General features: G+C 61.1%; 202 protein-coding genes and 7 pseudogenes (2 of these 209 running past the window's edge). 120 read left to right on the forward strand and 89 right to left on the reverse strand.

Annotation, left to right across the window (positions count from 1 at the left end):
* Together ACF6ZU_RS01140 and ACF6ZU_RS01145 are read right to left on the reverse strand one after the other, a co-directional pair.
* A pseudogene (locus ACF6ZU_RS01140) lies at positions 1–27 on the reverse strand (methyl-accepting chemotaxis protein) (its annotated part extends 510 nt beyond the left edge of the window); the annotation flags it as partial.
* A gap of 372 nt (positions 28–399) precedes the next feature.
* Positions 400–1,479, reverse strand: a pseudogene (locus ACF6ZU_RS01145) (cache domain-containing protein); the annotation flags it as partial.
* Positions 1,480–1,917: 438 nt separating this feature from the next.
* On the opposite strand from ACF6ZU_RS01145, the gene katG reads away from it, so the two are divergent.
* Together katG and ACF6ZU_RS01155 are read left to right on the forward strand one after the other, a co-directional pair.
* Complete coding sequence (gene katG, locus ACF6ZU_RS01150; protein WP_392890088.1) at positions 1,918–4,173, forward strand: catalase/peroxidase HPI; 2,256 nt, start codon at positions 1,918–1,920, stop codon at positions 4,171–4,173.
* Positions 4,174–4,336: 163 nt separating this feature from the next.
* A complete protein-coding gene (locus tag ACF6ZU_RS01155) occupies positions 4,337–5,356 on the forward strand; it encodes an AbrB family transcriptional regulator (RefSeq protein WP_392890089.1) in 1,020 nt (339 codons plus the stop codon).
* 828 nt (positions 5,357–6,184) lie between these two features.
* Here ACF6ZU_RS01155 and treS read toward each other — a convergent pair.
* The gene (treS, locus tag ACF6ZU_RS01160) at positions 6,185–8,251 is read right to left on the reverse strand and encodes a maltose alpha-D-glucosyltransferase (RefSeq protein ID WP_392890091.1); all 2,067 of its coding nucleotides are present in this window, start codon (positions 8,249–8,251) and stop codon (positions 6,185–6,187) included.
* A gap of 109 nt (positions 8,252–8,360) precedes the next feature.
* Positions 8,361–9,110 (reverse strand): EAL domain-containing protein, encoded by a 750-nt coding sequence (locus tag ACF6ZU_RS01165; RefSeq protein WP_392890092.1) that lies wholly within the window; start codon positions 9,108–9,110, stop codon positions 8,361–8,363.
* 250 nt (positions 9,111–9,360) lie between these two features.
* Between ACF6ZU_RS01165 and ACF6ZU_RS01170 the strand changes: the two genes are divergently transcribed.
* Positions 9,361–10,365, forward strand: a complete 1,005-nt coding sequence (locus tag ACF6ZU_RS01170) for an AraC family transcriptional regulator ligand-binding domain-containing protein (protein ID WP_392890093.1) — start codon at positions 9,361–9,363, stop codon at positions 10,363–10,365.
* On the opposite strand, the gene ACF6ZU_RS01175 is transcribed toward ACF6ZU_RS01170, so the two are convergent.
* Positions 10,366–11,493, reverse strand: coding sequence for a diguanylate cyclase (locus ACF6ZU_RS01175; protein ID WP_392890094.1), 1,128 nt, complete (start codon positions 11,491–11,493; stop codon positions 10,366–10,368).
* Between the two features lie 191 nt (positions 11,494–11,684).
* Here ACF6ZU_RS01175 and ACF6ZU_RS01180 point away from each other — a divergent pair, with 191 nt between their 5' ends.
* The 7 genes from ACF6ZU_RS01180 (at position 11,685) to ACF6ZU_RS01210 (ending at position 17,032) form a co-directional block, all read left to right on the forward strand.
* A complete protein-coding gene (locus ACF6ZU_RS01180) occupies positions 11,685–12,275 on the forward strand; it encodes an amino acid synthesis family protein (protein WP_392890095.1) in 591 nt (196 codons plus the stop codon).
* Between the two features lie 43 nt (positions 12,276–12,318).
* Positions 12,319–13,152, forward strand: coding sequence for an alpha/beta fold hydrolase (locus ACF6ZU_RS01185; RefSeq protein WP_392890096.1), 834 nt, complete (start codon positions 12,319–12,321; stop codon positions 13,150–13,152).
* Positions 13,149–14,630: an aldehyde dehydrogenase gene (locus ACF6ZU_RS01190; RefSeq protein WP_392890097.1), complete on the forward strand. Its 1,482-nt coding sequence runs from the start codon at positions 13,149–13,151 to the stop codon at positions 14,628–14,630. Before ACF6ZU_RS01185 ends, ACF6ZU_RS01190 begins: the two co-directional genes overlap by 4 nt.
* Before the next feature lie 12 nt (positions 14,631–14,642).
* Positions 14,643–15,128 (forward strand): flavin reductase family protein, encoded by a 486-nt coding sequence (locus ACF6ZU_RS01195; RefSeq protein WP_392890099.1) that lies wholly within the window; start codon positions 14,643–14,645, stop codon positions 15,126–15,128.
* Between the two features lie 139 nt (positions 15,129–15,267).
* Positions 15,268–15,657, forward strand: a complete 390-nt coding sequence (locus tag ACF6ZU_RS01200) for a carboxymuconolactone decarboxylase family protein (RefSeq protein WP_392890100.1) — start codon at positions 15,268–15,270, stop codon at positions 15,655–15,657.
* 56 nt (positions 15,658–15,713) lie between these two features.
* Positions 15,714–16,466 (forward strand): GntR family transcriptional regulator, encoded by a 753-nt coding sequence (locus ACF6ZU_RS01205; RefSeq protein WP_392890101.1) that lies wholly within the window; start codon positions 15,714–15,716, stop codon positions 16,464–16,466.
* Positions 16,467–16,468: 2 nt separating this feature from the next.
* Positions 16,469–17,032, forward strand: a complete 564-nt coding sequence (locus ACF6ZU_RS01210) for an NUDIX hydrolase (protein ID WP_090185190.1) — start codon at positions 16,469–16,471, stop codon at positions 17,030–17,032.
* Between the two features lie 122 nt (positions 17,033–17,154).
* Here the strand turns inward: ACF6ZU_RS01210 and ACF6ZU_RS01215 are convergent, their stop codons facing one another.
* Entirely contained in the window at positions 17,155–17,451 is a 297-nt protein-coding gene (locus ACF6ZU_RS01215) for a DUF1330 domain-containing protein (protein ID WP_392890102.1), read from the reverse strand.
* 70 nt (positions 17,452–17,521) lie between these two features.
* Here ACF6ZU_RS01215 and ribBA point away from each other — a divergent pair, with 70 nt between their 5' ends.
* From ribBA to ACF6ZU_RS01240, 5 genes are all read left to right on the forward strand, one after another.
* Positions 17,522–18,631: a bifunctional 3,4-dihydroxy-2-butanone-4-phosphate synthase/GTP cyclohydrolase II gene (ribBA, locus tag ACF6ZU_RS01220; protein ID WP_392890103.1), complete on the forward strand. Its 1,110-nt coding sequence runs from the start codon at positions 17,522–17,524 to the stop codon at positions 18,629–18,631.
* Positions 18,632–18,937: 306 nt separating this feature from the next.
* The gene (locus tag ACF6ZU_RS01225; protein WP_392890105.1) at positions 18,938–19,963 is read left to right on the forward strand and encodes an ABC transporter substrate-binding protein; all 1,026 of its coding nucleotides are present in this window, start codon (positions 18,938–18,940) and stop codon (positions 19,961–19,963) included.
* A complete protein-coding gene (locus tag ACF6ZU_RS01230; RefSeq protein ID WP_392893993.1) occupies positions 19,960–20,901 on the forward strand; it encodes an ABC transporter permease in 942 nt (313 codons plus the stop codon). The genes ACF6ZU_RS01225 and ACF6ZU_RS01230 overlap by 4 nt, the downstream gene beginning before the upstream one ends.
* Positions 20,902–20,907: 6 nt before the next feature.
* Entirely contained in the window at positions 20,908–21,717 is an 810-nt protein-coding gene (locus tag ACF6ZU_RS01235) for an ABC transporter permease (protein ID WP_201190478.1), read from the forward strand.
* Between the two features lie 17 nt (positions 21,718–21,734).
* On the forward strand, positions 21,735–22,889 hold the full coding sequence (locus tag ACF6ZU_RS01240; RefSeq protein ID WP_392890108.1) for an ABC transporter ATP-binding protein: 1,155 nt from the start codon (positions 21,735–21,737) through the stop codon (positions 22,887–22,889).
* A gap of 306 nt (positions 22,890–23,195) precedes the next feature.
* On the opposite strand, the gene ACF6ZU_RS01245 is transcribed toward ACF6ZU_RS01240, so the two are convergent.
* Positions 23,196–24,602: a purine-cytosine permease family protein gene (locus ACF6ZU_RS01245; RefSeq protein ID WP_392890109.1), complete on the reverse strand. Its 1,407-nt coding sequence runs from the start codon at positions 24,600–24,602 to the stop codon at positions 23,196–23,198.
* Between the two features lie 323 nt (positions 24,603–24,925).
* Between ACF6ZU_RS01245 and ACF6ZU_RS01250 the strand changes: the two genes are divergently transcribed.
* The gene (locus ACF6ZU_RS01250) at positions 24,926–25,411 is read left to right on the forward strand and encodes a flavin reductase family protein (protein WP_056740501.1); all 486 of its coding nucleotides are present in this window, start codon (positions 24,926–24,928) and stop codon (positions 25,409–25,411) included.
* A gap of 145 nt (positions 25,412–25,556) precedes the next feature.
* Here the strand turns inward: ACF6ZU_RS01250 and ACF6ZU_RS01255 are convergent, their stop codons facing one another.
* Positions 25,557–26,480 carry a LysR family transcriptional regulator gene (locus tag ACF6ZU_RS01255; protein WP_392890111.1) on the reverse strand — a complete coding sequence of 308 codons (924 nt, stop codon included), beginning with the start codon at positions 26,478–26,480 and terminating at the stop codon, positions 25,557–25,559.
* Between the two features lie 102 nt (positions 26,481–26,582).
* Between ACF6ZU_RS01255 and ACF6ZU_RS01260 the strand changes: the two genes are divergently transcribed.
* The 7 genes from ACF6ZU_RS01260 to ACF6ZU_RS01290 all read left to right on the forward strand — a co-directional run bounded on the left by ACF6ZU_RS01260 (position 26,583) and on the right by ACF6ZU_RS01290 (position 37,920).
* Positions 26,583–27,431: a type 1 glutamine amidotransferase domain-containing protein gene (locus ACF6ZU_RS01260; protein ID WP_392890113.1), complete on the forward strand. Its 849-nt coding sequence runs from the start codon at positions 26,583–26,585 to the stop codon at positions 27,429–27,431.
* Between the two features lie 176 nt (positions 27,432–27,607).
* On the forward strand, positions 27,608–28,948 hold the full coding sequence (locus ACF6ZU_RS01265) for a DHA2 family efflux MFS transporter permease subunit (RefSeq protein ID WP_392893995.1): 1,341 nt from the start codon (positions 27,608–27,610) through the stop codon (positions 28,946–28,948).
* Positions 28,949–29,131: 183 nt separating this feature from the next.
* On the forward strand, positions 29,132–30,175 hold the full coding sequence (locus ACF6ZU_RS01270; RefSeq protein WP_392890115.1) for a methyl-accepting chemotaxis protein: 1,044 nt from the start codon (positions 29,132–29,134) through the stop codon (positions 30,173–30,175).
* A 177-nt stretch (positions 30,176–30,352) separates the two neighbouring features.
* Positions 30,353–32,353, forward strand: a complete 2,001-nt coding sequence (locus ACF6ZU_RS01275; RefSeq protein WP_392890116.1) for a type VI secretion system tip protein VgrG — start codon at positions 30,353–30,355, stop codon at positions 32,351–32,353.
* Positions 32,350–33,216 carry a DUF4123 domain-containing protein gene (locus ACF6ZU_RS01280; RefSeq protein WP_392890117.1) on the forward strand — a complete coding sequence of 289 codons (867 nt, stop codon included), beginning with the start codon at positions 32,350–32,352 and terminating at the stop codon, positions 33,214–33,216. Before ACF6ZU_RS01275 ends, ACF6ZU_RS01280 begins: the two co-directional genes overlap by 4 nt.
* Positions 33,213–36,806: a toxin VasX gene (locus ACF6ZU_RS01285; RefSeq protein ID WP_392890118.1), complete on the forward strand. Its 3,594-nt coding sequence runs from the start codon at positions 33,213–33,215 to the stop codon at positions 36,804–36,806. Before ACF6ZU_RS01280 ends, ACF6ZU_RS01285 begins: the two co-directional genes overlap by 4 nt.
* Positions 36,790–37,920, forward strand: a complete 1,131-nt coding sequence (locus ACF6ZU_RS01290; RefSeq protein WP_392890119.1) for a hypothetical protein — start codon at positions 36,790–36,792, stop codon at positions 37,918–37,920. The genes ACF6ZU_RS01285 and ACF6ZU_RS01290 overlap by 17 nt, the downstream gene beginning before the upstream one ends.
* Positions 37,921–37,943: 23 nt before the next feature.
* Here ACF6ZU_RS01290 and dapF read toward each other — a convergent pair whose 3' ends face one another.
* The 5 genes from dapF to mqo form a co-directional block, all read right to left on the reverse strand.
* Positions 37,944–38,759, reverse strand: a complete 816-nt coding sequence (gene dapF / locus ACF6ZU_RS01295) for a diaminopimelate epimerase (protein WP_392893998.1) — start codon at positions 38,757–38,759, stop codon at positions 37,944–37,946.
* 58 nt (positions 38,760–38,817) lie between these two features.
* Positions 38,818–39,717: a hypothetical protein gene (locus ACF6ZU_RS01300; protein ID WP_392890120.1), complete on the reverse strand. Its 900-nt coding sequence runs from the start codon at positions 39,715–39,717 to the stop codon at positions 38,818–38,820.
* Between the two features lie 98 nt (positions 39,718–39,815).
* On the reverse strand, positions 39,816–40,934 hold the full coding sequence (locus ACF6ZU_RS01305) for a glycosyltransferase 61 family protein (protein ID WP_392890121.1): 1,119 nt from the start codon (positions 40,932–40,934) through the stop codon (positions 39,816–39,818).
* Between the two features lie 70 nt (positions 40,935–41,004).
* The gene (locus tag ACF6ZU_RS01310; protein WP_392890123.1) at positions 41,005–42,159 is read right to left on the reverse strand and encodes a hypothetical protein; all 1,155 of its coding nucleotides are present in this window, start codon (positions 42,157–42,159) and stop codon (positions 41,005–41,007) included.
* Between the two features lie 251 nt (positions 42,160–42,410).
* Positions 42,411–44,057 carry a malate dehydrogenase (quinone) gene (mqo, locus tag ACF6ZU_RS01315; protein WP_392890124.1) on the reverse strand — a complete coding sequence of 549 codons (1,647 nt, stop codon included), beginning with the start codon at positions 44,055–44,057 and terminating at the stop codon, positions 42,411–42,413.
* A 385-nt stretch (positions 44,058–44,442) separates the two neighbouring features.
* Here mqo and ilvD point away from each other — a divergent pair, with 385 nt between their 5' ends.
* A complete protein-coding gene (gene ilvD, locus ACF6ZU_RS01320; RefSeq protein WP_392890125.1) occupies positions 44,443–46,125 on the forward strand; it encodes a dihydroxy-acid dehydratase in 1,683 nt (560 codons plus the stop codon).
* A 114-nt stretch (positions 46,126–46,239) separates the two neighbouring features.
* Here the strand turns inward: ilvD and ACF6ZU_RS01325 are convergent, their stop codons facing one another.
* Both ACF6ZU_RS01325 and ACF6ZU_RS01330 read right to left on the reverse strand, forming a co-directional pair.
* Positions 46,240–47,103, reverse strand: coding sequence for a methyl-accepting chemotaxis protein (locus ACF6ZU_RS01325; protein ID WP_392894000.1), 864 nt, complete (start codon positions 47,101–47,103; stop codon positions 46,240–46,242).
* A gap of 42 nt (positions 47,104–47,145) precedes the next feature.
* A pseudogene (locus tag ACF6ZU_RS01330) lies at positions 47,146–47,793 on the reverse strand (methyl-accepting chemotaxis protein); the annotation flags it as partial.
* 295 nt (positions 47,794–48,088) lie between these two features.
* Here ACF6ZU_RS01330 and ACF6ZU_RS01335 point away from each other — a divergent pair.
* Positions 48,089–48,520, forward strand: coding sequence for a nuclear transport factor 2 family protein (locus ACF6ZU_RS01335; protein WP_392890126.1), 432 nt, complete (start codon positions 48,089–48,091; stop codon positions 48,518–48,520).
* 163 nt (positions 48,521–48,683) lie between these two features.
* Here ACF6ZU_RS01335 and ACF6ZU_RS01340 read toward each other — a convergent pair.
* A pseudogene (locus ACF6ZU_RS01340) lies at positions 48,684–48,830 on the reverse strand (nucleotidyltransferase family protein); the annotation flags it as partial.
* A 150-nt stretch (positions 48,831–48,980) separates the two neighbouring features.
* Here ACF6ZU_RS01340 and ACF6ZU_RS01345 point away from each other — a divergent pair.
* The 4 genes from ACF6ZU_RS01345 to ACF6ZU_RS01360 all read left to right on the forward strand — a co-directional run bounded on the left by ACF6ZU_RS01345 (position 48,981) and on the right by ACF6ZU_RS01360 (position 54,036).
* Positions 48,981–49,922: a Dyp-type peroxidase gene (locus tag ACF6ZU_RS01345; RefSeq protein ID WP_392890127.1), complete on the forward strand. Its 942-nt coding sequence runs from the start codon at positions 48,981–48,983 to the stop codon at positions 49,920–49,922.
* A 104-nt stretch (positions 49,923–50,026) separates the two neighbouring features.
* Positions 50,027–50,533 (forward strand): sigma-70 family RNA polymerase sigma factor, encoded by a 507-nt coding sequence (locus ACF6ZU_RS01350; RefSeq protein WP_392890128.1) that lies wholly within the window; start codon positions 50,027–50,029, stop codon positions 50,531–50,533.
* Complete coding sequence (locus ACF6ZU_RS01355; RefSeq protein WP_392890130.1) at positions 50,530–51,498, forward strand: FecR domain-containing protein; 969 nt, start codon at positions 50,530–50,532, stop codon at positions 51,496–51,498. The genes ACF6ZU_RS01350 and ACF6ZU_RS01355 overlap by 4 nt, the downstream gene beginning before the upstream one ends.
* 102 nt (positions 51,499–51,600) lie before the next feature.
* On the forward strand, positions 51,601–54,036 hold the full coding sequence (locus tag ACF6ZU_RS01360) for a TonB-dependent siderophore receptor (RefSeq protein WP_392890132.1): 2,436 nt from the start codon (positions 51,601–51,603) through the stop codon (positions 54,034–54,036).
* Positions 54,037–54,213: 177 nt separating this feature from the next.
* Here ACF6ZU_RS01360 and ACF6ZU_RS01365 read toward each other — a convergent pair whose 3' ends face one another.
* Positions 54,214–54,723: a winged helix-turn-helix transcriptional regulator gene (locus ACF6ZU_RS01365; RefSeq protein ID WP_392890133.1), complete on the reverse strand. Its 510-nt coding sequence runs from the start codon at positions 54,721–54,723 to the stop codon at positions 54,214–54,216.
* Between the two features lie 99 nt (positions 54,724–54,822).
* Here ACF6ZU_RS01365 and ACF6ZU_RS01370 point away from each other — a divergent pair, with 99 nt between their 5' ends.
* Positions 54,823–55,452 carry an isochorismatase family cysteine hydrolase gene (locus ACF6ZU_RS01370; RefSeq protein ID WP_392890134.1) on the forward strand — a complete coding sequence of 210 codons (630 nt, stop codon included), beginning with the start codon at positions 54,823–54,825 and terminating at the stop codon, positions 55,450–55,452.
* A gap of 6 nt (positions 55,453–55,458) precedes the next feature.
* Positions 55,459–57,024 (forward strand): aldehyde dehydrogenase (NADP(+)), encoded by a 1,566-nt coding sequence (locus ACF6ZU_RS01375; RefSeq protein WP_392890135.1) that lies wholly within the window; start codon positions 55,459–55,461, stop codon positions 57,022–57,024.
* A gap of 29 nt (positions 57,025–57,053) precedes the next feature.
* Here ACF6ZU_RS01375 and ACF6ZU_RS01380 read toward each other — a convergent pair whose 3' ends face one another.
* On the reverse strand, positions 57,054–57,644 hold the full coding sequence (locus tag ACF6ZU_RS01380; protein ID WP_392890136.1) for a TetR/AcrR family transcriptional regulator: 591 nt from the start codon (positions 57,642–57,644) through the stop codon (positions 57,054–57,056).
* A 183-nt stretch (positions 57,645–57,827) separates the two neighbouring features.
* Between ACF6ZU_RS01380 and ACF6ZU_RS01385 the strand changes: the two genes are divergently transcribed.
* The gene (locus tag ACF6ZU_RS01385; RefSeq protein WP_392890137.1) at positions 57,828–58,541 is read left to right on the forward strand and encodes an SDR family oxidoreductase; all 714 of its coding nucleotides are present in this window, start codon (positions 57,828–57,830) and stop codon (positions 58,539–58,541) included.
* A gap of 54 nt (positions 58,542–58,595) precedes the next feature.
* Here the strand turns inward: ACF6ZU_RS01385 and ACF6ZU_RS01390 are convergent, their stop codons facing one another.
* Positions 58,596–59,594 (reverse strand): bile acid:sodium symporter family protein, encoded by a 999-nt coding sequence (locus ACF6ZU_RS01390; protein ID WP_392890138.1) that lies wholly within the window; start codon positions 59,592–59,594, stop codon positions 58,596–58,598.
* Positions 59,595–59,698: 104 nt separating this feature from the next.
* Between ACF6ZU_RS01390 and ACF6ZU_RS01395 the strand changes: the two genes are divergently transcribed.
* A complete protein-coding gene (locus ACF6ZU_RS01395; RefSeq protein WP_392890139.1) occupies positions 59,699–59,899 on the forward strand; it encodes a hypothetical protein in 201 nt (66 codons plus the stop codon).
* A gap of 63 nt (positions 59,900–59,962) precedes the next feature.
* Here the strand turns inward: ACF6ZU_RS01395 and ACF6ZU_RS01400 are convergent, their stop codons facing one another.
* From ACF6ZU_RS01400 to ACF6ZU_RS01410, 3 genes are read right to left on the reverse strand one after another with little or no spacing between them, the layout of a single operon-like run.
* Positions 59,963–61,471 (reverse strand): tripartite tricarboxylate transporter permease, encoded by a 1,509-nt coding sequence (locus ACF6ZU_RS01400; protein ID WP_392890140.1) that lies wholly within the window; start codon positions 61,469–61,471, stop codon positions 59,963–59,965.
* A gap of 24 nt (positions 61,472–61,495) precedes the next feature.
* Positions 61,496–61,990, reverse strand: coding sequence for a tripartite tricarboxylate transporter TctB family protein (locus ACF6ZU_RS01405; RefSeq protein ID WP_392890141.1), 495 nt, complete (start codon positions 61,988–61,990; stop codon positions 61,496–61,498).
* On the reverse strand, positions 61,987–62,958 hold the full coding sequence (locus ACF6ZU_RS01410) for a Bug family tripartite tricarboxylate transporter substrate binding protein (protein ID WP_392890142.1): 972 nt from the start codon (positions 62,956–62,958) through the stop codon (positions 61,987–61,989). The genes ACF6ZU_RS01405 and ACF6ZU_RS01410 overlap by 4 nt, the downstream gene beginning before the upstream one ends.
* A 158-nt stretch (positions 62,959–63,116) precedes the next feature.
* On the opposite strand from ACF6ZU_RS01410, the gene chrA reads away from it, so the two are divergent.
* The 3 genes from chrA (at position 63,117) to ACF6ZU_RS01425 (ending at position 65,345) form a co-directional block, all read left to right on the forward strand.
* Positions 63,117–64,322: a chromate efflux transporter gene (gene chrA, locus ACF6ZU_RS01415; RefSeq protein ID WP_392890143.1), complete on the forward strand. Its 1,206-nt coding sequence runs from the start codon at positions 63,117–63,119 to the stop codon at positions 64,320–64,322.
* A gap of 160 nt (positions 64,323–64,482) precedes the next feature.
* Positions 64,483–64,833, forward strand: coding sequence for a DUF6152 family protein (locus tag ACF6ZU_RS01420; protein ID WP_392890144.1), 351 nt, complete (start codon positions 64,483–64,485; stop codon positions 64,831–64,833).
* Positions 64,833–65,345 (forward strand): DUF6644 family protein, encoded by a 513-nt coding sequence (locus ACF6ZU_RS01425; protein WP_392890145.1) that lies wholly within the window; start codon positions 64,833–64,835, stop codon positions 65,343–65,345. Before ACF6ZU_RS01420 ends, ACF6ZU_RS01425 begins: the two co-directional genes overlap by 1 nt.
* Positions 65,346–65,348: 3 nt before the next feature.
* Here ACF6ZU_RS01425 and ACF6ZU_RS01430 read toward each other — a convergent pair whose 3' ends face one another.
* A complete protein-coding gene (locus ACF6ZU_RS01430; protein ID WP_392890146.1) occupies positions 65,349–66,437 on the reverse strand; it encodes a polyamine ABC transporter substrate-binding protein in 1,089 nt (362 codons plus the stop codon).
* A gap of 52 nt (positions 66,438–66,489) precedes the next feature.
* Positions 66,490–67,791 (reverse strand): NAD(P)/FAD-dependent oxidoreductase, encoded by a 1,302-nt coding sequence (locus tag ACF6ZU_RS01435; RefSeq protein WP_392890147.1) that lies wholly within the window; start codon positions 67,789–67,791, stop codon positions 66,490–66,492.
* 144 nt (positions 67,792–67,935) lie between these two features.
* On the opposite strand from ACF6ZU_RS01435, the gene ACF6ZU_RS01440 reads away from it, so the two are divergent.
* Positions 67,936–68,829, forward strand: coding sequence for a LysR substrate-binding domain-containing protein (locus ACF6ZU_RS01440; protein WP_392890148.1), 894 nt, complete (start codon positions 67,936–67,938; stop codon positions 68,827–68,829).
* A gap of 7 nt (positions 68,830–68,836) precedes the next feature.
* Here the strand turns inward: ACF6ZU_RS01440 and ACF6ZU_RS01445 are convergent, their stop codons facing one another.
* Positions 68,837–69,058 (reverse strand): hypothetical protein, encoded by a 222-nt coding sequence (locus ACF6ZU_RS01445; RefSeq protein WP_392890149.1) that lies wholly within the window; start codon positions 69,056–69,058, stop codon positions 68,837–68,839.
* A 328-nt stretch (positions 69,059–69,386) separates the two neighbouring features.
* Between ACF6ZU_RS01445 and ACF6ZU_RS01450 the strand changes: the two genes are divergently transcribed.
* The 4 genes from ACF6ZU_RS01450 to ACF6ZU_RS01465 all read left to right on the forward strand — a co-directional run bounded on the left by ACF6ZU_RS01450 (position 69,387) and on the right by ACF6ZU_RS01465 (position 72,650).
* The gene (locus ACF6ZU_RS01450) at positions 69,387–70,157 is read left to right on the forward strand and encodes an alpha/beta hydrolase (protein ID WP_392890150.1); all 771 of its coding nucleotides are present in this window, start codon (positions 69,387–69,389) and stop codon (positions 70,155–70,157) included.
* A 123-nt stretch (positions 70,158–70,280) separates the two neighbouring features.
* Positions 70,281–70,538, forward strand: a complete 258-nt coding sequence (locus ACF6ZU_RS01455) for a DUF2790 domain-containing protein (protein WP_392890151.1) — start codon at positions 70,281–70,283, stop codon at positions 70,536–70,538.
* Positions 70,539–70,578: 40 nt separating this feature from the next.
* Positions 70,579–71,250 carry a heavy metal response regulator transcription factor gene (locus ACF6ZU_RS01460; protein WP_392890152.1) on the forward strand — a complete coding sequence of 224 codons (672 nt, stop codon included), beginning with the start codon at positions 70,579–70,581 and terminating at the stop codon, positions 71,248–71,250.
* Positions 71,247–72,650, forward strand: a complete 1,404-nt coding sequence (locus ACF6ZU_RS01465) for a heavy metal sensor histidine kinase (RefSeq protein ID WP_392890153.1) — start codon at positions 71,247–71,249, stop codon at positions 72,648–72,650. The genes ACF6ZU_RS01460 and ACF6ZU_RS01465 overlap by 4 nt, the downstream gene beginning before the upstream one ends.
* Before the next feature lie 675 nt (positions 72,651–73,325).
* Here the strand turns inward: ACF6ZU_RS01465 and ACF6ZU_RS01470 are convergent.
* On the reverse strand, positions 73,326–73,478 hold the full coding sequence (locus tag ACF6ZU_RS01470) for a hypothetical protein (protein WP_392890154.1): 153 nt from the start codon (positions 73,476–73,478) through the stop codon (positions 73,326–73,328).
* Between the two features lie 571 nt (positions 73,479–74,049).
* Here ACF6ZU_RS01470 and ACF6ZU_RS01475 point away from each other — a divergent pair.
* Together ACF6ZU_RS01475 and ACF6ZU_RS01480 are read left to right on the forward strand one after the other, a co-directional pair.
* On the forward strand, positions 74,050–75,234 hold the full coding sequence (locus ACF6ZU_RS01475) for an acetyl-CoA C-acyltransferase family protein (RefSeq protein ID WP_392890155.1): 1,185 nt from the start codon (positions 74,050–74,052) through the stop codon (positions 75,232–75,234).
* Positions 75,235–75,362: 128 nt separating this feature from the next.
* Complete coding sequence (locus ACF6ZU_RS01480) at positions 75,363–77,750, forward strand: DUF3772 domain-containing protein (RefSeq protein ID WP_392890156.1); 2,388 nt, start codon at positions 75,363–75,365, stop codon at positions 77,748–77,750.
* A 1-nt stretch (position 77,751) separates the two neighbouring features.
* Here the strand turns inward: ACF6ZU_RS01480 and ACF6ZU_RS01485 are convergent, their stop codons facing one another.
* Together ACF6ZU_RS01485 and ACF6ZU_RS01490 are read right to left on the reverse strand one after the other, a co-directional pair.
* On the reverse strand, positions 77,752–79,242 hold the full coding sequence (locus ACF6ZU_RS01485; RefSeq protein WP_392890157.1) for an aldehyde dehydrogenase family protein: 1,491 nt from the start codon (positions 79,240–79,242) through the stop codon (positions 77,752–77,754).
* A 61-nt stretch (positions 79,243–79,303) separates the two neighbouring features.
* Positions 79,304–79,693 (reverse strand): c-type cytochrome, encoded by a 390-nt coding sequence (locus ACF6ZU_RS01490; RefSeq protein ID WP_392890158.1) that lies wholly within the window; start codon positions 79,691–79,693, stop codon positions 79,304–79,306.
* Between the two features lie 275 nt (positions 79,694–79,968).
* On the opposite strand from ACF6ZU_RS01490, the gene ACF6ZU_RS01495 reads away from it, so the two are divergent.
* The 6 genes and pseudogenes from ACF6ZU_RS01495 to ACF6ZU_RS01520 all read left to right on the forward strand — a co-directional run bounded on the left by ACF6ZU_RS01495 (position 79,969) and on the right by ACF6ZU_RS01520 (position 87,508).
* Positions 79,969–81,291, forward strand: a complete 1,323-nt coding sequence (locus tag ACF6ZU_RS01495; RefSeq protein WP_392890159.1) for a hypothetical protein — start codon at positions 79,969–79,971, stop codon at positions 81,289–81,291.
* Positions 81,292–81,701: 410 nt separating this feature from the next.
* Positions 81,702–82,163: pseudogene (locus ACF6ZU_RS01500) on the forward strand (cache domain-containing protein); the annotation flags it as partial.
* A gap of 480 nt (positions 82,164–82,643) precedes the next feature.
* Positions 82,644–83,609 (forward strand): annotated as a pseudogene (locus ACF6ZU_RS01505) (methyl-accepting chemotaxis protein); the annotation flags it as partial.
* Positions 83,610–83,883: 274 nt separating this feature from the next.
* Positions 83,884–85,209: an amino acid permease gene (locus tag ACF6ZU_RS01510; protein ID WP_392890160.1), complete on the forward strand. Its 1,326-nt coding sequence runs from the start codon at positions 83,884–83,886 to the stop codon at positions 85,207–85,209.
* Positions 85,202–86,482: an aspartate aminotransferase family protein gene (locus tag ACF6ZU_RS01515; protein ID WP_392890161.1), complete on the forward strand. Its 1,281-nt coding sequence runs from the start codon at positions 85,202–85,204 to the stop codon at positions 86,480–86,482. Before ACF6ZU_RS01510 ends, ACF6ZU_RS01515 begins: the two co-directional genes overlap by 8 nt.
* A gap of 9 nt (positions 86,483–86,491) precedes the next feature.
* Positions 86,492–87,508, forward strand: a complete 1,017-nt coding sequence (locus ACF6ZU_RS01520) for a phosphotransferase enzyme family protein (protein ID WP_392890162.1) — start codon at positions 86,492–86,494, stop codon at positions 87,506–87,508.
* A gap of 125 nt (positions 87,509–87,633) precedes the next feature.
* Here ACF6ZU_RS01520 and hpaC read toward each other — a convergent pair whose 3' ends face one another.
* Complete coding sequence (gene hpaC, locus ACF6ZU_RS01525; RefSeq protein WP_392890164.1) at positions 87,634–88,146, reverse strand: 4-hydroxyphenylacetate 3-monooxygenase, reductase component; 513 nt, start codon at positions 88,144–88,146, stop codon at positions 87,634–87,636.
* A 261-nt stretch (positions 88,147–88,407) separates the two neighbouring features.
* On the opposite strand from hpaC, the gene ACF6ZU_RS01530 reads away from it, so the two are divergent.
* On the forward strand, positions 88,408–89,037 hold the full coding sequence (locus ACF6ZU_RS01530) for a response regulator transcription factor (RefSeq protein ID WP_392890165.1): 630 nt from the start codon (positions 88,408–88,410) through the stop codon (positions 89,035–89,037).
* A 596-nt stretch (positions 89,038–89,633) separates the two neighbouring features.
* On the opposite strand, the gene feaR is transcribed toward ACF6ZU_RS01530, so the two are convergent.
* The 9 genes from feaR to ACF6ZU_RS01575 all read right to left on the reverse strand — a co-directional run bounded on the left by feaR (position 89,634) and on the right by ACF6ZU_RS01575 (position 97,560).
* Positions 89,634–90,554: a transcriptional regulator FeaR gene (gene feaR, locus ACF6ZU_RS01535; RefSeq protein WP_392890167.1), complete on the reverse strand. Its 921-nt coding sequence runs from the start codon at positions 90,552–90,554 to the stop codon at positions 89,634–89,636.
* Between the two features lie 150 nt (positions 90,555–90,704).
* Positions 90,705–91,652: a PDR/VanB family oxidoreductase gene (locus ACF6ZU_RS01540; protein WP_392890168.1), complete on the reverse strand. Its 948-nt coding sequence runs from the start codon at positions 91,650–91,652 to the stop codon at positions 90,705–90,707.
* A gap of 177 nt (positions 91,653–91,829) precedes the next feature.
* On the reverse strand, positions 91,830–92,570 hold the full coding sequence (locus ACF6ZU_RS01545; RefSeq protein ID WP_192229059.1) for an SDR family NAD(P)-dependent oxidoreductase: 741 nt from the start codon (positions 92,568–92,570) through the stop codon (positions 91,830–91,832).
* Positions 92,571–92,580: 10 nt separating this feature from the next.
* On the reverse strand, positions 92,581–93,081 hold the full coding sequence (locus ACF6ZU_RS01550; RefSeq protein ID WP_392890169.1) for an aromatic-ring-hydroxylating dioxygenase subunit beta: 501 nt from the start codon (positions 93,079–93,081) through the stop codon (positions 92,581–92,583).
* Positions 93,078–94,361, reverse strand: coding sequence for a Rieske 2Fe-2S domain-containing protein (locus tag ACF6ZU_RS01555; protein WP_392890170.1), 1,284 nt, complete (start codon positions 94,359–94,361; stop codon positions 93,078–93,080). Before ACF6ZU_RS01555 ends, ACF6ZU_RS01550 begins: the two co-directional genes overlap by 4 nt.
* Positions 94,362–94,407: 46 nt before the next feature.
* Positions 94,408–95,529, reverse strand: a complete 1,122-nt coding sequence (locus ACF6ZU_RS01560) for an amidase (protein WP_392890171.1) — start codon at positions 95,527–95,529, stop codon at positions 94,408–94,410.
* Entirely contained in the window at positions 95,526–95,996 is a 471-nt protein-coding gene (locus tag ACF6ZU_RS01565) for a nuclear transport factor 2 family protein (protein WP_392890172.1), read from the reverse strand. The genes ACF6ZU_RS01560 and ACF6ZU_RS01565 overlap by 4 nt, the downstream gene beginning before the upstream one ends.
* A gap of 3 nt (positions 95,997–95,999) precedes the next feature.
* A complete protein-coding gene (locus ACF6ZU_RS01570) occupies positions 96,000–96,371 on the reverse strand; it encodes a hypothetical protein (protein WP_392890173.1) in 372 nt (123 codons plus the stop codon).
* 25 nt (positions 96,372–96,396) lie between these two features.
* Positions 96,397–97,560 carry an acyl-CoA dehydrogenase family protein gene (locus ACF6ZU_RS01575; RefSeq protein ID WP_392890174.1) on the reverse strand — a complete coding sequence of 388 codons (1,164 nt, stop codon included), beginning with the start codon at positions 97,558–97,560 and terminating at the stop codon, positions 96,397–96,399.
* A gap of 349 nt (positions 97,561–97,909) precedes the next feature.
* Here ACF6ZU_RS01575 and ACF6ZU_RS01580 point away from each other — a divergent pair, with 349 nt between their 5' ends.
* From ACF6ZU_RS01580 to ACF6ZU_RS01605, 6 genes are all read left to right on the forward strand, one after another.
* Positions 97,910–99,391 (forward strand): ATP-binding protein, encoded by a 1,482-nt coding sequence (locus ACF6ZU_RS01580; RefSeq protein WP_392890175.1) that lies wholly within the window; start codon positions 97,910–97,912, stop codon positions 99,389–99,391.
* A 281-nt stretch (positions 99,392–99,672) separates the two neighbouring features.
* Positions 99,673–100,821 carry an amine dehydrogenase large subunit gene (locus ACF6ZU_RS01585; protein ID WP_392890176.1) on the forward strand — a complete coding sequence of 383 codons (1,149 nt, stop codon included), beginning with the start codon at positions 99,673–99,675 and terminating at the stop codon, positions 100,819–100,821.
* Positions 100,822–100,834: 13 nt separating this feature from the next.
* Entirely contained in the window at positions 100,835–101,374 is a 540-nt protein-coding gene (locus ACF6ZU_RS01590) for a MauE/DoxX family redox-associated membrane protein (protein WP_392890177.1), read from the forward strand.
* 3 nt (positions 101,375–101,377) lie between these two features.
* Positions 101,378–101,998 (forward strand): methylamine dehydrogenase accessory protein MauD, encoded by a 621-nt coding sequence (gene mauD, locus ACF6ZU_RS01595; protein WP_392890179.1) that lies wholly within the window; start codon positions 101,378–101,380, stop codon positions 101,996–101,998.
* A 19-nt stretch (positions 101,999–102,017) separates the two neighbouring features.
* Positions 102,018–102,539, forward strand: a complete 522-nt coding sequence (locus ACF6ZU_RS01600) for a methylamine dehydrogenase light chain (protein WP_392890180.1) — start codon at positions 102,018–102,020, stop codon at positions 102,537–102,539.
* 186 nt (positions 102,540–102,725) lie between these two features.
* Positions 102,726–103,247 carry a cytochrome C gene (locus ACF6ZU_RS01605; protein ID WP_392890181.1) on the forward strand — a complete coding sequence of 174 codons (522 nt, stop codon included), beginning with the start codon at positions 102,726–102,728 and terminating at the stop codon, positions 103,245–103,247.
* 3 nt (positions 103,248–103,250) lie between these two features.
* Here the strand turns inward: ACF6ZU_RS01605 and ACF6ZU_RS01610 are convergent, their stop codons facing one another.
* Both ACF6ZU_RS01610 and ACF6ZU_RS01615 read right to left on the reverse strand, forming a co-directional pair.
* Positions 103,251–103,904 carry a peroxiredoxin gene (locus ACF6ZU_RS01610; protein ID WP_392890182.1) on the reverse strand — a complete coding sequence of 218 codons (654 nt, stop codon included), beginning with the start codon at positions 103,902–103,904 and terminating at the stop codon, positions 103,251–103,253.
* A 269-nt stretch (positions 103,905–104,173) separates the two neighbouring features.
* Positions 104,174–104,566: a GFA family protein gene (locus ACF6ZU_RS01615; RefSeq protein ID WP_392890183.1), complete on the reverse strand. Its 393-nt coding sequence runs from the start codon at positions 104,564–104,566 to the stop codon at positions 104,174–104,176.
* Between the two features lie 132 nt (positions 104,567–104,698).
* On the opposite strand from ACF6ZU_RS01615, the gene ACF6ZU_RS01620 reads away from it, so the two are divergent.
* Together ACF6ZU_RS01620 and ACF6ZU_RS01625 are read left to right on the forward strand one after the other, a co-directional pair.
* A complete protein-coding gene (locus tag ACF6ZU_RS01620; protein WP_392890184.1) occupies positions 104,699–105,103 on the forward strand; it encodes an antitoxin Xre-like helix-turn-helix domain-containing protein in 405 nt (134 codons plus the stop codon).
* Positions 105,097–105,789, forward strand: a complete 693-nt coding sequence (locus ACF6ZU_RS01625) for an RES family NAD+ phosphorylase (protein ID WP_392890185.1) — start codon at positions 105,097–105,099, stop codon at positions 105,787–105,789. Before ACF6ZU_RS01620 ends, ACF6ZU_RS01625 begins: the two co-directional genes overlap by 7 nt.
* 67 nt (positions 105,790–105,856) lie before the next feature.
* Here the strand turns inward: ACF6ZU_RS01625 and ACF6ZU_RS01630 are convergent, their stop codons facing one another.
* Together ACF6ZU_RS01630 and ACF6ZU_RS01635 are read right to left on the reverse strand one after the other, a co-directional pair.
* Entirely contained in the window at positions 105,857–106,516 is a 660-nt protein-coding gene (locus tag ACF6ZU_RS01630; RefSeq protein ID WP_392890186.1) for a DUF2931 family protein, read from the reverse strand.
* Positions 106,516–108,060 (reverse strand): DUF2235 domain-containing protein, encoded by a 1,545-nt coding sequence (locus ACF6ZU_RS01635; protein ID WP_392890187.1) that lies wholly within the window; start codon positions 108,058–108,060, stop codon positions 106,516–106,518. Before ACF6ZU_RS01635 ends, ACF6ZU_RS01630 begins: the two co-directional genes overlap by 1 nt.
* Before the next feature lie 218 nt (positions 108,061–108,278).
* Here ACF6ZU_RS01635 and ACF6ZU_RS01640 point away from each other — a divergent pair, with 218 nt between their 5' ends.
* On the forward strand, positions 108,279–108,680 hold the full coding sequence (locus tag ACF6ZU_RS01640; protein WP_392890188.1) for a hypothetical protein: 402 nt from the start codon (positions 108,279–108,281) through the stop codon (positions 108,678–108,680).
* 250 nt (positions 108,681–108,930) lie between these two features.
* Here ACF6ZU_RS01640 and ACF6ZU_RS01645 read toward each other — a convergent pair whose 3' ends face one another.
* Positions 108,931–109,383, reverse strand: coding sequence for a hypothetical protein (locus ACF6ZU_RS01645; protein ID WP_392890189.1), 453 nt, complete (start codon positions 109,381–109,383; stop codon positions 108,931–108,933).
* 216 nt (positions 109,384–109,599) lie between these two features.
* Here ACF6ZU_RS01645 and ACF6ZU_RS01650 point away from each other — a divergent pair, with 216 nt between their 5' ends.
* Positions 109,600–110,136: a cupin gene (locus ACF6ZU_RS01650; RefSeq protein ID WP_392890190.1), complete on the forward strand. Its 537-nt coding sequence runs from the start codon at positions 109,600–109,602 to the stop codon at positions 110,134–110,136.
* A gap of 164 nt (positions 110,137–110,300) precedes the next feature.
* Positions 110,301–110,810, forward strand: coding sequence for a YkgB family protein (locus tag ACF6ZU_RS01655; RefSeq protein WP_392890191.1), 510 nt, complete (start codon positions 110,301–110,303; stop codon positions 110,808–110,810).
* Between the two features lie 56 nt (positions 110,811–110,866).
* On the opposite strand, the gene ACF6ZU_RS01660 is transcribed toward ACF6ZU_RS01655, so the two are convergent.
* Positions 110,867–111,709 (reverse strand): AraC family transcriptional regulator, encoded by an 843-nt coding sequence (locus ACF6ZU_RS01660; RefSeq protein ID WP_392890192.1) that lies wholly within the window; start codon positions 111,707–111,709, stop codon positions 110,867–110,869.
* A 117-nt stretch (positions 111,710–111,826) separates the two neighbouring features.
* Positions 111,827–113,503, reverse strand: a complete 1,677-nt coding sequence (locus ACF6ZU_RS01665) for an MFS transporter (RefSeq protein WP_392890193.1) — start codon at positions 113,501–113,503, stop codon at positions 111,827–111,829.
* Between the two features lie 216 nt (positions 113,504–113,719).
* On the opposite strand from ACF6ZU_RS01665, the gene ACF6ZU_RS01670 reads away from it, so the two are divergent.
* The 3 genes from ACF6ZU_RS01670 (at position 113,720) to ACF6ZU_RS01680 (ending at position 115,987) form a co-directional block, all read left to right on the forward strand.
* Positions 113,720–114,484: an alpha/beta fold hydrolase gene (locus ACF6ZU_RS01670; RefSeq protein WP_392890194.1), complete on the forward strand. Its 765-nt coding sequence runs from the start codon at positions 113,720–113,722 to the stop codon at positions 114,482–114,484.
* Between the two features lie 378 nt (positions 114,485–114,862).
* The gene (locus ACF6ZU_RS01675; protein WP_392890195.1) at positions 114,863–115,264 is read left to right on the forward strand and encodes a hypothetical protein; all 402 of its coding nucleotides are present in this window, start codon (positions 114,863–114,865) and stop codon (positions 115,262–115,264) included.
* Between the two features lie 150 nt (positions 115,265–115,414).
* Complete coding sequence (locus ACF6ZU_RS01680) at positions 115,415–115,987, forward strand: chorismate mutase (protein WP_392890196.1); 573 nt, start codon at positions 115,415–115,417, stop codon at positions 115,985–115,987.
* Between the two features lie 24 nt (positions 115,988–116,011).
* On the opposite strand, the gene ACF6ZU_RS01685 is transcribed toward ACF6ZU_RS01680, so the two are convergent.
* Positions 116,012–116,917 (reverse strand): glycine betaine ABC transporter substrate-binding protein, encoded by a 906-nt coding sequence (locus ACF6ZU_RS01685; RefSeq protein ID WP_392890197.1) that lies wholly within the window; start codon positions 116,915–116,917, stop codon positions 116,012–116,014.
* Between the two features lie 319 nt (positions 116,918–117,236).
* On the opposite strand from ACF6ZU_RS01685, the gene ACF6ZU_RS01690 reads away from it, so the two are divergent.
* Positions 117,237–119,273: an FAD-dependent oxidoreductase gene (locus ACF6ZU_RS01690; protein WP_392890198.1), complete on the forward strand. Its 2,037-nt coding sequence runs from the start codon at positions 117,237–117,239 to the stop codon at positions 119,271–119,273.
* Between the two features lie 36 nt (positions 119,274–119,309).
* Here the strand turns inward: ACF6ZU_RS01690 and ACF6ZU_RS01695 are convergent, their stop codons facing one another.
* The 3 genes from ACF6ZU_RS01695 to ACF6ZU_RS01705 all read right to left on the reverse strand — a co-directional run bounded on the left by ACF6ZU_RS01695 (position 119,310) and on the right by ACF6ZU_RS01705 (position 121,273).
* Positions 119,310–120,086, reverse strand: coding sequence for a pyrroline-5-carboxylate reductase family protein (locus tag ACF6ZU_RS01695; RefSeq protein WP_392890199.1), 777 nt, complete (start codon positions 120,084–120,086; stop codon positions 119,310–119,312).
* Positions 120,076–120,783 (reverse strand): TetR/AcrR family transcriptional regulator, encoded by a 708-nt coding sequence (locus ACF6ZU_RS01700; protein ID WP_392890200.1) that lies wholly within the window; start codon positions 120,781–120,783, stop codon positions 120,076–120,078. The genes ACF6ZU_RS01695 and ACF6ZU_RS01700 overlap by 11 nt, the downstream gene beginning before the upstream one ends.
* A gap of 103 nt (positions 120,784–120,886) precedes the next feature.
* Positions 120,887–121,273: a c-type cytochrome gene (locus ACF6ZU_RS01705; protein WP_392890201.1), complete on the reverse strand. Its 387-nt coding sequence runs from the start codon at positions 121,271–121,273 to the stop codon at positions 120,887–120,889.
* A gap of 205 nt (positions 121,274–121,478) precedes the next feature.
* On the opposite strand from ACF6ZU_RS01705, the gene ACF6ZU_RS01710 reads away from it, so the two are divergent.
* From ACF6ZU_RS01710 to ACF6ZU_RS01730, 5 genes are all read left to right on the forward strand, one after another.
* Positions 121,479–122,852 carry a glutamine synthetase family protein gene (locus ACF6ZU_RS01710; RefSeq protein ID WP_392890202.1) on the forward strand — a complete coding sequence of 458 codons (1,374 nt, stop codon included), beginning with the start codon at positions 121,479–121,481 and terminating at the stop codon, positions 122,850–122,852.
* 7 nt (positions 122,853–122,859) lie between these two features.
* Positions 122,860–124,251, forward strand: a complete 1,392-nt coding sequence (locus tag ACF6ZU_RS01715; RefSeq protein ID WP_392890203.1) for an aldehyde dehydrogenase family protein — start codon at positions 122,860–122,862, stop codon at positions 124,249–124,251.
* Positions 124,252–124,254: 3 nt separating this feature from the next.
* Positions 124,255–125,415 carry an iron-containing alcohol dehydrogenase gene (locus ACF6ZU_RS01720; RefSeq protein ID WP_392890204.1) on the forward strand — a complete coding sequence of 387 codons (1,161 nt, stop codon included), beginning with the start codon at positions 124,255–124,257 and terminating at the stop codon, positions 125,413–125,415.
* Between the two features lie 116 nt (positions 125,416–125,531).
* Entirely contained in the window at positions 125,532–127,088 is a 1,557-nt protein-coding gene (locus ACF6ZU_RS01725) for an amino acid permease (RefSeq protein WP_392890205.1), read from the forward strand.
* A gap of 287 nt (positions 127,089–127,375) precedes the next feature.
* Positions 127,376–127,795: an organic hydroperoxide resistance protein gene (locus ACF6ZU_RS01730; RefSeq protein WP_392890206.1), complete on the forward strand. Its 420-nt coding sequence runs from the start codon at positions 127,376–127,378 to the stop codon at positions 127,793–127,795.
* 51 nt (positions 127,796–127,846) lie between these two features.
* Here the strand turns inward: ACF6ZU_RS01730 and ACF6ZU_RS01735 are convergent, their stop codons facing one another.
* Entirely contained in the window at positions 127,847–128,182 is a 336-nt protein-coding gene (locus ACF6ZU_RS01735; RefSeq protein WP_392890208.1) for a hypothetical protein, read from the reverse strand.
* Positions 128,183–128,303: 121 nt separating this feature from the next.
* On the opposite strand from ACF6ZU_RS01735, the gene ACF6ZU_RS01740 reads away from it, so the two are divergent.
* Positions 128,304–128,663 (forward strand): hypothetical protein, encoded by a 360-nt coding sequence (locus ACF6ZU_RS01740; protein WP_392890209.1) that lies wholly within the window; start codon positions 128,304–128,306, stop codon positions 128,661–128,663.
* Between the two features lie 49 nt (positions 128,664–128,712).
* On the opposite strand, the gene solA is transcribed toward ACF6ZU_RS01740, so the two are convergent.
* Positions 128,713–129,873: an N-methyl-L-tryptophan oxidase gene (gene solA / locus ACF6ZU_RS01745; RefSeq protein WP_392890210.1), complete on the reverse strand. Its 1,161-nt coding sequence runs from the start codon at positions 129,871–129,873 to the stop codon at positions 128,713–128,715.
* Positions 129,874–130,058: 185 nt separating this feature from the next.
* Between solA and ACF6ZU_RS01750 the strand changes: the two genes are divergently transcribed.
* Both ACF6ZU_RS01750 and ACF6ZU_RS01755 read left to right on the forward strand, forming a co-directional pair.
* The gene (locus ACF6ZU_RS01750) at positions 130,059–131,771 is read left to right on the forward strand and encodes an amidase (protein ID WP_392890211.1); all 1,713 of its coding nucleotides are present in this window, start codon (positions 130,059–130,061) and stop codon (positions 131,769–131,771) included.
* Positions 131,772–131,894: 123 nt separating this feature from the next.
* A complete protein-coding gene (locus tag ACF6ZU_RS01755) occupies positions 131,895–132,074 on the forward strand; it encodes a hypothetical protein (protein WP_392890212.1) in 180 nt (59 codons plus the stop codon).
* 425 nt (positions 132,075–132,499) lie between these two features.
* Here ACF6ZU_RS01755 and ACF6ZU_RS01760 read toward each other — a convergent pair whose 3' ends face one another.
* From ACF6ZU_RS01760 to ACF6ZU_RS01785, 6 genes are all read right to left on the reverse strand, one after another.
* Positions 132,500–133,255: a hypothetical protein gene (locus tag ACF6ZU_RS01760; RefSeq protein ID WP_392890213.1), complete on the reverse strand. Its 756-nt coding sequence runs from the start codon at positions 133,253–133,255 to the stop codon at positions 132,500–132,502.
* A gap of 402 nt (positions 133,256–133,657) precedes the next feature.
* Positions 133,658–134,983 (reverse strand): OprD family porin, encoded by a 1,326-nt coding sequence (locus ACF6ZU_RS01765; RefSeq protein WP_392890214.1) that lies wholly within the window; start codon positions 134,981–134,983, stop codon positions 133,658–133,660.
* Positions 134,984–135,121: 138 nt separating this feature from the next.
* Positions 135,122–136,471 carry a GntP family permease gene (locus ACF6ZU_RS01770; RefSeq protein WP_392890216.1) on the reverse strand — a complete coding sequence of 450 codons (1,350 nt, stop codon included), beginning with the start codon at positions 136,469–136,471 and terminating at the stop codon, positions 135,122–135,124.
* 187 nt (positions 136,472–136,658) lie between these two features.
* Positions 136,659–137,309 carry a response regulator transcription factor gene (locus tag ACF6ZU_RS01775; protein WP_392890217.1) on the reverse strand — a complete coding sequence of 217 codons (651 nt, stop codon included), beginning with the start codon at positions 137,307–137,309 and terminating at the stop codon, positions 136,659–136,661.
* 97 nt (positions 137,310–137,406) lie between these two features.
* Positions 137,407–137,994 carry a lecithin retinol acyltransferase family protein gene (locus ACF6ZU_RS01780; protein WP_392890219.1) on the reverse strand — a complete coding sequence of 196 codons (588 nt, stop codon included), beginning with the start codon at positions 137,992–137,994 and terminating at the stop codon, positions 137,407–137,409.
* A 129-nt stretch (positions 137,995–138,123) separates the two neighbouring features.
* The gene (locus ACF6ZU_RS01785) at positions 138,124–143,595 is read right to left on the reverse strand and encodes an AAA family ATPase (RefSeq protein WP_392890220.1); all 5,472 of its coding nucleotides are present in this window, start codon (positions 143,593–143,595) and stop codon (positions 138,124–138,126) included.
* Positions 143,596–143,874: 279 nt separating this feature from the next.
* Between ACF6ZU_RS01785 and ACF6ZU_RS01790 the strand changes: the two genes are divergently transcribed.
* Positions 143,875–144,270, forward strand: coding sequence for a response regulator transcription factor (locus tag ACF6ZU_RS01790; protein WP_392890221.1), 396 nt, complete (start codon positions 143,875–143,877; stop codon positions 144,268–144,270).
* Positions 144,271–144,543: 273 nt separating this feature from the next.
* Here the strand turns inward: ACF6ZU_RS01790 and ACF6ZU_RS01795 are convergent, their stop codons facing one another.
* Positions 144,544–145,026, reverse strand: coding sequence for a hypothetical protein (locus ACF6ZU_RS01795; protein WP_392890222.1), 483 nt, complete (start codon positions 145,024–145,026; stop codon positions 144,544–144,546).
* 21 nt (positions 145,027–145,047) lie between these two features.
* Complete coding sequence (locus ACF6ZU_RS01800) at positions 145,048–145,536, reverse strand: hypothetical protein (protein WP_392890223.1); 489 nt, start codon at positions 145,534–145,536, stop codon at positions 145,048–145,050.
* A gap of 27 nt (positions 145,537–145,563) precedes the next feature.
* Here ACF6ZU_RS01800 and msrA point away from each other — a divergent pair, with 27 nt between their 5' ends.
* Positions 145,564–146,070: a peptide-methionine (S)-S-oxide reductase MsrA gene (gene msrA / locus ACF6ZU_RS01805; RefSeq protein WP_392890224.1), complete on the forward strand. Its 507-nt coding sequence runs from the start codon at positions 145,564–145,566 to the stop codon at positions 146,068–146,070.
* Between the two features lie 165 nt (positions 146,071–146,235).
* Here msrA and ACF6ZU_RS01810 read toward each other — a convergent pair whose 3' ends face one another.
* Complete coding sequence (locus ACF6ZU_RS01810) at positions 146,236–146,961, reverse strand: cysteine hydrolase (protein ID WP_392890225.1); 726 nt, start codon at positions 146,959–146,961, stop codon at positions 146,236–146,238.
* Between the two features lie 153 nt (positions 146,962–147,114).
* On the opposite strand from ACF6ZU_RS01810, the gene ACF6ZU_RS01815 reads away from it, so the two are divergent.
* The 3 genes from ACF6ZU_RS01815 to ACF6ZU_RS01825 all read left to right on the forward strand — a co-directional run bounded on the left by ACF6ZU_RS01815 (position 147,115) and on the right by ACF6ZU_RS01825 (position 149,903).
* Positions 147,115–147,990: an AraC family transcriptional regulator gene (locus tag ACF6ZU_RS01815; RefSeq protein WP_392890226.1), complete on the forward strand. Its 876-nt coding sequence runs from the start codon at positions 147,115–147,117 to the stop codon at positions 147,988–147,990.
* Positions 147,991–148,015: 25 nt separating this feature from the next.
* Complete coding sequence (locus ACF6ZU_RS01820; RefSeq protein ID WP_392890227.1) at positions 148,016–148,336, forward strand: NIPSNAP family protein; 321 nt, start codon at positions 148,016–148,018, stop codon at positions 148,334–148,336.
* Between the two features lie 151 nt (positions 148,337–148,487).
* Complete coding sequence (locus ACF6ZU_RS01825; protein WP_392890228.1) at positions 148,488–149,903, forward strand: M15 family metallopeptidase; 1,416 nt, start codon at positions 148,488–148,490, stop codon at positions 149,901–149,903.
* Between the two features lie 4 nt (positions 149,904–149,907).
* Here the strand turns inward: ACF6ZU_RS01825 and ACF6ZU_RS01830 are convergent, their stop codons facing one another.
* The 4 genes from ACF6ZU_RS01830 to ggt all read right to left on the reverse strand — a co-directional run bounded on the left by ACF6ZU_RS01830 (position 149,908) and on the right by ggt (position 154,137).
* Positions 149,908–150,366: a GNAT family N-acetyltransferase gene (locus ACF6ZU_RS01830; protein WP_392890229.1), complete on the reverse strand. Its 459-nt coding sequence runs from the start codon at positions 150,364–150,366 to the stop codon at positions 149,908–149,910.
* Positions 150,267–151,373, reverse strand: coding sequence for a sterol desaturase family protein (locus ACF6ZU_RS01835; RefSeq protein WP_392890230.1), 1,107 nt, complete (start codon positions 151,371–151,373; stop codon positions 150,267–150,269). Before ACF6ZU_RS01835 ends, ACF6ZU_RS01830 begins: the two co-directional genes overlap by 100 nt.
* Positions 151,374–151,806: 433 nt before the next feature.
* A complete protein-coding gene (locus ACF6ZU_RS01840; protein ID WP_392890231.1) occupies positions 151,807–152,340 on the reverse strand; it encodes a cysteine hydrolase family protein in 534 nt (177 codons plus the stop codon).
* 69 nt (positions 152,341–152,409) lie between these two features.
* Entirely contained in the window at positions 152,410–154,137 is a 1,728-nt protein-coding gene (gene ggt / locus ACF6ZU_RS01845; protein WP_392890232.1) for a gamma-glutamyltransferase, read from the reverse strand.
* A 150-nt stretch (positions 154,138–154,287) separates the two neighbouring features.
* Here ggt and ACF6ZU_RS01850 point away from each other — a divergent pair, with 150 nt between their 5' ends.
* On the forward strand, positions 154,288–154,800 hold the full coding sequence (locus ACF6ZU_RS01850) for a methylated-DNA--[protein]-cysteine S-methyltransferase (protein ID WP_392890234.1): 513 nt from the start codon (positions 154,288–154,290) through the stop codon (positions 154,798–154,800).
* A 204-nt stretch (positions 154,801–155,004) separates the two neighbouring features.
* Here ACF6ZU_RS01850 and ACF6ZU_RS01855 read toward each other — a convergent pair whose 3' ends face one another.
* Together ACF6ZU_RS01855 and ACF6ZU_RS01860 are read right to left on the reverse strand one after the other, a co-directional pair.
* A complete protein-coding gene (locus tag ACF6ZU_RS01855) occupies positions 155,005–155,598 on the reverse strand; it encodes an NUDIX domain-containing protein (protein ID WP_392890235.1) in 594 nt (197 codons plus the stop codon).
* Positions 155,599–155,650: 52 nt separating this feature from the next.
* Positions 155,651–156,088 (reverse strand): hemerythrin domain-containing protein, encoded by a 438-nt coding sequence (locus ACF6ZU_RS01860; protein ID WP_392890236.1) that lies wholly within the window; start codon positions 156,086–156,088, stop codon positions 155,651–155,653.
* Between the two features lie 150 nt (positions 156,089–156,238).
* Here ACF6ZU_RS01860 and ACF6ZU_RS01865 point away from each other — a divergent pair, with 150 nt between their 5' ends.
* Positions 156,239–156,658: a GNAT family N-acetyltransferase gene (locus tag ACF6ZU_RS01865; protein ID WP_392890238.1), complete on the forward strand. Its 420-nt coding sequence runs from the start codon at positions 156,239–156,241 to the stop codon at positions 156,656–156,658.
* A gap of 130 nt (positions 156,659–156,788) precedes the next feature.
* Here the strand turns inward: ACF6ZU_RS01865 and ACF6ZU_RS01870 are convergent, their stop codons facing one another.
* Positions 156,789–157,139, reverse strand: a complete 351-nt coding sequence (locus tag ACF6ZU_RS01870; protein ID WP_392890239.1) for a hypothetical protein — start codon at positions 157,137–157,139, stop codon at positions 156,789–156,791.
* Between the two features lie 160 nt (positions 157,140–157,299).
* Between ACF6ZU_RS01870 and ACF6ZU_RS01875 the strand changes: the two genes are divergently transcribed.
* The 9 genes from ACF6ZU_RS01875 to ACF6ZU_RS01915 all read left to right on the forward strand — a co-directional run bounded on the left by ACF6ZU_RS01875 (position 157,300) and on the right by ACF6ZU_RS01915 (position 162,297).
* On the forward strand, positions 157,300–157,548 hold the full coding sequence (locus ACF6ZU_RS01875; protein ID WP_392890240.1) for a hypothetical protein: 249 nt from the start codon (positions 157,300–157,302) through the stop codon (positions 157,546–157,548).
* Positions 157,549–157,566: 18 nt separating this feature from the next.
* Positions 157,567–157,896 (forward strand): DUF6388 family protein, encoded by a 330-nt coding sequence (locus tag ACF6ZU_RS01880; RefSeq protein ID WP_392890241.1) that lies wholly within the window; start codon positions 157,567–157,569, stop codon positions 157,894–157,896.
* Positions 157,897–157,924: 28 nt separating this feature from the next.
* Entirely contained in the window at positions 157,925–158,629 is a 705-nt protein-coding gene (locus ACF6ZU_RS01885; RefSeq protein WP_392890243.1) for a YoaK family protein, read from the forward strand.
* Positions 158,630–158,819: 190 nt separating this feature from the next.
* Positions 158,820–159,212, forward strand: a complete 393-nt coding sequence (tusD, locus tag ACF6ZU_RS01890) for a sulfurtransferase complex subunit TusD (RefSeq protein WP_392890244.1) — start codon at positions 158,820–158,822, stop codon at positions 159,210–159,212.
* 1 nt (position 159,213) lies between these two features.
* On the forward strand, positions 159,214–159,576 hold the full coding sequence (gene tusC, locus ACF6ZU_RS01895) for a sulfurtransferase complex subunit TusC (RefSeq protein WP_392890245.1): 363 nt from the start codon (positions 159,214–159,216) through the stop codon (positions 159,574–159,576).
* Positions 159,576–159,869: a sulfurtransferase complex subunit TusB gene (gene tusB / locus ACF6ZU_RS01900; protein ID WP_392890246.1), complete on the forward strand. Its 294-nt coding sequence runs from the start codon at positions 159,576–159,578 to the stop codon at positions 159,867–159,869. The genes tusC and tusB overlap by 1 nt, the downstream gene beginning before the upstream one ends.
* Positions 159,866–160,201 carry a TusE/DsrC/DsvC family sulfur relay protein gene (locus tag ACF6ZU_RS01905; RefSeq protein ID WP_008043792.1) on the forward strand — a complete coding sequence of 112 codons (336 nt, stop codon included), beginning with the start codon at positions 159,866–159,868 and terminating at the stop codon, positions 160,199–160,201. Before tusB ends, ACF6ZU_RS01905 begins: the two co-directional genes overlap by 4 nt.
* On the forward strand, positions 160,198–161,199 hold the full coding sequence (locus tag ACF6ZU_RS01910; RefSeq protein WP_392890248.1) for a glycosyl transferase family protein: 1,002 nt from the start codon (positions 160,198–160,200) through the stop codon (positions 161,197–161,199). The genes ACF6ZU_RS01905 and ACF6ZU_RS01910 overlap by 4 nt, the downstream gene beginning before the upstream one ends.
* Before the next feature lie 90 nt (positions 161,200–161,289).
* Positions 161,290–162,297: a glutathione S-transferase family protein gene (locus tag ACF6ZU_RS01915; protein ID WP_392890249.1), complete on the forward strand. Its 1,008-nt coding sequence runs from the start codon at positions 161,290–161,292 to the stop codon at positions 162,295–162,297.
* A gap of 121 nt (positions 162,298–162,418) precedes the next feature.
* Here the strand turns inward: ACF6ZU_RS01915 and cysG are convergent, their stop codons facing one another.
* From cysG to ACF6ZU_RS01935, 4 genes are read right to left on the reverse strand one after another with little or no spacing between them, the layout of a single operon-like run.
* Positions 162,419–163,813 (reverse strand): siroheme synthase CysG, encoded by a 1,395-nt coding sequence (cysG, locus tag ACF6ZU_RS01920; protein ID WP_392890250.1) that lies wholly within the window; start codon positions 163,811–163,813, stop codon positions 162,419–162,421.
* Positions 163,814–165,094 carry a serine--tRNA ligase gene (gene serS / locus ACF6ZU_RS01925; protein WP_392890251.1) on the reverse strand — a complete coding sequence of 427 codons (1,281 nt, stop codon included), beginning with the start codon at positions 165,092–165,094 and terminating at the stop codon, positions 163,814–163,816. It abuts the gene before it with no gap.
* A gap of 15 nt (positions 165,095–165,109) precedes the next feature.
* The gene (gene crcB, locus ACF6ZU_RS01930) at positions 165,110–165,484 is read right to left on the reverse strand and encodes a fluoride efflux transporter CrcB (protein ID WP_027614675.1); all 375 of its coding nucleotides are present in this window, start codon (positions 165,482–165,484) and stop codon (positions 165,110–165,112) included.
* Positions 165,484–166,806 (reverse strand): replication-associated recombination protein A, encoded by a 1,323-nt coding sequence (locus tag ACF6ZU_RS01935; protein WP_008029505.1) that lies wholly within the window; start codon positions 166,804–166,806, stop codon positions 165,484–165,486. The genes crcB and ACF6ZU_RS01935 overlap by 1 nt, the downstream gene beginning before the upstream one ends.
* Before the next feature lie 21 nt (positions 166,807–166,827).
* Between ACF6ZU_RS01935 and ACF6ZU_RS01940 the strand changes: the two are divergent.
* Positions 166,828–166,944: pseudogene (locus ACF6ZU_RS01940) on the forward strand (outer membrane lipoprotein carrier protein LolA); the annotation flags it as partial.
* Between the two features lie 11 nt (positions 166,945–166,955).
* On the opposite strand, the gene lolA reads toward ACF6ZU_RS01940, so the two are convergent.
* Together lolA and ACF6ZU_RS01950 are read right to left on the reverse strand one after the other, a co-directional pair.
* Entirely contained in the window at positions 166,956–167,579 is a 624-nt protein-coding gene (gene lolA / locus ACF6ZU_RS01945) for an outer membrane lipoprotein chaperone LolA (protein ID WP_392890252.1), read from the reverse strand.
* A gap of 80 nt (positions 167,580–167,659) precedes the next feature.
* The gene (locus ACF6ZU_RS01950; protein ID WP_392890253.1) at positions 167,660–170,071 is read right to left on the reverse strand and encodes a DNA translocase FtsK; all 2,412 of its coding nucleotides are present in this window, start codon (positions 170,069–170,071) and stop codon (positions 167,660–167,662) included.
* A 295-nt stretch (positions 170,072–170,366) separates the two neighbouring features.
* Between ACF6ZU_RS01950 and trxB the strand changes: the two genes are divergently transcribed.
* The 4 genes from trxB (at position 170,367) to infA (ending at position 173,154) form a co-directional block, all read left to right on the forward strand.
* Positions 170,367–171,326, forward strand: a complete 960-nt coding sequence (gene trxB, locus ACF6ZU_RS01955) for a thioredoxin-disulfide reductase (RefSeq protein ID WP_392890255.1) — start codon at positions 170,367–170,369, stop codon at positions 171,324–171,326.
* 64 nt (positions 171,327–171,390) lie between these two features.
* Positions 171,391–172,071 carry a leucyl/phenylalanyl-tRNA--protein transferase gene (aat, locus tag ACF6ZU_RS01960; RefSeq protein ID WP_392890256.1) on the forward strand — a complete coding sequence of 227 codons (681 nt, stop codon included), beginning with the start codon at positions 171,391–171,393 and terminating at the stop codon, positions 172,069–172,071.
* Positions 172,072–172,127: 56 nt separating this feature from the next.
* On the forward strand, positions 172,128–172,835 hold the full coding sequence (locus ACF6ZU_RS01965) for an arginyltransferase (protein WP_392890258.1): 708 nt from the start codon (positions 172,128–172,130) through the stop codon (positions 172,833–172,835).
* Positions 172,836–172,935: 100 nt separating this feature from the next.
* On the forward strand, positions 172,936–173,154 hold the full coding sequence (gene infA, locus ACF6ZU_RS01970) for a translation initiation factor IF-1 (RefSeq protein WP_002553999.1): 219 nt from the start codon (positions 172,936–172,938) through the stop codon (positions 173,152–173,154).
* 1,055 nt (positions 173,155–174,209) lie between these two features.
* On the opposite strand, the gene clpA is transcribed toward infA, so the two are convergent.
* Both clpA and clpS read right to left on the reverse strand, forming a co-directional pair.
* Positions 174,210–176,480 (reverse strand): ATP-dependent Clp protease ATP-binding subunit ClpA, encoded by a 2,271-nt coding sequence (gene clpA, locus ACF6ZU_RS01975; RefSeq protein ID WP_214377208.1) that lies wholly within the window; start codon positions 176,478–176,480, stop codon positions 174,210–174,212.
* A gap of 30 nt (positions 176,481–176,510) precedes the next feature.
* The gene (gene clpS, locus ACF6ZU_RS01980) at positions 176,511–176,894 is read right to left on the reverse strand and encodes an ATP-dependent Clp protease adapter ClpS (protein WP_020799529.1); all 384 of its coding nucleotides are present in this window, start codon (positions 176,892–176,894) and stop codon (positions 176,511–176,513) included.
* Positions 176,895–177,119: 225 nt separating this feature from the next.
* Here clpS and cspD point away from each other — a divergent pair, with 225 nt between their 5' ends.
* Complete coding sequence (cspD, locus tag ACF6ZU_RS01985; RefSeq protein WP_392890259.1) at positions 177,120–177,374, forward strand: cold shock domain-containing protein CspD; 255 nt, start codon at positions 177,120–177,122, stop codon at positions 177,372–177,374.
* A gap of 73 nt (positions 177,375–177,447) precedes the next feature.
* Here the strand turns inward: cspD and icd are convergent, their stop codons facing one another.
* Complete coding sequence (icd, locus tag ACF6ZU_RS01990; protein ID WP_008033986.1) at positions 177,448–178,704, reverse strand: NADP-dependent isocitrate dehydrogenase; 1,257 nt, start codon at positions 178,702–178,704, stop codon at positions 177,448–177,450.
* 492 nt (positions 178,705–179,196) lie between these two features.
* Between icd and ACF6ZU_RS01995 the strand changes: the two genes are divergently transcribed.
* The 22 genes from ACF6ZU_RS01995 (at position 179,197) to nuoN (ending at position 205,516) form a co-directional block, all read left to right on the forward strand.
* Entirely contained in the window at positions 179,197–181,422 is a 2,226-nt protein-coding gene (locus ACF6ZU_RS01995) for an NADP-dependent isocitrate dehydrogenase (protein WP_392890260.1), read from the forward strand.
* 189 nt (positions 181,423–181,611) lie between these two features.
* Positions 181,612–182,058 (forward strand): NUDIX hydrolase, encoded by a 447-nt coding sequence (locus ACF6ZU_RS02000; RefSeq protein ID WP_392890262.1) that lies wholly within the window; start codon positions 181,612–181,614, stop codon positions 182,056–182,058.
* A 59-nt stretch (positions 182,059–182,117) separates the two neighbouring features.
* A complete protein-coding gene (gene mnmA, locus ACF6ZU_RS02005) occupies positions 182,118–183,242 on the forward strand; it encodes a tRNA 2-thiouridine(34) synthase MnmA (protein ID WP_392890264.1) in 1,125 nt (374 codons plus the stop codon).
* Positions 183,239–183,862 (forward strand): high frequency lysogenization protein HflD, encoded by a 624-nt coding sequence (hflD, locus tag ACF6ZU_RS02010; protein ID WP_131062367.1) that lies wholly within the window; start codon positions 183,239–183,241, stop codon positions 183,860–183,862. Before mnmA ends, hflD begins: the two co-directional genes overlap by 4 nt.
* Positions 183,863–183,989: 127 nt before the next feature.
* Positions 183,990–185,360, forward strand: a complete 1,371-nt coding sequence (purB, locus tag ACF6ZU_RS02015) for an adenylosuccinate lyase (RefSeq protein ID WP_008032719.1) — start codon at positions 183,990–183,992, stop codon at positions 185,358–185,360.
* Positions 185,361–185,446: 86 nt separating this feature from the next.
* Positions 185,447–186,616 (forward strand): JmjC domain-containing protein, encoded by a 1,170-nt coding sequence (locus ACF6ZU_RS02020; protein ID WP_392890266.1) that lies wholly within the window; start codon positions 185,447–185,449, stop codon positions 186,614–186,616.
* Positions 186,609–187,034, forward strand: a complete 426-nt coding sequence (locus ACF6ZU_RS02025) for a GNAT family N-acetyltransferase (RefSeq protein WP_392890267.1) — start codon at positions 186,609–186,611, stop codon at positions 187,032–187,034. The genes ACF6ZU_RS02020 and ACF6ZU_RS02025 overlap by 8 nt, the downstream gene beginning before the upstream one ends.
* A gap of 328 nt (positions 187,035–187,362) precedes the next feature.
* Positions 187,363–188,124 carry a secretin N-terminal domain-containing protein gene (locus tag ACF6ZU_RS02030; protein WP_392890268.1) on the forward strand — a complete coding sequence of 254 codons (762 nt, stop codon included), beginning with the start codon at positions 187,363–187,365 and terminating at the stop codon, positions 188,122–188,124.
* Positions 188,125–188,599: 475 nt separating this feature from the next.
* Positions 188,600–189,925 (forward strand): isocitrate lyase, encoded by a 1,326-nt coding sequence (aceA, locus tag ACF6ZU_RS02035; protein ID WP_154744202.1) that lies wholly within the window; start codon positions 188,600–188,602, stop codon positions 189,923–189,925.
* A 651-nt stretch (positions 189,926–190,576) separates the two neighbouring features.
* On the forward strand, positions 190,577–190,990 hold the full coding sequence (locus ACF6ZU_RS02040) for an NADH-quinone oxidoreductase subunit A (RefSeq protein WP_003223812.1): 414 nt from the start codon (positions 190,577–190,579) through the stop codon (positions 190,988–190,990).
* Positions 190,991–191,000: 10 nt separating this feature from the next.
* Positions 191,001–191,675, forward strand: a complete 675-nt coding sequence (locus ACF6ZU_RS02045) for an NADH-quinone oxidoreductase subunit B family protein (protein ID WP_047527662.1) — start codon at positions 191,001–191,003, stop codon at positions 191,673–191,675.
* Positions 191,676–191,747: 72 nt separating this feature from the next.
* On the forward strand, positions 191,748–193,532 hold the full coding sequence (nuoC, locus tag ACF6ZU_RS02050; RefSeq protein WP_392890270.1) for an NADH-quinone oxidoreductase subunit C/D: 1,785 nt from the start codon (positions 191,748–191,750) through the stop codon (positions 193,530–193,532).
* Positions 193,533–193,534: 2 nt separating this feature from the next.
* Positions 193,535–194,032, forward strand: a complete 498-nt coding sequence (gene nuoE / locus ACF6ZU_RS02055) for an NADH-quinone oxidoreductase subunit NuoE (protein WP_007946422.1) — start codon at positions 193,535–193,537, stop codon at positions 194,030–194,032.
* A complete protein-coding gene (gene nuoF / locus ACF6ZU_RS02060; RefSeq protein WP_392890271.1) occupies positions 194,029–195,384 on the forward strand; it encodes an NADH-quinone oxidoreductase subunit NuoF in 1,356 nt (451 codons plus the stop codon). Before nuoE ends, nuoF begins: the two co-directional genes overlap by 4 nt.
* Before the next feature lie 137 nt (positions 195,385–195,521).
* On the forward strand, positions 195,522–198,236 hold the full coding sequence (nuoG, locus tag ACF6ZU_RS02065; RefSeq protein WP_392890272.1) for an NADH-quinone oxidoreductase subunit NuoG: 2,715 nt from the start codon (positions 195,522–195,524) through the stop codon (positions 198,234–198,236).
* Positions 198,233–199,240 (forward strand): NADH-quinone oxidoreductase subunit NuoH, encoded by a 1,008-nt coding sequence (nuoH, locus tag ACF6ZU_RS02070; protein ID WP_008032732.1) that lies wholly within the window; start codon positions 198,233–198,235, stop codon positions 199,238–199,240. Before nuoG ends, nuoH begins: the two co-directional genes overlap by 4 nt.
* Positions 199,241–199,252: 12 nt before the next feature.
* Entirely contained in the window at positions 199,253–199,798 is a 546-nt protein-coding gene (gene nuoI / locus ACF6ZU_RS02075; RefSeq protein ID WP_008032736.1) for an NADH-quinone oxidoreductase subunit NuoI, read from the forward strand.
* 9 nt (positions 199,799–199,807) lie between these two features.
* Positions 199,808–200,311: an NADH-quinone oxidoreductase subunit J gene (gene nuoJ, locus ACF6ZU_RS02080; RefSeq protein ID WP_262172360.1), complete on the forward strand. Its 504-nt coding sequence runs from the start codon at positions 199,808–199,810 to the stop codon at positions 200,309–200,311.
* A gap of 2 nt (positions 200,312–200,313) precedes the next feature.
* Positions 200,314–200,622 (forward strand): NADH-quinone oxidoreductase subunit NuoK, encoded by a 309-nt coding sequence (nuoK, locus tag ACF6ZU_RS02085; protein ID WP_007940879.1) that lies wholly within the window; start codon positions 200,314–200,316, stop codon positions 200,620–200,622.
* Complete coding sequence (gene nuoL / locus ACF6ZU_RS02090; protein ID WP_392890275.1) at positions 200,619–202,472, forward strand: NADH-quinone oxidoreductase subunit L; 1,854 nt, start codon at positions 200,619–200,621, stop codon at positions 202,470–202,472. The genes nuoK and nuoL overlap by 4 nt, the downstream gene beginning before the upstream one ends.
* A gap of 40 nt (positions 202,473–202,512) precedes the next feature.
* Positions 202,513–204,045, forward strand: coding sequence for an NADH-quinone oxidoreductase subunit M (gene nuoM, locus ACF6ZU_RS02095; RefSeq protein ID WP_392890276.1), 1,533 nt, complete (start codon positions 202,513–202,515; stop codon positions 204,043–204,045).
* Between the two features lie 7 nt (positions 204,046–204,052).
* A complete protein-coding gene (gene nuoN / locus ACF6ZU_RS02100; protein WP_392890277.1) occupies positions 204,053–205,516 on the forward strand; it encodes an NADH-quinone oxidoreductase subunit NuoN in 1,464 nt (487 codons plus the stop codon).
* A gap of 680 nt (positions 205,517–206,196) precedes the next feature.
* Here the strand turns inward: nuoN and ACF6ZU_RS02105 are convergent.
* The 6 genes from ACF6ZU_RS02105 to ACF6ZU_RS02130 are packed head-to-tail and all read right to left on the reverse strand — an operon-like array spanning position 206,197 to position 212,133.
* Complete coding sequence (locus ACF6ZU_RS02105) at positions 206,197–207,939, reverse strand: carbohydrate ABC transporter substrate-binding protein (protein WP_392890279.1); 1,743 nt, start codon at positions 207,937–207,939, stop codon at positions 206,197–206,199.
* A 47-nt stretch (positions 207,940–207,986) separates the two neighbouring features.
* The gene (locus ACF6ZU_RS02110; protein ID WP_392890280.1) at positions 207,987–208,259 is read right to left on the reverse strand and encodes a DUF2160 domain-containing protein; all 273 of its coding nucleotides are present in this window, start codon (positions 208,257–208,259) and stop codon (positions 207,987–207,989) included.
* Positions 208,260–208,269: 10 nt separating this feature from the next.
* Complete coding sequence (locus tag ACF6ZU_RS02115; protein WP_017339615.1) at positions 208,270–209,070, reverse strand: carbohydrate ABC transporter permease; 801 nt, start codon at positions 209,068–209,070, stop codon at positions 208,270–208,272.
* A gap of 8 nt (positions 209,071–209,078) precedes the next feature.
* Positions 209,079–209,945, reverse strand: coding sequence for a carbohydrate ABC transporter permease (locus ACF6ZU_RS02120; protein WP_392890282.1), 867 nt, complete (start codon positions 209,943–209,945; stop codon positions 209,079–209,081).
* Positions 209,942–211,039, reverse strand: a complete 1,098-nt coding sequence (locus ACF6ZU_RS02125; protein ID WP_392890283.1) for an ABC transporter ATP-binding protein — start codon at positions 211,037–211,039, stop codon at positions 209,942–209,944. Before ACF6ZU_RS02125 ends, ACF6ZU_RS02120 begins: the two co-directional genes overlap by 4 nt.
* Positions 211,039–212,133 (reverse strand): ABC transporter ATP-binding protein, encoded by a 1,095-nt coding sequence (locus ACF6ZU_RS02130; RefSeq protein WP_392890284.1) that lies wholly within the window; start codon positions 212,131–212,133, stop codon positions 211,039–211,041. Before ACF6ZU_RS02130 ends, ACF6ZU_RS02125 begins: the two co-directional genes overlap by 1 nt.
* Positions 212,134–212,526: 393 nt before the next feature.
* Between ACF6ZU_RS02130 and ACF6ZU_RS02135 the strand changes: the two genes are divergently transcribed.
* Positions 212,527–214,368, forward strand: coding sequence for a sigma-54-dependent Fis family transcriptional regulator (locus ACF6ZU_RS02135; RefSeq protein ID WP_392890285.1), 1,842 nt, complete (start codon positions 212,527–212,529; stop codon positions 214,366–214,368).
* 188 nt (positions 214,369–214,556) lie between these two features.
* Here the strand turns inward: ACF6ZU_RS02135 and cysS are convergent, their stop codons facing one another.
* Positions 214,557–215,939, reverse strand: coding sequence for a cysteine--tRNA ligase (cysS, locus tag ACF6ZU_RS02140; RefSeq protein ID WP_392890286.1), 1,383 nt, complete (start codon positions 215,937–215,939; stop codon positions 214,557–214,559).
* Between the two features lie 17 nt (positions 215,940–215,956).
* A complete protein-coding gene (locus tag ACF6ZU_RS02145; protein ID WP_392890288.1) occupies positions 215,957–217,657 on the reverse strand; it encodes a glutamine--tRNA ligase/YqeY domain fusion protein in 1,701 nt (566 codons plus the stop codon).
* Between the two features lie 249 nt (positions 217,658–217,906).
* Here ACF6ZU_RS02145 and ACF6ZU_RS02150 point away from each other — a divergent pair, with 249 nt between their 5' ends.
* Complete coding sequence (locus tag ACF6ZU_RS02150; protein WP_392890289.1) at positions 217,907–218,410, forward strand: peptidylprolyl isomerase; 504 nt, start codon at positions 217,907–217,909, stop codon at positions 218,408–218,410.
* On the forward strand, positions 218,407–219,159 hold the full coding sequence (gene lpxH / locus ACF6ZU_RS02155) for a UDP-2,3-diacylglucosamine diphosphatase (protein WP_392890290.1): 753 nt from the start codon (positions 218,407–218,409) through the stop codon (positions 219,157–219,159). Before ACF6ZU_RS02150 ends, lpxH begins: the two co-directional genes overlap by 4 nt.
* Positions 219,160–219,280: 121 nt before the next feature.
* Here the strand turns inward: lpxH and ACF6ZU_RS02160 are convergent, their stop codons facing one another.
* The 5 genes from ACF6ZU_RS02160 to ACF6ZU_RS02180 all read right to left on the reverse strand — a co-directional run.
* Positions 219,281–220,810: a DHA2 family efflux MFS transporter permease subunit gene (locus tag ACF6ZU_RS02160; RefSeq protein ID WP_392890292.1), complete on the reverse strand. Its 1,530-nt coding sequence runs from the start codon at positions 220,808–220,810 to the stop codon at positions 219,281–219,283.
* Between the two features lie 153 nt (positions 220,811–220,963).
* On the reverse strand, positions 220,964–222,166 hold the full coding sequence (locus ACF6ZU_RS02165; protein WP_392890293.1) for an efflux RND transporter periplasmic adaptor subunit: 1,203 nt from the start codon (positions 222,164–222,166) through the stop codon (positions 220,964–220,966).
* 15 nt (positions 222,167–222,181) lie between these two features.
* A complete protein-coding gene (locus tag ACF6ZU_RS02170) occupies positions 222,182–223,651 on the reverse strand; it encodes an efflux transporter outer membrane subunit (protein ID WP_392890295.1) in 1,470 nt (489 codons plus the stop codon).
* Positions 223,648–224,121, reverse strand: a complete 474-nt coding sequence (locus ACF6ZU_RS02175) for a MarR family winged helix-turn-helix transcriptional regulator (RefSeq protein WP_392890297.1) — start codon at positions 224,119–224,121, stop codon at positions 223,648–223,650. The genes ACF6ZU_RS02170 and ACF6ZU_RS02175 overlap by 4 nt, the downstream gene beginning before the upstream one ends.
* A gap of 237 nt (positions 224,122–224,358) precedes the next feature.
* Positions 224,359–227,703 carry the 3' portion of a translocation/assembly module TamB domain-containing protein gene (locus ACF6ZU_RS02180; RefSeq protein ID WP_392890298.1) on the reverse strand. Its footprint extends 324 nt past the window's final position, so the window shows 3,345 of its 3,669 coding nt (coding positions 325–3,669); its start codon lies beyond the right edge, outside the window; it ends in the stop codon at positions 224,359–224,361.

Genomic DNA, 227,703 nt, shown 5'->3' on the forward strand with positions numbered 1-227,703 from the left:
GGCAATCTGCTGCGAGCGTTTTTCCAGATCGCCCACGGCACCGGCGACCACGTCCATGGTCTGGTCGATGTGGGTGATCCCGGCGAGCGTCTGGCTCATGTCGCCGGAGATATTTTTGGTCAGCGCTTCGGTGTTGCGCGCCAGTTGCTCCACGTCCTCGGCCTGTTGCGACATCTCGGTCACCGAGTGCGCCAGCGCAGTAACGCCGCTGGCCATTTCCTCGGTCGCGGTGTGCTGCGAAGTCGCCCGCTCGGCCACGGCCTGCGTGGTCTCGCCGAGGTGATTGGAGATCTGGATCAACGCGCCGCTGCTCTGGCGAATCGAACCCACCAGGTCGCCCAGGCGCTGGATGAACTGGTTGAACGCACCGGCCAACTTGCCGGTTTCATCACCGCTGCGTTGTTCGAAACGCAGCCCCAGTTCGCCACTCCAGGCCTGGATGCCGACGGTCAAACCGGACAGCGGACGGATCTGCCACGCCAGCAAATGCCACAGCACGATCGCCAGCGCCAGCAACGCGATCAGGCCGATAACCACCGCAGTCCAGAGGAACTGGTTGATCCCGGCCATGGCTTCGGCCAATGGGTACGCCACCATCAACGACCAGGTGTTCGGTGCCTTGCCGATACGCACCGGTTGCAGCACATAACCCCAGCCATCGCGCTGGAAGCTGTACGACTGACCGGCCTTGATCGCATCCCGGGCCGCCGTCGGCAAATCATCGGCCGGCTGGCTCAGACGCTTGGCATCCGGGTGACTGGCGTACAGGCCATTGCTGGACACCAGCGCGCCGTAGCCTTTATAGGCATCGATCTTCGCCAGTTGCCGGTTGATGGTTTCGAGCGGGATATCGACACCCGCCACGCCCAGGGCTTTGCCGCCCTGCAACAGCGGCACCATGATCGACACCATCATGACTTTCTGCCCGTTGCCGGTGCTGTAGGCAAAGGGTTCGGAGGCCCACGGCTGGCGGCTGCGCAACGGCTGATAGTAATACTGGTTGTCGGCATTTTCCGGGGTGTAGCCGGTCAACGGCTCGGACTTCACCGAACCACTCGCACGGTTCCAGTAGGTCAGGTAACGGCCGGTTGCATCGTGGTTCGGCTGGTTGGCGAACTCACTGTCCTTGCCATCGTACGCATTGGTTTCCCAATATTGCCCAAGGCCCAACAACTGCGGATTGGCTTCGAACAGCTGGCGGGTCATGGCATCGGCGGTCTTGCGATCGACCTGCTGCTGTTGCATCGCCGAGGCGACACTGGCCAGGGATTCGGCGACGGTAAAACCGACACCCAGTTCAACTTCGACTTCCTTGGCATTGGCCTTCACGACCGTGTCGACCAGCGCGGAGGTTTCCTTCACTGACGTGCCATAGGCGATATAGGCGATGGAGCCGAGCAACAGCGCCATGACGACGACGGTCCCGAGCAGGGCCGTCCAGAACAACTTGAAGTGCAACGAGCGATTAGGCATGGACATTCTCAAGTGGGCCAGATGTCAACCAGCACAGACCACCCAACGTTCGAGAATGCAGTCCTGCTGGCAGATTTTTTATAGTTGATATTATTTGGCCACTATATCGAAGCTCAACGAGAAAAGCGCTTCATCTCAAGGGTTTCGGTGAAAGATTCTGCCTATCGACTCGCAACACTCCACCTATTAGCTGACTTCCCGACTCGGGTCTAACCTTAGTCTGCGCTGGCGCCATAAGCCGGCCGGATTAGCGCTGAAAAGGAGACTGGCCCGAAGCTAGACCAGGCCGATGGGAGACCGCGCAGGCCACTTGATGTCGATGTTTAGAATGTTCGTGTGGTCCAACTGCTGACCCTGCAGCCGATGTCTTGATTCCGCCCGTCGCTATTAAACGCCCGCCCCGGGCCCGATAGCCGGATGAACACGACCAAAGGTAGCTCGCACATGGCAAATGAATCGAAATGCCCGTTCAATCACGCCGCTGGCGGTGGCACGACGAACCGCGACTGGTGGCCGAACCAACTGAACCTGAAAATCCTGCACCAGCACTCGTCCCTGTCCGATCCCATGGACGAGGGCTTCAACTACAACGAAGCCTACAAAAAACTCGACTTTGCGGCGGTCAAACGCGACCTGACAGCGCTGATGACCGATTCCCAGGACTGGTGGCCGGCAGACTTCGGTCACTACGGGCCATTGTTCATTCGCATGGCCTGGCACGCCGCCGGCACCTATCGCACCGGCGACGGACGTGGCGGCGCCGGCTCTGGCCAACAACGCTTCGCCCCGCTCAACAGCTGGCCGGACAACGTCAGCCTCGACAAGGCACGCCGGTTGCTGTGGCCGATCAAGCAAAAGTACGGCCGCAACATTTCCTGGGCCGACCTGATCGTACTGACCGGTAACGTCGCCCTGGAATCCATGGGCTTCAAGACCTTCGGTTTTTCCGGCGGTCGCGCCGATGTCTGGGAACCGGACGAGGACGTTTACTGGGGCTCGGAAAACACCTGGCTGGGAGGTGACACCCGTTACGACAAGGGGCAAAAACCGGTGCAGACACCCGGCGATGTCCCATTGGTAGCCGAGCCTGGCCGAAACGAGGACAGCCGCACCGACCATGGCCGCAACCTGGAAAACCCGTTGGCCGCCGTGCAGATGGGCCTGATTTACGTCAACCCGGAAGGCCCTGAAGGCAATCCCGATCCTGTCGCCTCGGCGCTGGACATCCGCGAAACCTTCGGGCGCATGGCGATGAACGACGAGGAAACCGTGGCCCTGATCGCCGGCGGTCACGCCTTCGGCAAAACCCACGGTGCCGGCCCTGCCGACAATGTCGGTGCCGAGCCTGAAGCGGCCGGTCTTGAACAACAGGGTTTTGGCTGGAAAAACAGTTTTGGCACCGGCAAAGGCCCGGACACCATCACCAGCGGCCTGGAAGTGACCTGGACCACCACGCCTACCCAATGGAGCAACAACTACCTGGAAAACCTGTTCGGTTTCGAGTGGGAGCTGAGCAAAAGTCCGGCCGGCGCCAATCAATGGGTGGCGAAAAACGGCGCGGGTGCCGGGACCATTCCAGATGCCCATGACCCGTCCAAAAAGCGCAACCCAACGATGCTGACCTCGGACCTGGCCCTGCGCTTCGACCCGATCTATGAGCCGATTTCCCGGCGTTTCCTGGCCAACCCCGATCAGCTCGCCGACGCCTTCGCCCGCGCCTGGTACAAACTGATCCACCGCGACATGGGCCCGCTCTCGCGCTACCTCGGCCCGGAACTGCCCGGTGAAGAACTGCTGTGGCAAGACCCGATTCCGAAGGCCGACCATGCCTTGGTCAACGACGGCGACGTGGCCGCACTGAAGAGCAAGATCCTCGCTTCGGGCCTCAGCGTGTCGGAGCTCGTATCGACAGCCTGGGCGGCAGCTTCGAGCTTCCGGGGTTCCGACAAACGCGGCGGCGCCAACGGTGGTCGTCTGCGCCTGGAGCCACAGAGATCCTGGCAGGCAAACCAGCCTGAGCAACTGGCCAAGGTGCTGGGCAAACTCGAAGAGATTCAGCGCGAGTTCAACAATGGCGGCAAGAAAATCTCGCTGGCCGACCTGATCGTGCTGGCCGGCAGCGCCGGTGTCGAACAAGCCGCGAAAAATGCCGGCCACAGCGTCACGGTACCGTTCACACCCGGGCGCACGGATGCCTCGCAAGAACAGACCGACGTGGAATCCTTCGGCTTCCTCGAACCCATTGCCGACGGCTTCCGTAACTACCTCAAAGGTCGTTACAAAGTGGCAGCCGAGCACCTGCTGATCGACAAGGCGCAACTACTGACCCTTAGTGCGCCGGAAATGACCGCGCTGGTTGGTGGCCTGCGAGTGCTGAACACCAATGTCGGCCAAAGCAAACATGGCGTCTTCACGAAGCAGCCCGAGGCACTGACCAACGACTTCTTCAAGAACCTGCTCGACATGGGCGTGGAATGGACACCCACCTCGGACACCAACGAGGAGTTTGAAGCACGGGACCGCAAAACCGGCGAAGTGAAATGGACCGGCACGCGGGTCGACTTGGTCTTTGGCTCGCATGCGCAGTTGCGCGCGTTGGCCGAGGTATATGCCAGCAGCGATTCGAAGGAGAAATTCGTGAAGGACTTTGTCGCGGCGTGGACCAAGGTGATGAACCTGGACCGGTTTGATCTGAAGTGACAGTGTGCTGAAATCGCAACGCCTCCCTTGTGGAGGCGTTGTGCTTTTTGCGGGTCCGGCAACCGCGTGCTTGACGCTTCGCGCCATTCAATGGGACAAGGTGCACGGGCCCGGATGGATGTCGTCGGGGGAAAACCACAATCAAGGAAGACCACCAGCCCCCATGAAAACCCTCCTCTGTTTACTGATCGCCACCGGCGTTGGCGCCGCGCTGCAATACGTCGGTGTTCCTCACGGCTTGTTGCTGGGTTCGATACTCGCAACCGCGCTGATCGTCAGCAACCTGGATTTCGCCCCCACGCTGCGATTCGGCCTTGGCTACGTGCAGATCGTGCTGGGGATCGCCACCGGCTTGATGTTTACCTCATGGGACAGCCACACAGCGGCCGGCATGCTGCCCAGCCTGGGCTTCATGTTGCTGTGCCTGACGGTCCAGGGCGCGGTGGCGGGTTTCTGGTTGTTCCGGATCTCTGGATGGAACCGCAAGGATACGCTGCTGGCCGTCTACCCCGGTGCCCTCGCCGCCGTGTTCGATTTGCTGGAATCCGAGGGGGCGTCGAGCAAAGTCATCGTCGTGCATTTGATCCGGCTGTTGTCGATCACGGTGCTGGTCAGCTTTTGCATTCCCGGACAGAGCGATGCGGCGCTGGTCGAGAGCACTCCGTTGTTGCTGAGTACGGTGCTCACGGTGCTGTCGTTGATTGCCTTGAGTATTCTGGTAGGCCGCCTGCTTTTGAACATCGGAGTGCCGGCGCCGTTCATGCTCACGGCGATCGTTGCCACCGGTGTCTACGTCAAGCTGGGGCTTCTGCAGGCCTTTCAAATGCCGGTGTGGAGTGTCAATGCGGCGGTGGTGCTGCTGGGGTGCCTGATTGGCTCGAAGTTCAAGGGGATCTCCCTGAAAGAACTGGTTCACCACGGGCGCGCCGGGGTTGTGTCGGTTGCGCTGATGCTGGTGACGGCGACGGCGTTTGCCGGTCTGGCCGGGAAGGTTCTGGGGAGTGATCCGGTGTCGTTGTGGCTGGCGTACATGCCGGGGGCCATCGAGACCATTGCCCTTGTTGCCTTCGGGGGTGGGTTGAGCGTGGTGTTTATCCTCACCCATCATCTGGTGCGGATGGTGGTTTTGCATTTTGCACCGGCGTTGCTTGTGCAGGCGCGGCGGTGGCGGGAAGAGGTTTGATGGCAACCCGATGCCCTGTGGGAGCGAGCCTGCTCGCGAAAAACGCCCAGGCACCGCGTGCAACCAGACAGCCCGCGTCATCGTTAACGTCCATCGCCGGCAAGCCGGGCCTACCATTTCGACCGTGTGAACCCAATCCCCTGTAGGAGCCAGCTTGCTCGCGAAAAACGCCCAGGCACCGCGTGCAACCAGACAGCCCGCGTCATCGTTGACGTCCATCGCCAGCAAGCCGGCTCCTACAGTTTTGACCGTGTGAACCCGATCCCTTGTAGGAGCGAGCCTGCTCGCGAAAAGCGCCCGGACACCGCGTTCATTCAGGCAGCACACGTCATCGTTGACGTCCATCGCCAGCAAGCTGGCTCCTACAGTGGAATGCGTTCGATCAAACAACCCGATGCCCTGTGGGAGCGAGCCTGCTCGCGAAAAACATCCGGGCACCGCGCTGATTCAGACAACACGCGTCATCGTTGAAGCCCATCGCGAGCAGGCTCGCTCCCACAAGGGGAATGCGTACGAACGGAGCACGACCAGAGCGCGGCACCGAAGGGCGAAACGAATACCCGCCATCACCTGAACAACGGATATGTACGCCAACAACCTAAGCCGGCGAAATCGTCGCCAAAGCCCCGATCAGAATCGTCAACACCAGAAAACCACCCAGGAACAGGGACATCTTGGCCATACGACCTCCTACACAATGAGAGTGCGGTGCAAGCGCAACAGCGATTGCCGACCGTGCCGTCATTGTGAGGCGCGCCCCTGATACGTAACAGACGCAGATAACGCAAAAAAATACCGATCAGAACAGCAAGCCTGAAAGCAAGATCCCTAGATCATCGGCGAACTGCTGACCACCCGCAGCGCCAACCCCTCATACGCATCCAGCGTAATCGTAAACTCCCCCTCAGGCGTCAGATCCCCCTCGACCCGCTCATTGATAATGTCGACCACCGGCCCCGGCGCAATATTGGGCAAGTGCAGGGTTTCAGTAATAGGCGTCGAGCCAAAGTTCAGCGCCGTAATCTGCGTGCCTTTCCCGGCCAGCAGCTCATGCACCATGATCAGCAACCCCGGATGCTGGACATCCGGCACCAGGATCTGGCGACTCGCGGCAATATCGTAAGACCGCCGCGCCGCGAGGATTCGCTTCAACTGCGAGGCGAACGAGTCATGGTCTTTCAACTGGCTGGTCAGGCTGCCATACAGGGTTTTCGGGCGCGGCATCTGCCCTTCGGACAGCTCGGCTTCCGGATTCAGATCAACCAGGTCGTAAGCCCCACGATGAATCCAGCGGGTATCGCCATCAAGCATCAGGTGCGCGACCTGCTCCGCCGGCAACGGCAATGCGCCGACAAGGTCCCAGCCGGATAACGCGAACACACCCGGCTGCATCGCGTTGTACATCACCAGCAGCAAATGGATCTGGCGGATCTGCTGGATGTCCGCCGGGGTGATGGCGTCGAGATCCCGAATCCCAAGTGCCGCCGTGATGATGCTCGCAGTGGTACAGGACACACCGTTAGTGACGAACTTCAGATTGTAAGGCGCATGCTCGCCGGCCAGGCGTTCGTACATCTGCTCGCGAATGTGCTCGCGCAGGATGTTGCCGGGGAACGTCTGCCCTTGATAAAGGAAGGTGTCATGGGCGTGCAGGGTCCAGAAATGCACCAGCTCGAGGGTCAGTTCGTCATGATTCTGCAACGCATGGATCAGCGACCCCGGATCGATGCCGAGGGCATGCATCTGGCGCAGCATCAAGCGCAGGAATTCGGTATCGCCCATCAGCAACGCATGCTGGTAGGCCGGCCGGGTAATGAAGTCATAAGAGAGATCCGCCCCGCCGTGGGACATGGCGGCGATGTCGTCGACGGTCAGGTTCAGCTCCTGAAAACTGAACCCGCCAGCCTTGCGAATCGCCCCGGCGAGCAACTGGTTACCGGTGATCGACAGCGGATGGCTTTCAGACCACGCGGTGCCGTCGAGCTTGCGCTCTACGCCGAGGAATCCGTTGGCGTCCAGACGCAGGATTTTCGCGCCCATCACATCGATGGCGTGCAGCGCATCACCGATGATCATCTGCTGCGCAGCGAAGGTCGGGTCCAGCCAGTTCAGCGACGGTTGCCCTTCCTTGAAGTAATGCAGGTACACCCAGCGGCGCGGCTTGCCGTCGACCCCGATCACCACCGGCGTGGCGCTCCAGTCGGTTTCCTTGACCCCGGGTTCGAAGAAAATCACCCGTTGTAGCTGGCCGACGATGTAATGCTTGTCGCGCAGCACATCGACCTGCTGCGGGCTGAGGTTCTGCGCGTCGCGCCCCTTGATCACCTCGGGCAACAGCGGCCAGTCTTCCTCGCGGATTTCCACCATGTGGTAGAGCCCCGGATAGTCTTCGTAGGCCATCTCGGCCAGGCGGAAATCCGCGCCTTTGCCGGTGTGCGAGGGGATGACATCGTCGATGATCACCGCATTGTGCGCGGCGGCCATGCGGGTCAACGCCTGAAGCTGCGCCTCGGTGCCGAGCTGTGGGTCAATATCGAAACTGATACGGTCGAAATTACCGTCGATGGTCGGCGTGTGCCGGGTGCCCGAAAGACCGCCGGAGCGTTTCAGCGGGCCGTTGTGAATGCCCTGGATACCGATTCTGGACAGGGCGTGCCACAGGGTTTCGTCTCCCAGGGCTTCAAGCACCGTGCCGTTTTCACGGGTGACGATCGACGCCGGGTACGCGGTAAACCACACCGACGCCAGGGCCGAAGCATCGCGGGGCCGGGTGTGCGCGAAGGGCTGTTGCCACATTCTGCCCTGCCCCGAGTAGAGTTTCGCCCGCTGCCGTGCGGCATGCAGCATCGATTGTTCGACCAGCCAGTCCACATGATTTTTCTCAGCCGCCGTCATGGAAACAATCACCTCTCGTCATGAAAAAATGGCGTCCGCCCTTCTGCACCAAAGGCACCGCTCGTTTTCATATGAGGCCATGACGTGGCATTCGTTGCATCGTGCTGCGTTATGACGAACCGGGTTGCAGCTGGCATCGCGCGCCCAGTGCGTCGATTCGCGGGCGACCGAACAGATAGCCCTGGCCCCACTCGCTGCCGCAGGCCGTGGCGAGGGCGCGGTCGGCTTCGGATTCGATCCCTTCGATGATCACGCACGGCGCCATGGTTTTGCACAGCTGCACGAGATGGCCGAGGGTCTGGGCGTTGTTGGTTTCCAGACGGGCGCGCTGGAGGTAGCCCTGATCGATCTTGACGATGTCCGGCCGGGTCTTGCGAATAAATTCCAGCGTGCCCAGGCCCGCGCCAAAATCATCGATGGCCACCCGGCAACCCAGCTCCCGCAGGCACAACACGAACTCGATCGCCGCCGAGGTGCTTGGCGGCGTGGCGCTTTCCGTCACTTCAATCACCAACCGCGCGGCCACCGAAGGCGAATCACGCAATTGCATGAAAATAGGTTGCCAGATGTGGTCGACAATGGCGCTCTGCGCAGAGATGTTGCAGCCCAGGCGCAGGTGCTCGTTTTGCAGCAAGCGTTCGATCACGCAGCTCACCACGCTGTGGTCGAGCTCGCGCATCAACTGATGTTTTTCCAGCATGGCGAAGGGATAAACCCCTTCACCTTGCGCATCGACATGCCGCAACAGCCCTTCCTGATAGAGCACGCGCTGGCTGTCGGGCAACCAAACCACCGGCTGAAACGCCAACACCAACTTGCCCTGCGCCAGTTCGTTGTAAAAGTTTTTGACTCTGTGCATGTCAGATCCGTAGACAAAGCGGCATCCCGCCGCCGGGTGAGTATGGCTACGCCAAGCGGGCGCTCCTGCAACTTGCAGCGTTGACTGCCGGCCATAATCGACGCTCCCCCCACGGTCAGGAAGTGTTCCCGGATACCTTTCGCTTGTCCTTGGAAACGTGTCGGTTGTGTTAATCGACTGTGACCATTTGTTTATTGCGATCATGCGCCGGCTTGTGCGACATCAATTAGCCATTACGCCGGGAAGAATCATGCACAGAATGACCAGCACCGGTTTTCAGGTGCTCGCCGACGTCTTGACCGACGCCGGCGCCAACGTAGAAAGCTTGCTCAAAGAGTTCGACAGCAGCCATGAGGAGGTCTGGGCAAACCCCCATGGCGTCAGGCTGGAGCTGGTCTACAAAGTGATGGCTGAAGCGGCGAGGCGCACCGGCAACCCCGATATCGGCCTGCTGGCCTACGCCCGCGCGCACCCGGCGAATCTGGAAGTGCTCGGTTACGCCGTGATGTCCTGCGCCACGCTGGGCACTGCGTTGCAACGCCTGGTGGATTATCAATCGCTGATCTGCAACGGCTTCTACATGTGCCTGGACCAGGAAGCCACGGCGCTGAAGCTGATCGGTTTCGACATCAGCGTCCTGCCGTCCCTTACCCCGCGCCCCTTCATCGACGCGGGCGCCGCGCAAACCGTGGGGCTGGTGCACTGGCTGGTACCCAAGCGCAAACCACACCCGGTAGCCGCGACCTTTACCTACCCCGAACCGGCGGACACCACGCGGCTGGAACGTTTGCTCGGCAGCAACCTGTCGTTCGGCGCGGCCTACAACAGCCTGGCGTTCAGCCTCGAAGATTGCTCGATTGCCTTGCCGACTGCCGACCCCGCGCTGGATGTGCTGCATGTCGAGTACGCCCGCACACGCTTGAACCTGCTGCTCAACGGCTCAATGACCGAGCGGGTGCGACGGGTGCTTTCCGAGCGTCTGGCCCAAGGCGTTCCCAGCGATCTGGAGCGCATTGCCCAGGCGGTGGGCGTGAGTGCGCGCAGCCTGCAACGACGCCTGGGTAATGAAGACATGCACTTCTCGGCATTGCAGGATGAAGCGCGCCTGATGCTCGCGCATAACTTCCTGCGCAACTCGGCGCGCAGTGTGAAGTACATCGGCGCGCTGCTGGGTTTTCGCGATCAGAGCAGCTTTCACAAAGCCTGCATCCGCTGGTTCGGCATGACGCCCGGGCGCTACCGGGAAGGGGCCTGACTACTCGGAGACCGCGACCTGATTCCGCCCGCGCGCCTTGGCCCGATAGAGCGCCTTGTCCGCGTTGTTCATCAGGCTGTGCAGGTCGTTATCCTCGGCATTCATCGACGCCACCCCGACGCTCGCCGAGATGCGGTGCACCGGTCCAGTCATCAGCCCGGCAATCGACTGGATGAGTTCTTCGGCGATGTTCTGTGCGACGTCGATCGAAGTGTCCGGCAGCAACACCGCGAACTCCTCCCCGCCCAATCGGCCGTAGACATCGGTTTCGCGGAACGACCGGCTGATGACGCCACCCATTTGCCGCAGCACCTGATCGCCGACCTGATGGCCGTAGGTGTCGTTGATGTGTTTGAAGTGGTCCATATCCAGCATCACCGCGCACAGCGGCAAGCGGTTGTTCTTGCAGTGGCCATATAGCTGCTGGGCGTGTTCGAAAAAGGCCCGGCGGTTTTTCAGGCCGGTGAGTTCGTCAGTCTGCGCCGCGCGCGTGGACAGACTGTGTGCCAGTTCCATCTCACGGGTTAATCGAAAGGCAGTTTCCAGGGCGTCCGATACGCTGCGCGTCGCGCTGAACACAAAGGAGGCGAACACCAGCACCGCAATGCCCATGCCCACTTGCAGGGAAGTGGATTGAAACAGCAGCCAGATCGTACAGGGCAACAGCACCAGGGAAATGGACGCCATCGTCATGTAGCGATACGCCGAGTAACAGGACACCGCACTCACCGACATGCCGACGCAGAACAGCATCACCAGCGCCTGGGCCAACAGGTCATGGGCCGGGATGACCGCCAGCGCCCCGCCGCCCCAGATACCGGCGGACAACACGAGCGTGACCCAATAGGTGCGCTCCCAGCGCTGCGGGGTACGTTCACTGTCCGGGCTACGGAAATAGGCGATGAACATCGAGATGCGCAGCAACGACGACGCCACCAGCAGCGCTATCCACCACGCTACGACCGTGTGATCGAAACGGTCCCAGCACAGCCAGCACACCATCAGCACCGCAAGCAAACTGCCAAACACCGCTGAAACCGACTGGCGGAACAACTGGTGCAGCCGGTCCGAGTGCACCCCTTTTACGATGAAATCTTCCTGTTCGTACCGCAATCCAGGGCCATCCATTAGAGCCGCCTGATAGTGATGCTGAGCAAGGCGCCATTGTGGCACCTCGCTATTAGCGCAAACAACCGTATCACCGCTCCTTCTGCGTTTTGTCGCCTTCCGACCAGAAACCCGTTTCGGGCACTTGCGTTGCCGGTATTATGGTATACCATCATACGCACAGACATCCTTCACCCTACATGGAGCAGCTCATGAGTTTCGAAATCCGCAAGATCGTCAGCTATGTCGAAGAAACCTTTATCGAAGGCGGCAAAGCCACCGACACGCCAGTGACCATGGTCGGCCTGGCTGTTGTCATGAAAAACCCATGGCTGGGGCGCGGCTTCGTCGAAGACCTGAAACCGGAAATCCGCGCCAACTGCTCCGATCTCGGCGCGCTGATGGTCGAGCGCCTGGTCGGCATCATTGGTGGCGCCGACAAGATCGAGGCCTACGGCAAGGCGGCGGTGGTCGGTGCCGATGGCGAAATCGAGCACGCCTCGGCGGTGATCCATACCCTGCGCTTCGGCAACCATTACCGCGAAGCGGTCAAGGCCAAGAGCTACCTGAGCTTCACCAACAAGCGCGGCGGCCCGGGCACTTCGATCCAGATTCCGATGATGCACAAGGACGACGAAGGCCTGCGTTCGCACTACATCACCCTGGAAATGCAGATTGAAGACGCGCCGCGCGCCGATGAAATCGTCGTGGTGCTGGGTTGCGCCGATGGCGGCCGACTGCACCCGCGCATCGGCAACCGCTACATCGACCTGGAAGAACTGGCGGCCGAAAACGCCCAGTAATCGAGGTCGGTCACCACAACAAAAAGGTATGCAGGAGCGCTCCATGATTCGGCTCACCGCTGAACACACCCCGGCTGGCACCAGTTATCTGGCGACCGGCCAAGGCCAGCCTGTGGTTTTGATCCACGGCGTGGGCCTGAATAAAGAAATGTGGGGCGGCCAGGTCGTCGGCCTTGCCACGAAGTACCGGGTAATTGCCTATGACATGCTCGGCCACGGCGCCAGCCCGCGCCCGGAAAGCGGTACGCCGCTGCTGGGTTATGCCGATCAATTGCTGGAACTGCTCGATCACCTGCAATTGCCCCAGGCGACGGTGATCGGGTTTTCCATGGGCGGATTGGTCGCGCGAGCCTTTGCCTTGCATTACCCGCAACGCCTGCAAGGCCTGGTGGTGCTCAACAGTGTGTTCAACCGTAGTGCCGAACAGCGTGCCGGCGTCATTGCCCGCACCGCGCAAGCGGCGGAGCACGGGCCGGACGCCAACGCCGAAGCGGCGCTGTCACGCTGGTTCAGCCGTGAATATCAGGCGGCCAACCCGGCGCAGATCGCCGCGCTTCGCCAGACTCTGGCCGAGAACGACCCGCAGGGTTACCTGACCACCTACGAACTGTTCGCCACCCAGGACATGTACCGCGCCGACGACCTGGCCAGCATCCAGGTGCCGACACTGGTCGCCACCGGTGAGCTGGACCCCGGTTCGACACCGGAAATGGCCAGGCAACTGGCCGAGCGCATCCCCGGCGCAACAGTTGCCGTGCTCGCCGAGCAGCGGCATATGATGCCCGTAGAATCGCCGCGCCTGGTCAACCAGCTGTTGCTGGAATTTCTCGACACGGCAAACGCCCGACAAAACCCAATCAAGGGGATCGTTGCATGACACTCGCACGTTTCCAGATGTGCATCGGCGGTGAATGGGTCGATGCCCAATCCGGCAAGACCTTCGAAAGCCTGAACCCGGCCCTGGCCGAAGCCTGGGCGGAACTGCCCGATGCTGACGAAGCCGACGTCGAGCGCGCCGTACAGGCCGCACAAACCGCATTCGACAGCCCGGCCTGGCGCGGCCTGACCGCCACCGCCCGGGGCAAATTGCTGCGCCGGCTGGGGGATCTGATCGCCGAGAACAAGGAACACCTGGCGCAGCTGGAAAGCCGTGACAACGGCAAGCTGATTCGAGAGACCCGTGGCCAGGTCAGCTACCTGCCGGAGTTCTTCCACTACACCGCCGGCCTGGCCGACAAGCTCGAAGGCGGCACCTTGCCGCTCGACAAGCCGGACCTGTTCGCCTACACGGTGCACGAAGCCATGGGCGTGGTCGCGGCGATCATTCCCTGGAACAGCCCGTTGTACCTGACCGCGATCAAACTGGCGCCGGCCCTGGCCGCGGGCAACACGATTGTGATCAAACCGTCCGAGCATGCCTCGGCAACCATCCTCGAGCTGGCGCGCCTGGCCCTCGAGGCCGGCATTCCGCCGGGTGTGGTCAACGTCGTCACCGGTTACGGCCCAAGTACCGGTGCCGCCCTCACCCGCCATCCGCTGATCCGCAAAATCGCCTTCACCGGCGGCGCGGCGACGGCCCGGCATGTGGTGCGCAGCAGCGCCGAGAACTTCGCCAAGCTGTCGCTGGAACTGGGCGGCAAGTCACCGAACATCATCTTCGCCGACGCCGACCTCGATAGCGCGATCAACGGTGCGATTGCCGGGATCTATGCCGCGTCCGGACAGAGCTGCGTCTCCGGTTCACGGCTGCTGGTCCAGGATGAAATCTACGACGAATTCGTCGAGCGACTGGTCGAACGCGCCAAGCGCATCCGCATCGGCAACCCGCAGGAAGACAGCAGCGAAATGGGCCCCATGGCCACCGCGCAGCAACTGGCGGTCGTCGAAGGCCTGGTCGCCGATGCCATTGCCGAAGGCGCGCGTCTGCGCCTGGGCGGCAAGCGTCCGCAGAACCTCGGTGACGGCTGGTTCTATGAGCCGACCTTATTCGAATGCGACCGCAACTCGATGAAGATCATGCAGGAAGAAGTCTTTGGTCCGGTGGCCTCGGTCATTCGATTCAAGGACGAAGCCGAAGCGCTGGCGATTGCCAACGACTCGCAGTTCGGCCTCGCCGCCGGGATCTGGACCCGCGACCTCGGTCGCGCCCATCGCCTGGCCCGGGACGTGCGCTCGGGGATCATCTGGGTCAACACCTACCGCGCCGTGTCGGCAATGGCGCCGATTGGCGGCTTCAAGAACAGCGGCTATGGACGCGAGAGCGGCATCGATTCGGTGCTGGCCTACACCGAACTGAAAACGGTGTGGATCAACCTTTCCCAGGCACCGATGCCTGACCCTTTCGTGATGCGCTAAGAGATAACCGACATGATCGAACCCGGCATTTACAAAGACGTCATGAGCTCGTTTCCGTCCGGGGTCACGGTGGTCACCACCCTGGACCCGGACGGCGGCATCGTCGGCATCACCGCCAGCGCGTTCAGTGCGCTGTCGATTGACCCAGCGCTGGTGCTGTTCTGCCCCAACTATGCTTCGGACACTTACCCGGTTTTGCGCGACAGCAAGCAGTTCGCGATTCATCTGCTGTCCGCCGACCAGACCGCCGAAGCCTATGCCTTCGCCAGCAAAGGCAAGGACAAGGCCCGTGACATCGAATGGCATCTGAGCGCCCTGGGCAATCCGTTGCTGGGCAAGGCTACCGCCATCATCGAGTGCGAACTGTGGCGTGAATACGATGGCGGCGACCACGCCATCATCGTCGGCGCGGTGAAGAATTTGATTCTGCCCGAGCAGCCGGTGACGCCGATGATTTACCACAAAGGCAAACTGGGCCCGCTGCCCGCGCTGGCCTGACTCAGTCCCTTGTAGGAGCAAGCTTGCTCGCGATGGTCGTCAATGATGATGCGGTAAGCCTGACACCCCGCGCAGTTCTCGGGTTTTTCGCGAGCAAGCTCGCTCCTACAGAGTTCCGAGGTCCACGGAGACAATCGAAATGAGCAACGAGAAGTACGAAAAAGGCTTGCAGATCCGCACGAAAGTGCTCGGTGAGGCTTATGTGAAACGCTCCATCGAGAACGCCGATGACTTCACCCGGCCGTTGCAGGAAATGGTCACGGAATACTGCTGGGGTCATGTCTGGGGGCGTGAAGGCTTGTCGCTCAAGGAACGCAGCATGATCAACCTGGCGATGATCTCGGCGCTCAACCGTCCGCATGAACTCAAGCTGCATGTGCGTGGCGCCTTGCGTAACGGCTTGAGTCGTGAGCAAATACGCGAAATTCTGCTTCAAGTCGGCATTTATTGCGGTGTGCCCGCTGCCGTAGACAGCTTCAGGCTTGCCCGTGAAGCCTTCGCCGAAGCCGATGCCGAGGCCTCCAGTTAACCCTCGGCTGTTTTGATGCCCATCCGGCATGGACAGCCGCCTTTAGAGCGTACCCCATGAAACGCCTGCCACTCGACGACAGCTTCAAGGTCAATCGCAACCCCGTTACCCTGCGCGAAATCGTGCTGGATAAACTGCGAAGCGCCATCATGAACTTCCAGCTCATGCCGGGGGACCGTCTGGTCGAGCGCGATTTGTGTGATCGCCTGGGCGTCAGCCGCACGTCCGTTCGCGAAGCCTTGCGTCACCTGGAGTCCGAAGGCCTGGTGGAGTTCGCCGATGCCAAGGGCCCACGCGTCGCGATCATCACCCTGGCCGATGCCGTCGATATCTATGAGCTGCGTTGCGTGCTCGAAGGCCTGATCGTCCAGCTGTTCACCCTGCGTGCCAAGGCCAAGGACATCAAGGCCCTGGAGAAAGCCCTCGAGGAAAACCGCAAGGCCCTGAAAGAGGGTGAGCTGCAACAGGTGATCGACTCGGTCCAGGGGTTCTACGACGTCCTGCTCGAAGGCTCCGGCAACCATGTCGCAGCCACTCAGCTGCGTCAGTTGCAGGCGCGGATCAGTTACTTGCGTGCGACCTCGGTGTCCCAGGAAAACCGTCGCGGCGCCAGTAATCAGGAAATGGAACGCATGGTCGAGGCCATCAAGAGCGGCGATCCATTGGCGGCGCATCAGGCGTGCGTCGATCACGTACGCGCCGCCGCAGCGGTCGCCCTGGACTACCTCAAGCGCAAACAGGAAGAGACCGGGAAAATCCCCGAAATCACCCTGCCGATCGCGCTCAAAGAACCGCGCATAGGTCGCTGATCATGTTCAGCCCGAGCTTTTGCCCAAAGTGCGGCGGCAACGACCTCAAGTCGCAGCTGCCGCCGGGCGATACGCACGAGCGCCTGATGTGCCGCGGTTGCGGCTACATCCACTACGTCAATCCGAAAATCATTGCTGGCTGCATCATCGAGCAGGACGGCAAGTACCTGCTGTGTCAGCGCGCCATTCCACCGCGTCCGGGCACCTGGACACTGCCGGCGGGTTTCATGGAAGGTGGCGAGACCACCGAGCAGGCCGCCCTGCGCGAAGTCTGGGAAGAAAGCGGCGTTCGCGCGGAAATCCTCTCGCCGTATTCGATCTTCAGCGTGCCGAAGATCAGCGAGGTGTACATCATCTTTCGCGCCATCGCGCTGGAGATCACCGGGCAATACGGACCGGAAACCCTCGACTACAAATTCTTCGCGCCCGAGGACATTCCCTGGGACAGCATCTACTACCCGGCGATCCGGCAGATCCTTGAACGCTATATCGAGGAACGGCAGGCCGGGGTGTATGGCATCTACATCGGCAACGACGATACCGGCAAGATTCACTTTATCCGCTGAACCCTTGTAGGAGCCGGCTTGCTGGCGATGGACTCGAAAGCGCCGCGTTCATTCAGGAAACAAGCGTTATCGTTGACGACCATCGCCAGCAAGCTGGCTCCTACAGGGTGGTGCGGTGTTTGTTAGAGCGGTGCCACGCCTTCGACGATGATGATCTCTGCCTTTGCTACGCCCTCGCGAAACCCTTTCGCCTCTTGATACTCCGCTGACCGATAGCAGGCCAGCGCCTGTTCGTATGAGTCAAATTCGATCACCACACTGCGCTGCGGCGTCGGCCGCCCTTCCATCGCCTCGCTACGCCCGCCACGCGCCAGCATCCGCCCGCCGAACAACGCAAAGGCCGCTGGCGCCCGTTGGGTGTATTGGCTGTATTGATCGGGATCGGTGACATCCACGTGAGCTATCCAGTACGCCTTCATAGTGACCTCTCGGTTTATTTTGTATTATGGTATACCACAAAATACCTCCATCAAACATTGAGAGTTCAACATGGCCTTCAACAGCATCGAAGAAATCATCGAAGACTATCGGCACGGCAAGATGGTGCTGCTGGTGGATGACGAGGACCGCGAAAACGAAGGTGACCTGCTGCTCGCCGCCGACTGCTGCACCGCACAAGCCATCAGCTTCATGGCGCGGGAAGCCCGTGGCCTGATCTGCCTGACGCTGACTGACGACCACTGCCAGCGCCTCGGTCTGGAACAGATGGTGCCCAGCAATGGCAGTGTATTCAGCACCGCCTTCACCGTTTCGATCGAAGCCGCCGTCGGTGTGACCACCGGCATCTCCGCGGCTGATCGGGCGCGCACCGTCGCGGCAGCAGTCGCGGCCGATGCAGGTCCCGCCGACCTTGTACAACCCGGCCATATCTTTCCATTGCGTGCCCGGGAAGGCGGCGTGTTGACCCGTGCCGGCCACACTGAAGCCGGTTGCGACCTGGCGCGACTGGCCGGCTTCACCCCTGCCTCCGTCATTGTCGAGGTGATGAACGATGACGGCACCATGGCCCGCCGCCCGGACCTGGAAGTGTTCGCGCGCAAGCACGGGATCAAGATCGGCACCATCGCCGACCTGATCCACTACCGCCTCAGCACCGAACACACGGTCAAGCGCATCGGTGAACGGGAACTGCCTACGGTGCACGGCACCTTTCGTCTGATCACCTTTGAGGATCACATCGGCGGTGGTGTCCACATGGCAATGGTCATGGGTGAACTGCGTCGTGACGAACCGACGCTGGTGCGGGTGCATGTCATCGATCCGTTGCGCGACCTGGTCGGCGCCGAATACAGCGGACCGCCGAACTGGACACTGTGGGCCGCACTCCAGCGCGTGGCGGATGAAGGCCGCGGCGTCGTGGTGGTGCTGGCCAACCACGAATCATCCCAGGCGCTGCTTGAGCGTGTGCCGCAGCTGACCCAGCCGCCACGGCAATTCAGCCGCTCGCCGTCGCGCATCTATTCGGAAGTCGGGACCGGGGCGCAGATTCTGCAGGACCTGGGGGTCGGCAAATTGCGACATCTGGGCCCGCCGCTGAAATACGCGGGGCTGACCGGTTACGACCTGGAGGTGGTGGAGAGCATTCCTTTTACCCAGTGATCCCGCCCCCTGTAGGAGCGAGCCTGCTCGCGATGACGGCGGCACATTCGGCATCAAAGTGAATGGCACACCGCTTCGCGAGCAGGCTCGCTCCTACAAAGAAATGTGGGTTCACAGCAGTACAGATTGCGAAAAAAACCCGAGTCAGCGGATAGCCGGTAAGGCAAAGTGCTTGCACAAAGTTTGGAATACCATAATATGATATTCCATAGACCGAACGACCATCACTGGCCCGACGGACCTACTGCTCCCACTAGGCGGGCACTCAAAAGCCCCGCTCATAAACACAACATTGAGGGCGTGAAAATGGTGTTGAACAAACGTGCGACCGCGGTACTTTTTGCGGGACTGCTGAGCTTTACCAGCCAGGCGCTGATGGCGGCCGAAAGCGTCAACTTTGTCAGCTGGGGCGGTAGCACCCAGGATGCGCAGAAGCAGGCCTGGGCCGATCCGTTCAGCAAGGCCAGCGGCATCACCGTGGTCCAGGATGGCCCGACCGACTACGGCAAACTCAAAGCCATGGTCGAGAGTGGCAACGTGCAGTGGGACGTGGTCGATGTCGAAGCCGATTTTGCCTTGCGCGCCGCGTCCGAAGGCTTGCTGGAACCCCTCGATTTCTCGGTCATCCAGCGCGACAAAATCGATCCGCGATTTGTCTCCGACCACGGTGTCGGCTCGTTCTTCTTCTCCTTCGTCCTCGGCTACAACGAAGGCAAGCTCGGCGCCAGCAAACCTCAAGACTGGTCCGCGCTGTTCGACACCAAGACCTACCCCGGCAAACGCGCCCTCTACAAATGGCCGAGCCCTGGCGTGCTCGAACTCGCGCTGCTGGCCGACGGCGTCACTGCCGACAAGCTCTACCCGCTGGACCTGGATCGCGCCTTCAAAAAACTCGACACCATCAAGAAAGACATCGTCTGGTGGGGCGGCGGCGCGCAGTCGCAACAGCTCCTGGCCTCGGGTGAAGCGAGCATGGGCCAGTTCTGGAACGGCCGGATTCATGCTTTGCAGGAAGACGGTGCGCCAGTCGGTGTGAGCTGGAAACAGAACCTGGTCATGGCCGACATTCTGGTCATCCCGAAAGGCACCAAAAACAAAGCCGCCGCCATGAAGTTCCTGGCCAACGCCAGCAGCGCCAAAGGACAGGCCGACTTCTCGAACCTGACGGCTTATGCGCCGGTCAACGTCGACAGCGTCGCACGCCTGGACTCGGTGCTGGCGCCCAACCTGCCGACGGCTTACGCCAAGGATCAAATCACTCTTGATTTCGCGTACTGGGCCAAGAACGGTCCGGCCATCGCGACACGGTGGAACGAATGGCTGGTCAAATGAAAATGACGGCAACAGCGTCCCGCCCCTCCACGCCGACCGGGAGCGCCACGGGCGCTGCCGGCGCGGTTTCCCGGGCGGCTGCGATGAACCAATCCCCCTCCCTGGCCCAGCGCTGGCGCGGTTCGAGCAACCTGATCCCCGCCCTGCTGTTCCTCGGCCTGTTCTTTCTCGCGCCGCTGATCGGGCTGTTGCTGCGGGGTGTGCTGGAGCCCGTTCCGGGCCTTGGCAACTACGAACAACTGTTCGCCAACTCGGCGTATGCCCGGGTGTTGCTCAATACCTTTTCGGTGGCGGGACTGGTGACTCTGTTCAGCTTGCTGCTGGGTTTCCCGCTGGCCTGGGCCATCACTCTGGTGCCCCGTGGCTGGGGTCGCTGGATCCTCAACATCGTGCTGCTGTCGATGTGGACCAGCCTCCTCGCCCGCACCTATTCCTGGCTGGTGCTGCTGCAAGCCTCGGGAGTGATCAATAAGGCGTTGATGGCCATGGGCATCATCGATCAGCCGCTGGAGATGGTGCATAACCTGACCGGCGTGGTGATCGGCATGTGCTACATCATGATCCCGTTCATCGTGCTGCCGTTGCAGGCAACCATGCAGGCCATCGACCCGATGATCTTGCAAGCCGGCTCGATTTGCGGCGCGAGCCCGTGGACCAACTTTTTCCGGGTGTTCCTGCCGCTGTGCCGGCCGGGGCTGTTCTCCGGCGGCCTGATGGTGTTCGTGATGTCGCTTGGGTACTACGTGACCCCGGCGCTGTTGGGCGGCGCGCAGAACATGATGCTGCCCGAGTTCATCATTCAACAGGTGCAGTCGTTCCTCAACTGGGGCCTGGCCAGCGCCGGCGCTGCGTTGCTCATCGTGATCACGCTGGTGCTGTTCTACTTCTACCTGAAGCTCCAGCCGGAATCCCCGGTTGGCGCCAGCAACGCGAGGTAAGCCGTCATGCTCCTGACCCCCAATGCCATGAGCCGGCGCATGCGCTTCGGCCTGTATTTCACCACCGGCCTGATCGCGTTGTTCCTGTTGCTGCCGATCGTGTTCATCGTGCTGCTGTCGTTCGGTTCCTCCCAGTGGCTGGTGTTCCCGCCACCGGGCTGGACGCTGAAATGGTACGGCCAGTTCTTCTCCAATGCCGACTGGATGAATGCGGCCATGGCCAGTCTCAAGGTCGCGGTGCTGACGACGTTCTTCGCCGTGGCGCTGGGCCTGCCCACCGCATTTGCCCTGGTACGTGGACGCTTTCCCGGACGGGAAATGCTCTACGGCCTGTTCACCCTGCCGATGATTGTGCCGCTGGTGATCATCGCGGTGGCGGTGTACGCACTGTTCCTCAAGCTCGGCTACACCGGGACGATGTTCGCCTTCGTGGTCAGCCACGTCATCGTCGCCTTGCCGTTCACCATCATCTCGATCATCAACTCGCTGAAGCTGTTCGATCAGTCGATCGAAGACGCGGCGGTGATCTGCGGCGCCTCGCGCCTGCAAGCGGTGTTCAAGGTGACCTTTCCGGCGATCCGTCCGGGCATGGTGGCCGGCGCTCTGTTTGCCTTCCTCGTCTCGTGGGACGAAGTGGTGCTCAGCGTGATGATGGCTAGCCCGACCCTGCAAACCCTTCCCGTCAAAATGTGGACCACCCTGCGCCAGGACCTGACGCCTGTGATCGCCGTCGCCTCGACGTTGCTGATCGGCCTCTCGGTACTGGTCATGGTGATCGCCGCCGCCCTTCGCCGGCGCAATGAAATCAGCGCCTGAGCGCCCAGGAGTACGACATGAGTGCAGTGATCAAAGATGCCGCGCAGCAAAATGACCAACCCCTGGTAAGCCTGCGCAACCTGAACAAGTACTACGGCGAGTTTGCTGCCGTGGACGACATCTCGCTCGACATCAAGGACGGTGAATTCCTCACCTTCCTCGGTTCCAGCGGCTCCGGTAAAAGTACGACGCTGTCGATGCTCGCCGGTTTCGAATCTCCGAGCAGCGGCGAGATCCTGGTCAACGGCCAGTCGCTGGTCAACGTGCCGCCGCACAAGCGCGACATCGGCATGGTGTTCCAGCGTTACTCGTTGTTCCCGCATCTGTCGGTGCGCGACAACATCGCGTTCCCGCTGGCGATTCGCAAACTGGCGAGCGCCGAACGTGAGCGCCGGGTCGATGCGATGCTCAAGCTGGTTCAACTCGAACAGTTCGCCCATCGCCGCCCTTCGCAACTCTCCGGCGGCCAGCAACAACGCGTCGCCATCGCCCGGGCGCTGGTCTATGAACCGCGCATCCTGCTGATGGACGAACCGCTCGGTGCACTCGATAAAAAGCTGCGCGAAGATCTGCAGGATGAGTTGCGCCAGCTGCACCGGCGCCTGGGCATCACCATCGTCTACGTGACTCACGATCAGGAAGAGGCCATGCGTTTGTCGCAGCGCATTGCGATTTTCAGCCACGGCAAGATCGTTGGGTTGGGCAGCGGATATGACCTGTACCAGAACCCGCCGAATGCGTTTGTGGCCTCGTTCCTCGGCAACTCGAACTTCCTCAAGCTCAAGGCTCAGGGGAATGCGGTGGCTTCGTTTGAAGGCCAGTCGCTGTCCATTCGCCTGACCGCCGGGCTGCACACCGACCAGGATGTGCTGCTGATGGTTCGCCCGGAAAAAGCCCTGGCGTTGAGTGTCGAGCAAGCGGCTCAGGAACCGTTGGCGGCAGGCTGGAACGAAGTGTCGGCGATTGTGGGTGAGGTGCTGTTCCTCGGTGAAAGCCAGACGTGCACCGTGAAAACCCTGGGCGGAACGTCGATGACCGTTAAAGCGCTCTCCGCGGCGGGCATACCGCTCAAGACGGGTGATCCGGTGCGCGTGCGCTGGGCGACGGCGGATGCGTGCGTGTACACCGAATGGGCTGAAAGCGATTTGAACAAGGCTGCCGGCGCACATTGATCGTTAGCGACTCGCGTGTGTGAGTCGCGCTGAAACAGAGTCACCCTCAGGTCGCTGCAACGTCGGGTTGCAGCGGCCTTTTTTTGTTTGTTGATTTGGGTATATCCGAAGCCGTACGCCGATCCATTGTAGGAGCGAGCTTGCTCGCGAAGGACGTGGACGATGACGCGGGTTACCTGGATAAACGCGTCGTCTGGAGGTTCTTCGCGAGCAAGCTCGCTCCTACAGGGGATCGCGCTGGTCTGTTGATCTCTACACAAAAAAATGCCCGGCCAAAGCCGGGCATTTCGGACAACCAAAACAGAACTAGTCAGTAAAACCCAAGCGAGAAGCCCGGTTCTCTTGTGCCTGTCCGCGCGTCGCCAGGCACCAGTACAACGGGCAAGTCACCACCAGCCCTACCAGCCAGGACAAATCCGCGCCCTCTACCAGGTTGGCATATGGCCCGACGTACAACGACGTATTGGCAAACGGCAGCTGCACGATAATCCCGATGAAATACGCAACGATCGCATGCAGGTTGAATCGCCCATAAATCCCACCGTCAGCACGAAAGATCGAGGCGATATCGTAATGGCCGCGCTTGATCAGGTAGAAGTCGATCAGGTTGATCGAAGCCCACGGCACCAACACCAGCAACAGCGCCAGAATCAGCCCGATGAACTGCGAAATGAAATCCGCCGAAGCGCTCAGGGCCACCAGGCAGCAGCCCGCCAGGACAATGCTCGACAACACCACTCGCAACTTGATGCTCGGCGTCCATTGGCTGGCGAAGGTCTGGATCGAGGTGATGATCGACAGCACCGCGCCATACAGATTCAGGGCGTTGTGGCTGATGATGTTGAGCAGAAACAGGACCATCAGGATCGGCCCCAGCCATCCGGTGGACTGCTTCACCGCGGCCATGGCCTCGGTGCCATCCGGCGTCGCCAAAACTGCCACCGCACCAAAGGTGAAGGACAGGATGGTGCCCAGTGTCGCCCCAAGGTAGGTGGCAAAGAATGGGCGGGCAATCCCGATGTCCGCCGGCAGGTAACGCGAGTAGTCCGACACATAGGGCGAGAAGCTGATTTGCCAGATGATCCCCAGCGACACCGTGGCCAGCCAGCCGGACAGGTTGAAACCGCCGCGGGTGAAGAAGTCTGCCGGCAGGTCGTGGGCAAAGATGTAAAGGAAACCGGCGAGCAACGCGCTGCCCATGACCCAGGTGCCGATGCGGTTCAGGGTGTGAATGAAGCGGTAGCCGATCACCCCGATGGCTGTGGCGCTAAGGGCACCGATGAGGATGCTGGCCGGGACCGGGACCGAAGGCGCAATGCCGACAATCGACTTGCCGGCCAGGACGATGTTGGAGATGAAGAAACCGATGTAGATGATCGCCGCAAAGAACACGATCAGCAGCGCACCGTATCGGCCGAACTGACCGCGGCTCTGGACCATTTGCGGAATACCCATGCGCGGCCCCTGGGCCGACGCGAGTGCAATCACCAACCCGCCGACCATGTGCCCAAGGGCAATCGCCATCAGGCCCCAGAACAGGTCGAGCTGGAACACTTGAACCACCATGGCTCCGGTAACGATGGGCAGCGGTGCAATGTTGGTACTGAACCATAAGGTGAACAGATCGCGGGCCTTCCCATGGCGTTCCGCGAGAGGGACGTAATCGACCGTGTGATTCTCGATCAGGGGGTCTTGCCGGGACATCTGGGACATGTGCATGAACTCGAGTTTGTCTGATCTTATAGTTGTATGAAGCCAAACCGGGGGGACTCTTCGGCCGCCCCTCAGATGCCAGCCATATTATGGTATTCCAAACTTTTCACAAGGCTGATCCGGTCTTTAAACCCCCATCTGATCTGCCATCCTGGCATAAAAAGCCTTTCATCGAGTCGCTAAAAGCCCCGTATTCATTGACTATCAGACCGAAGGCACACGTTTATCGGACAACTGAAAAAGCCCTTGCAAACGATGTATTACGGTATACCATCAGACCTACAAATCCATAAAAACCCGCTTCACCGCCAGAGGACCGTCCCATGATCGATGCCGCCATCTATAAACAAGTGATGGGTTCGTTTCCGTCCGGGGTCACCGTGATCACCACACTGGATGACGATGGACAAATCGTCGGCCTCACCGCCAGCGCCTTCAGTTCGCTGTCCATGGATCCTGCGCTGGTGCTGTTCTGCCCCAATTACAGCTCCGACTCCTACCCTGTCCTGATCAAGAACAAACGCTTCGCCATCCACGTCCTGTCGGGCGGCCAGCAAAGCGAAGCCTATGCTTTCGCGCGCAAAGGCAAGGACAAGGCGCAAGGGATCGAGTGGACGTTGAGCGAGCTGGGCAATCCGATCCTGGCCAATGCCACGGCGGTGATCGAATGCGAGTTGTGGCGCGAATACGAAGGCGGCGACCACGCGATCATGGTCGGCGCGGTGAAGAACCTGATAGTGCCACAACAGAATGCCGGGCCACTGGTGTACTGCCACGGCAAGATGGGCGCCCTGCCCGTTCTGGCCTGATACCACTCCTATAGAAATCCGTTTCTACCTGTCACACCTCCAAACCTGTAGGAGCCGGCTTGCCGGCGATGGCGGCTGTTCTGGCACACCGCGTTGCTGTTGATCGCCGGCAAGCCGGCTCCTACAAGAGTCCGTCCACCGGCTCCTACAAAGGCGGCATGGCGGGCTCTGCCACTTCGCGGGTGAGGAAGTCGATCAGCGCACGGGCCGCCGCGGACAACTGGCGATGGGGCGGGTAGATCACCGAGAACGGCCGCGAACGCCCCCCGGACTGTTCAAGCAGCGGCACCAGGCGCCCACTTTGAATCCGCTCGCGAACGATAAAGTCGTAGGTCTGGCAGATTCCCATGCCGTGTTCGGCCAGGGACACCGTGCCCAGCACGTCGTCAGACACCTGAACATTCGCCTCGGGCATCCACTCCCGATCAACCCCATGCTCGCAGAACAACCACGGCCCGACCCGGCCGCTGCTGGGCATGACAAAGGGCAAACAGGCATGCGTCGAGAGTTCGTCGACACTGCCCGGCGTGCCCGCCCGCCTCAGGTAATCCGGCGCGGCGACCAGACGCAAAACCGCGTCTTCGAGCTTGCGCCCAATCATTCCACTGTCCGGCAATTGCCCGAGGCGAATCGCCAGGTCATACCCTTCCGCCACCAGATCCACATTGCGATTGCTGATGCCCAACTCGATGCGCACCTGCGGGTACTGCCGGGCAAAACGGCTCAGTACGGGCGGCAACCGGTAATGCCCATAGGTCGTCGGCACACTCAACCGCACCCGCCCGGTCAACTCGCCTTCCTGGCCCTGGATCGTCCGCTCGGCGTCATCGATCAACCCGAACGCCGCGCGGGATTGTTCAAGGTAAAGCAGCCCCGCCTCGGTCAGGCTCAGACGCCGGGTGGTGCGCCGCAACAACTGAACACCGAGGCGCGCCTCAAGGCGTGAAATCGCCCGGCTGACCACCGACGGCGTAGTCGCAAGGAACACCGCCCCTGCGCTCAACGAACCTTTTTCCACCACAGTGACGAACACTTCAACGTCCGCGAGATAATCGAATCGTCGGCTCACCCTTACCTCCAGAGAACAAGTGCTTTCCTTCGCAGCGAGTTTATCGCTCACAGAGGCATGAATATAGTGATTCAAATCGATCACTCACTGCCCGGAAGCCCCATGCGCCCTATCGCCCGACTCGCCCTTGCAATGACCATTTCTGCTGCCGCCTTCAATGCTCAGGCTGCGAATGTCCTGGTCGTGTTGTCCGATTCCGACCACCTCGACCTCAAGGACAACAAGGTTTTCTCCACCGGTTTCTACCTCAACGAACTGATGCAACCGGTGAAACTGCTGCTCGACGCCGGGCACTCGGTGACCTTCGCCACCCCGACCGGCAAGGCGCCAACCCTGGACCAGTCGTCCAACGACCCGTCGTACTTCAACAATGACCCGGCCGCGTTGCAGGCGCACAAGGCCTTGCTGGATCAACTGAAAATCACCTCGAAGGGCGAGTCGCCGGTCATCAGCCTGGCGCGGGTCGAACAGATCGGTTACGAGCATTTCGATGCGGTCTACATTCCCGGCGGCCACGCGCCGATGCAGGACCTGCTGCACAGCGCCGCCCTGGGCAAGTTGCTGATCAACTTCCATGACAACGGCAAGACCACCGCGCTCGTCTGCCACGGCCCGATTGCCCTGCTGTCGACCCTGGCCGACCCGTTCGCTTTCACCCGGCAACTCGAAACCGGCCGCAAGGCCACGGCCAAAGGCTGGGCCTACGCCGGCTATAAATTCACCGTCATCAGCAATCAGGAAGAGGAACTGGCCAAGGGTTTGTTGAACGGCGGCGCGATGAAGTTCTACCCACAGACGGCGCTGGAACAGGCCGGTGGCGTCTACCGCAGCAACACCTCGCCATGGGCCGCCAACGTCGTCATTGACCGCGAACTGGTGACCGGACAAAACCCCGGCTCGGCGCTGGAGGTGGGCAAGGCGATCGTCGAGCGTCTGAAGTCCGCGAACTAGAGACGCCGGGGTTCTGCAATGGTAAAAGTCAGGGCGACGTTTTCTGTTTGAATCGCCCGCAAAAAAGGATCACACCGGTGAAGTCACCCGCCACGCCAGATTCAAGTGTCCCAACCGGCACGGAACTCAGCCTGCAAACCCGGCTGATCGCGCTGGTGGTGGCGGTGACCTTTTTCATGGAGAACCTCGACGCCACGGTTATCGCCACCGCGCTGCCGACCATGGCCAGCGCGTTCGGGATCACCCCGGTCGACATGAACGTGGGCATCACCGCGTACATTCTGGCGGTGGCGATCTTCATTCCGCTGTCCAGCTGGATCGCCGACCGCTTCGGTGCGCGCAAGGTGTTCGCCGGCGCCATCGTGGTCTTCACCCTCGCCTCGCTGCTGTGCGGGCTCAGTCAGAATATCGAGATGTTTGTCGCGGCCCGCGTACTGCAGGGCATCGGCGGCGCGCTGATGGTGCCGGTCGGGCGCCTGGCGGTGTTGCGCAACACCGACAAAAAAGACCTGGTGAACATGATCGCAGTGATCACCTGGCCCGGCCTGGTGGCGCCGATTCTCGGGCCCGTGGTCGGCGGCCTGATCGTCACCCACGCCTCATGGCCATGGATCTTCTACGTCAACCTGCCGCTCGGTGCCCTCGCGTTGCTGGCCGCGCTCTGGCTGGTGCCCGAAGGGCGGGAGGAAAACGTTCGCAAGTTCGACGGCAAAGGATTCGCGCTTTTGGCCGGGGCCTGCGCCGCACTTCTGGGCGGCCTGGAATGGTTGGGCAGCCAGCACGGCAGCGCCATGTTGCCCGGTTTCGGACTGGTGCTGGCCGGCGTGATACTCGCGGTGTGGGCCGTGCATCACTGCCGCCGACACCCCAACCCGCTGCTGCCCCTCGGCACTGTCTCCATCAACACCTTTCGCGTCAGCATTTTCGGTGGATCGCTGTTTCGCCTGGCGATCAGCGCCCTGCCATTCCTGCTGCCGCTACTGTTCCAGGTCGCCTTCGGCCTGTCGCCCGTCGACGCCGGCCTGTTGGTGCTGACCGTGTTCGCCGGCAACCTGGCGATGAAACCGTTCACCACGGCCATCATGCAGCGCTTCGGCTTTCGCAAGGTCCTGCTGGTCAACGGTGTGATCGGGGTGATCTCCATCCTGGCCTGCGCGTTGTTTACCCAGCAGACGCCATTTGCGTTGATTGCAGCGGTGCTTTTCGTGGGCGGCTTGTCGCGGTCCATGCAGTTCACTTGCTACAACTCCATCGGCTTCGCCGACGTTCCCAAGGACCGCATGAGCGAGGCCTCGGCGTTGTTCAGCATGTTTTTCCAACTGGCCATGGGCATGGGCGTGACGGTGGCGGCCTTGTTGTTGCGTGCGTCGATGTCGGTGCAGAACCATGATCTGCAAGCGCAAGTGGGAGACTTCCGGATTGCGTTTATCGGGGTGGCGCTGCTGGGGCTGTTGGCATTGGTGGATGTGATCAGATTGCCCCGTAATGCCGGGGAAAGTGTCTTGAAGCGGGCTTGATCGGGGCGGCGCCAGGAAATCTTTTGCACACCGATTAAAGGCACAATGACATCAGCCGATGCCTTGGACAGGAAGCCCGGACTTCCGCATCGAGAGGGCAATCATAGCCCCGTGTTCCATGATTTTTTTTGTTCATTGACAGGTCACTGCTGCCGCCACCCTAACTCTTTGAAGCAGAACAAAATGATCGAACCTGAACGGATCGTCACCCTCTCACGGGAAGTGGAGTCGCTCGCGAATCGAGGCGTCAGCGATATACAAATGATCACGCGCCAGACTCGCTTGCTGGCCATCAATGCGTTGATCGAAGCGGCCCATGCCGGCAAGGCCGGGCTGGGTTTTTCGGTGGTGGCCGAAGAGGTCAAGAACATCTCAGAACGAATCTCCAAAATCGCCAGCGGGCTGACCGAAGACCTGCAAGTATCGGTCAATGAACTCACCGAACTCGGGCGCGGCATGTGCTTTGACGTACGCGGACAACGGCTGGCCGATCTGTCGCTGAACATGATAGAGATCATCGACCGCAACCTGTATGAGCGTACCTGCGACGTTCGCTGGTGGGCCACCGATGCTTCGCTGGTGAATGCGCTGACGAACCGGACCGCGGAGAACTGCACCCATGCCAGTGAACGGCTGGGCATCATTCTGGACAGTTACACCGTGTACCTCGACATCTGGGTGGCCGACACCAGCGGGCGCGTCATCGCGTCCGGCCGCGCGGACAGCTACGGCAACGTCATCGGTGCCAACGTGGCCGATGCGCCGTGGTTCAAGCAAGCGGTGCGGCACTCATCGGGCGACCAGTACTTCGCCGGCGAAGTGACCGCCGAACCGTTGCTTAACGGTGCGCACACCTGCGCTTTCAGCGCTGCCGTGCGCAGCGGCGCCGGCAAACAGACGCCCGTCATTGGCGTGATCGGGATTTTTTTCGACTGGAAAAACCAGACCGATTCAGTCATCAACGGTGTCCGCCTGAGCGACGATGAACGCTCGCGAAGCCGGGTGATGCTGGTCGACGCCAACCACAGGATCATCGCCAGCTCCGACACCCAGAACCCTCTGGGTGAAAGCATCGAGTTGCGGACCAAAGCCGGACAACCAAGCGGGTACAACACGCTGAGCAACAACGTCATCCAGAGTTATTCGATGACGCCGGGGTTTGAAACCTATCCGGGGATGGGGTGGCTGGGGGTGATCGAGCAGCAGTTGCCGTCGGTTGATGGGTGAGTTGCCCGACAGATAACCCTTAAGGGCCGCTCCTACAGTCATGCTGTTTGTACTGCGCCTGAAGGTAGGTGACGACTTAACGGAGCCGTCCTACGTCAAATATCGATTCTCCTGACATCGCCATCGGGTAGATCCACGCAAAGTCCTGTGTCTTGAAATAGACACAAGGAAATGTGGATGTTCAATGCCCTCAAGCCCGTCGTGTTCACACTCGACATTGAAGGTTTCCCCCGCGACCTTCAGGTACTCGAATTCCGCGCCAGGGAAGCGCTGAATCACCCCTATGAAGTCAAACTCGAACTGGTCGGTGAACGCCACGACCTGGACCTCGAGTCGCTTCATCATCGTCCGGCTTTCCTGCGCTTTGGCGCTGACGGTTGCGGTATCCACGGGCAAATCTATTCGATTGCCGAAGGTGATTCAGGCAAGCGCCTGACCCGCTACCAGATGACCCTGGTGCCGCACCTCGCCTACCTCTCCCACTGCCACAACCAGCGCATTTTTCAGAACCTGAGCGTGCCTCAGATCATTGCCAACGTCCTGAAGGACCGGGGCATGCAGGCGGACACCTGGCGCTTCCAGTTGAATGCCGAGTATCAACCCCGGCTGTATTGCGTCCAGTACGAGACGGACCTGCACTTTGTGCAACGGCTGTGTGAAGAAGAAGGCATGCATTTCCACTTCCAGCACAGTCCCGAGGGACATGTGCTGGTGTTCGGCGACGATCAGACCGGCTTTCTGAAACCGCAACGGCCGACCGCCTACCGGCAAGCCAGCGGCATGGTTGCCGAAGCGCCAGTGATTAATCAGTTCAAACTGCAGCTCAATACCCGCCCGACCCACGTCAGCCGCCGTGATTACAATTTCGAGAAACCACGGGTGCAACTCGACAGCGACTCGAAAAACCCGTTGTTGCCGCACCTTGAGGACTACGCGTTTCCCGGGCAATTCACCCATCGTGACCACGGCAAGCAACGGGTCGACAAGGCGCTTGAGCGCCACCGTGCCGACTACCAGCTGGCCAATGGACGCAGTGACCAAAGCGCGCTGCGCAGTGGTCATTTTGTCGAGATGACCGGGCATCCACGCCCCGAGCGCAATGGGCTGTGGCTGCTGACGCAGGTCGAGCATGTCGGCTTGCAACCCCAGGTGCTGGAAGAGCAGATTGCCGACTCCGCTTCACAGGATGGTTTCAGCCAAGGCTACCGAAACCATTTCGCCGCCACACCGTGGGACGTGACGTTCCGGCCCGCCCTTGAACACCCCAAGCCCCGGATGAAGGGCAACCAGCACGCGATCGTCACGGGCCCGCCCGGTGAAGAGATTTACTGCGATCAGTACGGCCGGGTAAAAGTCCAGCTGCTCTGGGACCGCGACGGCCAGCACAACGAACAATCCAGTTGCTGGCTGCGTGTCGCCACAGGCTGGGCACATGACCGTTACGGCAGCGTGCAGATCCCGCGAGTCGGGATGGAGGTGCAGGTCGGCTTTACCGACGGTGATCCGGACAAACCCTACGTCCTGTGCTGCCTGCCCAACGCTTCGACCCCGGTGCCGCTGGATTTGCCCGCCGAACAAACCCGCAGCATTTTTCGCAGCCAGAGCAGCCCCGGCGGTGGCGGTTACAACGAACTGCTCATCGAGGACAGAAAAGGCGCCGAGGAGATCGCCCTGCGTGCCCAGCGCGATTTCGTACAACACGTTCTGAACGATGAACGCGTTCAAGTCGACAACCAGCGCAAGGTAACGGTCGGCGGCACAAGCAGCCATGACGTGCGCGGCGACGAGCACCACTTGACCCACGGCAACCGCCTGACCGAACTGAAACAGGATGACCACCTGCTGGTCCTTGGCGACCAGCAGGTTCGCGTCGCCAATCAACGGCTCAGCGCCACGCAACAGCTCCACTTCAGCGCCGTGCAACAAGTCGTCATCAATGGCGGGACGCACCTGGGACTGATGGGTGGCGGGCAATGGCTGGTGTTGGGGCCGGAAGGCATTTTCAGCAGCGTGCCGATTGTGCAGGGCGGTTCACCGCCCGTGAGCCTGCCGGCGGAGCCATTGATGCCAGGCGCCCTGCCCTTGCTGAAAGTGACGTTCGATGCGGCGCGCCAACGCCATGCACTGATCTCAAGCCGTACCTCGCGGTGCCTGATTTGTGAGGGCGTGCACGCATGAATCCCTCGACTTCCCTGCCAGCAGACCTGCCCTGGGACGAACATCAGGCCTACGTGTTGCTGGACGGCGCGACCCTGAGCCACTTGCCGGAACGCCTCAAACAACTGAGCCCCGCGGCCTGCGCCCTTGCGCTGTATGACTGCGCACCCTTTACCGCCCTGCGCGATATCTCGCCGATGCTGGTGGCGATCCCTCATCCCGACGACCCGATCTTTCAGTTCTATCTACAACAGGCCGACGATGAATCGGGTGTTTTGTTGTTCAGCTCGGCGTCCGCCCATGAGGTGGCTCAACACTTGCGCCAACTGCTGACGGTCGAGCTCCCCGAAGGGCTGCCGGTAGTCCTGCGCCTGGCCGATGCGGCCGTGGCTCATGCAATGTTCGGCAGCGGTGATCAGCGGCTGTTCGGCCCCGTTGCCTGCGTGGTGTCCGCCGATAGCGTCGACGCCAGCTGGCACCGTCATCAACCCCTGCGGCTCCCGTCTCCGGAGTTGTCAGCGCCCTATCGCTTGAGTCCTGAACTGAATGAAGCGCTGGACCGCGCAGACCGGCGCCGCGCGCTGCTCGAACTCGATGCGCATTTGCTCACGCATTTTCCCGACCGCCATGCCGGCAGGACCGTGGCCCAGCGCTGGCCAAGGCTGGAGCAATTGGAAGCAGAGGCTAACGCTCTGGGTTTATCCAGCCAGTCCGAGCTTTTTTATTACGCCAACCTCATGGCCTGGCTGGATGGTACTGCGCTCGAACAACACCCGGCGATTGCCCAACTGTTGCACTCGCCCTCACTGCAACCACCCGGCGAGCGCGTGGCGTTGGCTGCCGAGCTGGCCCACCGTTCGGCCATTCAACGGGGGTACTCATGACCCATCCCGCCAACCTCGCGGCCGCCGCCGCTTCCAAAACCGCCATCGGCTCCCCGGGTGCCTGTCCCTTACGCAAATCCCACGTGCAGTTATTGCCGTTGCGCTACGGCCTGGTGGAAAAACCTCTCGACCCGAGCGCCTCCCTGACACTGCCCTACGCCCTGACTGCCCGCCCGCTGGGCATCCGTTTGCTGCGCGAGGGCTGGTTGTACGTCATCGACAGCGCCAGCGGCGAACTGCATGAGTACCAGGTACGCGACGGCCTGGTCAGTGCCCTGCTGCACAAGGGCAAAACCGTCGACACCGATCAGCGCACGCCCATCGAGGAGCGGCCGGCGCTGGTGTTTTCACGGCGCAGCACGCTGTATGTGAATTTCGCGGAAGTGCAATGGACGGCGGCCAAATGCGCCCAAGTGCTTGACCGTCGCGAGGAGCGCGAGCACTTCATGCAGGTCGTCGAGCTGGGACCGGTGGATTGTGAAAACGGGGGCGCGCATTTGCTCACGGTCGCGCAGGGCCAGCAGTGGCTGGCGGAGGTGGCCAGCGGTGCGGCGGGACAGTCTCAGCCTGATGCCGTTTCGTTGCCGACCGTGCAGGTCAGCGACGCCCCCGAGCATGAACGTGAACCCTATGTGTGGGAACAACCGCGGCGCTTTCGCGAGGCGCACATCGGCGAGTTGCTGGGGCGGGTGCGCGGGCCTTATCAGGACGACACGCTGTTTCTGGTGGTACAGGATGACCTCGGCGTGCTGCGTGATCTGGCCGAATATCAGGACACCGTGGTCGGCTGGGTCGATGAATGGATCAACACCGGCACCCACGAACGGGACTACCTGCTGGCCTGTTACATCGAGTCCCTGAGCCGGCTCAGCGCCGCAGACATCGGCCAGTTGGCCAAGGCGGACCACACGCCGGCGGTGCAGGCGTTGTTCGCCGATCTGGAGCAACTGCCCGAGCCGGATCGCGAATACACCCGCCAGGCCTTGCTGGATTACCTGAACAAGGGCGGCAAGGTCGAGCCTTCGGGCGTGCCGGCGCCTCCAGAGCTCGAGCAACTGCGCAAGGCCGCCCATGCCGAAGCGTTCGAATTCGCCCGCTACCAAGGCGCCACCCCCGACTTCACCGCGCACCGCCGCGCCAGTGATGAGGCGGACCGGCGTTATTACACTCGCGAGCATTTTGAGGGGACGCCTGACGCGTTCGTCGAACGTCACCTGGAGACCGTGATCAAACTCGGCCACGAGCACAACCAACGCATCATCGCGGTGCTCGAAGGCTCCAGTTTCAGTGGCAAGCGCGGGGTCAATGACCTGATCGACCGCCCGGCCATGGACGCGGCGCTGGATCGGCATCGTGACGACCTCAGCCGCTGGAACCGCATGCTCGATCACCTCACCGCCGACCGCACGATGCTGGTGGCGACCGGTCGCTTCCACCGCTCGGCCTGGTATTACGACGCGCAGGATCAACAGCAACTGCACCAGGCCTTCGCCGCGGAATACGCCTGCCTAAAGGACATCTGTCGCAGCGACCACGCCAGCGAGATTCTGCTCGGCTATCTGGAAAAACACCCGGAACTGACCCGGCCGCTGTTCTACACCTTGCCCCTGCGCCTGCAACCGGAGAAAACCGCGCAATACGCCACGCTGTTCAACGCCGGCCTGGGCGTGTTCAACAACCTGCCGCACTGGCTGGCCGAGCTGAAGAATATCGAACAGCCGGGGCTGCCGGCGCTGGATGACTTGCCCGACCCCACCCGCGCCGTGGCCGACGCCGTCCAGCACAGCCTGAGCCCCGCGCTGAACCTCGGCCTGAGCCGGGCGCTGGAAGGCTTCGACCTGACCGGCGAGAAAATCCCCGACCTCGACGAACTGTTCCGGCAACTGCCCAAGACCTTGTCGGGACGCCTCCTCGACGCCGCAAAAACTACCGGCGTGACCTTCACCGTCGCCAGCCCGGCGGAACACGCGGCGCTGCAAACCACCCTCAAGGAACTGCTGCGCGAACGCGACTACCTGAACACCCTGACCCGCGAACGCAACCAGCTGACCCACAACAAAAACCGCCAGGGCCATAAGACGCCGCGGGCGGTGGAGTTGCAGGGCGAGATCGTGCGGGTGCGCGGGCAATTGACCCAGCTTGAAGGACGCCTGGCCGGGGCGCTGAGCCCGATTGCCGAGTTGCCGGATCAGTCGGTGCGGCTATACGGCGCCACGCCGGCCCGGGCGGGCGTGACGGCGGTGTTTCCGCCGGCGCAGCAACTGGAGGTGCGAAGTTTGCTGAAGGACATTCGGATCGGGGTGAGCTCGGTGCCGAATGGGCAGTTGATTCGGAGCGAGGGGATGGGGTTGTTGGTGTTTTTGGTGCAGGGGGTGAATTTGGTGGCGGTGTATCGGGAAATGATGAATCAGACCAGAAACCCCAAGAAACGGGCTGAATTCTTCGGAGCGCTGACTGCTACGGGGGCGGCAGGATTTACCGCGGCGCAGAGTCTGGCGGATACCGCTCTGAAGGCGCGTAGCGCTGAGCTCGTGGCGGGGCTTCAACACCGTGCGTTGCAGAATGTGCAGGTGTCGATGGGGAAGATGCACATTGGCTTAGGTCTTTTTACCTACGGTTTTGGTTTTCTTGCTTCAATGTCCAGCCTGATTTCCCAACAGCAGAAGTGGCAGCAGGCGATACGTTCCGGAGATCGTGCCGAACAGACCAGCGCAGTACTTGCCACTTTGGGGGCAGGTGGCATGACGGCTGCTAACGCCTACGGCCTAAGCCACACCGTACACGCCACCTTCAAGGTAGTGACGGCGCGGAGTGCCGAAGCCCGAACGGCTGCCTGGGCTGCGGCGGGAACACGTTTGTCCACGGTGTTTTTTCGCTTCAACCTGGCCGGTGCCTTATTCACCGTACTGGAGCTTGGGGGCACCTGGCTCTATAACCGCTACAACCTCAGCGCCCATGACAAATGGCTGAAAACCACGCCCTGGAGTCTGGATGCCGATCATCGTGGCAACCACACTCTGGATGAATATCGGCGCTATCTGGACTATTTGCTCAACGCACCGTATGCACAACTGGGTCCGAACGAACATGACTCGTGGCTGAAAAACCTGCTGTTGAAAGCTAAGCCCAGCGACATACATCTGGTCCTGCCCAATTTCAATCTCAGCGACTTCCAACCGCCTCTCAGCGGCAAACCGATTCGTCGTCTGGGGATCGGGGCCCGCCTTCTTTCCGTGCCCCTTCACAGCCGTGGTGTACCGCAAGAACGCAAGGAAGTGATCAGCGATGAGGTAGTGGCGAGTCTGCGCCTCGTGCAGGCAGCACCAGACCGGCTGGTGCTGTGCCTGCGCTACCCACTGAATCCGGACGCCGAGTTTACCCCGGCGGTTGAAACGCTGGAGCTGGCGGTCTGTGTCGAGACCCTGAACGCCAAAGGGGTGTGGGAGCCACGGACCCAAGTCATTCGGATCAACCCTCGCGGTACAGGGCGTTTCCCGGTACTGCCGCCTCAATCCGTCAGCGAATATCCACCGTTGCTGCTAGTTGAAACCCATTTGCTGGAGATGGCTGACCATGCCCACCAAGAGTGATGTTCCATTGCCCGACCCGGTTCCCGCGCCGACCCGCAACGCCGGTGATATCGAGCCGTTCCCGAGCGGCAAGATCACTTATCTCGCGCCGTTGCCCCTGCCGACCGCCATGCCACCGCATGGTCCTCACATAGGGGAACTCAATGACGTGTACATGGACTTCGGGCTGGGGTCACCGCAGATATTTTCATGGCAGGCCATTCTAGGTGGGCCATTCAGTATCACCTTCTCGATTGTATTTTTATTTCCACTATTCACTGGTTTTCTAGGACTGATTTTTGGTTACGGCTGGGTAGATATATGGGGATCAATGGTCGGAATGTTTGATGAAAGCCGAAAAAACGCCCTCGTAAGCGGCCCCTTAATACTATTTATCGGCCTCGCCGTCTGGCACCACAACCACAAAAAACGCCTCAGCATCATCCCCACCCGCTTCAACCGCCAACGCCGTGAAGTCTGCTTCATGCCCGAGAACGCCACCGAACCCGTCTTCGTCCCCTGGGAATCCCTCTCCGCCTGGATCATCGAAGCCCAGGGCGCCACCCAATACGGCATCCACCGCCAGTACGGCATGGGCATCGGTTTCCAGCATGGCGAGACCCTGACCAGCGTCGAATTCCCCTGCTTCGGCCTCTCCCTCGCCATCAGCCACTGGGAAGCGATCCGCGGCTACATGGAGTACGAAATCCACGACCTCAAATCCATCCAGGACCTGCAAGACCTGCAAGGCCCCGACGACCCGCCCCACGAAGGCCTGCACACCTTCCGCAACGCCCGCGCGCGGCTGCACCGGGAAATCCGCGACGGCCAGCGCCATTGGCTATCGGGATTTTTCTGGTACCTGTTCCACGTCATGACGCTGTGGACGATTCCCAACCACCTGGTCGAATGGGAAGTCCGCCGCCTGCAGAAAATCGGTCCGCACGCCATGCCCGAGGTCATGCGCGAATGGTCCGAGTCATTGCCAAAAGAGCACTGGGCCAAACCGAGCGAAGAGCTGGTGCGCATGAGTGCGCAGGTTCGCGCCTTGCACAAACGTCATCCCCGTCGGCCGATCACCGAGATTTTTGCGGACGTGCAGCGTTTGAATGCCACGGGCAAGCAGCGCGCATGAGTGCTTGTTTCGCGGCCGATGGCTTACCCCCTCAGTAAGCCATCCGCGACTGCCCCCGAAAAAATTGCTTCCACCGGACCAATGAGAAAAACGGGCCCCTTGCCCTTCCACTCGACAGTCACGGTCCCCCCATCACACTCAACCTCAACACTCTCATCCAACAATCCACGCCGAATCCCGTTAACAACCGCACCACAACAGCAAGAACCTGACCCCAGCGGAATACCGCCCCCACGCTCCCAGATGCGTAACCGGATGTGCTTGCGGTCAATGACCTGAACGAAATGCACGTTGGTTTTGAGGGGAAACAGCGAGTTGTTTTCAATGCTCGGGCCGACAGTCGCGATATCAATCGCTGTCAGGTCGTCCACAAAATAGGTGCAGTGCGGATTGCCCATGCTGCACGCCGCCGGGCCACCCTCAAGGGGCAACACTGTCGTGTCCAGTTCCCGAGCCAGGGGAACATCCGACCAGCCCAGAAGTGGCTCGCCCATGCTGACCGAAATGGCGCCGGTCGCGGTTCGTTTGCACGTCAGCAGACCACGGTTGGTCCGCAGCACAACGGACGTCACACTTGCTTCGCGCATCAGCCTGTCTGCCACGCCCCGCGTGGCGCTGCCGCACGTATCCAGCGGGGAGCCATCGGCGTTCCAGAACACCACGCGCGCCGCGGCGTCTTCGCAGTCGAGCAGCACCGCGAGTTGATTGAAGCCGATACCCCGGTTGCGATCGCCCAGTCGCCGAGCGATGGCACTGGTGACCGGATCGGCGGCGTTGCGCGCGTCCACGACCACGAAGTCATCGCCATTGGCGTGCATCTTGTGAAAACTAAAGGGCATCTGCAGATCCTTGCGACGAGGCATGAGGGAAGGATCTAGCCCCAATCACATGGCTTTTTCAAGCTGGCCGCGAATAAGGCTCGATCACCCCACACCCGAGCACTTCACTCAGCCGTTGGCCATCGCTCATCCGGCGAAACAACCCCGGTGTCTGCCATGGTGCATCACCGTCGATGTTCGCGGCGCCCAACCCGGCCAGCACATCGGCGATCAGCACCGAGCGTGTTTCGAACGAAATGCGCGTCAGGCAGGTGCTATTGCCGACACCGGCATGGGCATGGGCTCCGGAAAAGGCGATGAGGCTGCCAGGCTCAATCTCGACCGCGATCCCCTCCTCCGGAGCGATCGTTTCCAGCAGGTGCGGGATGGCCTCGTCGGCGTTTACCGCATTGCGTCCGTGCTGATGGGAGCGCTGGAGAATCTCGCGCATGTCGAAGTCGGCACTCGAATTCCGCAGCCGCCGTTGCCAGAGTCCGGGATACAGGGCAAACGTCCGGCCGGTCGAGACCGGATAAACCGGCGCCCACCAGTTGGTCTGCGCGTACAGGTTCGAGCCCCATGTGTCGCGATGGAAAGCGATGGTGGCCGTGGTGCGGGCGCGCGGGGTGAATTGCGCGGGTTCTCGATGGGGCTGGAAACGCAGGTGCAATCGATCGCACGCCAGCGTTTGCGGGGTAAACCCGAGATGTTCGATGACCGCCAGCCACAAGCACCGGACCTCGCTCGACTGAGCGAAGGCGTTCTGGCATTGGGCGAACACGAGCGTCTGCTGCTCGTGGTTCAAATGGCGATGGATGTGCTGTGGCAGCCAGGGATGCAGCGCGTCTTCGAGCATTTCGCGGGTGAATGCGACCAGCGCGACCATGGGCGGCAAACCCGCCGCAAGAATGATCTCGCCCGCGTATATACGGTCGTGGAACTGCCGAGGGGTAACTGGGAGGTCAAGCGGGCTGTACATGACCGGAGGTTCCGTGAAATGGCGCCCTCGACTTTAGATCCACACCCTTCGTGGTGAAAGCGGCAGATCAGGCAGAAAAATACGGATCAGTGCCGTCGTCATGACGGCAACAGATCCAGTGTGCGCTCCACCTCTTGAATGTCGATCCTGAAGCCATCGCCCTCTGGCGTGCCGACCACAAAGGAAAAATTCTGCTGGTCGCGATCGGTGAGGAATTTGTAGTAGCTGACAAAACGGTTCGGTGGCTGCAATACCAGCAACGAACCACCCCGCTGCAGTACGTTGACCCCATGTACCAGCTGGCTGCCTTCGACGCCGATCACCACCCGCGCGCCGGCACAGGCCGCCACGATGGTCGGCACGTCGGATTTCAAAGGATCGAGTACGCGAATGCCCCGGGTTCTGCGCAGATGCTCAGCGAGCTCGAGTTCGTTGCGCAACAGGCGCAAGTCACCGTCACCGCCACGGAGAATGAACACGCCGGGGTGATCGGCGTAGGTCACATGGGACAACAGCTTTTCGCCCATGGCGCGGTAACGCTGATGCCTGCTTTGATTGTTGCTCGTGTCATCGAACAGCACGAGTTGGCGAAAAAACGCGCCGTTCAAGCGGAACGGTTTCATGTCCAGCCACTCCTCATACGCGAGGGTCTGGGCAGAGACAGGAAATCGGGTGGAGGGCGCGGTGGTCACCGGGACGCCTTCATCACACGCCAATGGATAGGTCGGAAAATCTTCCATCAACCGTGTACCAAACCAGGTATTGCCGTTTTGCGTGCAGTAGACGGCCCCGCGCTCGATTTCGTGCTCCACGATGATCCGCGGAAACGTAGTGGGCTTGAGCGACAGCCAGAAACTGGCGTTGTCCTTGTAGAGCGCGCCATCGACCAGCCACACGTCCTTGAGCAAGTAGCCGCGAGTCGGACCTTGAATCAGAGCACCCAACCCTTCCATCGTGCGCGAGGGATGTTCGGACGGAAAAAACCGCTTCGCTTCCCAGCCCGTCACACGCTCCATTTGATTGGGCAGGAAGAATGCCGGTGGCGAATACGAAGGACCACCCGGCGCAACCTCCCAGCATTTCACCGCCAGGCTTTTCAGGTTGACCTCGGCCTGGTGCGCCAGCCTTTTCCGCGCCATGTACCGATACGCGGCAAGGGTCCATTTCTTCCGGTTGCCCGCGGTCAATGTGCTTGTTTCGGCGACGTCGCTTTCCATGAAATTCCTCCCAGCAGGACAGAGTCGGTCAGGCGTGAAGCGTGGTATCTATTTCCGTCCTGGAAATGGTTCAGCTGGAGGCAATCCTTTCCAGAACAGGCGTGGCCTGTACATTAGCGTAGCGACTACGCAGGGTTTCAAGAAACTGTTCGCCCGAGTTCTCGGCGCAATAGAGATAAATCTTGTCCAGTCCGCCGAAGACCATTTCGCGATAGCGAGTATCGATTTCCTCAGCGCTTGGCCCGTCCGGCAATCCGAGGTGCAAGGTTAGTTCCTTTCCTTCGAAGGCAAACAGCGGCGTGTCCCACAGGAATCGGGCGGTACCGGCCTTGGGCAACCGTACGAACAAGTAATCGTGGTTGCTGAGGGAATCAATGTCACCGCCCCGCCTTCTTTTCCATTTCAGCAGTCCGTCATCCGGGCGTGCCACGCAAAGCCCGATGTCGTAATAATCGAAGCCGTGCTCGATAGCCCATTCAAGTGCCATGAAGGTGGTGATCGAGTTCACTTCGCGGAGTTTTTTCGCATCGGAAAAAATCGCCTCGGTGTAGCCGAAACGCATGGTGCTCCAGTAGCGCTTGCCGCCCCGCGTAATGACGCAGCCCAGGTGACAGGCGACCACCTCGTCCCCCAGCAGGATCAGATCGAGCCGGCCCGCCGTCCTGGCGATCCTGAACACTTCCTGCGTGGACAGTTGGGCCGCGTGGATACCCTGCCTCGCCTCGGCATAGGGGCGCAGCATTTCCCGGTCGGCCCATTCGATTTCTTCATCCAGCAGCGCTTGCCTGACTCGGTAGAGCGGTCGGTTCTTGCGGATGTTTCGACGCAGCTCGCTGTCGTATCGGGCGGTGATGTCTTCGAGGGATCGCCCCAACGGGACGACAGCGCTCAGATAGACCGGCACGTTCAAGGCGCCCGTGGTCGGCACTTCGCTGACCATCACCACGTGATCCGACTCGGCCGGCTGTGGCGCGCCATCGCTCACAGGGCCATTGCCTGGCGCTTTGCCGCCGATGAGCAGCTTGGCCATCTCTCGCTGGCTTTTCCTGCCGACATAGAGGAACTCGTGAGGCCCCTCCTGCTGCAGCCTGAACCGGGCAATTTCCCATCGCCACAGACACGCCCGGTCGAGGATGACTCGCAGCCTGGCTGACGCGTTTCTGATCTCGTAACGCATTGAAGGCGAGACGAATTTTCGGACAACTGTCGCCAGGGTCTCTCTCATTTCCTTGTCATCCTTTGAGCATTATTGTTAGCCAGATCAGATACAAAAATCTGACACTCAGATCATTAGAAGCCCTTAATCTTTGATATACATGACAATTTTATATTTTCAGTTTGCTTACATTCAGTAACAGTAAAGATACAAAGTGCTTACATTGCAAGTGACGTCCATTTCTTTCCGATTGAAAACCCGCCCACAAAAAAGCCCACTGACCGTTACCGGTTCAGTGGGCTGTTTTTTAAGGCTTCTGGTTACAGAGCCATATCACTCGCGGCGTTGGCTTTCGGCGCCTTTGGCGCTTCTGCCGGAGCAGCCGCCGGGGCTGCTGCCTGACCGATTGCCGGTGGCGGAGTCAGCTGCAACACCTTGGCGGTGTAGGCCCATTCCTCGGCCACTTTTTCAGGACTGCCGTTCAGCTGGGTGCCGTAGCTCGGCACGATCTGGTGCAGCTTTTCCTGCCAGGCCGGGGAAGCGACCTTGTCCTTGAACACCTTCTGCAGCACGGTCAGCATGATCGGCGCAGCGGTCGAGGCACCTGGCGACGCGCCCAGCAGGCCGGCAATGCTGCCGTCAGCGGAAGCAACGATTTCGGTACCCAGTTTCAACACGCCACCGGCGGCTTCATCACGCTTGATGATCTGCACGCGCTGGCCGGCTTGCCACAGGCGCCAGTCTTCAGCCTTGGCGTTCGGGAAGTATTCTTTCAGGGCGTTGAGGCGGTCTTCGTCAGACAGCATCAGCTGACCGGCGAGGTACTCGACCAGCGGGTATTCCTTGATGCCGACCTTGGTCATTGGCCACACGTTGTGGGTGGTCGTGGTGGTCAGCAGGTCCAGGTACGAACCTTCCTTGAGGAACTTGGTGCTGAAGGTCGCGAATGGGCCAAACAGAATGACGCGCTTGCCGTCCAGGACGCGGGTGTCCAGGTGCGGAACCGACATTGGCGGTGCGCCAACGGAGGCTTTGCCGTAGGCCTTGGCCAGGTGTTGCTCGGCGATGGCCGGGTTCTCGGTGACGAGGAACGAGCCGCCAACCGGGAAGCCTGCGTATTCCTTGGCTTCAGGAATGCCGGACTTCTGCAGCAGGTGCAGTGCACCGCCGCCCGCGCCGATGAACACGAACTTGGCGTCGGTTTCGGTCTTGGTGCCGTCTTTCAGGTTTTTGTAGCTGACGCGCCAGCTGCCGTCGTCGTTCTTGGTGATGTCTTGCACTTCGCTAGACAGCTTCAAGTCGAACTTCGGAGTGGTTTGCAGGTGCGCGACGAACTGGCGGGTGATTTCGCCAAAGTTTACGTCGGTGCCGATCGGGGTCCAGGTGGCCGCGATTTTCTGGTTCGGGTCACGCCCTTCCATCATCAGCGGAACCCACTTCTTGATCACCGCCGGGTCTTCGGAGTACTGCATGCCGGCGAACAGCGGGCTCGCTTGCAGGGCTTCGTAGCGTTTTTTCAGGAACTTGATGTTGTCGTCGCCCCACACGAAGCTCATGTGCGGCGTGGAGTTGATGAACGAACGCGGGTTTTTCAACACGCCTTGCTGAACCTGCCAGGCCCAGAACTGACGGGAGATCTGGAACGCTTCGTTGATTTCAACAGCCTTCGGAATCGAGACTTTGCCGTTCTCGTCTTCCGGGGTGTAGTTCAATTCGGCCAGGGCGGAGTGACCGGTACCGGCGTTGTTCCAGCCGTTGGAGCTTTCCAGTGCGACGCCGTCGAGGCGCTCAACCATTTCCATCGACAGGTCAGGTTCCAGCTCGTTGAGCCAGACGCCGAGGGTCGCACTCATGATGCCGCCGCCAATGAGCAGCACATCGACTTTCTTTGCCTCTGCCGCGTGAACGGACGTGATCCCCATCGACAAAGCCAGCCCCAGCAGGGCCGTGTTCATTTTTTTAAACATCTGTAGCACCTATGATAAAACGCCATCCGCCCTTCCATCCCGATGACGAAACCCTGGTATCACACGGCATTCAGGCAGGATGTCGTGGGTCTCGCGCATAAGAACCGGAGGGGTGGGCACACAAGGCCGACGTGTTCCATCGACCTCAGTTTATATGTCCCTTCTGAACTGACTTTTTATCTTTATTGGCTTCAGCTACTTGAGCGACAGTGATTCCGTTGGCGCGTCTCGAGGACACGCAAACTGAATAGGTCAAACCAAGTTGTTGCGAAGAATATCACGACACGCAAACCCGCGCGTCTGTTCGCGACCTGATAGTCCGAACGCGTGCGCCGGGGCCACTATACTCATCGTGTTTTTCTCGACGAACCGGTGAGGAGCAGTCATGAGCGACAAGAACAATCTGCGCAAGTATTCCTCTCAAGTGGTCGACGGCGTGGAGCGCGCGCCCGGTCGCTCGATGCTGCGGGCCGTGGGGTTCACCGACGAGGACTTCAAGAAGCCGCAGATCGGCATCGCCTCGACCTGGGCGATGGTGACGCCGTGCAACATGCACATCGACAAGTTGGCGATCGAGGCGGAGAAAGGCGCGAATGCCGCCGGCGCCAAAGGCGTGATTTTCAACACCATCACCATCTCCGACGGCATCGCCAACGGCACCGAAGGTATGAAGTATTCGCTGGTGTCGCGGGAGGTGATTGCCGATTCCATCGAGGTCGTCGCCGGCTGCGAAGGCTTTGACGGCCTGGTGACCGTGGGCGGTTGCGACAAGAATATGCCGGGATGCCTGATCGGCATGGCGCGGCTGAACCGCCCTTCCATCTTCGTCTACGGCGGAACGATCCGCCCGGGCGCGGGCCACACCGACATCATTTCCGTGTTCGAAGCCGTGGGCCAGAATGCCCGGGGCGACATCAACGAGATTCAGGTCAAGCAGATCGAGGAAGTGGCGATTCCCGGCCCCGGTTCCTGCGGCGGCATGTACACCGCCAACACCATGGCCTCGGCCATCGAGGCGCTCGGCATGAGCCTGCCCGGTTCCAGCTCCCAGGACGCGGTGGGTGGTGACAAGGCGTCGGACAGTTTCCGCGCCGGTCAGCAGGTCATGGAACTGCTGAAGCTGGACCTGAAACCGCGGGACATCATGACCCGCAAGGCCTTTGAAAACGCGATCCGCGTGGTCATCGCCCTCGCCGGCTCGACCAACGCGGTGCTGCACCTGCTGGCGATGGCCCATGCGGTGGATGTCGAGCTGACGCTGGATGATTTCGTCGAACTGGGCAAGGTCTCGCCGGTGGTGGCCGACCTGCGGCCCAGCGGTCAATACATGATGAGCGAACTGGTCGCCATCGGCGGCATTCAGCCGCTGATGAAGCGCATGCTCGCGGCGGGCATGCTGCATGGCGATGTGATGACCGTGACCGGCAAGACCCTCGCGGAAAACCTCGAAAGCGTCCCCGACTATCCCGCAGGCCAGGACGTGATCCTGCCCTTCGATCAGCCGGTGAAAAAGGACTCGCACCTGGTGGTGTTGCGCGGCAACCTCTCGCCCACCGGCGCGGTGGCCAAGATCACCGGCAAGGAAGGCCTGCGCTTTGAAGGGACGGCACGGGTCTATCACGGCGAGGAAGGTGCGTTGGCCGGGATTCTCAACGGCGAAGTGAAAGCGGGCGACGTGATCGTGATTCGCTACGAAGGCCCCAAGGGTGGGCCGGGCATGCGCGAAATGCTCTCGCCAACCTCGGCGGTGATGGGCAAGGGTTTGGGCAAGGATGTTGCGCTGATCACCGATGGCCGTTTCTCGGGCGGTTCCCATGGTTTCGTGGTGGGGCATATCACGCCGGAAGCCTTTGAAGGCGGGCCGATCGCGTTGATTGAAGACGGTGACAAAATCACCATCGATGCCGAGACCCGACAGATTACGGTCGACGTGTCCGATGCCGAACTGGCCAAGCGCAAGACCCGTTGGGTGCGGCCGGAATCGAAGTACAAGCGCGGGGTGTTGGCGAAGTATGCGAAGACGGTGTCCAGTGCGTCGGAGGGCGCCGTGACAGATAAATACCTGTAGCCCGTTCTGACGCTTCGCGAGCAGGCTCGCTCCCACATTGGAATGCGTTCTACCTGTGGGAGCGAGCCTGCTCGCGAAGGCGTCCTGCCACACACACTCAATGTAGAAAAAGGATCACAACCGAAACCGATCCACCGATTGCGACAACTTCCCCGCCAACGCCGACAAATCATCCGTCGTCGACGCCGTCTGGCCAATCACCTTGCTGTTGCCTTCCGACATCCCCGCAATCATCTCCACCTGATGCGCGATTTCATTGCTGGCCAGGCTCTGCTCACCAATCGTGCGTGAAATGTCATTCACCAGTTGCGTGGTGTTCAGCGTGGCTTCCAGGATTTCACGGATCGCCCGTTCAACATCTGCAGTCACGGCCATGCCCTTGTCGACCTGGGCCACGCCCGCCTCCATGCTGGTCACCGCTTCGCGGGTGCTTTGCTGGATGCGCGCGACCATGGTGGCGATTTCCTGGGTCGAGGCGCTGGTGCGTCCCGCGAGGCTGCGAACTTCGTCGGCCACCACAGCAAAACCGCGCCCCTGCTCCCCGGCGCGTGCGGCCTCGATGGCGGCGTTCAGCGCCAGCAGGTTGGTCTGATCGGCGATGCCCTTGATCACCTGAATGATGCTGAAAATACCTTCGGATTCCTTGTCCAGCGTGCGAATCACCTGGGCCGATTGCTGCGCCGAACGTGCAATCCCGTCCATGTCGTTGACCACCTGATGAATCACCCGGCCGCCATCCTTCGCCAGCGCCTCGGCCTGGTTGGCCATGTCCAGCGCGCGCTCGGCGTGGCGGGTGATTTCCTCGATGCTCGCGGTCATTTCACTCGCGGCGGCGGCCATGGTGCTGGCGGCGACACTTTGCTGCTGGCTGCTGCCGGCGACTTCGTGGCAGCCACTGCTCAACTGCTCGCTCATGCCGCTGACGCCATGGGCGTTGCTGCGCACCACTTCGATCATGCCGCGCAAGTCGCGCTGCATGGTCGCCAGGCTGCGGATCAGCGCGCTGGCTTCATCCTTGCGGGTCGGTTCGACAATCGGTTCGCTGAGGTTGCCGTGGGCGATGCTCTCGGCAATGCGGCTGGCAGTTCGCAACGGCCCCATGATGCTCAGGATCACCCAGCGCCCCTGGACGAGCAGCAGCAACAGGCTGGCGGCGAGCACGATACCGAGCGTGAGGTTGGCGCTGCTGATTGCCTGCTCGGTGCCCGCGCTGGTCTGCTGCGTATTGGTTTCGATCAGCTCGCTGAGCGCGGCCATCTGGTCTTCCAGCTGGCTGAACGCGTTGTTGAACGTGCCCAGTTCCTTTTGCGCGGCCTCGGGATTGTCCAGAGCCAGCCCGACAATGCGCTCGGCAGCGCTGATGTAGGTGTCGAGACTCGGTTTGACCTTGTTCAGACCGGCCTTGATCGTATCGTTGACCGGCAGCTTGAGGTTGTCGCCCAGCACTTCGCGAAAATGCAATGCATGCTCCGCGATGGAGCTGCGCACCTCGGCCTGGCTGCTGGTGCTTTTGCCCAGCCCGACGAGCATCGCGGACAGCACGTCCGCGCGTAAGGCGTCGTGCATCATGTCGGCTTCGAGGTGATTGCGTAGCGCGGCCATGCTGACCTCGTTGTCATTCACCGCGGTCGCCATTTGCGAATTTCCCAGGTAGCTGACCAGGCTCATGATCAAGGCCGTGAGCAGGCCGGTGCCAATCAGCAGGATCAAACGTAATTTTATCGACACTGTGCAGGTCCCCTGTCAGTTGGGCGTGGCCATTCGCGGACGGCTTCTGAACAGGTTATCGACTGCGCCACAGGGGAATTGAAGGCTCTTTGCGTTCACGGGGCTTTTTGCGACATGCGGTAATTCTCCCCGGGGTGATGTTCGTTTTTTCCTCAGTGCGTGCTAGGTTGTACGACGACTGACGAATTCGATTCCAGCCCGGCAGTCGATCACCCACAACAACAAGGAAACACCCATGAAAAACACAAAGTTGCTGATTGGTTTTCTGTGCCTCTTCAGCGGATACGTGGCGGCTGCCTCGTCCTCCGGTGAGAAAGATGTCGCCCAGGCCGTCGACCACCTGACCCAGGCGATGCTGAAAAAGAACATTGCCGAACTCAACGCACTGACCGCCGAGAACCTGACTTACGGGCATTCCAGCGGGAAGATCCAGAACAAGCAGGAATACATCGCCGACATCGAAACCGGCCGCAGCGCGTTCAAGACCCTCGAAATGCAAAACCAGACCATCACCCTGTCCGGGGACGTCGCGCTGGTTCGCAACCACTTCTCGGCCCAGGCGCTGAAAGGCACCGAGGTGATTCCAACTGAAATCGAGAACTTCCAGATCTGGCAGAAGCAGAAAGGTAAGTGGCTGTTGGTGGGGCGTCAGGCATTCAAGTTCTGATTTGATTGGATAACTGTAGGAGCGAGCCTGCTCGCGATGGACTGATAATCGCCGCGTTGATTCAGGCAACCCGCGTCATCGTTAACGTCCATCGCGAGCAGGCTCGCTCCCACAAGGTTTGAGAACGACCGTTGATCTGCGCGTGGCGGCAACGTCTGCCGATTCAAACTTCGACCCGGCGTAAAAACGGCCATCGAGCCTGATAACTTGCTGCTTTCTCAGCAAACAGATCAGGCTGATGATTGAGCGGATTGATCCTTAACAGCCCGTCCTCGACATCGCTCAAACCGTACGGCGCGTACACCTCGCCACATCGTCATGCAGTCTCCGTTCGGGGGGGCTTGAATCCTTTGGGCAAACGATACATTAAAAGCATTCTGTGAAAGACCGAACGCGCGTGTTTCACTCCCTCCACCAGAAAGCTAAAGTGTCGCAATCACCCCGGACACCACGGACGCCAATGGACAGCCAATCGCCTGAGCCTCAATCCGTCTGCAACCCCATCACCAGCAGCGCGATGTTTATCGTGGCAACCCTGGTGCCCGACAGTGATGCCGCCGGCAAAGTCCGGGCCTGGTGTGCCGATGTCGCGGCGCTGACGCGATCGGTTGGCAAGCGCGTGCCCTCCGGCAACTTGTCGTGTGTCTGCGGTTTTGGCTCCTCCGTCTGGGACCGCGTGTTCGGCAACCCGCGCCCGGCCTCACTGCACGCCTTTCGCGAATTCGGCAACGAGGCACGTCGTGCTGTTGCGACACCAGGCGACATTTTGCTGCACATCCGTGCAGACCAGATGGACCTGTGTTTCGAACTGGCGACGCAACTGCTTTCATCGCTGGGAGAGGCAGTGTCAGTCGTCGATGAAGTACAGGGATTCCGCTACTTCGACATGCGTAGCATCATCGGTTTTGTCGATGGCACCGAAAATCCGGTCGGGCGCAAGGCGGTCGATTTCACGATCATCGGCGATGAAGATCCTTCGTTTGCCGGTGGCAGCTATGTGCTGGTGCAGAAGTACCTGCACAACATGACAGCCTGGAACGCGCTGTCCGTCGAAGCTCAGGAACGGATTATCGGGCGAACCAAACTGTCCGACATCGAGCTCGATGACTCGGTTAAACCAACCTCCTCGCACAGCGCCCTGACGACGATTACCCAGGACGGGCAGGAAGTGAAGATCCTGCGCGACAACATGCCGTTCGGCCGCCCCGGCGCTGGCGAGTTCGGCACCTATTTCATCGGTTATGCACGCTCACCCGACCCGCTTGAACAGATGCTCGAAAACATGTTCGTCGGCAGACCTGCCGGCAATTACGACCGCTTGCTCGATTTCAGCACGGCGGTTACGGGTGGCTTGTTTTTCGTTCCTTCAGCCGATCTGCTGGAAGAACTGGCGGATCGTTGAACCCAGGAGAGCCCCGCGCCCGTGGCGAAGTCAGAGATTGCAGTGGTGATCCTCTCAAAGGTAGTATTGAGAACGATTCACACTAACATCTGGAAAGCCGACCGGTGCAACCTCCTTCGACCAGCAAGCTGGGCTTCTTTTTCAGCGACCATCATCGCTGGCTGCTGCAGCATATTCAGCGGCGCCTGCGCAATCACGCGGACGCCGAGGACACCGCCGCCGATACGTTCTGCCAGATGCTGGTGGCCCGAGTAGACCCGGACAGCATCGAACAACCTCGCGCCTACCTGTCGACCATTGCCCGGCGCCTGATCTTTGATCGACATCGCCGGCGCAAGCTGGAACTCGCCTACCTTGAACGCCTGTCCACGCTGCCCGAAGCGATCGCCCCTTCCCCGGAAGAACAGTTGCAACTGATCGAAGCCCTGGTGGCGATCGACCGGGCACTCGATGGCTTGCCAATGGTCGTCAAAGCCACGTTTCTCTATAGCCAGCTGGACGGTCTGAGTTATGTGGCAATTGCACACAAGCTCGGGTTGTCCGAGCGCACCGTCAGCCGCTACATGAAACAGGCTCTGAGTCAGTGTTACCTGAGCGAGTTGGCGCCATGAACAAGCCGCGCCTTGACCCGGTCAGCGAGCAGGCCATTGACTGGATGGTGAGGCTTCGTGCCGGCCAGCCCGATGCCGCATTGCACGAGCGGTTCAACGCCTGGATCGCGATCGATCCCGCACACGCTCGTGCCTGGGCCACATTGCAGGAACGTCTCGGGGGTTCCTTCAATACCATTCGTGCCCTGGATCGCCGCCTGCCAGGTCAGGCCGACGAAGCGCGAAAACTGTTGCTGCAACCCCACGGTTCACGCCGCGATGCGCTGCGCGTGATCGCGGGCCTGGGCCTGCTGGGTGGTGGCGCATGGCTGGGTATTCGCAGCCCGCTGGGTGACACGCTGCTGGCAGACCTGCACACCGGCCGCGGCCAGCGTCAGGACTTCACGCTGGCCGACGGCAGCCGCCTGAACCTCAATGCCGGCAGCGCCGTGGACCTGCAATTCGATGACCAACAACGACTGGTGATTCTGCGCCACGGTGAACTGGTGATTCAGGTGGCGCCCGATCCCCGCCGCCCACTGCGCGTACGCACCGCCCAAGGTGAAATTCGCGCGCTGGGCACCCGCTTCCTCGTCGCCCAGGAGCAAGACGCCAGTCGCGTAGTGGTGTTGCAGCATTCGGTCGAAGCCCGATTGTTCAGTGGCGCGACACTTGATCTGCAGGAAGGTCAATCGGCCTTGCTGTATGCCCGGCAGATTGCGCCCGTGACCGGCGATCAGCGCCATCGTGCCGACTGGCTGAGCGGGCGGCTGAATGTGCTGGATGAACCGCTGGAACAGGTTGTCGACGCGCTACGCCCCTACAACCGCGGATTTGTGCGCGTTGCCCCCGAGGTTCGCAACGTGCGTGTGCAGGGTGTATTCCCGCTCGACGAGCCCGACCGGGTGTTCGCCGCGCTCGCGGAAACCCTGCCGATTCGCGTGGATCGTTACAGCCCATGGTTGACGTTGATCCGGGCGAAATAAGCCGTTTCGAAAATATTTTTTGAAAATAACTCTCATTCGTGTCCGGTTTTCATTTCTCGTCCCACCTATCTCCTGACACTTTCACATTTTCAGGAGAACGCTGTGTTCAACCCGTGGCCCCACGCCCTTTCCGTCGCTGTCGCCCTGGCAACCCTGGCGAGCCCTGCCCTGTCGCAGGCGCAAGATCTGACGTTCAACCTGCCAGCCGGCTCCCTAGCCAACACGCTGAACGCCATCGCCAGCCAAAGTGGCCATATCGTTTCTTTGGAGCCTTCGCTGGTGCAGGGCAAACAGGCCCCGGCGGTGGTCGGCCAGATGCCGGTGGAACAGGCGATGCAGAAGGCTTTGTCGGGCAGCGGCCTGCAATTGCGCGTGACCGGGCAAGGTAACTTCAGCGTCGAGCCCGCCCCGGACAACAGCGCAGCGCTGCAACTGGGCGTCACCAACATCGTCGAACGCAGCGCTGACGCCACGACCGAAGGCTCAGGCTCTTACGCCGCACGTGCGGTGACCATCGGCAAAGGCACCCACACCCTCAAGGAAATTCCGCAGTCGATCACCGTGATGACCCGCAAACAAATGGACGATCAGGACCTGGTCGACCTCAAGGACGCGGTCAACCACACCACGGGCCTGGTCGGCGCCCAAGGCGTGGGCAAAGGGATGATCCTCAGCTCCCGCGGTTTCCAGATCGATGACTGGCAATACGACGGCGTGCCGATCCCGCGCAACACGTACTCGCTGGGCAACTGGGCCACCCAGGACCTGATCTTCTTCGATCGCATGGAAGTGCTGCGCGGTGCATCCGGGTTACTGCAAGGCACCGGCAGCCCCGGCGGCGCCGTGAACCTGGTGCGCAAGCGTGGTCAGGCCGCACCGACCGTCACCCTCACCGGCAAGGCCGGCTCCTGGGATCACTATGGTCTGCAACTGGATGCCGGCGGACCGCTGAACCAGGCCGGAACCGTTCGTGGACGCCTGGTGGCCGACCAGGATGACAGCCACTCGTTCGTCGACTCCGAATGGAGCAGGACCACATCGCTGTACGGCGCGCTGGACTTCGACCTGAGCGATGCCACCACCCTGGGCGTGGCGGTCAGCCAGTCCGATGGCGCCTCGCGTGGCAACGTCCGCGGCTTCCCGCGCTACGCCGACAGCAAACCCATCGATCTGCCGCGCAAGACGTACACCGGGGCAAAGTGGAACCATTCGGATATCGATGTCACTACGCTCTACACCGACCTGGAACATCATTTCAACGATGACTGGGCTTTCAAGGTCGGCGCCGTGCGCATGACGGAAACCAACAAGGCCAAGAACCAGCGGGTGCAAACCATCAATAACGGTATCGAGCCGGATGGCAGCGGCGTGGAGTACGCCGACTTCGTGACGGACATGGACTCCACCAAAGTCGCGCTGGACATGAACCTCACCGGCAAATTCGAAGCACTGTCCATGCAGCAGGAAATCATGCTGGGCGGCAACTATTCCAAGTACAGGTCGGACGACAAGTACGCGCGGACCTTCAATGACGGCACCGACAATATCTTCAACATTGATCATGACCGTCCTGAAATCAGCTACGACGGTTTGCTCAACAGCCCCGGCGGTCGCGGAACGCCGAGCAAATACGACATCCGCCAAAAAGGTCTGTACGGCAGCTGGCGCGTCAAGCCGATCGACCCGCTGACCCTGGTGCTCGGCTCGCGGGTCAGTTGGTACGATTACAGTTACAAATATTGGACTCAGAACGCGACCAGCATTACCGCCAATCCTGAAAGCACCAGCAACGAAACCGGGGAAGTCACGCCTTACGCCGGTATCGTTTATGACCTGAGTCGCGAGTGGGCGGTGTATGCCAGCTACACCGACGTATTCACGCCGCAAACCGAGCGCTATACCAGCGGTTCGGTGGTTAAACCGATCATCGGCACCAACTACGAAATCGGCCTCAAGGGCGAGTTGATGGACGGTCGGGTCAATACGTCCCTGGCCCTGTTCCGTTACGACCAGGAAAACCGCGCCGTACTCGATATGGACGGCGGGCAAAACTGCGACGGTTGGTACTGCTCGAAGGCCTCCGGCAAAGTGCGCAGCCAGGGCCTCGACGCTGAAATCAGCGGCGAAGTGATGGACAACCTGCAACTGTTTGCCGGCTACACCTACAACACCACCAAATACCTGAATGACCCGGACAGCGAAGGCCAGGTCTTCAGCTGGTGGACGCCGAAACACATGCTGCGCGTCTGGGGCAACTACCAGCTCAGCGGCGACTGGAGCCGTGTCAGCACAGGCCTGGGTTTCGTCACTCAAACTCACACGCTGGGTTACGACCACAGCGTCAACGTGCCGGGCTACACCGTGTGGAATGCCCGTGTCGGCTATCAGCTCACACCGGAAATCGAGCTGGCGATGAACGCCAACAACCTGTTCGACAAGACGTACTTCACGGCGGCGTACAACCAGATCAACGGCAACAACAACTACGGTGATCCGCGCAACGTGATGTTCAGCGTGAAATACACGCCGACGTTCTGACCGCGCAAATTGTTATATCCCCGGTCACGAATGCAACACGACCTACTGTAGGAGCCGGCTTGCCGGCGATGAGGCCCGTAAGATTTCATCGATCTCAAGGCCGCCATCGCCAGCAAGCCGGCTCCTACAAGGATCTGTTGCAAGCCGGAATGATGTGGAAGGCGGCTGCGGCCTTCCCTACGCTTGCCCCCGCCCCCCTTTGAAAGCCTCACGCCGAGCTTGTCGTTCGGCGGCATAGGCTTCGCTTTGCTGACTGATCAACTCTTCCCGTCGCAACGGTTCGCCGCAGTGTTCACACAGCGGTCCTAATCCCGCGGGTTCGCCACAGGTCTTGTGCGTATACACCACCGCCAACCCTTCTTCTGGCGACTTGCACCAGGTTTCGCCCCAGGCGCGCAGCGCGAGCACCACGGAATAGAAGGCCTGCCCTTTTGCGCTGAGGTGGTACTCGTAGCGTGGCGGCCGTTCGTTGTAGAGGCGACGCTCGACCAGGCCTTCGGCTTCAAGGTTTTTCAGACGTGTGGCGACCATTTGCGGAGTGCCGCCGGTCTGCGCCTGGATCTCGTCATAACGATGACTGCCCATGAACAACTCCCTCAGGACCAGCACGGTCCAGCGGTCGCCCACGATGTCCTCGGCCCGTGCGACCGGGCACAAGGTGGCGGGAGTACTAATATTTGTCGACATGCGGGCTTGCCTCTTTCGCAGTTACTATGATTATCATATCAACACGATGCCCAGGCAAGTCCCGGCACCGATCATTCAATTTCCGTGGAGAACATCGTCATGCCGAATGCCCCCTATCCGCTCAACAGAACCGCCTATCTGCTGGTCGATCCGTACAACGATTTCCTCTCGGAAAACGGCAAGGTCTTTCCCTTGATCAAGCCGATCGCCGAGCAAGTCGGCCTGCTCGACAACCTGCGCGCACTCGACCGTGCGGTGCGTGCCCAGGGCATTCAGGTGGTCATCGTACCGCACCACCGCTGGGAACACGGCGACTACGAAGGCTGGGATCACCCGACGCCGACCCAGTGCAAAATCATGCACATGCATCACTTTGCCCGTGGCGAATGGGGCGGCGAATGGCACCCGGATTTCGCGCCGAAGGACGGTGACATCGTCGTCCAGGAGCATTGGGGCTCCAGCGGTTTTGCCAACACCGACCTCGATTTTCGCCTGAAGCAGAAAGGCATCACCCACGTGATCATCGTCGGTCTGCTGGCCAATACCTGCATCGAGGCGACAGCACGCTATGCCTCGGAAATGGGTTACCACGTCACGCTCGTGCGGGACGCCACCGCCGCGTTCCGTCCGGAAATGATGCACGCCGCCCACGAACTCAATGGCCCCACGTTTGCCCACTCGATCGTGACGACCAACGAACTGATTGCCTCCCTTTCGGGCCAGGAGTAACAGCGGATGAACCTGACAGGAAAGCTCATCATCGGCGCCCACGATGTATCGGCCACCGAAGGGACGATGAAGGCGCTGAACCCCGCGACCAACACGTTGATCGAGCCGGATTTTGCCTTGGGTGGCGCGGCGCAGGTCGATCAGGCGGCGGCCCTCGCCGACGAAGCGTTCGACAGCTACAGCCACACCTCGCTTGCCCGGCGCGCGGCATTTCTGGAGAGCATCGCCGACAACCTCGAAGCCGTGCGCAAGGAGCTGGCGGCACGGGCGGCGCTAGAAACCGGCTTGCCGGAAGCGCAACTCGAAGGCGAAGCAAGCAGAGCCGCCACCCAGTTTCGCCAGTTCGCGGCGGTCGTGCGTCAAGGTCGCTTCCTGCAACTGGCCATCGATCCGGCGAAGCCTGATCGTCAACCGCGCCCGCGCATGGACCATCGCCTGCAGAAAATGGCCATCGGCCCGGTAGCGATTTTCGGTGCGAGCAACTTTCCGATCTCCTACTCGGTGGCCGGTGGCGACACCGCATCGGCCCTGGCCGCTGGCTCGACCGTCATCCTGAAAGCGCACAACGCGCATCCGGGCGCTTCGGAAATCCAGGCCCGCGCCATCCAGCAAGCGGTGCAACAACACGGTCTGCACGAGGGTGTGTTCTCGATGGTGCGCGGCAGCGGCAACACCATCGGTGAAGCCCTGGTCGATCATCCGTTGGTAAAAGCCGTGACGTTTACCGGCTCGGAACAAGGCGGCATGGCGCTGTATCGCCGTGCGCAGCTACGGCCCGATCCCATCCCGGTGTTCACCGAGATGACCAGCGTCAACCCGACCTTCATTCTGCCCGCGGCCCTGGCCGAGCGCGGTGCGCAGATCGGTGATGGTTTTATCGAACGCATGCTGGTCAATGTCGGGCAAGCCTGCCTGCGGCCCGCGCTGTTGATCGCGGTCGAAGGCGCTGGCCTCGAGGCACTGCGCGAGGCCATGGTGAAACGCGTGACCGACGCCTCGGCGCGCACGATGCTGACACCGGGGATTCACGCGTCCTACCTCAACGGCCTCGCCGTCCTTGAGAACGCGGGTGCACATCGTGTAGCTGCGGGTTCGGCCGCCACTGCGGACTTTGACGGCCAGTCGGCGCTGCTTGAAGTCAGTGGTCAACGCTTCCTGAGCGAGGCGGCCCTGTCCCAGGAAGTCTTCGGTCCCTCCGCGCTGTTGGTGACCGTCGAGGATAACGCCGAGTTGCTTGCCCTTGCGCGTTCGCTCAAAGGCCAGCTCAGCGCCGCCCTCCACCTTGAAGAAAATGACCTGCCACTGGCCCAGCGCTTGCTGCCGGTGTTGGAGCGGCGCACCGGGCGCATCGTCGTCAACGCCTTCGCCCATCCACAGGAGGTGACCCACGCCACGGTTCACGGCGGACCGTTCCCGGCCACGTCCGACAGCCGCTTCACCTCGGTGGGCATGACGTCGATCGAACGCTTCCTGCGGCCGGTGGCTTACCAGGGGTTCCCGCAGGCGCTGCTGCCCGAAGCATTGCGTGATTCCAACCTGTTGGAGCTGCCGCACCTGGTGGACGGCCGATAAGGAAACACGCGTTAAAGACCGGTCTGCCGCTAGACCGGTTTGCCCACCGCGTTGTCGATCATCAGACGCACGCCCCGCAATACTTGCGCCGACACCTCGGGCCTGGCTTTCGCCGTGGCGCGCGCAACCGAAAGTGCACCCACCATGGCCGCAACGATGCCCATGGCGGTGTCCAGCGCATCGACGCCGGGATTGTTGGCCGCCACCCTGCGCTCAAACGCTCGCACCAGCACCATGTAACCCTCGGTAAACGTCGCACTGGTCACACTGTCCTGCCGGCCGATTTCGCTGGCCGCAGCCGCCATTGCGCAGTGATCCGCGTATTCGTCGCGGTTATCTACGGACAGATAGTCAGACAGAAAACGCTCCAGGTCCGGCTCGCCATCAACCGTGCCGGTGTAGAGCTTGGCGTTCCCCTGCTCCATGCCCCACGCCAAGGCAGCGGCTGCCAGCGCTTCCTTGGATGCGAAATGCGCGTACAGCGCGCCATGGGTCAAACCGGCCGCCTTGCTGATTTCGGCAACGCCTACCCCGTCGATCCCTTTCTGACGAAACAGACGGCTCGCCGCCTCTAACAGCGCGACACGATTTTCTTCGGATTTTTCTTTCGATATCTTCATGACGAGATTCCTCTACGCTATCCCCGCCACATTATCATTGCATTCGCAATTTAATGAAACCTCATAGAAAAAAGCCATTGATTATTTAATTGACTTTAATAATTGCAAGCACAACTATAAAAACATTGATTACAGACGTAATCTTAATGAGCGCAAGTCGCTCCCCTGCCAGAGCACACCACCATGAACATCAAGAATTCCGTAGCCTTCGTCACCGGCGCCAACCGTGGTCTTGGTCTTGCCTTCGCCAAAGAACTCGTAGCACGTGGCGCGAGCAAGGTTTATGCAGGGGTGCGCAACCCTGAAGGCGTCAACATTCCAGGGGTTATCGCCATTCGCCTCGACGTCAGCGACCCGGCATCGGTCGCCGCTGCGGTGGCCCAGGCTGGCGACGTAACACTGCTGGTCAACAACGCCGGTATCGCCCGCATACTGCCTTCGATGCTGGATCCTGGCCTGGTGGACATCGCCCGCGAAATTTTCGAAACCAACTACTACGGCGTCATGCACGTCAGCCTCGCCTTCGCACCGGTGCTCAAGGCCAACGGCGGTGGCGCGATCGTCAACGTGCTGTCGGATGCGACCTGGATCGCTGCGCCGTTCCTGTCCGCCTATGCGGCGTCGAAAGCCGCAGCGTGGAGCTTCACCAACTCGTTGCGCATTGAACTGAATGCCCAGGGCACCAGCGTGCAAGGGCTGCACGTAGGCTTCATCGACACCGACCTGACCCAGGGTTTTGATGTACCGAAGTCGCAGCCATCGGACGTCGTGATCCAGTCGCTCGACGGGGTGGAAGCGGGGCTGCAGGAAGTGCTCGCAGACCAAGGTACGCGCGCCATCAAGGCCAGTTTGTCTACCGGGAAAGCGGCGTACCTGAACGCCGAAACCGTCGCGTAAAAACGGACGGTTTCAAGAGAAGAATCGGCTACAGGCGCGCGCAGCGCAGATCCTTCAAGGATCAACCTGAGCCATCAGTTCCGGGACCGTTTCCGGCCGATTGGCATAGCGCTGCGCAAGCACGGCGCAGACCATCAGCTGGATCTGGTGGAACAGCATCAACGGCAGGATCAACACGCCGATGGTGCTGCCGGCGAACAATACCTGGGCCATCGGCACGCCGGTGGCCAGGCTTTTCTTCGAACCGCAGAACAGGATGGTGATGCGGTCTTCCTGATTGAAGCCAAAGGCCTTGCCCAGCACAGTGGACGCCAGCAGGACCAGCGCCAGCAAGATGCAGCAGACGACCACCAGCCCGCCCAGTTCCCAAAGCGGGATCTGGTGCCAGATGCCTTCGATCACTGCCTCGCTGAATGCACCGTAGACCACCAACAGAATCGAGCCCTGGTCGACGAACTTCAGCCAGCTCTTGTTGCGAGCGACCCAGGCGCCGATCCAGCGCCGGGCGATCTGGCCGGCAATGAATGGCAGCAGCAGTTGTACGCTGATCTTCAGGATCGCATCGAGCGTCGAACCGCCCTCGCCGTGCACGTTCAGCAACAACGTCACCAGCAACGGCGTCAGGAAAATCCCGAACAGGCTGGAGGCCGCCGCGCTGCAAATCGCCGCCGGGATATTGCCCCGCGCCAGGGAGGTGAAAGCGATCGCGGACTGCACGGTTGCCGGCAACGCGCAAAGGTAGAGCATGCCCATGTACAGATCGTCGCCGATCAGCGGCGACAGCACAGGCTTAAGCGCCAGGCCGATCAGTGGAAACAGGATGAATGTCAGGCTGAACACCAGCAAATGCAGGCGCCAGTGGCCGGCACCGGCAATGATCGATTCGCGCGACAGCTTGGCGCCATGCAGGAAAAACAACAGGGCGATGGCGATATTGGTCAACCAACCAAAACCGACCGCGACCTGGCCGCTGGCGGGTAGCAGGCTGGCGATAAGGACCACGCCAATCAGGGTCAGGGTGAAGTTGTCGGGTAAAAAACGGGGGCGGGTCATGGGTAGCATCCGGCGGTGGCGAGGAACGTGGCTCGACTGTAGCGTGGCTGTCGATTGCCGGCTAACGCTAGCAAGCCAGGAGATGTCGCCTAACGGACACAGGTATGAAACGAATGCGTTGGTTGGCTAAAAACAGTGTCATTTTCATGTTCACGCAGATTCGGTCATTACACAAATCAACTGTAGGAGCCAGCTTGCTGGCGATGGCGGTGGTTCATTTACATTATTTTCGACTGGAAGGACGCTATCGCCAGCAAGCCGGCTCCTACAGAGGAATGCGGTGGGTCAGTCAAATTATTTATTGAATGGGCGGACGCCATCGCCGGCAAGCCGGCTCCTACGAAGGGCGTGGCGTGCCTGACGCTTACTCAATCATCCTCATGCAACTTGATGCCCCTCTTGTGCAGCAGATGCGGCACCACCAGCACCAGCAGCGTCAATGCCAGGAACGCTGCGGAAATCGGTTGGGTCAGGAACACCGTCCAGTCGCCTTCACTGATCGACAAGGCGTTGCGCAGTTGTTTTTCTGCCATCGGCCCCAGCAGCATGCCCACGATCACCGGGGCGACGGGGAAGTCGAAACGCCGCATCAACACCCCGCCCCAGCCGATCGCCAGCATCAGCAACAGGTCGAAGGACGAGTGACGCATGCCGTAAACCCCGATGGTGGCGAACACCAGGATCCCGGCGTTCAGGTACGGCCGGGGGATTTGCAGGAGTTTGACCCACAGCCCCACCAACGGCAGGTTCAGCACCAGCAGGATGACGTTGCCGATGTACAGCGACGCCACCAAGGTCCAGACCAACTCCCCCGAGGTCTCGAACAGCAGCGGCCCCGGTTGCAGGTTGTAGTTCTGGAACGCCGCCAACAGGATCGCGGCGGTGGCGGACGTCGGAATACCGAGGGTCAGCAACGGCACCAGGGACCCGGTCGCGCTCGCATTGTTGGCCGCTTCCGGACCGGCAACACCCTCAATGGCGCCCTCGCCTTTGCTGGCGGCGAATTCTTTCGGGTATTTGCTGAGCTTGCGCTCGGTCGAATAGGACAGAAACGTCGGGATCTCCGCGCCCCCGGCCGGGATCGAGCCGAAGGGAAAGCCAATCAGCGTTCCCCGCAACCAGGCCGGAACTGAGCGTTTCCAGTCAGCGCGGGTCATCCACAACGACGTGAGGCGATGTCGACCGGTCGCCTCTTCTTTCTGATACAGCAAGCTGTACAGCGCCTCGCCCACGGCAAACAGCCCGACTGCCACCAGCACCACTTCAATGCCATCGACCAGTTCCGGAACGCCCAACGTATAGCGAGCAATCCCGGACGTTGAATCCAGGCCAATCAGGCCGACCGTCAGACCAATCCCCAGTGACGCAAAGCCCCGCAACATGGATGCACCAAGCACCGCCGACACCGTGGTGAAGGACAGCACCAGGATCGCGAAATACTCCGTGGGCCCAAATTTGAGCGCCAGCTTGGCCACCAAGGGCGCAAACAGGGTCAGCAGAATCGTCGCGATGGTGCCGGCCACGAAGGAGCCGATGGCCGCCGTGGCCAACGCAGGCCCGGCCCGGCCGTTGCGGGCCATGAGGTTGCCTTCCAGGGCGGTGACCATGGACGACGATTCCCCAGGCGTATTCAACAGAATCGACGTCGTGGAACCGCCAAACTGAGCGCCGTAGTAGATGCCAGCGAACATGATCAGCGCGCCGGTAGGATCGACCTTTGCGGTAATCGGCAGCAACAGCGCCACCGTCAGTGCCGGCCCGATGCCCGGCAAAACCCCGATGGCGGTGCCGAGCAGGCAGCCAATGAAGCCCCACATCAGATTGATCGGTGTCAGTGCCGAGGAAAACCCCATGGCCAGGCTTGCGAGAATATCCACCCCGTTGATCTCCTTCGGCCCGGATCAGATCCAGGCGTTGACAAGCGGCGGCAGGGAAACCCCCAGCCCGGCATTGAACAGCCAGTAAATGGGAAGTGTCAGGGCGATGCCGATGGCGAGGTCGCGCAGCGGATGGCGACTGCCAAAACCCCGTGCCGAACAGGCGAACAACAATGCCGCCGACAAGACAAAGCCAATGAAGTTGATCAGCGCGGCCACGCCTATCAACCCTGCCGTGACCCAGGCCACCCCCGCTTTGCCGCCAGGCAGCACTCTGGCGGACTCGTCTTCGTGATCCGCAAGTTCGCGAAACCCGCCGGTGACCGCCTGATAACTCAACAACAGGCCCACGCCGGCGAGGAATGCCGCCACGGCATAGGGATAAACGTCCGCACCGAGGATGACGAACCCCATCTCTTCAGGGAACAGAAAAGCGCCGTAGGCCAGCACGGCGCTGATGGTGATCACACCGAGGCCAATCGCCAGTTGCACCGGCACGATTGCACGGGAGTGACTCATGGCTTGACCAGTCCCACTTCGACCAGCATTGCGCGCAGTCGCACGTGTTCCGCATCGACGAATTTACCGAACTCGTCACCGGTCAGGACGTTGGGTGACCATTTGTTGGTTTCGATGTTGTCTTTCCAGACCTTGCTGTTGGAGGCGGCCACTACGGCATCGGTAACTTCCTTGCGCTGCTCGGGCGTCAGGCCCGCGGCACCGTAGACACCCCGCCAGTTGCCGATGATCACGTCATACCCGCTTTCCTTGAGCGTCGGGGCGTCGATGCCGGCAACGCGTTCCGGTGCGCCGATGGCGAGCACACGGAACTGATCGTTTCTGATGTACTGGCCCAGCTCGGCATAACCGCCGGTGATCACCTTGATCTGCCCGCCCAATGCCTGGGCAACCACTTCACCCCCGCCGGCGAAGGCGACGTAATTGACCTTGTTGACCGGAACCCCCATTTTCGCCGCCAGCTCGGCAATGCCGATGTGATCGATCGAGCCCTTGGAGCCCCCGCCCCAGGCAATGCTGGTCGGTTTTTCCTTGAAGGCTTTGAGCAAGTCATCGAGGGTCTTGAATTCGGACTCCTTGCGCACCGCAATCACGTTGTACTCGGTAAACAGCCGGGCGATCGGCGTCACATCCTTCAAGGTAATCTGCGGGGCGTTCTGTTCGATGCCGGTGACCATGATCGCGCCGACCACGAGCAGCGCATTCGGATCACCCTTGGTGCTGTTGGCGAACTGTGCCAGCCCCAACGTGCCGCCCGCGCCACCCTTGTTTTCGAAAGTGACGGATTTGGCCGCATTGGCTTCGACCAAGGCCTTGCCCAGCACCCGCGCCGTCTGGTCGTAGCCGCCGCCCACCGAGCCCGGGGCCATGAACTTGACGGTATCCAGTGCAAAGGCCGGTGCAGTCAGTGCGGCAGCAGTGACAACGATCGCGAGGCAATGGGTGGATCGACGTAAAAAAGCAAACATGCGTTTTCTCCCTGGACTTTTGTTTTTATGGGGTGGCGGCGGAACGCCGATCAGGGCATATAGCCTGAGTCGTGAGCATCCATCTCGGGATAAGCGTAGGCCATGGTTAGAATGGCGGCACACAACAGTGAATCAGTTCATTTCAGGAAGGCACTTGCATGGCCGAAACCCGCGCCCATGACCGCAGTAGCGCGTGGTCGGTGTTTGTCATTTTCCTGCGGCTGGGGCTGACGTCTTTCGGCGGGCCCATCGCGCATTTGGGCTATTTCCGTGAGGAATTCATCACCCGGAGACGCTGGCTGTCGGAGCGCAGCTATGCGGATCTGGTGGCGCTGTGCCAATTCCTCCCGGGCCCGGCGAGCAGTCAGGTCGGCATGGCGCTGGGCCTGTCGCGGGCGGGATACCGCGGGGCGCTGGCGGCATGGGCCGGTTTTACCTTGCCCTCGGCCCTCGTGCTGATCCTGTTTGCGCTGGGTATGTCCCGCTACGGTTCGCTCCTTTCTCCCGGTGCACTGCACGGGCTCAAAGTGGTGGCCGTTGCCGTGGTGGCTCAAGCCGTGTGGGGCATGGCGCGAAACCTGTGCACGGACAGCTTGCGCGTCACCCTCATGTTGATTGCCGCCTGCGCCGTTCTGCTCGAGCCGTCAGCGTGGGCTCAGGTCGGCGTGATTGGCGTTGCCGGTGTGGCCGGCTTGCTGCTGTTCAAACCCGCACAAATCGACGCCCACGACCCGTTGCCCATCACCGTCAGCCGACGGGCCGGGGCGCTCTGGTTGTTGCTGTTCGTGACCTTGCTGGTTGGCCTGCCGCTGTTGAATGCGCTCATGCCGAATCAAACCCTGGCGGTGGTGAATGCCTTCTACCGTACCGGCTCACTGGTATTCGGCGGCGGCCACGTCGTGCTGCCACTGCTGCAAGCCGAGGTGGTGCCTTCCGGCTGGGTCGGCAACGAAACCTTCCTCGCCGGATACGGCGCCGCGCAGGCCGTACCGGGGCCGCTGTTCACCTTCGCTGCATTTCTCGGTGCATCAATGAACGTTGCGCCTTCAGGCTGGATTGGCGGGATGATCGCCCTGCTCGCCATCTTCGCCCCGTCGTTCCTGCTGATCCTCGGCGCCGCGCCGTTTTGGGAACGGCTGCGACGCAACGCACGTGCACAGGCCGCCCTGATCGGGGTGAATGCCGCGGTAGTCGGCCTGCTGCTGGCCGCGCTGTATCAGCCGGTCTGGACCAGTGCCATTCTGACCGTACAAGACTTCGCCCTGGCATTGGTCGCCCTGGTGGCGCTGATGTTCTGGAAGCTGCCGCCGTGGCTGGTGGTGCTCGGCTGCGGGGTTGCAGGGTGGCTGTTGAGCCCCGGTTAGTCAAAACAGGCCAATAACCCTCTGATTTTCAGCCAGTTACTTTTTCAGAAACATTAATCCCGGGGCCTTCGACGTCACACTGGAAATCAGCGGGCTATCCTGAAAAACGACTGAACTTCGCGACTTGAGTTTATTGGTGGCGTGCATCAGGAGACGAGTCATGAAAGGCATGCTCGGCGGCATGGGTTTGTCACTGGTACTGGTGGCAACCGCGGCGTTCGCCCATCACGGCTGGAGTGAATACGACTCCAGTAATCCCTTGCAATTGAACGGCACGATCGAAGAGTCGGGTTATTCCCATCCCCATGGATTCGTGCGCCTGAAAACCCCGGACAAGACCTGGAACGTGGTACTGGCACCGCCCTCGCGCATGGAAAACCGTGGTCTTTCCCGGGAAATGCTCAGCGTCGGCAGCACAGCCAGCGTGGTCGGCTATCAGAACCGCAACAAACCGGATGAACTGCGCGCCGAACGCATCACTGTCGGCGGCAAAACCACAGAGCTGCGCTGATGCAAACCCTCACTATCGGCGACGGTTCGGCTGCGTATGGCTGGCTGGACCGGGTGGGCGATTCGCAACTGGGCGCCGCCATGCGCGGCGACCTGTGGCTGTACCCGATGGTTGAGGTGGTTCACATCATCGGGTTCGCTGTGTTGATCGGCTCCATCGTCATGTTCGATCTACGGATACTCGGCCTGTCGAAAAACATCGCCGTGACCGACCTCGCTCGCCATCTACTGACCTGGTCAGTGGCGGCGCTGCTGCTGATCGTGCCCGCCGGGCTGATGATGTTTTCAGCCCATCCCCATGACTTCGCCTCCAACGACGTGTTTATCCTGAAGCTGTGCCTGATTGCGACGGCAGGCCTCAACGCCCTGATGTTTCACCTGGGTGTCTATCGTTCGGTCAACCAATGGAACACCGCCGTGGCTGCGCCCGGCATCGCAAAATGCCAGGCGCTGCTGTCGATTGCACTGTGGCTCACGGTGGTGTTGTGCGGTCGGCTGCTGGCCTACACCTGATCATCAGGTATTGGTTTTCAACTTGGTCCACAAACGCGTGCTCAACCGCGCGATTGCCGCTGGCAACTCCTCGACGGTAAACAACTTCTCCAGCACGTTCTTCGGCGGGTAGATCGCCAGGTCCTGCTTCACCGCCGGAGTAACATACGGATCCGCCGCCAGGTTGGGGTTGGCGTAGTGGATGCTGTTGCTGATGTTGGCAATCACTTGCGGCGTCAGCAGGTAGTTCATGTACGCATAGCCGTTTTTCTCGTGCGGCGCGTTTTTCGGCATGACCACCATGTCGAACCACAACGTCGAGCCTTCGTCGGGAATCGAATACGCGATGTCGATGCCGTTGTTGGCCTCTTTGGCGCTGGCGGCGGCCTGGACGATGTCGCCGTTGAAACCGATCACCGCGCAGACGTTGCCGTTCGCCAGGTCGCTGATGTACTTGGACGCGTGGAAATACTGCACGTACGGCCGGATTTTCAGCAGCGCCTGCTCGGCCTTCTTGTAATCCGCCGGTTCGTGGCTATGGGGCGGCAGGCCCAGGTAGTTGAGGGTGATCGGTAAAACCTGCGTCGGGTTATCAATGATCGCCACACCACACTGGCTGAGCTTCTTGATGTTCTCTTCATCAAAAAACAGCTTCCAGGAATGGGTGATATCGGTGTTGCCGAAGATCGCCTTGATCTTCTCAACGTTGTAGCCGATCCCCGCCGTGCCCCACATGTACGGGTAGCCGTACTGGTTGCCGGGATCATTGACCTCAAGTTTTTTCATCAACGCCGGGTCGAGGTTTTTCCAGTTAGGCAACTGGCTCTTGTCGAGCTTCTGAATGGCCCCGGCCTTGATCAGGCGCGACAGAAAATGGTTCGACGGGCTGACCACGTCGTAGCCGGTGTTGCCGGTCATCAGCTTCGACTCCAGCACTTCGTTGCTGTCATGAATGTCGTAAGTCGCCTTGATCCCGGTTTCCTTGGTGAAACTGGGCAGCGTGTCGTCGGCGATGTAGCCGTTCCAGTTGGAAATATTCACCACTTCGTCCGCGTAAGTGGCTGCCGACAGCGTGGTCAGTGCAAGCATCAGGGGAATCGTGTTCACGCGCATGTTCAATTACCTGGTTGATGAGCTTTTGTTGTTTTTCGATGGCCGGGTTTTTCTAGATTTCTGTCCGGGCCCTGACCGCTTCCAGGCGCATGCGCAGCATGGCACCGATATCGAGGAACGGTTTCGGCGGCAGCCAGCCCGGTTGAGCCCGTTGCATCACCGATTCAAGGATCGGCGAGCTGGCGCCCGAGGACAGTTCGGCGAGCAAACGGCCCCACAAGGTGCCGCGCGCAACGCCCGAGCCATTGCAACCGGCGACCGCGAATACGCCCTCTTCAACCTTGCCGAAATACGGTTGCCCGCTGCGCGAGGCGCTTAGATGGCCGGTCCAGGTGTATTGGATGTCCTGCTCGCCGAGGAACGGAAAGCGCCGTTGCAGGCCGAGTACATGGTGTTGGCGTCGCTGCAGCAGTTCGCTGTCGGTCAAGTCGCGGGAGCGGTATTCGGCGGTGTTGCGGATCATCACGCGACGGTCCGGCGTCAGGCGTACCGTCGCGCCGAGCGGCCGGGTCGAGAGCACGCCCCACGGCTCGACAGTGCCGATGGCCTGGAACTCTTCATCACTGAGCGGCCGCGTCAGGCTGGCGCTGAGTTCCATCGGGAACGTCGCGCTATGGTCGATGCCCGAACGGGGAATGAACGCGTTCAGGCACACGATGACTTGCCTGGCCTCAACGCTGCCGGCGCGGCCATTGGCACGAATACGCCCTTCGCCCAGACGTTCCAGGCCGGTGATGTCGGTGTTCTCGAAGAGCGTCACCGATTCCGGCAGCGCATCCAGTAAACCCTTCACGTATTTCGCCGGTTGCAGCAGCGCGTTGCCACGGCCGCACCAGATCGCGGCCTGATAATGCCGGGTGCCCAATTTTTCGGTCAGTTGTTCACCTTGCAGGAATTCAGCGGAGGCACCGACCGCACGCAATGTCGCCAGTTTCGCCTCGACGTCGGTCAATTTCCCGGGATCGTTGACCGCGAAAAAGTAGCCGGCATCACGAAAGTCGCAGTCAATGCCATGACGGGCGATGCGCTGGCGGACTTCGTCACTGGCGGCGCGTGAAATCGCGGTGTCCGTTTCATAGCCGGCAAACCCGTGGTTGCCGATCAGTTCGTCGGTGGTCGGGTGTTCATGCCCCACCACGAAACCCGAATTGCGCGCCGACGCGCCTTGGGCTGCGCGTTGCCGGTCAACAATCACGATCCGCGCTTGAGGGTGCAACTGCGCGAGCGAGTGAGCGGCACTCAGCCCGGTGATGCCGGCACCGATAATCAGCCAATCGGCCTTTACGCTGCCTTGGAGAGAACTGCGCGCGGGTGAACTTCCCGTTTGCGCAATCCAGCCACATTCATTGGTCATGCCTCACCTCATTCGACTGTCATTCTGCGAGCGCATGCAGTAATCGCATGGGCGTTTCCGCCAGACGCTCGCCAGAGCTGGAATCTATAAGGCCTGTAGTGATACAACCAACGTTATAAAATCATCGAGCCATTCAGAAAACGCATGGATAAAATTCGCCACGTTCCCTCGCTCCAGGCCTTGCAGGCATTGGTGGAGGTTTCCGACTCAGGCAGCTTCACCCAGGCGGCGCTCAAGCTGTGCCTGACCCAGAGCGCAGTCAGTCGCAAAATCCAGCTGCTGGAGAGCCACTTCGGCGTGCCGATGTTCGTCAGGAACAGCCGCCATGTGGGGCTGACGCCGGAAGGCGAACAGGTGCTGGGGACCGCGCGCAATATCCTGGCGCAATTGAAGACGCTGGAAGACCGGCTCGCACCACAGGAACGCCCCTTCCGCATTCGCATGCATGTGTCCCTGGCGGTGCGCTGGTTGCTGCCGAAATTGAGCGAGTTTTATCGAAGCCATCCGGAGGTTTCGCTGTCGATCGAAACCGTGGCCACCGAAGTGGTGGAGCCGGCCGCAGACAGTGATGCGTACATTCTTTATCTGCCCGAGCCGTCCGCTGACCCGGATTGCCTGACCCTGTTCAAGGAAGCATTAGTGCCGGTGTGCGCGCCAGGGTTGGGCTCGGTGGGCCGGCCGCTGGCGTCGGTGGATGACCTTGTGGGTTTTCCGTTGTTGCACCGCTCGGCGGACCGCAATGACTGGGTGCAGTGGCTGTCCGCCAATGGCGGCAGGCCGCTGGAGGATTACCGGCACATCCCCTTCAACCTCGACGAACTGGCGCTCGATGCCGCCGCGCGGGGATTGGGTGTGGCAATGACGGACCGGACCCTGGCCGGGGAATCGATTGAACGGGGCGTGTTGGTTGTGCCTTTCGGTCGAGCGCTGGAAACCCGAGGTGTGTATGCGTTGAACCTGCAACCCGCCGCCAACGCGCATCCGGCCTGCGCGTTGATCCTGCAATGGTTTGCGCAACAGGCCGAAAAGCAGCGCTGATCGAACCTCAGGTGCCGCCGCCCACGCCTTGGGTTGCCGAGGCAAACGCCACCCCGGCTTCGCGCACCAGGGTGCGCCATTCCGAACTGCTGATCAGCCCGGCACGCTCCATTTCGTCGGCGGCCTTGAGCAACTCGTCGTATTGCTCCTCCACGTCCATACGGATCTCGGGCGTCGCGAGGAGCTTGTACCAGGCAGCCAGGGCATCGCGTCTCAGATCATCGGTCATGGTCCAACTCCCAGGATTGTGCAGAGTTGGAAGTGCGTATCGGCCAGGCGTTCCTTGTGCCCGACATACGGCGGCCCGCCAAGATCATTTGCGCACTCTCTGACGCCTTCGCCAGCAAGCTGGCTCCTACAAGTGCGGGTTCACCGAATACCTGTAGGAGCCGGCTTGCCGGCGATGAGGCCCTGAAAATCACCGCAAACCCAACGCCCTGCATTACAAACTTGTCATCGACTTGTCAGCGTAGCCAGCACCCGCGCTTCCTAAAGTGGCCTCGTCAGTCACCCACACCGGGTGACGCCTCCCACTGATGATGACAAGGGTCGATACCATGAAACCATTGAGCAAACTCTGCCTGATCGCCGCCAGCCTGTTGATGCTCGGCACCGGTTCCGCCATGGCCGGCGACATTGCGCCGGTCAAGGCCAACAACGTTGTCCTGGTGCACGGTTCCTGGGCCGACGGCTCCAGCTGGGCGGACGTGATCTCGCGTTTACAGGCTGCCGGATTGCACGTCACCGCCGTGCAAAACCCGCTGACCTCGGTCGCCGACGACGTGGCCGCCACCCAGCGCGTACTCAACCAGCAAGACGGCCCGACCGTGCTGGTCGGGCACTCCTACGCCGGTACGGTGGTCAGCGAGGCCGGGGTCAATCCGAAAGTCAGTTCGCTGGTCTACGTCGCCGCCCGCGCCCCGGACGCCGGTGAAGACTTCGTCGCACTGTCAGGCAAATACCCGACCATGCCGGTGCGCGCCGGCACCGAAGAACACGACGGTTTCGTCAGCCTGAAGCAGGACGCCTTCCTCAAGTATTTCGCCAGTGACGTACCCCACGACAAGGCGATGCAACTGTTCGCCGTGCAGCAACCCATCGCCAAAACCCTGTTCGGCGAACGCACCACTGCCGCCGCGTGGCACAGCAAACCGTCGTGGTACGCGGTCTCCAGCCTCGATCAGACCATCAACCCCGACCTCGAGCGCTTCCTCGCCAAACGCATGGGCGCCACCACCATCGAGCTGCCGTCGAGCCATTTGTCGCTGGTTTCCCACTCGAAGGAAATCGCCGACCTGATCCTCGAAGCCTCCGGCCGCCAGCCATAACGCCAGGCCCGGTTTCATTACAACTTTGTCATTGAACTGTTGGTCGGCTGTCCGGATCGCGTGGTTAACCTGAGCTCACTGCCAGGCCATTCCCGGCAGCCAACCTGAAGAGAGAAACTCATCATGAAAATGTTAATCCTCGGCTTCGCTGCCCTCCTCGCCACCGGCTCGGCGTTTGCCGACACCCAAAGCACCGCGCCGGTGATCCACGACAAGACCGGTTTCTTCGTGCACATGGACGTCGCCAAAGTCCTGTCCAGCACCGACATCTCGCAACAATGCGGCCTGATTCCGGCGCGACTCGACTACCTCGATCACCAGGGTCGCGAGCACGTCCTCGATTACCAGGTCAACGGCACGGGCTGCACCAACGATCATTGATCCGGCTACACTGGCGCCAATTGGCTGAGGCACGCACCCCATGAATATCCTGGTAGTCGAAGACGAACCCAAGGCAGGCAACTACCTGCTTAACGGCCTGCAGGAACTCGGTTATTCCGTCAGCCTGGCGCGGGACGGCGCCGACGGTTTGCACCTGGCTCTGGAGCACGATTTCGATGTGATCGTGCTCGACGTCATGATGCCGAAAATGGATGGCTGGGAAGTCCTGCGCCGCTTGCGCAAGGAAGCCGACACGCCGGTGCTGTTTCTCACCGCACGGGATGATATTGCCGACCGGATCAAGGGCCTGGAGCTGGGCGCCGATGATTACCTGATCAAGCCTTTTTCCTTCGCCGAACTGGTGGCGCGCCTGCGCACCCTGACCCGCCGCGGTCCCACTCGCGAGGAAGAACAGCTGCAAGTCGACGACCTGCAGATCGACGTGCTCAAGCGCCGCATCACCCGCGCCGGCGTGCGGATCACCCTGACCAACAAGGAATTTGCCCTGCTGCACCTGTTCGCCACCCACCAGGGCGAAGTCCTGTCCCGTTCGATGATCGCGTCTCGGGTCTGGGACATGAATTTCGACAGTGACACCAATGTGGTCGACGTCGCCGTGCGCCGATTGCGCCTGAAGATCGACGACCCGTTCCAGCTCAAGCTGATCCACAGCGTGCGCGGCATCGGCTACCGCTTCGACACCCAGCCATGAGCCGACTTCGCCATTCCCTGACCCTGCGCCTGGCGCTGGTGTTTGCCCTGCTGGCGTTTGCCACGTTGGCCCTGTTGGGCGCAGCGCTCTATCGCGACCTCGAGCGCGAGCTGATTCGCCGCGACGACGCTGCCCTGGTGAACCGCATCGATCAACTGCGCACCTTCCTCAATGACAGCAATACGCTGGACCTGATCCGGACCAAACCGGCGCTGTTCCAGAACATGCTTGGCAACCGCGAGGCGCTGTTGACCATCGGTGCCCCCGGGCAAAAACCGCTGCTGGTGGTCAACCCCGGCAACCTCGCCCTGCCCTCGCTGGCGCCCGTGTCGATGGATCATCCTTTGAGCCTGGCCGACGTCCAGCATTTTCCCGGTGTAGACGGTATCCCTTTCGCGGCGGTCGCGGCGACCATCGAATCCGACGACATGGGCAGTCTGCAGGTAGTCACCGGGCGCCTGATGACCGAGCGCACGGCGGTGCTCGCCAGCTACCGGTTCAACGTGTGCATCTTCGCCGGTATCGCGGCGATTTTGCTGGCATTGTCCGGCTACCTGCTGGTGCATCGCGGCCTGCTGCCGGTGCGGCGTCTGGCCCGGCACGCCCATGGCATCGGCGTCGGCAACCTTTCCGAACGCCTCGAAGACCAGGGCGCGCCACGGGAACTGCTGCCGATGATCGACGCCTTCAATGCGATGCTCGACCGACTCGGCAAAGGCTTTGCGCAATTGAGCCAGGTGTCGACCGACATGGCCCACGAACTGCGCACGCCGATCAACAACCTGCTCGGCGAGACCCAGGTCGCGTTGCAGCAGAATCGCAGCATTGAAGCCTATCAGCAGCTGCTCGCGTCCAATGTCGAGGAACTTGAGCGCCTGGCGCGGATGCTCGACAACATGCTGTTTCTGGCCCGCACTGACCCGGCCAGTGCACTGAGCCAGCGGCAGGAACTGGATGCTGCCGACGAAATGCAGCGTATGGCCGACTACTTCGAAGGCCCGGCGGCGGATGTCGGGATCAGCATTGATGCCCAGGGCGCCGGCGTGATCTGGGCTGAGCCGATGCTGCTGCGCCGTGCGCTGGCCAATCTCTGCGCCAACGCCATCAAATATGGTGCGCCGCATTCCGAACTGTTCATCTGTGCCACGCCTGACGCTGACGGGATTCGCCTGACCGTGCGTAACCAGGGTGCGACTATTCCTGCCGAGCATTTGCCCCGGTTGTTTGAGCGTTTTTACCGGGTTGATCAGTCCCGTGAGCGTTCGGCGCATTCCAATGGGTTGGGGTTGTCGATCGTGGCGACGATCATGCAGTTGCATAACGGGGGGTACAGCGTCAGCAGCCGTGAGGGGGTGACGTGTTTTGAGTTGTTCTTTCCGGTGCGGGGGGTGGGGGAATGAGGTGGGTTTGGTGTTTTCGCGGTTGGTGTGAATATCCGTTTCTGCGGTAACGGCGACTGGCGGTTTCGCCCTTACGGCGAGTCACTTGCAAACACGGAACGCCGCCCGGCGGCAAGTAACCAAGCGCTTTTGCCCCTTTCGTTCGGTGCCTCGCCTAGGCTCGGCATTCCTTCGCTCCGGTCCTGCTCCGTGGGCCCGCCGCCATCGGCCATCCATGGCCGGGGGCGGCTACCGCGGCATCCTTGCCGCGGTGCCCACTGCGCAGAACCTCCACTCGGCCTCACGAGGGGGCGTGTACCGCAAGATCAAAAGCCAAGGCGAGCTAACGCTCGGCCTGATGAGTGGTGAAAAGCAAAAGCGTACGCGATTCCCTGTAGGAGCCAGCTTGCTGGCGAAAAACGCCCAGGCACCACGCTCATCCAGACAGCCCGCGTCATCGTTGACGCCCATCGCCAGCAAGCTGGCTCCTACCATTTTGACCGTGTGAACCCCATCCCCTGTAGGAGCAAGCCTGCTCGCGAAAAACGCCCACTCACCGCGTTCATTCAGACAGCCCGCGTCATCGTTAACGTCCATCGCCAGCAGGCTGGCTCCTACCATTTTGACCGTGTGAACCCGATCCCTTGTAGGAGCGAGCCTGCTCGCGAAAAACGCCCAGACACCGCGTTTATCCAGTCAGCCCGCGTCATCGTTGACGTCCATCGCCAGCAAGCTGGCTCCTACCATTTTGACCGTGTGAACCCGATCCCTTGTAGGAGCGAGCCTGCTCGCGAAAAACGTCCAGACACCGCGTTCATCCAGACAACCCGCGTCATCGTTGACGTCCATCGCCAGCAAGCCGGTTCCTACAGGGGAGCGATGTACAGATCCGGAATGAGGGAACGCGAACACAAGAGAGCCAGGTCGGCCTTAAGGCCGCCTCGGCGGCTGTGGCGGTGGTCGCCCCCTCGAGAGGCCGAGTGGAGGTTCTGCGCAGTGGGCAACCCGGCATGGATGCCGGGTTAGCCGCCCCCGGCCATGGATGGCCGATGGCGGCGGGCCCACGGAGCAGGACCGGAGCGAGGGAATGCCGAGCCCTGGCGAGGCACCGAACGAAAGGGGCAAGAGCCCTTGGTTACTTGGGGCTTTTCCAAGTGACTCGCCGTAAGGGCGAAACCAATAGCCGCCGTTACCGAAGGAATGGATATGTACACCAACAGACACCCAGCCATCGCGAGCAGGCCCGCCCCCACAATGGCTTCGAAAACTACCGAGGACCACACCAAACCACCCAACATGAAATGGCAAAAAAACCACCCCCCTTGAGCACTTTCGACATACCCCAACCCCACCACCGCCCCTAGACTCTCCCCCCAATAACAGCGCCAAACGCGCACCCGTCCGAACAAGGGAACCCCTCATGAACCCATCCGACATTTTCGTTATCAGCGCCGTCCGTTCCGCCATCGGCAGCTTCGGCGGCTCGCTAAAGGACGTACCGCCGATTCAACTGGCCACCGACGTCTGCCGCGCCGCCATCGAACGCTCGGGCCTGGCGCCGGAACACATCGGCCATGCCGTCATGGGCCACGTAATCCCGACCGAAGCCCGTGACGCCTACATCTCCCGCGCCGTGGCGATGAATGCCGGATTGCCGAAAGAAACCCCGGCCTTCAACGTCAACCGCCTCTGCGGCTCCGGTTTGCAAGCGATCGTCAGTGCCGCGCAAAGCCTCATGCTCGGTGACGCAGGCGCGGCGCTGGCCGGTGGCGTCGAGTCCATGAGCCGTGGCGCGTACCTGCTGCCGCAAGCGCGTTGGGGCGCACGCATGGGTGACATGCAGGCCATCGACTACATGCTCGGCGTGCTGCAAGACCCGTTTGCCGGTTTCCACATGGGCATCACCGCGGAAAACATCGCCGAGCGCTACGGCATCAGCCGTCAGACCCAGGACGAACTGGCCATGCTCAGCCAGCAACGGGCGGCGCGGGCAATTGCCGAAGGTCGCTTCGACAGCCAGATCGTGCCGATCGAAATCGCTTCGCGCAAAGGCACCGTGACCTTTGCCACCGACGAACACGTGCGCGCCGAGGTCAATGCCGAGCAGTTGGCCAAGATGAAACCGGCCTTCAAGAAAGACGGCAGCGTCACCGCCGGCAACGCCTCGGGCCTGAATGACGGTGCGGGCGCGCTGATCCTGGCGACCGGTGAAATGGTCCGCGCGCAAGGCCTCAAGCCGATGGTCCGACTGGTCGGTTACGCCCACGCCGGCGTCGAGCCGGAACTGATGGGGCTCGGCCCGATCCCTGCCACGCGTCTCGTACTCAAGCGCGCCGGGCTGACCGTCGCCGACCTGGACGTCATCGAGTCAAACGAAGCCTTCGCCGCACAAGCCTGTGCCGTGTCGCAGGAACTGGGCTTCGACCCGGAAAAGGTCAACCCCAACGGTTCGGGCATCTCGCTGGGCCACCCGGTGGGCGCTACCGGCGCGATCATCGCCACCAAAGCCATTCACGAACTGCTCCGTGTCCAGGGCCGTTATGCCCTGGCAACCATGTGCATCGGCGGCGGCCAGGGCATCGCCGTATTGTTCGAACGCGTCTGACTTTTCCCGCCGGCCCTCCGTTCAGCGGAGGGCCTGGTTGAGCGCCGCCGACCAAACTATTCTTCGCAGGTTTATCCGATGACCTAACCTCATAGGCTGAATGACTAACAAACGAGTCGGACACTCCTATGCGTCATGCACTGAAAGCCATGATTTTCGTCGCTTTCACGCTTTTCGGGGCGGGACCCGGAATGCTGTTGGCGGCGGACCCTCCCGACCTGTCGGCGGCCAGGCCGGCCCCCGCCAACCTCACCATTTCCCAGAGCGATCTTCAGGCGCTGCAACTGCGCCTGGACAGCCTCAAACAGCAGATTTCGCTGGTCAACAACTTCAATCAGCTGGAAGGCCCGCAGGACCAGGTCCAGATGTTCGTGCTGGACGTCGATCGCCTGACGGCCTTGCTGCTTCCCCAACAGACTCAACTGCGCACGCAACTGGGCGTGCTGGGCCCCATCCCCCGCGAGGACTCCGCGGCCGAGCAAGCCGATATCACCGCGCAACGGCTGGCCCTCACCGAGCAGAAAAACAAAACCGACGCCACGCTGAAAACCCTGACGGCACTGAAAACCAGCGCCACCGAGCTCATCACCCAGATCGCCGGCATCCGCCGCAACCTGCTGGAAAGCGAGCTGACCCTGAGCACCCGCAGCCTGCTCAACCCCGAGTTCTGGTCACCGCTCCTGGCCCCGTCCATGGACGATCGGCTGCGCTTCAAAATGTTCTTCGATCAGGCACGAACCGTCGCCAGCGCCGCCTGGATACCGGGGGAACGCCTGATCACCAGCACCCTGCTGTTGCTGTCCCTGCTCTGCTGGACGCTGGGCCGCCGGCTCGCCGAACGCGGACTGACCTGGTTGTGCATCCACCGGATGCCGGAAGGCCGCCTTCGCCGGAGCTCACTCGCGCTCGCCTCGGTACTGGCCACGGTGCTCACCGTCGGCCTGGCCTTGCAACTGCTGTTTTACACTTTCACCCGCGAAACGCCGCTGACACCGGTGCTGACGACGTTTTCCCAGGAATTCGAAAAAGTCGCCTACACCTGCGTCCTGATCACCGCGTTGAGCCGCGCCCTGCTCTCCACCCAACACCCGTCCTGGCGGTTACCCGCGCTGGCCGACCCGGTGGCGGTGGCGCTGAAACCTTACCCGCGCATTCTCGCCGGCGTACTGTTGGTGCTGGTAACGATGAACCAGATTCTCAATGCCACCGGCATGAGCAGCGGCATCGTGATTGCCGGCCGAGGCGTCATCGCACTGGTGGTGGCCTGCATCCTGATCCACCTGCTGTTGCGCACCGGCAAGGTCCGCCGGGCCGTGATCGCCAGTGGCGAAGCCTCCGAAGCCGGACGGACGATCGCCGGCGTGCTGTACACCGCCACCGGCGTGGCGATGGTGATCTGTCTGTTGGCCCTGTTGTCCGGTTATGTGTCCCTGGCCAGGTTCATCACCTATGAACTGGTCTGGGGATTCCTCGTCCTGTGCGGTTTCTACCTGCTGATCCAGTGCTTCAGGGATGCCTGCGAATACCTGTTCTCGACCAAAAGCCCCAGCGGCAAGGGGCTCAAGCAGATGCTCGGCATCGAAGACCGACGCCTGGAGCAGATCTCGATCATCCTCTCGGGGGTCGGGCGCGCCGGGCTGTTGCTGTTGGCGCTGATCACGTTGTTCGTTGGGGGTGTCGGCACGACACTGGGGCAACTGCTCACCAATGTTTTCTCCATTCTCGGCGGCGCCGGGCTGCGCAAACTGAACATCATCCCCGGGCACTTGCTCAATGCCGCGTTCGCTTTGCTGGTCGGCATCTACCTGATCAAGACACTGGGGCGCTGGCTGGACAAGGAATTCCTGCCGAAAACCGAAATGGACCCGGGCATGCGGGCGTCGCTGACCACCCTGTTTGCCAACATTGGCTACGCCGGGGTCGTGCTGATGACGTTGTCATCCCTGGGTGTGCAGTGGACCAACCTGGCGTGGATCGTCAGTGCGTTGTCGGTGGGGATTGGTTTTGGCTTGCAGGAGATCGTCAAGAACTTCGTCTCCGGCCTGATCCTGCTGACCGAGCGCCCGGTGAAGGTCGGCGACCTGATCAGCATCAGCGGGGTCGAAGGCGACATCCGCCGGATCAACGTGCGGGCCACTGAAATCCAGCTCAGTGACCGCTCGATTGTGATCGTGCCCAATTCGCAGCTGATCTCGCAGAACCTGCGCAACGTCACCCTCGGCGGCACTGCCCAAGGGGTGGCGTCACTCGAACTGACCTTCCCCCTGGACATCGACCCCGAACAGGTGAAAGACCTGCTCTACAACACCTATTGCGAGCACGAGACGATTCTCGACAAACCGGCGCCGATGGTGCGCTTCAGCAAACTGACCCCCGAGGGCATCACGCTGACGGTCACCGGCTATGTCGGCAGCCCGCGAATCGTCGGCGTGACCAAGAGCGACCTGCTGTTTGAAATCCTCAAGCGCCTGAGCGACGCCGGTATCGAGCTGGCGAAACCGGCGCCCACGGTGTGAATCAGTGGGCGATGCACACCGATTTCAGCTCGGTGTAGGCCTCGATCACCGCGCGCCCGAACTCGCGTCCCATGCCCGACTGCTTGACGCCACCGAACGGCATCGCCGGGTCGAGCAGCACGTGGGCGTTGACCCAGACGGTGCCGGCTTCGATGCGTGGCACCAGGTTCATCGCTTTGCCGAGGTCGTTGGTCCACAGGCTGGCGGCCAGGCCGTAGCGGTTGTCGTTGGCCAGGGCGATCACGGCGTCTTCATCGTCGAACGGCATCACACCGAGCACCGGGCCGAACACTTCTTCACGGGCCACGGCCATGCTGTGGTCGATGTCCGCCAGAATGGTCGGCTGCACGTAAAAGCCCTCGCCTTCCAGCAACTCGCCACCGGACACCACCCGCGCACCTTCGCGACGAGCCAGTTCGATGTGCTTGAGCACACTTTGCTGCTGCTTGCGTGACACCAGCGGGTTGATCGCCGCCTCACCGTTCATGCCCGCGCCGATCGGCATCGCCGAAACAGCAGCGGCGAGGGCTTCGACGAATTGATCGTGGATCGAACGATGCACGTAGAAGCGCGAGGCCGCCGCACACACCTGACCGTTGTTCAGCAGACCGCCGAGGATGGCGCCTTGAACGGCCTTCTCGATGTCGGCATCGGCCAGCACGATCATCGGGTTTTTACCGCCCAGTTCCAGCGAGAACCGCGTCATGTTTTCCATGCACGCCACGCCGACACTCTTGCCCACGGCGGTGGAACCGGTGAAGGACACTTTGCTCACCAAAGGGTGCGCTGTCAGCACGCCACCGACCGAGGCGCCGCCACCGGTCACGACGTTGAACACGCCCGCCGGAATGCCCGCTTCCAGCGCCAGCTCAGCCAGACGCATGGCGGTCAGCGGTGTTTCCATCGCCGGTTTGATGATCACCGTGCAACCGGTGGCCAGGGCCGGCATCAGTTTCCATGCAGCGATCAGCAGCGGGAAATTCCACGGCACGATCCCGACCACCACGCCCACCGGCTCACGCTTGGTGAACGCGGTGAATTTGGCGCCTGGCGGCAGCGGGATCGACACGTCGAAGGTCTGCCCTTCGATCTTGGTCGCCCAGCCGGACATGTAGCGCATGAACTCCACGGTGGCGTTCAGATCCAGCGCCCGGGCCATGTTGATCGACTTGCCTTGGCTCAGGGTTTCCAGCTGCGCCAGTTCTTCGGCATGCGCTTCTACCAGCGCCGTGAAGTTCAGCAGGATGCGTTCGCGATCCGCCGGACGCAGGCCCGACCACACGCCGGACTTGAAGGCTTTGTGCGACGACTGCACCGCCTGTTCGACCACTTCCAGCGGGGCGTCGAGGGTTTCGCACAGGGTTTTGCCGGTGGCCGGGTTGACCACGGCGATGCTCTGCCCTTCGGCGAACACCCATTGGCCATCGATAAAGCAGCCGTGGCGGCGGTCAAGGAATGCAGCAACCTGCGGCAGGATTTCAACGTTGCTCATAAATCACCTTTCATTCAAATGTAGGAGCCGGCTTGCTGGCGAAGCGCCGTCAACCGGCCGCTCAGTGTTGTTCTTTGAGGAAACACACGACCGCCTGGCGATCGTCGGCAGAGGCCAGGCCCATGTAGGGCATGTAGGTTCCCGGCACGAAGGCCTGGGGCTGAGTGATCAGTTGCGCGATGTTCTCGGCCTGCCAGTTGATGTCCTTGCTGCGCATGGCCTGGGAATAGTTGAAGCCCTCCAGCGAGCCGGATTTGCGCCCGACCACGCCGGCCAGATTCGGCCCCATCATTCCCGTCATGCCCTTGGTCACCGAATGGCAGACCGCGCATTCATTGGCGAACACCTGGGCGCCATGGCCCTGGTCGGGTGCGCAGTCGGCTGCCAGCGCGGTGTGCGCCAACGTGAAGGAAAGCAGGCCGATGAGGGGCAAACGCAGCGAGGTGAACATAGGAAAACGACCTTGAAATCCGCGCTCGTCAATTGAGCGTCAACACGGGAAGGCCGACGCAACGGAGCATCGGCAGGGTTGAAACGGATTGTCGGTGGTCAATGGCGCGCGGGTTTTGCCCTGCGTGCCAGTCGTATTGGCGGGGCTGCCAAACCGGGCATTTTGGCAAGCACAGCCAACTCTTTGGCAACCACACAAAAGGCCGGAAAAGTTCCGCGCCTTAGTATCGAAAAAGACCGCAAACCTGCGCTCAAGAACAAGAACGGATGCCACACATGCTCAAGTCCCCCTTGCTTCGTCTCTCTACCCTCGCGCTGATAATCAGTGCTGGCAATGCCAGCGCGTATGAGCTCTATGCCGATAGCGACAGCCACCTGAACGCCACGCTGGAAGCGGTATTCGGCATTTTCCACAGTCAGGAAAACTACGCGCTGTCCGGCCGCCTCGACGAGGGTTCGTCCTCGTGGCGCGAGGGCTACATCAAATATGGCCTGAGCTTCGACAAGGGCCTGGCCGGCGTGGGTACCGCGTACGGCGCGGCGAACCTGCTCAGCTCCGGCACCTGGGGCGACGGCGATGCCGCGGGGTTCAGCGACGGTTCGGAACGCACCACCAAGTTCGAAGACGCCTACCTCGGCTGGCGTTCGAGCGATCTGTTCCCGGTGCTGGGCGCCGACGGCATCGACCTGTCCTTCGGTCGCCAGAACATCGTGGTCGGCGACGGCTTCCTGATCGATGGCGACGCGCTGAACATGGGCAAGGGCCTGGCTGACGGTGAGTTCAACCGTGGCGGCGCCTACTGGCTGGCCGCGCGCAAGGCGTTCGACGAGACCGCCGTGTTGCGCATCGGTGGCAAGGAAGGCTGGCGCGGCGACCTGATGTGGTTGAAATCCAACAACCGCGCCCAGGCCATGACCGAGATGTATGTCGGCACCCTGGAACACGTGTCTGAAGCGGGCACCGTCGGTTTGACCTACGTCGACACCACCGACATCGATGAGCAATACGCCTCGCCGATCCAGACCGAACGCGACGGCATGAAGACCTACAGCCTGCGCGCCACCGGCAATGCCGGGGTCAAGGACCTGTTCCTCTCCGGCGAATACGCCAAGCAGGACAAGCCGCACACCTCGACCGAAGACGCCTGGTACCTGGAAGCCGGCTGGACCTTCTCCGACGTGGCCTGGTCGCCGTATGTCGGCTACCGCTACAGCCGTTTCTCGGAAGGCTACGACACGCTGTTCTACGGTTTCAGCCGTGGCTTCGGCACCTGGTTCCAGGGTGAAGTGGCGGGCAACTACGCCGGTCCGTTCAACAGCAACGCGCGCATCCAGCAAGTCAAGTTCACCGTCTCGCCGCTGGAGAACCTGACCGTCGGCGCGATGTACTTCAACTTCGACACCATCGACCGCAACCTGGGCAATGCCGACGGCCACGAAGCGGACCTGTACGCCGAATGGCACGTCAATGACCACCTGAGCATCATGCCGCTGATTGGCCTGTTCCAGCCGGACAAGAGCGCCGACCAGGGCGGTACGCAGTTGGGCAACAACGACAAGAACCTCTACAGCCAGGTGATTTTCGCCAGCACGTTCTAAGTTCTGTCCGACGCAATTTCTGTGATAACGGGCGCCCCCCCTGTGGGAGCGAGCCTGCTCGCGATGGCGGTGTATCTGGCAACAAAAATGTCGACAGACACTCCGCCATCGCGAGCAGGCTCGCTCCCACAGGTTTCACCGGTGGCAACACAATTGCGCGGCATCCCCCTTCAACGGAAACGGAGTTTCCAATGCAGAAAATATTCCTGACGATTCAGAGCAAGATCGCCCTGCTCGCCGGCCTCTGCCTGCTGCTGGTGGTGGGGTTGCTGATGGGGTTGTCGCTGTACCAGACCCATCAAAGCAGCCGGCAAGTGGCCGAAGCCAGCAGCGAAATGCTCGCCAACGCGGCCAAGGAACACATGCAGGCACTGGGCAAAGTGCAGGCGATGCAGGTGCAGCGCACCTTCATGCAGACGCACGAATATGGCCAAGGCCTGTCGCGCTACCTGCTGTACCTCAGGCAGTTGCAACACCAGGGCCATTTGACCCGCCCGCAACTGCGCCAGGAACTGAGCACCCAGCTGCATCAGGCCCTGATCGACAAGCCCGACCTGCTCGGGCTTTACGTCATTTTCGAACCCGACGCCCTCGATGGCGCCGACTCCGGTTTTGTCGACCAGGCGGCCATGGGCAGCAACGAGACCGGACGCTTCTCCCTGTACTGGGTGCAAAGCAAACCCGGTGAACTGCAAGCAGTGATCGGCGACGAAGGGCTGCTCGCCAACACTTCGCCCGGCCCCAGCGGCGCGCCGTACAACGCGTTCTACACCTGCGCTCGCGACACGGCTAAAGCGTGCGTGCTGGAGCCGTACTTCGACGAAGCGTCCGGCAGCCGCAAACTGGTGACCAGCATCGCGTTCCCGCTGATAGACAACGGCAAGGTCATCGCCGTGGTCGGCCTCGACATCAACCTCGCTGCCCTGCAGCAAAACAGCGAAGCCAGCGCGCGTCAGTTGTTCGACGGCAACGGCCAGATCAGCATCGTCAGCCCGAGCGGGGTGATTTCCGCCAACAGCCAGGACGTCAGTCGCCTCGGCCAACCGCTGGACAACGCCGAGGTGATGGACACCCTGCGTCAGGGCCAGCCAAAAGTGTTTGTCGACAGCCAACAGATCAAGGTCCTTGAACCGCTGGCACCAATTGCCGGTGCCGCGCCGTGGGGTGTACTGGTCGGCGTGCCGCAGGACGTGTTGCTCGCCCCGGTCACCACGCTGCAGAAGGAACTCGACGCGCAAGGCGTGCAAAGCACCGCGCTGGAGCTGTTGCTGGGCGGCGGGTCGGCCCTGCTTGGGCTGGCGTTGATCTGGTACGCGGCGTATCGCATCACCCGGCCGCTGCAATTGCTGACGCGGGTGATGGAGGATATTTCCCTGGGCGAAGGCGACCTGACCCGGCGCCTGACTGTGCAATCGCGGGATGAAATCGGTCAGCTGGCCACTGCGTTCAACCGCTTTGTCGAGCGCATCCACCACTCGATCCGCGAGGTGTCGTCGGCGGCGCTGGGCGTCAATGAAGGCGCCAAGCGCGTGCTGTCGGCGTCCAATTCGTCGATGAGCAATTTCGACGAGCAATCGACACGCACCAACAGCGTCGCCGCCGCGATCAACCAACTCGGGGCTGCCGCCCAGGAAATCGCCACCAATGCGTCGGATGCTTCACAGCAAGCCTCCGCCGCGCGCCAGCAGGCCGAAGACGGACGTCAGGTGGTGGAGCGCACGATTCAGGTGATGAACGAACTGTCCGGCAAGATCAGCGCGTCGTGCGCCAACATCGAGGTGCTGAACACCAAGACCGTGAACATCGGGCAGATCCTCGAAGTGATCAAGGGCATCTCGCAGCAGACCAACCTGCTGGCGCTCAACGCGGCAATCGAAGCGGCACGCGCCGGTGAGGCGGGCCGTGGTTTTGCGGTGGTTGCCGATGAAGTGCGCAGCCTGGCGGGACGCACCCAGACGTCGGCGGCGGAGATCCAGCAGATGATCGAAGAGCTGCAAGTCGGCGCGCGGGAATCGGTGACGACCATGACCGAGAGCCAGCACCACAGCCAAGAAAGCGTCAGCATCGCCAACCTCGCCGGCACGCGCCTGGGCAGCGTGACCCAGCGCATCGGCGAGATCGACAATGTGAACCAGTCGGTGGCGGCGGCGACGGAGGAGCAGACATCGGTGGTCGAGGCGTTGAACGTGGACATCACCGAGATCAACACGCTGAACCAGCAAGGGGTGGAGAACCTGCAATCGACGTTGCGGGCCTGTACCGAGCTGGAGCGTGAGGCCGGGCGGCTGAATCAGCTGGTCGGGAGTTTTCGTATTTGAGATGAGTGTTGCCTGATCTACCGCTATCGCGAGCAGGCTCGCTCCCACAAGTTTTGTGTACGCCACAAATCCTGTGGGAGCGAGCCGGCTCCGGGCGGCGTTCCGACGATGAACGATAACGCGGTCCCCCTGCCCTCCACCATTCTGGCACCCACACGCAACCACTTGGCACACGCACGAACAAGCCCCGCCCCACTGCGCACGTAGTATCGAAGCCGATCCCTTCACCCCCCCAAAAAACAATAAATCGACCTTCGGGTCGCGGGAGACTGTTGTGCTTAAGAAAAGTGCGTTGGGCTGGCCAAAGATCGCCGGTCTCGGAATTGCGTTGGTGGTGGCCGGGCAGTTTTCCGGCTGGAATTTCGGATTGATGGCCGGCGGCTGGTTGAACATGCTGATCGCCACGCTGCTGATGGCGTTGCTCTGCGGCGGGCTGGCACTGTGCGTGGCGGAACTGTCCACCGCATTGCCGAGCGCCGGAGGCGTGTTCGTCTATGCGCAAAGCGCGTTCGGGCCCTTCGTGGGTTACCTGGTCGGGGTCGCCTGTGCGCTGGCGCTGACCGTCGGCACCGGCGCGGCGGCGACGTTCATCTGCGCCTACACCGAGTCGATTTTCGGCCTCGGTGGCTGGCCGGTGAAAATCGCCCTGTTCGCGGTGATCATCGGCATCCACCTGCGCGGCGTCGGTGAAGCCATGGGCTTGACCATGATTGCCGGGGTCATCGCGGTCGTCGCCCTGTTGACGTTCGGCGTGGCCATGGCGCCGCATGTCGAACTGGCCAGCCTGCTGACGATGCCGACGGCCAGCACGGGGCCGGCCATCAGCCTTGGCGGCATCTTCGCCTGCGTGCCGTTTGCCATCTGGCTGTTCATTACCGTCGAACAGACCGGCTCGGCCGCCGAAGAAGCGGACAACCCTGGCCGCAGCATGCCACGGGGGATTCTCGCGGCCATCGGTACGTTGCTGGTCACCGCCCTGGTGGTGCTGGTTTGCGCGCCGGGTGCCGGTGGTGTCGAGGTGGTGGGTTCGGCGGGTGATCCGCTGTACGCCGCGATGACCAGCACCAACGCCTACGGCGACGCTTCGTGGCTGGCCAAGGTGATCGGCTGCGGCGCGGTGTTCGGTCTGATCGCCACGTTCTTCTCGCTGGTGTATGCCGCGTCCCGACAACTGTTCGCCATGGCCCGCGACGGCTTGTTCCCGCAATGGTTGGGCAAGACCGGCAAACGCGGCACGCCGTTCCCGGCCTTGCTGCTGATCGGCGCCATCGGCCTGCCGCTCTCGGCCATCGACCCGGCCACCGTGATGCTCGCGGTCGTGCTGCTGCTCAACGTCTGCTACCTGTTCATTTTCGGCGCCTACCTGCGGATCAAACGCAGCCAGCCTGATCTGCCGCGGCCGTTCCGCCTCACTGGAGGAACAGTGATCGCCTGGCTGGGCCTGGCGCTGACGCTGGTGGTGATCGCCGCCTGCTTCCAGCTCGACCTGATGATGCTGATCGCCCTCGCGGTGACGTTCATCCTGTGCATTTTCAACTTCCTGCTGCGCGCCCGCCTGCCGGTGCGCAGCGCTGACATCGAGGTTCCAGACCATGCCTGAAGACACTTTGCTGCAACGCCGCCACCGCGTACTCGGCAGCGCTTCGCCACTGTTCTACGACAAACCCTTGCACCTGGTGCGCGGCGAAGGCGTCTGGCTGTTTGACGTCGACGGTCGGCGCTACCTCGACGTCTATAACAACGTGCCCTGCGTCGGTCACTGCAACCCCCACGTGGTGGAGGCGATGCACCGCCAGGCGACGACGCTGAACATCCACACTCGCTACCTCGATGAGCAAGTGGTGCGTTACGCCGAACGCCTGACCGCAACCTTCGCCGAACCGCTCGACACGGTGATGTTCACCTGCACCGGCAGCGAAGCCAACGAGCTGGCGTTGCGCCTGGCGCGGTTTGCCAGCGGCGGCACCGGCATCATCGTCAGCGATTACAACTACCACGGGAACTCCGCCTCGCTGGCCGAAGTGACCACCGCACTGCCGTCGCCGGAACCGTTCGCTCCCCATGCCCGGGCGGTGCCGATCCCGTGCCTGTACCGGGCGCCGAAGGGCATCAGCGAAGCACAACTGGCGGACGAATACGCCGCCAACATCAAGGCCGCGATCGCCTCGATGCAGGCCCAGGGCATTCGTCCCGCCGCGTTGCTGATCGACACGCTGTTCGCCAACGAAGGCCTGCCACGGGTGCCGGCCAGTTTCGTCAACAAGGCCGCCGAGCTGATTCGTGCGGCGGGCGGGTTGTTCATTGCCGATGAAGTGCAATCCGGGTTCGGTCGCACCGGCGAACACTTGTGGGGGCATCAGGCCCACGGCGTGGTGCCGGACATCGTCACCCTCGGCAAGCCAATGGGTAACGGTTATCCGCTGGCGGGGCTGGTCACCAGCAAGGCGCTGGTCGAATCCTTCGGGCGCAGCGCGATGTACTTCAACACCTTCGGCGGTTCGCCGGTGGCGGCGTCGGTCGGCATGGCGGTGCTCGATGTGATCGAAGAGCAACAGCTGCTGCGCAACGCGCTGACGGTCGGCGCCTATGTGCAACAGCGCCTTCAAACGCTGGCCAGCAAGCATTCGATCATCGGCGATGTGCGCGGCAAGGGCCTGTTTTTCGCCATGGAACTGGTGCGCGACCACGCCAGCAAGGAACCCGCCGGGCTGGAAGCGCGCAAGGTGGTGAACGACATGCGTGAAAACGGTGTGCTGATCAGCAAGATCGGCGCCGGCGACAACATCCTCAAACTGCGGCCGCCGCTGGTGTTCAACCGCGAACACGCCGACCTTTTCGTTGACACGCTGGACCGCGCGCTGAGCGCCATCTGAGGACATGCCATGAGCGATTTCCACACCCTGAGTCACGATCAGCAAGTCACCCGGCTGCACGACTTTGCGCGCCATGCCTTGCTGCAATGGGAGGGCCGCTTCGACGACATAGCGCTGGTGAAATTCCGCGAGAACGCGGTGTTCTCCGCGCGCCGCGAAGACGGTCAGCGCGTGGCCCTGCGCATCCATCGCAACGGCTATCACTGTGAGGCAGCATTGCGTTCCGAGTTGCAGTGGATGGAGGCGCTGGCCAGCGCCGGCATCACCGTGCCGCAGATTATCCGCGCGCGGAACGAGCGGCATCTGGTCGAGGTGATCCACGCCGACATCGGCGAGCCACGGCATGTCGACATGCTGGCCTGGTTGCCGGGCGCGACGGCGGGCACCTCGGAGAGCGGTGTCCAGGCAGACACGGAAATTGACTTCCTGTTTGCCGAGGCCGGCGCCATTGCCGCGCGCATTCATGTGCACGCGGCCGATTGGCAGCAGCCGGACGAGTTCGTCCGGCATGCCTGGGACGAAGACGGTTTGATCGGGGCCAATCCGTTCTGGGGGCGTTTCTGGGAGCTGGAGCAACTCAGCCAGGATCAGCGGTCATTGCTGCAACAGGCCCGGCGCCAGGCGCGCACGGACCTGCGGCGGTACGGCCGGCACCTCGACAATTTCGGCATGATCCACGCCGACCTGGTGCCGGAGAACCTGCTGATCGAAGGCCCGCAGTTGCGGTTGATCGACTTCGACGACGCGGGTTTTGGCTGGCACATGTTCGAGCTGGCCACGGCGCTGTACTTCTGCCTGGATGATCCGCGCTACGAGCAGATCGAGGCGGCGCTGCTGGCCGGTTACAACCGGGTCAAACCGCTGAGCCAGGCTGATCGCGATACGCTGGCGCTGTTCCTGATGCTGCGTGGCACCACGTACCTGGGCTGGATTCATACCCGCCAGGGCACACCGACCGCGATTGAAATGGCGCCGATGCTGATTGAGCGGGCTTGTCGGTTGGCGCGGGAGTATCTGCAAAAGTAGTTGTCGCCTGATACACCGCTATCGCGAGCAGGCTCGCTCCTACAGTTTTTTGTCGTTCACGTAACTTGTGAACGACGATGAACTGTAGGAGCGAGCCTGCTCGCGATGAACGATAACGCGGTCTCTCAGCAAGCCGCCGCCGCATGCTCCAACCTATGAAACAACCGGTTGAAATACACCAGGCTATCCCCTTCCCCACGCACCCCGACCTTCGACAACTCGACAAACATCACCGAATGCGAACCCACTTCCTTGCACTCGCTGATCCGTCCTTCCAGCTGCACCAGCGCGTCACGCAGCACCGGCACGCCGGTGTCGCCGCCGTCCCACAGGTCCCAGGCGAAACGCTCTTCCATCGACACTTTGGTCATGCCGGCGAAGTGCCGGGCCAGCTCTTCCTGCTCGCCACACAGCACGTTGACGCACAACCGGCCGTTGGTGCGGAACACGTCGTGGGTGGCGCTGTTGCGGTTGACGCACACCAGCACGGTCGGTGGCGAATCCGTCACCGAGCACACGGCGCTGGCGGTGATGCCGCAGCGGCCGCCGGGGCCGTTGGTGGTGATGATGTTCACCGCCGCCGGCAGTTGCGCCATGGCGTTGCGAAAGTCGATTTGCTGCTGGCTCAGGTCGGCCATGTCGATGCCCCTTCCTTCAGGAGGACCGCCCGTTCGCGGTCCGTAGGTGATGGAACAAGACTAAGGCCCGGCAAGGCGCGCAGCCATTCTGACGATCCCCATGACGAGGTGGGCTTTCCGCTAGTCGACTAGGTGGTTTCTTTATCGTCAGGGCCCGCCACAGTGGGTATTCTGCTCATTGGCGCCAAAATGAGCGCCGATGTCCGCCGCAGCGTGCACGCGTGCGAAAACAATAATTAGAAATTCTCGTGGCAGTCCCTGATGGAAACCCGCAAACCGATTGTTTATATCGTCGATGACGACAAAGACTTGCGCACCTCGCTGGCCTGGTTGCTGGAGTCGGTCAGCGTGCAGGCGCAATGTTTTGCCGGCGCTGAAGAGTTCCTGAGCCAGTACGACCCCCGGCAACCGGCCTGCCTGGTGCTCGACGTGCGCATGCCGGAGACCAGCGGCTTTCAGCTGCAGGAAATCCTCAACCAGCGCGGCAGCACCCTGCCGACCATCTTCGTTTCGGCCCACGGCGACATTCCGATGTCGGTGACGGCGATGAAGAACGGTGCGCTGGATTTCGTCGAGAAGCCGTACAACCCGCAGCAGATGATCGACCGCATCCAGGCCGCGCTGAAGACCGCCGTGCATGCCCAGGCCGACCAGGAACAGCGCCAGCAGCTGCAAGGCAAACTGGCCCTGCTCACCAGCCGCGAGCGCGAAGTGTTGATGCTGGTGATCGATGGCAAGGCGAGCAAAGTCATCGCGCGGGAGCTGAACATCAGCGTGAAAACCGTCGATGTGCACCGGACCAAGATCAAGGAAAAGATGGGCGTGACCAGCATCGCGATGCTGGTGCGGGAAGTGCTGCATTTGCCGGTGGATGAACCGGCGCGGCATTGAGATGGCTATTTCCTTGAATCCGGAACCGCCTTCGCGAGCAGGCTCGCTCCCACAGGTGATCAGCGTCGCACACAAAAATGTGTTCGCGCCGCAAACCCTGTGGGAGCGGGCTTGCCCGCGATGAGGCCGGCACATCAACATCAACGGCCCCTGACACACCGCCATCGCCGGCAAGCCGGCTCCCACAGTGATCTCCAGCGAACAAAAGGCATGTGTACGCCGATGATCACCTGTGGGAGCGAGCCTGCTCGCGATGAGGCCGGCACATTCACCATCGATGGCGCCTGACATTCCGCTATCGCCAGCAAGCCGGCTCCTACAGGGATCTCCAGCGAACACAAGTCAGGTGTACGGCGCCGGTCTACTGTAGGAGCCGGCTTGCCGGCGATGAGGCCGGCACATTCACCATCGGTGGCGCCTGATATTCCGCCATCGCCAGCAAGCTGGCTCCTACAGGGATCTCTAGCGAACTCAGGCTATGTGAACGGCGGTGATCTTCTGTAGGAGCCAGCTTGCTGGCGATGAGGCCGGCACATTCAACATCAATGCCGGCTGAAACCCCGCCATCGCCGGCAAGCCGGCTCCTACAATGGGTGTCAATTCTGGCTATAGCGCTTGCGATACGCCCCCGGCGAGACGCCGAAGCGGGATTTGAACGCTGAGGAGAAGTAGCTGGAGTCGGAGAACCCCCACGCGTAACACAGCGCCGACAGCTTCTGTTCGACATGGGAGCGGCGCAGGTTTTCCGCGCAGAAATCCAGGCGTCGGTGCTTGATGTATTGCGCCACCACCAGGCCACGCTTGGAGAACATCCGGTACAACCCGCGCACCGAAATCCCCACCTCGCGAGCAATCAACTCGGGGCACAGTTCTTCGGTACTGATGTGTTCGTCGATGTAGGCGATGATCTTGCGGAACTGCCGCTCATGGGCATCTGCGCCGCTGTCGCGGGCACTGATCCCTGGCAACAGCAGGCTCGCCAACGCATCCAGCACGGCTTCGCTTTCCTGCATGTCCAGGCCTTCCTGCTGACGGGTGTCCAGCACCAGACGGTTGGCCATCGCCGCCAGTGGCGTGCTGGCCGAAATACGTGTGGCGCAGTTGACCGCATTGAAATGCGAACCGCGCTCCACCACCTGACGCGGCAGGATCAGCGACAGCTGCCGGGAATCCTCGTTGTAGGTCATGTCACTCGGACGGCAGGCATCGATCAGCGCAATGTCCCCCGTGGCCAGCCGGGCGCGATTGTCGCCCTGCTCCAGCTGCGAGCTGCCGCGCATCTGGAACACCGCATAGTAATGGCCGTCGCTGCTGACACTGACGTCCTTACTGGTGCGATACAGATGCACGTGCGCCATGTCGACGACACTGAGGTTGATGGCGCCACTGCGATATTCCGCCAGCTCACCATAAAAATCCGCATCCAGGGCACGGGCATCGAACCGCCCGCAGGCCTGGTTGACCTGGCACAACCAGCTTTCGAACGCCTCATTGCGAACCGCCGAAGAAGTCATCATCACTGCAAAGCCTCACGCGTTTTATTGTTATTTTTCGACCGCTTCGTCGAGCGGTTCGGCAAATGTTTCAATCCAGGCTGTCTCCTCCTTCGACGGCCGCCGGGCCCTATTCAACAGGCTCCGGCGCTGGCTTGCCAGCCTTCCCTTGCGTTAGATGTCCAATACCAGACGAGCGGAAACAGCGCGGGAGACGCAAGCGCAAATCTGCTTGTTGGACGCCTTTTCCTTGTTCGACAAACAGTTGTCGCGGTGCTCCGGCACACCGTCCAGCACCTCGACGATGCAAGTGCCGCAGATGCCTTCGCGGCATTCGGTGTCGATGTCACAACCGTGGGCCTGCAACACATCGACCAGGCTGGTATTGGCCGGGACCTGAAGTACCACGCCGGAACTGGCCAGCTCCACTTCGAAACCGCCACTTGGACCGGCGTTCGCCGCCGGGTCCGCCTGGAAGTGCTCCAGGTGGATCGCGTCGTCGGAACGGCTGCGCGCCGCCACTTCCACCACTTTGTTCATGAACGGCGCCGGGCCGCAGGTGTAGACATGCGCGGCACTGCCGGCCTGGGTCAGGCATTCGCTCAACGCGGCATCCATGTCACCCGGTTCGACGCCATAGTGGAACTGCACATGTCCGGCGAAGGTGCTGGCCAGCAGTTCGGCAAAGGCTGCGTACTCTGGCGAACGGGCAAAGTAATGCAAGCGCCACGGCTGGCCGGTTTCAGTCAGCCGATAGGCCATGCTCAGCAGTGGCGTAACGCCGATCCCGGCCGCGCACAACACATGTTCGGTGGCCGCCGGGTCGAGACGGAACAGGTTGCGCGGGGCACCCATTTCCAGCTCGGTGCCCTCTTCCATTTCGTGCAGCGCCGCTGAACCACCACGGGATTGCGCTTCTTTTTTCACTGCTACCAGGTAGGCGCGGCGATCCTCGGGCGGACTGCACAGCGAATACTGGCGGGTCACGCCGGTCGGCCCGGTCAGGTCGACGTGCGCGCCCGGTTCATAACTGTCGAGCGGCTGGCCGTCACTGCGCACGAGGCGAAAGGAACGGATATCCAGCGCTTCGTCGACGATCCTTTCGATCCTCACCTTCATCATTGCATCACCTGAAATACGGTTGTTTTTGTTTGGCTTTAAGGCGCGGTCTACCCCTTGTGGGAGCGAGCCTGCTCGCGATGGTGCGTCAGTCGACATCGATGCAGCTGATACACCATCGCGAGCAGACTCGCTCCCACAGGGGTCATTCCCATGTCATCCGATTGGGGATGGGCATGCTTAGCGCATGAACAGACCGCCGTTGATGTCCCAGCACGCGCCGGTGACCGAGGCGGCGTGATCGGCGATCAGCAGCAGAACGCTGTCGGCGATGTAGCCGGGGTCGCCGAGGGTGCCGGCCGGGATCATTTTCAGGATCTGCTCCAGACGCTCCGGGGCCACGGTTTCGCGCACCACCGGCAGGTCCAGCGGTCCTGGCGAGATGCTGTTGACCGTCACACCTTGCGGGGCCAGTTCACGGGCGAAGACCTTGGTCAGCGTTGCCACGCCGCCCTTCGCCGCAGCGTAGTGCGCGCCGGTGGCGGTGCCGCCGTTCTGTCCGGCCAGTGAGGCGATGTTGACGATGCGGCCAAAGCCACGCTCGGCGAAGTGCGCGCCGAACACCTGGCACGCGACAAACGTCCCGCGCAGGTTGATCGCCATCGACTCGTCGAACTCCTCCGGGGTGATGTCCATCAACGCCGCGACCTTCGACACGCCGGCGTTGTTCACCAGGATGTCGCAGCCGCCCCAATGCTCCACCAGCACATCGCGGGCATGCTGGAAGTCGGCCTTGCTGCGCACATCCAGCTCAATGGCGACAGCGCTGGCACCGCTGGCATCCAGCTCGGCAGCCAGGCGCCGCACGCCTTCGAGACGCACGTCCGCCAGCGCGACACGATATCCCGCCCCGTGCAGACGACGGGCGATGCACTCGCCCAGTCCGCGCGAGGCACCTGTTACAAGCGCTACTCGACTCATGATGTTGCCCTCACAGCAGGAAGCCGAGCGCGCTCAGGCTGTCGGTGGAATTGATCAGGCGCACGACCTTGCGCTCCAGCTTCGCGACACCGTCGGTGAAGCGGATGCGGTGGTTCAGGTCGGCCACGAACGGCGTGTGCACGCCACGTTTGTAGGCGTACAGCAACTGGGCGGAATTCACTTCCACCACATCGCCTGCCGCTTCCACCAGGCGGAAACGCGAGACGCTGCGGATGGTTTTCGCCGCGTCCACCGCCGACGGCGAGTAGCCGGCGGTCAGGCGTTCGATGCGCAAGTCACGCATGCGCGCATCGTCGTAGGCGTAGTTGAGGTTCGCTTCGAAGTCCTCGGTGTCCGGGTCGATCGGCACGATGTATTTGCCGCTGTCGCTCCACAAGGTCGCCCATTCGGCGTAGTTCTTGTGGTCGAGCAGTTCGGCTTCGCGCCAGATGAACTCGATGGCCTGGGCCAACGGGCCGGAAAAACCGTTCAGGGTGTCGTGATTGCTCATTGGCTCATCATCCTTTTCCACATGTCGTAGGCACCGCGCATGCCGCCTTCGTCGGTGGCGTGGCTGACCTTGTCGCCGTTTTCAGCGGTGATTTCGCGATTGAGGCCGCGGTTGACCAGGATTGGCGCATCGACGCCGGCGTACGAGCCGCGCTGCACACGGTCCCAGGCCTCGGCATCGTCCGGGCTGCCGAAACCGAACGGGCCCTGGAAGTGTTCGTGAATGCGCATGCGTTCGCGGTTGGCGATTTCCGGGCCGCCGTCCATGCCGAGGGCGACATGGCGGATCTCGGTTTCAGTCACCGACACCGGGCGCAGCACGCGGAAGAACGACATCGACATCGCGATGTTGGGGAACAGGTTCAGGTTGAAACCGGCGCCGTGCAGCGAGCGCACGATGCGACGGACCTGCGCAGGCTCCATGGTTTTCGACAGTTCTTCAGTCACATGGGCGAAGCGCTCCTGCAGCTGTTCGGTGCCGTCGTCGTGATCCAGATCGACGTGCTCCGGCACCATCACCATCACGCTGTGGCCGTTGCCCAGGGAATGGGTGACCGCTTGTTCGTCGGTCATGAACGAGAGCATTTCCGAGGTTTCTTCATCCACCGAGGACATGAACGACTTGTGCACGATCGGGAAGTGGTAACCGTCGGTGGTGTTTTCCAGCTGGATCTTCCAGTTGCCCTTGAAACTGAACTTGTGTTCGCCCTGGGTCTTGATCGGGAAACCCGCGCCCTGCTTCATGAACAGATCCATCCAGTGTTTCGCGCCGCCGAGGAAATCTTCCAGCGGTTCGATCTCGTCGTTGTAACTGGCGAAGACCATGCCGGCGTAGCTTTCCACGCGCAGGCTGGTCAGCGGCAGTTCGGACTTTTCCAGAATGCCTTCGTAACCGTCCGGATACGGCAGCGCCCGCAGTTTGCCGTCCAGGCCATAGGACCAGCTGTGATACGGGCAGGTGAACCCGGTGGCGTTGCCCTTGTGCTTTTCACAAACGGTGGCACCGCGGTGCCGGCAACGGTTTTCCAGGACGTTGATGTTGTTTTTCTTGTCGCGCACGACGATCACCGGACGACGGCCGACCATGGCGGTCTTGAAGTCGCCGCTGTTGCGCACTTCGCTTTCGTGGGCAACCCACACCCAGGTGCGGTAGAAAATCTTTTCCAGCTCGGCTTCGAACAGCGCCGGGTCGTTGTACAGCGAGACGTCGACGCGGTCATGCTGGACCAGGTCTTCGGGGCTTTTCGATGATGCGATCAGCCGGTATTCATGAGTGCTCATGCGGTTCTCCTCATGGCTTCTTATCGGTTCTTGTTAGGGTGGCCCGTTAACCGGCCATGCTCTGTTGCAGCTGCGCCCCGAAGGCGCAAACCAGCTCGTCCTGACCTTTACGGCCAACAATCTGCAGGCCGACTTTCAGCCCACCGCAATCCAGTTCCACCGGCACCGTCAGCGCCGGGTGGCCGCTGAGGTTGAACGGCCGCACCAGCGGGGTCATGCCGGCCACGGCTTTGCTTGCGCTGCGGGCTTCGACCAGCGTTGGCGGCAGGCTTGGCATCGTCGGCAACAACAGCACCGCAAACTCCTCCAGCGCGGCGTCCACTTGCTGGCTGAAACGCGCGCGGACTTTCTCCGCTTGCGCCAGGTCTGCCGCACTGGTGCGACTCGCGGCCAGCAGGCGTTGTTCGACATCCGCGCCGATCAGGCCTTTGCCGGTGAGGTGGCCGAACGCGGCCCAGTTTTCAAAATTGATCACGGTCAGGCCGGCGGCGAAGGCGGCTTCGAATTCACTCAGGTGCAGGTGGCTGCGGCGCCAGCCTGCACGGTCGGCGGCGGCACCGAGGCTCGCTTGCAGATGCGGGTCGCAATCGACTTCAAGGAAAGCCACCGACGCGTTGCCAGAAGGCAAACCCTGCGCCTGGAAGCCCGGGCAAATCACCTGCATTGCCGCGATCAGGTCCGCCATGTTGGCGGCAAACGGCCCGACACAATCGAGGCTGGACGCCAACGGATGCGCACCGACGCGGCTGACTCGGCCGTAAGTCGGTTTCAACCCGGCGATACCGCAGCACGCCGCTGGTACGCGCACCGAACCACCGGTGTCGGTTCCGATGGCGATGTCCGCCAGACCGGAGGCAACCGCTGCCGCCGAACCGCTGGAAGAGCCGCCCGGCACACGGTCCGGCGCTTGCGGGTTGATTGGCGTGCCGGTCCAGTCGTTGATCCCGGTGACGCCGAACGCCAGTTCGTGCAGGTTGGTTTTGCCAACGATTTGCCAGCCTGCGTCGAGGATTGCATCGACCACTTCGGCGTTGCGGCTCGCCGGTTCAGCGTCGGCAAACGCACGGCTGCCCGAACGGGTCGGATGGCCGGCGATGTCGATCGAGTCCTTGATCGCAACCCGCTTGCCGCTGCCGCCGAGTAAGAATTCACTGAAAAAGGTGCTCATGCGCCCAACTCCGTATTGAACAAGCGCTGCGTACGAAAATGCGCGATCAGCCAGACGTCATCGACGCAACGAAAATCGATATTCAGGCGCGTGCCGAACAGCTCGCTGCGCCCATCGGCGTAGGTCGACACCTGCTGCATGATCCACAGCCCCCGGGCGCTGTTGCCGTCGACCAGAATCGACTCGCTGGTGAGGTAATGCAGGTTCAGGCGAAAGTGCTCCGAAGGCGGCAAGTAACCGCCGACGAACGCCGCGATCGCCTCACGTCCGCGATGCTGGCCGAAGGTCTGCGCGGTGACGCTGCCGACGCCTTCCCACACGGCGTCGATGCAGAACAGTTCCGCCAGTTCGCTGACCAGGGTGACCGCACGCGGCACGTCGCACAGGTCCATGTAGCGCGCCATCAAGCGGCGCACCTGGCTCTCCCCTTCGAGCGTCGCGAGACGCTGCAACAAGGCCTCGTTCATGGCTCAGACCTTGGCGGCATCAGGAATGGTCAGCGGACGACCGATGCGCGCCTCGACCTTGGCGTAGCGCCACAGGCTGTATTCGTTCACCGGGGTGGTGCGGAACAGGTTGCAGGCGTCGATCACCGACTGGTGGCAGTCGACGTCGGCCATGATGTAGACCGTCCACGGCGAGGTGGTGGACGGGCCGACCATCAGGCGGTCGTCATCCATTGCGCCGAGCACGTTGATGCCGGGCATCGCGCCGAGGTCCGCCATCATCCGGCTGAAGCCTTTCCACACGCTCAGGCCTTCGCCGGTCGGCAGGTCGAAAAAATTCTGGGTGATGCCGATGCAGAAGACGACGCGCAACGGTTCTTGAGTGGTCTGGGACATGGAGATTGATCCTTGAATAATGGGTTCAGATGTAGCCAGGGAACGGCGGCACGCCGAGGAACACCGAGCCGGCGCCGTCGTACAGGCCTTCGCTGAGGAATGCGTGCTGGGTGACCACCATCGAATCGCGCAGGTAACGCTGCAGCGGATGGCGCAGGTAGATCGCAGTGGTACCGGCGAGGCTGTACGCGCTCTGCACCACGGCGGCGCCGGCCTGGGACACGTGAATCGCGGACAAACGCAGCAGGCTGGTCTGTTCGGCAGTGACCGGGTTGCCGGCGAGGATCGAATTCCACACCTGCTCGGTGGCGTTGTAGAAGAAGCCACGGGCAGCGGCGAGTTGGGCTTCGGCCTTGGCGATCTCGATGCGCACGTAGGCACGGTCGGCCATTTTCGGCGCGCCGGTGATGCCGCTGCCGGCGGCCATGCGGCTGACTTCGTCGAGGGCGGCGCGGGCCAGGCCAAGGTTGACCACCGCCAGCACTTGCGCGGCGTAGGCAATCGACGGGTAGCGGAACAGCGGCTCGTCGATGGTCGCGGCACCGCCACGGATGAAGGTCCAGCGTTCATCGACCTGTTTGTCGGTGACGCGCAGGTCGTGACTGCCGGTGCCTTTGAGGCCGACCACGTCCCAGTTTTCGATGATTTCGACCTGATCCGCACGGAACACCGCGGTGCGCGGCTTGCCGCCGGCAGCACCGATGCCGACGCCGAGCAAGTCAGCGCCTTTGCAGCCACTGGCGAATTTCCAGGTGCCGTTGACCTGCCAGCCGCCTTCGACAGCTTCAGCGGGTTGCAAAGGGAACAGGCCGCCAGCGAACACCAGATCCGGGCCCTCGGCGTAGATTTCAGCGAGGGTTTCCGGTGGCAATGCCGCGAGGTAGACACCGGCGCTGCCGAAGCTGGCGACCCAGCCCGCCGAGCCGTCGGCTTCGGAAATGCGCTCGATCATTTGCAGGAACAGCGCTGGCGCCAGGGCGTCACCGCCGAAGCGTTTCGGCGTGGCGGCGCGGTAGATGCCCACTTGCTTGAAGCGCTCGATCATGTCCCGTGGCACGTGGGAACCGGCGTCGAATTCGTCACGACGCTGGCGCACTTCCGCCAGCACCTGCTCAAAAACCTGGCTGTGGACGGTGTTGCCGTCGACGCCTGGCAGAGGGTCTTTCTCCGCGACAGCTGAACGCAGCATGGGCTTTCTCCGTTTTACTTATTGTTAGTGGGGCTTCGCTAACGACACCGCTCCCTGTAGGAGCGAGCTTGCTCGCGAAAAACGTCCGGACAACGTGGTGTTTCAGACAGGGCGCGTTATCGTTGACGTCCATCGCGAGCAAGCTCGCTCCTACAGGAGAAAGGATGTGTGGCGCCCCTTGCATTGAGGCCCAGTGTAAAAACCGCATCGGGTCGCCACTATTGGTGCGTGCAGCCCCCCGGCTAAAGAAATCCCCTAGCCCGCCCCCGGTTACCTCTGAGCGCATCCCCACGCGCAAGCCGGTATAAAACGCCATACTTTCCCTTTACCGGTTCCTCAGGACTGCGCGATGTACCTGCCCAAACCGCACGACTTTTTCACCCTGATCGAAGCCATGCCGCTGTGCATCATTCTTCACGATGCACAGAGCAAGGAGATTCTCTGGGCCAACACCGCCGCCCTGAACGCGCTCGGTTTCACCCTGGAAGAACTGACGCCGCTGAAAGCCCCGGACATGACCCGCGATGCGCCGAAGTACCGGCGCTCGGTCGGCCTGCGCTGGCTGGAAGGCGCCGCGCGCACGGGCCAGCGCGCCATCGAGTGGTGCTATCGCTCCAAGCAGGGCGTGGAAATCCTTTCCGAAGCCGTCGCCACGCTGGTGCACCTGGACGGTCGCGATGTGCTGATGGTGCAGTTCCGCGACATCTCCCGGGAGGACAAGGTCAAGCGCGACCTCAAGCGTTTCGAAAGTCGGCTCAAAGCCTTTATGCAGGACCTGGCCGAGGGCGTGGCAGTGCTGGGTCCCGAGGGCGATATCCGCTTTATCAGCGACTCAGGCGCGCATTTGCTCAACAGTGAAGAACACGCGCTGGTCGGCGAAAACTTCCTGTCATGGTGCGACGACGACTCCCGCCAGCGCCTGCTGCAACAACTGGCCAGCGAGACGCCGGAACATGCGCCGTTCAGCGTGCATTACCACTTGCAGCGTCGCGATGGCGAGTGGCGCTGGCACGAGGCGACCTGTCGTTTTATCGAGATCGAAGACGATCTGGTCGGCCACCTGCTGCTGTTTCGCGACGTCACCGAACAAGTGCGCGCCGACGAAGCGCGGCGGCTCAGCGAACAAAAACTCGAATACCTGGCGCGCTACAACGCCATGGGTGAAATGGCCGTGGCGATTGCCCATGAGCTGAGCCAGCCGCTGGCCGCCACCCGCAACTTCATCGAAGGGGCGGTGATTCGCCTGGGCAAGGAACAAGCCACCGATCAAGGCGTCGCCTGGGGTTTGCAAAATGCCGTGCGGCAGATCGAGCATGCGTCGCTGATCATCAAGAGCGTGCGTGATTACGTGGTGAAGCTGGAGCAGTCCGAAGAACGGATCGACCTCAATGAGCTGCTGCGCGAAACCCGCTATTTCATCAGCCTGCGCGCCGACCCGAGCCTGGTCCGCCTCGAGATCGTCGCCAGCCCTGAGCCGCTGTGGGTGAGTTGTGAGAAGGTGTTGATCGGTCAGGTCATCCTTAATCTGGCGTTCAACGCGATTGAGGAAATGAGCGACCTGCCGGTCGAACGGCGTGTGTTGCGGATTCAGGCCAGCGTCGAAAACGACGTGGCGCTGGTGCGCATCGAAGACCGCGGGCGCGGTATTCAGGCCCAGGCGCAAGAGAAGCTGTTCGACGGTTTCTTCTCGTCCAAGGTCAGCGGCAACGGCATCGGCCTGGCGCTGTGCAAAAACATCATCGGCCGCCATCGCGGCGATATCTGGGCGCAAAACCTCGAGCCTTGCGGCGCGGTGTTCACCTTCTCCCTGCCCCTCGCAACACCCGCCTGAACCCACCAAAAAACCTGAATTAAAAACGCGACCCTGTAGGAGCCGGCTTGCCGGCGATGGCGATTTCAAGGACGCCATCGCCGGCAAGCCGGCTCCTACAAGGTCGGGTTTTCGCCTGCAATTGCAGTGTGTTTGGCCGATTTTTCGAGACTGGCACAGACACACAAACGCTTGGCAGCCACAGCAATTCCCCCCCTTGCCCGCCGAGGCAGAATCGAACTGCAAAAATCTGCCAATGCATCCGCGATTTGCGTGAACAATAATTCAGGGAGTTCCCCCTAATGCGAGCCACCAGGATCACCGTACAGTCAGCGCTGAGTCTCAGCCTGCTGGTACTGGGTTTGAACAATGCCAGCGCGGACCTGCCCGCTGACACGATCGGCCAGACCGTTTTGGCATTCCCGCCGGAAGCCCACCGGGCCTTCATCGTCGACGTCGAATTCGAAAGCTTCGTGGCCGGCCGTGTGACCGTGGTCGACCCCGACAAAAAACGCGTGCTCGGCATGGTGCCGACCGGTTTCGCGGCCCCGTCGACTCTCAGTCACGACCAGAAAACCCTCTACAGTGCCGACATCTGGTACTCCCGTGGCACCCGTGGCACGCGCACCGACGTGCTGACCGCCTGGGACAGCTCGACCCTGTCGCCGGCCTGGGAAGTGCTGATCCCGAACAAGCGCGCCGAGTCGCTGACCCAGCGCTACGGCTTGAAGACCAGCGGTGATGACCGCTTCGTCTACGTCTACAACTTCACGCCGTCGACCTCGGTGACGGTCGTCGACACCCAGTCCAAGGCAGTCGCCGCCGAGCTGTCGATCCCGGGTTGCGTGCTCAACTATCCGGTCGGCAACCGCCGCTTCGCCTCGCTGTGCGGCGACGGCAGCCTGCAGGTCATCACGCTGAACGATCAGGGCCAGGAAACCGCGCGCAGCCGCACGCCGTTCTTCGACCCGAATGCCGAGAAGCTCAACGAGCGCGCGGTGAACGTCGGCGACACCTACTACTTCACCACGACCACCGGCACCGTACGCCCGGTGGATTTCTCCGCCGACGCGCCGAAAATCCTGCCGTCCTGGTCGCTGACCAGCGACGAGGAAAAGAAAGCCGGCTGGGCTCCGGGCGGCTGGCAGCTGATGGCCGTCGCGCCGAAGCTGAACCGCTTGTACGTGCTGATGCACGACGCACACGAACCGATGAAGTGGGAAGACCCGAGCCCGCTGATCTGGGCGTTTGATCTGAAAACCCACAAGAAGATCGCGACGCTGGAAGCACCGGTACCGGTGTGGAGTATGCAGGCCACTGGCGACGACAAGCCGCTGCTGCTCGGCGCGGACGTTGAAGGTGGTTTGCAGATCTTCGACCTCAAGACCAACACGCTCACCGGCAGCATGCCGAAAGTCGCGAAAACCGCGACTCAGGTCATGAGCTACTAAACGAGGTTCGGCCATGCACTTCGATCCGATCTTCATCATTGCCAGCGCCCTCGCCATTGCGGTGCTGCTGGCCAGTGCCGCGACTCACAAGCTGCGCGCACCGGGACGTTTTGCCCGGCAACTGGCGGACTACCAATTGCTGCCCGACGTGGCCGTACGCCCCGTCGCCCGGGTGATTCCGCTGGTTGAACTGGCCGTCGCGTTTGCGCTGCTGGTACCAGCCTGGCGTTCATGGGCGGCGCTGAGTGCGGCCGGCCTGATCGCGCTGTACGCCGCGGCCATTGGCATCAATCTGTGGCGCGGTCGTCGCGACATCGACTGCGGCTGTGCCGGTCCCGACCAGGCACAACCGCTGCGTCCGGTGCTGCTGTTGCGCAACAGCGTGCTGGTGGCACTGGCGTTGCTGGCCAGCGTCTCGCCGATGGCGCGCGACCTGGGTTTTTTCGACGGCTTCGTCACTGTCGCCGCCAGCGCCGTCGCGCTGCTGATTTACGCCGCAGCCGATGGCTTGCTGGCGAACTCCCCTCTTCTGCTCAAACTGATTGGTAGGTGATCAATGGAAGGCTTAATCGTTTCCAACGTTCTGCTCTGGGTACTGCTGGTGGCCGTGGCGTTCGCCGTCATGGGCCTGGTTCGGCAGATTGGTGTGTTGCACGGTCGCCTGGCGCCGGCCGGTGCGTTGATGATGGACAAGGGCGTGGCGGTCAATGAAGCCGCGCCGCAAGTCACTGCCTCCGACCGTCACGGTCGTCCGGTGAACTTCGGCTATGCCGGCGAGAAATCGCAACTGCTGTTCTTCCTCTCGCCGACCTGCCCGATCTGCAAGTCGCTGCTGCCGGCGATCAAATCCATCGCCAAGGAACAGGCCGATCGCCTCGACGTGGTGTTCATCAGCGATGGCGACATGGACGCCCAGCAGAAGCTGATCACCGAACACAAACTGGACGACGCCACTTACGTGGTCGGCCCGGAAGTCGGCATGACCTATCAGATCGGCAAGCTGCCGTACGCCGCGCTGATCGACAAGACCGGCACCTTGCGCGCCAAAGGCCTGGTCAATTCCCGTGAGCACCTGGACAGCCTGTTCGAAGTCGAGCACCTGAAAAGCGCGACGCTGCAGGACTACCTGAACAGCCAGCCGCACGCACACGACCACAGCCACGGCCATAGCCACTGATTAAGGCAGGGAGACTTTTATGAAACTGCTGGATCTGCTGTTCGAGCGCTCGACTCGCCGCGTTGCCGACACGACGTCGCGGCGCAAACTGCTGTCGCGCATGGGTTCCCTGATGGTCGCGGGCGCTGCGCTGCCGTTGCTGCTGCCGCTGGATCGCACCAGCAAGGCCCTCGCCGCCGACAACCCGAAGGCCGGTGATCCGGGCGATCCGAACACCTGCGACTACTGGCGCTACTGTTCGATCGACGGCTTCCTGTGCAGCTGCTGCGGGGGTTCGGTAACGTCCTGCCCGCCTGGCACCGAAGCGTCGCAAGTGACCTGGATCGGCACCTGCCGCAACCCGGCCGACGGCAAGGACTACATCATTTCCTATAACGACTGCTGCGGTAAGCAGAGCTGCGCCCAGTGCGCCTGCACCCGTAACGACAGTGAAGAACCGGCCTATCGCCCGTTCAACAATAACGATGTGAACTGGTGCCTGGCCGCCAAATCGCACATCTATCACTGCACCGTATCGATCATCCGTGGCGTGGCGGTTTAACGCGCATTTGCCGTCGATTGTTCGCGCAATCGGCGGTTTTTTTTTCGCCTCACCTGTGGGAGCGAGCCTGCTCGCGATGAACGTGAACGAACACGCGCATTGTCTGGAAAAACGCGTTGCGCTCGAGTCCATCGCCGGCAAGCCGGTCTCGCTCCCACAGGGTCGGCTATATCAGAGGTGTTCGACATGAGAAGGTTGCTCATTCTCGGTCTTGTCTGCGTCATGGCCTCCCCGCTCGTATACGCGCGGGCCATTCCCGATCCGGCGCAACGCCATGCGCCGGGCAACGAAGCGTTGCAGACGCCGATTGCCCAGGCCGGCTACGGCGTGGGCGTGAATTACCAGTTGCAATGCGCCGGCTGCCATCTCGGCAACGGCATGGGCTCCCCCGCCAATGACACGCCGCGAATGGCGGGATTTGTCGGCAATTTTCTGAAAGTGCCGGGCGGCCGCGAGTTTCTCGTGCGGGTGCCCGGCATGTCGCAATCGGCGCTGAACAATGCGCAACTCGCCGACCTGTTGAACTGGCTGATACGCAAGGACGGCATGGCCGGCAAAAGCACGCCCGAGGATTACCGGCCGTACACCGCCGAAGAAGTCACGGAGCTGCGCGCCAAAACCATGCTCAACCTTCCCGGCACCCGCGCCGAGCTGATCAAGGCGATGCGCGCCCAGGGCATCGCCATTGAAGACGGGATGAACAACTGACCCTTACTTGGGCTGCGCCACGGTGCGCAGGTAAGGTTTCAGCGTCTTGTAACCGTCCGGGTATTTCTTCTTCGCGTCTTCGTCGGAAACCGACGTCGGAATGATCACGTCCTGCCCCGGACGCCAGTTCACCGGGGTGGCCACGGTGTGCTTGGCGTTCAGTTGAATCGCATCGAGCAGGCGCAACACTTCATCGAAGTTGCGCCCGGCACTCATCGGGTAGATGAGCATGGCCTTGATCTTCTTGTCCGGGCCGATGATGAACACCGAACGCACCGTGGCGTTATCGACGGCGGTGCGCGCGCCGCCACTGGCGTTGGGGTGAATCATGTCGTAGAGCTTCGCCACCACCAGGTTTTCGTCACCAATCATCGGGTAGTTGACCGCATGGCCTTGGGTCTCTTCGATATCTTTCGCCCAGGTTTTGTGGTTGTCGACAGGGTCGACGCTAAGCCCGACGATCTTGGTGTTGCGCTTGTCGAATTCCGGCTTGAGGCCCGCCATGTAACCGAGTTCAGTGGTGCACACCGGGGTGAAGTCTTTGGGGTGCGAAAACAGGATGGCCCATTTGTCGCCAATCCACTCATGGAAATGCAGCGTGCCTTCGGTGCTCTCGACGGTGAAATCCGGTGCTTCGTCGCCAATACGAATGGTCATGGTGGTTCTCCTCGCTGTGAAGGGTCGGGAAACTTTCAGAGCGCACAAGTATAGGAGAGGTTAAACACTTCGCCTGAAGCTCCCGATATCCACTGTAGGAGCGAGCCCTGCTCGCGATGGACGTCAACGATAACGCGGGCTGCTGAATCAACGCGGTGTCTGGACGTCTTTCGCGAGCAGGGCTTGCTGGCGATAGCGTCCGTCCAGTCAACAAATAGGCTGGATGACACACCGCTATCGCCAGCAAGCTGGCTCCTACAGGTTTGGGGCTACCCTTCAAAACGTCCCGTACCTTCGCGGTCGCGCTCGTATCGTCGGGCCAGCGGAAACGGCGGCAACCACTGTTCGCGGCGAATGATCCAGCTTTCGTAAGTGGGTGTCAGTTGGTCCGGGGCATCCAGTGATCCCAGGTTCACTTCGATTTCATCATCGGTCCGGGCGAATACCGACGAGCCACAGCGCGGACAGAAAAACCGCCCGGCGTAGTCGCGAGTTTCGCCGGTGATCGTCACCGCTTGCTCGGGGAATATCGCAGAGGCGTGAAACAGCGCGCCATGATGCTTGCGGCAGTCAAGACAGTGGCAGAGGCCGACCCGGTATGGCCGCCCTGTTGCCTCGATTCGCACGTCGCCACACAGGCAACCGCCGGTGAAAACGTCCATGGTGCGCCTCCTCTGAATTCGTGCGACAGGAAGGCTTATTACGATAGCAGTCACCACTGGTCGTTACGAACTTGCTCTAGAGACGCTTCTTGTCTAGTTTTGGGTCTATGGATTCACGATAAGGAACCGATCATGGCCGTTGCCCTCCAGCAACAAGCCTTCACCAAAAGCCAGTGCGTAACCGGCCTGCGCGCCGCCGTGGGCATTCTCGAAAAATGGCGGGCTTCCAGCGATCAGGCCTGCCGGATCCTGCGCATCTCCCGCAGCACCTACACCCGCGCGCGCCAGCATGATCCCGGCTGGGCCGTGGCGCTGGACGCCGACCAGATGCAGCGCATCAGTTTCGTCCTCAACATCCATGCCGCGTTGCGCCTGGTGTTCGATAACCCGGAAAACGTCTACGGCTTCCCGTCGATGGCCAACCACAACGAATTCTTCAACGGCCGCTCCCCGCTCGAGATCATGGCGCAGGGCGACATGATTTCCCTGTATGAAACCTTCCGCCGCATCGACGTGCTGCGGGGCGCCCAATGGTGAGGCTGGGCGAACTGGCGGAACTGGCCGGTGAGCGATTGCAGGCGTACCGCCTGGTCAACTCGAAGTTTCCGCCGGTGGCGTTGTTCGATGACGTCGCCGATGCAGACGAATTCGAGGTGCTGTATCAGATCCAGGAACTCACCAACCCCCGGCTGAAAAATGAGGTCGGTCACCTCGAACTGATTCGCCGCAGCGAAATCCCCTTCGGCATTCCCGGCTGTTCCTACGCCACCGCCCCGTTTACCCACGTCAACCCGGCGGGCTCGCGGTTCAGCGATGGCCGTTTCGGGGTGTTGTACCTGGCCGACACCCTGGAAACGGCACTGGCCGAAGTGAAACATCATCAAAGCCTGTACTGGTCGAACGTGCCCAGCCTCAACTATGAGCGGTTTGTCTTCCGCGGTTTGTCCTGCTCGTTTGTCGAAGTCGGGATGAAAGATGCGACGGTCCTGCCCATGACCGATCCTGTTTACGATCCCGACGATTACACCGACGCCCGACGTCTGGGGAAACTGGTCAAAGACGCGGGTTGCCCGGGGCTCCGCTACAACTCGGTGCGAATGCTCGGCAGTCATTGTTGGGCGTTGATGACACCGAGGCCGGTTTTATCGGTGATCCAGGCGGCGCATTACGAGATGGTCTGGAATGGGCAGGTGACGAGTGTCAGTCAGATCAGTGAGGCTTGAGCGGGTTTGGTCAGGCAATGAAAACGGGCGCCACGTGGGCGCCCGTTTTTAGTTTGTGTGGGGGTGGTTACCAGCTGCCGTAGGGGATGCCGTACTTCTGGATGTAGTACTTCGACTCAGGACTGACCGGATAAGCATAACGCCCTTCACTTTTACCCTGGCTGGGTCCCAGTGGCTCAATTTCAGCCTGAGCGCGTGCCACCTTGACCGACTTCAAGCATTTGTCGGTCACCCACACTTGCACGATTCCACCGGGGGCAAGTCCGAGGTAAACCATCGTTATGTAATTGGCGGGCTCCTCAGGTGTTGCGAGGCAACGTTCATTCACCGAGGAGTGCATGAGCTGCCGTGCTTCCTCCGGGATATCGACCCATGCGCGGTAGGTCTTGGACTCAACGATGGACTGCCAACGAACATAGATACGCTTCGGCAGGTCTGCCCCCACTACGCCCCGAATGCCGCTGCTGACGTTTTTAGTCCAGCCTCGAGCCGCTTCGGTAGCATCCTCCGAATCATGGCTGCCTGCCGTGCCGCCACCGGTACGACGAAACAGTTTGCCGTTGATGTCTTCTACCGCAGAGTCCTCTACCCATACCTTCATGTAGGCCGGCTCGAAAAAGCTGAGACTCCACCATGGATCTTTCGGGTCGTTTTTGCCGGAAAGCGGGTCGGCGGCCTGACATCCCGCGATGAAAAAAGCGCCCATTAAAATGAGAATCGAGCGCATCAGAACGTTCTCCAGCCAGAGTCAGGTACATGAGGATGTCGTACTCGTACACCGTCCTCGGTCGGCGCGTTTGTATAACGCAGGGTCATGCCTCGCTCGCGGCTTGCGCCAATCGGGTTACTCCAGTTGGCAGACATGTGAATGTACTTCAGCTTCAAAAGGCTCTCTTCGGTGGGCTCAGGTTCGTAGTTTCCCGCCAAGACTCTGTCACAAAATGGCTGTAGCTCTGAAGGCACAGCGTACTCCGGCACGTCCGGAACATCTTTGAACTGCACGCCTTTCTCCTTCGCCAACTTGTGCATCAACCGCAGATACACCAATGAAAGCTTGCCATTGACCGTTCGCTTGAGTTGCAGGCCTGCATAGACCCGAAGTGTTTTGGGGCCTGAAATCTGCACTTGATCAGGCATCAATATCGGATCCGGAGTAACCACCTCCAACATCGTCTCAGGCCAACCCTCCGCCACCATCTTCGCCTTATGCTGCAGCGCATCCCGATAGATGGATGTGGTTCTAACATCGGTGCCTTTTTGTACCGTGAGTGCCTGCATGGGACTGACCAGCACACACTCCTCCACTTCGTCACGGTAGCCACCGCCAATGTCGGAGTGCACCCCAGGCACAGGGATTTCAGGGTGCGCAGGAATAACCGTACTCAACGCAAAGTTGGCGCGGCGCTCATCACGGGCGGTGATTTGAACCACATCGGTAAAATACTTGCGGTCCAGATACAGCTTGATTCCGGGTGCAACCGGGCTTTGGATATTTCCCAGGTTGGTGAATCCCGCCACAGAAGGAACGGTATCGAACAGCCCAATGAAGCCCATCAGGATTTCACTGTTGTATTGCCCCGTGAAACGGCCACTAAAGCCATCGGGATTGCTGCGCAACACGTCCCCCAAAGGCCCCTGCTTACAGCGCACGACTTCATTTGCGAAGTGCCTGGCTGCGGCGGCGCCTCGACTGAAACCGAACGTATCGAAGGTCAGCGAAGTTATCTCGCTGCCGGGGTTTTGATCGGCAACCTGTTTGATCAGGACTTTGAGGCGAGAAAAAGCGTTCTGCACCTTCCCCGCGACGCCCGTTTCGCCACGTCCGGTTGCGGCATTCCCGAAGCTGTCCTGGCTGCCGCTCTGCGTACCGATTCCGTCGACGTACAGGCTTCGTACCGCCAAAGTCGGCGAACCTTCTTCCTTCACGTCTTTGTTGGCTGGATACAACTCATACAGCCTGAAAACATTACTCACATCATTCCCGTAACTCCCCTCCGGATCAGCCATATACGGCTTGCAGCTCGCATCGACGTCCTCCGGGCGGATTGGGTGATGGGCGCCGCACAGCAATCCTGACGCAGCGTTGCCGGCATTGTTCAACGTGCCGTCGAAGAACACGCCAATGCGCAACGCGACGCTGGTTTTCTCTTTCGCGGCCGCCGGCGCCTTGCCGTATTTCTCGTACTCGGCCCAGCGCCTGGCATGGATATCGACGGGCTTGGCCTCGTCGTAGCGGAAATTTTTCGGGGGGTTGGGGACGTATCCACTCATTCCTTGATCACCTGCTCCTTGGTGCAACGGGCGCTGAGGGTGCCATTGCGGATCCAATCAAGCAACGCCTAGCCAGATGCCATCACCCAGGCAACAGGGACATTCATCCATCCATTGCTTGCGTCAATAGTCACCATTAACTCAATGAAGTTCTCTTAAAAACTCCGGGGCGTAACATCGCCTCCATACCAAACAACTACACCCCGGAGCACACCACCATGAAACGCCAAATCCTTCTCAGCATCGCTTTCTCGGTTTTTGCAGTTAACGCTTTTGCCGCGCCTCATGCCCGTACCATGATCGCTGAAGGCGGCTCGGATCGGTTGATTGAAAGCCGTGTGGCCGAGGGTGGTTCGGATCGTTTGATCGAGAATCGTGTGGCTGAAGGTGGTTCGGATCGCCTGATCGACCGCCGCGTTGCCGAAGGTGGTTCCGACCGTCTGATCGATCGCCGCGTCGCCGAAGGTGGTTCTGATCGCCTGATCGACCGCCGCGTTGCCGAAGGTGGTTCCGACCGTCTGATTGACCGCCGCGTTGCCGAAGGTGGTTCCGACCGTCTGATTGACCGCCGCGTTGCCGAAGGTGGTTCCGACCGTCTGATCGAAAGCCGCGCTGCATGAATGCGTAGACCTACCGCAGTACTCGACAAAAAGCCCGGCCTCACCCGCCGGGCTTTTTCTTGCGCCATACAAATGCGTGTCCTTCATTGCTGCGGTCACTTGGCGCCGGAAACGTACACCGCCCCCTGTAGGAGCTGGCTTGCCAGCGATGGACGTCAACGATGACGCATGCTGTCTGAATCAACGCGGTGTCCGGGCGACTTTCGCGAGCAGGCTCGCTCCTACAGGGGTTTCGTGCGCGGGCTGAAAGTTAGTTACGCAGCAGCACGTACGCCTCTCCCCCCTGACGATCATGCTGAAGAATGAAGTTCGTACCCTGGACACTCACCTTCGACGGCACCCGATCCGCTACCGCCGACTGCGAATAAGGCTGCACCGCGCTCAGCAGTTGCCGGGTCAAAGTAGTCTCAGGCTGACTCGGCGTCGTGACCACACACTCTTTCGCCGACAACTGCACCGCAAGGTTCTTGTCAGCTGTAAAGCCGATGCGCGTAAAACCCATGTCCTGCAAATCATCGATGCCATAACGCTTCGCCGCATCGGCCGAGCCGGCGAACGATGGCGCGGTCTTGAGGCAGATGTCGGTGAACGCTTCAATCGCCTTGGACGTAACGGGAATCGGTGCATTCGGGGTTGTCGCGGCACAACCGGCGAGTACGAGAAGGCTGGAAACAGCGAGCTTGCGGACAAACGAACGAGACATGACGCGGGGATCCTTCCATTTTGATGGCAGCGTGCACCACGGGGTGCGAGCCGATTGAGGACGCGAATGGTAAAGCAAGCCCCGCCCCCCTCGCGAGCAGAATAATGGCAGATAGCCTCCACCTATCCCTGAATACGCTTCGTCAGCCCGGACGAATTCGTGCCCGAAGCGAAGGTCACAGCGGAATCAGCGCCCAACCGCTCCGGAGATCTGCCCATGACCAGCACGCGATCCGAAACCGCCACCGCGCAAACCCTTTTGCTTGAACCCAACGCCTGGGTGCCCAATAACCCGCGCCTGCCCGTGCTCATTTACCCCAAGGCCATTGCCATCAAGGGCAGCGACCCGGCCTCACTGTTCGAGAAAACCTTCAAGGCCAACGGCTGGCCACCGCAATGGCGTTACGGGGTGTACGACTTCCACCACTACCACACCGAAGGCCATGAAGTGCTTGGCGTTGCCAGCGGTCACGCCCGCCTGATGCTGGGCGGCCCGCAAGGTCATGTACTGGAAGTCAGTGCCGGTGATGTGGTGTTGCTGCCGGCGGGCATCGGTCACTGCAACCTCGGCGCCAGCGATGATTTCCTGGTGGTCGGCGCCTACCCACCGGGGCAGCACGCCGATATCTGCCGCGAGGCGCCAAGCGCTGAGCAACGGGCGAGCATCGACACGCTGCCGTTTCCCGAGCGCGATCCGGTTCAGGGCAAGGACGGTGCGGTAGGCCGACACTGGGGCAACCCGCCTCAGCCATGAACACGCAGTGCTCTCCAATGGTTTGAATCAAGACGATCTGCACCGGACTCAATACGTTCAGAACCCAATAGCGCGGGCCCAAAGGCAACACTGTCTCCACTCCCAACGCACACCGCGTTGGCGTGTGAACGGTATCGCCACCCCCACTATTGGAAGCCTGACTCATGAAAACCTTAAGCATCGAGAACAACAAAACCAACACCGCCTCCGGCCACTCATCGCTCGGGATCAAAACCACCGCGATCGGAACCTACGGAGCGTACGTAGCCCTCGCCGTGATCTACTTCTGGTTCGGCGGCATGAAGTTCACGCACTATGAAGCGCAAGGCCTGGTTCCGCTGGTGAGCAACAGCCCTTTCCTGGGGTGGGTCTACAACCTTTTCAGCGTCGACACCTTCTCCAGTCTGCTCGGCGTCCTGGAAGTCTCGATTGGCGTTCTGATTGCCGGGCGACTGCTGTCACCCAAACTGTCATTGATCGGTGGCGCGTTGTCAGCCGGCCTGTTTTTCACCACGCTGAGTTTCATGCTGTCGACACCCGGCGTGATCGAACCCGGCCTCGGCTTCCCGGCCATTTCGGTTGCACCGGGCCAGTTTCTCCTGAAAGACATCGGGTTGCTGGCGGCCTCCATTTTCGTCGCCGGCCATTCGTTGACCGCGCTGGAAACCCGCTGAACGATGATTCTCCCGGCGATGGCCTGAAACAACTCAATGATTCAGGCCATTTCCCCTCAAGAAAGCGCTTCCCCTTCTGCTGCCAACTCTTTCATCCAGTCCCGAGGGCTAACGCCCGTTTTGCGCCGAAATGCGCGGGCCAGCGCCGAGGGGCTTTCGTAACCGACTTCGGCGGCGATGAGCGTAATCGGCCGCCCTTCTCGCAAACGTTTCTGCGCCAGGCTGATACGCCAGCTCAACAGATAGTCTGCTGGCGTCTGCCCGATGACAGCCCGGAAATGCACGGCATAGGCCGCCCGTGACATGTTCGACTCGCTCGCCAACTCCGCCACCGACCAGGCACGCTGAGGGGCGTTATGCAGTTGCACCAGCGAGCGCGCCAGTCGCGTATCGGCCAGCCCGGCCATCATCCCGGTGCGCAGTTGCTGATGATCGAGCAGGTGCCGAAACAACAGGATGATCAGCAATTCGAACAAGCGATTCAGCGCCGCTTCCCTGCCGCAATGTCCGCCAGCCGCTTCAGCGAACATCCACCGCAGGGTATCGGCCAGCTGCGGCAACTCGTCCAGCGACAGCACCAAACAATCGGGGAGCGAAGCAGACAACGGGTTATCGACCCCGCCCTCGAACACCATTGACGCGCATAAGAGCTGAGCCCCCTCGGGCTCGCTGGCGAGCAGTTGATACCGGCTTGGACGAGGCAGGAAAATCAGGCTGGGGCGGATCAGCAGCGAGTCCTTGCGGTCGCCCCCGCGCAACGTGACGGTGCCCGCCTGCAACAAGTGAATATGACCGCGCTGGTCGGCGCCATCGTACGACGCCATGCCGCAAAGCCTGCCGTTGTAAAACAGGTGCGCGCGCACGCCGAACTGCGACAACAAGGTAGAGAGGCGATCCATGGGCGATCTCTTGAAGAGCGACAGACGCTCGATCATAGCACCGGCGACTGGCGGCCCGACTGAGCACGTTTTAATGAAAAAGCCCGGCTTTATCGCCGGGCTTTTTCGTGCGCAACCCTAGGTGTGATGGATTTCCCGATCCTTGGTTTCCGGCATGAAGAATGTACCGAGAATGGCCGTCATCACCGCGATGACGATCGGGTACCACAGCCCGTAGTAGATATCCCCGGTGGCCGCGACCATGGCAAACGCCACGGTCGGCAGGAAGCCGCCGAACCAGCCGTTGCCGATGTGGTAAGGCAGCGACATCGAGGTGTAGCGGATGCGCGCCGGGAACAGTTCCACCAGCCACGCAGCGATCGGGCCGTAAACCATGGTTACGTAGATCACCAGGATGGTCAGCAGCAACAGCACCATCGGGTAATTGGTCTTGGCCGGGTCAGCCTTCTCGGGGTAACCGGCCTCCTTGAGCGCGGTGCCGAGGGTGGCGGTGAAGGCGTCGTTGCGGGTCTTGAAGTCGGCGGCCGGCATGCCGGTGCCTTCGAAACTCTCGATCACTTTGGTGCCGATGCGAACCTGCGCAACCGTGCCCGGCGCGGCTTTTTCGTTGACGTAGGGAATGGCCCGCTTCGCCAGCACCGTCTTGGCGAGGTCGCAGGAACTGGTGAATTTGGCCTTGCCCACCGGGTCGAACTGGAACGAGCACTGGTCCGGATCAGCCACCACCGTGACCGGGTTCTTCGCCTGCGCCGCGAACACGTCGGGGTTACCGTACTGGGTCAACGCGTGGAAGATCGGAAAGTAGGTCACGGCCGCAAGAATGCAGCCAGCCATGATGATGCCCTTGCGGCCGATGCGGTCGGACAAACTGCCGAAGATCACGAAGAACGGCGTGCCGATCAGCAACGAACCGGCGATCAGCAGGTTGGCGGTCTGCGGGTCGATCTTGAGCATTTGCAAGAGGAAGAACAGCGCGTAGAACTGCCCGGTGTACCAGACGACGGCCTGGCCGGCGGTGCCGCCGAGCAGCGCCATGATCACGATTTTCAGGTTGTCCCAGCGGGCGAAGGATTCGGTCAGCGGCGCCTTGGACGCCTTGCCTTCGGCCTTCATTTTCACGAACACCGGCGACTCGCTGAGTTGCAGGCGGATGTACACCGAGATAATCAGCAGCAGGATCGACAACAGGAAAGGAATCCGCCAGCCCCAGGCCTCGAACGCTTCAGTGCCGAGGATCGTCCGGCAGGCGAGGATCACCAGCAGCGAGAGGAAAAGACCGAGGGTCGCGGTGGTTTGAATCCACGAAGTGAAATAGCCGCGTTTGCCCTTCGGCGCATGCTCCGCCACGTAGGTCGCCGCGCCACCGTACTCCCCGCCCAGCGCCAGGCCTTGCAGCAGGCGCAGGGTGATCAGGATGATCGGTGCCGCTACGCCGATGGTCGCGTAACCGGGCAGAAAACCGACGATGGCGGTGGAGATACCCATAATGACAATGGTGATGAGAAAGGTGTGCTTGCGCCCGATCATGTCGCCCAGGCGACCGAACACGATCGCGCCGAAAGGCCGTACGGCAAACCCCGCGGCGAATGCGAGCAGCGCGAAGATGAAGGCCGTGGTTTCGTTGACGCCGGCGAAGAAGTGCTTGGCGATGATCGCGGCGAGGGAACCGTACAGGTAGAAGTCGTACCATTCGAACACGGTGCCCAGGGACGAGGCGAAGATGACCTTGCGCTCCTCCTTGGTGATCCCGTTGTTGGGCGCGCTGCCCGTGGTGGTGGTGTCGATTGCGGCCATGAGTCTTCTCCGTCTTGCTCTTGTTGTAGGCCGGAGCACCTCTGTACCACTGTCGCACCCAGGCCCTGGGGCTGAAGTCATCGGACTGCGGAATGCACAAAGCCTGGCAACAGGCTGACCGCCTCACATCACTGCAAGGTTTCCTGAAGCATAATCAGCTTCGCGCAGATATCCACTCGCCATCATGTAAACCCTCAAATACGCGGAGAACCCGCCATGAATCAGCGCCAAAGCGGCTATGCCCCGGTCAACGGGCTGCACCTTTATTTCGAGATTCACGGCGCCGCGCACCCCACGCAACCGCCGCTCGTGCTGTTGCATGGGGGTGGCGACACGATCGAAACATCGTTCGGCCAGATCCTTCCGGTGCTCGCCCGCCAGCGCCAGGTCATCGCGGTCGAGCAGCAGGGTTATGGACACACGGCCGACATCGCCGACCGCCCGTTCAGCTTCGAACAGTCTGCGGACGACACGGCGGCGTTGCTCGCGCATCTGCACATCCCGCAAGCGGACCTGTTCGGCTTCAGCAACGGCGGCACCATCGCCTTGCAAGTGGCGATCAGGCATCCGCACGCGGTGCGAAAAATGGTCGTGGCGTCGGCGCTGGTCAACCGTGAAGGTGCCTATCCGTGGCTCTGGGAAGCGATGGCCCAGGCCACGCTGGAGAACATGCCGCAGGAACTGCAAACGGCCTATCTCAAGGTGGCGCCAGAGCCCGCAAACCTGCGGTTGATGCACGACAAGGCCGCCCAGAGGATGCGCGATTTCCGGGACATCCCGAGCGACATCATCCGTTCCATTAACGCGCCAACGCTGGTGGTGGTTGGCGACGCCGATGTCATCCGTCCCGAACACGCCGTGGAGCTGTTCCGCCTGCTGGCGCACGCGCAACTGGCGGTGCTTCCCGGCACCGATCACATGCAGGTGACGATGCGAACCGATTGGCTGGTGCCGATGATCGACGGGTTTCTGGATGCCTGAAGGGCATTCCGTTCAGCCGAGATCCCGTAGGAGCCAGCTTGCTGACGATGGCGTCCGCGAGATCGCCATCGCCGGCAAGCCGGCTCCTACGGATCGGGGGTGTTCTCGGGATTGGGGACTCACACAAAACCTGTAGGAGCCGGCTTGCTGGCGATGGTGTGTCAGTCGACATTTCCTTAGCTGACACACCATCGCCAGCAAGCCGGCTCCTACAAGGAAATGCAGTGTTGAGCAGGGGTGCGTTCAAACGCTCTTTCGCCTTGATGGCAAACCATTGCCGACGTCGATAGTCACCATCAACTCAATGAAGTTCTCTTAAAAATCGTGCGGCGTAACATCAGCTCCATACCAACCAATAACACCCCGGAGCACACCACCATGAAACGCCAAATCCTTCTCAGCATCGCTTTCTCGGTTTTTGCAGTTAACGCTTTTGCCGCGCCTCATGCCCGTACGATGATCGCTGAAGGCGGCTCGGATCGGTTGATTGAAAGCCGTGTGGCCGAAGGTGGTTCGGATCGTTTGATCGAGAATCGTGTGGCTGAAGGTGGTTCCGATCGTCTGATCGATCGCCGCGTTGCCGAAGGTGGTTCCGACCGTCTGATCGATCGCCGCGTTGCCGAAGGTGGTTCCGATCGCCTGATTGATCGCCGCGTCGCCGAAGGTGGTTCCGACCGCCTGATCGACCGCCGTGTTGCCGAAGGTGGTTCCGACCGTCTGATCGAAAACCGCGTCGCCGAAGGTGGTTCCGACCGCCTGATCGAAAGCCGCGCTGCATGAATGCGTAGCTCTACCGCAGTACTCGACAAGAAGCCCGGCCTCACCCGCCGGGCTTTTTTATGGTCAAATGATCAGGCCCCTCTTAAAGCCACTGTTCCACCTGTGTTACATAACACCTGATTGCGAGTCCGCGCCCAATGAGGTTTGCCCATGTCTACTTTCCCACGCCTGCCCCGGCTGCTGTTCTGTGCCCTGTCCGGTTTGCTCGCGTGCAGCGCGCAGGCTGACGAAACCGCCCCGGCGCCCGCCAGTTTGCAACCGCTGCTGGCGACGATGAATGAACGGCTGAACATCGGCGACTTGGTGGCGCTGACCAAATGGGACAGCCACAAGCCGATTCAGGACAGCGCCCGGGAAGCGCAAGTCATTGCCAATGCGAGGAAGGAGGCGGTTAGCCGCAAACTCGACCCGGACGAGGTCGCCGAGTTGCTCGCCGCGCAGATTGAAGCCAGCAAACTGGTGCAATACGGACTGCTCGCGCAATGGCAAGCGGCAGGCAGGGCGCCTGATGTGCCGCGGCCGGACCTCGGTAAAGAGATCCGGCCGCAACTGGATGAGCTGCAAAACCGTCTGTTGCAGTACTACGCTGACTTCGCCCCCTATCGCAAAGATCCCAATTGTGCCCATTGGCTGGCCAGGGCGCGATCGACGCTGATCAAGGACGGCCTGCATGGCCAGGCCCTGATCCGCGCCACCGGAGATCTGTGTATCGTCGATCGGTGAGTCAGCCGCAGACCGCCGGCGCAATCAAGGCTGGAGACTGCTGACGCTCTGCGCGCCCTTCTCGAACATCGCTTCGAAACGCGGCTTGTTGGCGGCGTAATAAGCGGCGACGGCCTGGTCGGAAGAGCTCTGGCGCGCCTGCATCATCAACGCTTCGAGATCAGCCTGAGGGATCGAGTAGTGCGCGAAGAAGTACGCCACTTCCGGATACTCCTGGCTGAAGCCCTTGCGAGCCATGGCGTGAATCTGTTCGGCACCGCCAAAGATTTTCTTCGGGTCATCCAGATAGCGCAGCGGATATTTGGAGAACATCCAGTGCGGGCTCCAGGCGTTGACCAACGACCATTTGCCGCGCTTGAGGTTACGATCCAGCTCGTTGAGCATGCCGGATTCCGATGAGGCCACCAGCTTGTAACCGGTGAGCTTGTACTCCTCGATGGCCTTGACCGTGAGCTTGTACTGGCCATTGCCGACCTCGGACGTGAGGATCTTGCCCTCAAGCTTTTCCCTGACTTCCGGTTTGTTCAGGTCCTCTACGCTCGCCACTTCGCTGATCGGCACCGAGGTCGGCACCGTCATGCCGATCCGCCCTTCATAGAGCACGCCGAGGTCTTCGAGCCGGTCTTTGTATTTGTCGTAGAACGCCTTGTGGGTACTCGGCAGCCAGACCATCGGGATGAGGTCGATATTGCCGTTGGCCAGGGCCTGGAACTGGATGCCGATGTCGGCCATGACCAGTTTCACCGGTTGCTTGAGATGTTCCTGCAACGCGGTGGTGGCGAGCTTGACGGTGATTTCGGTGTCGGACCAATTGACCCAGCCAATGCGCACAGGCTGCGGTTCCGCCGCCTGAGTCAGCGCCGCTTGGGTTCCCAGCGCCAGTCCCAACAAGCAGGCACAGGCTGTTTTTCGATACGAATGAGCGTTCATCAGGCGTCTTCCTATTTTACGGTGATAGGCAGGTTGTCTTCATTTGAACGGCCTTACGGTCGTGAACAGTGCAGTCTTCGCTGCTTCGAGTTCGGGCAACACCGCCCTCCTCCACCGATAACTGCTCAATCCCTTTGACGTCGTGACGAGCACGACAGTTCGGTAGCTCCTCTGCACCCTTTCGAGCTTGATCTTATCGGCGACTTTTGTGTTGCGCAAGAAAAATGTACATGTGTGTCATGATCAATTGACACTCATGTACATTTATCCTAGTTTCAAGTCGCCGAGCCTGATGAAGCCCACTTTGGAGCGCACCACGATGTCCAGCGATCCCTTGCTGCAACCCTACAAGATCAAGCACCTGACCCTCAGAAACCGGATCATGACCACGGCGCACGAGCCGGCTTACCCTATCGACGGCATGCCCCAGGCGCTCTATCGCGCTTACCACGTCGAGCGCGCCAAGGCCGGGGTTGCCCTGACCATGACGGCGGGCTCGGCGGCGGTCTCCCGGGACAGCCCGCCGGTCTTCAACAACGTACTCGCTTACAAGGATGAAGTGGTCGGCTGGCTCAAGGACCTGACGGACGAATGCCACGAACACGGCGCCGCGGTGATGATCCAGCTGACCCACCTGGGCCGGCGCACCCGCTGGGACAAGGCCGACTGGCTGCCCGTAGTCTCGCCTTCGCACCGTCGCGAGGCGTCGCACCGTTCGTTCCCCAAGAAGATGGAAGACTGGGACATCGAGCGCATCATCAAGGACTACGTAGACGCGGCCGAACGCATGCAGGCCGCCGGGATGGACGGCCTGGAATTGCAGGCCTACGGGCATTTGATGGATCAGTTCTGGTCGCCGCTGACCAACGACCTCGACGGCCCTTACGGCGGCTCGCTGGAAAACCGCATGCGCTTTACCTTCGACATCCTGCGCGGGATTCGTCAGCGCGTCGGTGAAAACTTCCTGCTGGGGGTGCGCTACACCGGCGACGAAACGCTGCCGGGCGGCTTCAACGCCAGCGAAGGGATGCAGGTGTCGCACATGCTCAAGGACAGCGGGCTGATCGATTTCCTCAACGTGGTGCGTGGCCACATCGACACCGACGCGGGCCTGACCGATGTCATCCCGATCCAGGGCATGCGCAACTCGCCGCACCTTGATTTCGCCGGTGAGATCCGCGCCTCGACAGGCTTCCCGACCTTTCACGCAGCGAAAATTCCCGACGTCGCCACGGCGCGCTACGCGATCGCCTCGGGCAAGGTCGACATGGTCGGCATGACCCGTGCGCACATGACCGATCCGCACATCGTGCGCAAGATCATCGAGAAGCGCGAAGAAGACATTCGGCCTTGCGTGGGCGCGAATTACTGCCTGGACCGGATCTATCAGGGCGGCGCCGCCTACTGCATCCACAACGCCGCAACCGGTCGCGAAACCACCATGCCCCACGAAATTCCCAAGGCGCCGCGCCAACGCAAAGTGCTGATCATCGGCACCGGCCCCGCCGGGCTGGAAGCCGCACGGGTGGCGGGCGAACGTGGCCACGACGTCACCGTGCTGGAGGCCGCGGACCAGCCCGGCGGGCAGATCCGGCTGACGTCCCTGAACGAACGTCGCCGCGAAATGATCGGCATCATCGACTGGCGCATGGTGCAGTGCGAGCGTCTTGGCGTGAAGTTTCACTTCAACACCTGGGCGGAAGCCGACACCGTGCTGGCCCACGAGCCGGACGTGGTCATCGTCGCCACCGGTGGCCTGCCCGATACCGAAGTGCTTTCCCAGGGCAACGAACTGGTGGTGTCGACCTGGGACATCATTTCCGGCGACATCAAGCCTGGCCGCAACGTGCTGATTTTCGATGATGCCGGCGACCACGCCGCCCTGCAGGCCGCCGAGGTCATTGCACAAAGCGGCGCCACCGTGGAAATCGTCACCCCCGACCGAGCGTTTGCACCGGAAGTGATGGCGATGAACCTGGTGCCTTACATGCGCAGCCTGCAAGACCTCGACGTCACGTTCACCGTCACCTACCGCGTCGAGTCGGTGGAAAAGCGCGATGGCAAGCTGGTCGCGACCTTCGGCAGCGACTACGGCAAGGTCAACAAGCAACGTGTCGTCGATCAGGTCGTGGTCAACCACGGCACGCTGCCGCTGGACGACCTGTATTTCGACCTTCGTCCGCACTCAAGCAATGGCGGCGCAGTGGAACAGCACGACCTGATCGCCGGCCATGTGCAGCACATCGTCACTAACCCGCAAGGACGTTTCCAGCTGTTCCGGATCGGTGACGCCGTGGCGGCTCGCAACACCCATGCGGCGATCTACGATGCCTTGCGGCTGGTGAAGGAAATCTGAGCGTGAAGCGAGGGAGCATCGGCTCCCTCGCTTTTTTTACATCCCCCGCCGCGCGACAGCGGCACCGGCCTGCACGGCCTGTCCCACGATGGCGTCGATACGCTGATCGGTCATCACCTGCAACGCCGCTGCCGTGACACCCCGATAAGCCATCAAGGCCTCGATCATTTGCAGGGGATCGCGGCTCGCCAGTAACTGACCGCCACCGACCACCACCCCGTGCGCGGCCCGTTGTGCGATGGCCTCGGGAATCCCGGCGGCCACCGCCGACTCGACCAGCGCCTTGTACAACAGGGCCGGGAAAGCAGGCCCGGTGCCGGACAGCGCGCTGAGGTAATCGATGCAATCCTCATTAGGCACTTCGTCCGCCGAACCGACGCACTCGAACAGCCGTTGCACCCACTCGCGGTCCTGATCGCTCAACTCACCGGCGTTGTACCAAGGAGTGAATGACTGGCGGATTTCCACCGCCGCATTCGGCATGGCCCGCACCACGACCTGCGCACCGGTGGCGGCGCTGATGGTCGCTGCCGGAACCCCGGCCATCAGTGAAATCACCTGCTTGCCGCGAGCGTCGATCTGCAGTTCACGAAACTGCTCCGGACGGATCGACAGCAGCACGACGTCGCTCCGTTCAACCAACGCCTGGTTATCCGCCAGCACCCGCACCTGCGGCGCGAATGTACCGGTGCCGGAACGGTTGGAAATCAGCAGGCCATCGGCGGCGATAAAGCCGCTTTCCAGCACCGCATCTGCAATCCCGCGGCCCAGCCAGCCGGTGCCGCCGATGATCCCCAGGGTTCTAGTCGGCATCGGGCGTCGCCTCTTCGAAGGTGTCGGCCAGTGACACGAACACACCAGGCTCTTTTTCCGCGTAGCCGAACTTGCCAAAAAAACGGTCGAGTTCACGACGCTTCGGGGCCTTGCCGGTAAATACCGTGACGTACTGCGGAATGCGCCGGAAACGCACGACGATGTCTTCCGTGGTCTTCATCGAGATATAGCCGATCTGCGTCAGGTAGATGGTCCTGGCCCGCGCATCGGCGGCGTCGGTCTCGTAGCCGAACCGGCGAAACATCCCGGCCAGGGCACCGATCCGCGCCTCGTCGGCCGCCGCGATTTCACCGGCAACTTCGTCGGACTGCAGCGCCCAGCTGCGCACGGCAAACTCGAATTGCGAGTCGAACAGCTCCGGGTTCACCCAGCATTCGAAAACGTTGAGGATCGCTTCGGAAATGCTCTCGGCATAACTGTCGCACTGGCTGATCAGCCCGCCGGTGTTCTTGTCGCGCCAGCGGGTCAGGAGCGCTGCGAGCAGTTGTTCGCGATCCTCATAGAACCAATAGAAGCTGGTGCGCGACAAGTTCAGCCGCTTGGCCAGCGGCATCACGCGCACCGCGTCCACCCCGGATTCCTTCAGGGCATCGTAGGCGGCGTCGAGCCAGCCATTGACCGAGCCACGCCAGCCGGCGTCCTGTGCCTTGGTCCGTGTCTTTCCTGTCTGCGACATCCTCGGGTACCACCGTGATCTGAAAATGTCGCTCCACTCTACGCTGCACGCTCGCGTGCGTACACAAAATGTACATCAGCGTACAGTTAAGCGACGCTTTCGATCACGGCGCCTGGAAGGTCTGCAAGTACGCCAGCACATCCTCGATTTTCTCCGGATCGCTGAGCCCCCAGAAAATCATCCGGGTCCCGGGCACCACTTTTTTCGGCGCTTCGAGGTAAGCCGTCAGGGTCTCGCGCGTCCAGACAATGCCGGCGGATTTCATTGCATCGGAATACTGGTAGTCCACCACGCTGCCCGACGGACGCCCGAAGATCCCGTTGAGTTGCGGACCGAAACCGCCCCGCGCCGACTCGCCCACCTGGTGGCAACCGCCGCAGATCCGCGTGAACAGTTTCGCCCCGGCTTCAGCGTCCCCCGCCGCGACGGCGGGTGTGGCGAGCAGCCCGGCGTTGAGTATCAGGGCCAGGGTGAGTACGGCGGTTTTCATCGTGTTCGATTCCAGGCATTCGGGGGGCGCAGCGTAACTGAAACCGTCACTTTCGATCATCAGGACTTGCGAAATACAACAGTAAGCTAAGCTTGGATCAGCTTATTGCTCACGATGCTCGCTTCTGCAGGGTTGTGGTTTTTCTGGAGAGCGTCTGCAACAGCTATCTCAGACAGGCCCAACTTGTTCACGCAGGAAAGACGTGATGACCGAGCCCCTCCTCAGTTTTGACGCGCTCAAGCGCGCTGCTGCATCCGGCGAAATCGATACCGTGCTGGTCTGCATGATCGACATGCAGGGCCGCCTCGTCGGCAAGCGATTCCAGGTCGAGTTTTTCATCGACAGCGGCCACGAAGAAACCCACTGCTGCAATTACCTGCTGGCCGACGACATCGACATGGAACCGGTGCCGGGTTACGCCGCCGCGAGTTGGAGCAAGGGCTACGGCGACTTCGTCCTCAAGCCCGACATGTCGACCCTGCGCCGCGTGCCCTGGCTGGAAGGTACGGCGCTGGTGCTGTGCGACGTGCTCGATCATCACCATCGAAAAGACTTGCCCCACAGCCCGCGAGCCATCCTCAAACGCCAGGTCGAACGCCTGCGTCAACGCGGCTACACCGGCATGTTCGCCTCGGAGCTCGAGTTCTATCTGTTCGACGAAAGCTACGAAGCGATCCACCAGCGCAACTACCACCAACCGAAAACCGCCGGCCATTACATCGAGGATTACAACATCCTCCAGACCACCCGCGAGGAGCCGGTGCTGCGGGCGATCCGCAAGCACCTGCAGGCGTCGGGCATTCCCGTGGAAAATTCCAAGGGTGAATGGGGCCCCGGCCAGGAAGAAATCAACATACGCTATGCCGATGCGATGACCATGGCCGATCACCACGTCATCATCAAACACGCCTGCAAAGAGATCGCCGAGCTTCAGGGCAAGGCGATCACCTTCATGGCCAAGTGGCGCTACGACGCTGCCGGTTCCAGCAGCCATATCCATAATTCGCTGTGGGACAAGAACGCCAAGAAGCCGCTGTTCTTCGACGCCAAGGCCGAGTTCGGCATGTCGAAACTCATGCGTCAGTGGGTGGCCGGGCAGCTCAAGTACGCCAACGACATCACCTGTTTTCTCGCGCCCTACATCAACTCCTACAAGCGCTTCCAGGCCGGCACCTTCGCCCCGACGCGTGCAGTGTGGAGCCGCGACAATCGCACCGCCGGCTTCCGTTTGTGCGCCGAAGAGAGCAAGTCCATCCGCATCGAATGCCGCATCGGCGGCGCTGACTTAAACCCTTACCTGGCCTTCGCCGCGCTGATTGCGGCGGGCCTGGCGGGGATCGACGAGAAGCTCGAACTCGCGCCGCCGTTCGAGGGCGATGCCTACCTCGACGAGCATCTGCCGGAGGTGTCGAAAACCCTGCGCGACGCCTGCTCCGCGCTCAAAGGCTCGAGCATGTTGCGCGAGGCGTTCGGCGATGAAGTGATCGACCACTACGTGCACACCGCCGAGTGGGAGCAGAAAGAGTACGACCGGCGAATCACCGACTGGGAACTGCAGCGCGGCTTCGAGCGCTATTGAGCACACCATGACTGCGAAGATTCAGCTTATCTCCCCGGTCGATGGCCGGGTGTACGTCGAACGCCAACAAACGGATACGACACAGCTCCTTCAGGCGCTTGAGGCGTCGGCCGCTGCCCAGACGCAATGGAAGCGCCGCCCCCTGAACGAGCGCGCGGCGTATTGCAGTGCGGCGGTGGACGCGATGCTGGCGATGAAGGATGAAATCGTGCCGGAGCTGGCCTGGCAAATGGGCCGACCGGTGCGTTTTGGCGCTGGCGAGCTGCGCGGTTTCGAAGAGCGAGCCCGACACATGATCGCCATTGCGCCGCAAGCGCTTGCCGCCGTCGAGCCCACACCGGTCGCGGGTTTTCGGCGTTACATCAAACGCGAGCCGCTGGGTACGGTGCTGGTGATCGCCCCGTGGAATTACCCGTACCTGACCGCCGTTAACACGATTATTCCGGCGTTGATGGCGGGCAACAGCGTCATCCTCAAGCATGCGTCGCAAACCCTGCTGGTCGGCGAGCGTTTCGCTGAAGCTTTCCGCCGGGCCAATCTGCCTGAAGGGTTGTTCCAGAACCTGCTGCTCAGTCATGCCAGTACTGCCGTGGCCATCGTCACCGGCGACGTACAACAGGTGAACTTCACGGGTTCGGTGGACGCGGGCCTGCAAGTCCAGCAAGCCGCCCTGACGGATTTCATCGGCATGGGCCTGGAGCTTGGCGGCAAAGACCCGGCCTATGTTCGCGCCGACGCCAACCTTGAACACGCCGTGGAAAACCTGGTGGACGGCAGTTTCTTCAACTCCGGGCAAAGCTGCTGCGCGGTCGAGCGAATCTATGTCGATGAGAAAATCTATCCCGCCTTCGTCGAGCGCTTCGCCGATCTGACCCGCCAATACGTGTTGGGCAGTCCGCTGGACGAAGCCACCACGCTGGGGCCGATGGTCTCGCCGGCCGCCGCCGACTTTGTTCGCGGACAGATTGCCGACGCGCTGGCCGAGGGCGCCAAAGCGCTGATCGATCCGAAGGCGTTTCCCGCCGACGCGCCGGGCAGCGCTTACCTGGCGCCGCAGGTGCTGGTGGACGTCACCCATGACATGTCGGTGATGCGCGAGGAAAGCTTCGGTCCCGTGGTCGGCATCATGTCGGTGTCGAGCGACGACGAAGCCATCGCCTTGATGAACGACAGTGACTTCGGGCTCAGCGCGTCGATCTGGACCCAGGACCTCGCCGCCGCCGAACGCCTCGGCAACGAGATCGCCACCGGCACCATATTCATGAACCGTTGCGATTACCTCGACCCGGCGCTGGCCTGGACCGGCGTGAAGAACAGCGGGCGCGGCGTCACCCTGTCGCGCCTGGGTTACGAGCATCTGACCCGCGCCAAATCCTTTCATCTGCGCCACGAGGTGTAGACCATGAGCCTGACTGGAAACTGGAACTACCCCACCCGTGTTCACTTCGGGGTCGGCCGCATCGCCGAGCTGGCCGACGTCTGTCGCAGCCAGGGGATAGAGCGACCGCTGTTGGTGACCGACAGCGGCCTGGCCCGCGCGCCGATCACCACCGCAGCACTGGACGCCATGCGCGCTGCCGGCCTGGGCGCCGCGCTGTTTTGCGACCTCAAGCCCAATCCGGTCGAAGCCAACCTGGCCGGCGGACTTGAGGCCTGGCGCACCGGCAAGCATGACGGCGTGGTTGCTTTCGGCGGCGGCAGTGGCCTGGACATGGGCAAGCTGATCGCCTTCATGAGTGGCCAGACCCGGCCGGTGTGGGATTTCGAAGACATCGGCGACTACTGGACCCGCGCCGACGAGAGCGCCATCGCCCCGGTGATTGCAGTGCCGACCACCGCCGGGACCGGTTCTGAAGTCGGTCGCGCGGCGGTGATCATCGATGAGCGCACGCACACCAAACGCATCATCTTCCACCCGAAAATGATGCCGCGCGTGGTCGTCAGCGACCCGGCGCTCACGGTCGGCATGCCGGCAAAAATCACCGCTGGCACCGGCATGGACGCGCTCGCCCATTGCCTGGAAGCCTATTGCGCCCCGGGTTTTCATCCGCTGGCCGACGGCATTGCGGTGGAAGGCATGCGCCTGGTGGCCAATGCCCTGGTGCGCGCCGTGCACACGCCTTCGGACCTGGACGCCCGCGCGCAAATGCTCGCCGCCGCCGCCATGGGCGCCACCGCCTTCCAGAAAGGTTTGGGCGGCATGCACGCGTTGTCGCATCCAGTGGGCGCGCTGTACGACACCCATCACGGCATGACCAATGCGACGTTCATGCCCTATGTCCTGCAATTCAATCGCTCGGCCATCGAAGAACGCATCACGCGCCTCGCGGCGTACCTGCGCCTGCCCTCCCCGGGCTTCGACAGTTTCCTCGCGTTCATCCTCAAGCTGCGCAAGGACATCGGCGTGCCGCACACCCTGGTGGAACTGGGCGTGGATGATCGCCAGGCCGACCTGATCGCGGACATGGCGATCGTCGATCCCTCGGCCGGCGGCAATCCCCTGCCACTGACCAAGACCGGTGTGGCGAGCATTTTCGACGCGGCTTTTCACGGCCGCCTCTAGATCCGGAGCAGTCAGCTTGTATCGGTGGTAACAAGGAGCAGTACGACAAGGTGTTGAAGACCAGCCCATTGCGCAGACGCCAATGGATTGAATCAAAACCTGTAGGGGTACACAGCATGAACCCAGCAAGTCAGCCCGACACCGACGCGCATGACGAAGACGTCAAGGCGTTGCACAACATGGGCTACGCCCAGCAACTCTCGCGACGAATGGGAGTGTTCTCCAACTTCGCGATTTCCTTCTCGATCATCTGCATCCTCTCCGGCGGCATCAACTCACTGGCCCAGGGCACCTCGGGCGCGGGCGGCGCGTCGATCGGCATCGGCTGGCCCATCGGCTGCCTGATTTCCGGGGTGTTCGCCCTGGCCATGGCGCAGATTTCCTCGGCCTACCCCACCGCTGGCGGGCTCTATCACTGGGGTTCGATCCTCGGTAACCGCTTCACCGGCTGGCTGACGGCCTGGTTCAATCTGCTGGGATTGGTCACGGTGCTGGGCGCGATCAACGTCGGCACCTACTATTTCTTTTTCGGTGCGTTCGGACCGGCCCTGGGTATGGAGGACACCACCACGGTCAGGGTGATTTTCCTGGCGATCCTCACTGGCATCCAGGCCTTGTGTAATCACCTGGGAATCGGCCTGACCGCGAAACTCACCGACTTCTCCGGCTACCTGATTTTCGCCACGGCGCTGGCACTGACCATCGTCTGCCTGATCTCGGCCCCGAGTTACGAGTTCGTCCGGTTGTGGACCTTCGGCAACTATTCCGGCGAAGCGGGCGGCAGCGTCTGGCCACAGGTGTCGAACAGCTGGGTGTTCATGCTCGGCCTGCTGTTGCCGATCTACACCATCACCGGTTACGACGCCTCCGCGCACACCTCCGAAGAGACCCGCAACGCCGCCATGTCGGTGCCCCGTGGCATGGTCATGTCGGTGATCTGGTCGCTGCTGTTCGGCTGGGTGATGCTGAGTTCCTTCGTGCTGATGCTGCCGAGCATGGACGAAGCGGCGAAACAGGGCTGGAACGTGTTCTTCTGGGCGATGAACACTCAGGTCAACCCCACCGTGAAACTGGCGCTGTACGTGGCGATTTTCATCTCGCAGTTTCTCTGCGGGCTGGCCACCGTGACGTCGGTGTCACGCATGATCTTCGCGTTCTCCCGTGACGGTGGCCTGCCCTGCTCGAAAGCACTGGCCTCGGTCTCCCCGACCTTCCGCAGCCCGGTCGCAGCGATCTGGACCGGCGCGACCCTGGCGGTGTTGTTCGACTGGGGATCGTCGGTGATCTCGATCGGGGAAACGCCCGTCTACACCATCGTGGTCTCGTGCACGGTGATCTTCCTGTTCTTCTCTTTCATCATCCCCATCGTGCTCGGCCTGTTTGCCTACGGGACATCGAAGTGGCCGACCATGGGCCCGTGGAACATGGGACGCGGGTTGTATTCGCTGTTCGCCATTCTCTCGGTGGTGTCGATGGTGGTGATTTTCATCATCGGCATCCAGCCACCGAACGACTGGGCGCTGTACATCACCATCGGTTTCCTGGTGCTGACGGCGATCGTCTGGTTCGGCTTTGAAGCGCGGCGCTTCCAGGGCCCGCCGATGGGCGACCTGATCATCAAGCGCCAGGCGGAAATCGCGGCGGCGGAAGCAGCGCTCAACAAGCAAGCGTAAGGGCTTTACCTGTAGGAGCGAGCCTGCTCGCGATGGGCGTTAACGATAACGCGTGCTTTCAGAATGAACGCGGCGTCTTCAAGTCCATCGCCGGCAAGCCGGTCTCGCTCCTACAGGGGGGTGCTTTGTATCGGCAGGTATTTTTCCCGGCGGATGCTACACAGCGTTACACAAGCGCCGGATCAGGACACATCCTCGCTACATGAAGATGAAAAATTGGGCCACATCGGAAAGGCAGACGCTCTCCGATGAACAAGCGCCCAAAAAACCTGAGCAGGAAAACCGCCATGATCAATCAAATCGACACCGTGCTGTACACCGGCAAAACCCACACCACCGGAGGTCGCAACGGCGAGTCGCGAAGTGACGATGGACGTCTGGATATCAAGCTGTCCGCGCCTGGCTCTTCAGGCAGCGGCACCAACCCGGAACAACTGCTGGCTGCTGGCTGGTCCGCCTGCTTCATCGGCGCGATGGGTAAAGCGGCGGTTGCCTTGAAAGTGACCCTGCCGACGGACGTCGCGGTCGATACCGAAGTGGACCTGGGCAAGACCGATAACGCCTTTTTCCTTCAGGCGCGGCTCAATGTGAGCCTGCCGGGGCTGGATCCTGTTGTCGCACGTTCGGTCGTGGATGCCGCGCACCAGACCTGCCCGTATTCCAAGGCGACCCGTGGCAACATCGATGTCGTGATCAACCTGGTCTGACCCGAGCGACCAGCGCGGCCTGCCCTTGCGGCAGGCTGCGCTGACGGGCGCTTACTGAACGTTTTTCAGTTTGACCACATCACCGGACACCTTGGTGGTGTAACCCGTCAGGACCCACGCCCAGAACCAGTTTTCCTGGACCTGGGTGTTGATCAGCGCGTCGCCGCCCTTGGCTTTGATCGCCGCGTCTTGTGCGCGAACGAAACGGCTGTTCTGGCGGATCGGGATCACGCCGAACAGCAGCAGGCCGGTGGCACTGGCTTCGCTGTGGCCAACGACAGTGTATTGGCTGGCGTCGTATTGCTGGGTTTTCATCGGCGCGCCGGTGCAACCTGCCAGAACCAGACCGAACAGGGAAACGGCAAGCACTTTGCTGAGGTAATTCACTGAGTAACTCCATGGGTAAACGCCCGGGATCCATCTCTCGAGCGGCGTGCACTTTACCGGAAGTGATGGCCAATTGGTATCAACCAGCATCGCCGGCAAGCCGGCTCCTACAACGTAGTGTTTGGCGCTGGATTTTGGGCATTACGCAAAACCTGTGGGAGTCCGGCTTGCCGGCGATGGCGATTTTGCGGGCGCTATCGCCGGCAAGCCGGCTCCTACAATGTTGTGTTTGGCGCTGGATTTTGGGGTTCACGCAAAACCTGTAGGAGTCCGGCTTGCCGGCGATGGCGATTATTCGGGCGCTATCGCCAGCAAGCCGGCTCCTACAATGTTGTGTTTGGCGCTGGATTTTGGGGTTCACGCAAAACCTGTAGGAGTCCGGCTTGCCGGCGATGGCGATTTTGCGGGCGCTATCGCCGGCAAGCCGGCTCCTACAATGTTGCGTTTGGCGCTGAGTTTTGGGCTGTACGCAAACCTGTAGGAGCCGGCTTGCTGGCGATGGCGATTTCAGGGGCGCCACCGCCTTCAGATCAGGCAAACCGCTTCAAAGAAAACGCCGACAGATCCAGCTCACTGCTACCCCGCACGCACCATTGCGCTGCGGCCTCACCCAACGCGGCGGAATGCTTGAAGCCATGCCCTGAACAGGCCGACACCACCAGAACATTTTTCAATGCCGGATGCTCGTCGATGATGAAATCCGAATCCGGCGTGACGGTATAGGCACACACCGCTGACTTGACCACGCGCGGTGTCACGCCGGCGATCCGGCCGCGCACCTTGGTGTCGAACATCTCGCGTGCTTCGGCGGCACTGACAGTGCGGTCCAACGTGTCTGGCGAAGATTCCTCGCTGTACTGCTCCGTGGCGACTTTCAGGCTGCCCTCGCCGGATAGCGGCGGAAAACCGTAGTAAGACTGATCGGGCCCGTGGGTGTAGATGAACGTCGGCGACACCTCGGAAAACCGTGCGCTTTCCTCCAGTTCGAACCAGAACAGGTTTTGCCGGCAGACCCTCAACAACCGGTCGAACGGCGCTCCCAACAATTCCTTGGACCACATCCCGGCGCTGACCACGACCTTGTCGGCACGGATCGTTCGCTGGTCGGTGGTGATGCGCACGCCCTGCTCGTCGGAACTGAGGTGCGTGACGGTTTCGCCCTTGAACAACGTCGCGCCGTGTTGCTCGGCGAGTTGCAGCTGCACGGCAATGCAGCGTTCCGGCCGGACATAACCGCCACTCTGTTCGAAGTAACCGACGGCCGTGTCCAGCACCGGGGAAAACTGCGGGAAGCGCTGGCGAATCTGTTCGGCGGCCAACACCTCATGCTCGATGCCGTAGGTGTCCGCCAGTTTCAGGGTGCGATGGGTGAAATCGCTGGCATCGTTGGCGTCATAGTCGGGACTGGAACTCAGGACCAGCACGCCGCACTGCTCGAACAACGCCTCACCGGACAGCGCTTCGAGCTCGCGCCAGATCCGGTGAGAGTTACGGACGATGGGCAGGTACGCGGCGCCTTCCCCGACCGACAGCCGGGTGATGCTCGTGTCGCCATGGCTGGAGCCTTGGGTGTGCGGCGGATGGTAGCGGTCGACGCCGATCACCCTGACCCCGGATTTTGCCAGTTGGTACGCCGTCGCAGCGCCCATCGCCCCCAGTCCGAGCACCGCCACTTCACATTGATGTTCCATATCATCCCCGTCCACAAAAGGGCCATTTGAGACTTAAAATCGCTGAAAACTCAAGGTTTGAAAAACCCTGTACGCAGGCAGAAATTGCACGGGCTGAAAGCGACTTCGCACTGGCAAGCACCCCGTCATTGGACATACCATGCCGCGCATTCACTTCTTCATTATCAGTAAACGGTGGTAACAGCATGATCGAAGTCACCGAGGTTTCCATTGCCGAACTGCGCGCGGCGCTCGAATCGGGCCGGACCACATCGGTAGAACTGGTCCAGGCCTATCTCGACCGAATTGACGCCTACGACGGCGCCGACACCCCCACCGCCCTCAACGCGGTGGTGGTGCGCAACCCCGATGCGCTCAAGGAAGCGCAAGCCTCCGATGCCCGCCGGGCGAAAGGCGCAACCCTGGGGCCGCTCGATGGCATTCCCTACACGGCCAAGGACAGTTACCTGGTCAAGGGGCTGACTGCCGCATCCGGCAGCCCGGCCTTCGTCGACCTGGTGGCCTACCGCGACGCCTTCACCATCGAGCGACTGCGCGGCGCCGGTGCCATCTGCCTGGGCAAGACCAACATGCCGCCCATGGCCAACGGCGGCATGCAGCGCGGCGTTTATGGCCGTGCGGAAAGCCCCTATAACGCGGGCTACCTCACGGCCCCGTTCGCATCCGGTTCCTCCAACGGCGCCGGCACCGCGACCGCCGCGAGCTTCGCGGCGTTCGGTCTGGCGGAAGAAACCTGGTCGAGCGGTCGCGGTCCCGCGTCCAACAACGGCCTGTGCGCCTACACGCCTTCGCGCGGGGTGATCTCGGTGCGCGGCAACTGGCCGCTGACGCCGACGATGGACGTGGTCGTGCCGTTCGCCAGGACCATGGCTGATCTGCTCGAAGTGCTCGACGTGGTGGTCGCGGAAGACCCCGACACCCGTGGCGATCTGTGGCGGCTGCAACCCTGGGTGCCGATTCCGAGCGTCACGTCGGTACGCCCTGCTTCCTATGCCGAGCTGGTGGTGAAGTCCGATGCCCTGGCCGGAAAACGCCTCGGCGTGCCGCGCATGTACATCAACGCTGACGACGAAGCCGGCACCAGCGATGCGCCGGGTATCGGCGGGCCGACGGGGCAACGAATCAACACCCGCCCTTCGGTGATCGGGCTCTGGGAAGTCGCGCGCAAGGCACTTGAAGCGGCCGGCGCAGAGGTGATCGAAGTCGACTTCCCGCTGGTCTCCAATTGCGAGGGCGATCGGCCAGGCGCACCGACGGTGTTCACTCGCGGACTGGTGTCCAAAGAATTCCTGCACCATGAGTTGTGGGACCTGACGGCCTGGGCCTTCGATGATTTCCTGCAGGCCAACGGTGATCCGAAACTGAACCGTCTGGTCGACGTCGACGGACCGCTGATTTTCCCCCACGACCCAGGCACCCTGCCCAACCGCGAGGGCGACCTTGTGGCGGGCATGGACGAATACGTGCGGATGGCCGAGCGCGGGATTACGCCTTGGGACCAGATCACCACGGTTCCCGACGGGCTGCGTGGCCTTGAAAAAACCCGCCGGATTGACCTTGAAGACTGGATGGATCGGCTGGGTCTCGACGCGGTGCTCTTCCCTACTGTGGCCGACGTGGCGCCGGCGAATGCCGATGTCGATCCGGCCTCGGCGGACATTGCCTGGAGCAATGGTGTCTGGGTGGCCAACGGTAACCTCGCGATCCGTCACCTTGGCGTTCCGACCGTCACGGTGCCGATGGGTGTGATGCCGGACATTGGCATGCCGGTCGGGCTGACGTTTGCTGGCCGGGCTTATGACGATTCTTCGCTGCTGCGTCTGGCGTCGGCGTTTGAATCGACTGGATCGAAGCGCCAGATTCCGCCTCGGACCCCGCCGCTTTCGGGCAATCAGTAACCGCGAGGACGGGACTGGGGGTCATGCTCCAGTCCCTTCATGCATGCCTGCATCAGCAGCAAAAAAACTCGAACTCGGGCGTTAGCGCTGCATCCAATGATTACGTCAACGGAGGTATGCGTGATGAACACTGATGATCGTGACAACCCATCGAATGCCGATGTCTCGCCGACCGATGCATCGGGTAAACCGGTGAAGGTGGTTGTGAGGGATTTGCAGGACCCTGAGGGTGAAGAGCAGGATGCTGGGGCGCTTAAGCGCAAGATCGATGAGATTGAGCGCAAGGTTGCTGATGGTAATTAGCGGGTATTGATGTGGGGTTGGGCTTGGGGTACATATCCATTCCTGCGGTAACGGCGGCTATTGGTTCCGCTCTTACAGCGGGTTACTTGGAAAAGCGCCAAGTAACCAAGCGCTCTTGCCCCTTTCGTTCGGTGGCTCGCCTAGGCTCGCCATGCCCTCGTTCCGGTCCTGCTCCGTGGGCCCGCCGCGATCGGCCATCCATGGCCGTGCGCGGCTAACCCGGCATCCATGCCGGGTTGCCCACTGCGCAGAACCTCCACTCGGCCTCTCGAGGGGGCGTGCACCGCAAGATCAAAAGCCAAGGCGAGCTAACGCTCGGCCTGATGAGTGGTGAAAGTCAAAAGCGAATGCGATTCCCTGTAGGAGCCAGCTTGCTGGCGAAAAACGCCCAGGCACCGCGCTCATCCAGACAGCCCGCGTCATCGTTAACATCCATCGCCAGCAAGCTGGCTCCTACAATTTGGACCGTGTGAACCCGATCCCTTGTAGGAGCGAGCCCTGCTCGCGAAAAACGCCAACACACCGCGTTCATACAGACAACCCGCGTCATCGTTGACGCCCATCGCCAGCAAGCCGGCTCCTACAGTTTTGACCGTGTGAATCCGATCCTTTGTAGGAGCGAGCCTGCTCGCGAAAAACGCCAACACACCGCGTTCATCCAGACAACCCGCGTCATCGTTGACGCCCATCGCCAGCAAGCTGGCTCCTACAATTTTGACCGTGTGAACCCGATCCACTGTAGGAGCGAGCCTGCTCGCGAAAAACGCCCAGGCACCGCGCACATTCAGGCAGCCCGCGTCATCGTTAACGTCCATCGCCAGCAAGCTGGCTCCTACCATTTTGACCGTGTGAACCCGATCCTTTGTAGGAGCGAGCCTGCTCGCGAAAAACGCCAACACACCGCGTTCATCCAGACAACCCGCGTCATCGTTGACGTCCATCGCCAGCAAGCTGGCTCCTACAATTTTGACCGTGTGAACCCGATCCCTTGTAGGAGCGAGCCTGCTCGCGAAAAACGCCCAGACACCGCGTTCATCCAGACAACCCGCGTCATCGTTGACGCCCATCGCCAGCAAGCTGGCTCCTACAATTTTGACCGTGTGAACCCGATCCCTTGTAGGAGCGAGCCCTGCTCGCGAAAAACGCCCGGACACCGCGTTCATCCAGACAACCCGCGTCATCGTTGTCGCCCATCGCGAGCAGGCTCGCTCCTACAGGGGGAATGCGGTCGAACAGAGAGCCAGGTCGGCTACCAGGCCGCCTCGGAGGCTGTGGCGGTGGTCGCCCCCTCGAGAGGCCGAGTGGAGGTTCTGCGCAGTGGGCAACCCGGCATAGATGCCGGGTTAGCCGCCCCCGGCCATGGATGGCCGATGGCGGCGGGCCCCCGGAGCAGGACCGGAACGAGGGTATGCCGAGCCTAGGCGAGGCACCGAACGAAAGGGGCAAGAGCCCTTTGGTTACTTTGGGCTGGGCCGGCATTCCGGCTTTTCCAAAGTGACTCGCCGTAAGGGCGAAACCAATATCAGCCACCACCCAAAAAACGGATATTCACTCAAACGCTCAAACGCTCAAACGCCAAACCACTACAACAACGAAAGCGTGTAATTGATGATGAAGCGATTCTGATCAACATTCCGCCCCGCATCCGTATTCGACTTGCCATTGCGCACACTGAACCCAACCCCCTTGAGCGCCCCCGACTGCACCACATAATCCAGGGTCATGTCACGCTCCCACTCCGACTGATCCCCAGCATTGCGCACCTTGATATCCGTCCCCTTCAAATACACGATCGACGCCTTCAAACCCGGCACACCCAACGGCGCGAAGTCATAGGTGTACTGACCGAAATTCGTCTGTTCCCCGGCACGGGTAAAGCTCTGGATCATACGGTCCGTAGGCAGGTAAACACTGCCACCGCCCGCCCCTTTATCGACCAGGCTGCCCTGGTTCGGCTGAACGAAATTGCTGCCATCCCCAACCTGCTGATGCCCCAGCGCAACCGAGTGACCGCCGTTCATGTAAGTGATCATCGCCACCCAGGTGTTGTTGTCGATTTCGCCGTTGTTGTCCACGGTGTAACCCGAAGCACGATAGCCTTGCGCCCGGCCTGCGGCGGAGCTGTTGGCCCCGGTCGACGTGGTGCGGAAGTAACGCAGATCAGTGGTGAACGAGCTTTTACTGTCGATCGGCAGCACATGGGTCAGGCCGAAGAAATTCTGGTTGTAGAAGTCTTCCATCTGCGCGAAGTAGTACTGCGCCTTCAGATCCTTGGTGATGAAGTAGTCACCGCCCGCGAAGTAGAACTTGTTGCTGTCCTGTGTGGCGCCCGGCACCGACAAACCGGTGCGGTCGGTCGACGCGCGGCCGACGGCGTGTTCAAGCACACCACTGGTGAGCATCAGGCCATCGATGTCGGTCGAGGTGATCTGCGCACCGGTGAACGACTGCGGCAGGACCCGGGCATCGTTCGACAGCAGGATCGGCAGTTTGGGCAGCAGCGTGCCGTAGCGGAATTCCGTTTTAGCGATGCGCATCTTCGCCGTTGGGCCGAAGCTGCTCCACGTGTCAGCGGCACCGTCGCCGTCAGTCGGGATCATGCCGCTGCCGACATGACGGCCTGCGCCGCTGTCCAGCGTCACGCCAAGCAATGCTTGCGCGTCAATCCCGAAACCCACCGTGCCTTGCGTAAACCCGGACTCGTAGCGCAATACAAAACCCTGTGCGGCCTCCTCGGTTTTCGACGGATCCGCCGCGCCATCGCGGTTATCGCTGTTGAAATACAAGGTGCGCATCGACAGCGTGGCTTTGCTGTCCTCCAGAAAACCGTGGGCGGCAGAATCGGCTGCCTGTGCGCACATCGATCCGGTGGCCAACAACAATGCGGTGGGGATTGCTCGCTTGAACATACGGTGCTCCAGGGTGATTTTTTTATGTTTTTTGAGAGTTGAACGAGCGCAGTCCACCGCTGGCACCTGACACCGGCGCGCACAAAGGCGCGCCGATGGGTGGCCATCAGCCGTGGAAAAGCGATCGGAAAGTTCGGGTTAGATCAGGTAGGAAAGACCCACGGTCAGCGCAAACGCCACCACCGAAATAATGGTCTCCAGCACGGTCCAGGTCTTGAAAGTCTGGGCGACGCTCATGTTGAAGTATTCCTTGATCAACCAGAAGCCGCCGTCGTTGACGTGGGAAAAAATCACCGACCCGGCGCCGGTCGCCAGCACCAGCAATTCCGGATTCGGATAACCCAGGCCAATCGCCACCGGCGCGACGATTCCCGACGCCGTGGTCATGGCCACCGTGGCCGAACCGGTGGCGATGCGCATCAGTGCCGCGAACAGCCAGCCCATGATCAGCGGCGACAGGTGAAATTCGTGGGCCAGGCTGACGATCTGGTCGGTCACGCCGGCGTCCACCAGGATCCGGTTCAAACCGCCGCCGGCGCCCACCAGCAAGGTGATGCTGGCGGTCGGCGCCAGGCATTCGTTGGTGAACTTGAGGATCGATTCGCGGTTGAAGCCCTGGGCGATGCCGAGGGTCCAGAAGCTCAGCAAGGTTGCCAGCAACAGCGCGATCACCGAGTTGCCGATGAACAGCAGAAACTGGTTGAAACCGCTGCCCGGCGTGGAAATCAGGTTGGCCCAGCCGCCGATCAGCATCAGCACCACCGGCAACAGAATGGTCGCCATGGTGATGCCGAAGCCCGGCAGGCTGTCGCGCGGTTCGCGGTCGAAGAACTGGCGTTCCAGCGGGTTTTCCGCCGGCAGTTGAATGCGCGGCACGATGAACTTGGCGTACAGCGGCCCGGCGATGATCGCCGTCGGAATGCCGATCAAAATCGCGTACATCAACGTCTGCCCCACCGACGCCCCATACACCTGCACCGCCAGCATCGCCGCCGGGTGCGGCGGCACCAGCGCATGCACCACCGACAACCCGGCGACCATCGGCAAGCCGACCATCAGGATCGACACGCCAACGCGGCGCGCCACGGTAAACGCGATCGGCACCAGCAACACAAAACCGACCTCGAAGAACAGTGGCAAGCCGACCAGGAACGCGATGCAGACCATCGCCCAGTGCGCGTTCTTCTCGCCAAAACGGTCGATCAAGGTCCGCGCCACCTGCTCGGCACCGCCGGACTCGGCCATCATCTTGCCGAGCATGGTGCCCAGCGCCACCACCAGCGCAATGTGCCCCAGGGTCTTGCCGACCCCCGCCTCGTACGCGCCGACCACACCGGACGGCGGCATGCCGGCCAGCAGCGCCAGGCCGATGGACACCAGGGTGATGACGATGAAGGGATTGAGCCGGTAACGGGCGATCAGAACGATCAGCGCAATGATGGCGATGGCGGCATACACCAGCAGCCAATAGCCGAAGGACAGGGTCATGCGGTACTCCTCGAGAGGGTCACGTCGAAAATTTGTGAAACTCTTAAAACATTTCGAGGCGCGATATTCAAACGAGGCGAAAGTAATTTTCGTAGAGGGATAAGGGTTGTCGCGTAGAGGTATGGAGGGTCGTACTTTATGAAACTGGCTCAGGCGGATTTACATGGCGGCGATACTGCCGTGGGGTTCAACGATCACTTCCCACGCCTAAGGTTTCCGCCATTCGCACCAGGTCAGCGAACGAGCGGGCGTGCATCTTTTTCATCGCGTGCCCACGGTGGATTTTCACGGTGATTTCGCTGAGGTTCATCTGCCCGGCAATCTGCTTGTTCATCAGGCCTTTGACGGCAAGCGCCATCACTTCCTTTTCACGGGCCGTCAACGACTGGTAGTCGCTGCACAGATCGGTGCGCTGTTGTTCGATTTCCCGGCGCCGGGTATCCGCCTGAAAAGCCCCGGTGACGGCATCCAGAAGATCCTGCTCCCGAAACGGCTTGGCCAGGAAGTCCACGGCACCGGCTTTCATCGCCTTGACCGACATTTCGATATCGCCATGGCCGGTGATGAAAATCACCGGAATGCTCGCGTTCGATTCAACCAGCTTCCTCTGGAAATCCAGGCCACTGCTGCCTTGAAGCCGCACATCCAGCACCAGGCAACTGGGGCCCTCCGTCTTCGAATGCTGCTGAAATTCGGCGGTGGACGCGAAGGTCTCGACACGGATCCCGGCTGAGCGGAACAGATTGCTCAAGGCGTCGCGGATGGACGCATCGTCATCCACCACGAACACTGTAGAACCCTTACTGCCCGGCTCATGGGGTGGAGGGTTGCCGTTCATGCGCGATTCCCGGAAGTAATGGTCAGGAAAAAAAGTGTAGCACAGGGTTTTCAGGAGCATGGACAAGTAGACAAACACCGCCCGAAAGGATTTAACGTCATGCAATAAAGCGAGGATCCAACGATGAAATAAAAGACAGAAGACCACGCGGACTATGTAAATAAGCATTTATTTGAGCACTGTAACTTTCACCATTGATGCACCAACTACAGAAGTGCTCACAATTATTGGAGAGTACCCTGTATTGGCTCTCCCCCACCCTGGAGCGCGCACGCCTGACGATTTCCGCTGCAGAATACTCCCGCGACTCCTGGCAGGCCCAGACCGGTTTGCCGTTGGCGAAGCTTTCGAGGTCGGTTATTTCAATGGGGCCGGCCCGGAATGAGCTGCTGAATCCCGAGTAATGAGCGATTTTGCCTCCGCCAAGATGGATGCCATGGTGCATATAAAACGAACGAGGGCTGATCAGGTGCGCGCCAACGGCGAAGTTGTTTTCCAGGTGCTCAATATTGATCAGGCCGAATGGAAGCCCGAACGTTTTGTCATGACTCGCGGAGTAATTATTCCCGTCCTTCGAAGGCGTTACATAAATGCCGGCGAACGCAACTAACAACGTCAAACAGGCTGACAATGTAGAACGTAACGAGGAAAGCCCGTCGACTATCTTATTAATTAAGTTATTCATGACAACGATCTCCGCAAGCCTTGGTATTCAATATATCGCCAGGCTTGCGGAACATCTTTTGTACATAGGATTAATCGAAGCGACCGTTGATATACGCTCACTAAACCTTAGTATGACGCCACTACCGATTTAGTCCTCCACCCCCGGCAGCGTGAATTGAACAATGGCGCCGCGCGGCTGGTTGGCAGCCGCCCACAAGCGGCCGCCATGGGCCTCGATGATCGAACGACAGATCGATAGTCCCATCCCCATTCCGGTCGGTTTGGTGGTGTAGAACGAGGTGAACACCTGATCGATGTTTTCCGGGGCGAACCCCGGCCCCGAATCGCTCACGATCACGCGCACGCCATCCGAACCGTCCAGCATGGCGTTGATGTGCAGTTGCCGTTCGCCGTCGCTGACACCGCTCATGGCCTCAAGCGCATTCATGATCAGGTTGAGCAGCACCTGTTGCAGTTCGACGCGATCGCCTTCGATGGCTGGCAATCCCTCGGCAAGTTGCAGTTCTATCCGCGCGCCGCTCTTGGTGATCTGGCCGCGGGTGAATTCGACCATCTCGTGAATCGCGGCGCTGATGTCCAATAGTTCTTTCTGCGGCGGTGACTTGCGAATGTGCCGGCGGATTCGACCGAGCACGTCGGCCGCGCGATTGGCGTCCTTGATGAGACTGCCGAGCACCTGCTGAACCTCGCCGATTTCCGGCGGCTGGGCGTTCAGCCAGCGCATGGCGGCATTGGCATTGAGGATCGCGGCGGCAATCGGTTGATTGACCTCGTGGGCGATCGAGGCCACCAGCTGACCCATGGTCGCGACGCGGTTGGCATGGGCCAGCTCCGTTTGCACTTCGCGATAGCGTCGTTCGCTCTCGCGGATTTTCTCTTCCGCCTGCTTGCGCTCGGTCAGGTCCACCACGAACGCGACCCCTTCCCTGCTGCCGGTTTCGAACATGGCCAGACCAACAATCACCGGCAGGCGGCTGCCATCCTTGCGGAAATATTCCTTCTCATAGGGACGGGCGTGGCCGGTTCGCAAGGCCAGTGCCAGAGACTGCTCGCTGAGCTCACGGAACTCCGGCACCGTCAGGCCTCTCCAGCTCAGGCGACTCGCGGCAAGGTCGGCGCGCTCATAACCGACCATGCGCAGAAACGCATCATTGGCTTCGATAATGTCGCCGTCGGCATTCCAGAACAAAATGCCGATGATGTTGGCGTCCACCAGGCGCCGGATCTTCCCTTCGCGCTCCGCGACCTCGCGGTACAAGCGGGCATTTTCCAGCGAGACGGCCGCCTGCGAGGCCACCAGTTTCAGCACCGCGATCCGCGCCGGACTGAACACACGGGCGGCCAGATTGTTTTCGAGGTACAGCGCACCGACGAGTTTGGCCTGGTTCATCAGCGGCAGGCAAAGTATCGAACGGGCTCGGTACTGGCGGACATAAGGGTCCGTGGCGAACGTCGCCTCGGCCATGGCATCGTCGAGAAAAACGCTCTCCCGGGTGCGCAGCACGTGATAAAGAATCGACTCCGGCAACAGCTCCGCGCTCACCGGCGCGTCGTGCAATTGCGTTGAGTCAGCGCCGGTGGTCACCTGGGCCGCAATCCGGTGCTCAGTGCCGTCCGACAGAATCAACAGGCCCCGTTCGGCGCCGGCCTGTTCGATCGCCGTGCGCATGATCATGTCGATCAGCTTATCCAGGACAATTTCACCCGACACGGCCTGGGACACCTTGAGCACGGTGGTCAGATCGAGGTGTTCGACCGGCGCCGCCATCGTGGTGGTCGGGCCAAGGGGGTGTTCTTCGGTTCTCAGCGTCGGGTACTTCGCCTCCAGTTGCCGCACCTTGCCATCCGCGCCCCAGCGCTGGTAGCCGTAACGGGCATCCTGCAGATAGACCCGGGCAATCTTGCCCAGACCGCGCGCCGCGTAGAAACGCGAAGCGAGTTCGTTGGCCAGCGCCTCGATATGAACAAACCCGCTTTCCTGCGCGCTGTGAATCGCTTGTTCATACAGCGACTCGGCGTCCATCACCCGCCCTTCGACGCGGGCGATTTCCGCGCCCGCCAAGGCGGCGCGACTGGCGAAATTTTCCGGGCATTGTTGCGCCCAGGTCTGCAGCTGGCGAAGGTCCGCCGCCATCGCAATCAGGTGCTGCCCGTGTTCCTCCACCGGCACGCCATCGCACCAGGCGGCCCGTGCCAGCGCGTCATAAAAGCAGTATTCGGCTTCCTCGTAGAACAGGTAGGACGTCCACAACAACTGCTGCGCCTTGCCAGCGGCGTCCATGGCCGCGCCGAAGTCGCCGACCATGTAGCGCGCCTGCAACTTGCGAACCCAGTACCAGCACTCGGCCAGTGCCAGGTCCGGATTGCTGGCCAGGTGGGCCTCGGTTTCAGCCTCGTTGAACGGCTCGCTGTCAAAACAACCGAACGCGGGCGTCGCCCCTCGGAGCATCCGGATCACCGCGAGTTGCGTGGTGATGAAATCGACCACCAGCCCGAAGCGCACCTTTTTGGCATAGGCCAGCCCACGTTCGGCTTCTTCCTGAACCTCGGACAAGGGTTCGCCGGCGAACAGCGAATCGGAGGTGAGGCTGTTGCCCGCATAGGCGCCATACGGCAGGTCGCCGATGCGGTTCGCCGCTACAAAGGAACGGCGCAACAGGTCACGGCACTGCCCCACCGGTTTCATCCAGCGCACGGCAAAGTTCGAGAAACACAGAAAGGTGCTGGCCTCAAACCCCTTCAGACCGCGTCGATCCACCAGTTCACACGCCAGCTGGCCGAAGCGGAAACCTGCCTGGTAATCACCGAAACGCCGCCCGGCGACCCTGAATGCATTGGCGTAATGCACGCACGAAGCATCGCAGTTACCTCGTTCGAGGCTGAAACTGACCGCCTTGCAGATCAGCAGGCACGTCAGGTTCGCATCCGTCTGCAACGCTGGAGGAAAGAGCTTGCTCAACGCACTGACTGTCATGAGGGAACTCGCGTCCTCCATCAGCGGCAGATCGATCAGCTCCTCGATGGTCCGGTCGCCCAGCAACGACCAGATATGGTCATACTCCTGGCGCACCGCTTCATCGCTCGGATGGGCCACCCACTCGATGCCCACATGGCGCAAGTAGGCGAGACAGACGGACACCGCGCCGTCGCTGCGATCCAGCAGCAGGTAAAGATCCATTTGCAGGCACGCGACATGGGCGTGTTCGACCGTGGTCCGGGCGCGGTCCGACAGTGCCGTCAAACGCTGTTCCGCGACGGACAACTGTCCAGTCAGCAGCTCGCACTCGGCGCGGTTCAGCTCCAGCGCGAAGATCAGCTCATGCCGATGCGTCCAGCAAGCGTCGTCCAACAGTTGCGCGCCGGTGGCGAGGTAGTTGAGGGCTGACGCGTAAGCCGTCGACGCCTTGGCACGCTGGCCAGCCAGCAAGTTGAACTCGGCCAGTTGCTCGCGCTCGGCCTGATCGGTCAGCAGCGCGGTGCCAAGATTGAGCTGGCCGACGATTTCAAAGATCGCCTCCTCGCGCTGTTCCGGGGCCGTTTGCGCGGCGAGCAGGCGCCCGATGCGCAGATGGGCTTCGGCACGCGCGCCCTTGGCGATCAGTGAATAGGCCGCTTCATGAATCCGGTCGTGGACAAACCCGTAACCGCCCTCCAGCCGCTCGACCAATTCCTGGCGAATCGCTTCCCAGAGCACCGCGCGGATCTGCGCTTTCGGCAGGCCCAGCACAGTGGTCAGCGCGCTCATCCCGGCGGCGTTGCCCAGGCAGGCCAGTTGTTGCAGCGCTTGCCGAGTGTCGTCCGGCAAGCGGGCCAGCTTGCCGACCATCAGGTCGACAATGTTGTCGGTGTAACCCTTGGCGTGGATGCGATCCGGATCCCAGCTCCACTGCCGTGCCTCATGGTCGAACGTCAGCAGTTGCTCATCGGCCAGTGCCTGCAAGAACTGGATCACGAAAAACGGATTGCCGGCGGTCTTGTCCAGCACCAGCTGCGCCAGGGGCTCGATCCGCGAGACCTCGTCATGCAGTGCCTCGGCGATCAACTGCTCGATATGCGTCTTCGCCAGTGGTGCAAGTGTGATCTCCCCGATCTTGCCGCCCGCGTTGCGAATAGCCTGCAGTTTGGCGGTCAGCGGGTGCGTGACGTCCACTTCGTTGCTGCGGTAGGCGCCGACCAGCATCAGGTGCCGAACATCCGAACTGGTCAGCAGGTCTTCAAGCAGGTCGAGCGTTGCCGCGTCGAGCCATTGCAGGTCGTCGAGAAACAGCGCCAGCGGATGGCTCTCCCGGGCGAACACACCGATGAAGCGCCGAAATACCAGGAGGAAGCGGTGTTGCGCCTGCTGCGGGTCCAGCGCCGGAACCGGTGGCGGCTCGCCGATGATGAGCTTGAGTTCGGGAATGAGGTCCGACATCAGCCGCGCATTCTCGCCCAGCGCGGTCTGCAAGTCGTCGCGCCAGTCCGCCAGTTCCGCGTCGTTCTTGCCCAGCAAGGTGCGCACCAGGCTCTGGAACGCCTGCACCAGGGTTGAATAGGGAATGTCGCGCCGGTATTGGTCGAATTTGCCGGAAGCGAACAGGCCGCGCGGCGGCACCAGCACCTTGTGCAGTTCGTTGACCACCGAAGACTTGCCAATGCCGGAATAGCCGGTGACCAGGACCAGTTCCGGTGCACTGCTTTCAACGATGCGGCTGAACGCGGCCACCAGGGTCTCGACTTCGCGCTCGCGCCCGTAGAGTTTTTCCGGAATCAGCAGCCGGTCGGAGGCACCGTGCTCGCCCAGCGCGAAGGCGCTGATGTACTGTCGTTGTTGCCAGTCGGCCAGGCAGCGGCGCAGATCATGCTCGACCCCGGCGGCCGTCTGGTAGCGCTCCTCGGCGGTCTTGGCGAGCAATTTCATGACGATGTCGGAGAGCGTCTCGGGGACGGTTTCGACCCGTTCGCTGGGCGGTTGTGGTTTTTTTGCGATGTGGCAATGCACCCACTCGATCGGGTCTGACGCCTTGAACGGCAGCGAGCCGGTCAACATCTCGTACAAGGTGACACCGAAGGAATAAAGGTCGCTGCGCGAGTCGATCGAGCGGTTCATCCGGCCCGTTTGTTCGGGGGCCATGTAGGCGAGCGTGCCGGCGATGGTTTCCGGCGCCTGTCGCTCACGCGGCAGCCGCGACGCCAGGCCGAACCCGGTGAGCCGGGCCCGCCCGTCCGTACAGTTCACGAGGATATGACTGGGCTTGATGTCTTTATGGAGAAGCGCGCGCTGGTGGAGTTTGCCCAGGACCATCGCGATGCTGATGGCCAGGCGCAGAAAAGTGTCGGTGCCCATTGGCGTGATCAACAGTTGCGTGAGCGGCACGCCACCGGGGTCTTCGAGCACCAGCTGGGTCTGCCCGCCTTCGCGCAGCATGTCGAGCGGTCGCACCGCCCAGGTGCTGTCCAGTTCGTCCCTCAGGCCAAACTCGTGGGCCAGACGCGCCAGGCAAGCGGGAGAAGGCTGTTCGGCGGCGGGCCGGGCGACCAGTACATTGCAGTCGCTGCCAGCGTTCGAGCGTGATTCCCGGCTGAAAATTCGCTCACCGTCGTCCCAGGAAGTCTGCATGCGTTCACTCATCGGCGTGGGGACATTAATGGTTGTTGGCCGGCCGTCCTTTGCATCCAGGCTGTTCCCAGTGTAATCACGTTCTGGATTAGCGCCATTCGCAAGCCCTGACGGTCACTCGTCGCGATCCAAGACGGCGGGAAACGGCCTATTTTAACGACGCGCTCGGCGCAGACATCAACACCTAGGTCTTACGGCGTCATACACAAGTATGACTATGCCGTCCGACCAGACCGCGTATCTTGTAAATACAACTGACTCGGTCATGGAGCGATCCAAATGAATCTGGCAGCCGCTCCTGTACGTGACGCGACAATCATTGCCATTGTCGATGACGACGATGCCGTTCGATCAGCACTGAAGACGTTGCTGCGCTCCGTCGGCTACAAGGTTCGCACCTACTGCAACGCCTATGAATTTCTCAACGCCAATGCCGCCGCGGAAGTTCATTGCCTGGTTTCCGATATCCAGATGCCGCTGATGAGTGGGGTAGAAATGTACGAAGAGCTGTTCGCAAAGGGCTACAACATCCCCACCATTTTCATTACCGGCTACCCGGAAGCGGCGCCGCGCCTCGGCGTCGGCACACCGGACATGGTGGCTTTGCTGCCCAAGCCCTGTGACGCCGACCGGCTTCTGAATTGCATCGAAACCGCGCTGCTTCAGCGGCAGTGAAGTTTATCGCGCGAGGTCGCTCAGGCCGGCGGTATCTGCACCGATGGTCAGCGCTCCGGGCCAATCGCTATTTGAGACCTATACTCAATCAGTTCGCCTTCTCTGTTTCTGGAAATTCGTCGACACCCGTGCGCAGTCCTGCGCGCCTGTGCCAATCGCTAACGTAACCAGCCAAACCCCACGTGTCGTGTCGCCCAGCATCAGATGACCGGTCGTGTTCAGTGGTTCTATGGTTGATGGATCGTGGAGAGCAACATGAAAAACAAGCTTTTTTCAGGCGTTGTACTGGTACTTGCGACCACGGTGATGGTCCCGGGAGCCTGGGCTGCACAAGCAAAAGTGCTGGCGTCGGATGGCGCGGATCATGTTGGGGCCGGGGCCGTTGCGGCGGATGGCGCTGATCACGTCGGGGCCAAGGCCGTCGCTTCGGATGGGTCTGATCATGTTGGTGCCGGGGCTGTTGCGGCGGATGGGGCTGATCACGTCGGGGCCAAGGCCCTCGCTTCGGATGGTGCTGATCACGTTGGCGCCAAGTCCCTCGCTTCGGATGGCGCTGATCACGTCGGGGCCAAGGCCCTCGCTTCGGATGGCGCTGATCACGTCGGGGCCAAGGCCCTCGCTTCGGATGGCGCTGATCACGTCGGTGCCAAGTCCCTCGCCTCGGATGGTGCTGATCACGTCGGGGCCAAGGCCCTCGCTTCGGATGGCGCTGATCACGTCGGGGCCAAGGCCCTCGCTTCGGATGGCGCTGATCACGTCGGGGCCAAGTCCCTCGCTTCAGATGGCGCTGATCACGTCGGGGCCAAGTCCCTCGCTTCGGATGGCGCTGATCACGTTGGGGCCAAGTCCCTCGCTTCGGATGGCGCTGATCACGTCGGTGCCAAGTCCCTCGCTTCGGATGGCGCTGATCACGTTGGTGCCGGAGCCGTCGCTTCGGATGGCGCTGATCATGTTGGTGCCGGAGCCGTCGCTTCGGATGGCGCCGATCATGTTGGTGCCGGGGCTGTTGCGGCGGATGGGGCTGATCACGTGGGCGCCAAGGCCCTCGCTTCGGATGGTGCCGATCACGTGGGTGCCGGCGCCGTTGCTTCGGATGGTGCTGATCACGTCGGTGCCGGAGCCGTTGCCGCTGATGGCGCCGATAAAGTCGGCGCTGCTCGTCTTGCGTATTCCCGCAGTGGCATCGGTTCGGATCGGGTAGCATCCTCGCTCATGGGCGACAGCTACTCCGACCAGTTCAACACCCCGATCGGCAATCAGTAGCATGCCAACACTTTGAGGGAATGACCGTTCATGACGACGCAAACCGAAACCGCCATTCTGGCCGGCGGCTGCTTCTGGGGTATGCAGGATCTGCTGCGACGTTACCCCGGCGTCTTGTCCACGCGGGTGGGCTATTCAGGCGGCGACGTGCCGAACGCGACCTATCGCAACCACGGCAACCACGCGGAAGCGATCGAAATCGTGTTCGACCCGCAGCAGATCAGCTACCGCCAGATTCTCGAGTTTTTCTTCCAGATCCACGACCCGACGACCCGCAATCGCCAGGGCAATGATGTCGGCGCCAGCTATCGCTCTGCCCTGTTCTACCTGAGCGACAAGCAGCGGGAGATTGCCGAAGACACCGTGGCGGATGTCGAAGCGTCTGGCCTCTGGCCTGGCAAAGTGGTCACCGAAATCACCCCGGCCGGACCGTTCTGGGAAGCCGAACCGGAACACCAGGACTACCTCGAGCGCCTGCCCGACGGTTACACCTGCCACTTCATCCGGCCTGGCTGGAAACTGCCCCCGCGCGGATAACCACGACACAGAGGCGGCTCAATTGAGCCGCCTCTTTTTTAGGTGCTCCGCAACCTGTAGGAGCCAGCTTGCTGGCGATGGTCGTTAACGATAACGCGTGCTGCCTGAATCAACGCGGCGCACTCGAGTCCATCGCCAGCAAGCTGGCTCCTACGGGTGCGTCGATTACGACGACTGCGGGCCCTCAAGAAACTCAAGCGTCTGCGCCGTGCTCCACAACGCATTGGCGATGTAGCGATAGTTGATCAGCGCCGCCAGATAACCATCACCTTCCGGGGTGGTCGGGCCAGCGGTTGCGTCGCGGACCACCGCCACTTCGAAACCAAGCTCCAGCAATTCACGAAGGTGCGACTCGACACACAGATTCGCCGCCATGCCGGCAAGAATGATCTGTGAAACGCCATGCTTGCGCAGTTGCAGCGCCAGGTCGTTGGTTTCCGGACCGTACACCTTGTGCGGCGACGCAATGATGGTCTTGCCGTCGAGAATGTAGGGCTTGTACTCGGGCATGAAATCGGCGCCGGAATTCTCGAAACCATCAAGGGTCAGCGGCCCTTTGCGATCGAACATACAAAGGCTGTGCATGACCTTTTCAAGGGGGCCGCCGAAATGCCAGTCGTGGTCACACGGGTAGTAGTAATGCGGGGACACCGCGACCGTGATGCCGGCAGTCTTCGCCGCCGCAAACAGTTGGCCGATGTGCTTGACCGTATCGTGCTCGACGATGCTTTTGCCAAACACCGACCAACTGACGCCCTCGGGGCTGAGGAAGTCGATCTGCGGATCGATGACCACCAGCGCGGCCCGGGCGAGATCGAGCTTCATGCCCGGATTCGGCAAGCCCGGCTCCGCCGGGTCGGCATAAGGGGACGTGGATAAAGGGTTGCTCATGGCGGTGGACTCCGGTCGACTACAGGAATAAACGTGTTCCGCCATGGCGCCCGGGAGGGGCGTTGTCTACCATCGGCGAGAACTTCATCCTATTGCCGCGCACGGCTTCGCTTTTGCCAGGACGTGCAGAGTCTTTACCCGGTCGTCTCAATCATGGATATCCTCTCCGAGTTCTTCGAGCGCACCCGCCTCCACGGCCGGCTGTTTTTCTCCGGGCGCGTGGACGGCATGCTGGTGCTCGACAAGCCACCGGGCATGGCCTTCATCCACGTCGTCAGCGAAGGCGGCATCGACATGGTCCAGCCGGGGCTGCCGAAGATCTCGATCAGCGAACCCAGCGTACTGTTCTGTCCGAGCAGCTGCCGCTACCAGTTGCGTTCAAGTACCGCGCAAGGCGCCGAGCTGATCTGCGCGTCGTTCCAGTTCGGGCGCAACTCACTGCAACCCTTCCCGCTCGGGCTCAAGGAAACGCTGGTGTTCCCGATCCGTGACCTGGAAAACATCGCCCCCATGATCGGCTCGCTGATCAGCGAATTTCAGGACCACGCCCCCGGCAGGACCAAAGCCCTCAACCTATTGCTCGAATATCTCTTCGTGCTGCTGGTGCGCCGTTCCGTCAAGGAACAAAAGATTTCCAGTGGCTTGCTCTATGCCCTGCAGGACGGGCGTCTCGGCGCCGTGTTCAACCGCATACACCAGGAACCTGAAGCCCTCTGGACCGTAGAAAAACTGGCGACGCTGGCGAACATGTCCCGGTCGAAATTCTCGGCCTGCTTCACCCGGATCATGGGTGTTTCGCCGATGGGCTACGTCACGGCATGGCGAATGAAAGTCGCCCAGGACTTGCTGCGCGACGGGGTACAGATCAAAGTCATCGCCGCCTCGGTCGGTTACAGTTCCCAGGCGTCGTTCTCCCGTACCTTTTTGAACCTGGTGGGCTCACCGCCCGCCGAATGGCTCAAGCGTGAAGCCAGCGGGGAGATTCCACTGGTGACTGCGCATGTCCATAAAATCGAATCAGACGATTAACCATCCTGTAGAAGAGAGTGAAAACGTGATCACTTGTTATCTGAAGTATGTGCTCGATCCCTATCAGATCGAGGCGTTCGAGCACTATGGAAAGTTGTGGATTCCACTGGTTGAAAAGTTCGGCGGCCAGCATCACGGTTACTTCCTGCCGTCCGAAGGCGCAAACAATATCGCCATGGCGATGTTCAGCTTTCCGAGCCTGGCGGCCTACGAGCGCTATCGGCAGGATTCGATGAACGATCCCGAGTGCATCGCGGCCTTCAAGTACGCTGAAGAAACCAAGTGCATCCTCAGTTATGAGCGCAGCTTTTTCAGGCCCGTGTTCGGTGACAAAACCAAGCCGTAAACCGATCCCCTGTAGGAGCGAGCCTGCTCGCGAAAGACGTAAGGACAACACGTTCATTCAGACAGTACGCGTTATCGTTGACGTCCATCGCCGGCAAGCCGGTCTCGCTCCTACAGGGGAATGCGCGGCAGTGGCCACCAGGAGACTTTGCATGAACCGTTTTTACAGGCTGCCATCTCTGCTGCTCCTGTGCATCTCCGCTATTGCCAGCGCCGAATCACGGCCCGGGCACATGGTCTACCTGCGTACGATTGACTCGACCATCGAGCAAGACATCCGCTACGCCGGCGCCCACAACTTCACCGGTCACCCGCTCGATGGCTATGCCGCGGCCGAGTGCCTGTTGACGCTGGAAGCGGCCAACGCCCTCGCCCGGGTGCAAGCCTCATTACGCACTCAAGGTTATGGCCTGAAGGTGTTCGACTGCTATCGACCGAGCCGTGCGGTGGCCGACATGGGCCGTTTTGCGACCGAGCCTGGCGACCCGCGCAAGGCCGAGTTCTACCCGCGCGTGGACAAGCAGGACTTCTGGCGACTGGGCTATGTGGCGCGGGTGTCGAATCACTCCCGCGGCTCCACCGTCGACCTGACCCTCACCGGCCCCGACGCGCCGCCCGCCGCCACCTGGACGCCCTCGGCCACCCAGGTCGATTGCACCGCACCCTATGCACAGCGCTGGCATGACGGCGCACGCGACATGGGCACAGGTTTCGACTGCTTCGATGAGCGCGCGCATACCGACAATGCGGCGATCAACGCGACGGCGAAAGGCAATCGGCAGCGACTGAGCCGTGCGATGGAAAAAGAAGGGTTTTCCGGTTACTCGAAAGAGTGGTGGCACTTCACCTACACGGGCACCGGCGCGCCGAACAACGTCATGGATTTCCCGATCACGCCCGTCAGTGCCCGCGAAGCGCTCGACGCCAGCCGACAACTGATCGTGGTCACCAGCAAAAACTGGGATGACATCCAGGGCACCGCCCAACGCTACGAACGGGACGGCCAGGCGTTTCGAAAAGTCGGCGATGGGTTTGCAGTGGTGCTCGGAAAAAACGGCATGGCCTGGGGCAAGGGTCTCGGCAGCGATGAGCCGGGCGGCGAGCCGGTGAAACGTGAAGGGGACGGAAAGGCGCCCGCCGGGGTTTTCAATCTCGGGACAGCGTTTGGCTATGACGATAAATCCGCGACAAAACTGCCCTACCTGGCGCTGACACCGACTATCGAATGCGTGGACGACAGCCAATCCCAACGCTACAACGAACTGGTCGACGGCTCGAAAATTTCAAAAGACTGGAACAGCTCGGAACGCATGCGCAACGAAGCGGGCTATCGCCAGGGCATTGTCATCGCACACAACACACCGCCGTCCCCCGCCTCGGGCTCCTGCATCTTTTTCCATATCTGGCGCAGCCCGACCTCACCGACGGCGGGTTGCACGGCCATGGATCAGGCGGACATCGCCCGCCTGTTCGACTGGCTCGATCCTCGCCAGCAGCCCCTGCTGGTGCAAATGCCCGAGGCGCAATACGAGCACGTTCGCGAACGCTGGAACCTGCCGAAACGCTAAAACATCAACCCTGCTTCAGATCCAGGCAATAGGTGTAGTAACCCGTGTCGCGCACATACCCCAGGGATTCATACAAGTGTTGCGCGCCGTGATTGTCGGTGGCGGTTTCCAGCACCATGCCTTTGGCGCCGCTCAGCACCGCGAAGGCGCGCGCGGTGTTCATCAGCTGCCGCCCTACCCCGCGACCGCGGGCCGCGGGCGCGGTGAACAGGTCGCCCAACAGCCAGGTGCGGTGCGCGTCGATCGAAGAAAACGTCGGGAACAACTGGACGAAACCCAACGCTTCGCCGTCGGCGTCCCGGGCGAGGAAAATCACCGACTCATCCCGAGCAATGCGCTCGGCAATGAACGCGCGCGATTGCGTCAGGTTGGAGGGCTGGCCGTAGAAACCTCGGTAGGCGTCGAAGAGGCTGGCGATGAGGTCGAGATGGCTGGCGTCGGCGCGATGTACCTGGACATCCATGAGAGCGGTCTCCGTGAGGCGGCTGTGGTGTGGCGGGCAATGTCGATAAACGGGGTGACGATCAGACTGTAGACCGTCAGGTACCTGTCGTGATCCTCCTCCCCGGTGCCGAACCGCAGGACCTCGGGCTTCGGCGTGGTGACGTAGAGTGTGCCGAACATCCAGTCCCACAGTGAGAGGTTGATGCCGAAGTTGCGGTTGTGGTGTTGCGGCGCGGCGCTGTGGTGAATCTGGTGCTGGGCCGGGCTGTTGAGCACGTGTTCGAACATCGGCCCGAATGACAGCCAGACATGGCTGTGGCGCAGATTGGCCGCCAGGGCATTGAGGATGAACACCAGGTAGGTCACGCCAAACAGCGAATAGCGGCTGATCTCGCCACCACAGGCGTACCAGAAAATGCCGGCATAGGCGCCGATGCCGATGATCGTCGTCAGCTTCTCGACGATCTTCTCCACGAAGTGCACCCGGCTGGCAGTCGCCGGCACCAGCACCGGCGCCGAATGATGGACTTTGTGAAAGTCCCACAGCCACCGTGAGTGAAAGGCGCGGTGCGCCCAGTAAGCCATGAAGTCTTTCATCAGGAAAACGCCCAGCCCATAGAGTAGGGACAGCGAAAGATTCTCCTGCACCTGCACCCGTGCGCCCCACAGGTTGGTGAAAAACGCGATGTAGTCACCGGAGCGCAGGACGATCGGGTCGACCAGGCCGACAATCGGCAACACCAGCGCGACCTTCAGGATCGCCCGCACAAAGTAATAGCGGTAATCGAGCCATGCCGAACGATGGAAATACACGCGACGCCCGCCGATGAACTGCCCGAACGACCGGGCGTCGGTGAGACCTCGGTGTTTTCTGAAGCGGAACAGGGCGTAGGCGATGCTGTAGGAGGTGACCAGAAACAGCAGGCCCATGCGCCCGTTGAGATCGAAAAGCCCCAGAAACTGCCGGGTAACGGGCTCGACAACCCAGTGGATCAAGCCGTTATAAAGCAGCAAAAGGGCATCCACGACGAACTCGCCTCCATCAAGACATGGGCATTGAAAACCACACCGTAACCGAGAACGGTTCTTAAGTGTAGCTTGAGTTCAGGTGTCTGTACGTCCGGTTCACCCAGCGTTTTGGCACGATTTCGTCAAAGGCGTTGTGACTGACGCAGGAGCTGGCTTGCCGGCGATGGCGTCGGTGAAATCGCTATCGCCAGCAAGCTGGCTCCTACAGGGGGTGTGGGTGTTTTCGCGATCCGGAGCATTGCCCGGAATGGCAGGAGCTGGCTTGCCGGCGATGGCGTCGGTGAAATCGCTATCGCCAGCAAGCTGGCTCCTACAGGGGGTGTGGGTGTTTTCGCGATCCGGAGCAGTCCCCGGAATTGTAGGAGCCGGCTTGCCGGCGATGGCGTCCGTGAAGTCGCCATCGCCAGCAAGCCGGCTCCTACAATCCTGGTTAGACGGTGATAGCCGCCGCAGGCTTCACATCGATCCGCGCCACCGAGCCGGTCAAATGCGCGAGGTCCTTGTTGTGTTCGGCGATGATGTCTTCGGCGGTGATGTTTCCGTTGTCCACGGTTGAGTGGGCGTCCGCCGCCAGCACCACGTCATAGCCCAGGGTCAGCGCCTGGCGCACGGTGGCATTCACGCAGTAATCGGTTTGCAGCCCACAGATGATCAACTGCTCGAAATCCTGCACCGGCAGCAGTTTTTGCAGGTTGGTCTGGTAGAACGAATCCGGAGTGGTCTTGCGCACGCGCCAATCCTTGGGCGAAACGTCCAGGCCTTCCGCCAGTTGCCAGCCTTCTGCCTCATGGGCCAGAGGACTGCCGGCTTCTTCGTGCTGAATCACCACCACCGGAATCCCGGCCGCTCGCGCACGGGCGCTGAGGCCATTGATGGTATCGATGATGCGACCAATCTCGAAACACTCGTACTCACCAGCGCAGAGCGCCCGCTGGACGTCGATGATTAACAATGCAGAGGTCATGGTTCCTTCCTTGAAATGCTGTTGGATCAAGGGGACGAAAGTAAATCCGTCCCCCTGCAAACACAACCCTCAATAACCGAGCGACAACCCGGTGTTGCGACGTGGATCGTTCGCCCCGTAGAAGCGGTTTTTGCCCACCGGTTTGCCGCCCAGCGACGGCGCGCCGACCAGGATCGCGGCGATGTGGTTGGCGTCCTGCGGACCGGCGAACTTATGCCCCCAGCTCTCGAGCAGCTTCACCGTGTCCGGGCTGGTGGTGAAGGTTTCCAGGTTGGTTTCTTCCGGTAGCCACTGCTGGTGGAAACGCGGCGCATCCACCGCTTCCTGGATGTTCATGCCGTAGTCGATCACGTTGAGCATCGTCAGCAAGGTTGCGGTGATGATGCGGCTGCCACCCGGCGTGCCGACGACCATCACCACTTTGCCGTCCTTGGTGACAATGGTCGGGCTCATCGACGACAGCGGTGCCTTGCCCGGGGCAATGGCGTTGGCCTCCCCTTGCACCAAGCCATACATGTTCGGCACGCCGATTTTCGAGGTGAAGTCGTCCATCTCGTCATTGAGGATGACCCCGGTTTTGCTGGCCATGACGCCGGCGCCGAACCAGTCGTTCAAGGTGTAGGTCACCGACACCGCGTTGCCCCATTTGTCGACGATCGAGTAATGGGTGGTGTTGCTGCCTTCATGGGGCGCGACGCCGGGCTTGAGTTCACTGGACACCGCAGCCTTTTGCGGGTTGATGGCGGCGCGGATTTTGGTCGCGTAGTTTTTATCCAGCAGATGGGCAATCGGGTTCTTCACGAAGTCCGGGTCGCCGAGGTAGCTGTTGCGGTCGACATACGCGTGGCGCATGGCTTCGATCTGGTAGTGCATGCCCTGCGCCGAGCGGTAGCCCAGATCCTTCATCGGGTAGCCGTCGAGGATGTTCATGATCTCGCAGATCACCACGCCGCCCGAACTTGGCGGTGGCGCCGAGACCACATGGTAACCCCGGTAATCGCATTCGATGGGCGCCAGTTCGCGGGTCTTGTACTTGTCGAGGTCGGCCTGGGTGATGATGCCCTTGTTGGCCTGGCTGGACGTGACAATGGCGTCGGCCACCCAGCCTTTATAGAAACCATCGGCGCCCTTCTCGGAAATTTCCCGCAGGGTCTTGGCCAGGTCTTTCTGCACCAGTTTTTGCCCGACCTGCATCGGTTCGCCGTTGCTCAGGAAGATCGCCCCGGAATCCTTGATGTCCTTCTTGAACACGTCGGTGGCGTACTCCAGCAGGTCGACATCGCCCTGCTCCAGCTCAAAGCCGTCTTCAGCCAGCTTGATGGCCGGGGCGATCACATCCTTGCGCGGCTTGGTGCCGTACTTGCTCAGCGCCAGTTCCATGCCGGACACCGTGCCCGGCACGCCGACCGCGAGGTGGCCGCGGGTGCTGAGGTCCGGAACGACATTGCCCTGCTTGTCGAGGTACATGTCGGGTGTTGCGGCCAGCGGGGCTTTTTCGCGGAAGTCGAGGAAGGTCTTGCGCCCGTCCGCCAGCTGAATGGTCATGAAACCGCCACCGCCCAGGTTACCCGCCGCGGGATAGACCACCGCCAGCGCATACCCGACCGCGACGGCGGCATCGACGGCGTTGCCACCGTTCTTGAGCACATCCACGCCCACGTGACTGGCCAGGTGCTGAGCGGTGACCACCATGCCGTTTTCTGCAGCGACTGGGGCGACGGAAGCCGCGTGTGCGACGAGACAGGTGAGCGCCAATGAGGTCGCGATGAGCGATTTGGCAAAAGGTTCGAACTTCATGAGTCGGTCTCTTTTTTGTTTTCAGGGTCAGCACATAAACAGGGGAATGTGCGTCATGAGCAGAGGCAAGTATGGCTGGGATTGCGTATTGCGCCTCCTCGTCGAGGCAGTATGCTGACCACCTGTTCAACTGCCTTGGAGCTCGCTCGCATGCGTTACACCTTCACCACCATGGCCTCTCCGGTCGGCGAGTTGAAGCTGGTCGCGAACGGTTCGAGACTGGCGGCCATCCTCTGGGAAAACGACAAACCGAACCGTGTGCGACTCGGGCCGATGAGCGAGGCGGCGGACAATCCGATCCTGGTCCGCGCCCGGGAGCAACTGACGGAGTACTTCGCCGGCACGCGAAATCGCTTCGACCTGGAGCTGGATTTCGCCGGGACCGAATTTCAGAAAAAGGTGTGGCAGGCGCTGCTGACCATTCCGTTCGGCGAAACCCGCAGCTACAGCCAGATTGCCGAGCAGATCGGCAGCCCGAGCGCCGTGCGAGCGGTGGGGGCGGCGAATGGCAGGAACCCGATTTCGATTATTGCGCCGTGTCATCGGGTGATTGGCGCGTCAGGAAAGCTCACCGGGTTTGCCGGCGGGCTGGAAGCGAAGGAATTGTTGCTGACCCTGGAAGGCGGGCAATGGGGACAGACCGGACGCCTCGAAGGCTTTTGATTTTTGCTTTTTGCGATGGCGGTCTCGACGGCAATGCAGGCCCTGAGGTCGCTATCGCCGGCAAGCCGGCTCCTACAGGTTTTGTGTTAATCCCGGACTCCGCGACTCACGCAATATTGTAGGAGCCGGCTTGCTGGCGATGGCGGCCTTGACGGCAATGCAGGCCTTGAGGTCGCTATCGCCGGCAAGCCGGCTCCTACCGGTTCAGGGGGTGGTGAAGAGGTTTTTCATGGCGGCGTACTGCAACAGCATGATGGTCTTCGCATCGCAGATCTCCCCGCGATAAAACGCCTCCAGCGCGTCATCGAACGACCACTCCAGCACTTCCAGTTCTTCGGTCTCTTCTTCCAGCCCACCGCCCTCGCTGACCTTCGACGCTGCGTCATATTCAGCGATGAAAAAATGAAGCTTTTCCGTCACCGAACCGGGGCTCATGTACGCCTCGAACACCTTCTGCACATGGTGCACGCGATAGCCGGTCTCTTCCTCGGCTTCACCGCGAATCCGCTCTTCCGGTGCAGCCCCTTCGAGCAAACCGGCCGCCACTTCGATCAGCAAACCGTCGTGGCCGTTGACGAACACCGGCAAGCGGAACTGGCGCGTCAGCACGACCGTCCTGCGCTCACGGTTGAACAGCAGAATCGCCGCGCCATTGCCACGGTCATAGACTTCGCGGGTCTGGCGTTGCCATTCGCCGTTGTTGCGCTGGTAATCGAAGGTGACTTTCTTCAGCAGGTACCAGTCGTGGGACAACACCTGGGACTCGATGATGTTGACCCGCTCGGCGGTGTTCGGCATGACAAGGCGTCCTTAAATCGTCAAAAGGCGCCCATCTTAGACGAAAAACCCGTCATGGCAGCTGAGCCTTGTATTCCTTTTCATACTGCCCGGCGAGGGTTTCTTTCTGCTTGTCGTCGAGCAGCTTGCCGGCCATCTGGAAGAACTTCTGCTCTTCCTCCTTCAAGTGATGGTGGACCTTCTCGGAGAGCTTCTTCGCCGTCGCCAGCCAGGCCGGGCTGGACATCTCGGTCTCGTCGAGTTCTTCCATCATTTCATCCATCTCGTGATGCTCGGCAATTGCATGGCGGCTCAGGTCGACGCCATTGTCGAACTCCATCAGCGGGATGTAGAAAGCCCGCTCTTCAGCGGTTTCATGGGCCTGGAGTTCGGACTTCAGCTGCTTGTAGGCCTCGACGCGCTCCGGGGTGTCGCCGCTGGTCTTGACCAAGGCGGTTGCGTAGGTGCGCTGGCGGTCGTGGCTTTCGCGCAAGGCTTCAAAAATGTTCACTGGCAATCCTCATGTCGGCCGCGTTCTGGAATGACGCTGTAAAGGCTAGACACCTGCGCGCGGGCGGCGGTTCCGATGTTCTTCGAGGGGGATAGAACAATCGCCGCGACCCGGATACCCTCGCGTCTCAACGCCATAAGGATGTAGCCGATGACACTGAGTATCGAACTGTCGCAAAACCCGACACCGGAAGATCGCGAGGCGATCCTCGCACCGTTGCGGGCCTACAACGTCGCGCAAGCGGGGGACGGTCAATCGCAACCGCTGGCCCTGCTGGTGCGCAATGACCAGGGCGAAATCCTCGGCGGGCTGTACGGCCGGTTTTTCTACCAATGGCTATTCATCGAATTGCTGTCGGTGCCGGAACAGGCCCGGGGCGAAGGCATGGGCTCGAAGCTGATGGGCATGGCCGAAGACCTGGCCCGCGAGAAGGAATGCCTGGGGATCTGGCTGGACACCTTCGACTTCCAGGCGCCGGAGTTCTACAAGAAGCTCGGTTACAGCGAGCTGGGGCAGATCGTGGATTACCCGCCGGGGCACAAGCGTTTCTTCTTCCAGAAACGCCTCTGACTGACTACACACAAACCCTTGTGGGAGCGAGCCTGCTCGCGAAGCGGTGTGTCAGGCGAAATCGATGTCGACTGGCACACCGCTTCGCGAGCAGGCTCGCTCCCACAGAGGTAAAACAGCCGCTTTTAGATCACAGGCAAGTCGCCAACGCCGCCAACCGGCGCTTGGCGACAAAGTCGTCGTGCTGCGCGTAGTAACTCAGCGAAGTACCCGACGCATCCGCGGTGACGTCCACGAAGGACTCCGCCGAACGCGTGTAAACGGTCGAACCGCCCTTCTTGCCCGGCTGCAGGTACGCGCCCGCATCGACACCGAACACAGCCTCGTCCTGCCAGGCGAACTGCACGCACTGGGCCACGACTTTTTCCGGCTTGTCCGACGTCAGGGTTTTGTACGGGGTGCCGGTACGGGCATCGTTCATCACCGAACCCGCGCATCCCGCCAGCAACGTTGCGGCCACGGCCACCATCAGAATTCGCATTGCATGTGCTCATCAAGAAAAAGCGGACTGTATCACCGTGGGCCGGCGTATCGTTCTGCTTTACTTCATTTAGTCCGCGACACCGCGCAGGGATTCGCGCACCCTGTCGCGCCAAACGCGGCATCGCCCTTCTCTCCGGGCCCATTTTTCTGGAACGTCCATGACACCCAACGCCGAATTCTACAAACCGACCCCTGAATACGCCGACAAGCTGATCAGCCAGATCGGTCAGACACCGTCCTGGATCGCCAAGCGAATTGGCGTCACCGACAAGCGGATTCGTTACATCCTCGACGGCGAACGTACCGTCAAAGGCGAAACCACGCCGATCCAGATGACCTACTGCGAACAGTTTGCCCTCGAATGCCTGGCCGCTGCGGCCAAGGCCAGCAAGAAGCAGTCTTCGTAACATTCTCAAGGAGCGACCATGGCGGCAACCGAACAGCAACACGAGCAGGCGCTGCAGAAGTTTCTCGATGAGCGCCCCGAACTGCGCCACGAACTCGACAACCTCAACCCGCTTTTGGCCCAGGCCAAAGGCGAAACCGCAGCGCAGTTTCGCGATGAACGCTTGCATGAAGCGTTCGAGGCCGAGGCCGAGCGCCTGGGGTTGTTTGCCTGGGAGCTGACCCTGCAACTGACCGCCGCGACGCCGCAGGACTACGAAGCTCAACGCCTGAACGTACACCGGGAAGTGGCCGAGATGGCGGGGATGGACTGGCTGGAGTATTGCGAGTTATATGGGTTGACCCCGTAACCCTCGCTGCCCAAGGATCTCGCCGCCGATGCTGCCTTCGTCCTCCACTCCCCACGCCAGTACGGGCCACCTGCACACCCAGAAATGGCGCGGACGCATCGGCCTGTCGCTGGTGGCCGCGCTCTCGGTGCTCGCCGGCATGACCGACGCCATCGGCTTCATGGCCAGCGGCGATTTCGTCTCCTTCATGAGCGGCAACACCACCCGCCTCGCCGTGGCGATCAGCGACGGCGACATGGGTTTGACCCTGCGCCTGTTGCTGCTCGTCGCGACGTTCGTCGTCGGCAATGCCTTGGGCATCGTCGTCAGCCGGGTCGGCGGGCGTCGCGCGCTACCCTTGCTGCTGTGCATCGCCACGCTGTTGTGTGCGGCGGCGGCCTGGCCCTATGACGAACAACTTCTGCCGCTCCTGGCGGCGATCATTGCCATGGGCATGCTCAATGCCGCCGTCGAAGAAGTGAACGGCCTGCCGGTTGGCCTGACCTACGTCACCGGCGCCCTGTCACGCTTCGGTCGCGGGTTGGGACGCTGGATGCTCGGTGAACGGCGCAATGGCTGGCGGGTGCAGTTGATCCCTTGGACCGGAATGTTTGCCGGCGCGGTGCTAGGTGCCGTGCTGGAACATCATCTTGGGCTCAAGGCGTTGTTTTTCAGCGGTTTGCTCGCGGGGGCGCTGGGTCTGTTGTCGCTGAAGATTCCGCGGCGTTGGCAGTTGGGGTATATGCCGCGCTGAGAGGCATCGCAAATTCAGAATTGATGTTGCCGGACAGATTGTCATCGCCGGCAAGCCGGCTCCTACAGGGGACTTGCGGCGGGTCTACGTTTTGTAAACGACACCGTACTTGTAGGAGCCGGCTTGCTGGCGATGGCGACAACTCGGTCCACGCCTTATCATGGCCGCAGTTTCGCTGATCGAGTCCGTCATGAAGTTCGCCATCGCGCTGTTCTCCGCCGCCCATGCGCCCTCCTCGCGCCGTGCCTTGTTGTTCGCCCAGGCCGCGCTGGCCGGCGGGCATGAGATTGTCCGGCTGTTTTTCTATCAGGATGGCGTCTACAACGCGTCCACAAGCGTGGTCACGCCCCAGGATGAACAGGATTTGCCCAAGCAATGGCGAACCTTCGTCACCGATCATCAACTCGACGGCGTGGTCTGCATCGCCGCGGCCCTGCGCCGTGGCGTGTTGAACGCCGAGGAAGCCGGGCGTTATCAGCGTGATGCCATTGCGGTCGGCGCGCCGTGGGAATTGTCCGGTCTCGGCCAACTGCATGACGCGGTGCAGGATGCCGACCGCCTGATCTGTTTCGGAGGCGCATGACATGCCCAAGTCCTTGCTGATTATCAGCCGCCAGGCGCCGTGGTCCGGGCCGAATGCACGGGAAGCGCTGGACATCGTACTGGCCGGCGGCGCGTTCGACCTGCCGATCGGCCTGCTGTTTCTCGATGACGGCGTGTTCCAGCTCGCCGCGAAACAGGACGCCAAGGCCCTGCAACAGAAAGACCTGAGCGCCAACCTGCAAGCCTTGCCGATGTTTGGTGTCGAAGACCTGTTCGTCTGTGGCGACAGCGCCGCTGAACGCGGTCTGGACCCAACCGGTCTGGCGCTCGCAGAAGCTCAGGTGCTGGCCACAGACGAAATCACCGCCCTCATTGACCGTTACGACCAGGTGATCACCCTCTGATGTCGACTTTGCATGTGTTGTCTCATTCCCCGTTTGGCGACGATCGCCTGAGCAGTTGCCTGCGGGTGATCGGCGCGAACGATGCGCTGTTGCTGAGCGGCGACGCGGTGTACGCGTTGCAGCCGGGCACTGCGCCGTTCAACGCGCTCACCACCCGCAACCCGACGCTGTTCGTGCTGGCCGAAGACGCCCAGGCGCGCGCGCTGGAGATTCCCGACACGGCCAGGGCGATCGACTACCCCGCCTTCGTCGACCTGTCGATCCACTACGACAAGGTCAACAGCTGGCTATGAATGCATTGACGGTCGGCGCCCGCGCCATCGAATTGGACAAGGACGGATTTCTGGTCGAACTGAGCGACTGGTCCGCCGACGTCGCCAGCGCCCTCGCCGCTGCCGAAGACATCGAGTTGAGCCCCGAACACTGGGAAATCCTCGAACTGCTGCGCAGCTTCTACGCCGAGTTCCAGCTGTCCCCGGCCACCCGTCCGCTGATCAAGTACACCGCGTTGAAGCTCGGTCCGGAAAAAGGCAACAGCCTGCACCTGAACCGACTGTTCAAAGGCACCCCTGCCAAACTCGCCGCAAAACTGGCGGGCCTGCCCAAACCGACGAATTGCTTATGACCGACTACCCAGCGCTGACCCTCGAAACGCCCGCCGAGCACCCGTTCGCCCAGTTCGTGCGGATCCTCGGTAAAGGCAAGCGCGGCGCCCGCGACCTGACCCGCGAGGAAGCCCGCGAAGCCATGGGCATGGTGCTCGACGACAAGGTCGAAGACACCCAGCTCGGCGCGTTCCTGATGCTGTTGCGGCACAAGGAAGAAAGCGCCGAAGAGATGGCCGGTTTCACCGAAGCCTTGCGGGAACGCTTGCAGGCGCCAGCGCTGAAGGTCGATCTGGACTGGCCGACCTATGCCGGCAAGAAGCGCCACCTGCCGTGGTATCTGCTGGCGGCCAAGTGCCTGGCGCAGAACGGCGTGCGCATCTTCATGCACGGCGGCGGCGCGCACACGGCCGGACGGCTGTACAGCGAGCAACTGCTGGATGAATTGAAGATCCCGTTGTGCCGCACCTGGCAACAGGTCGGCTCGGCCCTCGATAATGGCGGCCTGGCATTCATGCCTTTGGTCGATTGGGCACCGCAACTTCAGCGCATGATTGACCTGCGCAACACGCTGGGCCTGCGTTCGCCGATCCATTCCCTGACGCGAATCCTCAATCCGTTGGGCGCTCGCTGCGGCCTGCAAAGCATTTTCCACCCCGGCTATCAGGCCGTGCATCGCGATGCCAGCGGGCTGCTCGGGGATACCGCAATCGTGGTCAAGGGCGATGGCGGCGAGATCGAGATCAACCCGGACGCCGACAGTCACCTGTACGGCACCACCGGCGGCGAAAGCTGGGATGAAGAATGGCCGCAGCTGTCGGCGCAGCGCCACGTCAAACCTGCGTCGCTGGATCCCGAGCATCTGAAAGCCGTGTGGCGTGGCGACGTGGTCGACAGCTACCCGCAAATGGCCCTGATCGCGACCATGGCCCTCGCCTTGCGCGGCCTCGGCCAAACCCGCGAGCAAGCCTTCGACACCGCCCAGCAGTATTGGGACGCGCGGGATAAATCGATTTAACCGATCATAAGCGCCCAACCTTTGCGCTTTTTTATCGAACCTATCGGAATAGACTCCTCTCCAACGCTTATCGGTTGAGGAGTCTTGAACATGGGTTTGTTAGTTGAAGGTCGCTGGCAGGACCAGTGGTATGAAAGCAGCAAGGACGGCGCGTTCCAGCGTGAACAGGCGCAACGTCGTAACTGGCTGACCGCCAATGGCGAGGCGGGTCCGACCGGTGTCGGAGGCTTTGCGGCGGAACCGGGGCGCTATCACCTCTACGTATCGCTTGCCTGTCCCTGGGCCCATCGCACGCTGATCCTGCGCAAACTCAAAGGCCTCGACAGCCTGATCGACGTCTCGGTGGTCAGCTGGCTGATGCTGGAAAACGGCTGGACCTTCGACCAGGCCCTGGGCTCGACCGGCGACAAACTCGATAATCTCGACTTCATGCACCAGCGCTACACCGCCGATACCGCCGACTACACCGGCCGCGTCACCGTGCCGGTGCTCTGGGACAAACAGCAGAACCGCATCGTCAACAACGAATCGGCGGAAATCATCCGCATGTTCAACAGTGCCTTCGATGAGCTGACCGGCAATGACCTGGACTTCTACCCGGCGCCGTTGCGGGCCGAGATCGATGCGCTGAACGAGCGGATCTATCCGGCGGTGAACAACGGCGTGTACCGCGCCGGGTTTGCCACGTCACAACAGGCTTATGAAGAAGCCTTTGATGGGTTGTTTGCCGAGCTGGATCGACTGGAAGCGCTGCTGGGCGCCAATCGCTATCTGGTGGGCGAATACCTGACCGAGGCGGACATTCGCCTGTTCACCACACTGATTCGTTTTGATGCGGTGTATCACGGGCACTTCAAATGCAACCTGCGACGGATCGCTGACTATCCGAACCTGTCGAACTGGCTTCGGGAGATTTACCAGTGGCCGGGGATTGCCGAGACGGTGGATTTCGAGCACATCAAGAAGCACTACTATGGCAGCCACAAGACCATCAACCCGACAGGGGTTGTGCCGAAAGGGCCGGAGCAGGATTTCAATGCGCCGCATGATCGGGCGCGGTTGAGCGGGAAAGGGGTTTGGCGCAAGAACAGCGCCTGATCTGGAATTTGCGGCGGGTTTGATGGCCCCATCGCGGGCAAGCCCGCTCCCACAGGGAATTTGTGAACGACACAAATCCCCGGTGGGAGCGAGCCTGCTCGCGATTGGGGCGACTCGGTCTCTAGACCTGCGCCTGAGCCCCTTCAAACCACGCCAGCTTCTCGCGCAACTGCACCACTTCCCCAACGATCACCAGCGTCGGCGCATGCACTTCATGCTCCGCCACCAACCGTGGAAGATCAGCCAGCGTGCCGGTAAACACCCGCTGGTTGATCGTGGTGCCCTGCTGGATCAACGCCGCCGGGGTATCGGCCGCACGACCATGCTTGATCAACTGCTCGCAAATGATCGGCAAGCCCACCAGCCCCATGTAAAACACCAGGGTCTGTGCCGGTGCAACCAGGTCGGCCCACGGCAAATCGGTGGAACCGTCCTTCAGGTGCCCGGTGACAAAGCGCACCGACTGCGCGTAATCGCGATGGGTCAGCGGAATCCCGGCATACGCCGCGCAACCACTGGCCGCCGTGATGCCCGGGACGACCTGGAACGGGATGCCATGGGCCGCCAGTTCCTCGATCTCTTCCCCGCCACGGCCGAAGATGAACGGATCACCGCCCTTCAACCGCACCACGCGCTTGCCCTGTTTGGCCAGGTCCACCAATTGCTGGTTGATCTGATCCTGCGGCACGGCGTGATCGGCGCGGCGCTTGCCAACGTAGACCCGCTCGGCATCGCGACGGCACAAATCAAGAATCGCAGGTGCGACCAGACGGTCGTACAGCACCACATCGGCTTGTTGCATCAGCCGCAAGGCGCGGAAGGTCAGCAGGTCGGGATCACCCGGCCCGGCGCCGACCAAGTAGACTTCGCCGGTTTTTTTCGGCGGCTCACCCGCGATCTTCGACAGCAATAAACGCTCGGCTTCAGCGCCCTGCCCGGCCAGCTGACGATCAGCAATCGGGCCCTGGAAAACATCTTCCCAAAAAGCCCGGCGTTGCTGCACATCGGGCAGCAGACCTTTGACCTGATTGCGAAAACGCGCGGCCAGACCGGCCAGTTGACCGTAGGTCGAAGGAATCCAGGTTTCGATCTTCGCGCGGATCAAGCGTGCCAGCACCGGCGCATCGCCGCCGCTGGAAATGGCAACGATCAGTGGCGAACGGTCAACAATGGCCGGAAAAATCACGCTGCACAGCGCCGGCGCATCCACCACGTTGACGGGCACGCAGCGCCGATGGGCATCAGCGGAGACTTGTGCATTCAGCGGTTCGTCGTCGGTGGCAGCAATGATCAGCCCGCAACCGTCGAGATCCGTTTCGACATAGCCACGCAACAGGCACTCGCCACCACTGCCAATAACCAGTTCACGCAATTGCGCTTCGATCTCAGGTGCAACCACCCGCAGCAGCGCACCGGCTTCGGCCAGCAGGCGGGATTTGCGCAAGGCAATCTCCCCCCCACCGACGACCAACACACGACTGCCGCGAAGGTTGTGAAACAGCGGCAGATATTTCATTTAGCCGATGACCTCAAGGCCACCCATGTACGGTTTCAGTACGTCCGGCACACGGATCGAACCGTCGGCCTGCTGGTAGTTTTCCAGCACGGCGACCAGGGTACGACCGACGGCCAGACCCGAACCGTTGAGGGTGTGAACCAGCTCAGGCTTGCCGGTTTCCGGGTTGCGGAAACGCGCTTGCATGCGACGGGCCTGGAAATCACCGCAGTTGGAGCACGACGAGATTTCGCGGTACTTGTCCTGGCTCGGGATCCACACTTCCAGGTCGTAGGTCTTGACCGCGCTGAAGCCCATGTCGCCGGTGCACAGGGCGATGGTGCGATAAGGCAGACCCAGCAATTGCAGGACTTTCTCGGCGTTGGCGGTCAGGCCTTCCAGCGCGTCCATCGAGGTCGACGGCTCAACGATCTGGACCATCTCGACCTTGTCGAACTGGTGCTGACGGATCATGCCGCGAGTATCACGACCCGACGCGCCGGCTTCGCTGCGGAAGCACGGGGTGTGGGCGACGAACTTGATCGGCAGCAGTTTCGAATCGACGATTTCGCCGGCAACGATGTTGGTCAGCGACACTTCTGCGGTCGGGATCAAGTACAGATCGGCTTCGCCTTCGCGCGCGATCTTGAACAGGTCTTCTTCGAACTTCGGCAGCTGACCGGTTCCTTGCAGCGCCGGCGCCTGGACCAGATAAGGCGTGTAAGCCTCTTCATAGCCGTGCTCGGTGACGTGCAGGTTGATCATGAACTGCGCCAGGGCGCGGTGCAGACGGGCGATCGGGCCACGCAGCAAGGCGAAACGCGCGCCGGACAGCTTGGCGGCGGTTTCGAAGTCCAGCCAGCCGAACTTCTCGCCCAGGGCAACGTGGTCCTGAATCGGGAAATCGAATGCGGTCGGGGTGCCCCAGCGGCGCACTTCGACGTTGCCGTCTTCGTCTGCGCCGAGCGGTACGGATTCGTGCGGCAGGTTGGGGATACCGAGCAGGATTGCATCCAGGTCGGTCTGGATCGCGTCCAGCTCGGTTTTGCCGGCAGCCAGTTCGCCCGCCATGCGCTCGACGTCCGCCATCAACGGCGCGATGTCTTCGCCGCGCTGCTTGGCCTGACCGATGGATTTGGAACGGGCATTACGTTCAGCCTGCAGTGCTTCGGTGCGGGTCTGGACGGTCTTGCGCTGTTCTTCCAGCGCTTCGATGCGCGCGACATCCAGCGTATAGCCACGGGATGCCAGGCGGTCCGCTACGTCCTGAAGGTTGCTACGTAACAGTTTGGAATCGAGCATGTCGGTCTCTCGTTATCAAAGTTTGGTCAAGGACAGGCCGGCCCAGGTGGCGAGCAGCCCGCCGAATACGCTGATGGCAGCATAGCCCAGGGCCAGCGGCACTTGCCCGCTTTCCAGCAGGCGCACCGTATCCAGTGAAAAGGATGAAAAAGTCGTCAGCCCCCCGAGGAAGCCGACCATCAACCCGGCGCGCACCTCGATCGGCACCTCCGGGCGTATCAAAAACAGACCGTATAGAACGCCGATCAGCAAACAGCCGACGATATTAACGGCGAGCGTCGCGGTATAGAAGTGCCGCGGCCAATTAGCGTTGACCCAATTACCGGTGGCGAAGCGCAACAGGGTGCCGGCAATCCCGCCGACGGATACCGCAACGATCAATGGAAGCACTATTTTCTCCGCTGCCGGGGGCTTAAACGGTCTAGTTGCGCAAGGTGATTGAGTTTCTCGCCGATCTTCAGCTCCAGGCCACGCGGCACCGGCTGATAGAACGGTTGTGGCTCAAGCTCTTCAGGGAAGTAATCTTCGCCAGCGGCGTAGGCGTCCGGCTCATCATGGGCGTAACGGTATTCGTCGCCGTAACCCAGCTGTTTCATCAATTTTGTCGGCGCGTTGCGCAGGTGCAGCGGCACTTCCAGCGAACCGTGCTCGGTGGCGCTGCGCATCGCGGCTTTGAAGCCCATGTACACCGCGTTGCTTTTTGGTGCGCAAGCCAGATAGGTGATGGCTTGGGCCACTGCCAGTTCGCCTTCCGGGCTGCCCAGGCGTTCCTGCACTTCCCACGCCGCCAGGCACAGGCTCAGGGCGCGCGGATCGGCGTTGCCGATGTCTTCGCTGGCCATACGCACCACGCGTCGCGCGAGGTACAGCGGATCGCATCCGCCGTCGATCATCCGCGCGAACCAGTACAACGCGCCGTCCGGGTTGGAACCTCGCACCGATTTGTGCAGCGCGGAAATCTGGTCGTAGAACGCTTCGCCGCCCTTGTCGAAACGACGGCGGGTGTCGCCGAGCAGGCTTTGCAGCAGATCGACGCCGATCTCGCTGTTGTCTTCGGCCAGGTCGGAAGCATTTTCCAGCAGGTTGAGCAGGCGCCGGCCATCGCCATCGGCGGCGGACAGCAGCATCTGGAAACCTTCATCGCTGAGGGTCAGCTGCCGTTTGCCCAGGCCGCGTTCTTCAGTGAGCGCGCGGTGCACCAGTTTGCGCAGCGCCGCTTCATCGAGGCTTTTGAGCACGTAGACACGGGCCCGGGAGAGCAAGGCGTTGTTGAGTTCGAACGAAGGGTTTTCCGTGGTCGCGCCGATGAAAATCAGCGTGCCGTCTTCAACGTACGGCAGAAACGCATCCTGCTGCGACTTGTTGAAGCGGTGCACTTCATCGACGAACAGAATGGTGCGCTTGCCGTATTGACCGGCCTGTTGCTTGGCGATTTCCACCGCCTGGCGGATTTCCTTCACCCCGGCCAGTACGGCCGAGACCGTTTCGAAGTGCGCATCCGAGACTTCCGCCAGCAGCCGCGCCAGCGTGGTTTTGCCCACGCCCGGCGGGCCCCAGAAAATCATCGAATGCAGGGCACCCTGCTCCAGCGCCTCACGCAAGGGTTTGCCGCGAGCGAGCACGTGTTCCTGACCGACGTACTCGTCCAGATTGGCCGCACGCAAACGCGCGGCCAGGGGCTGAGCTATCGGGGCACTGCGAAACAGGTCCATCACTGCTTATGAAACCTCACTATGAACACCGTAGCCCCTGTAGGAGCGAGCTTGCTCGCGATGGTCGTCAACGATAACGCGGAAAACCTGATACCCCACGGAGCGCTCAGGTTTTTCGCGAGCAAGCTCGCTCCTACAGAGGGCGGCGGTTATTCCTGGATCACGTCCGCGCCTTTCGGGATGTCGAACTTGAACTTGGATGCCGGAATCGGCTCGTTGGCCTTCACGCCGGTGAACAGGATGTTGGTGCGCTGGCCGACGCTGTCGATCAGTTGCATGTCATTGACCAGGCCATTGCGGAACGACAGGCGCAGGCTGTCGAACAGCGTGTCCTTGGTTTTCGGCTTCAAGGTGAAGTCGATCACGCCGCCGGCTTCCTTGGCACTGATGTCGAAGCTCTGGTTGATCTTCGACACATCACCGGACAGCAGCAACGCCGGGGTCTGGCTCAGGCGCAGGTCGAGGGTCTTGATGGTGGCCTGTTCCAGGTCCGGGTCCCACAGGGTTACTTTCTTGCCGTCGGAAACCACCACTTGCTCGGCCGGCGCATCGGTGTGCCAGTAGAACAGGCCCGGCCGCTGCAGCGACATTTCACCGGCCGTTTCCTGCAACTGGGTGCCGCTGCCATCAAGGGTCAGCTGCGAGAAGCGAGCAGTCAGGGTCTGGGATTTTTCCAGCAGTTGGGTCAGGCGCGCCACGTCCTTGTCATCGGCGTGGGCCGAGAGCGTGGTCAAAGCCAGTACCGGCAGCAACAGCATGCGGATAAGACGCATGGGAGTCCTCATAACATTCGTGGGGAGTACGATGACGCGTCACTGCGCCATCGCTTTTCAATTCAGGGCATCAAATCAAATCAGTCGCGTACCGGGCCAGGTGCCAGGACTTCACGCGAACCGTTGGTATTCATGGACGTCACGACCCCGGCCATTTCCATGGCTTCGATCATGCGGGCGGCGCGGTTGTAGCCGATTTTCAGTTTGCGCTGAACCGCCGAGATGGACGCGCGACGGCTTTCCAGAACGAACTGCACCGCTTCGTCGTAGAGCGCGTCAGTTTCGGCATCGTCATCACCGCCACCACCACCGCCATTTTCAAAGCCGCTGCCGGCCTCTTCGACGCCGGCCAGGATGTCGTCGTTGTATTCCGGCGCACCGCGCAACTTCCAGGCTTCAACCACCCGATGAACCTCGTCATCGGAAACGAACGCGCCATGCACACGGATCGGCAGGCTGGTGCCCGGCGGCATGTAGAGCATGTCACCGTGACCCAGCAGTTGCTCGGCGCCGCCCTGGTCGATGATGGTCCGGGAGTCGATCTTGCTCGATACCTGGAACGCCATGCGTGTCGGGATGTTCGCCTTGATCAGACCGGTGATCACGTCAACCGACGGACGCTGGGTCGCGAGGATCAAGTGGATACCAGCCGCACGGGCCTTCTGGGCGATACGGGCGATCAGTTCTTCAACCTTCTTGCCGACGATCATCATCATGTCGGCGAATTCGTCGACCACCACGACAATGGTCGGCAGCTTGGTCAGCAGCGGCGCTTCGTCGTGAATGCTCTCGCGTTTGTACAGTGGATCGGTCAGCGGCGTGCCGGCGTCCTGGGCTTCCTTGACCTTGGCGTTGAAGCCGGACAGGTTCCGTACGCCCATCTTCGCCATCAGTTTGTAGCGACGCTCCATCTCCGCCACGCTCCAGCGCAGGGCGTTGGCCGCGTCCTTCATGTCGGTCACCACCGGGCACAGCAGGTGCGGGATGCCTTCGTAGATCGACAGTTCAAGCATTTTCGGGTCGATCATGATCAGCTTGGCGTCTTCCGGGCCGGACTTGAACAGGATCGACAGGATCATCGCGTTCACGCCCACCGACTTACCGGAACCGGTCGTACCGGCCACCAGCAAGTGCGGCATTTTGGCCAGGTCGGTGATGACCGGCTTGCCGCCGATGTCATGACCCAGGGCCAGGGTGACCGGGGATTTGAAGTTGTCGTATTCCGGCGTCGAGAGCACTTCGGAGAAGCGCACGATCTGCCGGTCTTCGTTGGGAATCTCGATACCGACGGTGGTCTTGCCCGGAATCACTTCCACCACCCGCACGCTGGTCACGGCCAGGGAACGCGCGAGGTCTTTCGCCAGGTTGGCGATGCGGCTGACCTTGACCCCGGCGGCGGGCTGGATTTCGTAACGGGTAATCACCGGGCCCGGGTGGATCGAATCCACCGAGACTTCGACGCCGAATTCCTTAAGCTTGATTTCCAGCAGGTGGCCGACGGCCGCCAGGGATTCAGGCGAATAATTGAGTTGTTTCTTTTCTGCGGGGTCGAGAATCGAGATCGGCGGCAAGGTGCCTTCGACAGCGCTGTCGACGAACAACGGCGCCTGTTTCTCTTTTTCCACGCGCTTGCTGGGTGCGGCGGGTTTCGCTGGCGCGGGGGCAATCACCGGCGGCACCTGCTTCTCGCGCTCCGACATGTGCTTGCTGAGGGCCTGCTCGCGCTCGATCAGGCGCTCCTTGACCTTGGCTTGTTCGCGCTTGTCGGTGACCGTCGGTGCGACCACGTCATGCACGCGATCGTCGACTTCACGCAATTGCGCGACCAGTTGCTTGCGCTCGACACGGGCGGCCCACCAGCGATTGGCCGCACCCTGGAACAGTTCGAACAGGTCGAGGGTGATCTTGCCGGTGACGTCCATCACCTTGAACCAGGACAGGTCGGTGAACACGGTCAGGCCGAACAGAAACAGAGCGATGAACAGCAAGGTGCTGCCCTGGATGTTCAGGGCGTTTTTGGCCAGGTCGCCCAGGCTCTCGCCCAGCGCCCCGCCGGCGCCGGCCGGCAGACCGGTCGCGGCATGGAAATGGATGTGCGCCAGCGCGGCGCCCGACAGCACCAGGAACACCAGGCCGATCAGACGCCAGGAGAACAGCCAGCCGCTCCACTCCCACGGCTGGTGGCGCTGACGGAAAATTTGATAAGCCTTGATCGCCAGCAACAGCGGGAAGATGTAGGCGAAGTAACCCAGGACCATGAACAGGATGTCGGCACTGTAGGAGCCGACCGGTCCGCCGAAGTTCTGCACATCGTCGATCTTGCTGTTATGGCTCCAGCCCGGATCGTCCTTGCCGTAAGTCAGCAAGGCCATCATCAGGAACAGGCACAGCCCGCCGATGGCGATCAGTGCACCTTCCTTGAGTCGGTAGTGCAAATGCTGGCGCCAAAGCGGAACGACGGCTGGTTTAGGTGCTGCGGTGGATTTCTTCAAAACGTTACTTTTCCTGCGCCTATGGCGCGTCCATCTATTGAATGACTATAAAAAACTGCCCAATCCAGGCAGGTAAAAAAGTTAACAGGCGCAACTGGGACTACTTTTAACACTGCACTCCGGTTTTTATAAACACGGTGCGCATTGAATATTCAAGTGACCGGCACGCATTGTACGGGTTTGTTCGTACGATGCCATGCTGGCAAGCCATGGATCAGCATAGCTAACGGCACAGCACCTGCGCTTCAATTTGAGCACGCATTCTCTTTTGTGACAAAGGCTTATGAGGTGTTTTATGAGCGAATCCAAGCATTGCCGCCTGATCATTCTGGGTTCTGGTCCCGCCGGTTACAGCGCAGCGGTTTATGCCGCCCGCGCCAACCTCAAACCCGTGGTCATTACCGGCATACAGGCAGGTGGCCAGCTCACCACCACCGTCGAAGTCGATAACTGGCCCGGCGACGTCGAAGGCCTGACCGGTCCGGCACTGATGGAACGCATGCAAAAACACGCCGAGCGCTTTGCCACAGAGATCGTTTACGACCACATCCACACGGCCAAGTTGCAACAGCGCCCGTTCGAACTTACCGGCGACAGCGGTACTTACACCTGCGATGCACTGATTATTGCGACCGGTGCCTCGGCGCAATACCTCGGCTTACCCTCGGAAGAGGCATTTGCCGGCAGAGGCGTTTCAGCCTGCGCGACGTGCGACGGGTTCTTTTATCGAAATCAGGTCGTCGCTGTCGTCGGCGGCGGTAATACCGCTGTTGAAGAAGCACTGTATTTATCGAACATCGCCAAGGAAGTTCACCTGATTCATCGCCGCGATAAATTGCGCTCGGAAAAAATCCTCCAGGACAAACTCTTCGAAAAAGCCGCCAAGGGCAATATCCGCCTGCACTGGAACCAGCAACTCGACGAAGTATTGGGCGATTCCAGCGGCGTGATCGGCGCCCGCTTGCGCGACAGCCATACCGGGGCAACCAGCGAATTGCCGCTGGCCGGCGTGTTCATTGCCATCGGCCACAAACCCAACACCGACCTGTTCATCGGCCAACTGGAGATGCACGACGGCTATCTGCGAGTCAAAGGCGGCAGCGAAGGCGATGCCACGGCGACCGAAATCCCCGGCGTGTTCGCCGCCGGCGATGTGGCCGATCACGTTTATCGCCAGGCCGTCACTTCCGCCGGGGCCGGTTGCATGGCCGCACTGGACGCCGAAAAATACCTCGACGACATTCCGACCGTTTGACGGCAAACTTCACGGTGGGCGCAACCGCCCACCACTGCCCTCCCCTTCTGTAAGCCCGAATGCCATGCTGACTTGGTTACAACGCAACACCCTGACGTTCCCGCCGCTGGAAAAAGCCATGCGCGATCCCAACGGATTGCTGGCGGCGGGCGGCGATCTGTCCGCCGACCGTCTGATCAAGGCCTACCGCCACGGTTGCTTCCCGTGGTTTTCAGAGGGCCAGCCGATTCTCTGGTGGTCGCCGGATCCGCGCACCGTGCTGTTTCCCGACGAACTGCATGTCTCGCGCAGCCTGGGCAAATTGCTGCGCCAGCAACGCTACCAGGTGACCTTCGATCAGGATTTTGCCGCGGTCATTCGCGCCTGCGCCGCACCACGGGATTACGCCGACGGGACCTGGATCACCGAAGCGATGCAGAATGCCTACCTCGACCTGCACCAGCGCGGCTACGCCCACTCAGTCGAGGTCTGGGACCAGGACGAGCTGGTCGGCGGGCTCTATGGCCTGGCGATGGGTCAGCTGTTTTTCGGCGAGTCGATGTTCAGCCGCGCCGACAACGCCTCCAAATTTGGCTTTGCCACGCTGGTCAAACATCTGAAAGACTCGGGTTTCGTGCTGATCGATTGCCAGATGCCTACCGACCATCTGCACAGCCTGGGCGCCCGGGCCATTCCTCGTCGCGAGTTTGCCCGCTACCTTGCGCAGCATCTGGATCAACCCAGCGGTGCCACCTGGGTTTGCTGAGCGACTTTGGCGCGCGTGGCTTACACTTAATTCAAAGCTTATACCGAGGGTTGATCATGACCGAGTTGGCGCGTTTGAAGTTTTATGCCACTCAGCCCCACTCTTGCAGTTATCTGCCCGAGGAGCAGGCCACGACCCTGTTCCTCGACCCTAGCCAGCCCATGGATGTGCATGTCTATGCAGACCTGTCTGAAATGGGTTTTCGTCGCAGCGGCGATCATCTTTACCGGCCCCATTGCCAGAATTGCAATGCGTGCGTGCCGGCGCGCATTCCCGTGGCGCAATTCACGCCCAACCGCCAGCAGAAACGCATCTTCAAGCGCAACGCCGACTTGCAGGTGCGCCCCGCCAAGCCGAAGTTCAGCGAAGAATACTTCGACCTGTACCAGCGCTACATCGAACAACGGCATGCGGACGGCGACATGTACCCGCCGAGCCGTGACCAGTTCTCGACCTTCCTGGTGCGCGACCTGCCGTTTTCCCGTTTTTACGAATTTCGCCTGGACGGCCAACTGCTCGCGGTGGCTGTCACCGACTTGCTGCCGAACGGTCTGTCGGCGGTCTACACCTTCTACGAACCCTCCGAAGAACGGCGCAGCCTGGGTCGTTTCGCGATCCTCTGGCAGATCGCCGAAGCCCAGCGTCTGCAGCTCGAAGCGGTTTACCTGGGTTACTGGATCAAAAACTGCAAAAAGATGAGCTACAAGACCCAATATCGCCCCATCGAACTGCTGATTAATCAGCGCTGGGTCATCCTGAACTAGAACCCCTTGGCTTAAACCCCATTTTTCGGGCACAATGCACGCCGCTTTTGCCTGGCGCAGTTGCACCGGGCCATTCATTGGACACCGAGGGCTTTACTGCATGTCGAAAGAAGACAGCTTCGAAATGGAAGGCACTGTCGTCGACACCCTGCCCAACACCATGTTTCGCGTGGAGTTGGAAAATGGGCACGTCGTAACCGCGCATATCTCCGGCAAGATGCGCAAGAACTACATTCGTATTCTTACCGGCGACAAAGTGCGCGTCGAGCTGACGCCCTATGACTTGAGCAAAGGGCGCATCACTTACCGCGCTCGCTAATCAAGTCAATACAAGACGCCCGGCATTGCCGGGCGTTTTTGTTTGTCTGCGATTTGGCCTGGAGTGAATATCCTTTGTTTGGGTGATGGCTGATATTGGTTTCGCCCTTACGGCGAGTCACTTGCAAAAGCGGAACGCCGCCCGGCGGCAAGTAACCAAGCGCTTTTGCCCCTTTCGTTCGGTGCCTCGCTCCGGTCCTGCTCCGTGGGCCCGCCGCGATCGGCCATCCATGGCCGTGCGCGGCTAACCCGGCATCCATGCCGGGTTGCCCACTGCGCAGAACCTCCACTCGGCCTCTCGAGGGGGCGCGCACCGCAAGATCAAAAGCCAAGGCGAGCTAACGCTCGGCCTAATGAGTGGTGAAGATCAAAAGCGTACGCGGATCCCCTGTAGGAGCCAGCTTGCTGGCGAAAAACGCCCGGACACCGCATTCATCCAGACAACCCGCGTCATCGTTAACGTCCATCGCCAGCAAGCTGGCTCCTACAATTTTGACCCGTGTGCTCACAATCATTTTGACCGTGTGAACCCGATCCCTGTAGGAGCCGGCTTGCTGGCGATTGCGTTCGTTCAAGCGATTAATGCGTCGACTGACCCGCCGCCATCGCCAGCAAGCCGGCTCCTACAAGGGATTGGTGTACAGATCCGGTATGAGTGAGCGCGGCAGAGAAGGATAATGCGCACATCCAGAGAGCCAGGTCGGCTACCAGGCCGCCTCGGCGGCTGTGGCGGTGGTCGCCCCCTCGAGAGGCCGAGTGGAGGTTCTGCGCAGTGGGCACCACGGCAAGGATGCCGCGGTAGCCGCCCCCGGCCATGGATGGCCGATGGCGGCGGGCTCACGGAGCAGGACCGGAGCGAGGGCATGGCGAGCCTAAGCGAGGCACCGAACGAAAGGGGCAAAAGCGCTTGGTTACTTGGCGCTTCTCCAAGTGACTCGCCGTGAGGGCGAAACCAATAGCGGCCGTTACCGCAGCAACGGATATTCACCCAAACCAAGCACACAACAAAAAAAGGCGCCCGAAGGCGCCTTTCGCTTTACAGCAGACCAACAACCGTCAGGCCATCTCAGCCGTGGTTTCGAACTCGAAGGTCAGCTCGCCGTCCTTCAGATCGATATGCACCACGCCGCCATGGTCGGCCAGTTCGCCAAAGAGAATCTCTTCCGCCAGCGGACGCTTGATCTTGTCCTGGATCAAACGCGCCATCGGCCGAGCACCCATTGCCGAATCGTAGCCACCTGCCGCCAGCCAGCTGCGCGCCGCGTCGGTCACTTCCAGCTGCACACGCTTGTCTTCCAGCTGCGCCTGAAGCTCGGTAAGGAACTTGTCCACCACGCTTTTGATGACCTCATGGCTGAGGCGACCAAACTGGATAATGGTGTCCAGACGGTTGCGGAACTCTGGCGTGAAGCTTTTCTTGATCACTTCCATCGCATCGGACGAGTGGTCCTGATGGGTGAAACCGATCGAAGCACGCGCTGCGGTTTCGGCACCGGCGTTAGTCGTCATGATGACGATCACGTTACGGAAATCCGCCTTGCGCCCGTTGTTGTCGGTGAGCGTACCGTGGTCCATGACCTGCAGCAGCAGGTTGAAGACTTCCGGATGCGCCTTCTCGATTTCATCGAGCAGCAGCACGCAATGAGGCTGCTTGGTGATGGCTTCGGTCAGCAGACCGCCCTGGTCGAACCCGACATAGCCAGGAGGCGCACCGATCAGACGCGATACGGTGTGACGCTCCATGTACTCGGACATGTCGAAGCGAACCAGCTCGATACCCAACGCCTTGGCCAGCTGACGCGCCGCTTCGGTTTTACCGACACCGGTCGGGCCTGCGAACAGGAACGAACCGACAGGCTTGTCAGGCGACTTCAGGCCGGCACGGGACAGTTTGATCGCGGTCGACAGCGAGTCGATCGCGGCATCCTGGCCAAACACCGTCAGCTTCAGGTCACGCTCAAGATTACGCAGCAGCTCTTTGTCGGAGCTGGTGACGTGTTTCGGCGGAATCCGCGCGATTTTCGCGACGATGTCCTCGACCTGAGGCACTTCGATGCGTTTCACGCGCTTCTCGATCGGTTGCAGACGCTGGTAGGCGCCCGCCTCGTCGATCACGTCGATGGCCTTGTCCGGCATGTGCCGGTCATTGATGTAGCGCGAAGCCAGTTCGGCAGCGGCGCGCAGGGCTTCATCACTGTATTCGATATTGTGATGGAGCTCGAAACGCCCTTTCAGGCCGCGCAGAATGCCGATGGTGTCTTCCACCGAAGGCTCCGATACATCGACTTTCTGGAAGCGTCGCGCCAAGGCACGGTCCTTCTCGAAGATGCCGCGGAATTCCTGGAAGGTGGTCGAACCGATGCAACGGATATCACCGGACGACAGCAACGGCTTGAGCAGGTTCGAGGCATCCATGACGCCACCGGACGCGGCACCCGCACCGATGATGGTGTGGATTTCGTCGATGAACAGGATTGCCTGCGGACGTTTTTTCAGCTCATTGAGCAACGCCTTGAAGCGCTTCTCGAAATCGCCACGGTATTTGGTCCCGGCGAGCAAGGCACCCAGGTCGAGGGAGTACACCACGCTGTTGGCCAGCAGGTCCGGCACCTGGTTGTCGACAATACGCTTGGCCAGGCCTTCGGCAATTGCGGTTTTACCCACGCCCGCCTCGCCGACCAGCAGCGGGTTGTTTTTGCGACGACGCGCGAGGATCTGCGCAACGCGCTCGACTTCGAGCTCACGACCTACCAGCGGATCGATGCGACCCTGGCGTGCGAGTTCGTTGAGGTTGCTGGCATAAGCATCCAGAGGATTGCCTGAAGAAGAAGACTCACCGCCCTCGTCGTCCTGCATATCTTGCTCACCTTCAGAGTGATCGCCATGCCCCGGCACTTTGGAAATGCCGTGAGCGATGTAGTTGACGACATCGATGCGCGCAACGCTCTGCTGTTTCAGCAGGAACACTGCCTGACTCTCTTGCTCACTGAAGATCGCAACCAGCACGTTGGCGCCAGTCACTTCGCGTTTACCCGAGCTCTGTACGTGGAAAACAGCACGCTGCAGGACACGCTGGAAGCCCAGGGTAGGTTGGGTCTCGCGATCCTCGTCATGGACAGGGATCAGCGGCGTGGTGGAGTCGATGAACTCCTGCAGGTCATGCTTGAGTTTGTCGAGGTTGGCGCCGCAGGCACGCAAAACGGTGGCGGCAGCCTCATTGTCCAATAAGGCCAGCAGAAGATGTTCGACGGTCATGAACTCATGACGCTTCGAACGGGCCTCCTTGAAGGCAAGATTGAGGGTGACTTCGAGCTCGCGGTTTAACATAGCTTCACCTCATACCCAAGTGGTCGGCGATTAACCGTCCTTCTCGATTTCACAGAGTAGCGGATGCTGGCTTTCCCTGGCGTACTGGTTGACCTGCATGGCCTTCGTCTCGGCAATGTCGCGGGTAAACACTCCACATACTGCCCGTCCTTCTGTGTGGACGGCCAGCATGACCTTGGTCGCCAGCTCGCGATTCAGGTTAAAAAACACCTCGAGCACTTCGACGACGAAATCCATCGGTGTGTAGTCATCATTGAACAAAACCACCTTGTACATCGGCGGTGCCTGTAGAGCAGGCTTCGCCTCCTGAACAGCAATGCCTGCGGAATCGTCGTCGTGTTCCTCCGGGCGGTCCTTTTGGAGCGTCGGGCGATCCTGATTGAATGTTAGTCGAATCTGGCTGATTGCATGCATGGAAAGAAAGGTTCGTCAGTTGTGCGAATACAGTAGTGGGGGCGGCTATAAACGATTTCAACTCCGACTGCCGGGTCACCTTGACTATCGGCAAAACGGTGTTACAACCAATAGAGCCCACAGTGGGTAAAAAAGGTCCGCGGAGTCAATCTTATTTACAGGATTCGACTGCGGATGTACTGGATGATACTCCAGTGATGGAGTCTGTTGCAGAGGGATATGGGTATGGCTGTCGGTAAGGTGAAATGGTTCAACAATGCCAAGGGTTATGGCTTTATCGTTGAGGAAGGCAAGAGCGAAGACCTGTTTGCTCACTACTCGGCGATCAAAATGGACGGCTATAAGACCCTCAAGGCCGGGCAAGCCGTGACATTCAACATTGTCCAAGGCCCGAAAGGCCTGCACGCCGTGGATATCGGCGCACCTGTCGAAGCTCAGGCTGCTGCCACCACTGCAGTGCAGCAAACGGTTACGGTGTAGAACCCACCCAACATCCAGTCATAAAAAAACCGCCCGACTCGTCTGAGCCGGGCGGTTTTTGTGTGCCTGCTTATTACATATGCGAAATCAGCGCATCACCAAAACCGGACGAAGACACCAGCTTCGCGCCGTCCATTAGACGCTCGAAGTCATAGGTCACGGTTTTCGCGGAAATCGCGCCGTTGGTGCCCTTGATGATCAGGTCGGCCGCTTCGGTCCAGCCCAGGTGACGCAGCATCATCTCGGCGGAAAGAATCAGCGAGCCCGGGTTGACCTGGTCCTTGCCGGCATACTTCGGCGCCGTACCGTGGGTCGCTTCGAACATGGCGATGGTGTCGGACAGGTTGGCACCCGGTGCAATACCGATACCGCCCACTTCCGCCGCCAGGGCGTCGGAGAGGTAGTCGCCGTTCAGGTTCAGGGTCGCGATCACATCGTATTCGGCCGGGCGCAGCAGGATCTGCTGGAGCATGGCGTCGGCGATGGCGTCCTTGACGATGACGTTCTTGCCGGTTTTCGGGTTCTTGAACTGCATCCATGGACCGCCATCGAGCAGGGTCGCGCCGAACTCTTCGGCCGCCACTTCGTAGGCCCATTCCTTGAAGGCACCTTCGGTGAACTTCATGATGTTGCCTTTGTGCACGATGGTCAGCGAGTCGCGGTCATTGTCGACCACATACTGAAGGGCCTTGCGCGCCAGACGCTTGGTGCCTTGCAGGGAGACCGGCTTGACGCCGATGCCGCAGTTTTCGTCGAAACGGATCTTGGTGACGCCCATTTCTTCCTTGAGGAACTTGATGACCTTGGTCGCTTCCGGCGAACCGGCCTTCCATTCGATACCGGCATAAATGTCTTCCGAGTTTTCACGGAAGATCGTCATGTCGACGTCGCCTGGCTTCTTGACCGGGCTCGGCACGCCCTCGAACCAGCGAACCGGGCGCAGGCAAACATAAAGGTCGAGTTGCTGACGCAGGGCCACGTTCAGGGAACGGATGCCGCCGCCGACCGGCGTGGTCAGAGGGCCCTTGATGGAAACCACGTAATCCTTGACTGCGTCCAGGGTTTCCTGAGGCAGCCAGGTGTCCTGATCGTAAACCTGAGTCGCTTTCTCCCCGGCGTAGACTTCCATCCAGGAAATTTTGCGCTCGCCGCCGTAAGCCTTCTTAACAGCAGCATCGACAACCTTGATCATGACCGGGCTGATATCAACCCCAATACCATCGCCTTCGATGAAGGGAATGATCGGGTTGTTAGGAACATTGAGAGAATGGTCCGCGTTGACGGTGATTTTGTCGCCGACGGCTGGAACCTGAATCTTCTTGTATCCCATGCTGAACTCCATTGTTTGGATTGAACATCTGGCTTGGTTTGAGCGTACCCCAGTTAAATCAGCACGCAAACCCTATGTTCCATCCATCTGCCGCAAAGCTGCACAGTTCGCGACGTACAAGCCTGAAAGCAAAGGGAAAACCGCCAAACTCAAGCACGTTCGACGACGCTACGCCTTACCCTCCCCTGCGACCTTTAGACCAATGGACGAGAATCGTTGCATATGAACCATCGGCAGATTGCCAGCTACCTATGTATAATGCCGCCGCTGACCGCAGAGTCACGCCGGCCGACCTCTCTATGACGAGGCTCAGGACCCGAAAAGCAGGATTGTTACCGCAGTCCACCCGCTTGACGCTCGACTGATGCACCCAACATCACCGCGCACAAATCTCGACATTCGGCTCATGGATGACTTTGAACGAACGCGCTTACCCGGCGCCCCTCGAGTTTCTGCGCACGCTTTAGCAAAGAAGAGAGAGTTAATCCGAATATGCCCACCCGCTCGAAGATCATCTATACCTTCACCGACGAAGCCCCAGCCCTCGCCACCTATTCACTGTTGCCTATCGTAGAAGCGTTCACCGCTTCGGCTGATATCGCCGTTGAAACCCGCGATATCTCTCTTGCAGGGCGCATCCTGGCCAGCTTCCCCGAGCAATTGGGTGACAAAGCCGTAGCCGACCACCTCGCCGAACTGGGCGACCTGGCCGTTACGCCTGAAGCCAACATCATCAAGTTGCCGAACATCAGTGCTTCGGTTCCGCAACTGCAGGCCGCGATCAAAGAGCTGCAAGCCCAGGGCTTCGCACTGCCGGACTACCCGGAAACCGTGACCAGCGACGCCGACAAAGAAGCCAAGTCGCGTTACGACAAGATCAAGGGCAGCGCCGTAAACCCGGTTCTGCGCGAAGGCAACTCCGATCGTCGTGCCCCGCTGTCGGTCAAGAACTACGCACGCAAGCACCCGCACAAAATGGGCGCCTGGGCCAAAGACTCCAAGTCCCACGTTGCGCACATGAGCACCGGTGATTTCTACGGCAGCGAAAAAGCCGCCCTGATCGACGCCGCTGACGCCGTCAAAATCGAACTGATCGCTCAAGACGGCACCACCACCGTCCTGAAAGAAAAGACCACCGTACAAGCCGGTGAGATCCTCGATTGCGCGGTCATGAGCAAAAGCGCCCTGCGCAGCTTCATCGCGGCCGAGATCGAAGACGCCAAAGCCAAGGGCGTGCTGCTGTCGGTTCACCTGAAAGCCACCATGATGAAGGTCTCCGACCCGATCATGTTCGGCCAGATTGTTGCCGAGTTCTATAAAGACGCACTGGCCAAGCACGCTGACGTGCTGGCACAGATCGGCTTCAACCTGAACAACGGCATCGGCGACCTGTACGCTCGCATCAAGGCCCTGCCGGCCGAGCAGCAAGCGCAGATCGAAGCGGACATCCAGGCGGTCTACGCCGTTCGTCCTTCGCTGGCGATGGTCAATTCCGACAAAGGCATCACCAACCTGCACGTGCCGAGCGACGTCATCGTCGACGCCTCGATGCCGGCCATGATCCGTGACTCCGGCAAGATGTGGGGCACCGACGGCCAGCTGCACGACACCAAGGCTGTGATCCCGGATCGCTGCTACGCCACCATCTACCAGGCGGTGATCGAAGACTGCAAGCTGCACGGTGCTTTCGATCCGACCACCATGGGCAGCGTGCCAAACGTTGGCCTGATGGCGAAAAAAGCCGAAGAGTACGGCTCGCACGACAAGACTTTCCAGATCAAGACCAACGGCGTTGTCCGCGTGACGGACAGCAAAGGCGCCTTGCTGCTGGAACAGTCGGTTGAAGCCGGCGACATCTTCCGCATGTGCCAGACCAAAGACGCGCCGATCCAGGACTGGGTCAAACTGGCCGTCAACCGTGCCCGCGCCAGCAGCACCCCGGCGATTTTCTGGCTGGACCCAATGCGCGCCCACGACGGCGTGGTGATCGAGAAAGTTCAGGCTTACCTGAAGGATCACGACACCTCCGGCCTGGACATCCGCATCATGTCGCCAGTCGACGCGATGGCCTTCACCCTGGGCCGTACCCGCGAAGGCAAGGACACCATCTCGGTGACCGGCAACGTATTGCGCGACTACCTGACCGACCTGTTCCCGATCATGGAGCTGGGCACCAGCGCCAAGATGCTGTCGATCGTTCCGCTGATGAACGGCGGCGGTCTGTTCGAAACCGGCGCTGGCGGTTCGGCACCGAAGCACGTTCAGCAGCTGCTGGAAGAGAACTTCCTGCGCTGGGATTCCCTGGGCGAGTTCCTGGCCCTGGCCGCGTCCCTTGAGCATTTGGGTGTGAACTACAACAACCCGAAAGCCCTGGTGCTGTCGAAGACCCTGGACCAGGCCACCGGCCAGTTCCTGGACAACAACAAGTCGCCATCGCGCAAAGTCGGCAACATCGACAACCGCGGCAGCCACTTCTACCTGGCGCTGTACTGGGCTCAGGCCCTGGCCGCCCAGACTGAAGACGCTGCACTGCAAGCGCAGTTCGCAACCCTGGCCAAAACCCTGACCGAGAACGAGGCAACCATCGTTGCCGAGCTCAACGCCGTCCAGGGCAAGCCAGTGGACATCGGCGGTTACTACCACGCCAATGCCGAGCTGATCAGCAAGGCCATGCGCCCGAGCGCCACACTCAACGCGGCGATTGCAGCGCTGGTGTAAGGTTGTAAGGATGCAAGGAAACCCCGGCCATGTGCCGGGGTTTCTGCTTCTAAAGGCCGACCACAACCTTGTAGGAGCCGGCTTGCCGGCGATAGCGGTTTATCATTCAACAGTGTTATTGACTGACACTCCGCGATCGCCGGCAAGCCGGCTCCTACAGGTTTTGCATTTCAACATTGAGGACATCTCATGGATTGGAAACCCCACATCACCGTCGCCACCATCGTCGAAGAGAACGGTCGCTTCCTGATGGTCGAAGAAACCAAGCACGGACGAACGGTGCTCAACCAGCCCGCCGGCCACCTCGACCCCAACGAAACCCTGACCGAAGCCGCCGTACGCGAAACCCTCGAAGAAACCGGCTGGGACGTCGAAGCCACCGGCGTAGTGGGCATCTACCTCTACACCGCCCCCAGCAACGGCGTGACGTATCAGCGCGTCTGCTTCATCGCCAAAGCGCTCAAGCACAACCCCGACTATCAACTGGACGACGGCATCGTCGGCGCAAAATGGCTGACGCGTGACGAACTGCTCGAACAGCGCGCAAACTGGCGCAGTGAGCTGATCATCCGTTGCATCGATGATTATCTGGACGGCAAACACTTCGGTCTCGAACTGATCCGCCCTTCTCTTTAGCCTTGTGGGCTGCGGCCTGCTAGAATCGCGTCCTTTTTCAAGACACTCATTGAATCCCTATGCGTGATCCAGCCCCTTCTGACACACAAAAGAAGCGCGTCATTGTCGGTATGTCCGGCGGCGTGGACTCTTCCGTTTCCGCCCTCCTGCTGATCGAGCAGGGTTATGAGGTGGAAGGCCTGTTCATGAAGAACTGGGAAGAAGACGATGGAACGGAATACTGCACCGCCATGGACGACCTGGCGGACGCCCAGGCCGTGTGCGACAAGATTGGCATCAAGCTGCACACCGCCAACTTCGCCGCCGAGTACTGGGACAACGTGTTCGAGCACTTCCTGGCCGAATACAAGGCCGGTCGCACGCCGAACCCGGACATCCTGTGCAACCGCGAGATCAAGTTCAAGGCGTTCCTCGACTACGCCATGGTCCTGGGTGCCGACCTGATCGCCACCGGTCACTACGTGCGTCGTCGCGACATCGATGGCCGCACCGAACTGCTCAAGGGCCTGGACCCGAACAAGGACCAGAGCTACTTCCTGCACGCCGTCGGCGGCGAACAGATCGCCAAGACCCTGTTCCCGGTCGGCGAACTGGAAAAGCCGCAGGTGCGCGCGATTGCCGAAAAATACGAACTCGCGACCGCGAAGAAAAAGGATTCCACCGGGATCTGCTTTATCGGCGAGCGCCGCTTCAGTGACTTCCTCAAGCAGTACCTGCCGGCGCAGCCTGGCGAGATCAAGACCACCGAAGGTGAAGTCATCGGCCGCCACCACGGCCTGATGTACCACACCATCGGCCAGCGTCAGGGCCTGGGCATCGGCGGTTTGAAAGACGCCGGCGACGAGCCGTGGTACGTGCTGATCAAAGACCTGGAACACAACGAGCTGATCGTCGGCCAGGGCAATGACCATCCTTACCTGTTCTCCCGCGCCCTTCTCGCTTCCGATATCTATTGGGTCAACCCGATCGACCTGAGCGAGCCGCGCAAGCTGACCGCCAAGGTCCGTTATCGCCAGGGCGACCAGCCGTGCACGCTGGAGAAAACCGCTACCGGCTACCGCGCGACCTTCGATGACCCGCAACGCGCGGTCACTCCGGGTCAGTCCGTGGTGTTCTACGACGGCGAAATCTGCCTCGGCGGCGGTGTGATCGAAGTGGCTGAGCCATGGAGCAGCAAGGCATGAGCCCCACTCAGGAGCAACTGACGGCGCTGGGCGGCGTGTTTCTCGCCGCCGTGCTGGTCGACAAGATCGCCAAGACCGGCCAGACCACTGAAGCCGGCCTGACGTGCATGCTCGGCAGCCTGCTGATCCGCGACCCCAAGGACACCCTGGAAGTCTACGGCGGCGACGACATCAACCTGCGCGAAGGTTATCGCGCGTTGATCGGCGCCCTCGAACGCGACCCGAGCACCCTGCAACGCGAGCCGCTGCGCTACGCCCTGGCAATGCTGGGCCTGGAGCGTCAGCTGGCCAAGCGCGACGACATGCTCGACGTGATCGGCAAACGCCTGCCGCAGATCCAGTCCCAGGTCGAACACTTCGGCCCGGCACACGAGAATGTAATCGCCGCTTGCGGCGCGCTGTACCAGGACACCCTGAGCACCCTGCGCCAACGGATCCAGGTCCACGGCGACATGCGCAACCTGCAGCAGCCGAGCAACGCCTCGAAGATCCGCGCCCTGCTGCTGGCCGGGATTCGTTCGGCGCGCCTGTGGCGGCAGTTGGGCGGTCATCGCTGGCAGTTGGTGATCAGTCGTCGCAAGTTGCTCAAAGAGCTTTACCCGCTGATGCGCAGCAGCTGAACCGCGCCCGCGACACCGTTTTGTAGTCAGTAACGCGTAATACGCTGGTCAGTTGGCGACGGACCGGCGGATTTTTTCATGTATGATACGCGCCCCATTTCGTTGCCCGACTGTCCGAGAACACCCCATGCAGCTTTCTTCGCTCACTGCGGTTTCCCCTGTTGACGGCCGCTACGCCGGCAAAACCCAGGCCCTGCGCCCAATTTTCAGCGAATACGGCCTGATCCGTGCTCGCGTGCTGGTTGAAGTGCGCTGGCTCCAGCGTCTGGCCGCTCACCCTGCCATCAGCGAAGTGCCGGCGTTCTCCGCCGAAGCCAACGCGGTGCTGAACACCCTGGCGGAAAACTTCTCCCTGGAGCACGCCGAGCGTGTGAAAGAGATCGAGCGCACCACCAACCACGACGTCAAGGCCATCGAATACCTGCTCAAAGAGCAGGCGGCCAAGCTGCCGGAACTGGCGGCTGTCAGCGAATTCATCCACTTTGCCTGCACCAGCGAGGACATCAACAACCTGTCCCACGCCCTGATGCTGCGCGAAGGCCGTGATGACGTGATGCTGCCGCTGATGCGCCAGACCGCCGAAGCCATCCGCGAACTGGCCATCCGTTTCGCTGACGTGCCAATGCTGTCGCGCACCCACGGTCAACCGGCTTCGCCGACCACCCTGGGCAAAGAGCTGGCGAACGTGGTTTACCGCCTGGAGCGCCAGATCGCTCAAGTCGCTGCCGTTCCGCTGCTGGGCAAGATCAACGGCGCTGTCGGGAACTATAACGCTCACCTGTCGGCCTACCCTGAGATCGACTGGGAAGCCAACGCCCGCGCCTTCATCGAAGACGAGCTGGGCCTGGGCTTCAACCCGTACACCACGCAGATCGAACCGCACGACTACATCGCCGAGCTGTTCGACGCGATCGCCCGTTTCAACACCATCCTGATCGACTTCGACCGCGACATCTGGGGCTACATCTCCCTGGGTTATTTCAAACAGCGCACCATCGCTGGCGAAATCGGTTCGTCGACCATGCCGCACAAGGTCAACCCGATCGACTTCGAAAACTCCGAAGGCAACCTGGGTATCGCCAACGCACTGTTCCAGCACCTGGCGAGCAAACTGCCGATCTCCCGCTGGCAGCGCGACCTGACCGACTCCACCGTGCTGCGCAACCTCGGTGTCGGCTTCGCCCACAGCGTGATCGCGTACGAAGCCAGCCTCAAAGGCATCAGCAAACTCGAGCTCAACGCTCAGAAGATCGCTGCCGACCTGGACGCTTGCTGGGAAGTGCTGGCCGAGCCGATCCAGACCGTGATGCGTCGCTACAACATCGAAAACCCGTACGAGAAGCTGAAAGAGTTGACCCGCGGCAAGGGCATCAGCCCTGAAGCGCTGCAAACTTTCATCGACGGCCTGGACATGCCTGCCGCCGCCAAGGCCGAGCTGAAATTGCTCACCCCGGCGAACTACATCGGCAACGCTGTAGAGCAAGCCAAGCGCATCTGATCGACCGCTGCACCCGTTTGAGACGCCCGGCAGCGCCGGGCGTTTTTATTCCCGTCTGAAAAGTGCTTTTTTTCAATAGGTTACACATGAATCCTGATATTCCTCTTCAACTTCTGGGCGGCATCACGGCGCGCGAATTCCTGCGTGACTACTGGCAGAAAAAACCCCTGCTGATCCGTCAGGCGATCCCTGATTTCGAAAGCCCGATCGACGCCGACGAGCTGGCCGGCCTGGCGCTGGAAGAAGAAGTCGAATCGCGCCTGATCATCGAGCACGGCGAGCGCCCTTGGGAATTGCGCCGCGGTCCGTTCGCCGAAGACGAATTCAGCAAATTGCCGGAAACCGAGTGGACCCTGCTGGTTCAAGCGGTTGACCAGTTCGTGCCGGAAGTCAGCGAATTGCTGGAGCACTTCCGCTTCCTGCCGAGCTGGCGCATCGACGACGTGATGATCAGCTTCGCCGCCCCGGGTGGCAGTGTCGGTCCGCACTTCGACAACTACGACGTGTTCCTGCTGCAAGGCCACGGCAAGCGCAACTGGAAAATCGGCCAGATGTGCAACTCCGAAAGCCCGCTGCTGCAACACGCGGACCTGCGCATCCTGGCTGATTTCGAAGCCACCGATGAGTGGGTCCTGGAACCCGGCGACATGCTCTACCTGCCGCCGCGCCTGGCCCATTGCGGTGTGGCCGTCGATGACTGCCTGACGTACTCCGTGGGTTTCCGCGCACCAAGCGCCGCTGAAGTGCTGACCCACTTCACCGACTTCCTCAGCCAGTTCCTGACCGACGAAGAACGCTACACCGATGCCGACGCGCTGCCTGCGGTCGATCCGCATCAGATCCAGCACGACGCCCTTGATCGCTTGAAAGGCCTGCTGGCCGAGCACATGAGCGACGAGCGCCTGCTGCTGACCTGGTTCGGCCAGTTCATGACCGAGCCGCGCTACCCGGAACTGGTGGTCGGTCCGGAAGAGATCGAGGAAGAAGACCTGCTCGCCAGCCTTGAACAAGGCGCGGTGATGATCCGCAACCCGAGCGCGCGCCTGGCATGGTCCGAAGTGGATGACGACCTGCTGCTGTTCGCCAGCGGCCAGAGCCGTTACCTGCCGGGCAAACTGCGCGAGCTGCTGAAACTGATCTGCGCCGCCGATGCGCTGCACATCGATAACCTCGGCGAGTGGCTGAGCGACGAAGACGGTCGCGGTCTGTTGTGCGAACTGGTCAAGCAAGGAAGCCTGGGGTTTGCTGATGAATAAAATTCACGTACGTGTCGCAGACTGGCAAAAGGATAACGCCGAGATCCGGCGCATTCGTGAGACGGTGTTCATCGCCGAGCAATCCGTTCCGCCTGAGCTGGAATGGGATGCTGATGATGCAACAGCGGTGCATTTTCTGGCCTTCGAGGGCGACTTCCCGATCGGCACCGCCCGCCTGCTGCCCGACGGGCATGTCGGCCGGGTGTCGGTACTGAAAGACTGGCGCGGACTGAAGGTCGGCGATGCGCTGATGCACGCGGTGATCGACGAAGCCGAGAAGCGTGGGCTGAAGCAGCAGATGCTGAGCGCGCAGGTTCAAGCGACGGCGTTCTATGAGCGCCTGGGTTTCAGCCTGGTCAGCGAGGAGTTCCTGGAAGCCGGGATTCCGCATGTGGACATGGTGCGTCACTCGGCCTGATACCGCGTCGCGGCCATCGCGAGTAGGCTCGCTCCTACAAGGATTGCGCTAGACCTTGTAGGAGCGAGCCTGCTCGCGATGAGGCCCTCAAGAACACCACAAACCGCCCCGTCATTTTCGAATGCCGGGGCGTTTTGCTGTCTACGATTCAACTTGCCCCACGCCGGGCCGACAAACTGGCAATATCAATACATGCACCTGTAGGAGCGAGCCTGCTCGCGATGGTCGCAAGAGCGCCGCGGGGTGTCAGGCTTACAGCGTCATCGTTGACGACCATCGCCAGCAAGCTGGCTCCTACACACAAACTTCAAGGCCGGAGATAACGGATATGTCCCTACGCACCCTGCTCACCTCGCTGCTGCTGACCTGCAGTTTTTCGGTCATGGCCGCGACCGAGATCGTGCCGCTGAACTACCACACCAGCGCTGACATGCTGCCGATGGCGCAGGACTTCATCGGCAAGGATGGCCAGGTTAGCGCCTACGGCAACCAACTGATCGTCAATGCCGATCAGCGCAAGATCGACGAACTTAAAGCACTTATCGCCCAGCTCGACACCCGACCAAAACGCCTGCTGATCACCGTCGACACCAACGAGAACAACTTCCAGGACGACCAGGGTTACTCGGTGAATGGCGCAAAACCCAGCCAGACACGGATCATCAATCGCAGCACCGACAGTCGTGACGGCGGCATTCAGCAGGTCCAGGCCAGCGAAGGCGCACCGGCGCTGATCCAGGTCGGCCAGAGCGTGCCGCTGACAAGCACGCAGAGCGATTCCTACGGCGATCTGCGCAGCCAGACCGAATACCGCAACGTCACCCAGGGTTTCTATGTCACTGCCAGCGTCACCGGCGACATCGTTCACCTGTCGATCAGTACCAACCGTGACCGCATGAGCCAGGAACGTCCCGATGTAGTGAACGTGCAAAGCACCGACACAACCGTCACCGGCCGCCTGGGCGAGTGGATCACCCTGGCCGGCGTAAACCGTCAGACTCAGGCCGACAAACAGGGCGTGACCCGCAGCTACTCGACTCAGGGCCGGGATGACATGACCCTGCGGGTGAAAGTCGACTCTTTGGACTAAAGCACCAAAAACTGACTGATTAGTCGTATTAGACCAAAGATGTAGTGCTTGAAAAAAAGCACTACAAAACGTTTGACGAGCCAAAAAAGCGAAGGCATGATGGCCTCGCTCCCGCTAATCAGAGGCCCTGGCAAGGGCCTTCGAGGCGATGCTCGCACCTACCCCGCGAGCCGTTTCGTGTCTGTACCGCCCACAAGGTGTGTTTGACGAGGTTGCCGACTGGAACGAAGTTGTCCCGAGGGACGGAAGCGTATTTAGGTAACCCGGCATCACACTGAAGTTCGTATAAAGGCCCACGACGCCCGAATGCGCTCGCCAGTCCGCCCTTACCTGCTCACTTCCCCTCGAGCCCATCGTTCATCCCGTCGCCATCCCCGCCGAATTCGACTTGACCGCCTAAGCTTCTGGTCTGCGAGCGCATGAATTTTCCACCGCAGAACAACTTTCCGTAAAAGACGCGACGAGGTTTATCTCCATGGCACTGACACGCGAACAGCAAATTGCAGCCCTCGAAAAAGACTGGGCTGAAAACCCACGCTGGAAAGGCGTGACACGCGCTTACTCCGCTGCTGACGTCGTCCGCCTGCGTGGCTCGGTTCAACCTGAGCACACCTTTGCAAAACTCGGCGCCGAGAAGCTGTGGAACCTGGTCACCCAGGGTGCCAAGCCGTCCTTCCGTCCAGATAAAGATTTCGTCAACTGCATGGGCGCCCTGACCGGCGGCCAGGCTGTACAACAAGTCAAAGCCGGTATCCAGGCGATCTACCTGTCGGGCTGGCAGGTTGCTGCGGACAACAACTCCGCCGAATCGATGTACCCGGACCAGTCGCTGTACCCGGTGGACTCGGTTCCAACCGTGGTCAAGCGCATCAACAACTCGTTCCGTCGCGCTGACCAGATCCAGTGGAAAGCGGGCAAGAACCCGGGCGACGAAGGCTACATCGACTACTTCGCACCGATCGTGGCTGACGCTGAAGCCGGTTTCGGCGGCGTACTGAACGCCTACGAGCTGATGAAGAGCATGATCGAAGCTGGCGCCGCCGGCGTTCACTTCGAAGACCAGCTGGCTTCCGTGAAAAAATGCGGCCACATGGGCGGCAAGGTACTGGTTCCTACCCAGGAAGCCGTACAGAAGCTGACCGCTGCCCGTCTGGCAGCTGACGTTGCCGGCACGCCGACCATCATCCTGGCCCGTACCGACGCCAACGCAGCTGACCTGCTGACTTCGGATTGCGACCCGTACGACCAGCCATTCGTGACTGGCGAACGCACCCAGGAAGGTTTCTACAAAGTGCGCGCCGGTCTTGACCAGGCGATCGCTCGTGGCCTGGCCTACGCGCCGTACGCCGACCTGATCTGGTGCGAAACTGCCAAGCCGGATCTGGACGAAGCCCGTCGTTTCGCTGAAGCGATCAAAAAGGAATACCCGGACCAACTGCTGTCGTACAACTGCTCGCCTTCCTTCAACTGGAAGAAAAACCTGGACGACGCGACCATCGCCAAGTTCCAGCGCGAACTGTCCGCCATGGGTTACAAGCACCAGTTCATCACCCTGGCCGGCATTCACAACATGTGGCACAGCATGTTCAACCTGGCGCACGACTACGCCCGCAACGACATGACTGCCTACGTGAAACTGCAAGAGCAAGAGTTCGCTGACGCTGCCAAGGGTTACACCTTCGTGGCTCACCAGCAGGAAGTGGGCACTGGCTACTTCGACGACATGACCACCGTGATCCAGGGTGGCTCGTCTTCGGTAACCGCACTGACCGGTTCGACTGAAGAAGAACAGTTCCATTGATCGACTTCGCTGAACACACGGCCGTTGCGGACCGGATAAAAAGCTAACCGCAACGCCGCACATCTGACGCCCCGACTGGTTCGGGGCGTTTTTTTTGCCCGCGATTTAACAAACACCGCATACCACTTGTAGGAGCGAGCCTGCTCGCGATGCCCCTGAGGACGCCGCGGAGTGTCAGGCACCCAACGTCAGCGTTGACCACCATCGCGAGCAGGCTCGCTCCTACAGGGGGTAGCGGTGATCCGGAAAAACATTGACCCGGATCGCTATCGATGCCCGAAAAATCCGTTAAAACGTGCGCCGCCACTACTTGCAGTAACGCACATATAAGACAACTTCCCGGCCACTCACCCATTAAGCAGTTTAAAAACCACCGCAAACAATATTGATTATCATTTAGAGGTAACTATCTTCGTTACAGCTCTCACAAAACATAATTGACGAAAAGCCGGCTAATGCCCGCAACGCATGGGCTGCGGGGTTTTGGAGGTGCGCTATGTCCTTATTCCTATAAATAATTTCGCTATAGGAATTTTACTTGCACGGTGTTGTGCCATAAAATCAGCGGGATTGATTGCTGCGACATATCGTCACTGCTTTGTTTCTTTTTTCAAGCTCAGAGACCTTTGCTCTCTGTTAAGGATTACCAGCATGCCCGAAGCGACAGGACTCATGGCCCACAACTGGGGCTTTGCCATTTTCCTTCTGGGCGTTGTCGGCCTTTGCGCCTTCATGCTTGGCGTCTCCAGCCTCCTCGGGTCAAAAGCCTGGGGCCGCAGCAAAAACGAACCGTTCGAGTCCGGCATGCTACCTACAGGTGGCGCCCGCTTGCGGCTCTCAGCCAAATTCTATCTGGTCGCGATGCTCTTCGTGATCTTCGATATCGAAGCCCTCTTTCTCTTTGCATGGTCTGTGTCCGTCCGCGAAAGCGGCTGGACCGGATTCGTCGAAGCTCTCGTTTTCATAGCAATTCTGTTGGCAGGTCTTGTCTACCTGTTCCGAGTGGGCGCCCTTGACTGGGCTCCGGAAGCTCGTCGCAAGCGGCAGGCGAAGCTGAAACAATGAGGCTTTGGCAATGCAATACAATCTCACCAGGATCGACCCCGATGCTCCTAACGAGCAGTATCCGATTGGCGAGCGGGAAACCGTTTCCGATCCGTTAGAAGATCAAGTCCACAAAAACATTTTCATGGGTAAGCTCGAAGACGTGCTTAACGGCACGATCAACTGGGGGCGCAAGAACTCCCTGTGGCCGTATAACTTCGGTCTTTCGTGCTGCTACGTGGAAATGACCACCGCCTTCACGGCGCCCCACGACATCGCGCGCTTTGGCGCCGAGGTTATCCGGGCATCGCCGCGTCAGGCGGATTTCATGGTTATCGCCGGTACCTGCTTCATCAAGATGGCGCCGATCATTCAGCGTCTCTACGAGCAAATGCTCGAGCCTAAATGGGTTATCTCCATGGGTTCGTGCGCCAACTCCGGTGGCATGTACGACATCTACTCCGTGGTTCAAGGGGTGGACAAGTTCCTGCCCGTGGACGTCTACGTGCCTGGCTGCCCGCCCCGCCCTGAAGCTTTTCTGCAAGGCTTGATGCTTTTGCAGGAGTCGATTGGCCAGGAGCGTCGCCCACTTTCCTGGGTCGTAGGCGATCAAGGCGTTTACCGCGCCGAGATGCCTTCCGAAAAGGAAAAGCGCCGCGAACAGCGTATTCAGGTAACCAACCTGCGCAGCCCCGACGAAGTCTGATCCAGTTCTGCTGTTTCAAAGAAACGAAAAACTGGCTTCATTCTTTACGTTGACCGAAAGCGATAAATAACCATGACTACAGGCAGTGCTCTGTACATCCCGCCTTATAAGGCAGACGACCAGGATGTGGTCGTCGAACTGAACAACCGTTTTGGCCCCGAGGCGTTCACCGCCCAGCCTACCCGCACCGGCATGCCGGTGCTTTGGGTTGCCCGTGCCAAACTCGTCGAAGTCCTGACCTTCCTGCGCAACCTGCCCAAGCCGTACGTCATGCTCTATGACCTGCACGGCGTGGACGAGCGTCTGCGCACCAAGCGTCAAGGGCTGCCGAGCGGCGCCGACTTCACCGTGTTCTACCACCTGATGTCGATCGAGCGTAATAGTGACGTGATGATCAAGGTCGCGTTGTCCGAGAGCGACCTCAGCGTACCGACCGTCACCGGGATCTGGCCGAACGCCAACTGGTACGAGCGTGAAGTGTGGGACATGTACGGCATCGACTTTGCCGGCCACCCGCACCTGACACGCATCATGATGCCGCCGACCTGGGAAGGTCACCCGCTGCGCAAAGACTTCCCGGCCCGCGCCACCGAATTCGACCCGTTCACCCTGAACCTGGCCAAGCAACAGCTTGAGGAAGAAGCTGCGCGCTTCAAGCCTGAAGACTGGGGCATGAAGCGTTCCGGGGCGAACGAGGACTACATGTTCCTCAACCTCGGTCCCAACCACCCTTCCGCGCACGGTGCGTTCCGCATCATCCTGCAGCTGGACGGTGAAGAGATCGTCGATTGCGTGCCTGACGTCGGTTACCACCACCGTGGTGCCGAGAAGATGGCCGAGCGTCAGTCCTGGCACAGCTTCATTCCGTACACCGACCGTATCGACTACCTCGGCGGCGTGATGAACAACCTGCCGTACGTGCTCTCGGTCGAGAAGCTGGCCGGCATCAAGGTGCCCGAGAAGGTCGACGTCATCCGCATCATGATGGCCGAGTTCTTCCGGATCACCAGCCACCTGCTGTTCCTGGGTACCTACATCCAGGACGTCGGCGCCATGACCCCGGTGTTCTTCACCTTCACCGACCGCCAGAAGGCGTACACGGTGATCGAAGCCATTACCGGTTTCCGTCTGCACCCGGCCTGGTACCGCATCGGCGGCGTTGCACACGACCTGCCGCGCGGCTGGGAAAAGCTGGTGAAAGATTTCGTCGAGTGGATGCCAAAGCGTCTGGACGAATATCAGAAAGCCGCCCTGGACAACAGCATCCTCAAAGGCCGGACCATCGGCGTCGCTGCCTACAACACCAAAGAGGCCTTCGAATGGGGCGTCACCGGTGCAGGCCTGCGTTCGACCGGCTGCGACTTCGACCTGCGTAAAGCGCGTCCATACTCGGGCTACGAGAACTTCGAGTTCGAAGTGCCGCTGGCCGCCAACGGCGACGCCTACGATCGTTGCATCGTGCGCGTCGAAGAAATGCGCCAGAGCATCAAGATCATCGAGCAGTGCATGCGCAACATGCCGGAAGGCCCGTACAAGGCGGATCACCCGCTGACCACGCCGCCGCCGAAAGAACGCACGCTGCAGCACATCGAGACCCTGATCACGCACTTCCTGCAAGTTTCGTGGGGCCCGGTCATGCCGGCCAACGAATCCTTCCAGATGATCGAAGCGACCAAGGGCATCAACAGTTATTACCTGACGAGCGATGGCGGCACCATGAGCTACCGCACCCGGATTCGCACCCCAAGCTTCCCGCACCTGCAGCAGATCCCTTCGGTGATCAAAGGCAGCATGGTCGCGGACTTGATTGCGTACCTGGGTAGTATCGATTTCGTTATGGCCGACGTGGACCGCTAAGCATGAACAGCACGCTTATCCAGACAGACCGTTTCACCTTGAGTGAAACCGAGCGCTCGGCCATCGAGCACGAGCTGCATCACTACGAAGACCCGCGCGCGGCGTCGATCGAAGCCCTGAAGATTGTCCAGAAGGAACGTGGCTGGGTGCCTGACGGCGCGCTCTACGCCATCGGCGAGATCCTCGGCATCCCGGCGAGCGACGTTGAAGGCGTGGCGACGTTCTACAGCCAGATCTTCCGTCAGCCTGTCGGTCGCCACATCATTCGCGTCTGCGACAGCATGGTCTGCTACATCGGTGGCCATGAATCGGTAGTCAGCGAAATCCAGAGCAATCTGGGCATCGGCCTGGGCCAGACCACCGCCGACGGTCGTTTCACCCTGCTGCCGGTCTGCTGCCTCGGCAACTGCGACAAGGCGCCGGCGTTGATGATCGACGACGACACTTTCGGTGATGTCCAGCCTGCCGGCGTTGCCAAATTGCTCGAGGGCTACGTATGACCCTGACTTCCTTCGGTCCTGCCAACCGCATCAAGCGTTCGGCCGAGACTCACCCGCTGACCTGGCGTCTGCGTGACGACGGCGAAGCTGTCTGGCTCGACGAGTACCAGGCCAAGAACGGTTACGCCGCTGCGCGCAAGGCCTTCGCCGACATGGCTCAGGACGACATCGTCCAGACCGTGAAAGACGCCGGCCTGAAAGGTCGCGGCGGTGCAGGCTTCCCCACTGGCGTGAAGTGGGGCCTGATGCCGAAAGACGAATCCATCAACATCCGCTACCTGCTGTGCAACGCGGATGAAATGGAGCCGAACACCTGGAAGGACCGCATGCTGATGGAGCAACTGCCCCATCTGCTGATCGAAGGCATGCTGATCAGTGCCCGTGCACTGAAAACCTACCGTGGCTACATCTTCCTGCGTGGCGAGTACACCACCGCCGCCAAGCACCTCAACCGTGCCGTGGAAGAAGCCAAGGCAGCGGGCCTGCTGGGCAAGAACATCCTGGGCAGCGGCTTCGATTTCGAGCTGTTCGTCCACACCGGCGCCGGGCGTTACATCTGCGGTGAAGAAACCGCACTGATCAACTCCCTCGAAGGCCGCCGCGCCAACCCGCGCTCCAAGCCGCCCTTCCCTGCCGCCGTTGGCGTGTGGGGCAAGCCGACTTGCGTGAACAACGTTGAAACCCTGTGCAACGTCCCGGCGATCATTGCCGATGGCGTGGACTGGTACAAATCGTTGGCCCGCGAAGGCAGTGAAGACATGGGCACCAAGCTCATGGGTTTCTCCGGCAAGGTCAAGAACCCGGGCCTGTGGGAATTGCCGTTCGGCGTCACCGGTCGCGAGCTGTTCGAAGACTACGCCGGCGGCATGCGCGACGGCTTCAAGCTCAAGGCCTGGCAGCCAGGCGGCGCCGGTACCGGTTTCCTGTTGCCGGAACACCTCGACGCACAAATGTACGCCGGCGGCATCGCCAAGGTGGGCACCCGGATGGGTACCGGCCTGGCCATGGCGGTGGACGACAGCGTCAACATGGTGTCCCTGCTGCGCAACATGGAAGAGTTCTTCTCCCGTGAGTCGTGCGGTTTCTGCACCCCGTGCCGTGACGGATTGCCGTGGAGCGTCAAGCTTCTGCGTGCGATCGAGAACGGTGAAGGGCAAGCCGGCGACATCGAGACCCTGCTGGGTCTGGTCGGCTTCCTCGGCCCAGGCAAGACCTTCTGTGCTCACGCACCGGGCGCCGTGGAGCCGTTGGGCAGCGCAATCAAATACTTCCGCCATGAGTTCGAAGCCGGCATCGCGCCTACCAGCGCCGCCGTCCCGCCTCTGGCAAGGCCGATCGTAGTCGGCGCTTAACGCTTTAAAAAGGCGAAGGGTCCGTGCCCTTCGCCTTTCGTTCGATGACGCCTTTTCCGGGCTGTTTGGATTCGGACGAATAACAAGATTCCATTAGCCACGCCCGCTGACACCGGGCCAACGAAGAACTTTGAACCATGGCCACTATCCACGTAGACGGCAAAGAGCTCGAAGTCGATGGGGCAGACAACCTGTTACAGGCATGTCTGTCGCTAGGCCTCGATATCCCTTATTTCTGCTGGCACCCCGCCCTTGGCAGCGTTGGCGCTTGCCGCCAGTGCGCGGTCAAGCAGTACACCGACGAGAACGACAAGCGTGGTCGGATCGTCATGTCCTGCATGACCCCCGCCACCGACGGCAGCTGGATCTCCATCGACGACGAAGAAGCGAAAGTATTCCGCGCCAGCGTCGTTGAATGGCTGATGACCAACCACCCCCACGACTGCCCGGTCTGTGAGGAAGGCGGTCACTGCCACCTGCAAGACATGACCGTGATGACCGGCCACAACGAGCGCCGTTATCGCTTCACCAAGCGTACCCACCAGAACCAGCAACTGGGCCCGTTCATTTCCCACGAAATGAACCGCTGCATCGCTTGCTACCGCTGCGTACGCTTCTATAAGGACTACGCCGGCGGCACCGACCTCGGTGTGTTCGGCGCCCACGACAACGTGTACTTCGGTCGCGTTGAAGACGGCACCCTGGAAAGCGAGTTCTCCGGCAACCTCACCGAGGTCTGCCCGACCGGTGTGTTCACCGACAAGACTCACTCCGAACGCTACAACCGCAAATGGGACATGCAGTTCTCGCCGAGCATCTGCCATGGCTGCTCCAGCGGTTGCAACATCTCCCCGGGCGAGCGTTACGGCGAACTGCGTCGGATCGAAAACCGCTTCAACGGTTCGGTCAACCAGTACTTCCTGTGCGACCGTGGCCGTTTCGGCTACGGCTACGTCAACCGCGAAGACCGTCCGCGTCAGCCACTGCTGGCCAACGGCACCAAGCTGAGCCTCGACGAAGCGCTGGACAAAGCAGCTGACCTGCTGCGCGGTCGCAACATCGTCGGCATCGGTTCGCCCCGCGCCAGCCTCGAAAGCAACTACGCGTTGCGCGAACTGGTTGGTGCCGAGCACTTCTACTCCGGTATCGAAGCCGCCGAGCTGGAACGCATTCGCCTGGTGATGCAGGTGCTGAAAGACAGCCCGCTGCCGATCCCGAACATGCGCGACATCGAAGACCACGACGCCGTGTTCGTCCTCGGTGAAGACCTGACCCAGACCGCCGCCCGTATGGCGCTGTCCCTGCGTCAATCGGTCAAGGGCAAGGCCGAAGACATGGCCGACGCCATGCGCGTCCAGCCTTGGCTCGACGCCGCGGTGAAGAACATCGGCCAGCACGAGCTGAACCCGCTGTTCATCGCCAGCCTGGCTGAAACCAAGCTCGACGACATCGCCGAAGAATGCGTTCACGCGGCACCAGACGACCTGGCGCGCATCGGTTTCGCCGTGGCTCACGCCCTCGACGCCAGCGCTCCAGCGGTAGAAGGCCTCGACGCCGAAGCCCTCGAACTGGCCAAGCGCATCGCCGACGCCCTGCTCGCCGCCAAGCGCCCACTGATCATTGCCGGTACCTCGCTGGGTTCCAAGGCGCTGATCGAAGCCGCTGCGAACATCGCCAAAGCCTTGAAGCTGCGCGAGAAGAACGGTTCCCTCAGCCTGATCGTGCCAGAGGCCAACAGCCTCGGCCTGGCCATGCTCGGCGGCGAATCGGTCGACGCCGCGCTGCAAGCTGTCATCGACGGCAAGGCCGACGCCATCGTCGTGCTGGAAAACGATCTGTACACCCGTACCGACAAAGCCAAGGTCGATGCCGCCCTGACCGCCGCGAAAGTGGTGATCGTGGCTGACCACCAGAAGACCGCCACAAGCGATCGCGCGCACCTGGTTCTGCCAGCCGCCAGCTTCGCCGAAGGCGACGGTACTCTGGTCAGCCAGGAAGGCCGCGCCCAGCGCTTCTTCCAGGTGTTCGATCCGAAGTACATGGATGCGAGCATCCTGGTTCACGAAGGCTGGCGCTGGCTGCATGCCCTGCGCGCGACCCTGCTGAACCAGCCGATCGACTGGACCCAACTGGACCACGTCACTGCCGCCGTGGCTGCGAGCACTCCGCAACTGAACCGCATCGTCGATGCCGCACCGTCCGCCGCGTTCCGCATCAAGGGCATGAAACTGGCCCGCGAACCGCTGCGTTATTCCGGTCGTACCGCCATGCGCGCCGACATCAGCGTGCACGAACCGCGTACCCCGCAGGACAAGGACACCGCGTTCGCGTTCTCGATGGAAGGTTACTCGGGCTCGGCCGAACCGCGTCAGCAAGTGCCATTCGCCTGGTCTCCGGGCTGGAACTCGCCGCAAGCCTGGAACAAGTTCCAGGACGAAGTCGGTGGTCACATCCGTGCTGGCGACCCGGGCACCCGCCTGATCGAAAGCACCGGTGATTCGCTGAACTGGTTCGCGGCTGTACCGCGTGCGTTCAACCCGGCGCCGGGCACCTGGCAGGTCGTGCCGTTCTTCCACCTGCTGGGCAGCGAAGAGAACTCTTCGAAAGCCGCGCCGGTTCAGGAACGCATTCCGGCCGCCTACGTCGCTTTGGCCAAGTCCGAAGCGGACCGCCTGGGTGTCAATGACGGTGCCCTGCTCAGCTTGAACGTGGCCGGCCAGACCCTGCGTCTGCCGCTGCGTATCAACGAAGAGCTGGGTGCTGGCCTGGTCGCCTTGCCGGCCGGTATCGCGGGCATTCCGCCAGCGATCTTTGGCAAATCCGTTGACGGTCTGCAGGAGGCAGCTCAATGACCTGGTTCACGCCTGAAGTGATTGACGTGATCATCGCGGTCCTCAAGGCCATCGTGATCCTGCTCGCCGTCGTGGTGTGCGGCGCGCTGCTGAGCTGGGTCGAGCGTCGTCTGCTCGCCCTCTGGCAGGACCGTTACGGTCCGAACCGCGTCGGCCCGTTCGGCGCGTTCCAGATCGCGGCCGACATGATCAAGATGTTCTTCAAGGAAGACTGGACCCCGCCGTTCGCCGACAAGATGATCTTCACCCTGGCACCGGTAGTCGCCATGAGCGCCCTGCTGATTGCCTTCGCGATCATCCCGATCACCCCGACCTGGGGCGTGGCGGACATCAACATCGGCATCCTGTTCTTCTTCGCCATGGCCGGTCTGTCGGTCTACGCGGTGCTGTTCGCCGGTTGGTCGAGCAACAACAAGTTCGCCCTGCTGGGCAGCTTGCGGGCCTCGGCGCAGACCGTGTCGTACGAAGTGTTCATGGGCCTGTCGCTGATGGGCATCGTGATCCAGGTCGGCTCGTTCAACATGCGCGACATCGTTGAATACCAGGCGCAGAACCTGTGGTTCATCATTCCGCAGATCTTCGGTTTCCTGACGTTCTTCATCGCTGGCGTCGCCGTGACTCACCGTCACCCGTTCGACCAGCCGGAAGCGGAGCAGGAACTGGCCGACGGTTACCACATTGAATACGCCGGCATGAAATGGGGCATGTTCTTCGTCGGCGAGTACATCGGCATCGTGTTGATTTCGGCGCTGCTGGTGACCTTGTTCTTCGGTGGCTGGCACGGTCCGTTCAATATTCTGCCGCAGATCCCGTTCATCTGGTTCGCGCTGAAAACCGCGTTCTTCATCATGATCTTCATCCTGCTGCGCGCCTCGATTCCGCGCCCACGGTATGACCAAGTGATGGATTTCAGCTGGAAGTTCTGCCTGCCGCTGACCCTCGTCAACATGCTGGTGACCGCTGCGATCGTGTTGCTCAACACGCCCGCCGTCGCGGCTCAGTGAGGATAGAGAATCATGAAGTACATTTTTGACATCGTGCATGGCTTCTTCACCCAGCTTCGCAGCCTGGTGATGATCTTCGGCCATGCCTTCCGCAAGCGCGACACGCTGCAGTACCCGGAAGAACCGGTCTACCTGCCGCCGCGCTACCGTGGCCGTATCGTCCTGACCCGTGACCCCGATGGCGAAGAGCGTTGCGTAGCCTGCAACCTGTGCGCCGTGGCGTGCCCGGTCGGCTGCATCTCGCTGCAGAAAGCTGAAACCGAAGACGGTCGCTGGTACCCGGACTTCTTCCGCATCAACTTCTCGCGCTGCATTTTCTGCGGCCTCTGCGAGGAAGCCTGCCCGACCACCGCGATCCAGCTGACACCGGATTTCGAGATGGCCGAGTTCAAACGTCAGGACCTGGTTTACGAGAAAGAAGATCTGCTGATCTCCGGCCCCGGCAAAAACCCTGATTACAACTTCTATCGTGTTGCAGGTATGGCGATTGCCGGGAAGCCGAAAGGCTCCGCGCAGAATGAAGCCGAACCGATCAACGTGAAGAGCTTGCTGCCTTAAGGAAGAAAGATGGAATTCGCTTTCTATTTCGCATCGGGTATCGCTGTGGTGTCCACGCTTCGCGTGATCACCCACACCAACCCTGTGCACGCCCTGCTCTACCTGATCATTTCGCTGATCGCCGTGGCCATGACGTTCTTCGCCCTCGGCGCACCGTTTGCCGGTGTCCTGGAAGTGATCGCCTACGCTGGCGCCATCATGGTGCTGTTCGTGTTCGTGGTGATGATGCTGAACCTGGGCCCGGCCTCGGTTCAGCAAGAGCGCGTCTGGCTCAAGCCCGGCATCTGGCTCGGCCCGGTCATTCTCGGCGCCCTGCTGCTGGCTGAACTGCTGTACGTGCTGTTCAGCCATCAGAGCGGCCAGGCCATCGGCCATACCACCGTAGACGCCAAGGCCGTGGGCATCAGCCTGTTCGGTCCGTACCTGCTGGTGGTCGAACTCGCCTCGATGCTGCTGCTCGCCGCAGCCGTGACGGCGTTCCACTTGGGCCGTAACGAAGCCAAGGAGCAATGACGATGCCTGCTATCCCTTTGGAGCATGGTCTGGCGGTCGCCGGCATCCTGTTCTGCCTCGGTCTGGTCGGCCTGATGGTCCGCCGCAACATCCTCTTCGTGCTGATGAGCCTGGAGGTCATGATGAATGCCTCCGCACTGGCGTTCATCGTTGCCGGCAGCCGCTGGGCGCAGCCGGATGGACAGATCATGTTCATTCTGGTGATCAGCCTGGCCGCCGCCGAGGCCAGTATTGGCCTGGCGATCCTGCTGCAACTGTATCGCCGCTTCCACACGCTCGATATCGACGCTGCCAGTGAGATGCGCGGATGAACCTACTCTTTCTGACTTTCGTATTCCCTCTCATAGGTTTCCTGCTGCTGTCGTTCTCCCGTGGACGCTTCTCGGAAAACCTCTCGGCGCTGATCGGCGTCGGCTCCATCGGCCTGTCTGCCATCGTCACCGCTTACGTGATCTGGCAGTTCAACGTTGCCCCGCCGCAAGGCGGTCACTACACCCAGGTGTTGTGGCAATGGATGGCGGTGGAAGGCTTCACGCCGAACTTCGCGCTGTACCTGGATGGCCTGTCCGTGACCATGCTCGGCGTGGTCGTCGGCGTCGGCTTCCTGATCCACCTGTTCGCGTCCTGGTACATGCGCGGTGAAGCCGGTTACTCGCGCTTCTTCGCCTACACCAACCTGTTTATCGCCAGCATGCTGTTCCTGGTCCTGGGCGATAACCTGTTGTTCCTGTACTTCGGCTGGGAAGGCGTGGGCCTGTGCTCGTACCTGTTGATCGGTTTCTACTACAGCAACCGCAACAACGGTAACGCCGCACTCAAGGCCTTCATCGTGACCCGCATCGGCGACGTGTTCATGGCCATCGGCCTGTTCATCCTGTTCGCCCAGCTGGGCACACTGAACGTCCAGGAGCTGCTGGTGCTGGCACCGCAGAAATTCCAGGCGGGCAACATCTGGATGGTCCTGGCCACCCTGATGCTGCTGGGCGGCGCTGTCGGTAAATCCGCGCAACTGCCGCTGCAAACCTGGCTGGCGGATGCGATGGCCGGTCCTACCCCGGTTTCGGCACTGATCCACGCCGCAACCATGGTGACTGCAGGCGTCTACCTGATCGCCCGTACCCACGGCCTGTTCACCCTGGCGCCGGACATCCTGCACCTGGTCGGCGTCGTTGGCGGCGTGACCCTGGTACTCGCCGGTTTTGCCGCCCTGGTACAGACCGATATCAAACGTATCCTCGCCTACTCGACCATGAGCCAGATCGGCTACATGTTCCTGGCACTGGGCGTTGGTGCCTGGGATGGCGCGATTTTCCACCTGATGACCCACGCCTTCTTCAAGGCGCTGCTGTTCCTTGCCTCCGGTGCGGTGATCGTTGCCTGCCACCACGAGCAGAACATCTTCAAGATGGGCGGCCTGTGGAAGAAACTGCCACTGGCCTACGCCAGCTTCATCGTCGGCGGCGCGGCCCTGGCGGCCCTGCCTCTGGTGACCGCAGGCTTCTACTCCAAGGACGAAATCCTCTGGGAAGCGTTTGCCAGCGGCAACCACGGTCTGCTTTACGCAGGTCTGGTCGGCGCGTTCATGACTTCGCTGTACACCTTCCGCCTGATCTTCATCACGTTCCACGGTGAAGCGAAGACCGAAGCGCACGCCGGTCACGGCATCGCTCACTGGCTGCCACTGTCGGTGCTGATCGTATTGTCCACCGCCATCGGCGCGATGATCGTTCCGCCACTGCACGGCGTGCTGCCGGAAAGCGTCGGTCATGCCGGCGGCGAAGCCAAGCACAGCCTGGAAATCGCCTCGGGCGCCATCGCCCTGGCCGGTATCCTGCTGGCCGCGATGCTGTTCCTCGGCAAGCGCCGTTTCGTCACGGCAATCGCCAACAGCGGCATCGGCCGCTTCCTTTCGGCCTGGTGGTTCGCTGCCTGGGGCTTCGACTGGATCTACGACAAACTGTTCGTCAAGCCATACCTGGCGATCAGCCACGTACTGCGCAAAGACCCATTGGACCAGACCATCGGCCTGATCCCGCGTATGGCCAAAGGCGGTCACACCGCCCTGAGCCGTACCGAAACCGGTCAACTGCGTTGGTACGCGGCCTCGATGGCAGCCGGCTCCGTGCTGGTCATCGGCGCCATCGTGCTGGTAGCGGTGTGAATATGAACCTTGCGAACTTGCGAAAGGAATTGAGCCCGTCATGATTCTGCCTTGGCTAATCCTGATCCCCTTCATCGGCGGCCTGCTGTGCTGGATGGGTGAGCGCTTCGGCGCCACCCTCCCCCGCTGGATTGCGCTGTTGACCATGTCCCTGGAACTCGCGCTCGGCCTCTGGCTGTGGGCCCACGGGAATTATTCGTTTGCACCGGCGCCTGGCGCCGATCCGACCTGGGTGCTTGAGTTCAAGCACATCTGGATCCAGCGCTTTGGCATCAGCGTGCACCTGGCCCTCGACGGCCTGTCGCTGCTGATGATCCTGCTGACCGGTCTGCTCGGTGTGCTGTCGGTCCTCTGCTCGTGGAAAGAGATTCAACGTCACGTTGGCTTCTTCCACCTGAACCTGATGTGGATCCTGGGCGGTGTCGTCGGCGTGTTCCTCGCCCTCGACCTGTTCATGTTCTTCTTCTTCTGGGAAATGATGCTGGTGCCGATGTACTTCCTCATCGCGCTCTGGGGTCACAGTTCTTCGGACGGCAAGAAAACCCGGATCTACGCGGCGACCAAGTTCTTCATCTTCACTCAGGCTTCCGGCCTGATCATGCTGGTGGCGATCCTCGGTCTGGTTCTGGTCAACTTCAACGACACCGGCGTGATTACCTTCAACTACGCCGATCTGTTGAAAACCAAGATGTCGCTGACCACCGAGTACATCCTGATGCTCGGCTTCTTCATCGCCTTCGCGGTCAAGCTGCCCGTCGTACCGTTCCACTCCTGGTTGCCTGACGCTCACGCCCAGGCACCGACCGCAGGTTCCGTCGACCTGGCCGGTATCTTGTTGAAAACCGCTGCTTACGGTCTGCTGCGTTTCGCCCTGCCGCTGTTCCCGAATGCCTCGGCCGAGTTCGCGCCGATCGCCATGACCCTCGGTCTGATCGGGATTTTCTACGGTGCTTTCCTGGCCTTCGCACAAACCGACATCAAGCGTCTGATCGCCTTCTCGTCCGTTTCCCACATGGGCTTCGTCCTGATCGGCATCTACTCCGGCAGCCAACTGGCGCTGCAGGGCGCGGTGATGCAGATGCTGGCGCACGGTGTTTCGGCAGCCGCACTGTTTATCCTGAGTGGTCAACTGTACGAACGCACCCACACCCGCGACATGCGTGAAATGGGTGGCCTGTGGTCGAAGATCGCTTACCTGCCGGCCATCAGCCTGTTCTTCGCCGCCGCGTCGCTGGGCTTGCCGGGTACCGGTAACTTCGTCGGCGAGTTCCTGATCCTGATCGGCACCTTCGCCGCGGCCCCATGGATCACCGTGATCGCCACGTCGGGCCTGGTGTTCGGTTCGGTCTACTCGCTGATCATGATCCACCGTGCCTACTTCGGCCCGTCCAAATCGGACGCGGTGCTGCATGGCATGGATGCTCGCGAACTGATCATGGTGGTCGGGCTTGCGGCACTGCTGATCTACATCGGCGTGTACCCGCAACCGTTCCTCGATACCTCTGCTGCGACGATGCATGGCGTGCAGCAATGGCTCGGCACCGCCTTCACTCAACTCGCTTCGGCCCGGTAAGAGCGCTATGGAATTCACGACTCAACACTTTATCGCGCTAGCGCCGTTGTTGATCACCAGCGCCACGATCATCGTGGTGATGCTGGCGATTGCCTGGCGCCGCAACCACTCGCAGACCTTCCTGATATCCGTGGCGGGTTTGAACCTGGCGTTGCTGTCGATCCTGCCAGCCCTGAAAGTCGCGCCATTGGCCGTGACCCCGTTGCTGCAGATCGATAGCTTTGCCTGCTTGTACATGGCGCTGATCCTGGTCGCCACCCTCGCCTGTGTGACCCTCGCCCACGCCTACCTCGGCGATGGCGGTTCGGGTTACCCAGGCAACCGCGAAGAACTGTACCTGCTGATCCTGATGGCCGCCGCCGGTGGCCTGGTTCTGGTCAGCGCGCAGCACCTGGCCGGGTTGTTCATCGGTCTGGAACTGCTGTCGGTGCCGGTCTACGGTCTGGTGGCGTACGCCTTCTTCAACAAGCGTTCGCTTGAAGCCGGTATCAAGTACATGGTGCTGTCGGCCGCCGGTTCGGCGTTCCTGTTGTTCGGTATGGCCCTGCTCTACGCCGATTCCGGCAGCCTGAGCTTCGTCGGTATCGGCCAGGCCCTCGCGGCCACCGGTCTGCCGAGCTCGCTGGCACAGATGGGCCTGGGCATGATGCTGATCGGCCTGGCGTTCAAACTGTCGCTGGTACCGTTCCACCTCTGGACCCCGGACGTTTACGAAGGTGCGCCGGCACCAGTGGCCGCGTTCCTGGCGACCGCTTCGAAAGTCGCCGTGTTCGCGGTGATGGTGCGTCTGTTCCAGATCTCGCCAGCGGCGAGCAGCGGTGTGCTCAGCGACGTGCTGACCATCATCGCCATCGCCTCGATCCTGTTCGGTAACCTGCTGGCCCTGACCCAGAGCAACCTCAAGCGTCTGCTGGGTTACTCGTCCATCGCGCACTTCGGCTACCTGCTGATCGCTCTGGTGGCGAGCAAGGGTCTGGCCGTGGAAGCCATCGGCGTGTACCTGGTCACCTACGTGATCACCAGCCTCGGCGCCTTCGGCGTGATTACCCTGATGTCCTCGCCGTACAACGGCCGTGACGCGGATGCCCTGTACGAATACCGCGGCCTGTTCTGGCGCCGTCCGTACCTGACCGCCGTCCTGACCGTGATGATGCTGTCCCTGGCCGGTATCCCGCTGACCGCGGGCTTCATCGGCAAGTTCTACATCATTGCTACCGGTGTCGAGTCGCACCAATGGTGGCTGGTCGGTTCCCTGGTACTGGGCAGCGCCATCGGCGTGTTCTACTACCTGCGTGTGATGGTCACTTTGTACCTGATCGAACCGAACCTGCGTCGCCACGATGCGCAACTGCATTGGGAACAGCGTGCGGGCGGTGTGATGCTGCTGGCCATCGCTGCTCTGGCGTTCTTCCTCGGGCTGTATCCGCAGCCGTTGCTGGTTCTGGTGCAACAAGCCGGGTTGGCGGGTTGATCGTTTAGCGGTATTTGGTAGAAAACAGAAACGGCACCTTCGGGTGCCGTTTTTGCGTTTGGGGTTTTGGATGGGGGGCATATCCATTTCTGCGGTTATGGCGGCTATTGGTTTCGCCCTTACGGCGAGTCACTTGGAAGCACGGAACGCCGCCAGGCCCCAAGTAACCAAGGGCTTTTGCCCCTTTCGTTCGGTGGCTCGCTTAGGCTCGCCATGCCCTCGCTCCGGTCCTGCTCCGTGGGCCTCTCGAGGGGGCGTGCACCGCAAGATCAAAAGCTGAAGGCGAGCTAACGCTCGGCCTGATGAGTGGTGGAGATCAAAAGCGTACGCGATTCCCTGTAGGAGCCAGCTTGCTGGCGAAAAACGCCCAGACACCGCGTTGATTCAGGCAGCCCGCGTCATCGTTGACGTCCATCGCCAGCAAGCTGGCTCCTACAGTTTTGAACGTGTGAATCCAATCCTTGTAGGAGCCGGCTTGCTGCGGGCGGCGTTCCGACGATAGCAGTGTGTCAGTCGACGCATTTATTGCCTGAAAGGACGCCATCGTCGGAACGCCGCCCGCAGCAAGCCGGCTCCTACAGGGGAACGTTTTCAACTGGGTAATCGCGTCGGCTGACACTGGAACAGGCACGAAAAAAAACGGCACCTTCCGGTGCCGTTCTTCTGTCACAACCCAACCATCACTTACGCGCGTCTGCCCACGACTTCAGCAGTTCGTTGTAGCTCACGGTTTCGCCTTTCGGCTTTTCGTTGGCCAGTTTCGGTTTTGGTGCGCCCGGTTGGTCGAACCAGTATTGCGCGTCGCGCTCTGGGTTCATTTTCGGGGCGCAGGTGGCTTGTGCTTTCGAGCGTTCCAGGCGGGACATGATTGCGTCCTGGTCCTTGGCCAGCCCGTCCAGTGCCTGTTGCGGGGTTTTGTCGCCGCTGGCGGCTTCGGCGATGTGGCTCCACCACAGTTGCGCCAGACGTGGATAGTCCGGCACGTTGGTCCCGGTCGGGGTCCATTGCACGCGGGCCGGGCTGCGGTAGAACTCCACCAGGCCACCGAGTTTCGGTGCGAGGTCGGTCATCGCTTGAGAGTTGATGTCCGATTCGCGGATCGGTGTCAGGCCGACGATGGTTTTCTTCAGGGACACGGTTTTCGAGGTCACGAACTGCGCATAGAGCCACGCGGCGAGTTTTTGCTTCTCAGGCGTGGACTTCATGAACGTCCACGAACCCACGTCCTGATAACCCAGCTTCATGCCCTCTTCCCAATACGGACCGCGTGGCGAAGGCGCCATGCGCCATTTCGGCGTGCCATCGGCGTTGACCACTGGCAGTCCCGGTTTGGTCATGTCGGCGGTGAAGGCGGTGTACCAGAAGATCTGCTGGGCGATGTTGCCCTGGGACGGCACCGGACCGGATTCGGAGAAGGTCATGCCCGCAGCTTCCGGTGGTGCGTAGGCCTTGAGCCAGTCGACGTATTTGGTGGTGGCGAACACCGCCGCCGGGCCGTTGGTGTCGCCACCGCGAGTCACGCTGGAACCGACCGGGTGGCAATCCTCAACACGGATACCCCACTCGTCCACCGGCAAGCCGTTAGGCAAGCCCTTGTCGCCGCCACCGGCCATGGAGAACCAGGCATCGGTGAAGCGCCAGCCCAGGGACGGGTCTTTCTTGCCGTAGTCCATGTGCCCGTAAACCCGCTTGCCGTCGATTTCCTTGACGTCTTCGCTGAAGAATTTGGCAATGTCTTCATAGGCCGACCAGTTCACCGGAACGCCCAACTCGTAGCCGTACTTTTCCTTGAACTTGGCTTTCAGCTCCGGACGCTCGAACCAGTCGGCACGGAACCAGTACAGGTTGGCGAATTGCTGGTCGGGCAATTGATACAGCTTGCCGTCGGGAGCGGTGGTGAAGGAAAGGCCGATGAAGTCCTTGAGGTCCAGGGTCGGCGAAGTGAAGTTTTTACCTTCATTGGCCATCAGGTCGGTGATCGCTTCGGTCTTGCCGTAGCGGAAGTGCGTACCGATCAGGTCGGAGTCGTTGACCCAGCCGTCATAGATGCTCTTGTCCGACTGCATCACGGTCTGCAGTTTTTCAACCACATCGCCCTCTTGCAGCAGGTCGTGGGTCAGCTTGATCCCGGTGATCTCGGTGAAGGCCTTGGCCAGCACCTTGGACTCATACTCGTGGGTGGTCAGGGTTTCCGAGACAACCTTGATGTCCATCCCGCGAAACGGCTCCGCGGCCTTGATGAACCACTTCAGTTCCGCCAGTTGTTGTTCGGCCGTCAGGGTGGACGGCTTGAACTCACTGCCGATCCATTTTTTTGCGGCTTCTTCATAGGCATCGGCCCAGGCCGAAGCGCTCAAACCGCTGAGTGCCAGCATGGCTGCCAATGAAATGCTATGTCGCAGCTTATTGTTTTTGTCGAACATAGAGACCTCCTTATTGAGTTTCGGAGCAACATTGCCGAGCGATTCGACTAGCCCCAACGCATCACAGCCAACAGCCACACCAGGGACAACGCGGACGCTACCCAGATGCTCCAGTCGGTGACGCCGATTACCAGCAAATGCAGGTAGGCGCTGCCGAGAAGACCGATAAACAGCCGATCGCCACGGGTGGTGGCAATCGGCAACAAACCACGCCGAAGAACGCTCGGCGAACGCAGTTCCCAGGTCGTCATGCCCACAAGAATCAGGCCAATGACGATGAAGAACGCCGCAGTGGGGACCGTCCAGCTCATCCATTCCATCATCAGTTCCTCATACCCGGCCCAGGGCAAAGCCCTTGGCCACGTGGTTGCGAACAAACCAGATCACCAGCATGCCCGGCAGGATGGTCAACACCCCCGCCGCTGCCAGCACACCCCAATCGATGCCTGACGCCGAGACCGTGCGGGTCATCACCGCCGCGATCGGCTTGGCGTTGACCGACGTCAGCGTCCGCGCCAGCAACAACTCGACCCAGGAAAACATGAAGCAGAAGAACGCCGTCACACCGATCCCCGAGCCAATCAGCGGTACGAAAATCTTCACGAAGAACTTGGGAAAACTGTAGCCATCAATGTAGGCGGTTTCGTCGATTTCCTTCGGAACACCGGACATGAAGCCTTCCAGGATCCACACCGCCAGCGGCACGTTGAACAGGCAATGGGCCAACGCCACGGCGATGTGGGTGTCGAACAGACCGATCGAGGAATACAGCTGGAAGAACGGCAGCAAAAACACTGCCGGTGGCGCCATGCGGTTGGTCAGCAGCCAGAAGAACAGGTGCTTGTCGCCGAGGAAGCGATAACGCGAGAACGCATACGCCGCCGGCAACGCTACGCTCAGGGAGATCACCGTGTTCAGGCTCACGTAATACAGCGAGTTGAGGTAACCGGTGTACCAGGCCGGATCAGTGAAGATCACCTTGTAGTTGGCGAAGGTGAAATCCTGCGGAAACAACGTCAGGCCGCTGAGGATTTCGGTGTTGCTCTTGAAGGACATGTTCAGCAGCCAGTAGATCGGCACCAGCAGGAACAGGATGTAGATCAGCAGTGGGATCAGCTTTCTCTTGCTCATGATGGGCCTCAGCGGTTGGCGTCAGAGTGAGTCATGGCGGTGTAGAACAGCCAGGACACCAACAGGATGATCAGGAAGTACACCAGCGAGAAAGCCGCCGCCGGGCCGAGGTCGAACTGGCCGATCGCCATTTGCGTCAGGGTCTGGCTGAGGAAGGTCGTGGCATTGCCCGGCCCACCGCCCGTGAGCACGAACGGCTCGGTGTAGATCATGAAACTGTCCATGAAGCGCAGCATCACCGCGATCAGCAACACGCTCTTGAGCTTGGGCAACTGGATGTGCCGGAACACCGCCCAGGCCGAGGCCCGGTCGATCCGCGCCGCCTGGTAATACACGTCCGGAATCGCCCGCAACCCGGAGAAGCACAACAGCGCCACCAGCGACGTCCAGTGCCACACGTCCATCACCAGCACCGTGACCCAGGCGTCCATGGTGTTGGCCGCGTAGTTATAGTTGATGCCCATCGCATTGAGGGTCGAACCGAGCAGGCCAATGTCGGCCCGGCCGAAGATCTGCCAGATCGTCCCGACCACGTTCCACGGAATCAGCAGCGGAATCGCCAGGATAATCAGCACCAGCGAAGACCAGCGGCCCTTGGTCGGCATGGTCAGGGCGATGGCGATGCCCAGCGGGATTTCGATCAGCAACACGCAGCCGGAATAGATGAACTGGCGCAGCAGCGAGTCGTGCAGCCGTGGGTCGAGCAACACCTGCTTGTACCAGTCGGCACCGACGAAGTAGCGGCTGGACTGGTCGAAGATGTCCTGCACCGAATAGTTGACCACGGTCATCATCGGGATCACCGCACTGAACGCCACCAGCAAAAACACCGGCAGGACCAGCCACCAGGCCTTGTTGTTCTGCACCTTGTTCATGACAGCACCTCCAGCAGGTAATCGTCGGCGTAAACCATCAACCACTGCGCCGGAAAACTGATGTACGCCGTACCCTCCGGCACCGGTTTGTCTTCCGCCAACCGCACTTTCAACGGCACGCCGTCGAGGTTCAGGGTCATGATTTTGTAGGTGCCGAGGTCTTCGACGTGTACGACCTTGGCCTGCATTGCGTCGTCAAACGGCTCGTCCCACACATGCACGAACTCCGGACGGATCCCGACCTTCAGGGTTTTCCACTCGGACTCGGCGATGCGTTGCAGTTGCGCGTCGGACAATGGCAAATGCGTCGAGGCGAACCCGACACCGCCCCGTTGCGGCTGCACGTCGATCAGGTTCATCCCCGGGCTGCCAATGAAATAACCGACGAAGGTATGGCTCGGCCGTTCGAACAATTCCCGTGGCGTACCGAACTGCACGATCTGCCCGCCGTACATCACCGCGATCTTGTCGGCGAAGGTCGAGGCCTCCAGCTGATCGTGGGTGACGTAGACCATGGTGATGTTGAACTGCTCGTGGATCTGCTTGAGCTTGCGCCGCAGCTTCCACTTCAGGTGCGGGTCAATCACCGTCAGCGGTTCATCGAAGAGGATCGCCGATACGTCATCGCGCACCAGCCCGCGGCCCATCGAGACTTTCTGTTTTTCGTCGGCGGTGAGGTTGCGCGCCTTTTTGCTCAGCAGCGACTGAAGGTCCAGGACCTCGGCGATTTCCTGCACCTTGCTGTGGATTTTCGCTTCGGCCATGCCCTGGTTGCGCAGCGGAAAGGCCAGGTTGTCGAACACCGTCATGGTGTCGTAGACCACCGGAAACTGGAAAACCTGGGCGATGTTGCGCTTCTCCGGGGTCAGGTCGTTGACCGCCTTGCCGTCGAACAGGACATGGCCCTGGGACGGGCTGAGCAACCCGGAAATGATGTTGAGCAAAGTCGATTTGCCGCAGCCCGACGGGCCGAGCAAGGCATAGGCGCCGCCCTGCTCCCAGATGTGGTCCATCTCGCGGATCGCGTAATCCTCGGGACCGCTTGGTGTGCGGGTGTAGCTGTGGGCGAGGTTCTGCAAACGGATTTCGGCCATCAGGCAACCCTCGCGATGCGGCGACCGGGCGCCTGGACCAGCCGCCCCTGCGCATCGAACACAAACAGTTTATGGGTCGGGATATAGATGCGAATCGGCGCATCGACGTCGTATTCGTGAACCCCGGGCAAATGCAGCACCAGCAGGAAATGCTCGTTGCGCACGTGGAGGAAGGTTTCCGAGCCGCTGATCTCGGCGACCTCGACGGTCACCGCCAGTTCGAGGTCATCGTCGTTGCTCGGCACCAGCGAGATATGGCTGGGGCGCACGCCGAAGCGGAACTCGCCCTCACCCACCGGGCGCAAATCCACGTTCAACGGGAAGTGCACGAAATTGGCGAAGCTGACTTCGTTGCCGGCAATCCGCCCCGGCATCAGGTTGATCGGCGGTTCGGAGAACAATTCCGCCGCCAGCACCGTTTGCGGCTGGTGATAGACCTCGGACGACTTGCCGCTCTGGATCACCCGGCCTTCGTGAAGAATGGTCGTGGTGCCGCCCAGGGCCAGCGCTTCGTTGGGTTCGGTGGTGGCGTAGATCGCAATGGTGTGCCGCGCCTTGAACAGCTCGCGCATTTCCTGACGAAGTTCTTCGCGCAACTTGTAGTCGAGGTTGACCAGCGGCTCGTCGAACAGGATCAGTTCGGCGTCCTTGACCAGCGCCCGTGCCATCGCCGTGCGCTGCTGCTGACCGCCGGAGAGTTCCAGCGGATAGCGCTGGAGAAACTTCTCGATGCGCAGCATCTTCGCGGTTTCCAGCACTTTGCTCTGGATCAGTTCGTTGGACACACCGGCCTGGCGCAACGGCGAGGCGATGTTCTCGAACACCGTCATGGTCGGGTAATTGATGAATTGCTGATAAACCATCGACACGTTGCGCAAACGCACCGGGCGCTGGGTGACGTCGACTCCGTTCATCAGGATGCGGCCGCTGTCGGGCTTGTCCAGGCCCGCCATCAGGCGCATGAGACTGGTTTTGCCGGACAGCGTGCGGCCCAGCAAAACGTTGAAGGATCCGGGTTCAAAACTAAGGCACGCATCGTCGATCCAGGTCTGACCCTCGACGGTGCGGCTAACGTGCTCCAGAGTGAGTGACATGGCTCGGCCTTTTTATTATTGGAGTCAAGCGACCGGAGCAGTAGAGCGAGTTTCGTGCCAGAAATTGCAAGTGGTTGATCTGACTTGGAAATGTTCAAGCTCAGGGCAAACCGGCTTTCGTAGCTGAACAGAAATGAACAACTTCACCTGAACAATTGAACAATCGAACCGTTGACAATGAACAATAGTGAACAACACTCTACGGACTGTTCACGCTGGCTCCTGCAAGGCGCAAGGCACAGAATCGCAGTACCTGTGGGAGCGAGCCTGCTCGCGATGGCGGTGGGTCAGTCAATTTGATGTCGACTGATCCACCGCCATCGCGAGCAGGCTCGCTCCCACAGGAGGAACACCCATAACAACAATAAAAGCGTTATTCAGAGGCTGACTGTAATGGCCGCACCTGCCCCCGTTTTGTCCCACGACGCCATCATCCAGGACTCCTGGTCACGTTGCCGCGCGTTCGGCCTTGATCACCAGAGCACCCCGGCGTTCGATCAACTGCCAGCGGCGGACATCGCGCAGTTGCTGGAGCGCCAGCATTCACTGGTGCAGACCACGCACCAGGAAGTCTTGCCCTACTACGAAAACATCCTGAGCAACTCCAACTGCCTGATCATGCTCGCCGACAATCAGGGCCAGGTCCTGACTTCATGGGGCACTCAACGCTTCATCGAGCCGAGCCTGACCCGCGGTTTCAGCGCCGGCGCGAGCTGGATGGAGCGTTGCAGCGGCACCAATGCGATCGGCACCGCACTGGCCTGTGAGCAGGCGGTGCACATCGAGCACGACGAACACTTCCTCAAGGCCAACCGCTTCATGACCGGTTCCGCCGCGCCGATTTTCGATGCCGAACGCAAGGTGATCGCGGTGCTGGACGTGTCCAGCGACAGCTACCTGCCGCCGTCCCACACCCTCGGCATGGTCAAGATGATGAGCCAGACCGTGGAAAACCGGCTGATCCTCAACCTGTTCCATGGCCAACACTTTCAACTGACCTTCAACACCGGGTTGAACAACCTCGACAGCCAATGGGCGGGGTTGCTGATTTTCGATGAGACCGGCCAGGTGCTCTCGGCCAATCGCCGCGCCGACAATCTGCTGGGCATCAGCCTGTCGCGGGTCAGTGTCGAGAGCCTGTTCAAGGTCTCGTTGCTGGAGCTGTTGAATCAGCCGGATGGCCTGCCCTTCTCCCTCCAGGCCTCGGGACGCAACCGCTTCCAGTGCCTGCTGAGGCGGCCGAAGCAGGCGCCGATTCAGGCCCGAGTGTTCGCCGAGCCCGCCGTGGTGACGCCCGGCCCCGCCGCGATCAGCCTCAATACCCTGCACTTCGGCGACAGCCGCGTGGAAAAAGCCGTGCGCCAGGCCGAGCGCCTGCTGGAAAAGGATATTCCCCTGTTGATCCACGGCGAAACTGGGGTCGGCAAGGAAGTGTTCGTCAAGGCACTGCATCAAGCCAGTTCCCGCAGCAAACAGGCGTTCATTGCCGTCAACTGCGCGGCGATCCCCGCCGAACTGGTGGAGTCCGAGCTGTTTGGCTACGAGAAAGGCGCGTTCACCGGCGCCAATCAGAAAGGCAGCATCGGCCTGATCCGCAAGGCCGACAAGGGCACGCTGTTTCTCGACGAAATTGGTGACATGCCGTTGCCGACACAGGCGCGGCTGTTGCGGGTGTTGCAGGAACGTTGCGTGCAGCCGGTGGGCAGCAGCGAGCTGTTCCCGGTGGACATTCGCATCATCTCGGCGACCAACCGTTCGTTGCGCGAACAGGTACAACTCGGCCGCTTCCGTGAAGACCTTTATTACCGCATTGGCGGCTTGACCCTGGAGTTGCCGCCGTTGCGTGAACGCAGCGACAAACAGGCGCTGTTCAAACGGCTGTGGGAACAGCACCGCGAACCGTCGCAGTGGGCCGGGTTGAGCCGGGAGGTGTTGGAGTTGTTCGACCGCCATCCGTGGCCGGGGAATTTGCGTCAGGTCAGCAGCGTGATGCAAGTGGCCCTGGCCATGGCCGAGGAACAACCGGTGCGACCGGAACATTTGCCGGATGATTTTTTTGTCGACCTGGAGATGGAACCGGTCGAGGTGGATGAGCCGTTGGCGGTGGATTTGAATGATGTGGAGGATTTGAATCGGCAGTTGCAGGCGGCTGGGGGCAATATTTCCCATCTGGCGCGGCGGCTTGGGGTTAGTCGCAATACCCTCTACAAAAGGTTGCGTCAATCAGAGAACTGACCGCTGCGCGGTCAATCGCCAGCAAGCCGGCTCCTACAGGTTCGCGTCGTACGCAAATGTTGTGTACGACTCGCACACTGTAGGAGCCAGCTTGCTGGCGATAGCGCCTGTCCAGACACCGCAGCCTTAAACCACCAAAAAAACAAAAACCCGCACAAGGCGGGTTTTGTTTGTAGCCAACACAGCAATCAGTCAGCCAGACGCCAGGTAGTCCCACCCTTGCCGTCTTCCAGCACCACGCCCATGGCGGTGAGCTGGTCGCGGATACGGTCGGATTCCGCCCAGTCCTTGCCGGCACGTGCCGCCAGACGCGCAGCGATCAGCGCATCAACCTCAGCCGCATCCACACGCCCTTCGGCGCCGGCCTGCAGGAAGTCATCGGCCTCAAGCTGCAACACGCCCAACACACTGGCGAGTTCCTTCAGACGCGCCGCCAGACCGGCCGCCGCATCGAGATCGCTCTCGCGCAGACGGTTGATCTCGCGCACCATCTCGAACAGCACCGCGCAGGCTTCCGGCGTGCCGAAGTCGTCGTTCATCACCTGGGTGAAACGCTCGACGAACGCTTCGCCGCCAGCAGGCGCGACGGTCGGCAGGCCTTTCAACGCATGGTAGAAACGCTCGAGTGCGCCTTTGGCGTCCTTGAGGTTGTCTTCCGAATAGTTGATCGCGCTGCGGTAGTGGCTCGATACCAGCAGGTAACGCACGACTTCCGGGTGGTACTTTTCCAGCACGTCGCGAATGGTGAAGAAGTTGTTCAAGGACTTGGACATCTTCTCGCCATTGATGCGAATCATGCCGCAATGCATCCACGCGTTGGCGTAGGTCTTGCCGGTGGCCGCTTCGCTCTGGGCGATTTCGTTTTCGTGGTGCGGGAACTCGAGGTCGCTGCCGCCACCATGAATGTCGAAGGTGTCGCCCAGGCAGCAGGTCGACATCACCGAGCACTCGATGTGCCAGCCCGGACGACCGTCGCCCCACGGCGAAGACCAGCTCGGCTCGCCCGGCTTGGCGCCTTTCCACAGCACGAAGTCCAGCGGGTCCTGCTTGGACTCGTCGACTTCAATGCGCGCGCCGATGCGCAGGTCTTCGATCTTCTTGCGCGACAGCTTGCCGTAGCCCATGAACTTGGCGACGCGGTAGTACACGTCGCCATTGCCCGGAGCGTAGGCGTAACCCTTGTCGATCAGGGTCTGGATCATGCTCTGCATGCCAGCGATGTGATCGGTGGCCCGCGGTTCCATGTCCGGCTTGAGGATGTTGAGGCGCGCCTCGTCCTCGTGCATCGCGGTGATCATGCGCTCGGTCAGCACGTCGAACGGCTCGCCGTTCTCCTTGGCCCGATTGATGATCTTGTCTTCAATGTCGGTGATGTTGCGCACATACGTCAGGTTATAACCGCTGAACCGCAACCAGCGGGTCACCAGGTCAAACGCGACCATGCTGCGGCCGTGGCCAATGTGGCAGTAGTCGTACACGGTCATCCCGCAGACGTACATGCGCACATTGTTGCCATCCAGCGGTTTGAATACTTCTTTGCTCTTGGTGAGCGTGTTGTAGATCGAAAGCACGTTAGAGGTTCCTTGAATCACTGGCCCCACGAATCACGCAAGGTCACGGTACGGTTGAATACCGGAGCACCTGGTTTCGAGTCCTTGATATCCGCGCAGAAGTAACCTTCGCGCTCGAACTGGAAACGGTCTTCCGGCTGTGCATCGCCCAACGAAGGCTCGGCACGACAACCAGTGAGTACTTGCAGGGAGTCAGGGTTGATGTTGTCCAGGAAACTGGCGCTGTCTTCGGCCTTTTCAGGGTTCGGCGAGCGGAACAGGCGATCGTACAGACGCACTTCGCACTCGATGCTGGCCGCTGCCGGTACCCAGTGAATCACGCCCTTGACCTTGCGGCCTTCAGGGTTCTTGCCCAGGGTTTCCGGATCGTACGAGCAACGCAGTTCGACTATGTTGCCATCGGCGTCCTTGATCGCTTCGTCGGCACGGATCACGTAGCTGCCACGCAGGCGCACTTCGCCGTTCGGCTCCAGGCGCTTGTAGCCCTTTGGTGGCTCTTCCATGAAGTCATCGCGGTCGATGTAGATTTCACGGGCGAACGGCAGCTTGCGCACGCCGAGTTCTTCTTTTTGCGGGTGACGAGGCAGTTCGAGGTGATCGACCTTGTCTTCCGGGTAGTTGGTGATCACGACTTTCAACGGCCGCAGCACACACATGGCGCGCGGGGCGTTCGCGTCGAGGTCCTGACGGATGCTGAACTCGAGCATGCCGAAATCGACCACGCCGTCGGAACGGTTGGTGCCGACCATGTCGCAGAAATTGCGGATCGACGCCGGAGTGTAGCCGCGACGGCGGAAGCCCGACAGCGTCGACATGCGTGGATCGTCCCAGCCGTGAACGTGTTTCTCGTCCACAAGCTGCTTGAGCTTGCGCTTGCTGGTGATGGTGTAGTTCAGGTTCAGGCGGCTGAATTCGTACTGGCGCGGGTTCGCCGGCACCGGCAGGTTCTGGAGGAACCACTCGTACAGCGGACGATGGCTTTCGAACTCCAGGGTGCAGATCGAGTGGGTGATGCCTTCGATGGCGTCCGACTGACCGTGGGTGAAGTCATAGTTCGGGTAGATGCACCACTTGTCGCCGGTCTGGTGGTGATGCGCGTGACGGATGCGGTACATGATCGGGTCGCGCAGGTTCATGTTCGGCGAGGCCATGTCGATCTTGGCCCGCAGCACACGTGCGCCGTCCGGGAACTCGCCGGCACGCATGCGGGCGAACCAGTCGAGGTTTTCTTCGACGCTGCGATCACGGAACGGGCTGTTGCGGCCCGGCTCGGTCAGCGTGCCGCGATATTCCTTGGCCTGTTCAGGGCTCAGGTCGTCGACATAGGCCTTGCCGGCCTTGATCAGCTCGACGGCCCAGTCGTGCAACTGGTCGAAATACTGCGAGGCATAGCGCACTTCGCCGGACCATTGGAAGCCCAGCCATTTGACGTCGCTTTCGATCGCGTCGATGTATTCCTGGTCTTCCTTGGCCGGGTTGGTGTCGTCGAAACGCAGGTGGGTGACGCCGCCAAATTCCTGGGCCAGACCGAAGTTCACACAGATCGACTTGGCGTGACCGATGTGCAGGTAGCCGTTGGGCTCAGGCGGGAAACGGGTGACGATCTGCGTGTGCTTACCCGAGTCCAGGTCCGCCTGGATGATCGGGCGCAGGAAATTGACCGGCACGGCAGGGCCGGTCTTGGAATTCGAGGTAGGGTCGACAGTGGGCTTGCTCATAGGATCCTTGAACGTACAAGTGCGCGGCCGGAACACGGGCCTGATAAAACAAAGCCGCTATCATAGCCGAAGCCGTGAAGTCGCTGACAGAGCAGGCCCGAAAACGGCTGCATTTAATCGGCTGCAATTGAAAAACAGCCTCGAAATTGGCGCCTGTCGCGCTAAACTGCGCAACTCGGCCTTCAACGGCCGGACCGGTTGGGGGCAGTAACGCCCTGAAACCCACGAATTCATCAAAGAGTACCGATCATGACCCAAGTCAAACTGACCACCAACCATGGCGACATCGTCCTGGAACTGAACGCTGAAAAGGCACCGCTGACCGTTGCCAACTTCATCGAATACGTCAAAGCCGGTCACTACGAAAACACTGTTTTCCACCGCGTCATCGGTAACTTCATGATCCAGGGCGGCGGTTTCGAGCCAGGCATGAAAGAAAAGAAAGACAAGCGCCCAAGCATCCAGAACGAAGCCGACAACGGCCTGCCGAACGAGAAGTACACCGTCGCCATGGCCCGCACCATGGAGCCGCATTCGGCTTCCGCCCAGTTCTTCATCAACGTCGCTGACAACAGCTTCCTGAACCACAGCGCCAAGACCACTCAGGGCTGGGGCTACGCAGTGTTCGGCAAAGTCGTTGAAGGCACCGACGTTGTCGACAAGATCAAAGGCGTTTCCACCACTATGAAGTCCGGCCACCAGGACGTACCAGCAGACGACGTGATCATCGAGAAAGCCGAGATCATTGAGTGATATTGCTGATTTCAGACTTGCATCTGGAAGAGGAGCGCCCGGACATTACCCGGGCGTTTCTGGATTTGCTCGCCGGACGCGCCCGCTCGGCGAGTGCGTTGTACATCCTCGGCGACTTTTTCGAGGCGTGGATTGGCGACGATGCCATGACACCCTTCCAGCGTTCCATCTGCCAGGCCCTGCGCGAACTCAGCGACAGCGGCACGGCGATTTTTCTGATGCACGGCAATCGCGACTTCATGCTCGGCCAGGCCTTCTGCAAACAGGCCGGCTGCACCCTGCTGAAGGACCCGAGTGTCGTGCAGTTCTACGGCGAGCCGGTGCTGCTGATGCACGGCGACAGCCTCTGCACCCGCGACGTGGCGTACATGAAGCTGCGTCGCTACCTGCGCAACCCGATTACCCTGTTCATCTTGCGGCATCTGCCGTTGAGCACCCGGCATAAGCTGGCGCGCAAACTGCGCAGCGAGAGTCGAGCGCAAACGCGGATGAAGGCCAATGACATCGTCGATGTCACGCCGGAAGAAGTGCCGCGGGTGATGCAGGCCCATGGCGTGAAAACGTTGATCCACGGGCACACCCACCGACCGGCCATCCACAAGTTGCAGATTGGCGAGCAAGCGGCCAAGCGCATCGTGCTGGGGGATTGGGACCGTCAAGGATGGGCGTTGCAGGTGGATGAAAGCGGGTTTGCGTTGGCGCCGTTCGACTTCGCCCCGCCGCCACAACTCGCAGCACCCACAATCTAACTACCCAACACAAACCCCACTGTGGGAGCGAGCCTGCTCGCGATGGTGTGTCAGTTGACATCAATGTGGCTGACACACCATCGCGAGCAGGCTCGCTCCCACAGTGGGGATTGTGTTTTGCTTAGTGGCCGGAGGCCGCTGGTCCGGCTTTTGCCGCGAACGGCGGCTTCGCCAGCCAGACAATCACGATCAACCCCATGAACGCCCACCCCAGCAACGTGAAGTAATCCACGGTGGAGAGCATGTACGCCTGACTGGTCAGCACATGGTCCAGCTGCGCATACGCCGGGTTGCTCGCGCCGCCCAGCGCATTCAGCGCCTCGCGGGTGGCCGGTTCGTAGGTGCTGATGCTTTCGCTCATGTAGGCATGATGCTGATCCGCCCGGCGAATCCAGATCCAGGTGGTCAACGACGCCGCAAAGCTACCGCCCAGGGTCCGCAGGAACGTCGCGAGGCCTGCGCCATCGGCGATCTGGCTTGGCGGCAGGTCCGACATCAGGATGCTCAAGGTCGGCATGAAGAACAGCGCCACGCCAATGCCCATGAACAGTTGCACCAGGGCGATGTGCTGGAAGTCGACTTCGCTGGTGAACCCGGCACGCATGAAGCAGCTCAGGCCAATCGCCAGGAACGCCAGCCCCGCCAACAGCCGCAGGTCGAACTTGTGCGCGTACTTGCCGACAAACGGCGACATCAACACCGGCAGGATCCCGATCGGTGCCACCGCCAGGCCGGCCCACGTTGCCGTGTAACCCATCTGGGTTTGCAGCCATTGCGGCAGGATCAGGTTGATCCCGAAGAACCCGGCATACCCCAGGACCAGCACCAGCGTGCCGATGCGGAAGTTGCGGTAGGCGAACAGCCGCAGGTTGACCACCGGGTGCTGGTCGGTCATTTCCCAGATCACGAACACCGCCAGCGCAATCACTGAAATCGCCGCGCCGATGAGGATGAAGTTGGATTCGAACCAGTCGAGGTCGTTGCCCTTGTCGAGGATCACCTGCAACGCGCCGACGCCGATGATCAGCGTGATCAAACCGACGTAGTCCATCGGCTGACGACTGGTTTCCACCGGACGTGCCTTGAGCTGCTGACGCACGACCATCACCGCGAAGATCCCGATCGGCACGTTGATGAAGAAGATCCACGGCCAGCTGTAGCTGTCGGTGATCCAGCCCCCGAGAATCGGCCCGGCAATCGGCGCCACCACCGTGACCATCGCCAGCAACGCCAGGGCCATGCCTCGCCTCGCCGGTGGATAGACAGCAATCAGCAGGGTTTGGGTCATCGGGTACAACGGTCCCGCGACCAGGCCTTGCAGCACGCGAAAGCCGATCAGCTCCGGCATCGAGGTGGAAATGCCGCAGAGAAACGACGCCAGCACGAACAGTATGGTCGCCCACAGAAACAGCTTCACCTCACCGAACCGGCGGCTCAGCCAGCCGGTCAGCGGCAGTGCGATGGCGTTGCTCACGGCGAACGAAGTGATCACCCAGGTGCCCTGCTCCGAACTCACGCCGAGGTTGCCGGAAATCGTCGGCAACGCCACGTTGGCGATGGTGGTGTCGAGCACTTGCATGAACGTCGCCAGCGACAGGCCGATGGTGCTTAGCAGCAGGCTGGGCGGCGTGAAAGACGCGTTATTGCTCATCGCGAATCCTTTGAAACCAGATGGGCGCCGCGTCCCTTACAGACGCAGCTGGACCCTTGTGGGAGCGAGCCTGCTCGCGAAGGTGTGTCAGTCGACTTCAATGTGGCTGACACACCTTCGCGAGCAGGCTCGCTCCCACACAGTGGTCGGGTGTCAGCGCTGTGCGGTTTTGCTCGCCGCGGCGCTGTTGTCGTGGATCAACTGGGTGATCATCGCGTCGGCTTCGGCCAACTGACGGTCGTAGACATTGGTGCTGAACGAAGCCTTTTGCGGCGGCTGTTGCGCCAGCACCGGACCGCTCTGGTCGCGCAGGTTGACATCGACCTGGGTCGACAGGCCGACACGCAACGGATGCTTGGCCAGTTCTTCGGCGTTGATGTGAATCCGTACCGGCACCCGCTGGACGATCTTGATCCAGTTACCGGTGGCGTTCTGCGCGGGCAGCAGGGCGAACGCGCTGCCGGTACCGGCGCCGAGGCTGTCGATGGTGCCGCTGAATTTCACATCGCTGCCGTACAGGTCGGCCTGGATGTCGACCGGCTGGCCGATGCGCATGTCACGCAGCTGGGTTTCCTTGAAGTTGGCGTCAATCCACAGCTGATCCAGTGGAATCACCGCCATCAACGCCGTGCCCGGCTGGACGCGCTGGCCCAGTTGCACCGAGCGCTTGGCCACGTAACCGGTCACCGGGGCGATCAAGGTGCTGCGGGCATTGTTCAGGTACGCCTGGCGCAGTTGCGCGGCGGCCGCCATCACGTCCGGGTGCGACGACACCACAGTGTCATCGACCAGCGCGCTGGTGGTTTTCAGTTGCTGTTTGGCGTTGGCCAGGGCGTTCTGCGCCGAGGTCAGGTCGTCACGGGCGTGGGACAGTTCTTCCTGGGAAATCGCCCCGCCAGCGGCGAGGTTTTTCCGCCGGGTGAAGTTGTCTTGGGCCTTCTGCACTTCAGCCTGTTGCGCGTTGACCTGGGCTTTCATGCCGTCGACGTTGCTGTACAAGCCACGAACCTGGCGCACGGTGCGGGCCAGGTTGGCCTGGGCACTTTGCAGGCCGACTTCGGCGTCGTTCGGGTCGAAATTCACCAGCACCTGGCCTTCATGGACCAGATCGCCGTCGTCGGCGCCGATGCTCACGACGGTGCCGGTGACCAGCGGGGTGATTTCCACCACGTTGCCGTTCACATAAGCGTCATCGGTGCTTTCGTTCCAGCGCCCGTAGAACTCGTGATAACCCCAGACGCCGACGCCGGCGAGGACGACCACGATGGCCAGGATCACCAGCATGACCTTGCGTTTGCGCGGGTTGCCGGTGTCCTGTGGGTTGCCGGGGGTTTGTGTGTTTTCTGCAGTGGCCATGACCATTACCTTGAATTAGTTGTGCTGCGTGGCTGGGGTTGCGTTGGCCGCGGTCAGGGTGTCGCCCTGAAAACCGCCGCCCAGCGCCTGCATCAGTTGGATCGACAGGTCGATCTGCTCGGCATTCAGGTTGGCCAGCTGACGCTGGGCCTGGAGCAATTGCTGCTCGATGCTGAGCACGTCCAGGTAGTTGCCGATACCGGAACCGTACCGCTGGACCACGGTGTTGTAAGAATCCTGGGCAATGTCGGTGGCGTGTTGCTGCGCACCGATCTGCCGGCCGATATCGCGTAACTGGTTGATCGTGTCGCTGACATCGCCCAGCGCTTTCACCAGGCTTTTGTTGTACTGGGCCACCGCGAGGTCGTAATCGGCGTCGCGGGCATCGAGGTCGGCACGCAAGCGGCCACCGTCGAAAATCGGCACCGAGATCGTCGGCGCGATGTTGAAGAAACGGCTGGCGGAACCGAACATCGCGTCGCCCAACAACGATTCGGCACCGGCGGCGGCGCTGAGGTTCAAGTTGGGATAGAAACGGGTCTTGCCAGCGTCGATGTTCTTGCTCGCCGCCTCGACCCGCCAGCGTGCGGCCACCAGGTCCGGACGACGGCCGAGCAATTCGGCGGGCAGCACCGACGGCAACGCGACGGCGCTGGCCTGCAGGATTTTCGGCCGGGCGATGTCGTTGCCGCGATCCGGGCCTTTGCCGAGCAACACCGCCAGGGCGATTTTCGCGCTTTGCAGGCGTTTTTCCGCATCGATCAGGCTGGCTTCGGACGTGGCTTCCAGGCTTTCGGTTTGCTGGAACTGGTACTGGCTGTCGATGCCAGAGCTCAGGCGCCGCTGGCTCAGGTCGAGCATTTGCTTGGTGCGCTTGAGGTCTTCCTGCGCCAGGTCGTGAACGATGTGCGCCTGGCCCAGATCGCTGTAGGCGCGGGCGACGTCGGCAGACAGGGTCAGTTGCGCCGCCTGCTGATCGACTTCGGCAGCGCGGGCCTGGCCCAGTGCGGCTTCCCAGGCGTCACGCTGGCCGCCCCAGAGGTCGAAGTTGTAATTGAAACTGGCGCCGATGTTACGCACGGTGGAGTACGCATCGCCCTCGCCTCTCGGGTCCTGATCACGGGCCAGGCGCGAACGGCTGACGCCGGCGCTGGCATCGAGGGTCGGCATCCGCGCAGCGTCGGCGGCATACGCGGCGGCGCTGGCCTGATGGGCACGGGCGTCGGCGATCTGCATGTCGGGGCTGTCGTGCAAGGCTTCGCGGATCAGGCCGTCGAGCTGCGGGTCGCCGAGGCTTTTCCACCAATCGCTTTTCGGCCAGGCCGCCGGCGAAAGGGTCACGCCGCTGAGGGATTGGCCGGCCTTGAGGGTCTTCGCATCGAGGCTTTGGCCTTCGGTGGTCAGGCCGCTGTAGCTGGCGCAACCGGCCAGGGTAATCGCCGCCAGCACCAGGCTCAGGCCGGTACGCAAGGTTTTGCTGCTCATTTGTCACCTACCCGCAGCAGCGTGATCGAGTCACCGGCTGCCACCAATATTTTCTTCAGGATCTGCTCCAGGGTGCTCAGCTCTTCCGGGGTGATCGCGCCGGCCAGTTCGTTCATGGCATCGGCACCGATCACCGGCAGGCGGTCAGCCAGTTGCTGGCCTTGCTCAGTCAGCACCAGCTGCACCTGACGACGGTCAGCGTCGGAGCGTTGGCGGGCGAGGAAACCTTTCTGTTCCAGACGATCGAGCATGCGGGTCATCGAGCCACTGTCCAGCGACAGATGGCGGCACAGCTCGGCCGGGGTGTCGACGCCGTACTGGGCGATGATGATCAGCACTTTGAACTGCGCGGCGGTGATGCCGTGGGGTTCCATGTGCGTATCGATGATCCGGTCCTTGAGCAACGCGGCGCGCCCGAGCAGGAGGCCGAGATGGCAATTCTTGAATTCGTCCGGGGTGAAATGTTTCATCTGACCACCAATTAGCTGCCTAGGCAGAGAATGTATGTCGAGATGTTACTGCCTAGGCAGCCAATGTCAACGTAATAGTTAGGTTGCTTTGTATTTAGTTGATAAATGGCGTAGGAATTTGTAGCGCTCACATCGACGCCATCGCGAGCAGGCTCGCTCCCACAGGGTTGATGTGATCTCTGTGGGAGCGAGCCTGCTCGCGATGGCAGCGACTCGGTTTCGGAGGGAAACGGGGTTTTAGAAATCCCGCTTGTAGAAAATATCCAGCGAACTGGCCACGCCGCCCGCCGCTTCGAGGTACACCTTTTTGCTCAGCTTGTAGCGCAAGGCAATGGTGTTGGCCGGTTCAAACACGCCGAGGCCGTACCGCAGGCTGAGTTTCTCGGAGAGGTTGCCGCTGGCGACCACGCTGGTGGTGTTGCCGCTGCCCTGAGTGTCGAGCTGGAAATCCTGGATCCCCAGATCGCTGGCCAGTTTGCCGGTGACCCCGGAACTGCCCATCAAACCCAACCCCAGTGCGGCCTGGGCCAGCATGTTGTTGTCCTCACCGTTGGTGCTCAGCGGACGGCCCAGCACCAGATAGGACAAGGCCTGTTCCTGGCTCATCGCCGGTTCGGAGAAAATCTGCGTGGTCGGCTGCTCGGCGCTGCCGCTCAGGCGAATGCCGGCAATCACGTCGTCGGTCTGGCGAATCGCCTCGATGTCCAGATACGGCTGGTCGATCGGGCCGGCAAACAGCAAACGCGCCCGGCGCACCGTCAGCCGCTGGCCGTAGGCGCGGTAACGCCCGTCGTTGAGCCAGAGCTCGCCGCGGGTGTCGAGGTTGTCGCCGATGTGCACATGCCCTTGCAGGTTGGCGGTCAGGCCAAACCCGGCGAAGCTCAGTTTGTCTTCGCCAACCGCCACGTCGATGTCCATCTTCATCGCCAACGGCGGTTTGCCCTCCTCGGTCTGCGCGCCGATGATCACCGTGTCATCGGAGAGTTTCACCGTCGAGGGCGGCAATTCGCGCACGGTGATTTCGCCCCGCGGTACCAGTACCTTGCCGGCGATGGCGAGCTCGTCACCCTTCATCGAGATTTTCAGGTCAGGCGCCACTTCGAGCTTGGCGTACGGTTCGACAGTCACCGGCAATTGCGTGCCCTTGAGCGCCAGGTCCACCACCAGCGCCTGCCCCCAGGCGATGTTGCCGTTCAGGCTGCCCTGCCCGGTCTTGCCGCTTTTCCAGCCACCGTTGAGTTGCACGGTTTCGCCGGCGATCACCGCTTGCAACTGCAAGGCTTCAATGTCCATCGGCAACTCGGGGCCGGAGACTTCACCGTCGCTGAGTAGCAGATTGCCGTTCACCAGCGGCGCCAGCAGCCCACCAGAAATCGTGCCACTGCCGTTCAGCCGCCCACTGAGCTTCTCAACCATCGGCACAAACGGACGCGCCACAGACAGGTCGAGCCCATTGAGCCGGAACGAACCGGTCAGCGGTTTGTTCTTTGGCAATGGATTGATCTGCGCCTGCACACTCAGTTCGCCGAGCTTGCCACCGACGAAACTGAGGTCGGTGTCGATGCGTTTGGGCGTGAGTTTGCTGGTGAGTTTCAGGGTCTGGTACGGGAAGTCCAGCCACTGATCCTTGTCCTTGATGCGCAGGGTGCCGCCGCTGGCGTCGAGGCTGACCTGGCCGTTCGGGCCGCTTGCCGGCAGATCCAGTTGCAGATCGGCGTTGAGCTGGCCTTTCCAGGCGAAATCTTTCGGCAACCACTGCGCCAGACTGTCGATCGGAAATTGCTTGAGGTGGTAACGCAGCTTCGGCTCCGGCATCAGGCGCTGGTCTTCACCGCACAGGCTGGCCGGGCCGGACATCCAGCAATGGGCACCGAAGTTGATCTTGCCGTCGGCCAGCCGTTCGAGTTTCGCCGGACCCTGCAGCTTCCAGTCCTGACCACCGGCCTGAATGTCACCGTTGGCCAGGCGCCCGCGCCAGTTGCCCTTGTCCAGCGCGCCGTCGAAACCGAGCGCCAGTTTCAGCTGCGGACCTTGCAGGTCGAGGGTCAGTTTCTGGTTTTTGATATCACCCTGGCCGCTGGCGGTCAGCGTGCCCAGTGCCGTATCGCCCGCCTGGATGCCGCTGCCCTTGAGGTCGATTTTCGCCCGTTGTGCGCTGTCGAGGGTGGCGTCGAGGTTCAGGCTTTGCAGGCGATTGTCCTGGAAAACCAGTTGCGTGCCTTGCATCCCGAGCTTGCCTTGCGGCGCCTTGAGCGTGCCGGCGACATCGACTCGACCGTTGAGCTGCCCGCGCAGTTGCGGCCACAGTTGCGCCAGGCGCGGCAGTTTAAGGTCGATCTGCCCGGCGAGTTTCTGTTGCAGGCTGCCCTTGCCGGTGATGCTGTTGTCGCCCAGGCGGATTTGCAGCGCGCTGAGGTTCCATTGTTCGCCAGCGCCATCGGCTTTCGCTTGCAAAATGGCCGGTTGCCCGCGCAGTTTGCCTTTCAGGTCGAGGTCGGCGGTCAGGCTGAGTTGTTCATTCTTCATCTCGCCTTTGCTGCGCAGTGGCCCGGCCAGCGTACCGGGCAATTCTGCTACCCAGTACGCCGGGTTGATCGCTGACAGGTCCAATGCCGTGTCCCAGGCAATGCCATCGGCGAATTGCAGGTTCAGGTGGCCTTCAGCCTTGCCCTGCCCGGCTTCGAGCAGGATCTGTTGCAGGTAGATTTTCGTCAGGTCCCCCGCGAACGGGCTACTCAGGCTGAACGCCCCGGCCGGGCCATCCAGCGCCGCCTTGAAGTTGCCCAGGTATTTGCCGTCGGTGTAGGAGACTTCGCCGTTGAAGCTGCGCAATGCGACTTCCGGTTCGTCGATCAGCGGATAGAGCCGGTGCCAGGGGAAATCCAGCCAGTCGATTTTTGCCTGGGCGCTGAAGCCCTTGCTCCAGTCCAGAGCCCCTGTGAGTTTGAGGCTTTGCTTGTCGTTGGCCGTCAGGTCAAGGCCAGCGATTTGCGCGCCATTGGCGTCGACCTTGCCTTGCAGTAACAGCGCGACCGGGCCTTGTTCTGCCGGCAGAATCGCGGTGCCGTGCAACTGGTAGCCGTTTTTCAGATCACCGTCACCGGTCAGTTCAAACTGATTGAGTTGCAGGGTGTCCGGCAGATCGGCGCCGGGCTTGAAGCCGTCCGCGGTGATCCGCACCTTGGCCGGCAGGTTTTCCACCAGCGGCTGCAATTCGCCGGTCAGTTGCCCGTTCAGGTAACCGCTGCTGTCGGCCTTGAGGTTCAGGGTTTTCAGCAGGTCGCCATCGACCTTAAGCGCCAGCGTCCAGGGCGCCGGGGTGGTCAGGGTCAGTTTGCCTTCGGCCTGAAGCGGCCAGTTACCGCTGGGTTGCAGCAGGCCGGAGAGGTTCAGGCTGATGTCGTCCCGTTGCAGGCTCACGGAATCGATGCGCAAACCCTGCTCGGTCCAGTGCGCCGCCAATTGCAGGCCCTTGAGTTCTTCGCTGCCGTTGAACAGCAGGCTGCCGATCCGCACGTCGCCCAGCTCGATGGCCAACGGCAGTTTCAGGTCCGGCAGGCTGATCGGTCCGCTGCTGCCCTC

It is taken from the genome of Pseudomonas migulae, assembly GCF_043225285.1.
Taxonomy (GTDB): domain Bacteria; phylum Pseudomonadota; class Gammaproteobacteria; order Pseudomonadales; family Pseudomonadaceae; genus Aquipseudomonas; species Aquipseudomonas migulae_C.

What these genes read in the sequence shown, in the direction of transcription:
- katG (WP_392890088.1), top strand. Translation starts at nt 1,918, where the DNA reads ATGGCAAATGAATCGAAATGCCCGTTCAATCACGCCGCTGGCGGTGGC.
- ACF6ZU_RS01155 (WP_392890089.1), top strand. Translation starts at nt 4,337, where the DNA reads ATGAAAACCCTCCTCTGTTTACTGATCGCCACCGGCGTTGGCGCCGCG.
- treS (WP_392890091.1), bottom strand. Translation starts at nt 8,251, where the DNA reads ATGACGGCGGCTGAGAAAAATCATGTGGACTGGCTGGTCGAACAATCG.
- ACF6ZU_RS01165 (WP_392890092.1), bottom strand. Translation starts at nt 9,110, where the DNA reads ATGCACAGAGTCAAAAACTTTTACAACGAACTGGCGCAGGGCAAGTTG.
- ACF6ZU_RS01170 (WP_392890093.1), top strand. Translation starts at nt 9,361, where the DNA reads ATGCACAGAATGACCAGCACCGGTTTTCAGGTGCTCGCCGACGTCTTG.
- ACF6ZU_RS01175 (WP_392890094.1), bottom strand. Translation starts at nt 11,493, where the DNA reads ATGGATGGCCCTGGATTGCGGTACGAACAGGAAGATTTCATCGTAAAA.
- ACF6ZU_RS01180 (WP_392890095.1), top strand. Translation starts at nt 11,685, where the DNA reads ATGAGTTTCGAAATCCGCAAGATCGTCAGCTATGTCGAAGAAACCTTT.
- ACF6ZU_RS01185 (WP_392890096.1), top strand. Translation starts at nt 12,319, where the DNA reads ATGATTCGGCTCACCGCTGAACACACCCCGGCTGGCACCAGTTATCTG.
- ACF6ZU_RS01190 (WP_392890097.1), top strand. Translation starts at nt 13,149, where the DNA reads ATGACACTCGCACGTTTCCAGATGTGCATCGGCGGTGAATGGGTCGAT.
- ACF6ZU_RS01195 (WP_392890099.1), top strand. Translation starts at nt 14,643, where the DNA reads ATGATCGAACCCGGCATTTACAAAGACGTCATGAGCTCGTTTCCGTCC.
- ACF6ZU_RS01200 (WP_392890100.1), top strand. Translation starts at nt 15,268, where the DNA reads ATGAGCAACGAGAAGTACGAAAAAGGCTTGCAGATCCGCACGAAAGTG.
- ACF6ZU_RS01205 (WP_392890101.1), top strand. Translation starts at nt 15,714, where the DNA reads ATGAAACGCCTGCCACTCGACGACAGCTTCAAGGTCAATCGCAACCCC.
- ACF6ZU_RS01210 (WP_090185190.1), top strand. Translation starts at nt 16,469, where the DNA reads ATGTTCAGCCCGAGCTTTTGCCCAAAGTGCGGCGGCAACGACCTCAAG.
- ACF6ZU_RS01215 (WP_392890102.1), bottom strand. Translation starts at nt 17,451, where the DNA reads ATGAAGGCGTACTGGATAGCTCACGTGGATGTCACCGATCCCGATCAA.
- ribBA (WP_392890103.1), top strand. Translation starts at nt 17,522, where the DNA reads ATGGCCTTCAACAGCATCGAAGAAATCATCGAAGACTATCGGCACGGC.
- ACF6ZU_RS01225 (WP_392890105.1), top strand. Translation starts at nt 18,938, where the DNA reads ATGGTGTTGAACAAACGTGCGACCGCGGTACTTTTTGCGGGACTGCTG.
- ACF6ZU_RS01230 (WP_392893993.1), top strand. Translation starts at nt 19,960, where the DNA reads ATGAAAATGACGGCAACAGCGTCCCGCCCCTCCACGCCGACCGGGAGC.
- ACF6ZU_RS01235 (WP_201190478.1), top strand. Translation starts at nt 20,908, where the DNA reads ATGCTCCTGACCCCCAATGCCATGAGCCGGCGCATGCGCTTCGGCCTG.
- ACF6ZU_RS01240 (WP_392890108.1), top strand. Translation starts at nt 21,735, where the DNA reads ATGAGTGCAGTGATCAAAGATGCCGCGCAGCAAAATGACCAACCCCTG.
- ACF6ZU_RS01245 (WP_392890109.1), bottom strand. Translation starts at nt 24,602, where the DNA reads ATGTCCCAGATGTCCCGGCAAGACCCCCTGATCGAGAATCACACGGTC.
- ACF6ZU_RS01250 (WP_056740501.1), top strand. Translation starts at nt 24,926, where the DNA reads ATGATCGATGCCGCCATCTATAAACAAGTGATGGGTTCGTTTCCGTCC.
- ACF6ZU_RS01260 (WP_392890113.1), top strand. Translation starts at nt 26,583, where the DNA reads ATGCGCCCTATCGCCCGACTCGCCCTTGCAATGACCATTTCTGCTGCC.
- ACF6ZU_RS01265 (WP_392893995.1), top strand. Translation starts at nt 27,608, where the DNA reads ATGGAGAACCTCGACGCCACGGTTATCGCCACCGCGCTGCCGACCATG.
- ACF6ZU_RS01270 (WP_392890115.1), top strand. Translation starts at nt 29,132, where the DNA reads ATGATCGAACCTGAACGGATCGTCACCCTCTCACGGGAAGTGGAGTCG.
- ACF6ZU_RS01275 (WP_392890116.1), top strand. Translation starts at nt 30,353, where the DNA reads ATGTTCAATGCCCTCAAGCCCGTCGTGTTCACACTCGACATTGAAGGT.
- ACF6ZU_RS01280 (WP_392890117.1), top strand. Translation starts at nt 32,350, where the DNA reads ATGAATCCCTCGACTTCCCTGCCAGCAGACCTGCCCTGGGACGAACAT.
- ACF6ZU_RS01285 (WP_392890118.1), top strand. Translation starts at nt 33,213, where the DNA reads ATGACCCATCCCGCCAACCTCGCGGCCGCCGCCGCTTCCAAAACCGCC.
- ACF6ZU_RS01290 (WP_392890119.1), top strand. Translation starts at nt 36,790, where the DNA reads ATGCCCACCAAGAGTGATGTTCCATTGCCCGACCCGGTTCCCGCGCCG.
- dapF (WP_392893998.1), bottom strand. Translation starts at nt 38,759, where the DNA reads ATGCCCTTTAGTTTTCACAAGATGCACGCCAATGGCGATGACTTCGTG.
- ACF6ZU_RS01300 (WP_392890120.1), bottom strand. Translation starts at nt 39,717, where the DNA reads ATGTACAGCCCGCTTGACCTCCCAGTTACCCCTCGGCAGTTCCACGAC.
- ACF6ZU_RS01305 (WP_392890121.1), bottom strand. Translation starts at nt 40,934, where the DNA reads ATGGAAAGCGACGTCGCCGAAACAAGCACATTGACCGCGGGCAACCGG.
- ACF6ZU_RS01310 (WP_392890123.1), bottom strand. Translation starts at nt 42,159, where the DNA reads ATGAGAGAGACCCTGGCGACAGTTGTCCGAAAATTCGTCTCGCCTTCA.
- mqo (WP_392890124.1), bottom strand. Translation starts at nt 44,057, where the DNA reads ATGTTTAAAAAAATGAACACGGCCCTGCTGGGGCTGGCTTTGTCGATG.
- ilvD (WP_392890125.1), top strand. Translation starts at nt 44,443, where the DNA reads ATGAGCGACAAGAACAATCTGCGCAAGTATTCCTCTCAAGTGGTCGAC.
- ACF6ZU_RS01325 (WP_392894000.1), bottom strand. Translation starts at nt 47,103, where the DNA reads ATGCAGCGCGACTTGCGCGGCATGATCGAAGTGGTGCGCAGCAACGCC.
- ACF6ZU_RS01335 (WP_392890126.1), top strand. Translation starts at nt 48,089, where the DNA reads ATGAAAAACACAAAGTTGCTGATTGGTTTTCTGTGCCTCTTCAGCGGA.
- ACF6ZU_RS01345 (WP_392890127.1), top strand. Translation starts at nt 48,981, where the DNA reads ATGGACAGCCAATCGCCTGAGCCTCAATCCGTCTGCAACCCCATCACC.
- ACF6ZU_RS01355 (WP_392890130.1), top strand. Translation starts at nt 50,530, where the DNA reads ATGAACAAGCCGCGCCTTGACCCGGTCAGCGAGCAGGCCATTGACTGG.
- ACF6ZU_RS01365 (WP_392890133.1), bottom strand. Translation starts at nt 54,723, where the DNA reads ATGTCGACAAATATTAGTACTCCCGCCACCTTGTGCCCGGTCGCACGG.
- ACF6ZU_RS01370 (WP_392890134.1), top strand. Translation starts at nt 54,823, where the DNA reads ATGCCGAATGCCCCCTATCCGCTCAACAGAACCGCCTATCTGCTGGTC.
- ACF6ZU_RS01375 (WP_392890135.1), top strand. Translation starts at nt 55,459, where the DNA reads ATGAACCTGACAGGAAAGCTCATCATCGGCGCCCACGATGTATCGGCC.
- ACF6ZU_RS01380 (WP_392890136.1), bottom strand. Translation starts at nt 57,644, where the DNA reads ATGAAGATATCGAAAGAAAAATCCGAAGAAAATCGTGTCGCGCTGTTA.
- ACF6ZU_RS01385 (WP_392890137.1), top strand. Translation starts at nt 57,828, where the DNA reads ATGAACATCAAGAATTCCGTAGCCTTCGTCACCGGCGCCAACCGTGGT.
- ACF6ZU_RS01390 (WP_392890138.1), bottom strand. Translation starts at nt 59,594, where the DNA reads ATGACCCGCCCCCGTTTTTTACCCGACAACTTCACCCTGACCCTGATT.
- ACF6ZU_RS01395 (WP_392890139.1), top strand. Translation starts at nt 59,699, where the DNA reads ATGAAACGAATGCGTTGGTTGGCTAAAAACAGTGTCATTTTCATGTTC.
- ACF6ZU_RS01405 (WP_392890141.1), bottom strand. Translation starts at nt 61,990, where the DNA reads ATGAGTCACTCCCGTGCAATCGTGCCGGTGCAACTGGCGATTGGCCTC.
- ACF6ZU_RS01410 (WP_392890142.1), bottom strand. Translation starts at nt 62,958, where the DNA reads ATGTTTGCTTTTTTACGTCGATCCACCCATTGCCTCGCGATCGTTGTC.
- chrA (WP_392890143.1), top strand. Translation starts at nt 63,117, where the DNA reads ATGGCCGAAACCCGCGCCCATGACCGCAGTAGCGCGTGGTCGGTGTTT.
- ACF6ZU_RS01420 (WP_392890144.1), top strand. Translation starts at nt 64,483, where the DNA reads ATGAAAGGCATGCTCGGCGGCATGGGTTTGTCACTGGTACTGGTGGCA.
- ACF6ZU_RS01425 (WP_392890145.1), top strand. Translation starts at nt 64,833, where the DNA reads ATGCAAACCCTCACTATCGGCGACGGTTCGGCTGCGTATGGCTGGCTG.
- ACF6ZU_RS01430 (WP_392890146.1), bottom strand. Translation starts at nt 66,437, where the DNA reads ATGCGCGTGAACACGATTCCCCTGATGCTTGCACTGACCACGCTGTCG.
- ACF6ZU_RS01435 (WP_392890147.1), bottom strand. Translation starts at nt 67,791, where the DNA reads ATGACCAATGAATGTGGCTGGATTGCGCAAACGGGAAGTTCACCCGCG.
- ACF6ZU_RS01440 (WP_392890148.1), top strand. Translation starts at nt 67,936, where the DNA reads ATGGATAAAATTCGCCACGTTCCCTCGCTCCAGGCCTTGCAGGCATTG.
- ACF6ZU_RS01445 (WP_392890149.1), bottom strand. Translation starts at nt 69,058, where the DNA reads ATGACCGATGATCTGAGACGCGATGCCCTGGCTGCCTGGTACAAGCTC.
- ACF6ZU_RS01450 (WP_392890150.1), top strand. Translation starts at nt 69,387, where the DNA reads ATGAAACCATTGAGCAAACTCTGCCTGATCGCCGCCAGCCTGTTGATG.
- ACF6ZU_RS01455 (WP_392890151.1), top strand. Translation starts at nt 70,281, where the DNA reads ATGAAAATGTTAATCCTCGGCTTCGCTGCCCTCCTCGCCACCGGCTCG.
- ACF6ZU_RS01460 (WP_392890152.1), top strand. Translation starts at nt 70,579, where the DNA reads ATGAATATCCTGGTAGTCGAAGACGAACCCAAGGCAGGCAACTACCTG.
- ACF6ZU_RS01465 (WP_392890153.1), top strand. Translation starts at nt 71,247, where the DNA reads ATGAGCCGACTTCGCCATTCCCTGACCCTGCGCCTGGCGCTGGTGTTT.
- ACF6ZU_RS01470 (WP_392890154.1), bottom strand. Translation starts at nt 73,478, where the DNA reads ATGGACGTCAACGATGACGCGGGTTGTCTGGATGAACGCGGTGTCTGG.
- ACF6ZU_RS01475 (WP_392890155.1), top strand. Translation starts at nt 74,050, where the DNA reads ATGAACCCATCCGACATTTTCGTTATCAGCGCCGTCCGTTCCGCCATC.
- ACF6ZU_RS01480 (WP_392890156.1), top strand. Translation starts at nt 75,363, where the DNA reads ATGCGTCATGCACTGAAAGCCATGATTTTCGTCGCTTTCACGCTTTTC.
- ACF6ZU_RS01485 (WP_392890157.1), bottom strand. Translation starts at nt 79,242, where the DNA reads ATGAGCAACGTTGAAATCCTGCCGCAGGTTGCTGCATTCCTTGACCGC.
- ACF6ZU_RS01490 (WP_392890158.1), bottom strand. Translation starts at nt 79,693, where the DNA reads ATGTTCACCTCGCTGCGTTTGCCCCTCATCGGCCTGCTTTCCTTCACG.
- ACF6ZU_RS01495 (WP_392890159.1), top strand. Translation starts at nt 79,969, where the DNA reads ATGCTCAAGTCCCCCTTGCTTCGTCTCTCTACCCTCGCGCTGATAATC.
- ACF6ZU_RS01515 (WP_392890161.1), top strand. Translation starts at nt 85,202, where the DNA reads ATGCCTGAAGACACTTTGCTGCAACGCCGCCACCGCGTACTCGGCAGC.
- ACF6ZU_RS01520 (WP_392890162.1), top strand. Translation starts at nt 86,492, where the DNA reads ATGAGCGATTTCCACACCCTGAGTCACGATCAGCAAGTCACCCGGCTG.
- hpaC (WP_392890164.1), bottom strand. Translation starts at nt 88,146, where the DNA reads ATGGCCGACCTGAGCCAGCAGCAAATCGACTTTCGCAACGCCATGGCG.
- ACF6ZU_RS01530 (WP_392890165.1), top strand. Translation starts at nt 88,408, where the DNA reads ATGGAAACCCGCAAACCGATTGTTTATATCGTCGATGACGACAAAGAC.
- feaR (WP_392890167.1), bottom strand. Translation starts at nt 90,554, where the DNA reads ATGATGACTTCTTCGGCGGTTCGCAATGAGGCGTTCGAAAGCTGGTTG.
- ACF6ZU_RS01540 (WP_392890168.1), bottom strand. Translation starts at nt 91,652, where the DNA reads ATGATGAAGGTGAGGATCGAAAGGATCGTCGACGAAGCGCTGGATATC.
- ACF6ZU_RS01545 (WP_192229059.1), bottom strand. Translation starts at nt 92,570, where the DNA reads ATGAGTCGAGTAGCGCTTGTAACAGGTGCCTCGCGCGGACTGGGCGAG.
- ACF6ZU_RS01550 (WP_392890169.1), bottom strand. Translation starts at nt 93,081, where the DNA reads ATGAGCAATCACGACACCCTGAACGGTTTTTCCGGCCCGTTGGCCCAG.
- ACF6ZU_RS01555 (WP_392890170.1), bottom strand. Translation starts at nt 94,361, where the DNA reads ATGAGCACTCATGAATACCGGCTGATCGCATCATCGAAAAGCCCCGAA.
- ACF6ZU_RS01560 (WP_392890171.1), bottom strand. Translation starts at nt 95,529, where the DNA reads ATGAGCACCTTTTTCAGTGAATTCTTACTCGGCGGCAGCGGCAAGCGG.
- ACF6ZU_RS01565 (WP_392890172.1), bottom strand. Translation starts at nt 95,996, where the DNA reads ATGAACGAGGCCTTGTTGCAGCGTCTCGCGACGCTCGAAGGGGAGAGC.
- ACF6ZU_RS01570 (WP_392890173.1), bottom strand. Translation starts at nt 96,371, where the DNA reads ATGTCCCAGACCACTCAAGAACCGTTGCGCGTCGTCTTCTGCATCGGC.
- ACF6ZU_RS01575 (WP_392890174.1), bottom strand. Translation starts at nt 97,560, where the DNA reads ATGCTGCGTTCAGCTGTCGCGGAGAAAGACCCTCTGCCAGGCGTCGAC.
- ACF6ZU_RS01580 (WP_392890175.1), top strand. Translation starts at nt 97,910, where the DNA reads ATGTACCTGCCCAAACCGCACGACTTTTTCACCCTGATCGAAGCCATG.
- ACF6ZU_RS01585 (WP_392890176.1), top strand. Translation starts at nt 99,673, where the DNA reads ATGCGAGCCACCAGGATCACCGTACAGTCAGCGCTGAGTCTCAGCCTG.
- ACF6ZU_RS01590 (WP_392890177.1), top strand. Translation starts at nt 100,835, where the DNA reads ATGCACTTCGATCCGATCTTCATCATTGCCAGCGCCCTCGCCATTGCG.
- mauD (WP_392890179.1), top strand. Translation starts at nt 101,378, where the DNA reads ATGGAAGGCTTAATCGTTTCCAACGTTCTGCTCTGGGTACTGCTGGTG.
- ACF6ZU_RS01600 (WP_392890180.1), top strand. Translation starts at nt 102,018, where the DNA reads ATGAAACTGCTGGATCTGCTGTTCGAGCGCTCGACTCGCCGCGTTGCC.
- ACF6ZU_RS01605 (WP_392890181.1), top strand. Translation starts at nt 102,726, where the DNA reads ATGAGAAGGTTGCTCATTCTCGGTCTTGTCTGCGTCATGGCCTCCCCG.
- ACF6ZU_RS01610 (WP_392890182.1), bottom strand. Translation starts at nt 103,904, where the DNA reads ATGACCATTCGTATTGGCGACGAAGCACCGGATTTCACCGTCGAGAGC.
- ACF6ZU_RS01615 (WP_392890183.1), bottom strand. Translation starts at nt 104,566, where the DNA reads ATGGACGTTTTCACCGGCGGTTGCCTGTGTGGCGACGTGCGAATCGAG.
- ACF6ZU_RS01620 (WP_392890184.1), top strand. Translation starts at nt 104,699, where the DNA reads ATGGCCGTTGCCCTCCAGCAACAAGCCTTCACCAAAAGCCAGTGCGTA.
- ACF6ZU_RS01625 (WP_392890185.1), top strand. Translation starts at nt 105,097, where the DNA reads ATGGTGAGGCTGGGCGAACTGGCGGAACTGGCCGGTGAGCGATTGCAG.
- ACF6ZU_RS01630 (WP_392890186.1), bottom strand. Translation starts at nt 106,516, where the DNA reads ATGCGCTCGATTCTCATTTTAATGGGCGCTTTTTTCATCGCGGGATGT.
- ACF6ZU_RS01635 (WP_392890187.1), bottom strand. Translation starts at nt 108,060, where the DNA reads ATGAGTGGATACGTCCCCAACCCCCCGAAAAATTTCCGCTACGACGAG.
- ACF6ZU_RS01640 (WP_392890188.1), top strand. Translation starts at nt 108,279, where the DNA reads ATGAAACGCCAAATCCTTCTCAGCATCGCTTTCTCGGTTTTTGCAGTT.
- ACF6ZU_RS01645 (WP_392890189.1), bottom strand. Translation starts at nt 109,383, where the DNA reads ATGTCTCGTTCGTTTGTCCGCAAGCTCGCTGTTTCCAGCCTTCTCGTA.
- ACF6ZU_RS01650 (WP_392890190.1), top strand. Translation starts at nt 109,600, where the DNA reads ATGACCAGCACGCGATCCGAAACCGCCACCGCGCAAACCCTTTTGCTT.
- ACF6ZU_RS01655 (WP_392890191.1), top strand. Translation starts at nt 110,301, where the DNA reads ATGAAAACCTTAAGCATCGAGAACAACAAAACCAACACCGCCTCCGGC.
- ACF6ZU_RS01660 (WP_392890192.1), bottom strand. Translation starts at nt 111,709, where the DNA reads ATGGATCGCCTCTCTACCTTGTTGTCGCAGTTCGGCGTGCGCGCGCAC.
- ACF6ZU_RS01665 (WP_392890193.1), bottom strand. Translation starts at nt 113,503, where the DNA reads ATGGCCGCAATCGACACCACCACCACGGGCAGCGCGCCCAACAACGGG.
- ACF6ZU_RS01670 (WP_392890194.1), top strand. Translation starts at nt 113,720, where the DNA reads ATGAATCAGCGCCAAAGCGGCTATGCCCCGGTCAACGGGCTGCACCTT.
- ACF6ZU_RS01675 (WP_392890195.1), top strand. Translation starts at nt 114,863, where the DNA reads ATGAAACGCCAAATCCTTCTCAGCATCGCTTTCTCGGTTTTTGCAGTT.
- ACF6ZU_RS01680 (WP_392890196.1), top strand. Translation starts at nt 115,415, where the DNA reads ATGTCTACTTTCCCACGCCTGCCCCGGCTGCTGTTCTGTGCCCTGTCC.
- ACF6ZU_RS01685 (WP_392890197.1), bottom strand. Translation starts at nt 116,917, where the DNA reads ATGAACGCTCATTCGTATCGAAAAACAGCCTGTGCCTGCTTGTTGGGA.
- ACF6ZU_RS01690 (WP_392890198.1), top strand. Translation starts at nt 117,237, where the DNA reads ATGTCCAGCGATCCCTTGCTGCAACCCTACAAGATCAAGCACCTGACC.
- ACF6ZU_RS01695 (WP_392890199.1), bottom strand. Translation starts at nt 120,086, where the DNA reads ATGCCGACTAGAACCCTGGGGATCATCGGCGGCACCGGCTGGCTGGGC.
- ACF6ZU_RS01700 (WP_392890200.1), bottom strand. Translation starts at nt 120,783, where the DNA reads ATGTCGCAGACAGGAAAGACACGGACCAAGGCACAGGACGCCGGCTGG.
- ACF6ZU_RS01705 (WP_392890201.1), bottom strand. Translation starts at nt 121,273, where the DNA reads ATGAAAACCGCCGTACTCACCCTGGCCCTGATACTCAACGCCGGGCTG.
- ACF6ZU_RS01710 (WP_392890202.1), top strand. Translation starts at nt 121,479, where the DNA reads ATGACCGAGCCCCTCCTCAGTTTTGACGCGCTCAAGCGCGCTGCTGCA.
- ACF6ZU_RS01715 (WP_392890203.1), top strand. Translation starts at nt 122,860, where the DNA reads ATGACTGCGAAGATTCAGCTTATCTCCCCGGTCGATGGCCGGGTGTAC.
- ACF6ZU_RS01720 (WP_392890204.1), top strand. Translation starts at nt 124,255, where the DNA reads ATGAGCCTGACTGGAAACTGGAACTACCCCACCCGTGTTCACTTCGGG.
- ACF6ZU_RS01725 (WP_392890205.1), top strand. Translation starts at nt 125,532, where the DNA reads ATGAACCCAGCAAGTCAGCCCGACACCGACGCGCATGACGAAGACGTC.
- ACF6ZU_RS01730 (WP_392890206.1), top strand. Translation starts at nt 127,376, where the DNA reads ATGATCAATCAAATCGACACCGTGCTGTACACCGGCAAAACCCACACC.
- solA (WP_392890210.1), bottom strand. Translation starts at nt 129,873, where the DNA reads ATGGAACATCAATGTGAAGTGGCGGTGCTCGGACTGGGGGCGATGGGC.
- ACF6ZU_RS01750 (WP_392890211.1), top strand. Translation starts at nt 130,059, where the DNA reads ATGATCGAAGTCACCGAGGTTTCCATTGCCGAACTGCGCGCGGCGCTC.
- ACF6ZU_RS01755 (WP_392890212.1), top strand. Translation starts at nt 131,895, where the DNA reads ATGAACACTGATGATCGTGACAACCCATCGAATGCCGATGTCTCGCCG.
- ACF6ZU_RS01760 (WP_392890213.1), bottom strand. Translation starts at nt 133,255, where the DNA reads ATGACGCGGGTTGTCTGGATGAACGCGGTGTCCGGGCGTTTTTCGCGA.
- ACF6ZU_RS01765 (WP_392890214.1), bottom strand. Translation starts at nt 134,983, where the DNA reads ATGTTCAAGCGAGCAATCCCCACCGCATTGTTGTTGGCCACCGGATCG.
- ACF6ZU_RS01770 (WP_392890216.1), bottom strand. Translation starts at nt 136,471, where the DNA reads ATGACCCTGTCCTTCGGCTATTGGCTGCTGGTGTATGCCGCCATCGCC.
- ACF6ZU_RS01775 (WP_392890217.1), bottom strand. Translation starts at nt 137,309, where the DNA reads ATGAACGGCAACCCTCCACCCCATGAGCCGGGCAGTAAGGGTTCTACA.
- ACF6ZU_RS01780 (WP_392890219.1), bottom strand. Translation starts at nt 137,994, where the DNA reads ATGAATAACTTAATTAATAAGATAGTCGACGGGCTTTCCTCGTTACGT.
- ACF6ZU_RS01785 (WP_392890220.1), bottom strand. Translation starts at nt 143,595, where the DNA reads ATGCAGACTTCCTGGGACGACGGTGAGCGAATTTTCAGCCGGGAATCA.
- ACF6ZU_RS01790 (WP_392890221.1), top strand. Translation starts at nt 143,875, where the DNA reads ATGAATCTGGCAGCCGCTCCTGTACGTGACGCGACAATCATTGCCATT.
- ACF6ZU_RS01800 (WP_392890223.1), bottom strand. Translation starts at nt 145,536, where the DNA reads ATGCTACTGATTGCCGATCGGGGTGTTGAACTGGTCGGAGTAGCTGTC.
- msrA (WP_392890224.1), top strand. Translation starts at nt 145,564, where the DNA reads ATGACGACGCAAACCGAAACCGCCATTCTGGCCGGCGGCTGCTTCTGG.
- ACF6ZU_RS01810 (WP_392890225.1), bottom strand. Translation starts at nt 146,961, where the DNA reads ATGAGCAACCCTTTATCCACGTCCCCTTATGCCGACCCGGCGGAGCCG.
- ACF6ZU_RS01815 (WP_392890226.1), top strand. Translation starts at nt 147,115, where the DNA reads ATGGATATCCTCTCCGAGTTCTTCGAGCGCACCCGCCTCCACGGCCGG.
- ACF6ZU_RS01825 (WP_392890228.1), top strand. Translation starts at nt 148,488, where the DNA reads ATGAACCGTTTTTACAGGCTGCCATCTCTGCTGCTCCTGTGCATCTCC.
- ACF6ZU_RS01830 (WP_392890229.1), bottom strand. Translation starts at nt 150,366, where the DNA reads ATGGATGTCCAGGTACATCGCGCCGACGCCAGCCATCTCGACCTCATC.
- ACF6ZU_RS01840 (WP_392890231.1), bottom strand. Translation starts at nt 152,340, where the DNA reads ATGACCTCTGCATTGTTAATCATCGACGTCCAGCGGGCGCTCTGCGCT.
- ggt (WP_392890232.1), bottom strand. Translation starts at nt 154,137, where the DNA reads ATGAAGTTCGAACCTTTTGCCAAATCGCTCATCGCGACCTCATTGGCG.
- ACF6ZU_RS01850 (WP_392890234.1), top strand. Translation starts at nt 154,288, where the DNA reads ATGCGTTACACCTTCACCACCATGGCCTCTCCGGTCGGCGAGTTGAAG.
- ACF6ZU_RS01855 (WP_392890235.1), bottom strand. Translation starts at nt 155,598, where the DNA reads ATGCCGAACACCGCCGAGCGGGTCAACATCATCGAGTCCCAGGTGTTG.
- ACF6ZU_RS01865 (WP_392890238.1), top strand. Translation starts at nt 156,239, where the DNA reads ATGACACTGAGTATCGAACTGTCGCAAAACCCGACACCGGAAGATCGC.
- ACF6ZU_RS01870 (WP_392890239.1), bottom strand. Translation starts at nt 157,139, where the DNA reads ATGCGAATTCTGATGGTGGCCGTGGCCGCAACGTTGCTGGCGGGATGC.
- ACF6ZU_RS01875 (WP_392890240.1), top strand. Translation starts at nt 157,300, where the DNA reads ATGACACCCAACGCCGAATTCTACAAACCGACCCCTGAATACGCCGAC.
- ACF6ZU_RS01880 (WP_392890241.1), top strand. Translation starts at nt 157,567, where the DNA reads ATGGCGGCAACCGAACAGCAACACGAGCAGGCGCTGCAGAAGTTTCTC.
- ACF6ZU_RS01885 (WP_392890243.1), top strand. Translation starts at nt 157,925, where the DNA reads ATGCTGCCTTCGTCCTCCACTCCCCACGCCAGTACGGGCCACCTGCAC.
- tusD (WP_392890244.1), top strand. Translation starts at nt 158,820, where the DNA reads ATGAAGTTCGCCATCGCGCTGTTCTCCGCCGCCCATGCGCCCTCCTCG.
- tusC (WP_392890245.1), top strand. Translation starts at nt 159,214, where the DNA reads ATGCCCAAGTCCTTGCTGATTATCAGCCGCCAGGCGCCGTGGTCCGGG.
- tusB (WP_392890246.1), top strand. Translation starts at nt 159,576, where the DNA reads ATGTCGACTTTGCATGTGTTGTCTCATTCCCCGTTTGGCGACGATCGC.
- ACF6ZU_RS01905 (WP_008043792.1), top strand. Translation starts at nt 159,866, where the DNA reads ATGAATGCATTGACGGTCGGCGCCCGCGCCATCGAATTGGACAAGGAC.
- ACF6ZU_RS01910 (WP_392890248.1), top strand. Translation starts at nt 160,198, where the DNA reads ATGACCGACTACCCAGCGCTGACCCTCGAAACGCCCGCCGAGCACCCG.
- ACF6ZU_RS01915 (WP_392890249.1), top strand. Translation starts at nt 161,290, where the DNA reads ATGGGTTTGTTAGTTGAAGGTCGCTGGCAGGACCAGTGGTATGAAAGC.
- cysG (WP_392890250.1), bottom strand. Translation starts at nt 163,813, where the DNA reads ATGAAATATCTGCCGCTGTTTCACAACCTTCGCGGCAGTCGTGTGTTG.
- serS (WP_392890251.1), bottom strand. Translation starts at nt 165,094, where the DNA reads ATGCTCGATTCCAAACTGTTACGTAGCAACCTTCAGGACGTAGCGGAC.
- ACF6ZU_RS01935 (WP_008029505.1), bottom strand. Translation starts at nt 166,806, where the DNA reads ATGGACCTGTTTCGCAGTGCCCCGATAGCTCAGCCCCTGGCCGCGCGT.
- lolA (WP_392890252.1), bottom strand. Translation starts at nt 167,579, where the DNA reads ATGCGTCTTATCCGCATGCTGTTGCTGCCGGTACTGGCTTTGACCACG.
- trxB (WP_392890255.1), top strand. Translation starts at nt 170,367, where the DNA reads ATGAGCGAATCCAAGCATTGCCGCCTGATCATTCTGGGTTCTGGTCCC.
- aat (WP_392890256.1), top strand. Translation starts at nt 171,391, where the DNA reads ATGCTGACTTGGTTACAACGCAACACCCTGACGTTCCCGCCGCTGGAA.
- ACF6ZU_RS01965 (WP_392890258.1), top strand. Translation starts at nt 172,128, where the DNA reads ATGACCGAGTTGGCGCGTTTGAAGTTTTATGCCACTCAGCCCCACTCT.
- infA (WP_002553999.1), top strand. Translation starts at nt 172,936, where the DNA reads ATGTCGAAAGAAGACAGCTTCGAAATGGAAGGCACTGTCGTCGACACC.
- clpA (WP_214377208.1), bottom strand. Translation starts at nt 176,480, where the DNA reads ATGTTAAACCGCGAGCTCGAAGTCACCCTCAATCTTGCCTTCAAGGAG.
- clpS (WP_020799529.1), bottom strand. Translation starts at nt 176,894, where the DNA reads ATGCATGCAATCAGCCAGATTCGACTAACATTCAATCAGGATCGCCCG.
- cspD (WP_392890259.1), top strand. Translation starts at nt 177,120, where the DNA reads ATGGCTGTCGGTAAGGTGAAATGGTTCAACAATGCCAAGGGTTATGGC.
- icd (WP_008033986.1), bottom strand. Translation starts at nt 178,704, where the DNA reads ATGGGATACAAGAAGATTCAGGTTCCAGCCGTCGGCGACAAAATCACC.
- ACF6ZU_RS01995 (WP_392890260.1), top strand. Translation starts at nt 179,197, where the DNA reads ATGCCCACCCGCTCGAAGATCATCTATACCTTCACCGACGAAGCCCCA.
- ACF6ZU_RS02000 (WP_392890262.1), top strand. Translation starts at nt 181,612, where the DNA reads ATGGATTGGAAACCCCACATCACCGTCGCCACCATCGTCGAAGAGAAC.
- mnmA (WP_392890264.1), top strand. Translation starts at nt 182,118, where the DNA reads ATGCGTGATCCAGCCCCTTCTGACACACAAAAGAAGCGCGTCATTGTC.
- hflD (WP_131062367.1), top strand. Translation starts at nt 183,239, where the DNA reads ATGAGCCCCACTCAGGAGCAACTGACGGCGCTGGGCGGCGTGTTTCTC.
- purB (WP_008032719.1), top strand. Translation starts at nt 183,990, where the DNA reads ATGCAGCTTTCTTCGCTCACTGCGGTTTCCCCTGTTGACGGCCGCTAC.
- ACF6ZU_RS02020 (WP_392890266.1), top strand. Translation starts at nt 185,447, where the DNA reads ATGAATCCTGATATTCCTCTTCAACTTCTGGGCGGCATCACGGCGCGC.
- ACF6ZU_RS02025 (WP_392890267.1), top strand. Translation starts at nt 186,609, where the DNA reads ATGAATAAAATTCACGTACGTGTCGCAGACTGGCAAAAGGATAACGCC.
- ACF6ZU_RS02030 (WP_392890268.1), top strand. Translation starts at nt 187,363, where the DNA reads ATGTCCCTACGCACCCTGCTCACCTCGCTGCTGCTGACCTGCAGTTTT.
- aceA (WP_154744202.1), top strand. Translation starts at nt 188,600, where the DNA reads ATGGCACTGACACGCGAACAGCAAATTGCAGCCCTCGAAAAAGACTGG.
- ACF6ZU_RS02040 (WP_003223812.1), top strand. Translation starts at nt 190,577, where the DNA reads ATGCCCGAAGCGACAGGACTCATGGCCCACAACTGGGGCTTTGCCATT.
- ACF6ZU_RS02045 (WP_047527662.1), top strand. Translation starts at nt 191,001, where the DNA reads ATGCAATACAATCTCACCAGGATCGACCCCGATGCTCCTAACGAGCAG.
- nuoC (WP_392890270.1), top strand. Translation starts at nt 191,748, where the DNA reads ATGACTACAGGCAGTGCTCTGTACATCCCGCCTTATAAGGCAGACGAC.
- nuoE (WP_007946422.1), top strand. Translation starts at nt 193,535, where the DNA reads ATGAACAGCACGCTTATCCAGACAGACCGTTTCACCTTGAGTGAAACC.
- nuoF (WP_392890271.1), top strand. Translation starts at nt 194,029, where the DNA reads ATGACCCTGACTTCCTTCGGTCCTGCCAACCGCATCAAGCGTTCGGCC.
- nuoG (WP_392890272.1), top strand. Translation starts at nt 195,522, where the DNA reads ATGGCCACTATCCACGTAGACGGCAAAGAGCTCGAAGTCGATGGGGCA.
- nuoH (WP_008032732.1), top strand. Translation starts at nt 198,233, where the DNA reads ATGACCTGGTTCACGCCTGAAGTGATTGACGTGATCATCGCGGTCCTC.
- nuoI (WP_008032736.1), top strand. Translation starts at nt 199,253, where the DNA reads ATGAAGTACATTTTTGACATCGTGCATGGCTTCTTCACCCAGCTTCGC.
- nuoJ (WP_262172360.1), top strand. Translation starts at nt 199,808, where the DNA reads ATGGAATTCGCTTTCTATTTCGCATCGGGTATCGCTGTGGTGTCCACG.
- nuoK (WP_007940879.1), top strand. Translation starts at nt 200,314, where the DNA reads ATGCCTGCTATCCCTTTGGAGCATGGTCTGGCGGTCGCCGGCATCCTG.
- nuoL (WP_392890275.1), top strand. Translation starts at nt 200,619, where the DNA reads ATGAACCTACTCTTTCTGACTTTCGTATTCCCTCTCATAGGTTTCCTG.
- nuoM (WP_392890276.1), top strand. Translation starts at nt 202,513, where the DNA reads ATGATTCTGCCTTGGCTAATCCTGATCCCCTTCATCGGCGGCCTGCTG.
- nuoN (WP_392890277.1), top strand. Translation starts at nt 204,053, where the DNA reads ATGGAATTCACGACTCAACACTTTATCGCGCTAGCGCCGTTGTTGATC.
- ACF6ZU_RS02105 (WP_392890279.1), bottom strand. Translation starts at nt 207,939, where the DNA reads ATGTTCGACAAAAACAATAAGCTGCGACATAGCATTTCATTGGCAGCC.
- ACF6ZU_RS02110 (WP_392890280.1), bottom strand. Translation starts at nt 208,259, where the DNA reads ATGGAATGGATGAGCTGGACGGTCCCCACTGCGGCGTTCTTCATCGTC.
- ACF6ZU_RS02115 (WP_017339615.1), bottom strand. Translation starts at nt 209,070, where the DNA reads ATGAGCAAGAGAAAGCTGATCCCACTGCTGATCTACATCCTGTTCCTG.
- ACF6ZU_RS02120 (WP_392890282.1), bottom strand. Translation starts at nt 209,945, where the DNA reads ATGAACAAGGTGCAGAACAACAAGGCCTGGTGGCTGGTCCTGCCGGTG.
- ACF6ZU_RS02125 (WP_392890283.1), bottom strand. Translation starts at nt 211,039, where the DNA reads ATGGCCGAAATCCGTTTGCAGAACCTCGCCCACAGCTACACCCGCACA.
- ACF6ZU_RS02130 (WP_392890284.1), bottom strand. Translation starts at nt 212,133, where the DNA reads ATGTCACTCACTCTGGAGCACGTTAGCCGCACCGTCGAGGGTCAGACC.
- ACF6ZU_RS02135 (WP_392890285.1), top strand. Translation starts at nt 212,527, where the DNA reads ATGGCCGCACCTGCCCCCGTTTTGTCCCACGACGCCATCATCCAGGAC.
- ACF6ZU_RS02145 (WP_392890288.1), bottom strand. Translation starts at nt 217,657, where the DNA reads ATGAGCAAGCCCACTGTCGACCCTACCTCGAATTCCAAGACCGGCCCT.
- ACF6ZU_RS02150 (WP_392890289.1), top strand. Translation starts at nt 217,907, where the DNA reads ATGACCCAAGTCAAACTGACCACCAACCATGGCGACATCGTCCTGGAA.
- ACF6ZU_RS02160 (WP_392890292.1), bottom strand. Translation starts at nt 220,810, where the DNA reads ATGAGCAATAACGCGTCTTTCACGCCGCCCAGCCTGCTGCTAAGCACC.
- ACF6ZU_RS02165 (WP_392890293.1), bottom strand. Translation starts at nt 222,166, where the DNA reads ATGGCCACTGCAGAAAACACACAAACCCCCGGCAACCCACAGGACACC.
- ACF6ZU_RS02170 (WP_392890295.1), bottom strand. Translation starts at nt 223,651, where the DNA reads ATGAGCAGCAAAACCTTGCGTACCGGCCTGAGCCTGGTGCTGGCGGCG.
- ACF6ZU_RS02175 (WP_392890297.1), bottom strand. Translation starts at nt 224,121, where the DNA reads ATGAAACATTTCACCCCGGACGAATTCAAGAATTGCCATCTCGGCCTC.